This window comes from Arthrobacter sp. AOP29-A2-19 (assembly GCF_058138025.1).
The window spans coordinates 1,351,764-1,578,360 of record NZ_CM176894.1 but is presented as its reverse complement, the minus strand read 5'-3'; the positions used below and the strand labels follow the sequence as shown (position 1 = coordinate 1,578,360).

The 226,597-nt window shown below is 68.7% G+C and carries 213 protein-coding genes, 5 tRNA genes, 1 other RNA gene and 1 pseudogene (2 of these 220 only partly in view); 129 read left to right on the top strand and 91 right to left on the bottom strand.

Features of this window, described 5'->3' with window-relative positions:
- From AC3ZJJ_RS07280 to AC3ZJJ_RS07175, 22 genes are all read right to left on the bottom strand, one after another.
- Positions 1-550 carry the 5' portion of a phage minor head protein gene (locus AC3ZJJ_RS07280; protein WP_489894957.1) on the bottom strand. It extends 503 nt beyond the left edge of the window, so only the first 550 of its 1,053 coding nucleotides appear in the window; its start codon is at positions 548-550; the stop codon falls past the left edge of the window.
- A gap of 209 nt (positions 551-759) precedes the next feature.
- Positions 760-2,307 carry a hypothetical protein gene (locus AC3ZJJ_RS07275; protein ID WP_489894955.1) on the bottom strand — a complete coding sequence of 516 codons (1,548 nt, stop codon included), beginning with the start codon at positions 2,305-2,307 and terminating at the stop codon, positions 760-762.
- Positions 2,308-2,328: 21 nt separating this feature from the next.
- On the bottom strand, positions 2,329-3,867 hold the full coding sequence (gene terL, locus AC3ZJJ_RS07270) for a phage terminase large subunit (protein WP_489894953.1): 1,539 nt from the start codon (positions 3,865-3,867) through the stop codon (positions 2,329-2,331).
- Between the two features lie 20 nt (positions 3,868-3,887).
- Positions 3,888-4,988: a hypothetical protein gene (locus tag AC3ZJJ_RS07265; protein WP_489894951.1), complete on the bottom strand. Its 1,101-nt coding sequence runs from the start codon at positions 4,986-4,988 to the stop codon at positions 3,888-3,890.
- A 22-nt stretch (positions 4,989-5,010) separates the two neighbouring features.
- A complete protein-coding gene (locus AC3ZJJ_RS07260; protein ID WP_489895735.1) occupies positions 5,011-5,451 on the bottom strand; it encodes a DUF4365 domain-containing protein in 441 nt (146 codons plus the stop codon).
- 602 nt (positions 5,452-6,053) lie between these two features.
- Entirely contained in the window at positions 6,054-6,830 is a 777-nt protein-coding gene (locus AC3ZJJ_RS07255) for a hypothetical protein (protein ID WP_489894949.1), read from the bottom strand.
- 571 nt (positions 6,831-7,401) lie between these two features.
- The gene (locus tag AC3ZJJ_RS07250; protein WP_489894947.1) at positions 7,402-8,103 is read right to left on the bottom strand and encodes a hypothetical protein; all 702 of its coding nucleotides are present in this window, start codon (positions 8,101-8,103) and stop codon (positions 7,402-7,404) included.
- 5 nt (positions 8,104-8,108) lie between these two features.
- Positions 8,109-8,705: a hypothetical protein gene (locus AC3ZJJ_RS07245; protein ID WP_489894945.1), complete on the bottom strand. Its 597-nt coding sequence runs from the start codon at positions 8,703-8,705 to the stop codon at positions 8,109-8,111.
- Positions 8,706-8,719: 14 nt separating this feature from the next.
- Positions 8,720-9,448 (bottom strand): hypothetical protein, encoded by a 729-nt coding sequence (locus AC3ZJJ_RS07240; RefSeq protein WP_489894943.1) that lies wholly within the window; start codon positions 9,446-9,448, stop codon positions 8,720-8,722.
- Complete coding sequence (locus AC3ZJJ_RS07235) at positions 9,441-10,187, bottom strand: hypothetical protein (protein WP_489894941.1); 747 nt, start codon at positions 10,185-10,187, stop codon at positions 9,441-9,443. The genes AC3ZJJ_RS07240 and AC3ZJJ_RS07235 overlap by 8 nt, the downstream gene beginning before the upstream one ends.
- 522 nt (positions 10,188-10,709) lie before the next feature.
- Positions 10,710-12,008: a sensor domain-containing protein gene (locus AC3ZJJ_RS07230; RefSeq protein ID WP_489894939.1), complete on the bottom strand. Its 1,299-nt coding sequence runs from the start codon at positions 12,006-12,008 to the stop codon at positions 10,710-10,712.
- Between the two features lie 169 nt (positions 12,009-12,177).
- Positions 12,178-12,411, bottom strand: a complete 234-nt coding sequence (locus AC3ZJJ_RS07225) for a hypothetical protein (protein WP_489894937.1) — start codon at positions 12,409-12,411, stop codon at positions 12,178-12,180.
- Positions 12,408-12,575, bottom strand: a complete 168-nt coding sequence (locus AC3ZJJ_RS07220; protein ID WP_489894935.1) for a hypothetical protein — start codon at positions 12,573-12,575, stop codon at positions 12,408-12,410. Before AC3ZJJ_RS07220 ends, AC3ZJJ_RS07225 begins: the two co-directional genes overlap by 4 nt.
- Positions 12,576-12,637: 62 nt before the next feature.
- On the bottom strand, positions 12,638-12,925 hold the full coding sequence (locus AC3ZJJ_RS07215) for a hypothetical protein (RefSeq protein ID WP_489894933.1): 288 nt from the start codon (positions 12,923-12,925) through the stop codon (positions 12,638-12,640).
- Positions 12,915-13,358, bottom strand: coding sequence for a hypothetical protein (locus tag AC3ZJJ_RS07210; protein ID WP_489894931.1), 444 nt, complete (start codon positions 13,356-13,358; stop codon positions 12,915-12,917). Before AC3ZJJ_RS07210 ends, AC3ZJJ_RS07215 begins: the two co-directional genes overlap by 11 nt.
- Positions 13,355-13,708, bottom strand: a complete 354-nt coding sequence (locus AC3ZJJ_RS07205; RefSeq protein WP_489894929.1) for a hypothetical protein — start codon at positions 13,706-13,708, stop codon at positions 13,355-13,357. The genes AC3ZJJ_RS07210 and AC3ZJJ_RS07205 overlap by 4 nt, the downstream gene beginning before the upstream one ends.
- The gene (locus AC3ZJJ_RS07200; RefSeq protein WP_489895733.1) at positions 13,705-13,938 is read right to left on the bottom strand and encodes a 50S ribosomal protein L32; all 234 of its coding nucleotides are present in this window, start codon (positions 13,936-13,938) and stop codon (positions 13,705-13,707) included. The genes AC3ZJJ_RS07205 and AC3ZJJ_RS07200 overlap by 4 nt, the downstream gene beginning before the upstream one ends.
- A complete protein-coding gene (locus AC3ZJJ_RS07195; protein WP_489894927.1) occupies positions 13,863-14,558 on the bottom strand; it encodes a hypothetical protein in 696 nt (231 codons plus the stop codon). Before AC3ZJJ_RS07195 ends, AC3ZJJ_RS07200 begins: the two co-directional genes overlap by 76 nt.
- Positions 14,555-15,127 carry a hypothetical protein gene (locus AC3ZJJ_RS07190; RefSeq protein ID WP_489894925.1) on the bottom strand — a complete coding sequence of 191 codons (573 nt, stop codon included), beginning with the start codon at positions 15,125-15,127 and terminating at the stop codon, positions 14,555-14,557. The genes AC3ZJJ_RS07195 and AC3ZJJ_RS07190 overlap by 4 nt, the downstream gene beginning before the upstream one ends.
- On the bottom strand, positions 15,124-15,627 hold the full coding sequence (locus tag AC3ZJJ_RS07185; RefSeq protein WP_489894923.1) for a hypothetical protein: 504 nt from the start codon (positions 15,625-15,627) through the stop codon (positions 15,124-15,126). The genes AC3ZJJ_RS07190 and AC3ZJJ_RS07185 overlap by 4 nt, the downstream gene beginning before the upstream one ends.
- Positions 15,628-15,723: 96 nt before the next feature.
- On the bottom strand, positions 15,724-16,116 hold the full coding sequence (locus AC3ZJJ_RS07180) for a VRR-NUC domain-containing protein (protein WP_489894921.1): 393 nt from the start codon (positions 16,114-16,116) through the stop codon (positions 15,724-15,726).
- A gap of 631 nt (positions 16,117-16,747) precedes the next feature.
- Positions 16,748-17,314 (bottom strand): hypothetical protein, encoded by a 567-nt coding sequence (locus AC3ZJJ_RS07175; RefSeq protein WP_489894919.1) that lies wholly within the window; start codon positions 17,312-17,314, stop codon positions 16,748-16,750.
- Positions 17,315-17,565: 251 nt separating this feature from the next.
- Between AC3ZJJ_RS07175 and AC3ZJJ_RS07170 the strand changes: the two genes are divergently transcribed.
- Complete coding sequence (locus AC3ZJJ_RS07170) at positions 17,566-18,024, top strand: DUF4145 domain-containing protein (protein ID WP_489894917.1); 459 nt, start codon at positions 17,566-17,568, stop codon at positions 18,022-18,024.
- Between the two features lie 320 nt (positions 18,025-18,344).
- Here the strand turns inward: AC3ZJJ_RS07170 and AC3ZJJ_RS07165 are convergent, their stop codons facing one another.
- The 18 genes from AC3ZJJ_RS07165 to AC3ZJJ_RS07080 all read right to left on the bottom strand — a co-directional run bounded on the left by AC3ZJJ_RS07165 (position 18,345) and on the right by AC3ZJJ_RS07080 (position 30,538).
- Positions 18,345-20,870 (bottom strand): DNA methyltransferase, encoded by a 2,526-nt coding sequence (locus AC3ZJJ_RS07165; protein WP_489894915.1) that lies wholly within the window; start codon positions 20,868-20,870, stop codon positions 18,345-18,347.
- Positions 20,867-21,502, bottom strand: a complete 636-nt coding sequence (locus tag AC3ZJJ_RS07160; RefSeq protein WP_489894913.1) for a hypothetical protein — start codon at positions 21,500-21,502, stop codon at positions 20,867-20,869. The genes AC3ZJJ_RS07165 and AC3ZJJ_RS07160 overlap by 4 nt, the downstream gene beginning before the upstream one ends.
- Positions 21,499-23,046, bottom strand: a complete 1,548-nt coding sequence (locus AC3ZJJ_RS07155) for a DNA cytosine methyltransferase (protein WP_489894911.1) — start codon at positions 23,044-23,046, stop codon at positions 21,499-21,501. Before AC3ZJJ_RS07155 ends, AC3ZJJ_RS07160 begins: the two co-directional genes overlap by 4 nt.
- Complete coding sequence (locus AC3ZJJ_RS07150) at positions 23,043-23,468, bottom strand: hypothetical protein (RefSeq protein WP_489894909.1); 426 nt, start codon at positions 23,466-23,468, stop codon at positions 23,043-23,045. Before AC3ZJJ_RS07150 ends, AC3ZJJ_RS07155 begins: the two co-directional genes overlap by 4 nt.
- Entirely contained in the window at positions 23,465-24,028 is a 564-nt protein-coding gene (locus AC3ZJJ_RS07145) for a hypothetical protein (RefSeq protein WP_489895731.1), read from the bottom strand. The genes AC3ZJJ_RS07150 and AC3ZJJ_RS07145 overlap by 4 nt, the downstream gene beginning before the upstream one ends.
- 60 nt (positions 24,029-24,088) lie before the next feature.
- Positions 24,089-24,547, bottom strand: a complete 459-nt coding sequence (locus tag AC3ZJJ_RS07140; RefSeq protein WP_489894907.1) for a hypothetical protein — start codon at positions 24,545-24,547, stop codon at positions 24,089-24,091.
- Positions 24,548-24,892: 345 nt separating this feature from the next.
- The gene (locus AC3ZJJ_RS07135) at positions 24,893-25,201 is read right to left on the bottom strand and encodes a glutaredoxin family protein (protein ID WP_489894905.1); all 309 of its coding nucleotides are present in this window, start codon (positions 25,199-25,201) and stop codon (positions 24,893-24,895) included.
- Between the two features lie 72 nt (positions 25,202-25,273).
- Positions 25,274-25,792, bottom strand: coding sequence for a single-stranded DNA-binding protein (locus tag AC3ZJJ_RS07130; RefSeq protein ID WP_489894903.1), 519 nt, complete (start codon positions 25,790-25,792; stop codon positions 25,274-25,276).
- Positions 25,793-25,795: 3 nt separating this feature from the next.
- Positions 25,796-26,998 carry an AAA family ATPase gene (locus tag AC3ZJJ_RS07125; RefSeq protein WP_489894901.1) on the bottom strand — a complete coding sequence of 401 codons (1,203 nt, stop codon included), beginning with the start codon at positions 26,996-26,998 and terminating at the stop codon, positions 25,796-25,798.
- A gap of 18 nt (positions 26,999-27,016) precedes the next feature.
- Entirely contained in the window at positions 27,017-27,988 is a 972-nt protein-coding gene (locus AC3ZJJ_RS07120; protein ID WP_489894899.1) for a hypothetical protein, read from the bottom strand.
- Positions 27,989-27,990: 2 nt separating this feature from the next.
- Positions 27,991-28,845 carry a hypothetical protein gene (locus AC3ZJJ_RS07115; protein WP_489894897.1) on the bottom strand — a complete coding sequence of 285 codons (855 nt, stop codon included), beginning with the start codon at positions 28,843-28,845 and terminating at the stop codon, positions 27,991-27,993.
- Positions 28,846-28,847: 2 nt separating this feature from the next.
- Entirely contained in the window at positions 28,848-29,066 is a 219-nt protein-coding gene (locus AC3ZJJ_RS07110) for a hypothetical protein (protein WP_489894895.1), read from the bottom strand.
- Positions 29,053-29,175, bottom strand: coding sequence for a hypothetical protein (locus AC3ZJJ_RS07105; protein ID WP_489894893.1), 123 nt, complete (start codon positions 29,173-29,175; stop codon positions 29,053-29,055). Before AC3ZJJ_RS07105 ends, AC3ZJJ_RS07110 begins: the two co-directional genes overlap by 14 nt.
- A complete protein-coding gene (locus AC3ZJJ_RS07100) occupies positions 29,172-29,303 on the bottom strand; it encodes a hypothetical protein (RefSeq protein WP_489894891.1) in 132 nt (43 codons plus the stop codon). Before AC3ZJJ_RS07100 ends, AC3ZJJ_RS07105 begins: the two co-directional genes overlap by 4 nt.
- Entirely contained in the window at positions 29,300-29,665 is a 366-nt protein-coding gene (locus AC3ZJJ_RS07095; RefSeq protein ID WP_489894889.1) for a hypothetical protein, read from the bottom strand. Before AC3ZJJ_RS07095 ends, AC3ZJJ_RS07100 begins: the two co-directional genes overlap by 4 nt.
- Before the next feature lie 72 nt (positions 29,666-29,737).
- Positions 29,738-29,938 (bottom strand): helix-turn-helix domain-containing protein, encoded by a 201-nt coding sequence (locus tag AC3ZJJ_RS07090; protein WP_489894887.1) that lies wholly within the window; start codon positions 29,936-29,938, stop codon positions 29,738-29,740.
- Positions 29,935-30,210: a hypothetical protein gene (locus AC3ZJJ_RS07085; RefSeq protein ID WP_489894885.1), complete on the bottom strand. Its 276-nt coding sequence runs from the start codon at positions 30,208-30,210 to the stop codon at positions 29,935-29,937. Before AC3ZJJ_RS07085 ends, AC3ZJJ_RS07090 begins: the two co-directional genes overlap by 4 nt.
- Before the next feature lie 28 nt (positions 30,211-30,238).
- Positions 30,239-30,538, bottom strand: a complete 300-nt coding sequence (locus AC3ZJJ_RS07080) for a helix-turn-helix transcriptional regulator (RefSeq protein WP_489894883.1) — start codon at positions 30,536-30,538, stop codon at positions 30,239-30,241.
- Positions 30,539-30,820: 282 nt separating this feature from the next.
- Here AC3ZJJ_RS07080 and AC3ZJJ_RS07075 point away from each other — a divergent pair, with 282 nt between their 5' ends.
- The 6 genes from AC3ZJJ_RS07075 to AC3ZJJ_RS07050 all read left to right on the top strand — a co-directional run bounded on the left by AC3ZJJ_RS07075 (position 30,821) and on the right by AC3ZJJ_RS07050 (position 36,030).
- The gene (locus AC3ZJJ_RS07075; protein WP_489894881.1) at positions 30,821-31,318 is read left to right on the top strand and encodes a hypothetical protein; all 498 of its coding nucleotides are present in this window, start codon (positions 30,821-30,823) and stop codon (positions 31,316-31,318) included.
- Between the two features lie 55 nt (positions 31,319-31,373).
- Entirely contained in the window at positions 31,374-31,757 is a 384-nt protein-coding gene (locus tag AC3ZJJ_RS07070) for an ImmA/IrrE family metallo-endopeptidase (protein ID WP_489894879.1), read from the top strand.
- A 7-nt stretch (positions 31,758-31,764) separates the two neighbouring features.
- The gene (locus AC3ZJJ_RS07065; protein ID WP_489894877.1) at positions 31,765-31,989 is read left to right on the top strand and encodes a DUF3263 domain-containing protein; all 225 of its coding nucleotides are present in this window, start codon (positions 31,765-31,767) and stop codon (positions 31,987-31,989) included.
- Positions 31,976-33,205, top strand: a complete 1,230-nt coding sequence (locus AC3ZJJ_RS07060; protein ID WP_489894875.1) for a tyrosine-type recombinase/integrase — start codon at positions 31,976-31,978, stop codon at positions 33,203-33,205. Before AC3ZJJ_RS07065 ends, AC3ZJJ_RS07060 begins: the two co-directional genes overlap by 14 nt.
- 271 nt (positions 33,206-33,476) lie before the next feature.
- Complete coding sequence (gene gndA / locus AC3ZJJ_RS07055) at positions 33,477-34,913, top strand: NADP-dependent phosphogluconate dehydrogenase (RefSeq protein ID WP_489894873.1); 1,437 nt, start codon at positions 33,477-33,479, stop codon at positions 34,911-34,913.
- 112 nt (positions 34,914-35,025) lie between these two features.
- Positions 35,026-36,030: an aldo/keto reductase family protein gene (locus tag AC3ZJJ_RS07050; protein ID WP_489894870.1), complete on the top strand. Its 1,005-nt coding sequence runs from the start codon at positions 35,026-35,028 to the stop codon at positions 36,028-36,030.
- Between the two features lie 40 nt (positions 36,031-36,070).
- On the opposite strand, the gene epsC is transcribed toward AC3ZJJ_RS07050, so the two are convergent.
- The 3 genes from epsC to msrA all read right to left on the bottom strand — a co-directional run bounded on the left by epsC (position 36,071) and on the right by msrA (position 38,314).
- Entirely contained in the window at positions 36,071-36,655 is a 585-nt protein-coding gene (gene epsC, locus AC3ZJJ_RS07045; RefSeq protein WP_489894868.1) for a serine O-acetyltransferase EpsC, read from the bottom strand.
- Between the two features lie 52 nt (positions 36,656-36,707).
- On the bottom strand, positions 36,708-37,643 hold the full coding sequence (cysK, locus tag AC3ZJJ_RS07040) for a cysteine synthase A (RefSeq protein ID WP_489894866.1): 936 nt from the start codon (positions 37,641-37,643) through the stop codon (positions 36,708-36,710).
- Positions 37,644-37,732: 89 nt separating this feature from the next.
- The gene (gene msrA, locus AC3ZJJ_RS07035) at positions 37,733-38,314 is read right to left on the bottom strand and encodes a peptide-methionine (S)-S-oxide reductase MsrA (protein ID WP_489894864.1); all 582 of its coding nucleotides are present in this window, start codon (positions 38,312-38,314) and stop codon (positions 37,733-37,735) included.
- 100 nt (positions 38,315-38,414) lie between these two features.
- Between msrA and AC3ZJJ_RS07030 the strand changes: the two genes are divergently transcribed.
- The 3 genes from AC3ZJJ_RS07030 to AC3ZJJ_RS07020 all read left to right on the top strand — a co-directional run bounded on the left by AC3ZJJ_RS07030 (position 38,415) and on the right by AC3ZJJ_RS07020 (position 40,615).
- A complete protein-coding gene (locus tag AC3ZJJ_RS07030; RefSeq protein WP_489894862.1) occupies positions 38,415-39,326 on the top strand; it encodes a Nif3-like dinuclear metal center hexameric protein in 912 nt (303 codons plus the stop codon).
- Positions 39,327-39,458: 132 nt separating this feature from the next.
- Positions 39,459-40,205 carry a zinc ribbon domain-containing protein gene (locus tag AC3ZJJ_RS07025; protein WP_489894859.1) on the top strand — a complete coding sequence of 249 codons (747 nt, stop codon included), beginning with the start codon at positions 39,459-39,461 and terminating at the stop codon, positions 40,203-40,205.
- Entirely contained in the window at positions 40,187-40,615 is a 429-nt protein-coding gene (locus AC3ZJJ_RS07020; protein WP_489894857.1) for a VOC family protein, read from the top strand. Before AC3ZJJ_RS07025 ends, AC3ZJJ_RS07020 begins: the two co-directional genes overlap by 19 nt.
- A 31-nt stretch (positions 40,616-40,646) precedes the next feature.
- Here AC3ZJJ_RS07020 and AC3ZJJ_RS07015 read toward each other — a convergent pair whose 3' ends face one another.
- Positions 40,647-41,420, bottom strand: coding sequence for a YaaA family protein (locus tag AC3ZJJ_RS07015; protein WP_489894855.1), 774 nt, complete (start codon positions 41,418-41,420; stop codon positions 40,647-40,649).
- Positions 41,421-41,487: 67 nt separating this feature from the next.
- On the opposite strand from AC3ZJJ_RS07015, the gene rnpB reads away from it, so the two are divergent.
- From rnpB to AC3ZJJ_RS06990, 5 genes are all read left to right on the top strand, one after another.
- An RNA gene (gene rnpB / locus AC3ZJJ_RS07010) (RNase P RNA component class A) lies at positions 41,488-41,857 on the top strand.
- Between the two features lie 174 nt (positions 41,858-42,031).
- Positions 42,032-43,030 carry a dihydroxyacetone kinase subunit DhaK gene (dhaK, locus tag AC3ZJJ_RS07005; protein WP_489894853.1) on the top strand — a complete coding sequence of 333 codons (999 nt, stop codon included), beginning with the start codon at positions 42,032-42,034 and terminating at the stop codon, positions 43,028-43,030.
- Between the two features lie 32 nt (positions 43,031-43,062).
- Positions 43,063-43,710, top strand: a complete 648-nt coding sequence (gene dhaL / locus AC3ZJJ_RS07000) for a dihydroxyacetone kinase subunit DhaL (protein ID WP_489894851.1) — start codon at positions 43,063-43,065, stop codon at positions 43,708-43,710.
- Positions 43,707-44,402 carry a dihydroxyacetone kinase phosphoryl donor subunit DhaM gene (dhaM, locus tag AC3ZJJ_RS06995; RefSeq protein ID WP_489894849.1) on the top strand — a complete coding sequence of 232 codons (696 nt, stop codon included), beginning with the start codon at positions 43,707-43,709 and terminating at the stop codon, positions 44,400-44,402. Before dhaL ends, dhaM begins: the two co-directional genes overlap by 4 nt.
- Before the next feature lie 223 nt (positions 44,403-44,625).
- A complete protein-coding gene (locus tag AC3ZJJ_RS06990) occupies positions 44,626-46,095 on the top strand; it encodes a glyceraldehyde-3-phosphate dehydrogenase (protein WP_489894846.1) in 1,470 nt (489 codons plus the stop codon).
- Between the two features lie 80 nt (positions 46,096-46,175).
- Here the strand turns inward: AC3ZJJ_RS06990 and def are convergent, their stop codons facing one another.
- From def to orn, 3 genes are all read right to left on the bottom strand, one after another.
- Positions 46,176-46,748: a peptide deformylase gene (def, locus tag AC3ZJJ_RS06985; RefSeq protein WP_489894844.1), complete on the bottom strand. Its 573-nt coding sequence runs from the start codon at positions 46,746-46,748 to the stop codon at positions 46,176-46,178.
- Positions 46,749-46,802: 54 nt separating this feature from the next.
- A tRNA-His gene (locus AC3ZJJ_RS06980) sits at positions 46,803-46,878 on the bottom strand.
- Positions 46,879-47,018: 140 nt separating this feature from the next.
- Positions 47,019-47,633 (bottom strand): oligoribonuclease, encoded by a 615-nt coding sequence (gene orn, locus AC3ZJJ_RS06975; protein ID WP_489894842.1) that lies wholly within the window; start codon positions 47,631-47,633, stop codon positions 47,019-47,021.
- Between the two features lie 284 nt (positions 47,634-47,917).
- Between orn and mptB (AC3ZJJ_RS06970) the strand changes: the two genes are divergently transcribed.
- From mptB (AC3ZJJ_RS06970) to AC3ZJJ_RS06960, 3 genes are read left to right on the top strand one after another with little or no spacing between them, the layout of a single operon-like run.
- Positions 47,918-49,432, top strand: coding sequence for a polyprenol phosphomannose-dependent alpha 1,6 mannosyltransferase MptB (mptB, locus tag AC3ZJJ_RS06970; RefSeq protein WP_489894840.1), 1,515 nt, complete (start codon positions 47,918-47,920; stop codon positions 49,430-49,432).
- A complete protein-coding gene (gene mptB, locus AC3ZJJ_RS06965) occupies positions 49,433-51,103 on the top strand; it encodes a polyprenol phosphomannose-dependent alpha 1,6 mannosyltransferase MptB (protein WP_489894838.1) in 1,671 nt (556 codons plus the stop codon).
- Complete coding sequence (locus AC3ZJJ_RS06960; RefSeq protein WP_489894835.1) at positions 51,100-52,425, top strand: glycosyltransferase family 87 protein; 1,326 nt, start codon at positions 51,100-51,102, stop codon at positions 52,423-52,425. The genes mptB (AC3ZJJ_RS06965) and AC3ZJJ_RS06960 overlap by 4 nt, the downstream gene beginning before the upstream one ends.
- Here the strand turns inward: AC3ZJJ_RS06960 and AC3ZJJ_RS06955 are convergent.
- Positions 52,416-53,888, bottom strand: a complete 1,473-nt coding sequence (locus tag AC3ZJJ_RS06955; protein WP_489894833.1) for a DUF2079 domain-containing protein — start codon at positions 53,886-53,888, stop codon at positions 52,416-52,418. The two genes, AC3ZJJ_RS06960 and AC3ZJJ_RS06955, sit on opposite strands and share 10 nt — an antisense overlap.
- A 51-nt stretch (positions 53,889-53,939) precedes the next feature.
- Complete coding sequence (locus tag AC3ZJJ_RS06950; protein WP_489894831.1) at positions 53,940-54,572, bottom strand: uracil-DNA glycosylase; 633 nt, start codon at positions 54,570-54,572, stop codon at positions 53,940-53,942.
- Positions 54,573-54,858: 286 nt separating this feature from the next.
- Here AC3ZJJ_RS06950 and AC3ZJJ_RS06945 point away from each other — a divergent pair, with 286 nt between their 5' ends.
- A complete protein-coding gene (locus AC3ZJJ_RS06945) occupies positions 54,859-55,536 on the top strand; it encodes a phosphoribosyltransferase (protein WP_489894829.1) in 678 nt (225 codons plus the stop codon).
- A gap of 75 nt (positions 55,537-55,611) precedes the next feature.
- Positions 55,612-56,703 carry a GTP pyrophosphokinase gene (locus tag AC3ZJJ_RS06940; RefSeq protein ID WP_489894827.1) on the top strand — a complete coding sequence of 364 codons (1,092 nt, stop codon included), beginning with the start codon at positions 55,612-55,614 and terminating at the stop codon, positions 56,701-56,703.
- Here AC3ZJJ_RS06940 and AC3ZJJ_RS06935 read toward each other — a convergent pair.
- On the bottom strand, positions 56,700-57,422 hold the full coding sequence (locus AC3ZJJ_RS06935) for an HAD-IA family hydrolase (protein WP_489894824.1): 723 nt from the start codon (positions 57,420-57,422) through the stop codon (positions 56,700-56,702). The two genes, AC3ZJJ_RS06940 and AC3ZJJ_RS06935, sit on opposite strands and share 4 nt — an antisense overlap.
- A 78-nt stretch (positions 57,423-57,500) precedes the next feature.
- Here AC3ZJJ_RS06935 and AC3ZJJ_RS06930 point away from each other — a divergent pair, with 78 nt between their 5' ends.
- Positions 57,501-58,340 (top strand): aldo/keto reductase, encoded by an 840-nt coding sequence (locus AC3ZJJ_RS06930; protein ID WP_489894822.1) that lies wholly within the window; start codon positions 57,501-57,503, stop codon positions 58,338-58,340.
- Between the two features lie 113 nt (positions 58,341-58,453).
- On the opposite strand, the gene AC3ZJJ_RS06925 is transcribed toward AC3ZJJ_RS06930, so the two are convergent.
- Positions 58,454-59,029, bottom strand: coding sequence for an NADPH-dependent FMN reductase (locus AC3ZJJ_RS06925; RefSeq protein WP_489894820.1), 576 nt, complete (start codon positions 59,027-59,029; stop codon positions 58,454-58,456).
- Positions 59,030-59,170: 141 nt separating this feature from the next.
- Here AC3ZJJ_RS06925 and AC3ZJJ_RS06920 point away from each other — a divergent pair, with 141 nt between their 5' ends.
- Positions 59,171-59,827, top strand: coding sequence for an SDR family oxidoreductase (locus AC3ZJJ_RS06920; protein ID WP_489894818.1), 657 nt, complete (start codon positions 59,171-59,173; stop codon positions 59,825-59,827).
- Between the two features lie 41 nt (positions 59,828-59,868).
- Here AC3ZJJ_RS06920 and AC3ZJJ_RS06915 read toward each other — a convergent pair whose 3' ends face one another.
- The 4 genes from AC3ZJJ_RS06915 to AC3ZJJ_RS06900 all read right to left on the bottom strand — a co-directional run bounded on the left by AC3ZJJ_RS06915 (position 59,869) and on the right by AC3ZJJ_RS06900 (position 61,871).
- Positions 59,869-60,618 carry an MFS transporter gene (locus tag AC3ZJJ_RS06915; protein WP_489894816.1) on the bottom strand — a complete coding sequence of 250 codons (750 nt, stop codon included), beginning with the start codon at positions 60,616-60,618 and terminating at the stop codon, positions 59,869-59,871.
- Positions 60,582-61,094: a hypothetical protein gene (locus tag AC3ZJJ_RS06910; RefSeq protein ID WP_489894814.1), complete on the bottom strand. Its 513-nt coding sequence runs from the start codon at positions 61,092-61,094 to the stop codon at positions 60,582-60,584. The genes AC3ZJJ_RS06915 and AC3ZJJ_RS06910 overlap by 37 nt, the downstream gene beginning before the upstream one ends.
- A gap of 57 nt (positions 61,095-61,151) precedes the next feature.
- Positions 61,152-61,697 carry a hypothetical protein gene (locus AC3ZJJ_RS06905; protein ID WP_489894812.1) on the bottom strand — a complete coding sequence of 182 codons (546 nt, stop codon included), beginning with the start codon at positions 61,695-61,697 and terminating at the stop codon, positions 61,152-61,154.
- Between the two features lie 100 nt (positions 61,698-61,797).
- Positions 61,798-61,871, bottom strand: a tRNA-Arg gene (locus AC3ZJJ_RS06900).
- Positions 61,872-62,105: 234 nt separating this feature from the next.
- Between AC3ZJJ_RS06900 and AC3ZJJ_RS06895 the strand changes: the two genes are divergently transcribed.
- Together AC3ZJJ_RS06895 and ettA are read left to right on the top strand one after the other, a co-directional pair.
- On the top strand, positions 62,106-62,645 hold the full coding sequence (locus AC3ZJJ_RS06895) for a single-stranded DNA-binding protein (RefSeq protein ID WP_489894809.1): 540 nt from the start codon (positions 62,106-62,108) through the stop codon (positions 62,643-62,645).
- Positions 62,646-62,772: 127 nt separating this feature from the next.
- Complete coding sequence (ettA, locus tag AC3ZJJ_RS06890; RefSeq protein ID WP_489894807.1) at positions 62,773-64,455, top strand: energy-dependent translational throttle protein EttA; 1,683 nt, start codon at positions 62,773-62,775, stop codon at positions 64,453-64,455.
- A gap of 86 nt (positions 64,456-64,541) precedes the next feature.
- Here ettA and AC3ZJJ_RS06885 read toward each other — a convergent pair whose 3' ends face one another.
- The gene (locus AC3ZJJ_RS06885; RefSeq protein ID WP_489894805.1) at positions 64,542-65,486 is read right to left on the bottom strand and encodes an acyl-CoA thioesterase; all 945 of its coding nucleotides are present in this window, start codon (positions 65,484-65,486) and stop codon (positions 64,542-64,544) included.
- Between the two features lie 118 nt (positions 65,487-65,604).
- Between AC3ZJJ_RS06885 and AC3ZJJ_RS06880 the strand changes: the two genes are divergently transcribed.
- Complete coding sequence (locus AC3ZJJ_RS06880) at positions 65,605-66,264, top strand: DUF8185 domain-containing protein (protein WP_489894803.1); 660 nt, start codon at positions 65,605-65,607, stop codon at positions 66,262-66,264.
- On the opposite strand, the gene AC3ZJJ_RS06875 is transcribed toward AC3ZJJ_RS06880, so the two are convergent.
- The 3 genes from AC3ZJJ_RS06875 to pepN form a co-directional block, all read right to left on the bottom strand.
- Positions 66,261-66,587: a globin domain-containing protein gene (locus tag AC3ZJJ_RS06875; protein ID WP_489895729.1), complete on the bottom strand. Its 327-nt coding sequence runs from the start codon at positions 66,585-66,587 to the stop codon at positions 66,261-66,263. The two genes, AC3ZJJ_RS06880 and AC3ZJJ_RS06875, sit on opposite strands and share 4 nt — an antisense overlap.
- A 284-nt stretch (positions 66,588-66,871) precedes the next feature.
- Complete coding sequence (locus AC3ZJJ_RS06870; RefSeq protein WP_489894801.1) at positions 66,872-67,381, bottom strand: OsmC family protein; 510 nt, start codon at positions 67,379-67,381, stop codon at positions 66,872-66,874.
- A gap of 25 nt (positions 67,382-67,406) precedes the next feature.
- A complete protein-coding gene (gene pepN, locus AC3ZJJ_RS06865; RefSeq protein ID WP_489894799.1) occupies positions 67,407-69,953 on the bottom strand; it encodes an aminopeptidase N in 2,547 nt (848 codons plus the stop codon).
- A 182-nt stretch (positions 69,954-70,135) separates the two neighbouring features.
- Between pepN and AC3ZJJ_RS06860 the strand changes: the two genes are divergently transcribed.
- The 3 genes from AC3ZJJ_RS06860 to AC3ZJJ_RS06850 all read left to right on the top strand — a co-directional run bounded on the left by AC3ZJJ_RS06860 (position 70,136) and on the right by AC3ZJJ_RS06850 (position 73,437).
- Positions 70,136-71,971 (top strand): gamma-glutamyltransferase family protein, encoded by a 1,836-nt coding sequence (locus AC3ZJJ_RS06860; protein ID WP_489894796.1) that lies wholly within the window; start codon positions 70,136-70,138, stop codon positions 71,969-71,971.
- Between the two features lie 84 nt (positions 71,972-72,055).
- Entirely contained in the window at positions 72,056-72,529 is a 474-nt protein-coding gene (locus tag AC3ZJJ_RS06855; RefSeq protein WP_489894793.1) for a ribose-5-phosphate isomerase, read from the top strand.
- Positions 72,530-72,531: 2 nt separating this feature from the next.
- Positions 72,532-73,437, top strand: a complete 906-nt coding sequence (locus AC3ZJJ_RS06850) for an Fpg/Nei family DNA glycosylase (protein WP_489894791.1) — start codon at positions 72,532-72,534, stop codon at positions 73,435-73,437.
- A 68-nt stretch (positions 73,438-73,505) separates the two neighbouring features.
- Here AC3ZJJ_RS06850 and AC3ZJJ_RS06845 read toward each other — a convergent pair.
- Positions 73,506-73,576: transfer RNA gene (locus AC3ZJJ_RS06845), tRNA-Gly, on the bottom strand.
- A gap of 156 nt (positions 73,577-73,732) precedes the next feature.
- Here AC3ZJJ_RS06845 and AC3ZJJ_RS06840 point away from each other — a divergent pair.
- The 6 genes from AC3ZJJ_RS06840 to AC3ZJJ_RS06815 all read left to right on the top strand — a co-directional run bounded on the left by AC3ZJJ_RS06840 (position 73,733) and on the right by AC3ZJJ_RS06815 (position 79,000).
- Positions 73,733-73,807: transfer RNA gene (locus tag AC3ZJJ_RS06840), tRNA-Pro, on the top strand.
- An 84-nt stretch (positions 73,808-73,891) separates the two neighbouring features.
- Positions 73,892-75,265, top strand: a complete 1,374-nt coding sequence (gene tig / locus AC3ZJJ_RS06835) for a trigger factor (RefSeq protein WP_489894789.1) — start codon at positions 73,892-73,894, stop codon at positions 75,263-75,265.
- A 257-nt stretch (positions 75,266-75,522) separates the two neighbouring features.
- Positions 75,523-76,116 (top strand): ATP-dependent Clp protease proteolytic subunit, encoded by a 594-nt coding sequence (locus tag AC3ZJJ_RS06830; protein WP_489895727.1) that lies wholly within the window; start codon positions 75,523-75,525, stop codon positions 76,114-76,116.
- A 45-nt stretch (positions 76,117-76,161) separates the two neighbouring features.
- Complete coding sequence (locus AC3ZJJ_RS06825) at positions 76,162-76,821, top strand: ATP-dependent Clp protease proteolytic subunit (protein ID WP_489894787.1); 660 nt, start codon at positions 76,162-76,164, stop codon at positions 76,819-76,821.
- A 146-nt stretch (positions 76,822-76,967) separates the two neighbouring features.
- Positions 76,968-78,266, top strand: coding sequence for an ATP-dependent Clp protease ATP-binding subunit ClpX (gene clpX / locus AC3ZJJ_RS06820; protein ID WP_489894785.1), 1,299 nt, complete (start codon positions 76,968-76,970; stop codon positions 78,264-78,266).
- Between the two features lie 92 nt (positions 78,267-78,358).
- Positions 78,359-79,000, top strand: a complete 642-nt coding sequence (locus AC3ZJJ_RS06815) for a mycothiol-dependent nitroreductase Rv2466c family protein (protein ID WP_489894783.1) — start codon at positions 78,359-78,361, stop codon at positions 78,998-79,000.
- A gap of 338 nt (positions 79,001-79,338) precedes the next feature.
- On the opposite strand, the gene valS is transcribed toward AC3ZJJ_RS06815, so the two are convergent.
- Positions 79,339-81,966, bottom strand: a complete 2,628-nt coding sequence (gene valS / locus AC3ZJJ_RS06810; protein WP_489894781.1) for a valine--tRNA ligase — start codon at positions 81,964-81,966, stop codon at positions 79,339-79,341.
- Positions 81,967-82,060: 94 nt separating this feature from the next.
- Between valS and AC3ZJJ_RS06805 the strand changes: the two genes are divergently transcribed.
- Positions 82,061-82,417, top strand: coding sequence for a DUF488 domain-containing protein (locus tag AC3ZJJ_RS06805; RefSeq protein WP_489894779.1), 357 nt, complete (start codon positions 82,061-82,063; stop codon positions 82,415-82,417).
- A 9-nt stretch (positions 82,418-82,426) separates the two neighbouring features.
- Complete coding sequence (locus tag AC3ZJJ_RS06800) at positions 82,427-83,182, top strand: SDR family oxidoreductase (protein ID WP_489894777.1); 756 nt, start codon at positions 82,427-82,429, stop codon at positions 83,180-83,182.
- A 45-nt stretch (positions 83,183-83,227) separates the two neighbouring features.
- Here AC3ZJJ_RS06800 and AC3ZJJ_RS06795 read toward each other — a convergent pair whose 3' ends face one another.
- Positions 83,228-84,262 (bottom strand): class I SAM-dependent methyltransferase, encoded by a 1,035-nt coding sequence (locus tag AC3ZJJ_RS06795; RefSeq protein ID WP_489894775.1) that lies wholly within the window; start codon positions 84,260-84,262, stop codon positions 83,228-83,230.
- A 295-nt stretch (positions 84,263-84,557) separates the two neighbouring features.
- On the opposite strand from AC3ZJJ_RS06795, the gene ileS reads away from it, so the two are divergent.
- The 4 genes and pseudogenes from ileS (at position 84,558) to ndk (ending at position 90,232) form a co-directional block, all read left to right on the top strand.
- Positions 84,558-87,863, top strand: coding sequence for an isoleucine--tRNA ligase (gene ileS / locus AC3ZJJ_RS06790; RefSeq protein ID WP_489894773.1), 3,306 nt, complete (start codon positions 84,558-84,560; stop codon positions 87,861-87,863).
- A complete protein-coding gene (locus AC3ZJJ_RS06785; protein ID WP_489894771.1) occupies positions 87,860-89,218 on the top strand; it encodes a bifunctional folylpolyglutamate synthase/dihydrofolate synthase in 1,359 nt (452 codons plus the stop codon). Before ileS ends, AC3ZJJ_RS06785 begins: the two co-directional genes overlap by 4 nt.
- Positions 89,219-89,225: 7 nt before the next feature.
- Positions 89,226-89,651, top strand: a pseudogene (locus AC3ZJJ_RS06780) (DUF4233 domain-containing protein); the annotation flags it as partial.
- Positions 89,652-89,815: 164 nt separating this feature from the next.
- A complete protein-coding gene (gene ndk / locus AC3ZJJ_RS06775) occupies positions 89,816-90,232 on the top strand; it encodes a nucleoside-diphosphate kinase (RefSeq protein WP_489894769.1) in 417 nt (138 codons plus the stop codon).
- 84 nt (positions 90,233-90,316) lie between these two features.
- Here ndk and AC3ZJJ_RS06770 read toward each other — a convergent pair whose 3' ends face one another.
- On the bottom strand, positions 90,317-90,889 hold the full coding sequence (locus tag AC3ZJJ_RS06770; protein WP_489895725.1) for a vitamin K epoxide reductase family protein: 573 nt from the start codon (positions 90,887-90,889) through the stop codon (positions 90,317-90,319).
- Positions 90,890-91,401: 512 nt separating this feature from the next.
- Here AC3ZJJ_RS06770 and AC3ZJJ_RS06765 point away from each other — a divergent pair.
- From AC3ZJJ_RS06765 to AC3ZJJ_RS06685, 17 genes are all read left to right on the top strand, one after another.
- Entirely contained in the window at positions 91,402-94,812 is a 3,411-nt protein-coding gene (locus AC3ZJJ_RS06765) for an Rne/Rng family ribonuclease (protein WP_489894767.1), read from the top strand.
- Positions 94,813-95,013: 201 nt separating this feature from the next.
- On the top strand, positions 95,014-95,322 hold the full coding sequence (gene rplU / locus AC3ZJJ_RS06760; RefSeq protein WP_373970569.1) for a 50S ribosomal protein L21: 309 nt from the start codon (positions 95,014-95,016) through the stop codon (positions 95,320-95,322).
- Positions 95,323-95,368: 46 nt separating this feature from the next.
- Positions 95,369-95,623, top strand: coding sequence for a 50S ribosomal protein L27 (gene rpmA, locus AC3ZJJ_RS06755; RefSeq protein ID WP_435728682.1), 255 nt, complete (start codon positions 95,369-95,371; stop codon positions 95,621-95,623).
- A gap of 122 nt (positions 95,624-95,745) precedes the next feature.
- Positions 95,746-97,314 (top strand): GTPase ObgE, encoded by a 1,569-nt coding sequence (obgE, locus tag AC3ZJJ_RS06750; protein WP_489894764.1) that lies wholly within the window; start codon positions 95,746-95,748, stop codon positions 97,312-97,314.
- A gap of 2 nt (positions 97,315-97,316) precedes the next feature.
- A complete protein-coding gene (gene proB / locus AC3ZJJ_RS06745) occupies positions 97,317-98,456 on the top strand; it encodes a glutamate 5-kinase (RefSeq protein WP_489894762.1) in 1,140 nt (379 codons plus the stop codon).
- A 69-nt stretch (positions 98,457-98,525) separates the two neighbouring features.
- Positions 98,526-99,899 (top strand): glutamate-5-semialdehyde dehydrogenase, encoded by a 1,374-nt coding sequence (locus AC3ZJJ_RS06740; protein ID WP_489894760.1) that lies wholly within the window; start codon positions 98,526-98,528, stop codon positions 99,897-99,899.
- Between the two features lie 96 nt (positions 99,900-99,995).
- Positions 99,996-100,223 carry a hypothetical protein gene (locus AC3ZJJ_RS06735; RefSeq protein ID WP_489894758.1) on the top strand — a complete coding sequence of 76 codons (228 nt, stop codon included), beginning with the start codon at positions 99,996-99,998 and terminating at the stop codon, positions 100,221-100,223.
- Positions 100,216-100,848 carry a nicotinate-nucleotide adenylyltransferase gene (nadD, locus tag AC3ZJJ_RS06730; protein ID WP_489895723.1) on the top strand — a complete coding sequence of 211 codons (633 nt, stop codon included), beginning with the start codon at positions 100,216-100,218 and terminating at the stop codon, positions 100,846-100,848. The genes AC3ZJJ_RS06735 and nadD overlap by 8 nt, the downstream gene beginning before the upstream one ends.
- A gap of 15 nt (positions 100,849-100,863) precedes the next feature.
- Positions 100,864-101,988: a hypothetical protein gene (locus AC3ZJJ_RS06725; protein WP_489894756.1), complete on the top strand. Its 1,125-nt coding sequence runs from the start codon at positions 100,864-100,866 to the stop codon at positions 101,986-101,988.
- Positions 101,989-102,028: 40 nt separating this feature from the next.
- Positions 102,029-102,523, top strand: a complete 495-nt coding sequence (gene rsfS, locus AC3ZJJ_RS06720; protein WP_489894754.1) for a ribosome silencing factor — start codon at positions 102,029-102,031, stop codon at positions 102,521-102,523.
- Positions 102,524-102,613: 90 nt separating this feature from the next.
- Positions 102,614-102,686, top strand: a tRNA-Ala gene (locus AC3ZJJ_RS06715).
- 503 nt (positions 102,687-103,189) lie between these two features.
- On the top strand, positions 103,190-103,435 hold the full coding sequence (gene nrdH, locus AC3ZJJ_RS06710; protein WP_489894752.1) for a glutaredoxin-like protein NrdH: 246 nt from the start codon (positions 103,190-103,192) through the stop codon (positions 103,433-103,435).
- A gap of 36 nt (positions 103,436-103,471) precedes the next feature.
- Positions 103,472-103,966 carry a class Ib ribonucleoside-diphosphate reductase assembly flavoprotein NrdI gene (gene nrdI, locus AC3ZJJ_RS06705; protein ID WP_489894750.1) on the top strand — a complete coding sequence of 165 codons (495 nt, stop codon included), beginning with the start codon at positions 103,472-103,474 and terminating at the stop codon, positions 103,964-103,966.
- Positions 103,967-103,983: 17 nt separating this feature from the next.
- Positions 103,984-106,104 (top strand): class 1b ribonucleoside-diphosphate reductase subunit alpha, encoded by a 2,121-nt coding sequence (nrdE, locus tag AC3ZJJ_RS06700; RefSeq protein WP_489895721.1) that lies wholly within the window; start codon positions 103,984-103,986, stop codon positions 106,102-106,104.
- Positions 106,105-106,203: 99 nt separating this feature from the next.
- Positions 106,204-107,178: a class 1b ribonucleoside-diphosphate reductase subunit beta gene (gene nrdF / locus AC3ZJJ_RS06695; protein ID WP_489894748.1), complete on the top strand. Its 975-nt coding sequence runs from the start codon at positions 106,204-106,206 to the stop codon at positions 107,176-107,178.
- A 110-nt stretch (positions 107,179-107,288) separates the two neighbouring features.
- Positions 107,289-107,741 carry a hypothetical protein gene (locus AC3ZJJ_RS06690; protein WP_489894746.1) on the top strand — a complete coding sequence of 151 codons (453 nt, stop codon included), beginning with the start codon at positions 107,289-107,291 and terminating at the stop codon, positions 107,739-107,741.
- Between the two features lie 343 nt (positions 107,742-108,084).
- Positions 108,085-108,654: a DUF4192 family protein gene (locus AC3ZJJ_RS06685; RefSeq protein WP_489894744.1), complete on the top strand. Its 570-nt coding sequence runs from the start codon at positions 108,085-108,087 to the stop codon at positions 108,652-108,654.
- 150 nt (positions 108,655-108,804) lie between these two features.
- Here the strand turns inward: AC3ZJJ_RS06685 and AC3ZJJ_RS06680 are convergent, their stop codons facing one another.
- From AC3ZJJ_RS06680 to AC3ZJJ_RS06670, 3 genes are all read right to left on the bottom strand, one after another.
- The gene (locus AC3ZJJ_RS06680) at positions 108,805-109,656 is read right to left on the bottom strand and encodes an AfsR/SARP family transcriptional regulator (protein ID WP_489894742.1); all 852 of its coding nucleotides are present in this window, start codon (positions 109,654-109,656) and stop codon (positions 108,805-108,807) included.
- 189 nt (positions 109,657-109,845) lie between these two features.
- Positions 109,846-110,376 (bottom strand): hypothetical protein, encoded by a 531-nt coding sequence (locus tag AC3ZJJ_RS06675; RefSeq protein ID WP_489894740.1) that lies wholly within the window; start codon positions 110,374-110,376, stop codon positions 109,846-109,848.
- 163 nt (positions 110,377-110,539) lie between these two features.
- Entirely contained in the window at positions 110,540-113,848 is a 3,309-nt protein-coding gene (locus tag AC3ZJJ_RS06670; RefSeq protein ID WP_489894737.1) for an ATP-binding protein, read from the bottom strand.
- A gap of 238 nt (positions 113,849-114,086) precedes the next feature.
- Here AC3ZJJ_RS06670 and AC3ZJJ_RS06665 point away from each other — a divergent pair, with 238 nt between their 5' ends.
- The 8 genes from AC3ZJJ_RS06665 to AC3ZJJ_RS06630 all read left to right on the top strand — a co-directional run bounded on the left by AC3ZJJ_RS06665 (position 114,087) and on the right by AC3ZJJ_RS06630 (position 124,063).
- Complete coding sequence (locus AC3ZJJ_RS06665; protein ID WP_489894735.1) at positions 114,087-118,271, top strand: nSTAND1 domain-containing NTPase; 4,185 nt, start codon at positions 114,087-114,089, stop codon at positions 118,269-118,271.
- 182 nt (positions 118,272-118,453) lie between these two features.
- Positions 118,454-119,626 carry a patatin-like phospholipase family protein gene (locus AC3ZJJ_RS06660; RefSeq protein WP_489894733.1) on the top strand — a complete coding sequence of 391 codons (1,173 nt, stop codon included), beginning with the start codon at positions 118,454-118,456 and terminating at the stop codon, positions 119,624-119,626.
- A gap of 13 nt (positions 119,627-119,639) precedes the next feature.
- Complete coding sequence (locus tag AC3ZJJ_RS06655; RefSeq protein ID WP_489894731.1) at positions 119,640-120,029, top strand: hypothetical protein; 390 nt, start codon at positions 119,640-119,642, stop codon at positions 120,027-120,029.
- Between the two features lie 129 nt (positions 120,030-120,158).
- A complete protein-coding gene (locus AC3ZJJ_RS06650; protein ID WP_489894729.1) occupies positions 120,159-120,584 on the top strand; it encodes a hypothetical protein in 426 nt (141 codons plus the stop codon).
- A 58-nt stretch (positions 120,585-120,642) separates the two neighbouring features.
- Positions 120,643-121,032, top strand: coding sequence for an SHOCT domain-containing protein (locus AC3ZJJ_RS06645; RefSeq protein ID WP_489894727.1), 390 nt, complete (start codon positions 120,643-120,645; stop codon positions 121,030-121,032).
- A 91-nt stretch (positions 121,033-121,123) separates the two neighbouring features.
- Positions 121,124-121,741: a hypothetical protein gene (locus AC3ZJJ_RS06640; RefSeq protein ID WP_489894725.1), complete on the top strand. Its 618-nt coding sequence runs from the start codon at positions 121,124-121,126 to the stop codon at positions 121,739-121,741.
- Positions 121,734-122,942: a cation:proton antiporter gene (locus AC3ZJJ_RS06635; RefSeq protein ID WP_489894723.1), complete on the top strand. Its 1,209-nt coding sequence runs from the start codon at positions 121,734-121,736 to the stop codon at positions 122,940-122,942. The genes AC3ZJJ_RS06640 and AC3ZJJ_RS06635 overlap by 8 nt, the downstream gene beginning before the upstream one ends.
- 104 nt (positions 122,943-123,046) lie before the next feature.
- Positions 123,047-124,063: an AI-2E family transporter gene (locus tag AC3ZJJ_RS06630; protein ID WP_489894721.1), complete on the top strand. Its 1,017-nt coding sequence runs from the start codon at positions 123,047-123,049 to the stop codon at positions 124,061-124,063.
- A gap of 38 nt (positions 124,064-124,101) precedes the next feature.
- Here the strand turns inward: AC3ZJJ_RS06630 and AC3ZJJ_RS06625 are convergent, their stop codons facing one another.
- A complete protein-coding gene (locus AC3ZJJ_RS06625) occupies positions 124,102-125,379 on the bottom strand; it encodes an ion channel protein (protein ID WP_489894719.1) in 1,278 nt (425 codons plus the stop codon).
- A 191-nt stretch (positions 125,380-125,570) separates the two neighbouring features.
- On the opposite strand from AC3ZJJ_RS06625, the gene AC3ZJJ_RS06620 reads away from it, so the two are divergent.
- Both AC3ZJJ_RS06620 and AC3ZJJ_RS06615 read left to right on the top strand, forming a co-directional pair.
- A complete protein-coding gene (locus AC3ZJJ_RS06620; RefSeq protein WP_489894717.1) occupies positions 125,571-126,752 on the top strand; it encodes an AI-2E family transporter in 1,182 nt (393 codons plus the stop codon).
- The gene (locus AC3ZJJ_RS06615; RefSeq protein ID WP_489894715.1) at positions 126,749-129,451 is read left to right on the top strand and encodes a helix-turn-helix transcriptional regulator; all 2,703 of its coding nucleotides are present in this window, start codon (positions 126,749-126,751) and stop codon (positions 129,449-129,451) included. The genes AC3ZJJ_RS06620 and AC3ZJJ_RS06615 overlap by 4 nt, the downstream gene beginning before the upstream one ends.
- Positions 129,452-129,487: 36 nt before the next feature.
- On the opposite strand, the gene AC3ZJJ_RS06610 is transcribed toward AC3ZJJ_RS06615, so the two are convergent.
- The gene (locus AC3ZJJ_RS06610) at positions 129,488-130,285 is read right to left on the bottom strand and encodes a class II glutamine amidotransferase (RefSeq protein ID WP_489894713.1); all 798 of its coding nucleotides are present in this window, start codon (positions 130,283-130,285) and stop codon (positions 129,488-129,490) included.
- Between the two features lie 274 nt (positions 130,286-130,559).
- Here AC3ZJJ_RS06610 and AC3ZJJ_RS06605 point away from each other — a divergent pair, with 274 nt between their 5' ends.
- Both AC3ZJJ_RS06605 and AC3ZJJ_RS06600 read left to right on the top strand, forming a co-directional pair.
- Positions 130,560-130,949 carry an SHOCT domain-containing protein gene (locus tag AC3ZJJ_RS06605; protein WP_489894711.1) on the top strand — a complete coding sequence of 130 codons (390 nt, stop codon included), beginning with the start codon at positions 130,560-130,562 and terminating at the stop codon, positions 130,947-130,949.
- Positions 130,946-131,482 (top strand): potassium channel family protein, encoded by a 537-nt coding sequence (locus tag AC3ZJJ_RS06600; protein WP_489894709.1) that lies wholly within the window; start codon positions 130,946-130,948, stop codon positions 131,480-131,482. Before AC3ZJJ_RS06605 ends, AC3ZJJ_RS06600 begins: the two co-directional genes overlap by 4 nt.
- Position 131,483: 1 nt before the next feature.
- Here the strand turns inward: AC3ZJJ_RS06600 and AC3ZJJ_RS06595 are convergent, their stop codons facing one another.
- The 3 genes from AC3ZJJ_RS06595 to AC3ZJJ_RS06585 all read right to left on the bottom strand — a co-directional run bounded on the left by AC3ZJJ_RS06595 (position 131,484) and on the right by AC3ZJJ_RS06585 (position 135,086).
- Complete coding sequence (locus tag AC3ZJJ_RS06595; RefSeq protein WP_489894707.1) at positions 131,484-132,740, bottom strand: hypothetical protein; 1,257 nt, start codon at positions 132,738-132,740, stop codon at positions 131,484-131,486.
- A gap of 76 nt (positions 132,741-132,816) precedes the next feature.
- Complete coding sequence (gene cls, locus AC3ZJJ_RS06590; RefSeq protein ID WP_489894705.1) at positions 132,817-134,283, bottom strand: cardiolipin synthase; 1,467 nt, start codon at positions 134,281-134,283, stop codon at positions 132,817-132,819.
- Positions 134,284-134,417: 134 nt separating this feature from the next.
- A complete protein-coding gene (locus AC3ZJJ_RS06585; protein ID WP_489894703.1) occupies positions 134,418-135,086 on the bottom strand; it encodes a GOLPH3/VPS74 family protein in 669 nt (222 codons plus the stop codon).
- A 171-nt stretch (positions 135,087-135,257) separates the two neighbouring features.
- Between AC3ZJJ_RS06585 and AC3ZJJ_RS06580 the strand changes: the two genes are divergently transcribed.
- Complete coding sequence (locus AC3ZJJ_RS06580; protein WP_489894701.1) at positions 135,258-137,303, top strand: SpoIID/LytB domain-containing protein; 2,046 nt, start codon at positions 135,258-135,260, stop codon at positions 137,301-137,303.
- A 28-nt stretch (positions 137,304-137,331) separates the two neighbouring features.
- Here the strand turns inward: AC3ZJJ_RS06580 and AC3ZJJ_RS06575 are convergent, their stop codons facing one another.
- Positions 137,332-140,040 (bottom strand): PEP/pyruvate-binding domain-containing protein, encoded by a 2,709-nt coding sequence (locus AC3ZJJ_RS06575; RefSeq protein ID WP_489894699.1) that lies wholly within the window; start codon positions 140,038-140,040, stop codon positions 137,332-137,334.
- 212 nt (positions 140,041-140,252) lie between these two features.
- Between AC3ZJJ_RS06575 and AC3ZJJ_RS06570 the strand changes: the two genes are divergently transcribed.
- The 3 genes from AC3ZJJ_RS06570 (at position 140,253) to AC3ZJJ_RS06560 (ending at position 143,291) form a co-directional block, all read left to right on the top strand.
- Positions 140,253-140,720: an LpqB family beta-propeller domain-containing protein gene (locus AC3ZJJ_RS06570; protein ID WP_489894697.1), complete on the top strand. Its 468-nt coding sequence runs from the start codon at positions 140,253-140,255 to the stop codon at positions 140,718-140,720.
- Complete coding sequence (locus tag AC3ZJJ_RS06565; protein ID WP_489894695.1) at positions 140,717-142,363, top strand: DUF5671 domain-containing protein; 1,647 nt, start codon at positions 140,717-140,719, stop codon at positions 142,361-142,363. The genes AC3ZJJ_RS06570 and AC3ZJJ_RS06565 overlap by 4 nt, the downstream gene beginning before the upstream one ends.
- Before the next feature lie 91 nt (positions 142,364-142,454).
- Entirely contained in the window at positions 142,455-143,291 is an 837-nt protein-coding gene (locus AC3ZJJ_RS06560) for a thioesterase family protein (RefSeq protein WP_489894693.1), read from the top strand.
- Here AC3ZJJ_RS06560 and AC3ZJJ_RS06555 read toward each other — a convergent pair.
- The gene (locus AC3ZJJ_RS06555) at positions 143,277-143,891 is read right to left on the bottom strand and encodes a uridine kinase family protein (protein WP_489894691.1); all 615 of its coding nucleotides are present in this window, start codon (positions 143,889-143,891) and stop codon (positions 143,277-143,279) included. The genes AC3ZJJ_RS06560 and AC3ZJJ_RS06555 overlap by 15 nt on opposite strands.
- Positions 143,892-143,936: 45 nt before the next feature.
- Between AC3ZJJ_RS06555 and AC3ZJJ_RS06550 the strand changes: the two genes are divergently transcribed.
- Positions 143,937-144,677, top strand: a complete 741-nt coding sequence (locus AC3ZJJ_RS06550; RefSeq protein WP_489894689.1) for a lipoyl protein ligase domain-containing protein — start codon at positions 143,937-143,939, stop codon at positions 144,675-144,677.
- Between the two features lie 106 nt (positions 144,678-144,783).
- Here AC3ZJJ_RS06550 and AC3ZJJ_RS06545 read toward each other — a convergent pair whose 3' ends face one another.
- From AC3ZJJ_RS06545 to AC3ZJJ_RS06535, 3 genes are all read right to left on the bottom strand, one after another.
- The gene (locus AC3ZJJ_RS06545; RefSeq protein WP_489894687.1) at positions 144,784-145,413 is read right to left on the bottom strand and encodes an MBL fold metallo-hydrolase; all 630 of its coding nucleotides are present in this window, start codon (positions 145,411-145,413) and stop codon (positions 144,784-144,786) included.
- On the bottom strand, positions 145,414-146,499 hold the full coding sequence (locus tag AC3ZJJ_RS06540; protein ID WP_489894685.1) for an S-(hydroxymethyl)mycothiol dehydrogenase: 1,086 nt from the start codon (positions 146,497-146,499) through the stop codon (positions 145,414-145,416).
- A gap of 103 nt (positions 146,500-146,602) precedes the next feature.
- Positions 146,603-146,872 (bottom strand): glutaredoxin domain-containing protein, encoded by a 270-nt coding sequence (locus AC3ZJJ_RS06535; protein WP_489894683.1) that lies wholly within the window; start codon positions 146,870-146,872, stop codon positions 146,603-146,605.
- 35 nt (positions 146,873-146,907) lie between these two features.
- On the opposite strand from AC3ZJJ_RS06535, the gene AC3ZJJ_RS06530 reads away from it, so the two are divergent.
- Positions 146,908-147,684 carry an SOS response-associated peptidase gene (locus AC3ZJJ_RS06530; protein ID WP_489894681.1) on the top strand — a complete coding sequence of 259 codons (777 nt, stop codon included), beginning with the start codon at positions 146,908-146,910 and terminating at the stop codon, positions 147,682-147,684.
- A 15-nt stretch (positions 147,685-147,699) separates the two neighbouring features.
- On the opposite strand, the gene AC3ZJJ_RS06525 is transcribed toward AC3ZJJ_RS06530, so the two are convergent.
- Entirely contained in the window at positions 147,700-148,152 is a 453-nt protein-coding gene (locus AC3ZJJ_RS06525; protein WP_489894679.1) for a VOC family protein, read from the bottom strand.
- Between the two features lie 206 nt (positions 148,153-148,358).
- Here AC3ZJJ_RS06525 and AC3ZJJ_RS06520 point away from each other — a divergent pair, with 206 nt between their 5' ends.
- The 6 genes from AC3ZJJ_RS06520 (at position 148,359) to pdxS (ending at position 156,691) form a co-directional block, all read left to right on the top strand.
- Complete coding sequence (locus AC3ZJJ_RS06520; protein WP_489894677.1) at positions 148,359-148,670, top strand: DUF6504 family protein; 312 nt, start codon at positions 148,359-148,361, stop codon at positions 148,668-148,670.
- On the top strand, positions 148,667-152,188 hold the full coding sequence (locus tag AC3ZJJ_RS06515) for a DNA polymerase III subunit alpha (protein WP_489894675.1): 3,522 nt from the start codon (positions 148,667-148,669) through the stop codon (positions 152,186-152,188). Before AC3ZJJ_RS06520 ends, AC3ZJJ_RS06515 begins: the two co-directional genes overlap by 4 nt.
- A gap of 136 nt (positions 152,189-152,324) precedes the next feature.
- The gene (thrS, locus tag AC3ZJJ_RS06510) at positions 152,325-154,328 is read left to right on the top strand and encodes a threonine--tRNA ligase (protein WP_489894673.1); all 2,004 of its coding nucleotides are present in this window, start codon (positions 152,325-152,327) and stop codon (positions 154,326-154,328) included.
- Between the two features lie 124 nt (positions 154,329-154,452).
- Positions 154,453-154,959, top strand: coding sequence for an HIT family protein (locus AC3ZJJ_RS06505; protein ID WP_489895719.1), 507 nt, complete (start codon positions 154,453-154,455; stop codon positions 154,957-154,959).
- Between the two features lie 3 nt (positions 154,960-154,962).
- Positions 154,963-155,577, top strand: coding sequence for a phosphatidylinositol phosphate synthase (gene pgsA / locus AC3ZJJ_RS06500; RefSeq protein WP_489894671.1), 615 nt, complete (start codon positions 154,963-154,965; stop codon positions 155,575-155,577).
- 265 nt (positions 155,578-155,842) lie between these two features.
- Complete coding sequence (gene pdxS / locus AC3ZJJ_RS06495; RefSeq protein WP_489895717.1) at positions 155,843-156,691, top strand: pyridoxal 5'-phosphate synthase lyase subunit PdxS; 849 nt, start codon at positions 155,843-155,845, stop codon at positions 156,689-156,691.
- Positions 156,692-156,791: 100 nt separating this feature from the next.
- Here pdxS and AC3ZJJ_RS06490 read toward each other — a convergent pair whose 3' ends face one another.
- Positions 156,792-157,532: a GNAT family N-acetyltransferase gene (locus tag AC3ZJJ_RS06490; protein ID WP_489894669.1), complete on the bottom strand. Its 741-nt coding sequence runs from the start codon at positions 157,530-157,532 to the stop codon at positions 156,792-156,794.
- A 2-nt stretch (positions 157,533-157,534) separates the two neighbouring features.
- The gene (locus AC3ZJJ_RS06485) at positions 157,535-159,541 is read right to left on the bottom strand and encodes a M3 family metallopeptidase (protein WP_489894667.1); all 2,007 of its coding nucleotides are present in this window, start codon (positions 159,539-159,541) and stop codon (positions 157,535-157,537) included.
- Between the two features lie 128 nt (positions 159,542-159,669).
- Here AC3ZJJ_RS06485 and pdxT point away from each other — a divergent pair, with 128 nt between their 5' ends.
- The 9 genes from pdxT (at position 159,670) to AC3ZJJ_RS06440 (ending at position 169,483) form a co-directional block, all read left to right on the top strand.
- A complete protein-coding gene (pdxT, locus tag AC3ZJJ_RS06480; protein WP_489895715.1) occupies positions 159,670-160,371 on the top strand; it encodes a pyridoxal 5'-phosphate synthase glutaminase subunit PdxT in 702 nt (233 codons plus the stop codon).
- A 2-nt stretch (positions 160,372-160,373) separates the two neighbouring features.
- Positions 160,374-161,129 (top strand): YebC/PmpR family DNA-binding transcriptional regulator, encoded by a 756-nt coding sequence (locus AC3ZJJ_RS06475; RefSeq protein WP_489894665.1) that lies wholly within the window; start codon positions 160,374-160,376, stop codon positions 161,127-161,129.
- Between the two features lie 6 nt (positions 161,130-161,135).
- On the top strand, positions 161,136-161,732 hold the full coding sequence (gene ruvC / locus AC3ZJJ_RS06470; protein WP_489894663.1) for a crossover junction endodeoxyribonuclease RuvC: 597 nt from the start codon (positions 161,136-161,138) through the stop codon (positions 161,730-161,732).
- Between the two features lie 101 nt (positions 161,733-161,833).
- On the top strand, positions 161,834-162,460 hold the full coding sequence (gene ruvA / locus AC3ZJJ_RS06465) for a Holliday junction branch migration protein RuvA (protein WP_489894661.1): 627 nt from the start codon (positions 161,834-161,836) through the stop codon (positions 162,458-162,460).
- An 8-nt stretch (positions 162,461-162,468) separates the two neighbouring features.
- Positions 162,469-163,542 carry a Holliday junction branch migration DNA helicase RuvB gene (gene ruvB, locus AC3ZJJ_RS06460; protein ID WP_489894659.1) on the top strand — a complete coding sequence of 358 codons (1,074 nt, stop codon included), beginning with the start codon at positions 162,469-162,471 and terminating at the stop codon, positions 163,540-163,542.
- Between the two features lie 162 nt (positions 163,543-163,704).
- Positions 163,705-164,172 carry a preprotein translocase subunit YajC gene (gene yajC / locus AC3ZJJ_RS06455; RefSeq protein ID WP_489894657.1) on the top strand — a complete coding sequence of 156 codons (468 nt, stop codon included), beginning with the start codon at positions 163,705-163,707 and terminating at the stop codon, positions 164,170-164,172.
- 83 nt (positions 164,173-164,255) lie between these two features.
- Positions 164,256-165,989: a protein translocase subunit SecD gene (gene secD, locus AC3ZJJ_RS06450; protein ID WP_489894655.1), complete on the top strand. Its 1,734-nt coding sequence runs from the start codon at positions 164,256-164,258 to the stop codon at positions 165,987-165,989.
- Positions 165,982-166,971, top strand: coding sequence for a protein translocase subunit SecF (gene secF / locus AC3ZJJ_RS06445; protein WP_489894653.1), 990 nt, complete (start codon positions 165,982-165,984; stop codon positions 166,969-166,971). The genes secD and secF overlap by 8 nt, the downstream gene beginning before the upstream one ends.
- A 277-nt stretch (positions 166,972-167,248) precedes the next feature.
- Entirely contained in the window at positions 167,249-169,483 is a 2,235-nt protein-coding gene (locus AC3ZJJ_RS06440; protein ID WP_489895713.1) for a RelA/SpoT family protein, read from the top strand.
- 24 nt (positions 169,484-169,507) lie between these two features.
- On the opposite strand, the gene AC3ZJJ_RS06435 is transcribed toward AC3ZJJ_RS06440, so the two are convergent.
- Positions 169,508-170,098, bottom strand: coding sequence for a type IV toxin-antitoxin system AbiEi family antitoxin (locus AC3ZJJ_RS06435; protein WP_489894650.1), 591 nt, complete (start codon positions 170,096-170,098; stop codon positions 169,508-169,510).
- A 124-nt stretch (positions 170,099-170,222) separates the two neighbouring features.
- Positions 170,223-171,974 carry a DUF349 domain-containing protein gene (locus tag AC3ZJJ_RS06430; RefSeq protein ID WP_489894648.1) on the bottom strand — a complete coding sequence of 584 codons (1,752 nt, stop codon included), beginning with the start codon at positions 171,972-171,974 and terminating at the stop codon, positions 170,223-170,225.
- Between the two features lie 224 nt (positions 171,975-172,198).
- Between AC3ZJJ_RS06430 and hisS the strand changes: the two genes are divergently transcribed.
- Positions 172,199-173,545, top strand: coding sequence for a histidine--tRNA ligase (gene hisS, locus AC3ZJJ_RS06425; protein ID WP_489894646.1), 1,347 nt, complete (start codon positions 172,199-172,201; stop codon positions 173,543-173,545).
- 36 nt (positions 173,546-173,581) lie between these two features.
- On the opposite strand, the gene AC3ZJJ_RS06420 is transcribed toward hisS, so the two are convergent.
- The gene (locus tag AC3ZJJ_RS06420; RefSeq protein ID WP_489894644.1) at positions 173,582-174,826 is read right to left on the bottom strand and encodes an APC family permease; all 1,245 of its coding nucleotides are present in this window, start codon (positions 174,824-174,826) and stop codon (positions 173,582-173,584) included.
- A gap of 198 nt (positions 174,827-175,024) precedes the next feature.
- On the opposite strand from AC3ZJJ_RS06420, the gene aspS reads away from it, so the two are divergent.
- The gene (gene aspS, locus AC3ZJJ_RS06415) at positions 175,025-176,854 is read left to right on the top strand and encodes an aspartate--tRNA ligase (protein ID WP_489894642.1); all 1,830 of its coding nucleotides are present in this window, start codon (positions 175,025-175,027) and stop codon (positions 176,852-176,854) included.
- Positions 176,855-176,988: 134 nt separating this feature from the next.
- A complete protein-coding gene (locus tag AC3ZJJ_RS06410; RefSeq protein WP_489894640.1) occupies positions 176,989-177,342 on the top strand; it encodes a hypothetical protein in 354 nt (117 codons plus the stop codon).
- On the opposite strand, the gene dtd is transcribed toward AC3ZJJ_RS06410, so the two are convergent.
- Positions 177,314-177,751 (bottom strand): D-aminoacyl-tRNA deacylase, encoded by a 438-nt coding sequence (gene dtd, locus AC3ZJJ_RS06405; protein WP_489894638.1) that lies wholly within the window; start codon positions 177,749-177,751, stop codon positions 177,314-177,316. The two genes, AC3ZJJ_RS06410 and dtd, sit on opposite strands and share 29 nt — an antisense overlap.
- A 118-nt stretch (positions 177,752-177,869) precedes the next feature.
- Between dtd and AC3ZJJ_RS06400 the strand changes: the two genes are divergently transcribed.
- From AC3ZJJ_RS06400 to nusB, 14 genes are all read left to right on the top strand, one after another.
- Positions 177,870-179,264, top strand: coding sequence for a replication-associated recombination protein A (locus tag AC3ZJJ_RS06400; RefSeq protein ID WP_489894636.1), 1,395 nt, complete (start codon positions 177,870-177,872; stop codon positions 179,262-179,264).
- Between the two features lie 170 nt (positions 179,265-179,434).
- Positions 179,435-180,061: a 30S ribosomal protein S4 gene (rpsD, locus tag AC3ZJJ_RS06395; protein WP_489894634.1), complete on the top strand. Its 627-nt coding sequence runs from the start codon at positions 179,435-179,437 to the stop codon at positions 180,059-180,061.
- Between the two features lie 137 nt (positions 180,062-180,198).
- Positions 180,199-180,570, top strand: coding sequence for a DUF948 domain-containing protein (locus AC3ZJJ_RS06390; protein WP_489894632.1), 372 nt, complete (start codon positions 180,199-180,201; stop codon positions 180,568-180,570).
- 13 nt (positions 180,571-180,583) lie between these two features.
- The gene (locus AC3ZJJ_RS06385) at positions 180,584-180,841 is read left to right on the top strand and encodes a hypothetical protein (RefSeq protein ID WP_489894630.1); all 258 of its coding nucleotides are present in this window, start codon (positions 180,584-180,586) and stop codon (positions 180,839-180,841) included.
- A 59-nt stretch (positions 180,842-180,900) separates the two neighbouring features.
- Positions 180,901-183,582, top strand: a complete 2,682-nt coding sequence (gene alaS, locus AC3ZJJ_RS06380) for an alanine--tRNA ligase (RefSeq protein ID WP_489894628.1) — start codon at positions 180,901-180,903, stop codon at positions 183,580-183,582.
- Between the two features lie 56 nt (positions 183,583-183,638).
- On the top strand, positions 183,639-184,103 hold the full coding sequence (ruvX, locus tag AC3ZJJ_RS06375) for a Holliday junction resolvase RuvX (RefSeq protein ID WP_489894626.1): 465 nt from the start codon (positions 183,639-183,641) through the stop codon (positions 184,101-184,103).
- A gap of 22 nt (positions 184,104-184,125) precedes the next feature.
- Positions 184,126-185,463 (top strand): endolytic transglycosylase MltG, encoded by a 1,338-nt coding sequence (mltG, locus tag AC3ZJJ_RS06370; protein ID WP_489895711.1) that lies wholly within the window; start codon positions 184,126-184,128, stop codon positions 185,461-185,463.
- Positions 185,460-186,326 (top strand): shikimate dehydrogenase family protein, encoded by an 867-nt coding sequence (locus AC3ZJJ_RS06365; RefSeq protein ID WP_489894624.1) that lies wholly within the window; start codon positions 185,460-185,462, stop codon positions 186,324-186,326. The genes mltG and AC3ZJJ_RS06365 overlap by 4 nt, the downstream gene beginning before the upstream one ends.
- Before the next feature lie 26 nt (positions 186,327-186,352).
- Positions 186,353-187,552: a chorismate synthase gene (gene aroC, locus AC3ZJJ_RS06360; RefSeq protein WP_489894622.1), complete on the top strand. Its 1,200-nt coding sequence runs from the start codon at positions 186,353-186,355 to the stop codon at positions 187,550-187,552.
- Between the two features lie 29 nt (positions 187,553-187,581).
- On the top strand, positions 187,582-188,088 hold the full coding sequence (locus AC3ZJJ_RS06355) for a shikimate kinase (RefSeq protein ID WP_489894620.1): 507 nt from the start codon (positions 187,582-187,584) through the stop codon (positions 188,086-188,088).
- Entirely contained in the window at positions 188,088-189,179 is a 1,092-nt protein-coding gene (gene aroB / locus AC3ZJJ_RS06350; RefSeq protein ID WP_489894619.1) for a 3-dehydroquinate synthase, read from the top strand. Before AC3ZJJ_RS06355 ends, aroB begins: the two co-directional genes overlap by 1 nt.
- Positions 189,176-189,679 carry a tetratricopeptide repeat protein gene (locus AC3ZJJ_RS06345; protein ID WP_489894618.1) on the top strand — a complete coding sequence of 168 codons (504 nt, stop codon included), beginning with the start codon at positions 189,176-189,178 and terminating at the stop codon, positions 189,677-189,679. Before aroB ends, AC3ZJJ_RS06345 begins: the two co-directional genes overlap by 4 nt.
- Positions 189,680-189,777: 98 nt before the next feature.
- Positions 189,778-190,338 (top strand): elongation factor P, encoded by a 561-nt coding sequence (gene efp / locus AC3ZJJ_RS06340; protein ID WP_489894616.1) that lies wholly within the window; start codon positions 189,778-189,780, stop codon positions 190,336-190,338.
- Positions 190,338-190,748: a transcription antitermination factor NusB gene (nusB, locus tag AC3ZJJ_RS06335; RefSeq protein ID WP_489894614.1), complete on the top strand. Its 411-nt coding sequence runs from the start codon at positions 190,338-190,340 to the stop codon at positions 190,746-190,748. The genes efp and nusB overlap by 1 nt, the downstream gene beginning before the upstream one ends.
- 129 nt (positions 190,749-190,877) lie before the next feature.
- Here nusB and AC3ZJJ_RS06330 read toward each other — a convergent pair whose 3' ends face one another.
- Positions 190,878-192,089 carry a PrsW family intramembrane metalloprotease gene (locus AC3ZJJ_RS06330; RefSeq protein ID WP_489894612.1) on the bottom strand — a complete coding sequence of 404 codons (1,212 nt, stop codon included), beginning with the start codon at positions 192,087-192,089 and terminating at the stop codon, positions 190,878-190,880.
- Between the two features lie 95 nt (positions 192,090-192,184).
- Here AC3ZJJ_RS06330 and pyrR point away from each other — a divergent pair, with 95 nt between their 5' ends.
- The 13 genes from pyrR to AC3ZJJ_RS06265 all read left to right on the top strand — a co-directional run bounded on the left by pyrR (position 192,185) and on the right by AC3ZJJ_RS06265 (position 206,928).
- On the top strand, positions 192,185-192,790 hold the full coding sequence (pyrR, locus tag AC3ZJJ_RS06325) for a bifunctional pyr operon transcriptional regulator/uracil phosphoribosyltransferase PyrR (RefSeq protein ID WP_489894610.1): 606 nt from the start codon (positions 192,185-192,187) through the stop codon (positions 192,788-192,790).
- Positions 192,787-193,767 (top strand): aspartate carbamoyltransferase catalytic subunit, encoded by a 981-nt coding sequence (locus AC3ZJJ_RS06320; RefSeq protein WP_489894608.1) that lies wholly within the window; start codon positions 192,787-192,789, stop codon positions 193,765-193,767. The genes pyrR and AC3ZJJ_RS06320 overlap by 4 nt, the downstream gene beginning before the upstream one ends.
- 15 nt (positions 193,768-193,782) lie before the next feature.
- Positions 193,783-195,126: a dihydroorotase gene (locus AC3ZJJ_RS06315; protein ID WP_489894606.1), complete on the top strand. Its 1,344-nt coding sequence runs from the start codon at positions 193,783-193,785 to the stop codon at positions 195,124-195,126.
- Positions 195,126-195,674 (top strand): PH-like domain-containing protein, encoded by a 549-nt coding sequence (locus tag AC3ZJJ_RS06310; RefSeq protein WP_489894604.1) that lies wholly within the window; start codon positions 195,126-195,128, stop codon positions 195,672-195,674. The genes AC3ZJJ_RS06315 and AC3ZJJ_RS06310 overlap by 1 nt, the downstream gene beginning before the upstream one ends.
- Positions 195,671-196,861: a glutamine-hydrolyzing carbamoyl-phosphate synthase small subunit gene (gene carA / locus AC3ZJJ_RS06305; RefSeq protein ID WP_489894602.1), complete on the top strand. Its 1,191-nt coding sequence runs from the start codon at positions 195,671-195,673 to the stop codon at positions 196,859-196,861. Before AC3ZJJ_RS06310 ends, carA begins: the two co-directional genes overlap by 4 nt.
- Positions 196,861-200,157: a carbamoyl-phosphate synthase large subunit gene (gene carB / locus AC3ZJJ_RS06300; RefSeq protein WP_489894600.1), complete on the top strand. Its 3,297-nt coding sequence runs from the start codon at positions 196,861-196,863 to the stop codon at positions 200,155-200,157. The genes carA and carB overlap by 1 nt, the downstream gene beginning before the upstream one ends.
- Positions 200,150-201,013: an orotidine-5'-phosphate decarboxylase gene (pyrF, locus tag AC3ZJJ_RS06295; protein WP_489894598.1), complete on the top strand. Its 864-nt coding sequence runs from the start codon at positions 200,150-200,152 to the stop codon at positions 201,011-201,013. The genes carB and pyrF overlap by 8 nt, the downstream gene beginning before the upstream one ends.
- Positions 201,014-201,116: 103 nt before the next feature.
- Complete coding sequence (gene mihF / locus AC3ZJJ_RS06290; protein WP_489894596.1) at positions 201,117-201,455, top strand: integration host factor, actinobacterial type; 339 nt, start codon at positions 201,117-201,119, stop codon at positions 201,453-201,455.
- Positions 201,456-201,462: 7 nt separating this feature from the next.
- Positions 201,463-202,041 (top strand): guanylate kinase, encoded by a 579-nt coding sequence (gene gmk, locus AC3ZJJ_RS06285; RefSeq protein ID WP_489894594.1) that lies wholly within the window; start codon positions 201,463-201,465, stop codon positions 202,039-202,041.
- A gap of 45 nt (positions 202,042-202,086) precedes the next feature.
- Positions 202,087-202,353 (top strand): DNA-directed RNA polymerase subunit omega, encoded by a 267-nt coding sequence (gene rpoZ, locus AC3ZJJ_RS06280; RefSeq protein ID WP_489894592.1) that lies wholly within the window; start codon positions 202,087-202,089, stop codon positions 202,351-202,353.
- 12 nt (positions 202,354-202,365) lie between these two features.
- Positions 202,366-203,658 carry a bifunctional phosphopantothenoylcysteine decarboxylase/phosphopantothenate--cysteine ligase CoaBC gene (gene coaBC / locus AC3ZJJ_RS06275; protein WP_489894590.1) on the top strand — a complete coding sequence of 431 codons (1,293 nt, stop codon included), beginning with the start codon at positions 202,366-202,368 and terminating at the stop codon, positions 203,656-203,658.
- Positions 203,659-203,668: 10 nt separating this feature from the next.
- Positions 203,669-204,874, top strand: a complete 1,206-nt coding sequence (metK, locus tag AC3ZJJ_RS06270) for a methionine adenosyltransferase (RefSeq protein ID WP_489894588.1) — start codon at positions 203,669-203,671, stop codon at positions 204,872-204,874.
- A gap of 11 nt (positions 204,875-204,885) precedes the next feature.
- A complete protein-coding gene (locus tag AC3ZJJ_RS06265) occupies positions 204,886-206,928 on the top strand; it encodes a primosomal protein N' (RefSeq protein ID WP_489894586.1) in 2,043 nt (680 codons plus the stop codon).
- 64 nt (positions 206,929-206,992) lie between these two features.
- Here AC3ZJJ_RS06265 and AC3ZJJ_RS06260 read toward each other — a convergent pair whose 3' ends face one another.
- The 3 genes from AC3ZJJ_RS06260 to AC3ZJJ_RS06250 all read right to left on the bottom strand — a co-directional run bounded on the left by AC3ZJJ_RS06260 (position 206,993) and on the right by AC3ZJJ_RS06250 (position 210,687).
- Positions 206,993-208,522, bottom strand: coding sequence for an SLC13 family permease (locus tag AC3ZJJ_RS06260; RefSeq protein WP_489894584.1), 1,530 nt, complete (start codon positions 208,520-208,522; stop codon positions 206,993-206,995).
- Between the two features lie 195 nt (positions 208,523-208,717).
- Positions 208,718-209,569, bottom strand: coding sequence for an alpha/beta hydrolase (locus AC3ZJJ_RS06255; protein ID WP_489894582.1), 852 nt, complete (start codon positions 209,567-209,569; stop codon positions 208,718-208,720).
- Between the two features lie 251 nt (positions 209,570-209,820).
- Positions 209,821-210,687, bottom strand: coding sequence for an alpha/beta fold hydrolase (locus AC3ZJJ_RS06250; protein WP_489894580.1), 867 nt, complete (start codon positions 210,685-210,687; stop codon positions 209,821-209,823).
- A gap of 274 nt (positions 210,688-210,961) precedes the next feature.
- Here AC3ZJJ_RS06250 and leuS point away from each other — a divergent pair, with 274 nt between their 5' ends.
- From leuS to holA, 5 genes are all read left to right on the top strand, one after another.
- On the top strand, positions 210,962-213,460 hold the full coding sequence (gene leuS / locus AC3ZJJ_RS06245; protein WP_489894578.1) for a leucine--tRNA ligase: 2,499 nt from the start codon (positions 210,962-210,964) through the stop codon (positions 213,458-213,460).
- 50 nt (positions 213,461-213,510) lie between these two features.
- The gene (locus tag AC3ZJJ_RS06240) at positions 213,511-214,503 is read left to right on the top strand and encodes a DegV family protein (RefSeq protein WP_489894576.1); all 993 of its coding nucleotides are present in this window, start codon (positions 213,511-213,513) and stop codon (positions 214,501-214,503) included.
- A gap of 311 nt (positions 214,504-214,814) precedes the next feature.
- Positions 214,815-215,450: a ComEA family DNA-binding protein gene (locus AC3ZJJ_RS06235; protein WP_489894574.1), complete on the top strand. Its 636-nt coding sequence runs from the start codon at positions 214,815-214,817 to the stop codon at positions 215,448-215,450.
- On the top strand, positions 215,447-218,185 hold the full coding sequence (locus tag AC3ZJJ_RS06230; protein ID WP_489894572.1) for a ComEC/Rec2 family competence protein: 2,739 nt from the start codon (positions 215,447-215,449) through the stop codon (positions 218,183-218,185). Before AC3ZJJ_RS06235 ends, AC3ZJJ_RS06230 begins: the two co-directional genes overlap by 4 nt.
- Positions 218,186-218,232: 47 nt before the next feature.
- On the top strand, positions 218,233-219,252 hold the full coding sequence (gene holA / locus AC3ZJJ_RS06225; RefSeq protein ID WP_489894570.1) for a DNA polymerase III subunit delta: 1,020 nt from the start codon (positions 218,233-218,235) through the stop codon (positions 219,250-219,252).
- 142 nt (positions 219,253-219,394) lie between these two features.
- On the opposite strand, the gene rpsT is transcribed toward holA, so the two are convergent.
- Both rpsT and AC3ZJJ_RS06215 read right to left on the bottom strand, forming a co-directional pair.
- On the bottom strand, positions 219,395-219,655 hold the full coding sequence (gene rpsT / locus AC3ZJJ_RS06220; protein ID WP_489894568.1) for a 30S ribosomal protein S20: 261 nt from the start codon (positions 219,653-219,655) through the stop codon (positions 219,395-219,397).
- A gap of 254 nt (positions 219,656-219,909) precedes the next feature.
- The gene (locus tag AC3ZJJ_RS06215) at positions 219,910-220,503 is read right to left on the bottom strand and encodes a type II toxin-antitoxin system PemK/MazF family toxin (protein ID WP_489894566.1); all 594 of its coding nucleotides are present in this window, start codon (positions 220,501-220,503) and stop codon (positions 219,910-219,912) included.
- 134 nt (positions 220,504-220,637) lie between these two features.
- Here AC3ZJJ_RS06215 and lepA point away from each other — a divergent pair, with 134 nt between their 5' ends.
- Positions 220,638-222,491, top strand: a complete 1,854-nt coding sequence (lepA, locus tag AC3ZJJ_RS06210) for a translation elongation factor 4 (RefSeq protein ID WP_489894564.1) — start codon at positions 220,638-220,640, stop codon at positions 222,489-222,491.
- A gap of 4 nt (positions 222,492-222,495) precedes the next feature.
- Positions 222,496-223,725, top strand: a complete 1,230-nt coding sequence (hemW, locus tag AC3ZJJ_RS06205; RefSeq protein WP_489894562.1) for a radical SAM family heme chaperone HemW — start codon at positions 222,496-222,498, stop codon at positions 223,723-223,725.
- Positions 223,726-223,807: 82 nt separating this feature from the next.
- Here the strand turns inward: hemW and AC3ZJJ_RS06200 are convergent, their stop codons facing one another.
- Complete coding sequence (locus tag AC3ZJJ_RS06200) at positions 223,808-224,242, bottom strand: DUF4870 domain-containing protein (protein WP_489895709.1); 435 nt, start codon at positions 224,240-224,242, stop codon at positions 223,808-223,810.
- A gap of 105 nt (positions 224,243-224,347) precedes the next feature.
- Complete coding sequence (locus AC3ZJJ_RS06195; RefSeq protein ID WP_489894560.1) at positions 224,348-225,199, bottom strand: DUF3097 domain-containing protein; 852 nt, start codon at positions 225,197-225,199, stop codon at positions 224,348-224,350.
- 178 nt (positions 225,200-225,377) lie between these two features.
- On the opposite strand from AC3ZJJ_RS06195, the gene hrcA reads away from it, so the two are divergent.
- Together hrcA and dnaJ are read left to right on the top strand one after the other, a co-directional pair.
- On the top strand, positions 225,378-226,391 hold the full coding sequence (hrcA, locus tag AC3ZJJ_RS06190; RefSeq protein WP_489894558.1) for a heat-inducible transcriptional repressor HrcA: 1,014 nt from the start codon (positions 225,378-225,380) through the stop codon (positions 226,389-226,391).
- A gap of 56 nt (positions 226,392-226,447) precedes the next feature.
- A protein-coding gene (gene dnaJ, locus AC3ZJJ_RS06185; protein ID WP_489894556.1) for a molecular chaperone DnaJ crosses the window boundary here: on the top strand, positions 226,448-226,597 show its start. The gene runs 972 nt beyond the window's last position; 150 of the gene's 1,122 nt are visible here — the first part of the coding sequence; it begins with the start codon at positions 226,448-226,450; the stop codon falls past the right edge of the window.

The following is a 226,597-nucleotide window of genomic DNA, read 5'->3' as shown; positions in this document are numbered from 1 at the left end:
TGATGATGCGCCGGGCCGTTTCTCTGGGGTTCGCCCCCACGCTGATGCCGCGGATGAGTTCGCGCTTCATGACCCGCTCCACGTCCTCCGGAATGGGGAGGGTGGCTGAGTGGATGCGCTGCGTGGTGCGGTCGACCATGGCGGCGATTGCTTCGGGGGATACCGTGTCCCACCCGACGACGATGGCGGCACCGGTTGGCGGAACTTGGGTGCCGATGACTGCGGCGGCCCCGTTCCCGCCGACGTTGATGGCTTCAGGGATGCTGGCGGTGATGGTCAGGTTTGTGGCGTCCGCGAGCCCGTCCAGATTCGCCCGTGTGACCTGCAGAGCCTGCCGAAGACGCTTGTTGGCGCGCACCTTGGCCGCGGACACCCTGCCCTCCTTGGCATCGGCGAGCAGGTCGGCGATGGACGCCTCATACTCGGGCAGGAGCTCATCCCACGCCTGCACCCACTGAGCCACGATGGCCCGAGTTTGCTCGTCGGTGACCGTGGTCAGTGCCCGGCGGCTGTCTGCGATACGTCGGAGCGTTTCATCCGTGACAGCCACGCGTTACCTCCTCGATGAGCTCCCGGGGTTCTTTGGCGGCGGGCTGGATGGCCCATGCCCGCCGTTCGGCGCCGAGTACCCGCCACCGCGGGGTGCGAGCCACGCCGCGGTCCGCGGTGCCAGCGGGGACAGTTCTACCTGGCACCGCCGGCAACGCCACGTGCGGGACCATTCCCAGTACCGCGGGATGTGCCCCAGCCATCGGCAGATCATCGGAGCGTCTCGGCGGGGTCTTTGCCTTGCCGGTACGCGTCCGCTGCGGCCTGACCTGCCGTCGCGTCCGGGTCAAGGAACTCTCCGTCGGGCCCGGTGATGGTCTTCAGGATCTCGTCCACGTCCCGGACGCCGAGCGCACGGAGCGTGAGCCGAGCGATGATCAGCGGTGGGATCGTGCCGGTCCCGTTCGCTGTCTCGATGGCCTCCATGACCGTCGCCACGGGAAGGTCGTCAAGGTCTGGCCAGACGATGTCCAACGTGCGGTCGTCGTCGCCGCGCAGCGTGACAGTCAGGGTGTCGCCGCGCCGTGCGGTGGTCCCCTTCAGCGGCCCGCGGGGCGCGATGACAGCTTGGTCGATGACGTAGCCGAGAACGGCCCGGTACATCTCGGTCCAGAGCTCCTGCCGGCCCTGCATGCGCAGCTTCGTGGGGAAGTCCAGGGTCTCCGCGGTCGCCCGCGCACCGGTCTGCCCCGGGTCCCCAGAAAGGATGGTGACCGGGATGCCGAGCGCGGCGGCGATCATGGAGAGGACCGGGCGGCCGGACTCGGCGTCGATGGTCGCCCCAGTCTTCGGAACAGCCTCAAGCGTCTGGCCCTCGGACATAGCCACGGTGGAGCCGGCCGGCGCGTTGGCCATCCCGGCGAGACCGGCACGGGCCTGCTGTGAGGCGGCACCCTTCTTCGGGACCGCCTTGTACGCGATCTTCGAAAGGGCTTTGACGAGTAGCGTCCAGTCCTCCAGGAACTCCTTGTAGGCTCGCGCCCACGGCAGAGCCGCATAGGCGTCACCAATCCCGAAGGCCCAGCCGTCCAACCCGTTGTCGTGCAGGTGGTAGACGGGGGCGTCCCAGTTGATCTTGATGTTGTCGTCGCTCGTCGTCGCCCGGTACGTTTTGGACCGGATCTGGGGCCGGTACCGGATGTCCGGGTACAGCTCCTTGTGTTGGGTTGTCCCTTCGGTCCACTCGCGCACGTAATAGTGTGTCGTGGCCCTGTCACCGGGGGCGGTGATCTTCTCGGTGATCTCCTCGAACGGCAGGGTCCGTGCCTCCACGGCCCCGTCGAGCGGATCCGTGAAGAGAGCGATGATGACGTTCCCGTCAGTGCCCAGGGCCTTCTCCAGCCGAAGCTTCGCCTGGTGCCCGGTCAGGGTGGCACGGTTGCTGTCGTCGTCCAAGAACCTCTGCACGACGGCGTTGACGTCCTGCGTGCCCTCCTGGCCGTTGGACCGGGCGGTCACTCCGACGCCCTGCCCGTGAACGTAGGCGGCGCGGATCTCCAACCCGTTCTTGACGAGCGGGTTGCCCAACGCCATGAGGCGGCACAACTGCGCGGCCTTCTTCAGGCCTTGGCGGGAGAACTCGCCGGACATGCTGTCCGCAAGCCGTTCCCAGCCCTGATCCTCCATGGCCAGCTCGAGCGAGCCGAGTGCCTCTTGCAGCTTCTCGACCTGGTGCTCGGCGGTGGCGAGGGCGCCCGGGTCCGACTCGACTGCTTGGGCCGAGGGCGGGAGCCACAGCGCGACATTTGGTTCGCTCATCCGGGCACCGCCTTCCATGGGTTAGACCGGGCTGATAGACCAGCCTCGGTCGTCGTAGTCGTCGTACACATCGGGTTGCGTGTACTGATCGTCCTGCGCCAGAAGCGGCATGAGGAGGATGCGGTTGATGCCCTGCGACATGGCGTCGACGGTGTCGTCGTGCGCGCCGTTCGGGAACGATTTGGCTTCTTCGACCAGCTCTTCGACGTTGGGCAGCAGTTCCGGCGTGGGCAGGATGATGTTGCGCGAGTGGGCCAGCGGAGAAATGGCCGAGGCACGGGCGTACTTGCTGCCCTCGGGCTCGATCGGGATCAGACCGAAGAGCCGCTTCTGCAGCGAGTTGATCACCGCGGGCCCGTTGGCCTTGTCCTCAATGAACTTCGTGACCGCTTGCGGCCACTTCGCGGACAACGCCACGACGGCCGCCTCGGAGGCGTTGAAGTTCATCCGCGCCCGCACCATGTCCAGCAGGTACGCGTCCACGCCGACCCTGAGCCAGACCTGCCCGACAACAAAGTCCGACGTGGGCTTGTCCTTGAACGTGAAGTCCCACGTCTGCACGAGCTCGTGGTCGTCGCGGCCGATGCCGGGGACGTGCATGACGCCGTTGCCCTGGTCAATCCACATGGGTTCGCTGTAGCGCGCCCATTCCTTGGGGAACACGTTGCCCGTTTCAGGGTTCGGTGAGCCTTGGTAGAGGGCGGAGAAGTCACGGGGCCCGGCTTGTATCCGGATCTGCTCCCACTCTTCGTCGGTGCGCCCAATGTGCCCGGTGAGCTCGTTCTTTCGTGCGGACTTCATCCACTCCCCGGGCTGGCGGCCGAGCGGGTCGGTTTCGCCTTCGTCGGGGTTGTGGTTCGCCTGTGCGGGGATGTTGATGACCCGCCAGCGGTCCTTGTCGGGCTGGGATAGCAAGTAGCCGGCGAGGTCGTCCACGTGCCAGCGGGTGAGAATGAGAATGACGGGCGCACCGGGGGCGAGGCGGGTGGAACCGACGGAGCGCCAGAAGTTCTTGGCTTGCTCACGGAAGGTGGGGGACTCGGCCTGGTCACGGTTGGACACTGGGTCGTCAATGAAGAGGATGTCGGCCGGCTTGCCGGTGAGGCCGCCGCGGAGGCCGACGGCCTTGACCCCGCCCTTGTGTCCGTCGAGACGCCACCCGGATACCGCGCCGTTGTCCGCAGCGATGCGGAGACCAAGGTCGAGGGTGCCGTCCTGCCCGGAGTTGTCGGTGATGAACTTGCGGATGTCCCGGCCGAACTCTTGGGCGAGCGAAGCCGCGTAGGACACGACGGCGATGCGGCGCTCAGGGTTCCGGGTGAGGAACCACAGCGGCCCGACCTTCGTGACCCGCGTTGACTTGCCCTCCTGGGGCGGCATGCTGATGATGAGCCGGTTGATGCGGCCCGCTTCGACATCCACGAGCGCCTGGTCGATCAGGTCGAGAGCGGGAGTTTGGACCGTGGAGGGGTCTATCGCCCGGGCGAGTGCGCCGGGCGTCGAATAGGTGGCCGCCGGTTCGAAGAGTCGGGCCGCGTGCTCAGCCCAGCTGATAGTCACTGGGCATCCCATCCTTCCCGCTATGAAAACAGCAGGGTTTCCCCCATCGGTCGTACGTGCTCGGGAGCTTCGACGACGAGGCCCTTATTTCCTGGGTTGCTTACTACCCCCTCGACCACCAGCACCTCATGGTCGCTGAACCAATCGTGCGCTGCGTCGAGTTGCGGGCGAGTCATCGTTACACGGACCTCGGAGTGCCTGCCATTGCGCATAGTTTGAATGGTTGCGTGGCCGAAGCTGAACTCTTTTTCGTCGCGCAGTTCGACAATCGGGCCGGTCAAAGTTTCAATGCGTGGCTTCTTTTCCTGCCTGTAGAGTCCCGCAGACTCCTTGAGGAGAGAGGCCGCATCGGCTGGAACCGAGATCCGCTGCGGCAGAGACTTAGCTGGGCTAGTTGGAGACCATTCAAAGTTCGCCTCGAAGGTCGATACCGCAGGCTCGGAAACCAGACTTTGAAGAGCATTGATGAGTTCGCGGCTGACTCCGGCAGCCACAGTCATGGCGAGTGTGTCCCCGGTCGGAATCTTGCCCGGCTCAACGATGCCGTGCTGAATTGCACTGAGCGCCTGCGCCAGCGTTCTACTCACCCGGCGCTCTTCGGGTTCGAAGTACTTTTCTTCGTACCGAAGAATTCCTTCTGCTTCAGGAACGACAGGCCGACTCAGCGGAATGAGCATTGGAAGAATGTACGAACCGTGTTTGGTGTGGCCCAGACGCGTGGACTCGAATATCTTCTCGCCAGCCTTTGAGTAATTGCCCCGAATATGTGCCTTGGCTCCTCGCGCCGTCGTTGCGCTAGCTCGCATCATGGTCCGAGCGGAGGCGAAGAGAGCGTGCCCGGCCTCTACTGGGATCGAGTCGCGTATATAGACGTCGTCGGCCGCCCGGAAGTTAGCGATGTCATATCGAATGAGGGCAATTCGCTGGGTCACAGCATCAACCGGGGTAGCCAGATTTTCTGCAAGTCTGTGCGCGGCCGCACTGAGTTGGTAACTACCGGCAGGCGCCACGAAAGGAACTCCCAAGCGCAGGCCATTCGGGTCGCTCCACGTATGTCCACCCGTACCGGTCCCGGCAACGCTCCATCCAGAAACCTCAAGATAGGTCGTCAGGTCGTCCAAGGTGAAATCTGTTCCTACGTGCTTAGACGTCACCGAAGAACTCCTTAACGTCATTGTGCCAAGTCGCCAATGTGGCGGCCGTGAAGCGGTTCGCCTCTGGTACGTCTATATGGCTGTAGCCTCCACCCGTGGGTATACGAGCCCAAAAGGCCGCCGTCTTGTGCACAGTCCTCGAAGATTTCGAGTGGTCGATCCAGGCATCCGGTTTGGGGTCCACTTGGACAATCAAAAAGTACTGCGGACCTTGAAGGTATGCCGCCCACTTTTCTACCATCCCCGGCTCTACATACCACCGCATATATCGGCCCGACGCGTGGAATGCTTTGGTAGTGCACTTCACCTGGACCTCTGCGGCGCCACTCGCGAACCGGACGGAAGCATCGATAGCGTTGACATCTTCGTCTGACGGGGTTTCTGCGACCCCGACTCCATAGTGCGCACATATGGCTGATAAATATGACACGCCATACCGGCCCTTACTACGGTTCAGTTCAAAACCGCCGGGTCGTCTAACAGCCGCCTGTGTCACTTGCGATTCCCCCTGATGCCCGACTTGGACCTCAATCTAGCATCAACTACATAGACGGCAGGCTCGGCCCACTAGTCCTCGTGGTTACTGGCTGGGGGCCTGCCGTCTCGTGGACTGCCCAGGAATCGAACCCGAGTGGTTGTGGTGATTGCTATACACCAGTCAGTCCTGCCCGCTTCGGGCGGTTGCCCGACCACCGCATGGGTGGTCGGCGCTATTCAGTTATGCCCGGCAGGCGTGCTGCCGGGACGTGAATCCCCTACCGACCATGTACGCCAGTAGATGGAAGGGGGTAGGGAAACATTGAGTGGGGGCGGGCCCGATCCGGGTCATGGCGTCGTGCCGTCGTAACGGTTCGCTCGCCGGAGGAGTCTGTGCAGCAGACACCCGCCCCCACGTGTGGGGAAAGTCAACCCGACTTGGGGGAACGGACTGACTTCTCTCGACCGGCACGTGTCCGATCTTGATTTCATCTTAGGGACAAAAGTCGCTTTTGCCAACTGTTGTGCGGCGTGTTACCCACGATGAGTGGGTAGTCAGCCCATGGCGTTGAGTACTGCTGCGGCGGACACTCCCTCCTGGCGGGTGGCGATGTCGCAAATGGGCGCGATTTTGCCGCGTGTGACCCACTTTTTGGCGGTGTCGTATTTGAGTTTGTGGCCGGCCGCGTTGAGTGCTTTGACGATCTGGGGGAGCGGAGCCAACACGTGCCAGGCTTCGGCGAGGATCCCGGCGCGGCGCTCTGCTGCGGAGGTGACTTCTTGGCAGCTGTCGCAGACGGCCCGGTCGTATCCTTCGTGGGCTTTGACGGTGCCGGGGCAGCGGACGATGGTGGCTTCTTCGAGCCATAGCCGCCCGCAGGCGCCGAGGGTGACTTTGGGGGTGACCCGGTCGGCGGCCTGCACGATGTCGCGTTCGGCGTCGAGGAGCTCGTCCAGCAAGTCTCCCGCCCAGTCCTCCAGTCGGATGGACGGTAGCCGCCGGGTGAGGGTGCGGGCGTTACCTGCCGGGGTGTCCGGCTGCTCGCGGGGCCCGTACTGGTCGCCGGTCAGGGTGCGTGTCCAACCGCCGAGCACGGCGGCGTACGTGTCGAGGTTGTCCATCATGCCCAGGTGGATCGGTGCCGCGGATCCTGCCGACGCTCCACCCCCACCGACGGACGCGTTGCCCACGGACATGTTGGTGAGCGTGTCCCGTGCCGTGTGGAGGACATCGGAGACGCGGCCGAGAGCCTTGGTCAGGGCGCGGGCGTCGTCATGGCAGAGATAGACGCCGTCAGGAGTCTCAGCCTCGCAATAGGCGCAGGTGCTCAAGACATTTCCTCCTGTCGGGCTTTTAGCTCTTGGACAACAGCGAGTGTTTCGCAGACGATCTTCCCAGTATTGGTGACGTATTCGTGCGCGTGCCCGCGTGCATACTGGCGCAAAGGTTCATCGAACTGGCGCCACTCCCTTAGTCGGAGGACGTCGGCGTGAAGAAGGCGCCCGTACAGGTAGATTTCCGCGAGTTCTAGTGCCGTCCCACCCCAGACTAGATTTGCGTCTGCATCCGTGATCCACCGTGTTTGTTCTCGAAGGTCGCTGGTGATGCTGGCGAGATCTGCGCGAAGGGCGCGGGTTCGAGGAGCCAAGGATCGATCGATACTGCTGATTGATGTCGTGACTCGATCTAGATGGACAGGCTCTGACTTGAGAAGTCCCAACGGTCGTACGTAAACAAGATGCTGCGTAAGGTCGGCGTCGCTTAGCCCCGCTGCGATTTTTTGACGATCTTCGAAACTCGACTCGTCGCAGCGGTGTATGAACCTGTGCAGGGGCAAGCTCACGAGGTCAATGGCCAGCTCAGCGAAAGCATCTAGTCGTTCCCAATCGTTAAGATGTTTCGTCATGCTGGTGTCCCTTCGATGGCGCGGAGTTCGGTGGGTACAACGACTTGGGCGGTCTCCCATTGCTGGGGTGTGAGGTTGAGTCCGTTGAGGATGCGGCGGAGGACGGTGGCCACTAGTTCGCCTTGGGATTCGGCGAGGCGGACACGGCGTTCCTCGATGCCGGCCTTGAGTGCGGCGGCTGAGACTTTGACCAGGTGGTCGCGTTCCCGCACGTACAGCTCGTACCAGATGGATGGGGTGGACTTGAAGGTCTCCTTGTCGATGGGGCCTTCCGGGCCCGCCCCGAACTCGTGCTGGGTGCGCCCCCACGACAGTTCGTCGCTGTCGAGTTCGGCGACCTTACTGCGAAGCCACTGCACGTGCGCGTGCGTTATGCGGATCTCTTCGAGCAGCGCAGCGCCAGGATCGACGTCAGGGTACTTCTCTCGGATGCCAAGGGTGGTCACAGTGTTCTCGAGCTCCTGCTCTGCGTTTCGGGCGTCGGCGGCGCGTTTGGCTTGGGGGCTGGCCCCACCATGCTTGCCGCACCGGGTCGCGCCTTTCGGTGGTGCCCCGCCGCACGGGTCGTCGTTCCTCTTCCGGGCGCCGCAGATCAGCCGGCCCGCCGCGTTCACCTGGCCGGGCATATACATCGGGTCGCCCTTCCACTTCTGCACGGCCGACGCGATGTGGCCGTCCAGGTCAGTTATTCGGGGCATGATTCCTAACTCAGTTCGCTGGGGTCTGCGGCGGGGGCTGGAGGTTCAATGTTGAACGCAGTGAAGACGAGTCTGAACCAGTTGGCGGCGGCGTCCGTTGTTGCGGCCACGGAACGGTTGGCTACGTGCAAGTCGTAGGACTCTTGCAGCGTCCTGCCTGGGGCATCCTTGGCCCTCGGGTCAACCGCATGGATTCCTTCACTCGGCTTCCAGCGGAGACTGCGCGTGATGTAGACGATGCCGCCCGGTGGGGGGTCGAGGAAGTTCCGGGCGGGCGGTCCGGACATCGTCACAACCACTTCATGAGCATGCCTGTTGCGCAGCCATCTCAGCCCGTCCACGACTTGGCCGTACCGATCAGCGTTGCGCGATGCTCGGTACGGGTTCTTTCCAATTGCGCGTTCCAGAGACTCGTCGATAGTCAGTGCCCACCAAACTGATTCGACGGCGGCCGCCCATGCGCCGGCGGCGTCCTTCCGTGAACTCTCGTGGCGACGGAATGCGGCAAACATGTTGTTGTAGGACCAGTGGATGCCACGCAGGACTTCCGCGGGAATGGGCGGGATGGGGTCGCCCGTCCATTTGGCAGTGGCGGCGGTCATTGGGTCGCGGACTATCATGCGTCCTGCCCCCGGTCACTCTGGGTCGGGCCGCCGCCTCCAGCGGTGCCCTCCCGTGCAGGACTGGCACCAAAGAAGACCTCTTCATCGATGCCTGGAATCACGCTAAGTCTCTCCCTTAGCTGTTCGAGTTGGACCTTCCCTTCCTTGGCCTCGGCCGGCGTGCCATTGGCGACTCTGAATTTTTCCCTTTCGGCGACCATGCGCAGGCCAGTCTTGGCACGGTCATCGGGACTGTTTTCCCACTCCTCCAGCAGGTCCATGTGGAGATCTATGGCCTTCGCCAGTCGGCGAATCCTGTCATCGTCCTTCTGCCCCGGGACTCCATTCTGGTGGAGTGCCGCGTTCAAGATGCCGAGATGCCACAAAGTGACGGGCTTGAGCTCGTTTCGGTGCTCCCAGTTGAGCATCCGCCAGATGCGTCCCGTCGCGTTGGTCTTCTGCAAGAGCTCACTCAAGTCGTTCCGCCGCTGAAGTATTGCGACTTGCGACTCATACCAAGTCGCCAGATGCGTCACCAGTGCTTCGCGACTTGCTGCAGCCGCTCGCTCCTCTCTCTCCTCCTGCGCAAGCCTCAAGGCAAGCTCGAGTTCGTTATTCATGGCTGCCAGCGTGGCGACAGAGTTCCGCCAGGCGAACGTGGCCAAGAGGGCGAGGCCCATAGTTGCCACGGCAGTGAGTGCAGTCCCCAGCATCGTGAGGAAGACGATTGTGTGTTCAGACATCCTGGTCTACTTCCACTGATGCCGAAGCGCGGACGCCGTCTAGTTGGTCAAGTTCGGTGAGCACATCCCGAAAATTCTCTTCGATCTCCTGCCTATGTTGCGGAGAGACCTGCCACTTCTGCATGTTGCCGATGTATGAGCCGATCATCTGCTGAAATGTTGCCCTGTCGCTTTCATGCTTGGCAGCAGCCAACGCCGGATTATCGTCGGCCAGGTTAGGGGAATGGATGGCGTCAACCCGCTGTCTCAGCAAGGTATTCCACGCCCCAGAGACCCGCCTGAACTCAGGGTTGTCCTTCCACAATTGCATGCTCCACCCCAGCCAAGCCCGAGTTGCAGCTTCCTTGTGGTCGGTCAACGCCTCCGCACTGATTTGGCGAGTTTTGTCCAGTACGGCATTGGCCATGTCCAAGACAGCGGTCAAGTATGTTGCCATGAGGTCGATCTGACGGCTTTGGACTGCGAGCGATTCATCAAACTCTGTCTGGTCCTTGGCGAGCCTGCCAGCAAGCTCCGCGTTAGCCATGGCTAGCTTGTTCTCGTGACTCTTTGTGCCACGTAGCACGAGATACGCGGCTGCAGCCGCAACGATGCCGCCGAGGATAGAACCGAGGGTTCCGCTAAGCAGCACTTCGGCCCATCCATTGTCACGGATGCGCTCAACGATAGCGGCTATAACCTGATCGGCCACGTGCCGGCTTGCTCGTTCGATGAGCTGTTCTTGAATGTCTGGGTTCACTGGCAAATCCTAGGCGCGTAGTCGTGCAGGTATGGCGGCACCGCGACGGTGCCGGCGAATGATCGGGTGTTGCGTGCCCGGCGATCACGGGCGGCGACGCATGGCGGGTCTGTGCTGTCTGGGTAGCATTCGCTCATGCTGCCAAATCCTCCAGTGCTGCCCGGTAGGTGCCAGGGTTCCAGATGGGGGGTGATGGGAGGCGATACGGGGGACTGGACGTCTACTACGCGGCCTGTCCAGTAGCCGACCTGCACGCACTGGATGACCTTGTCCTGTTTGCAAACATCCGGGACGCCCGACCATTCGGTGTGACGCCGCAGGCGCCCGGGGCCAGGATCAACTTCGGGGTACTTCTCACGGACGCCAAGTGTGGTCTCGGTGTTCTCGAGGACCCGAGCTGCCAGCCGCTGTTCGACGGTGTGCCTAGTTTGAAAGCTACCTCCGCCATGCCTTCCGCAGCGATTGCCGCCCTTGATTGGCGCTGCCTTGCACGGGCTGCCCTCGCGGCTACTGGCGCCGCAGTCAGTTCGCATTGGCTTCCTTGCCGCTGCGCGAAGTCTTGCCTTTAGGAAAGAACCACGACGACGTATCAAGCAACGCATAGGGATCGTCCGCAGGAAAGTCGGACATTGCGTCCTTGAAAGTGTTCCCCTCGTTCAATTCGATCGCGACGTTAGGACTCCGAGTCCTGTTTACTGCCGCGAAGGGGTTATCAGTGAATGTGCATTTTGTGAAGACGAACCTGTAGGCCGAACTGCTCCTCGGGACCTTGATGGCGCGCCCGTTAAATGTGCAGCGCTCGAACACAATCGTCCGCGGAAAGCACGGGCTGTTCGCTTCTTCGAATCGAAGTCGCGACCCCTTGAATGAAGAATCCCTGAAGACGACTCGCGATGGTTCCTCTTCCGCTGGTAGGAAAGGAAAGTCCACGAATAGGTCAGCATGAATGAGCGTCAGCATCGGAAAAAGCAGATAATCCTGTTCCGGACTATTCATGGAGACTTTTAGTAGTCCGCGCTTCACTGTCGTTTTCTGGATCACAGCGGTCGACTTTGTCAGTGACAGTTGAGCGGACTGTATCTTTACCGCCCCGCTGATATTCCATCCCACAATTTTGCCGAAGGGAGCACGGGTCGTACCGAAGTCGATGTCAGCGGAGGTCCATCCAGCACGGTCACCGTTCGTCCCGACCATGCGCTCCTGAAAAATCGCCCCGATCGTTGCTCGGCGCAGATGATTACCGCTGTCGTCCCAGCTGCCTTCGGGTAGGGCGGCAACCAACATCCTTATGCAATCGTCGCGGTCTGCGAATCGTTTGAGACGATCCCATTCATCGGCGATCGTAGCCATTGAGATGCAACCGGCAATTGCCAAGCTGGCGTTAGAGTCACCTATTTGCTGCGCGGCTGCGGAGTATCGAGTCCTCAACTGATTCTCGTACTCTGCAGCGTGCTGTTGCCTGGTCAGTTCGTATGTCCGTGACGACAGATCCAACGTTTTGGAGGCCTGAGTTTGGGCCTCTGCCGAAAGCTCTAGCGCCCTTTCGGCCACATGTTGCCTGCGATAGGACAAGAACAGAGTGACGCCGACTCCGAGCGCTGCAACGGCCGTGATCCCGTTGCGCACGACTTCGAACATTTCCTGTTGGTCCAATGGTGGAATCCACTGCCAGGCATCACTTGTCACGGTGGCTTGGGCCGCGAAGTACCAAATGGCGAGGAATAGGGCAGCGCATGAGGTAACAAAGCCCCACAGAACAACCCAGCCAAGGCCCATCACCGTTGCCTGTTTCGGGGCTTCTTTTGTGTCAGTTTCACTCATACGCCAATCCTAGGTGCGGGATCCAGAAGGTATGGGAGGGCCACGACGGCGCCGACTAGGCGCTTAGCAGCTTGCCGGCGCAGTTCGACGCATGGCGGGTGTGGGCAGCCTGGGTAGCATTCGGAAGCCTGCCGTGGCTTGGGTGGCTGGTAGGGCACGTCGTAGTAGGTCACAGCGCGCCTACCATCCCCTCGATTTCTACATGGTCGAGTGCGTTGACGGAGCCGTGGTCGGCCCCGAGCTCGTCAATGACGACGAGTAGGACGGTGCCGTCGGCGAGGTGGTTGACTTCGAGCAGTTGCCCTTTGATGGTGCGGGTGTCGGAGTGCCGGCCGCCGGGGATAGTCGCACGGAGCCGACGGCCACGGTCGAGACCGGACAAGGTTTGGGCTGGACGGGTCACGGTGCCGGCAGACTGGTCACGGGGACGAGGTGGGAGTGCGCGATATCGAAGTCCGCCGTCGCCCCTTTCGCTTCGAGGCCAATCGTGGTCACGCCGTTGGCGTGGTGGCACACGGCGATGAGTGTCCCGCCGAAGTGGACGGCCGCCCCAAGGTCCTTAGGCATCACACCTTCGACAGTTTCGCCGATGTGATACCCGGACAGCCTTCGCGCTTCCATGCTGATGCTCATGCCTTGCCCCTGAGTTTGGTGCCGTCGCCGCTGATGGGGGTGGCCCAGCCACGGTGATGGTAGTCGGACACAACTTCGCGGACGTTGTCGAACTCCTGTGCGGCGTACTCGTACTGCTCCCTCTGCTCGGGGTGATTGTTCGGTCCGCACCAGCAGTCGCCGTATTCTTCGTGGCTCATCGTCTGCACGACGTACTTGGACAGGTCGACGGCGGCGTTGAGGTCGGCCAGGGTCGGCGCGGTGTGCGGGTGGTAGGCGGCGGCAGCCTTCTCGTTAGCGCCCATCAGTGGCCTCCAGTGCCTTGATGGTCGGACAGGGCCAGTTGACGTCGCTGTAGCTGGGGTCGTACTCGCAGTCTTCGATGTCACTAATGACCGAGCTATCCGTGCAGGTGCGGCAGAGGGTTGCCATTTCGATCTGCTCGCCGTCGGCGTCGGTCTTGAATACCCCGTTCATGACGTCGAATTCGTAGACGGTCACGGGAGGGTGCAGCGCCTTCACGGCGTCGAGCTGTGCAGCCTGCGCGTCGATGTGGGCCAGTAGCTCCGCGATGACCTTGTGTCCGGCGAGGTGTTCGGCGACGGTCTCCACACCGGTGCCGCGCCGAATGACCGTGGTCACTTCGTCGGACAGGTCGGCCACGTTGTACGCGAAGTCCGCTTCACCCAGCGCGTCGGCCAGGTCCTCGAAAAGCTGATCCCGGGATATGTCGCTCATTCGCCGGCCCCGTAGTGCAGGACGGTCGCGGGGAGTGCGATGGCACGGAAGCGGCCTTGCGGGCCGACCTGGTCGTAGACACGGTGGAACCCGGACTCGTCGTGGGTTTCGCTGATGCGGTACACGTCGCCGTGCTCGCGGTAGGAATCCAGCACGACTGAATCCAGGGGCAGCGCTTCGAGTTCTTCAACGGTGGTCACGGTGCGTGCCTCGTGGGCGGCGATGAGGATGACGCGCACCTCGGCGGAGAGTTCTTCGACGGCGTCGGGCTGGTAGCGGCCGCCCATGCTCTTGTCCCATGCGAGGGCTGCGGCTTCGACTTCGGCTTCAGTGGGCTGGTAGTCGCTCATGCGCGGGCCTCCGTGTCTTTCGGTGCAGCGTGGGCTTTCACCCAATCTTTGAGGCAGGCAGCTCCGCAGATGTCGCCTTTCGTGCCGTCCCGCTCCGTGACGGTGATGGGGGTGGGCTTCTGGGTGCCGCACTGGTCGCAGACGGTAACGGTGCTCATTTCCCTGCCTCCAGGGTGCTGGCGGCGTTGGCGGCGTCGGCGACCCGTTGTGCGTCCTGCCGGGAGGTGAATCCGTAGTCCCGCGGGGCGGCCATGAGCGTGTCCAGGTTGACCCCGTTGGGGGATTTGAGGACGGCGGCTGTGGTGAAGTAGTCGTTATCGTCCGCAAAGCGGCGGGCGACCGGCTCGTACCAGACCACGATCTCCCGGTTGCGCCGGGTGACCTCCTGCACGAACGTCTCCTGCGGCTCAAGGTAGGAGGTCGTTGTGGCGCACTCGCACCGCTCGGCGCTTTCCCGACCGCGGGGGGTGGTGTAGTGGAGGTTGCGGTCCTCGTCGCACTTCTCGCACTTGGGTCCCTGCTGGTGAGCTATGCCCAGGCGATAGCGAGGTTCAGCGAGGGTGGCCAGCAGGGTGCGCAGGCCCTCCTTCTGGACCTCGGCCTTGGCCTCCCGGGAGGCGCGCTCCATCTTCCGCTCGTACTCGGCCCGGGCGTTCCGGGCGTCCCGCTCCAGCTGGTCCAGGTGGGTGATCTTGTCGGCCAGTTCCCGGTTCTTGGTGCGCAGGGTCTCCAGTTCGTCCAGGACTTCGCGCTTGACGGCGGCGCGCAGCGTGTCCTTGAAACCGTCGATCGCTTCGTCGAACTCGCCGGGTTCGGGGTAGAACTCCTCGTAGTAGGGGGTAGCGCTCATTTGCCTAGCTCCAGTTCGATGAGGCGGTCGATGGCGGCACGCATCCCGATGCCGAGGTCTGCGTAGCCGAACGCGTTGGTGTACTCGTTGGCTAGTTCGTTGCGGCGGCGGGCCAAGTCTTCGTCGTTTGGCCAGATGACCGCATCCGCGAAGTCGTCGTGGAGTTCGCGTGCGGCCTTGGCGATCTTGATCCAGCGGTTCTTGTTGGCGGCGGGCGGCCAACCGTTCTTCGGTGGCAGGCCGGCGACCGCGAGGCAAAGCCGGAGTGCTTCGGCTTCGAGGGCCGCCTTGTCAGCGTTCGCTTGGGCGATTGCTTTGACGTTGCCGATGTGCTCACGCAGGGACAGCACGGCATCCTCTAGGGCGGTCGGACCCTCGGCGGGATTGGGGCAACCAGAGTTGCCTGCGGCTTCGAGTACGGCCAGGGCGAGGGCAGGGGCATCGCCTCGGCTGAGGGCACGGCCCGTAGCCGGGGCGCCGGCCGAGTCTTGGAACTCGATGACAACGAGGTTGCCGCCGATGGACCCGATTTGGACCTTGTCGCCATTGTCTGCGGTGAACGTGCTCACTTGCCGGCCTCCAGTGCTGCGATCGCGTAGGCGAGGGTCTGCGAGTCGAGGCCCTCGGTGCCGTCGAAGGGCCCGGACAGTTTGGTGATTGCGGCGTCGATCCGATCCTCGGTGGCGATGATGCGGTCGATGAGGTTCTGCGTGTAGTGCAGCTGCCTACCGTAGGAATTGACGGCGGTGAACTCGTCCGCGAGTTTGTCGCGGCGCCCGGCCAATTTGGCTTCCCGCTCCTTGGCTTCGGCTTTGGCGCGCTGAATTCCGATGTGCTCGCGGAGGTGTGCAAGTGCCAACTGGTCGGACTCGGCGTGATCGAAAGGCGCCTCCTGCACTCCCGCGGCTTCGAGGAACGCGAGCGCGATGGTCGGCGCGTCTGCTGCGGGGAAGACGGCGCAAATGGAGTGCCGGCCGTCCTGGAGGTCGATGTAGACGTCCGGTGATGCAATGCGGGTCTCGACGGTCAGCGCGATGCTGTTGTCGAAGTCGGTCTTGAAAGTACTCATTGGGTGTCCTTCGGGTGGGGCGATTGTTGCCGTTGTCTGCTGCTGGTCACCACTCTATCGCCTACCAGTAGGTATGTCACCCACGACTGGTGGGTATCACTGGCGCAACTCCGCCACGATCGAACCGTCAACCAACCCCGCCGGCCGCCACACCCCAGCATCCTGGCCCGCCGCCGCCAGAGCTTCCACCCACGCCTTCTGCTCCGGCGACACCCGACCCGCCGCCGTCTTCAACTCCCGGAACAACACCCGGCCCCGCCGCGTGCTCACCAACACCAGGTCAGGGAACCCCGGCGCACTCCGGCGGCTGTCATGCGTGTGATACCGAAGCTCATACCCGTGGAACGCCGCCAACTTCAACACCGCCGACTGGAAGTTCCGCTCCGACATCGGCGGCAACACCCGGGCCGGGACCGCAGCGCCCCGGGTGCTGGGCTGGCTTCTCCCGGTCGAACGGGTGGCGGCTGGGGGATTGCGTGTCGTGGTCATTTCTGGGGCCTCCTGTGGGTCACTGGCGGTTGGGGTCGGCATGGTTTGGGTGGGGCTCACCTACGGTGGGGTCTGCGTTCCAGCGTTTGCCGATGTGGGTTGGGGGGCGATCTCCGACTTTGACGTCTGCGAGGCATGAGCGGCAGTTGTGAGCGGGTTCGGTGTCGTGGTCTTGGCAGGGGGCGGGTGGCGGGAGGTGGGCTTTGGCGGTTTCGGGCCAGTGGTCGCCGGGGTGGAAGATCGGGGCGGGGGTTTTGCAGGTGGGGTCGAGGGCTTTGGTGGTGGCGGCGAGGATGAGTGCGCCGAAGCTGGGGACGTTGCGGTTGTTGCCGAGGATTGTCATGAGCGATTGGATGCCCCATTCGGGCCTGATCTGGTGGAGCGTGTGTGCGACGAGGCTGGCTTGCTGGTGTGTGAGGTCTGGCATTGGGGGTCCGTTCGTTGCGTGTGGTGCTGGTGGGGCAGGGTGTCGTGCGTCACTTAACACCATTTGCTGGGAGGTCGCTAACCGCGGGTTTGGGGCTTGGTCGCTTCGGTGCTGGTCAGCTCGGTGTGGCGTGCATTCCAGTGTGGCGGCGCTTGACGGACATCACATCTGCGGAGCGCCAACCAGGTGTCGCGTGCCTTCGCGTCACTTAGGTGACGATTGGTTGGAAACTCTTTCTCGGTCTTTGAACTGATCAACAGCGATTCTTGGATGGGGCTGGGAGGTGAGTAGAAGTACTTGGTCTTGGTCTTGGTCTTGGGCATTGTTCCGAGTGCGTTCCGTACTGCGTTCGGAACGGTGGCGGGAACGCGTTCGGAACGCGTTCGGAACGCGTTCGGTGGTTGGTTTAGAACGGGGGGAGGCTGGTTTCTTTGTGCGTTCCTCCGCCTCTTTTTTGAGCCGGTGGCGTTCCTTGCGTTCGGCGGCGTCCGCCTTGTCTTGCAGGACCTTCACCCTCGTCCGCTGGTATTCGGCCCAGGACAGGAACATGTACCCGTCGTCTGTTTCCTCCCACAGGCGGGCCTTCACAAGCTTCCCGGCCAGAGACTTCCCGCGGGGCCACGAGTCCACAAACCATGTGGGGACGTTCCCGTCGGTCAGGTAGTCCGTGCAGTACGTCCCCGCGACCGTCCAGAGCCCTATGGCTTCGAGGCCGGCACCCCTGACTTTGGGGTGCGAGTGCATCTTGTCGTCGGCGTTGAACCAGGCCATGTTCAGCCCCTTTCCGGGATAATCTGAGGGCAACTTCTATCGGATTGAGGGCAGAAATGTCGCATTGGGATAACCGGAAATGTGGCTGGTGCGGGACCATCGCGCATATGAGTCCGGCGGGCCAGGTAGTCATTCACCACGACATTCACGCCGGGCAGAAGGTCGCGTGCGGCCCGTTCAAGTGCGCTAAGTGTGGACGTATGTCCATAGGAGTCCACCTGTCTCCGGGCAGGAATGTGGGCACTTACGGTATGGACACGTGGCACTACGATCCTCCGCATATTTGGTCTCCGACGTACGTCGAAGGGCAGGACTTCGAGGATGTGCCCGAACACATCGCGGTGGCTGCTGGCGAGGCGTATAAGTCGTCCAGCATTGGCAACGACATGTCCGCCATCCTCATGGCGCGAACGGTGATTGAAGCGACCGCTAAGGACCGAGGCATCACGTCGGGGAGCCTCGCTGCAAAAATTGATGCCATGGAGGCCGCGGGGCTCATTCGCGCACACGTCAGGGAATCCGCGCACGAAGTCCGGCACTTTGGCAACGACATGGCTCACGGAGACATCACCGTTCAAGTGGAAGTCGAGGATGTGGCTGAGGTGCTGGCTCTTATGAACGAGATCTTGAACGAGGTCTACCAAGGGCCCGCGAGGCTCGAAAAGGTGCGTGCACGGCGTCTGGCTAGGAATGGCGCCTCCGGGGTGTGAGTTCATCGGGATTCCTTCCTGTTGATGATGCTGGTCCAGTGCCAGGATCCGCGGTCGCACACGTAGTAGCGGACCCTGTTCGATCGGCCTTTGACTTGCGCGATTGCCTTGTGGAGGCGCCGGGATTCTTGCTTGGTGGGGGCGTACACCTTCCCGCATACGCAGTAGGCGAGGTGGAGTTGTCGGGGCGGATGGTGTTTCACTCGGTGCGCTCGGGGAAGTGTCGAGTGGCGACGTGCTGGGGCGACATTGTGAGACTTTCTGGTGCATGTGCCGCCAGTGGGCAATCTACCCACTGGCGGCGGTTCAGTTGGGCATGACTATGCTGCGGGTCGTGTTGCGGTGTCCTCCAGGTCGAAAAGGGTTGGCATGTCCTGTTTCCGTTCCTCGGCTTCGAGGTATTTCACGGAGTCGGCCCAGTATCCGGGGTTGAGTTCGGATGCCCGGCCGCGGCGGCCTTGCTTGATGGCCATGAGCGGGACGGATCCGAGACCGCCGAAGGGGTCGTACACGAGGTCGCCGGGGTTGGAGTAGCGGGCGATCAAACGCTCCGGGATGTCGAGGGGGAACGGGCACACGTGCATCTGGACGTTGCGGCGTTTCTGCTCCCCGTTGAGGGTGTGCATGCGGGTCACGTCGTGCCACACGTCGGGGGTCCAGGATCCGGGCGCGAGGGACATGAACGTGGCCGGCAGTGCGCCCTTCCCTTCGAGCGATTCGCCGATCTTCACATGGGATTCGTAGTCGTACACCTCCCGCAGTGTCTGGTCGGTGAACAGCCTCGAGCGCTGCTCCACGGGCAGTGCGGCGAGCTCGTCCGGGGTGAGCGGCCGGTCGCCGGAAGACCGCCAGAACGCGTGCGCGTCGACCTGCCAGCGGGCGAGGGAGTAGTCGGCTTTCTCCTTGGCCACCCGCTCGTCTGCGTAGCCTTTGGACCGGTCGGTTTGGGGCTTGTGGAACAGCAGGATGTATTCGGGGGAGCCGACACCCATCTTGGTTCCGTCCTTACGCATCTCCGTGTAGCCGAGCCGGTACGTCTGGTTGTTCTCCCGGACGACGTCGGTGACGACGGTGATCATGCCCATGAAGTCGAAGTTGTGCTTGAGGCCGTGCATGAGCGCTTCCGCGTGGAATGGGGAGACGGTGGGGACGCCGGCGCCGGTGACGTTGCCGAAGTTGATGCGGTCCTTCACGTGGCAGGCGTAGATCCTGCCCGGGGCGAGCATGCGGTGCAGCTGCGGGGTGAGGTAATCCATCTGGGCCCAGAAGTGGTCGTTGTCGTCGGTGTGCCCGAAGTCGTTGTAGCTGGGCGTGTACTCGTAGTGGTTGGAGAACGGGATCGACGTGACGATCAGGTCCACCGAGTCGGTGGCCATGTTGCGGGTTTCGTCCACGCAGTCGTTGTTCGCGAGGAGCCACCCTTCCCCGGACGCTTCGAGCCGTTCCACGCCCATGGAGCGGGTGAGTGCTTCCGTGATGCTGTTCCGGGAGAGCCCGTATTGCTTGATGATGTCGGTCATGGTGTTGGTCAGCTCCTTGTGTGCGGTCCATTTGGTTTTGAGGGCGGCAACGACTTCGCCCTCGGATTCGGCGTGGATCATGTGGATGGTCACCGGGCGCTGCTGTCCGAACCGTTGGATGCGGTGCCAGGCTTGGAAGGTGTCGTTGAACTTGTAGGTGACGCCGGCGAAGATGGCGGAGTTGCACTGCTGGAAGTTCAGGCCCTGGCCCAGCTGCACGGGCTTCCCGATGAGCGCGTAGGTTTCCCGGTCCCGCCACTGGTCGATGCGGCGTTCCGCCTCGTCGGTGTCGAGTGAGCCGTGCACGGACGAGTGGGTGAGCCCTTCGGCCTTGAATGCCTTCTCGATCGCGGCCTGCTCATCGTTGAGGTCGCACCAGAGGATGATCTGCCCGTCGTCCTTCGCATGGTGTTCGCGGACCATGGCCATCATCAGGCTGATGCGGGATTCGAGGCTGTCCCGCTTCTCCCGGGCCGTGCCCTTCAGGTCTTTCGTGCCGCCGCGGAAGAGCCGGGCTTGGCCGTCCCGTTCGACCTCCGCGGTGGTGTGGTCCACGGGCACTTCATGCCATTCCACGGTCATGGCCGGCAGGTCGTACCCCTCATCGGAGTAGCCGAGGTCGGAGGGCCGTTGGAGGAAGATCGACCACGAGTTCAGCCACATGAAGAACTCGTCCCGCTTGTGCGGGTACAGGGTCAGGTTGTTCGCCTTGGTGGAGTCGCGTTGGAACCACCTGGTGAGGGCGCCGCCGGTGTCCATGATGCCCAGGAACCCGGCGTAGTGGATGAGCTCCTTGTACCGGTTGGGGGAGGGGGTGGCCGTGGCGACGAACCGGTAGGGGACGGTCTCGAACATGGTCAGGAACGTCTGGTACGTCTTGGACCCGAACGACCGGAGCACGCCCGCCTCGTCCAGGGACACGGCCGTGAACTGGTTGACGTCGAGCTTCCCGTCACGGACGGTCTCGTAGTTGGTGACGTAGATGCCGGGCCCGTCGATGTCCTCGGCGCGCCGGATGAACTTGATGTCCACGCCGCAGTGCTGCCGTCCGTCGCGGATGAACTCGCCGCGGACGCCGAGCGGGGCGATGATCAGCGCGGATCCGCCAGCGTGGGCGAGCGTGAGACGCAGCGTCTCGATCTGCATCACGCTCTTCCCGAGACCGAACGCCGCGAAGATCGCCCGCCGTCCACCCTCCACCGCCCATGCGACGACGGCTTTCTGGTGGTCCTTCAACACCGGGCTGACGTCGGCCAGCTCGATCGGCTGCCCATAGTTCTTCTCGAACGCAACCTTCGCCTTCAGGAAGTCTGTGTAGTCGCTCATGCCGCGTGCCCCTTCTCGGTGATGGCCTTCATCGCCCGGTACTCGTTCAGCCCGCCGACGATCGCGTGCAGGCACCAGAGAAACTGTGCCGAGTAGGTCTTGAAGTCGTGCTCCCAGGCGTCCATGTAGCGCCAGCCGCCGGCGTTGAACTCGTCCAGCGCGTGGAACGCTTCGGAGGAGTCGCATGGCAGGTTGTACAGCAGCTCGGACCGGATCGACCGCCACACAGACGCCGCGAAATACGGTTCCTCCTGCTCGCGGCGCTGCCAGAAGTTCTCCAGCACGAACCGCTTGAACTCGACCTCGCTGTACTCCTCCCGGGGGCTGTGCTTGTCCTCGGCCTCCACTTTCTGCGCCCAGTAGCCGGCGTTCACGTGCCCGCGGAAGAAGTCGGCCATGTCCGTAATGCGCGAGAACACATAGGTCCCCATGTCGCCGCGGATCGTCAGCTGGCCCGGCGTCGTGACGATCTCGAACCAGTACATGCTGGTCCCCGGCTTCTTGAACAGCAGGTGCCGGTAGAGGCCCTGATCCAGCCGCACGGTCATTTCATGCTCGGCCGTGTCGCGGTTGTAGCGGGCCAGCATTTCCGGGTGGTAGCGGTCCTGGGGGTGTACTTCGAGCGGCTTCACGCTGCCACCCCCAGGGAGTCAGCGCCGATGCTGATGAGGTCGCGGGCGGCAGGCGGAGTGACGGCGTTGCCTGCCTGCTTGACCTGCTCGCGCTTGTTTCCGGTCATGATGTACTCCTTCGGGAAGGCCATGCCCGCAGTGATTTCGTGCGGTTCGAGCATGCGGAACGTGCAGTCTTCAACGCGTGGCGGGGTCGTGGACATGAGCCCGTGGTGCTGCCCGTTGGCGGCGAACGTGTCCATGACGTCGTGCGGCGACTTGGGTGCGTTCTGGCCACGGAGCGTGATCATCGCGTACCGGTCGACGGTGGTGAGAGTGCCGATCGGTTCGGTGACCCGCTGCGGCTTCGAGGATCCGTAGTAGGGCATCAGCAGGGCGGTCTCGTTGCGGGTCGTCTGCGTGCGCATCGCATCGTAGGCCGACGCGGCTTCCTTCCCCTCACGGCCTTCCACCGGGATCATGAGCGGCGGCACGGCAAGGCCACGCGTGTAGCTCGTGGTCTGCGTCGCGAACGGCTCCCCGGTCCGGCTGATGATGTTCGACCCGCGGACCGAGTCGATGACCAGCCCATGCTCGAGGCTGCCCGTCTGCGTGCGCAGGGCCTCGTGCGTCGGCCAGATGCGGTAGTAGTTTCCACCCTTGCCTGATGCCGAATCGTACGTGTTCCCCTGGGCGTGGACCTGCAGCGGCCCGTGCCCGAACTTGTCCAGTCCCGCCTTGATCCTGGCCATGGTCTTTGGCGCCAGCGGACGGGTGCGGTCGCCGATGCGCTGCGCGGGCAGCGACCAGTCGATGGCGGAAGCCGCGGGGAGCCAGCCGGGCTCGATGATCGCATTCCGGCAGGACACGTTGGGGCATCGGTAGACGTACTGGGCCCGGTAGCGGCCCCACCGGTCAGCCTTCTTGAACACCTGCATGGCCCGGACGGTGTCGTCGCACGTCGGGCAGTACGCCATCGGGCGGAGCCGGTCGAAGTCGGGCTTGGCGTTGCCCTTCTTCCAGAACATCACGTACATCCGGTCCCGGGACTGCGGCGCCGGCAATCCCGCGAGCTGGGCGTGCATGCTGTTCATGTAGACGATGTGGTGCTCGTACCCGAGCGACTTCATGGCCATCAGCCAGGCGTCGAACATGATCCAGCGGGCAGCGTCAACGACGTTCTCAGTGATGATCAGCTTGTAGTTGTGGTGTTCCGCGAACCGGGGGACGTCCCACATGGTGGCGCGGGACCGGTCTGCTGCCTCGTCGGCGAGGTGGTCGCCGAACAGATCCGGCTGGTTGGTGATGCGCTTCCGGCCCTTGGCCACCGAATGGTTGGTGCACTCCGGGGAGGCCCACAGGATGTCGGAGTGCGCGACGTAGCGCGGGTCGGTCTGCGAAATGTCTGCCTGGACGTGTGCCGCGTCCGGGTGGTTTGCGTTGTGGGTTTCGATGGCGCGGTCCCAGTGGTTCATCGCGGTGCGGACCTCGATGCCCGGGACGCTAATCGCCCCGGTGGAGGATCCGCCGGCGCCGCAAAACATGTCGGTCAGGGTGAGGCTCATTTGTTCTCTCGATTCAAGAATTCTTTGCGGGCATCGTCGTGGATTTCGTCCGGGGATAGGCCGTGCTCAGTGGCCCATTCCCAGATGAGCTCGTGCCAGTCGCCCATCTCGCCTCGAAGGTTCCAGTCATGCGCGACCCGGTCTGCGTCCCGCGGGGCGTGCTTCTGGATCTGCATGAGGAGGTCGACGGCGCCGGCGGAGGCGAGGAACGCCTGCAGGTGCACCCGATACTTCAGCTTGGCGATGATGGCAGCGTCCGACTTGTCTTCAGCCGCGAACCCGAAGGCTTCATCGACAAGGATTTCCATCGATGCCGAGATCTTCAGCGCAGAATCGAGTTCGCTCTTGATCAGGAGCTCGGCTGTGACGATTGGATCCGGCCAAGCAATGTCCGGCAGGACCGGCTGGACGACGGCGCTCATGGGAGCCTCACCGGCATGACCAGCTTTTTGGTGCCCTCGTCGTCGGAGGGGGTGAACAGCGCCGGCTTCGGCGCCTCGGTGAACCCGATGCGCAGCTGCTCGCCCGGGGTGACGGACACGGCCCACATCAGGTACGCAGGGTTGTATGCGACGGTGATCGGGTCGCCGTCCAACTCGCAGTCGATGGTCTCCTGAGCCTGCGCGTCCTCGCCCGTGCCGGCGTCCACCGTCACGGTCTCGGCGCTGAAGACCAGGCGTACGGGTGTGTTCCGCTCGGCCACGAGCGACACCCGATCCAGCACGTCCGCGAGCTCCTGGCGGTCCAAGAGCGCGACCGTAGGCGTGTGGTTCGGGAACAGGGAAGCGATTTTCGGGAAGTCCCCGTCAACGACCGTGGTCGTGGACGCCCGCTGTCCGGACCGGATGCCGAAGAGGTTGCCGTCGTGCAGCAGGCTCGTCGCGCCGGCGGTTTGCTTTGACATGTCCGCCAACCACTTGCCCTTCACGTTCACCATGAAGTCATCGCCGGCCGGAGTCCACGGGATAACCGCCTCCGCCAGCCGGTACCGGTCGGTGGCCCGGAAGGTCAGCTTGTCGCCGGTGGCCGAGATATTGACGGCTCACAAGAACTGCAGGGCCAAGTCGCTGGCCACCGCACCGGTCACCTGCTCCACGGCGTACGCCAGCGCGGCGCCGTCCACCGTCCCGGCGACGTCGCTCACGTCGTGGATCGTCGGGTAATCGGCCAGGTCCATGGCCGCGAGGCTGAACACGGCCGTGCCCGCCGTGATCGTGGCCTTCGACCCATCCACGGTCAGCTTCATTGTGCGCTTGCCCAGCTTCCGCACAATGTTCGTGAACATGCCCGCGTGCAACAGAACGTTCCCCGCGGTGGCCACCTCGGCCTGCACGGTCGTGCGGGACGATTCCGTGTAGTCGGAACCCGACAGCAGGATCTGGTCGGTGGCGGCTTCGATGAGGATGCCGCCCAAGACGGGCTTCACCGGTCGCTGGCTGATCGTCTTCGACGCGTAGGTTGCCGCTTCTGCGAAGACGGCTGAGTTCAGGCTCAATTCCATGTGCTTCTACTTCTCCTTGGTGAGTACTTCAGTCGCTCTGGCGACGACGTGGTGTTGAAAGGCTGGGCCGCTGGCCATGTGGTCCAAGGCCAAGCGGAGGTACTTCTCGAGTTCTTGAATGCGGGCCTGTGCGGCATCAAGTTCAGCGGCCAACGACAGGCCGGGTTCCCCGTCCCACCGGTACTGTGTCTCGGCTCGGGTTGGGGAGTGCCCTGAGACTGTTCGCACGGTTCACCTCCCTTTGCTCCGCGTTCTCCCGCCAGTGGCAGCCGCAGGTGCGATTTCGGGCGCAGACACCGTCGAATGGGACCCGGCAGCAGGCTTGCTGGCATCCGTCACGCTTGCTCATGCGGCCGCGTCGCGGTGGGTGATGTGCTTCGCGATCTTGACCGGCTGGAGTCCGGACCAGACGATGTAGCCCGATTCGGTGGATGCGACGATGACGGGCATTTGCCGGTAGCCGAGGACTTCGGTGACGTACTTGAATGCCGTCTTATCCTTTTCGACGTCCACCTCCGTGTAGAGGATGTGGTGTTCGTCGAGCTTTTCTTTGGTCTTGCGGCAGCCGAAGCATTCCCCCTTGGAGTAGAGGACGACGGCGACGCCGTCGCGCTCCTGGATGCGTTCGGTCAGGTCAGTGATGTCGGAGGTCATGATGGTTCTTTCTGGGGAGGGTGGCGCGCACCCTCGTCTGGGGTGGGGGTGCGCGCCGGGGCGGGGGAGTGGTTAGAACGGGGGTTCAGCGGCCGAGGAGCTCGAGGAGTTGCCGCCCCATCCGCCACCGCCGCTGGTGTTGCCCCAGCCGCCGCCCGTTCCGGCGCCGTCGGGTGTCCACGAGCCGTCCGTAGCGCCGCGGTTTGCGGTACCTTCGCCGGAGCCGCGGGCGGACCGGGTGACCTTCGCGGATGCGTACTTGAGCGAGGGCCCGATTTCGTGGACCTCGAGTTCGGTGACGGTTCGCTTCTCGCCTTCCTTCGTCTCGTAGCTGCGCGACTTCAGCTGGCCCTGGGCGATGATGCGCATTCCCTTGGTCAGCGTTTCGGAGACGTTCTCGGCGGCTTCCTTCCAGACGGATGCGCGGAGGAAGAGGGTTTCCCCGTCCTTCCACTCATTTGTCTGGCGGTCGAAGGTCCGGGGCGTGCTCGCGATCGTGAAGTTCGCGACGGCCGCACCGGCCGGGGTGAAGCGCAGCTCCGGGTCACCGGTCAGGTTCCCGATGACGGTGATGATCGTTTCGCCGACCATGGCCTAGGCCACCTGTCCGTCTTCGATGACAATCCCGCGTTCGCCGGAGTCGTCCACCATCTCGATCCAGACTTGGAAGTCGTGCTCCTTGGCCATGGCCTCGATGAGTTTGAGGTTGTCGGCGTCGAGCAATGACCCGTCTGCGATGCGGATGACCCGGAGTGCCGGGTTGAGCGCGATGGCCATGGCGAGCGAGACGCGCAATTGTTCGGCGCTGGACGCCTGCTTGAATGGGACGCCCTGATAGGTGACGCCGCTGTCGTCGAAGCCGAGTGCAGGGACGGGGAACTTCGCAGCGGCGAGACCGTCGGCTTTGCGCTGGTCGATGGCGGCGAGCTGCTCGGTGAGCTTGCCGGCCTTGGCGACGGCCGCCGCATGCTGGTCTTTCGCCCACTGGTAGTCGGCGTACTCGCGGGCCCGGGCGTTGGTCTGCTCGGCGCCGTCGATCTGCTGCTGAATCGCGGCGTGGTCGACCGGCGCCGTGTGGGCCTCGAAAGCGGCAGCCGCGCTGGCCGCCTCGCTTTCGGCCTCCGCGAGCTCCTGGCGCAGCTTCTCCACGGTCAGGGCCGTGCTCTCGGCGCGCATGTGGGCACGGCCGTAGCTCTCGTTGTTGGTGACCGCATCGCGATATTGGTCGAGGAGCCCGGAGACGCTGACCTCTTCTACGGGCTCGGTCGCGCTGTAGCCGGCGGCCTGCGCCGCCAACTCCTTGACCTTCCGATTCACGTCGGACCGCTGGTCGAACACCGTCTTGCGCTCGGCATCGAGGCTTGCCGGATCGAACGGCAGGTCCACGAGGTCGAGGAGAGTCGCTAGCTGGTCGCGGTCGGACAGCTGCGTGAACGCGAGCGGGTCCAAGGAGAGCTTCCCCAGCAGGTCGTCCAGTCGGGTCTGCCCCTTCGGGAACGCGGCGCCCTCAGGAGACGTCACCTTCAGCGTGGAGCCGGAGGCGGTGAACTTGCGGGTCACGATGAGGTCTTCGGTTTCGAGGACGATCTCGGCGCGTTCCTCCCCGTCCCGGATCGGCTTCGGTGTGGTCTTCGCGTTGATGCCGCCGAGCGCCGCGGTGATGGAATCGAGGACCGACGACTTCCCCTGCCCGTTCTTCCCTGCGACGATGACCAGGTTGCCGTTCTGGTCGGGTCGGATTTCGACCGCTTTCAGGCGCTTGTAATTGGTGGATTTCAGGCTAATAATCTTTGACATGTTCAGGCTCTCTCCCGGTTAGTTCTTCGCTGCGGTGGATGCGGATGCGATGGCATTGAGGACGTCGTCGTCTTGCCCGTCCGCTTGTGCCTGGCGCCACAGCGCACGGAGGGCAACGACGTCGCCCGCCTTCGCCTGGATCTCTTCGAAGTAGTCGACTTCGAGAGCGGCCGGGCGGCCCTCATCGGCGAGTTCACCGGTCTCGGCGTCAACCCCAGCGGCTTCTTCCGGATCCGCTTCCGGCTCGGCCTCTTTGGGTGCGTCCTTGACGGCCGCCGGCAATGCCGGAGCGGGCGCCTGGGCCCGAGTGCGGGTGATGGTCCGCTTGGCTGCGGCAGGTTCAGCCGGGGCCGCCGCTTCGGCCGTTCGGGCGGGCGGCTCTTCGCCCAAGTCCTCCAGTTCGGCTTCTTCCACGGAGTAAGGGGAGATGCCGGACAAGACTTCGGGGAACATGACGCGGCAAGCTTCCGTGGCCGCCTTGGCGTAGAGCATCTCGATGGGGTTCGTCTTGTACTTCGGGTTGGACGTGTAGCCGGCGGTCTGCGCACGCTCGAAGGTCCACGTGAACTCGTGCCATTCGGCGGACTCCTTGTGCCGGGCCTTGACCGTGACGGACTTCGGGTCGGCGTGCGTGCGGTCCAGCTTGTGGCCGTGGGACTTCACCAGCGCCACCATCGACCGTGCGTACATGGCGGGGGAGCCGTGGACGATGAACATCTGCTGGACAGCCTGGAAGGGGTCGTAGCCAATGGATGCGCCAGCGAGGATGATCGCAGTGACATCCATCCTGAGTTCGTCGGTCGTCTTGTAGCTGTCCTTGCCTTTCTTGCGCAGCGGCATGGGGACAAAGTTGGAGTGCGCCATGAATCCGGCGATCTCATTGGCGTGCCCGAGTGCGGTCACCCAGCTCTCGAGGCCGGCGACTCCGGCGACGGAGGGGAGGGCGGGCGCGGCGATGGCGCCCGCAATCGGTACGGCGAGTTCGGTCATGATCAGGCTGCTTTCGTTGCGGTGTGGGTAGTGGGAAGTGCGAGGGGTGTGCGGCCGAGGGCTTCGCGGATCTTCGTCGTCTTCGCGGTGTAGGCGGCGGCGAGGAACATGTTGAAGTGCTGGTCGATTTCCTTCGGGCTGTCGGCCATTTGGTAGAGGCTGGTGCCGAGGGGCTTGCCGTCGTAGCGGGCGTGTTCGCCTTCCCGGTCCATCGGTGTCACGTGGGCGACGTAGGTCGCGTGCACTTCTGGCATGGGCCGCTCGTTGCCGTCGGCGTCCACGTAGAATTCGGCGCGTGCGTATGCCGCGGTCTGCAAGGCGGTTTCCCCGTAGACGCCCTTGGATGTCTTGAGGTCGACCTGGACGAGCTTGCCGCCGGCCAACAGTGGGGAGGTGGCGAACATGTCGAATGTTCCGCCGTAGTGGTGCTCGCGGTTGCCGCAGGGGCGTTCCGTCAGGACTGGCGTGATCTGCCAGTCATCAAGGAACTGGGCGAACCCGACGATGTAGCCGTGCAGTTCTTCGGGTGCGCTCACTTCACCGGTGTTGGACAGCTGCTCTGCAAGGTGGTGCACCGCGGTGCCGGTGACCCCGGCGGAGTCGCGGATGGCCCGCCATGCCATGCGCATGGTCTGGATGGCGGTGTCGCGGTCCATGACCGGCAGTTCGGCGAGGTGGTCCATGGCCCACGTCCCGGCAACCTCGGCGGCCCACGGGATGAGGTTGTCCTTCGGGACGCCGGCCCCGATGAGGCCGGTGACGCCGCGGACGGGAAGCCCGTCGAGGCGGTAGGTGTGGTTGCCCGGGTTGAACCGGAGCCCCTTCGCGGGGGCCTTGGGCTTCGCGGTGGTGGCCATTGTCAGAGTCCTTCGGGGTTGTGCTGGGTGCGGGTCTCGGTGTGCTCCGGCGCCCAGCCTTCGGTGACTTCCCACTGGTGCATCGGGGACGGGTCGTAGTCGGGGTGGTGCCGGTCGTACTGCGTCCAGTCCTGGTCGCATTCCGGGCAGATGAGGTCGCCTCCGGCGTCGCGCTCCGGCGTGAGCTGCTCGAGGTAGTAGGCGGCGTCAGTCGTTGGCATAGCGGGACCTCTCTCGGTCTTCGATGATTTGGAATGCGCGGCCCAAGGTCAGCGCGAGGGCGATGGATGCGGCCGGCCAGACGGTGAGGACCAGCAGCGCGGCGGTCACGGGATCAATCCGACGAGCAGGGAGGCGACGCCGGGGATGCCGACGAACAGCGTGACGGCGAGTAGCCAAACGCGGGCGAACCCGATGGTCTGTCGGCCGCTGCGATGCGGCGCCGTGTGCGCGCTCATGCGGCCATCTCCCGGGCGACGTACTCGGCGAGGACGCGGCCGGTAAGCAGTTCGCGGATCTTCGCGTCCTGCTGATCGGCGCAATTGTCCTTAGCTTCCTGCTGCTTCTCCGCGTAGTCCTCGTCGCGGTGGTTGCGGCCGATGATGTCCGCGTCGCCCTCGCTCGCCTGGCGGAGGTCGTCGGCGGCCGCGATGATCTCTTCGAGGACCGCAAGGCTCACGTCAGCGCAGAAGTACGCCTGGAGGGCGAGGTGGAGGACATTGACGCGATCCTCGTTGTACGCGCCATGGAACTTGATGAGGTTGTCGACACGCTCCCGAACGATGTTCCGGGCCTGCACGAATGCTGGTGAGTCGTTCACGGTAGAATCTCCTTGAATCGTTTTCGGTTCGGGTCGGCGTTGTCCTTGGTCGGGGGCGCCGGCCCTTTTTTGTCAGCGGGGGATGTAGCCCTGGGGCTGGGCGGCCCGGAAGTGGTCCAAGGCCTTCGGCGGGATCCTCCACGGCGAGGTCTTACCTCCCATGCCCGTCTTGTATGCGCCGCGCAGCTTGCCGCGGCCCGCGAGCTTCCTGACTGTTTTGGCGTCCACCTGCAATTGCTCTGCAGCGTCGTGGACGGACAGGTCGTGGCTCATGCGGCCACCGTCAGTTCAGTGGGCGCGGCTTCCCAGACGGTGACCTTGCGGCCGTGCGACTGCCTGGCGCGTGCCCGGGAAGCGATGACGGGCGCTTCGACAATCACTTGGCGGTCCTTCGCCATCCGGAATGCGCGGCCCCACATGTTGGGGTGCGGTGGCTCCCGCAGGGTCCCGCGCAGGTCGTTCACATCGAATCGGCGTCCGGACTTCGCGAGCGCGAGAATCGTCGTCTGCGCGTCTTCTTTCCACCAGATGTCTTCCAGTGCCATTGGCTGGTTCATTTCGGCGTGTCCCTTTCTAGGCCGGCCGCTTCAACTGACGGTGGGCATATTGCCCCTTGTTGGTGGGTTCCGTGGGTATGAAAAGGAGCTTCATGGGCACCCCGAGTACCTCGCAGATGCGCTCGGCGGTCTCCGGCTCGCAAACCTTGCGGCGACCACTGGTGAGGTGGTTGATGAAGCTAGGGTGGACGCCTATGCGATCCGCGAGCCCTCGCTGGGTCATCTTCATTTCGACTGGCTTACCGGCCCTGTGGGCCTGCATGTCGTCATGGGTGATAACGAAAGCTTTCAGGTCGTCTGGGGACTTGAGTCGCATGTACGTTCCTTTCGCCCATTTGGGCTTTGTGCGCCAGGGGGACATTTGAGCTCCTTCTCTTCGGTAGGCACCTTGCCTGTTTCTGCTGCCCTCTCAGTATGCCTACCGGTAGGCATCATGTCAACCACGAGTGGTGGGTAGAACTGCTGTCAACACAGGCAAAGTGCCAATGGACCAAAGAATCTAGTAGGCAGGTGGACTAAAATCAGGTCATGCCTACCGGTAGGCATGCCGTCCACCGACACGGTTGCCAGCCGGCCCCTACACGCGGAAGCTCAAGCCATGAACTCGAATGAAACCGGGCCGACACTCCAGCAGCTCATCCTCGACACCAAGAGCGAGCTCGACCGGTCCTACGCCAACATCGCCAACGCGTCCCACGGGGTCCTCACCGCCAACGGACTGCAGAAGCTTGCCACCTCAAAGTTCAGCGCGTTCCCCGCACCGGAAACCCTCCAAGGAATAGCGGACGCACTCGGACTTTCCATCAACGAGGTTGTCCTCGCCGCCGCCCGCTCGCTCAACATCAACGTCCGCGACAGCTACCAAGATGACCTGATCCTCTTCGGCGCCAAGACACTCCCCAGGGAGTCACAAGAACTGCTGAAGTCCATGGCCCGCGAGATGCTCGCCTGGCAGCAAGGAAAGTACGAGAAGGCCACGCGGGCCAACAATGGTGAGGTCGTCCAGTTGCACCCGGACTACAGCGAGCATGGAGAGCGTCTCGTCGCGGACACCGGTGAGAACGATATCGACCACGACCAGTTGCCCCACGACTGACCATCAGCCTCACCTGTAAGGCAAACCGACAGAGGTGCCCGCTACGTTGGTCCGAGTGTTCGAGAAATTGATTCGCGACAGGCAGATCGCCGTCGTAGAGGGGAAGCTCCCCGCCGGATGGTGGGGAGCCTACGACGCATCGAAGAACACGATCATCCTCCGTACAGGACTGGCACCGCTGCAGCGCCGTTCCACTCTCGCCCACGAGACTGCCCACGCCGTGCTGGGGCACCACCGCAACCCCAGTACGTTGGCATACCTCGCCCGGATGGAGCGCGACGCCGAAGACCTCGCCGCGTCCTGGCTGATCAGGCACCGTGACTTCACGTGCGCGACCGGCGTCCACGAAACCGTGCAAGCCGTCGCCCACGAACTCCACGTCCTCCCGCGAGACGTGCGCGCCTACGTCCGCGCACTCGAACGCACCACCCTGCGCTAGGAGCACCATGACACCCGAACTCATCGAGGCGACCCTCGCCACCGAACGCCTCACGTTCAAGCACACCGGCGCCAAAGAACGGCACATCCAAGACGCCCACGGCGTCACGGCGACCGCCTACTACCAGCAGCTGCGACATGTTGTCCTGCTCGAGTCGGCCTACGCGGCCGACCCGATGCTCGTCGGTCGGATCCGTGACCGGATGAGGACGGTACGCCGTGCCAGTGTCTAGGGTCGAGGATCGCTGGTATAAGTACGAGAAGAAGGACGACAAGAGCAAGGTCCGGGTCAAATCCGCCGAGTACGGGCGTGGTCTGCGGTGGCGTGCACGCTGGGATGAACCGGACGGTTCGCCCCGGAAACTCAGCTTCCGCACCAAGGACGAGGCGCAGGCGCACCTCGAATCCGTTAGCCACGAGAAGCGCACCGGCGCGTACGTCGCCGGGAACGCGGGCCAAGTGTTCGTCGCCGACCTCTTGGACGACTGGCAAAAAACGCAGATGCAGTGGAAAGCGTCCACGAGGGCAGCCGCGGCGTCGGACGTGCGCGCCCACCTGCGCCCGTACTGGGGCGACTGGGTTGTCGGGGCCATTCGGAAACGCGACGTCCAGGCGTGGGTGGCCGGCATGGGCCAGGCTCCCCGAACGGTGCAGACGATCCACGGGCGGATGCTCGCGTTCCTCGAATGGTGCGTAGAAGAGCAGCGGATCGCGAAAAACCCGGCCGCGAAGGTGAACCTGCCGAAGGGCCGGAAACGGGAGCACTACTTCCTGACCGTCCCGCAGGTGTCCGCACTGGCCGAGAAGATCGGGCCCCGGTACGGCGACCTGGTGTGGTTGCTGGCGACGTGCGGGCTGCGTATCGGGGAGGCCGCGGAGCTGCGCGTCCGCGACTTGCATCTGGACCGGGGGAGAATCCGCGTGGAACGGGCAGTCGTGTTCGTCCGCGGCGCCGGGCCCGTCGTCGGTCCACCCAAGAGCGGCAAGGCGCGCACAGTCCCTGTCACCCAGGCGGTGGCGGGCCTGTTGGCCGAACGCGTCAAGGGGCTTGGCCGGGACGAGCTCGTATTCACCACAGCCCGTGGCCAGCAGGTCCGGGCGAACAACTTCAAGCGGCGCGACTTCGACAATGCCGTAGCCGCCGTGAACGTGGCTGCCGACGAGGCGAAGAAGAACTCCGGACAGGATGGCGTGCGCCTGCCCACGGGACTCTGGGTGCACGACCTGCGGCACACCGCGGCGTCCTGGGCCGTTCGGTCCGGAGGCTCGGTCAAGAGCGTGCAGCGTATGCTCGGGCATGCCACTGCAGCGATCACCTTGGACGTCTACGCGGGGCTCTTCGACCAGGACCTGGACGACCTCGTAATCAGGCTGGACGGCATGCTTGGAGGGGCAGTTCGGCGGCCAGAGTTCCCCCAAAGTTCCCCGAGTATCGAACCGGCCGCGTAAACACAGGGAGAAGCGCCACGTTTACACCGTGGATGTCATCGGTTCGATCCCGGTAGGACCCACAACGGAACAGAATCCCCGCATCCAGGCCCGCCGGCCATGGACGCGGGGATTTTTCGTTGTGCCCGCTCCCCGGGCCTCGTTTCCCGGCGCAAGTGGCGGGCATTTGTTGCGCGGATCTTTCGGCGTCGCGGCGCACCCGGTACTAGGCTGGATGGCGAACCGCGCCCGCTTCGGGCGAACATCCCCGCTACCTGGAGGAACTCCCAGCATGCCTGCACAGATTGGCGTCACCGGCCTGGCCGTCATGGGCGCGAACCTCGCCCGCAACTTCGCCCGCAACGGCTACACCGTGGCCCTGCACAACCGTTCGGTCGAGAAGACCGACGCGCTGCTGGCGGCGCACGGCGGCGACGGGGAGTTCGTCCGCACGGAGACCCTGGCGGAGCTCGTGGAGTCGCTGGAGACCCCGCGCCGCGTCCTGATCATGGTCAAGGCCGGCAAGCCGGTGGACTCGGTCATCGACCAGCTGGTGCCGCTCCTGGACGAGGGCGACATCGTCATCGACGCCGGGAACTCGCACTACGAAGACACGCGCCGCCGAGAGGCGTCCCTGGCCGACAAGGGCCTGCACTTCGTCGGCGTCGGCGTGTCGGGCGGCGAGGAGGGGGCGCTGCTGGGCCCCTCGATCATGCCGGGCGGCTCCAGGGAGTCCTACGACGCCCTCGGCCCGATGCTGGAGAAGATCTCGGCCAAGTACGACGGCGAGCCGTGCTGCCGCTGGATCGGCACCGACGGCGCCGGACACTTCGTCAAGATGGTCCACAACGGCATCGAGTACGCCGACATGCAGGTCATCGGCGAGGCATACGACCTCCTGCGCTCCGCCGCCGGCATCGAGCCCGCGGAACAGGCCGGCATCTTCCGCGAGTGGAACAAGGGCCCCCTGTCCTCGTTCCTGATCGAAATCACGGCGGAGGTCCTCGGACACGTCGACGCGAGGACAGGCCGCCCGCTGGTCGACGTCGTCGTTGATTCCGCCGGTCAGAAGGGGACGGGGCGCTGGACCGTGGTGTCGGCGCTCGAGCTTGGCTCGCCCGTCTCCGGCATCGCCGAGTCCGTCTTCGCGCGCGGCCTGTCCTCGCAGCGGGGCCAGCGCGCCATCGCCCAGCAGGTCCTTGCCGGGCACGAGACCCGCGTGGAGGTGGGCGAGGGGTTCGTCGAGGACGTTCGGCAGGCGCTTTTCGCGTCCAAGCTGGTCAGCTACGCGCAGGGAATCGACATGCTCGGCTCCGCCGCCGCCGAGTACGGCTGGGAACTGAACCTCAAGGAAATCGCGTCTCTGTGGCGGGCCGGATGCATCATCCGCGCCGAGGTGCTCGACGACATCATGAAGGCCTACGCCGGGGACTCCGCCCCGCAGAACCTGCTGTTCGCCCCGGCCTTCGCCGAGGCCATCGCCGAGGCGCTTCCGGCCTGGCGGCGCGTTGTGGCCACGGCGGTGCAGCTCGGCGTCCCGGTGCCCGTGTTCTCCGCCTCGCTCGCGTACTACGACGGCCTGCGCCGCGAGCGCCTGCCCGCGGCCCTCACCCAGGGGCTGCGCGACCTGTTCGGCGCCCACACGTATCAGCGGATCGACGCAGAGGGCACCTTCCACACCCAGTGGAGCGGCGACAGGTCCGAGGTGTCGGCGGTCGACACCCACTAGCGACCGCCCGGCCCACGGCCGGAACGACGCCGGAACCACCGTTCCGGCGTCGTCCGTCGTTAAGGGGACCGGGTCGGCGACGCCGGGAACACCGTGGCCCTAGGCTGGGGTCATGGACTACCGATACCTCGGGGCCTCCGGGCTCAAGATCAGCGAAATCACCTACGGCAACTGGCTGACCCACGGCTCGCAGGTGGAGAACGACGTCGCCGCGCAGTGCGTGGCCGCCGCCCTGGACGCGGGCATCACCACCTTCGACACGGCGGACGCCTATGCGAACGGCGCCGCCGAGGAGGTTCTGGGCCGCGCCCTGTCGTCCCGGAGGCGCGAGTCGCTCGAGATCTTCACCAAGGTCTATTGGCCGGTCGGTCCCAAGGGACCCAACGACACCGGGCTGTCCAGGAAGCACATCATGGAGGGCATCAACGGGTCCCTTCGCCGGCTGGGCATGGACTACGTGGACCTCTACCAGGCGCACCGGTACGACCACGAGACTCCCCTTGAGGAGACCATCCAGGCGTTCGCCGACGTCGTGCGCTCCGGCAAGGCGCTTTACATCGGCGTCTCCGAGTGGAGCGCCGAGCAACTGCGGGCGGGACAGTCGCTGGCGAAGGAGGCCGGATTCCCGCTCGTGTCCAACCAGCCGCAGTACTCGGCCCTGTGGCGCGTCATCGAGTCGGAGGTGATCCCGGCCTCCGAGGAGTTGGGCATTTCGCAGGTGGTCTGGTCCCCGATGGCGCAGGGCGTGCTGTCCGGCAAATACCTCCCCGGGCAGCCGGCGCCGGCGGGGAGCCGCGCAACGGACGAAAAGGGCGGGCAGCGGACGATCTCGCGCTTTATGGACGACGAGGTGCTGGCCCGCGTGCAGAAGTTGCGGCCCGTCGCCGACGAACTGGGGTTGAAAATGTCGCAGCTTGCGATCGCCTGGGTACTTCAGAACCCGAACGTCGCGACCGCGCTCGTCGGCGCGTCCCGGCCGGAGCAGGTGGCCGAGAACGTGGCGGCCGCCGGCGTCCGCATCCCCGCCGAGTTGATGGCCGCCGTCGACGCGGCGCTCGGCGACTCGATCGAGCGGGACCCGGCCAAGACCGTCAGCCCGGAACAGCGCCCAGCGTAGGCGGCCGAACGCGCCCCGCGGCGCGGACGAGGAGCCGAGGCTAGATCCACATCGCGGGATCGATGTACTCCGCCGGGTCCACCGCGGGCTTGTGCTCTTCCGGGCGTCGCGGCCGGTTGGTGGCCGGGATGCCGGTGATGATCGAATCCGGCGGCGCGTCCTTCACCACCACGGCGTTGGCGCCGATGGCCGAGTCCGCGCCGATGACGATGGGTCCCAGGACCTTCGCGCCCGCCCCGATGACCACGCGGTCGCCGATCGTCGGGTGGCGCTTGACCTTCGCGAGGGACCTTCCGCCGAGGGTGACGCCGTGGTAGATCATCACGTCGTCCCCGATTTCGGCGGTCTCGCCGATCACCACGCCCATGCCGTGGTCGATGAAGAAGCGCCGGCCGATTGTGGCGCCGGGGTGGATTTCGATTCCGGTGACGAAGCGGCCCAACTGCGCGATGAGGCGCGCCGGCAGACGGAGGGACGGATTCTGCCACAGCCGGTGTGTCAGCCGGTGCACCCAGATGGCGTGCAGGCCCGAATAGGCCAGGGCGTTCTCCGCGTCACCCCGCGCCGCGGGATCGTGGGCGCGGGCGCCCTCCAGGTCTTCCTTCAGTCGGGAAAAAAAGCTCACACCGTGCCTTCGTTGGTTTGTCGCTGGTCCGCGCATTGATCCTGCGAGACGACTAGCCGCGAATGTCGTCGTACAGGAGGGTCGAGATGTACCGCTCGCCGAAGTCGCAGACGATCGCGACGATCAGCTTACCCGCGTTCTCGGGGCGCTTCGCCAGTTCGAGGGCGGCCCAGATAATGGCTCCGGAGCTGATGCCTCCCAGGATTCCCTCCTGCGTGCCCAGTGCGCGCGCCGTGGCCACGGAGTCCTCGATGCTCGCGTCGAACACTTCGTCGTAGACGCTCGTGTCCAGGATCTCGGGGACGAAGTTGGCGCCGAGGCCCTGGATTTTGTGAGGACCCGGGTTGCCGCCGCTGAGGATGGGGGAGTCCTTGGGCTCGACGGCGACGATCTGCACCGACGGCTTAAGCTCCTTGAGCAGGTTGCCGGCGCCCGTGATGGTGCCGCCGGTCCCGACGCCGGAGACGAAGATGTCCACCTTGCCGTCGGTGTCGTCCCAGATCTCCTGGCCGGTGGTGGCGCGGTGGATCTGCGGGTTGGCCTCGTTGGCGAACTGCTGGGCCCAGATGGAGTTGTCCGTGTTGGCCACGATCTCCTTGGCCTTCTCCACGGCGCCGCGCATGCCCTCGGAGCCGGGGGTCAGGACGATCTCGGCGCCGTAGGCGCGCAGCATGACCCGGCGCTCGGTGGACATGGTCTCCGGCATGGTCAGGATGACCTTGTAGCCGCGCGCCGCGCCGACCATCGCCAGGGCGATCCCGGTGTTGCCGGACGTGCCCTCGACGATCGTGCCGCCGGGCTTCAGCGCTCCGGCGCGCTCCGCGGCGTCGACGATGGCCACGCCGATACGGTCCTTCACGCTGTTCGCCGGGTTGTAGAACTCCAGCTTGGCGACGACCGTTGCGGGCAGTCCCTCGGAGAGGCGGTTGAGGCGCACCAGCGGGGTGCGGCCGACCAACTCGGTCACGTCGTTGTGGATCTTGCCCATGGATATCTCCCTGTTCTCGTCAACGTTGTTCAGGCACTACTGCACCAAAGCCTAGTCACTCCGGGGTCGGCGGGGTTCCCCGCCAGGGCTTAGATGTCGGCGGAAGACATGTCCAGCCACTGCGCGTACAGCTTGCGGGCCTTGGCCAGCTTGGGATTGATGATGACCTGGCAGTAGCCCTCCCACGGGTTCTTCGCGTAGAAGTCCTGGTGGACGTCCTCCGCCTCGTGGAAGCGCGACGCGCGGGTGACCTCGGTGACGATCGGGTTGGACCAGTTGTCCTGGTTCCTTTCGATGGCCTCGCTGAAGAGGTCCTGCTGCTCGCCGTCCAGATAGAACATCGCCGAACGGTACTGCGTCCCGACGTCGTATCCCTGGCGGTTCAGCGTCGTGGGATCGTGCGTGGCGAAAAAGATGTCCAGGACGACGTCGGCGGGAACGGTGTCGGGGTCGAAGGTGACCGCGACCGCCTCGGCGTGGCCGCTCGTTCCGCTGCACACCTCGCGATAGGCGGGGTCTGGCGTATGGCCACCGATGTATCCGGACACCACGTCGGTGACGCCCCGGATCTTCCGGTAGACGGCATCGAGGCACCAGAAGCATCCTCCCGCGAGGATGAAGGTCTGGGGCGCGGGGCTCGTGGACGGTTGTGTCTCAAAGGAATTGGTCACGGTTTGTTCAATGCTTTTTGGCCCCAGAAGATTCCCGGGCGGCCCAAACCCTGCGGGTTGTGGGGCGTGCCACGAGCGTGGGCGCGGCTACGGTAGAGGCATGCGCAACGATGAAGCGGGACGGCCGTCGGGAGGCAACCCGGCGACGAATGATGCCGCGGCGGTCCACCAAAACCACCCGAAGCTCGGCGATGTCCTGCTCGCCATCGAAGAACTCTGGCCGGAGTCTCTCGCCGAGGGATGGGATGCCGTCGGCCTCGTTGCCGGGCGGCCGGAGAGGCCGGTGCGCAAAATCGTCTTCGCCGTCGACCCAACACTCGAGGTGGTGCGCGACGCGGTCTCGCGCGGAGCGGACCTGCTCATCACGCACCACCCCCTGCTGCTCAAGCCGGTTAATGGCGTCGGCGCCGTCTCGGCTAAGGGGCAGGCGATCCACCACCTGATAGAGGGCGCCTGCGCGCTGGTCACGGTGCACACCAACGGTGACGCCGCCGTCGGCGGGGTCTCGGACGTGCTGGCGGACATCGTGGGGCTCACGGACGTCGAGCCATTGGCGCCGTCCACGGGCGGCCTGCCGGAGGAGGGGATCGGTCGAGTGGGCTACCTCGAGAAGCCGCTGAGCCTCGGGGACTTCGCGTCACGCGTGTTCGGGGCGCTGCCCGCCGTGGCCGGCGGCGTCAGGGTCGCCGGCGACCGGACGGGGCTGGTACGCAAGGTTGCCGTCTGTGGGGGAGCAGGGGACAGCCTGTTCGACCAGGTCAGGGCCTCCGGCGCCGACGTTTACGTGACGGCCGACCTGCGGCACCATCCGGCGTCCGAGGCCCGCGAGTCCGCGACGGATGGACGGCCGTATCTCATCGACGTCTCCCACTTCGCCAGCGAATGGCTGTGGCTCCCCGCGGCCGCGGAGGCGCTCCGCAACGCCTTGGGCGACCACGACTTCGCCGTGGACCTGGCGGTGAGCGGCATCAACACCGACCCGTGGGACTTTATCCTCACCCCCGGGACGTAGCAGGGCCGGGGCGACGGCACCCAACTCCCGGCGCCGCCGCCGTCGACCACCGCGGTGGGGCGGCACTAGGCTGGGATTCCAGCGCACCACGCCGCCCGGCCAGCGGGCGGCGCAAGAAATTCGGAGGCACACATGGCCAAGGCCCCGCAGGAAGAGCAGCACAAGCTGCTTGAACTCCAGTCGCTTGATTCGAAGCTGACCAAGCTCAAGCGGCGCGCAGCCGAGCTGGCCAGCGACCCCGCCGTCTCGGCCGCCCTGGCCGGGCGGAACGAGGCGGACGCGGTCCGGGACGGCATCGCCGCGGAGCTGAAGGAGGCCGAGCGCGCGCTGGCCGCCTCGGAGCACGAGGTCGAACGGGTCCAGACAAAGATGGAAAAGGACCAGCTACGGATCGACCTGGGCAAGGGGACCGCGCGGGACATGATGGCCCTGCAGCACGAGATCGATTCGCTGACACCCCGCAAGGCCGAGCTGGAGGACGCGGAGCTCGAGCTGATGGAGGCGCTCGAGGCCGTGGCCGAGCGTCATGCAGGGGCCACCAAGGCGGCAGGGGAGGCCGCGGCCGCACTCGCCGACGCCGAGGGCGCCCGCGACGCGGAACTGGACGCCTTGGCGCGCGAACGGGAGGCCGTTATGGCCCAGAGGTCGGGGCTCGCCGGGTCGATCGATCCCGCACTGGTCGCGATCTACGAGAAGCGCCTGGCGCAGCACGGGGTCGGCGCGGCCAGGCTCTTCCACGGGAAATCTGAGGGCTCCGGCATGCAACTGGCTCCCGGGGACCTGGCCGAAATCAAGGCCGCCGCCGAGGACGACGTGGTTTTCTGCCCGGACTCGGGATGCATCCTGGTCCGCTCGTTCGAGTGGAACGCGGCGGCCTGAGCGCCATGGCACCCACGGGAACCGGCAGGCTGCACCACGTTGAGCTGTGGGTCCAGGACCTCGAGGCCTCCACAGTCACCTTGGGTTGGATGTTCGAACAGCTCGGCTACACGCCGGCGGACGCCTGGCCCACGGGCCGAAGCTGGCACGGCGCGGGCGAGTACCTGGTCCTCGAGGCCGGCCCCGACGTCGAGCCCGGTACCCATCGCCGGAAACGCCCGGGACTCAACCACCTGGCGTTCCGCGCGGGGGACCGGGAGGAAGTCGAACGGCTGGCACTGTTGGCCCAGACCCACGGCTGGTTGCTGATGTTCGCCGACGAGCACCCGTTCGCCGGGGGACCGGAGCATTACGCGGCCTACCTGGAGGACGCCGCGGGCTTCGAAGTGGAACTGGTGGCCGAGGACTGAGACCGGCGCCCTAACACCGCGGAATCGCCGGTTAGGCGTGGTCCTCGGGCAGCACGATGTTGAGCTGGTGCGCCTTGCGCGCGGTCCCCGGCAGCAGTTCCGCCTCCCACTTCTCGCGGGCCGCCTTGAGGAGCGCGGCGGGGGAGGCCGGCGGGTTCCCCCGGCGGGTGAGCAGGTGGCGGGCCAACTCGCCCCGGGTGTGCTTCGCGAAGTGGGACACGACCTTGAGCTTGCCGTTTCGCCGCTGGAAGACATTGACCGAGACGGCATTGGCCGGATCCGGGTGCCACGCCGCGGCGTAGGTGCTGGAACGGCAGTCGACCACCAGGTGCCCCTCGGCCCGCGCGCCGAGATGGGCGTCCAGGCGGGGGCGCCACCAGGCGGCGAGCCGGCCCGTTTCCGGGAGCGCCACGGACATGGACAGCCGGTAGGCGGGGATGCGGTCCGCGAAGCCCACGGCTCCCCACAGGGCGGACACCACCACAACGGCGTCGTCGGCCTTGCGGCGCTGGGCGGGGGTCATGCGGGAGTATCCGAGCGCCTCGAACAGTACCCCCGTGTAAACGCCGTGTGCGGCAACGGCCGGCTGGAGGCGCAGGCGGCGGTTCCGGGCGACGTCTTCAGCCAGCGATTCGCCCACCCCGAGCACGGCATGCGCGTCCGGGCGGGCCGAGGCCTCCGCGAGCGCGTCCAACACCTGCCCGCGGTCGCTCGCGAGTTCCGGGAAGCTGAGTTCCTCAAGGACAAACGGCTCTCCGGACTCGGCCGCGTGTTTGCCTTCGGAGGGGGGGAGGAGAATAAGCACGCCCAGTAGCCTATCCGCCGCGGAGTGGAACGGCGGCCGCGCGGCTGGCCGGTAGACTGTTCGCGGATGGGTCGGCTGGACGGTCGCGTGCCGCTTCGGCGGCCCGAGGAACGTCCGGGCTCCACAGAACAGGGTGGTGGGTAACGCCCACTCGGGGTAACCCGCAGGCCAGTGCCACAGAGAATAGACCGCCCGCTTCGGTGGGTAAGGGTGAAACGGTGGTGTAAGAGACCACCAGCGGCCCAGGCGACTGGGCCGGCTAGGTAAACCCCACCCGGAGCAAGGTCAGACAGGTTGCGCCACGAGGGCTGTTCGCCCCAGTAACCGGGTAGGCCGCTCGAGGCCAGCGGCAACGCTGGCCCTAGATGGATGACCGTCACCGATTCCCGGGCAACCGGGTTCCGGAACAAAACCCGGCGTACAGGCCGGCCCGTCCACACACCCCCTCCCATCGGCTGCCGCGGCGCCGACTTGTGGCTCCACGCCGCGGCGCCACGCGGCCCTGCGTTCGGCTCGTGAACTCTTCCCCGCGCGGGTCCGCGGCGGCTAGGTTGAGTGCAGGCTGCCCCAGCCGGCCCCGATCCCGGGCACGCGCACAAGAGGAGAGTTCAATGAAGAAGCTCATCAACGACCCCAAAAACGTGGTCAACGAGGCGGTCGAGGGATTCGCGGCCGCGCACGCCGAAATCGTGCGTGCCTCCACCGATCCGATCTATCTCGTCAGGGCGGACGCGCCCTCGGACAAGGTCGGGATCGTCTCCGGCGGCGGAAGCGGCCACGAGCCCATGCATGGCGGTTTCGTCGGCTACGGGATGCTCGACGCGGCCGTCCCCGGCGCCGTCTTCACGTCGCCGACCCCGGATCCCATCGTCGCCGCCACGGCGGCCGTCAACGGTGGCCGCGGGGTGCTGCACATCGTCAAGAACTACACCGGCGACGTGCTCAATTTCGAGACCGCGGCCGACCTTGCCGGCGCGGACGGCATCGAGGTGCGCAGTGTGATCGTCAACGACGACGTCGCGGTCCAGGACTCGCTGTACACCGCCGGCCGGCGCGGCGTGGCGGGCACGGTGCTCGTCGAGAAGATCGCCGGGGCGGCGGCCCAGCGCGGGGACTCGCTCGACGAGGTCGCCGCCGTCGCCGAGAAGGTCGTCGGCCAGGTACGTTCGATGGGCGTGGCGCTGACCCCCTGCGTTGTGCCGCACGCGGGGGAGCCGAGCTTCACCCTGGAGGACGACGAGATCGAGATCGGGATCGGCATCCACGGCGAGCCGGGGCGGGAGAAGGTCAAGCTGCAGCCCGCCGACGCCATCGTCGACCGCCTGCTCGGGCCGATCCTCGACGACCTTCCCTTCGCTTCCGGCGACAAGGTGCTCCTCCTGGTCAACGGCATGGGCGGGACGCCGCAGGTCGAGCTGTATATCGTCTACCGCCACGCGGCGAAGGTTTTGGCCGAACGCGGGATCGAGGTCGCCCGTTCGCTCGTGGGCAACTTCACGACGTCGCTCGAAATGCAGGGGATGTCCATCTCGGTGCTCAGGCTCGACGACGCCCTCACCGAGCTGTGGGACGCGCCCGTCCAGACCGCCGCGCTGCGCTGGGGCCGCTGAAACGTGGTCAGGACCCGAGGAAAGGAAGCCCGATGAGCCTGGGTGCCGACTGGACAATCGACTGGGTGAGGACGAGCGCCGCCGTCGTCGCCGAAAACCGCGTGGAGCTGATCACCCTGGACCGGGCCATCGGCGACGGAGACCACGGCGAGAACATGGACCGCGGCTTCGCGGCCGTCCTGGCCAAGCTCGACGACCTTCCGGCGGACGCCATCCCCGCCGACGTGCTCAAGCTTGTGGCGACCACGCTCATCTCCACGGTCGGCGGGGCGGCCGGACCGCTCTACGGAACCGCGTACCTCAAGGCGGCCGGCGCCGTGGCCGGCCTGGAGGAGCTCGACGGCGGCGCCCTCGCCGCGCTGCTCCGGGCGGCGCGTGACGGAATCGTCCTCCGCGGCAAGGCGGAGAGCGGGGACAAGACCATGGTGGACGCGTGGACCCCCGCGGTCGAGGCCGCCGACGCCGCCGTCGGTCGGGACGCCGCCGCCGCCGCCGTCCTCGCGGCCGCCGCCGACGCCGCCGAACAGGGTGCGATGGCGACCGAGCCGCTGGTCGCCCGCAAGGGGCGCGCCAGTTACCTCGGCGAGCGCGCGATCGGGCACCGCGACCCCGGCGCCCAGTCCACCGCGCTGCTGCTCAGGGCCGCGGCCGACGTCGCCGGCCGCGTGGCGGCGCCATGACCGTCGGACTGGTTTTTGTCTCCCACAGTCCCAAGATCGCCGAGGGCCTGATGGACCTCGCCCGCCAAATGGCACCGGACGTGCGCCTAGTGGCAGCGGGCGGGATGGACGACGGCGGCATCGGCACGAGTTTCGGCCTTGTGACCGACGCCATCGCGCGGGCCGATTCCGGCGAGGGGGTCATCATCCTCTGCGACCTCGGCTCCGCCATCCTCACCGCCGACACCGCGCTTGAATTCCTCGACGACGACGCGCGCTCCCGTGCGAGCGTCGTCGACGCCCCGCTCGTCGAGGGCGGGATCGCCGCGGCCGTTGCTGCGCAGACGGGCGAGGACCGGGACGGAGTCGCGGCGGCCGCCAGGACCGCCGTCCCTACCGAGGCCACGCCGTCGTCGACCGGCGCTCCTTCGCCGCCCGGCGGGGCCGCAGGAGGCTCCGGGTACGCTCGCGTGGTGAAGATCGTCAACCTCGCCGGCCTCCATGCGCGTCCGGCCGCCGAGTTCGTGAAGCTCGCCGGAACCTTCCCGTCGCCCGTCACGGTGAACGGCAAGGACGCGAAGAGCCTGCTCGAGATCATGACCCTCGGGCTCGTCCGCGGCCGCGACGCGGAGATCGCCACCTCGGACCCCGACGGCAGGGACGCCGTGGACGCCCTCGCCGATCTCGTGGCGTCCGGCTTCGGGGAAGAGTGAACGGACCGGCGCGCGGCGCGGGACGGCGGCGCCGAAGATGACCCGTCTGTGACGGAGTTCACCCAAGCGGACGCGGGCGGCACCGCTCCACCGCCTAGAATGGACACAAGGGCATTGCCCCAGGGGAAAGATCCTGTCACCCCGCCAAACCGTATCTGCAATGGTGCTTTCGCGGTGCCAACCGGCCAGTGGATCCCGGCCGGCTGAATTGGAAGGACAACAAGTGACCCAGCAGTCTGTCGCCGCCCTGAACGAATGGAGCGGACGCGAAGAACTCGCCGAGGCCATGATTCCGCTCATCGGGCGTCTGTACCGCAAGAACAACGTGGTGACCTCGATCTACGGACGAAAGCTCATCAACAAGTCCGCCATCGACATCCTGAAGGCCCACCGCGTGGCGCGCCACATCGACGGCGCCGAACTGCCCCTCGAGGACACGTTCCCGCTCCTGGCGGCCCTGGACACGCTCGACCTCGGCGCCGTGTCCGTGGACTTGGCGCGCCTGACGCGCAAGTTCAAGAACGAGGCGAACGGCGCCACGCTCAAGGACTTCCTGCTCGCCGAATTCGGCGACAAGGTCGGCGCCGCGGGAGCTACCGACGCCGAGCCGGTCGACGTCGTCCTCTACGGTTTTGGCCGGATCGGCCGCCTGCTGGCCCGCATCCTGATCGAACGCGGCGGCTACGGCCTGCGCCTGCGCGCCGTTGTGGTGCGCAACGGCGGGGCCAACGACCTCGTCAAGCGCGCCTCGCTGCTGCGCCGCGACTCCGTGCACGGTCCGTTCGAGGGCTCCATCACGGTGGACCACGAGAACAACACCATCCTGGCCAACGGCACGCTGATCCAGGTCATCTACTCCAACGACCCGTCGACGGTGGACTACACGGAGTTCGGCATCAACAACGCCATCGTTGTGGACAACACCGGCCGCTGGCGCGACCGCGAGGGGCTGTCCCAGCACCTCAAGGCCAAGGGCGTGTCCCGCGTGCTGCTCACCGCCCCGGGCAAGGGCGACGTAAAGAACATCGTGCACGGGATCAACCACAAGGACATCACCCCGGCGGACACGATCGTCTCCGCCGCGTCCTGCACCACCAACGCCATCACGCCCGTGCTCAAGGCGCTGAACGACGAGTACGGCGTGGCCCACGGGCACGTCGAGACGGTCCACTCGTTCACGAACGACCAGAACCTGATCGACAACTTCCACAAGGGCGACCGCCGCGGCCGCTCCGCCGCCCTGAACATGGTCATCACGGAGACGGGCGCCGCAAAGGCCGTCTCCAAGGCGCTTCCCGAGTTCGAGGGCAAGCTCACCGGCAACGCCATCCGCGTCCCCACCCCGGACGTGTCCATGGCGATCCTGAACCTGAACCTGGAGAAGGAGACCACCAAGGAGGAGCTCAACGCCTACCTCCGCCAGACGTCGCTGACGTCCGAGCTGCACAAGCAGATCGACTACATCGATTCGCCCGAGGTCGTGTCCACCGACTTCATCGGCTCGCGCCGCGCCGGCATCGTCGACGGCCTCGCGACCATCGCGACGGGCAAGAACGCCGTCGTCTACGTCTGGTACGACAACGAGTTCGGGTACTCCTGCCAGGTCGTCCGCGTGATCGAGGAACTCGCCGGGACGCACCCGCTGGCCGTGCCCGCCGTGGCCGCCACCGAGCCGGAGGCCGTCAAGGCCTAGCAGGTCTCAGACGGACGGGCGGGCCCGCGGCGGGGAGTGGTTCCCCGCGGCGGGCCCGCCCTCCGTGGTTTTGCCGGCCGCTAGTGGCCGAACGGGTCCGGGTCCACGCCGGGCATCCAGCTGTTGCCGGGCACGCCCCACTCCAGCTGCTTCTTGGCCTTCTTCCAGCGCTTGGCCCACTTGTCGTTGAGGCGGTCCACGTAGAGGTAGCCGTCCAGGTGGTCGTACTCGTGCTGAACGACCCTGGCGAACCAGTCGGTCGCCTCGAAGTCGACCGGGGCGCCCTCGGCGTCGAAGCCCTGCACCCGCGCGTACTGGGCGCGCTTGAGGGGGAAGGAGAGCCCGGGGGCCGAGAGGCAGCCCTCCGCCTCGTCGTCCGGATCCGGCTGCGCGCCGGACACCTTGGAGAGCGTCAAACGAGGATTGACAACGACGCCGCGGGGAGGCACGCCGTCGTCGTTCACGAATTCGTAGGTGAAGACGCGCAGGCCCACGCCGATCTGCGGCGCCGCGAGACCCACTCCGTTGGCCGCGTCCATGGTCTCGTACATGTCCCCGACCAGTTCGCGGAGCGCCCCGTCGAACGCCGTGACTTCCGCCGCGCGGCGGTGGAGCGCATCCTCGCCGTAGACAACGATGGGACGGACGGTCATGGGGCCTCCTTGTGACATGGAAAAGCCGCCCCGGACGGATCCGGGGCGGCTTGTTGGGGTGAGTAACGGGGCTTGAACCCGCGACCTTCTGGACCACAACCAGACGCTCTGCCAACTGAGCTATACCCACCATTGCGCCTCGCGACGCCGTGCCTTCGTGCCGGTTCCAGGAACCTGCCGTGCGGGCAACGGATACTAGTTTACACACTTTCCGCGGCGCTCGCGCCATCCCGCGCGGGGTGTGGCGGAGAACACGCGGAGGCGGCCAAACTAGCTGTTGCGGGCCCCCGAGATGCGGCGGGAAATCTCCTGGGCGGTCTTGCTGTCCGGCCCCGGCGCGGGCACCATGACCGCCTCGCGGTAGTAGCGCAGCTCCTCGATGGAGTCGCGGATGTCGCCCAGCGCGCGGTGGCCGCCGGTCTTGGCCGGCGCCTGGAAGTAGGCGCGGGCATACCAGCGCCGGGCCAGCTCCTTGATCGTGGACACGTCGATGACCCGGTAGTGCAGGTGGTCGATGACGCCGGGCATGTCGCGGACCAGGAAGTTGCGGTCCGTTCCCACCGAGTTCCCCGCGAGCGGGGCCTTCCCGGGCTCGGGCACCCAGGCGCGAATGTATTCGAGGACCTGCTCCGTTGCGGTGTCCAGGTCCACGCCGCGGTCCAGCACCTCCAGCAGCCCGCTGTCGGTGTGCATGCGGCGCACGAAGTCGTTCATCTGCTCGAGGGCACCGGCCTCCGGCTTGATGACGATGTCGACCCCGTCGCCCAGGATGTTCAGTTCGGGGTCCGTCACGAGCACGGCAACCTCGATCAGGGCGTCGGCCTGCAGGCTCAGCCCCGTCATCTCGCAGTCGATCCAGACAATGTTTTCAGCGGAAATAGGCACTGGCCCAATCTACCGGAAACCCTGCGGGGCATCCCTCATGCGCCGGAGGCGGCCGTCTGGGCGGCCCCGGGGCCTGCGGGGGCTTCCACCGGGCGACGCCGGGTCCGGCCGCGGACCACACCGGCGCGGTCCCCGCGTCCACCGCCGATTCGGTGGACCCCGGTGCTAACATCGGGAAAGGTTTTTGACGGGTCCCCATGTCCCGCGCACCCGCGCCGTCTCAGCGGCGGCGGAAGGCGCCGACGTTCGGTGGGCAAACAATCAAGGGAAAAGGGCCGTCGCGAATGAAGGTCGCCGAGACCGGCACGGGGGCCGGGCGCACATCCAGCACCGATTTCCGGATACTGGTCCACGGACTGGCCGGGTCGCTGCTGGTGCTGCTGGGCTCCTACGGCGTCGGCTGGCTGGCCGCGGTCTCTCCGCTCAACCGCAATTCACTCCTGATCGCCGTGCGCACGGAGCAGTGGGGCGTCATCGCCTCGACCGTTGTGCTCACGGTCGGCTGCTGGATCATGTTCCGCGCCTGGCTCCGCCTGGGGCAGGTCCTGGGCGGCTGGCCAGAGGGCTCCCTGGCCACCGTGCGGAAGGCGTGCCTGCTGTGGGGGGCGCCGCTGCTGCTGTGCCTTCCCATCTTCAGCCGGGACGTCTTCGCGTACATAGGGCAGGGGCGGCTGGTCGCCGCCGGCCAGGACCCCTACCAGGACGGCATCTCCGCGCTGTCCAACTGGTTCCAGCTGGGTGCCGACGTGACGTGGGCCGAGTCCGAGACGCCGTACGGGCCGCTGTTCCTGAGCATCGAGCACCTCGTCAACCAGTTGGTCGGGACGTCGCCGGACCTCTCAGTGCTGCTCTTCCGGCTGGTGGCCTTCGCCGGCGTCGTGGTGTGCGTCGCCTACATTCCCAAGCTCGCGGCACTCCACGGCGTGTCCGGCGCCAAGGCCCTGTGGATCACCGTGCCCAACCCGCTGTTCCTGATCTCCTTCGTGGCCAGCGCCCACAACGACGGCCTGATGATCGGCCTCGCCGTGGCGGGAACCTACTATGCCGCAACGGGGCGCGGGATCCTGGCCGTTGTGCTGGTCACCGCGTCGATCGGCATCAAGCCCATCACCCTGGTCCTCCTGCCGTTCATCGGCCTGCTGTGGGCGGGCCCGGGCGCCAGCTGGGCCCGCCGCATCCTCTACTGGGCGTACACCGCCGGGCTCTGCCTGGGGATCATGGCGCTGATCGGATGGATGAACGGCTACGGCTTCGGTTGGCTCGCCGTGATGCTCGCGACCGGCTCCGGCAGCGTGTTCTTCGCGCCGCTGGGCATCCTGTCCAGCTTCTTCCAAGGGGCGTTCGGGGCGCTCGGGATGGACACGGGCTGGGTCCTTCCCGTGCTGAAGCTCATCGGCCGGCTCGCGTCCGTGGCGGTCGCGCTGGTCCTGATCTTCAAGGGAACCCACAGCCACCTGGTCCAGCGGCTCGCCCTGGCCTTCTCCGCCATCGTTGTCCTCTCGCCCATCATCCAGCCCTGGTACGTCCTGTGGCTCCTGCCCTTCTTCGCCGCCACGGGCATCCGCGACGACTGGCAGATCGTGTGGGTGTACTTCACGGTGGCGTTCTTCGTCGCGTTCGGCGCCGCGGACCAGATCTTCATTTGGCAGTTCCTCGGCGGACTGGATCCGTGGGTCAAGCACCTGTCCACCGCCATCTCGTGGCTGGCCATGGCCTACCTAGCGTTCCTTGACCCACACACAAAGCACCTTTTCCGCGGCTTCTGGCGTTCCATCCGCGCACCCAAGGCAGCCGCCTAGATGGCTGCCTCACCCGCGTCCGGCCAGGGAAGCGCGCTGCCGGACCCGTCGCAGCCGCTCCCGCCCCCGCCCGGCCCAGGGCAGCCCCCGTCGGCGGGCGGCCCGCGGGAGCGGGTCACCGCCTCCGTGCAGGGCCTACGGCAGCGGATGGGCCGGCTTCCGGTGGTCCGCCGGCTGGCCGGGGGAGACGAGCTCGACACCGGCGTCGCGCTGGCTCAGGGGTTCGTGGCGTCGCTGATGATCCTCGTCGGCTCGTGGGGCGTGGGATGGCTCGCCACGACCCAGCAGTCGATCTTCGCGCGCACCACGTTCCTTAACCCGCTGCGCGTCGAGTCCGCGGGAGTCATCACTTGCACGGTCCTCCTGGCCTTGGGCTCCATGGTCCTGTGCAGGGCCTGGCTGCGGCTGGGACAGCGCGGAGGCCCGCACGGCAGCGCCTCGCTGCTGGCCGTCCGAAACGCGGTGCTGCTCTGGTCGGCCCCGCTGATGCTCACCTTCCCGATCTTCAGCCGCGACGTCTATTCGTACCTGGGCCAGGGCCGCCTGATGCACTCGGGGTTGAGCCCCTACGAAAACTGGATCTCGCAACTGCCTGGCTGGTTCGCCCAGGGCTCCGACAGCCTGTGGGCAGAGTCCGCGTCGCCCTACGGTCCGCTGTTCCTGATGGCCGCGCGGGGGGTCTACTTCGTGACGGGAGGCGTTCCCGAGGCGGGCGTCGCGATCTTCCGCGTCTTCGCCGCCGCCGGCGTGCTCCTGTGCCTCTACGCGCTCCCCAGGCTGGCGCGCCGCTTGGGCTCGGACGAGACGTGGGCGGTCTGGATCTGCCTCGCCAACCCGCTGTTCCTGCTCAACATGCTCGCCGGGGTCCACAACGACGCGATCATGGTCGGCGGACTGCTCTACGGTTTCCTGCTGGTGTACCGGGGGCACCGTCTTGGCGGGGTCCTGTCCGTCGGCGTCGCCATCAGCATCAAGCCCATCGTGGTGCTGGCCCTGCCGTTCCTGGGGCTTGCCATGCTGGCGCGCGACGCGTCGCTGAGGGCAAAGATCGGCGCATGGTTCTACACCGCCGTCGTCGCCGGGGCCGCCACGGCGTTCTTCGGGTGGGCCTCCGGCCTGTGGTTCGGGTGGATCAAGGCGATGGCCACCGCCGGTTCAGCGGCCTTCCCCTACGCGCCGGTCGGGCTGCTGGGGCTCGGTGTCGGTTGGCTGTCCACGCTGGTGGGGGGAGACCTGGACGACACCGCCGACGTCGTCTACGCCGCCTTCAAGGTGCTGATGATCGCCATCACCGCCTGGCTGGCCCTGCGCCGCTCCGCCGGGCCCCCCGTGCTGCACTGCGCCTACGCTCTGAGCGCCGCCGTGGTGCTGGCGCCCATCATCCAGCCCTGGTACCTGCTCTGGCTGGTGCCGCTCTTCGCGGCAAGCCGCGTGTACGACGGCGGCTGGGCGAGGCTCTGGTACCTGCTCTCCATGGTCCTGGTCCTGGTGGGCGTCGTCGACCAGGTCAGCGTCGCCCAGTGGATCAACCTCACCCTGGTGCGGCTCCTGGCCGCCGCCGTGGGGCTTTGCTACCTCGCCTACATTGTTTTTATCGATCCCAAGACCGCGTCGCTCTTCGCGGGCGCCCGCACCAAAACCCAGAACAGAGACGGAGCCACCTCGTCGTGACCGGACCGCTGAACACGCTCCTGCAAGCCAAGCGGGCAAACCGCACCGTGGTGGTGCTGCTCCTCGTCGCGACGGCCGTCGGCGCCGCCGTCGCGCTCCTGACCAAGCAGTGGTGCCGCGCCAACGGCTGGAACGGCGCCGACCAGCACATCCACATGTGCTACTCCGACTTCGCGCAGCTCTTCGGAACGCGGGGGCTGGCCGACAAGCTTTTCCCGTTCTACACCGGGCTCCCAGTGGAGCAGGCCATGGAGTATCCGGCGCTGTTGGCGGTCATCGCCGGCGTGACGGCCATGATGGTCCCGGGCATCGGTTTCAGCGCGGAGAGGCAACTGGCCTACTTCGACCTGAACTCGTTGGCCTCGTTCCTCTGCTGGGCGGTGATCGTGGTCGCCGTGGCCTACGCGGCCCGCAACCGCAGCCGCGACGCCCTGATGGTGGCGCTGGCGCCGGGCATCATCCTCACCAGCACCCTGAATTGGGACCTGTGGGCCGTGATGTTCGCGACGCTGGCGCTGCTCGCCTTCTCGCGGAACAAGATAGTGCTGGCCGGAGTGCTCCTTGGCCTGGGAACGGCCGCGAAGCTGTACCCGCTCTTCCTCTTCGGCGCCATCCTAGTGCTGTGTTGGCGGACGGGGAGAATGGCCCAGTTCTGGAAGGCGCTGGCCGCGGCCGTTCTCGCCTGGCTCGCCGTGAACGTGCCGTTTATGCTGACCGCGTTCGACGAGTGGTCCCGCTTCTACACGTTCTCCTCGGAACGGGAGATCAGCTTCTCCTCGGTATGGCTGGCCTTCACCTGGACGGGCCTCGACGGGGAGGGCTTCTCGCTGGTGTCGAACGGCCTCTTCGCCCTGTCGTGCCTCGGGATCGCGTATCTGGGGCTGAGCGCGGAGCGCCGGCCGCGCATGGCCCAGCTGGCCTTCCTGATCGTCGCCGCGTTCCTCCTGCTCAACAAGGTCTACTCGCCGCAGTTCGTGATGTGGCTGATCCCTTTGTACGTGCTGGCGCGTCCGCGGTGGCGGGAATTCCTCGTGTGGCAGGCTATTGAGGCCTTTCACTGGGCCGCGGTCTGGCTGATGAGCGCGAAGATCGTCGCCGGCGGAGAGTTCGGGGCGGAGGGGCCGCTGATCGAGATCCTCTACGGCGTGGGCATCGCCGCGCACATGGCCATGGTGGTGTACATCGGTGTCAAGATCATCGGAGACATCCGGCGACCCGCAGGGGACGTGGTCCGCGCTGATGGGGACGACGATCCGCTCGCCGGCCCGCTGGAGGGCCTGCCGGACCGTTTTGTGTTGGGGTCCCGCGCCCGTCAGTCGTAGGGCAGGTAGCCGGCGCACACCGGGTCGACCGGGATGTCGCGGGTAAGCACCCACATGCCGTGGTCGTCTTCGGTCACCACGCGGAAGCCGAGTCGTTCGGCGCGTTCGAGCGCCTGCGCCGGCGTCAGGGGCTCCCAGCCGCCGAGCTCGGCGGCATTGAAGTCGATGATCATCCACGTGGACAGGTCGTCCCCGATGTCCCCGTGCAGGCCCACGTACGTGCGGTCCACCAAGTGGGGGACCGCCGTGTCGGCCGCCTCGACGCAGACGCCGTTCGGAACCATGTCCACCGCGCGCTGCTGGGCCTGGGCCGCCTCGGGCATGGCCCAGTTTTGGCCGGTGAGTGTGCGCCCGAACGGAAAGACGGCGTGGATGAAGAGCGTGCACACGATCGCGAATCCCAACAGGAACGCGGGTCCCCGGACGCGCAGGGAGGTCCATCCCTTGCGGCGGATGATCTTCGCGAGCACGTGGACGGACGCCATCAGGAAGATCGGCGCCAGGATGGCGTCGTACTGGTACACCGGGGCCCACGTGTTCAGCCTGTCGTTGAAGAGCCGGCTCAGGAGGATTGGAGCGCCCAGGATGACGTAGGGGGAGAAGAAGGGAAGCAGCGCGAGGGGCACAAAGCTCATCAGCCAGAGCAGAATCTTCAACTCGTGGTCGAATAGCAGAGCCACCGTCTTGATCGGATGGCTGAGGATAAAGAGGATCGCCGCGCCCGCCGTTGGTCCCAGCGCCGTGTACTGCCAGTAGGACATGGCGTCGGCCGGGGCGAACAGGGGAACAAGCACGGAGGTCACCACGACGTAGCCGGCGAGTCCGGCGACGGCGAGCAGCGCGGCCTTGGCCCACTGCCGGTGGAAGGCGAGGACGATGGCCACGGCGACCAGGGTGATGCCCATGTCCTCGCGGATCAGGAGCATGGGGACGGAGAGTCCGACGACGAGCCAGTACCTCCGACGGTCGAAGGCCCAGATGACCCATGCCATCAGTGGCACGCCGAACGCGACCTCGTGGAAGTCCCAGTTGACCATGGCCTGGAACGGCCACCAGAGCAGCAGTGCGCACGCGGTCAGCAGGCCGCCCGCATGCCCCAGGTGGCGGCGCGCGAAAAGGTACACCGGGATGGCCGTGGAGACCAGGAGAAGGATCATGGCCACGTTGAGCATCCGCGGATCCGGCCAGATCCAGTACAGCGGAGCCAGGACGGCGAGCACCGGATGGAAATGGTCGCCGAGCAGGTTGAAGTCCACACCCTTGATGGGCACGATCGGCGCACGGAACAGGGCGTACTGGCGGACGGCCTGGTCGAAGATGCCCAGATCGTAGCCCTTGGCCTCGAAGTTCCGGAACCTCAGCAGGGAGTGCGCCAGATAGAGCAGGGCCGCCACAAGCATTGCGGCGCCGAGCTGGACTCTGTGGGCGCGCTCGACTGGCTCTTCGGGGGTGTCCACTGGCATGGATTCGAGTCTAGCCGCGGTGCGGCGCTGGCCTGGCAGCACCCGGTTCGGCTAGCGCGTGGGTGCGATGCCGGTGCGCGCCATGGCGTCTGCGTAGGCCGCCTGCATCTGGTCCAGGTGGGCCTGCTGGCGTTCGGCCGAGCCGGCGAAGGCACGCCCGTCGAGCGACTTGACCTTGTAGGTCTTGAAGCCGCGGCGCCACAGCAGAGGGTTCTGGGTCTTCAGGAGCTGGTCGGCAAGCCGGTGGGCCTCGGTGCCGTGGGCCACCAGGGCGGACGCGCGCGGAGCCAGCTTAAGCAGGCGCAGCAGCGGCTTGAGCCCGGACGTGATCTGGCTCGGCTCGAACTTGCCGTTGGGCTCGTCGCCCACGTACCAGGGCGAGACGTTCCACGGCATGAGGTACTGCGGGCGCAGGCCAAGCTGCCACTGCAGGCCCAGCATGCGGGTGCTGGCGTCCTCGTCCCCGGGCGTGATGAACCCGGAGGAATCCGCGGATCCGGTGTTGGAGAAGAGGGAGATGATCTTGGCCTGGTCGACATCGTGCACCGGATCGACGTAGCAGACGGACGATGCCGGCCGCAATGCGGCGGTCTCGTCAAGCAGACGGTTGACGGGAGCGATCTGCTCCTCGTAACGGCGGTTCCACAGGTGGTCGTGCGACGTTTCCGGGGCAAGGGCTGTCATGAAGGCGAGGATCTCCTGGTTTCAACTGCGGTATCCGCGGACGTCGATTCCGCTGATGGATGGGCGACCGATCATGACGGCCACACCGCGGAGACGCCGAGCAGGCGAACCCGGTCCGGAACCACTGCCTGATCGATCCCCCTAAGCTTACCAACCCTTCGTAACCTTCGGTTCAGATTGGGTTTACCAAACCGCGGTGATACTTCCCACGTCGCCCGGTGCCGCGTGACGGAACGCCGCGCAGTCTGGCCTCGACAGGGGCGAGTGGCAGCGGGAAAGTTGGTGCATGCGGAGATTCAGGGACCGGGCAGACGCGGGGCGGAAGCTGGCGGCCGAACTGCAGCGGCTGGGATTCCTCGCGACCGACGGCCGCGAGGCGGCCGGCGCCGGCCGTCCGGGCCCCACCGTTGTGTTGGGCTTGGCCCGCGGTGGCGTGGTGGTGGCCGGCGAGGTGGCGAGACTGGGCGGGGTGCCGCTGGAGGCGGTGGTTGTCCGCAAGGTATCGGCCCGGGGGTACGAGGAGTATGCGCTGGGCGCCCTGGCGACCTTCGGAGGCTCCACCGCGGTCTACCGGAATCCGCGGCAAGCCGACGACGAGCAGTTTCAATCCGCCGTCGCGGCGCAGCTGCCGGAGTTGCGCCGCCGGGAAGGGCTCTTCCGCGCCGGCCGCCTGGCAGCGGACGTCGCAGGCAAGACCGCCATACTGGTCGACGACGGCCTCGCCACCGGATCCACGATGATGGCGGCCGTCCAGGCGGTGCGTTCCGGACGCCCGGCGTCCGTCGTCGCGGCCGTTCCCGTCGCGCTCGGCCCGACGCGCCGCCACCTGGAGCCCGTGGTCGACGCGGCGGTGGTGCTCTACGAGCCGCCGGGCATGACGGCGGTGGGGGCCGCCTTCGACGACTTCGCTCAGACTTCCGAGGAAGAAGTGCTCCGGCTGCTGGCGTCGGCGGGGCGGGCGTAGCTCCGCCCCGGAGCGTAGTTGCTAGTGTTGCCGGAGAGAATCCGGCGATACACCACGCGAGGGGATGTCTGGACTTTGGGCACATTATGGGAGCGCTTGGACGATCGGCTGCGCGCCGGCGTCGAGGAGAGCGCCGCTGAATACACTAGGGTGCGCCCGCTGCTGACGCAGGTCACCGAGGACGTGCGCGACCGAATCCAGGAGATCTTCGCCGACTCGGAGGTCCAGCCGCTGTTCATCGCTGCCCGGACCAAGAGCGTCGCCTCGTTCCGCGACAAGGCATCCAGGATGCTCGAACCGTCCGAACCGGGCGGGTTGCCCCTGCTCGAGTTCCCCAACCCTTTGCGGGATCTGCACGACCTGGTGGGCGTGCGCGTGATCGTGAGCCTGCCCCACGAGGTCCGGGAGGCCGCGAACCTCATCAAGCGCCGGCGCAACGAATTCGACTGCCGCGCGGACCGCGAGAAGGACATCGGCTCCGTCGAGTCGGGGACCTACGGGTACTCGAGCCGCCACCTGATCCTGCGCACGCGCCAGAACGACGTCGTCAAGAAGTACCAGGGGTCCCTGGGCGAAAACGTGCGCACCACGGGCAACTTCGTCTTTGAGGTCCAGATCCGCACGATTCTTGCGCACGCGTGGAGCGAGATCGAGCACGACATACGCTTCAAGAATGTCGACCAACGGGCCTGGAGCCCGTACCTGGACCGCCAGTTCACCGCCACCGCGGCGATGCTCGAGGCGGTCGAATCCACCTTCTCCGAGCTTTACGAGCGCTACCGGGCGGTCACGGCCTATTGGAACGAGGAGGGCGGCGGCGCCGTGCCGCTGGAACCGGAGAGGATCCGCGAAGTCTGGCAGACCCTGCTCCCGCACGTGGACCGCAAGACGGACGACGACTGGGGCTGGGCCGCCGAACTGCTCGCGGCCCACGGGCTGACCACAACAACCCAGCTCGCCGGACTGCTGGATGCCGAGGCCATCACCAAGGTCCGACAGGCGCTGGACCATCGGTACTCGCCGGGACCGGACCGCTTGCTGGACGACGTGCTCCTGTGGCGATTCGGGCAGAGGCACATCGAGCTGACCGCCGGGGGAGACCGCCAGCGCAAGGACAGCCTCGAGCGCAGGCTCCGGCAGATGCAGGCATTCCGGGGCGACGCCTAGGCGCCGGATTCTCCGGCCGCCGGCTCGGACCGGCTCCGGACGGACAGCGTCCCGTCTGGGCGTTGCTCCACGGCAACCGTTCCCAGGGAGCCCACGACGGCCCCGGCCGCCAAGTCGCCCCGCGGGTACGTGCCCTCGACGGCAAGCGACCATGCCCCGGAGGCGTTTCCGGCGGTGACGCCCGCGGGCGCGTCTTCCACCACGAGGCATCGGCTCGGCTCCACGCCGAGGCGGCGGGCGGCGGCGACATAGCCCTCGGGGTCCGGCTTTCCGTCCTCGACGTCGTCGGCCGTGACCATGACCGTGGGCGGGACGATCCCTACCGCGTGCATGCGCGTGGCGGCGAGGGCCGCGGTGCAGGATGTGACGATCGCCCACCGCTCGGCGGGCAGGCCGTCCAGGAGTTCGCGGACGCCGTCCTTGATGTGGATGCCGTCGGTCTCCGCCACCTCGAGTTCGACGATCAGCCTGAGCGCCTCCTCGCGGCGGGCCGGCTCCACGTGCTGGGCGACCACGTCGCGGGCCGGGACGCCGTGCGGGTGTTCCCCGTACTCGCCGAGTTCCAAACGGCGCGCCCATTCGCGCCAGCACTTCTCGGTGGCTTCGGTGGAATCGATCAGCGTCCCGTCCAGGTCGAACAGGATCGCGTCAACGACGACCGTCTCGCCGTCGGGCCAGGGGCGCGGGCCGAGTGCGGCGGCGGCATTGTTGTGGGTCATCCCTCCAGCCTATCGCCGGCGGACGAATAGGCGGGGTGGCCGGGTTGCCGGGACCGGGCGGGCGCGTAGCATGTTCCCATGTCAGCGAACCCAGCATCCGTGCCCCTGTTGCAGCTCACCAATGGCGCCGCCATGCCAGCGATCGGTCTCGGCACCCACCCGATGGACGACGCCGAGGCCGGCGCAGCAGTCGTGCACGCGGTCGAGGCCGGGTATCGGCTCATCGACACCGCCGAGAACTACCACAACGAGGAGGGCGTGGGTCAGGGGCTGGCGCGCTGCGGGGCTCCGCGCGCGGAGCTTTTCGTCACCACCAAGTTCAACAGCGAGTGGCACTCGGTGGACGGCGTCCGGACCACCTGGGACCACAGTGCCACGCGGCTGGGCCTGGACTACATCGACCTCCTGCTGATCCACTGGCCCAATCCGCGGGAGGGCCGCTACGTGGAGGCGTGGCGCGGTCTCGTGAAGCTCTTGGAGGCGGGCAAGGTCCGCGCCATCGGCACGTCGAACTTCACGCCCCCGCAGCTCGGCGAATTGATCGAGGCGACCGGGGTGGTGCCGGACGTAAACCAGATCCAGCTCAGCCCGTGGTGGGTCCGCGATGCGGAGCGTGCCTTCCACGCCGAACACGGCATCGTCACCGAGGCGTGGAGCCCGCTGGGCAAGGGAGGGGCGCTGCGGGCCGAGCCCGTCCTGGCCGCGGCCCGGGCCCACTCCGTCACGCCGGCACAGGCGGTCCTGCGGTGGCATGTCCAGCACGGGGTCGTGCCGATCCCCAAGACGACCGATCCGGTCCGCATGGCCGAGAACATCGACGTGTTTGGATTCGAGCTGAGCGCCGCGGAGATGGAGTCCATCGACGCGCTCGACGGCACCGGCTCGCCGGCCGTGGATCCGATGGCGTTCGGGCACTAGCAAGGGCCCCCGGGCCCCGGGACATGCGCGGGGCCGGCGCGCGGAGTCCCGCGGGACGTTCCGCGCGCCGGCCCCATGGGGGTGCCCGCCGGCCGGCGGGCACCCGGGTTCTCCTAGGCCGACACCGACGCGGCTGCGCGCACGTCCTCGAGTGCCTTCGTCCAGGGCACCAGCTGGTCGAGCACGGGGGGCAGCGTGGCGGCCGAAAGCTCCGTCGGCTTGAACACCGAGAAGTTCTCGAAGTCGGTGAACAGGCTGAACATGCCCGTCTTCTGCACGTGGGCGATCTGGAGCTCGGACAGGATGCCGCGAAGGTGCTCGGCGGCGCGCACGCCCATGGCGGAGCCATAGGACACGATGCCGGCCGCCTTGTTCGCGAACTCGGCGTTCAGGTAGGACAGTGCGTTGGCGAGCGCCGGGGCGACGCTGTGGTTGTACTCGGGGGTGATGAAGACGTAGCCATCGAACTCCGCGATCTTGGCGGACCATGCCACCGTGTGGGCGTTCTGGTAGTTCTGGTAAGCGGCCGGGTAGGCCTCGTCGAGCAGCGGCAGGGAGAAGTCGGCGATGTCGACGAGTTCGAACTCCGCGTCACTGCGCAGCTGCGCCTGGGCCAGGACCCACTCGGCAACTCCGCTGTTGTTGCGTCCCGGACGGGTGCTGCCGGTGATGATGGCGATCTTCGTCATGTGCGTCTCCTTGGATCTGCGGTGGTGCGGAAAGGATCCGCAATAAGTTGATGTTTCAAGTTTAGGTGAACGGGGGTCCCGCGTCAAATCCGCCGGGCATAGAGTGGACTGGAAATCGACCCGACCACAACGGAGGACCCCATGAACGTCATCGTCATCGGCGCGCACGGAAAAATTGCCCTGCTGCTTGCGCGCGAGCTTGCCAACCGCGGGGACACCGTGACAGGCGTCGTCCGGAATCCGGACCACGTGGCCGACGTGGAGGCGTCGGGCGCCCGTGCGCTGGTGCTGGACATCGAGCACGCCTCCACCGAGGAGATCGCCGAGGCGCTTTCTGGGCACGACGCCGTGGTCTGGTCCGCCGGTGCCGGTGGCGGTGATCCGGAACGGACCTATGCCGTGGATCGCGACGCGGCCATCCGCACGGCGAACGCGGCCCAGTCGACCGGGGTCCGGCGCTTCATTATGGTCTCCTTTGCCCAAGCGGACGTCAGCCAACTCGTGCCCCTGGACGATCCGTTCTACCCCTACCAGGCCTCGAAGATCGCCGCCGACGAGCACCTCCGTGCCTCCAGCCTTGACTGGACCATTCTGGGGCCCGGGCGGCTCACCGCGCAGCCGGCCACCGGGCACGTCACCGATGCCGACACGGAGCGGGGCGCGCCGTCGGACACCTCGCGGGCCAACGTTGCACTGGTTGTCGCGGAGGCCCTGGCGGATCCCGCCACCGCCGGACGCACGCTGAACTTCAGGGACGGCGACGTCCCGATCCGGGAGTGGATTGCCCGGAACGTGTAGCGGGAAGGGCCCCGCCGTCGGCGCGGGGCCCCGCCGCCCGCCTAGCGCGGTCGGGTCGCCGGGCGGTTCACCAGCAGCGAGATGGCCAGCATGGCGGCCACGAAGTAGAACGCGTTGAGGATGCCCCACTCCTCGCCGAGCAGACCGAGCACGGGCGGCCCCACGAGGAAAGCCGTGTAGCCGAAGATCGAGACCATGCTGACGCGCCTGGCGGCGTTCGTTGGGTGGTCGGCCGCCGCGGAGATCCCCACGGGGAACCCCAGGGAGCCGCCGACGCCCCAGAGCGCCGCCGCGACGAAGGCGACCCACGGGGTGTCCGTGACAATGAACAGGATGATGCCGACGATGCCGACCGACGCCATTCCGGCCAGGACCACGGTGCGGCCAAGGCGGTCGATCAGCGGCCCTCCGGTCGCCCGGCCGAGTGTCATGGCGGCCACGAAGGTGCCGTAGACCAGTGCCCCCGTCGCGTTGTCGAAGCCGTGGCCGTCCACCGCTGCGAGCGGCAGCCAGTCGTTGGCGGCGCCCTCCGCGAAGGCCATGCCGATGACAAGCAAACCCAGGAGCAGCAACTGCGGGTCGCGGGCCAGGACGCCGGCATCGGACAGGCGCGCGGCCAGCCGCGCGCCGATTGGGCCCGTGTGGCCGCGCTGCGGTGCGCGGGCGGCGGGGGTGCCCGTGGGGAGTGGTATCGAGCGCACGGTGACGGCAGCGACGGCGGCCATCACTAGCCCGAGAGCGGCGAAATGCGCCGCTACGGGAATGGACCAGCCGGCGGCGATGGACCCCACCAGGGCTCCCGCGATGGTTCCGAGGCTGAAAAGGCGTGCATCATCGGCAGCACGGTTCTCCCGAGCGCCTTTTCGACGTCGGAGCCCTCCACGTTCATCAGAACGTCGTTCACGCTGAAGGCGAATCCGAAGACCACCAGGACCGCTGCCGTCAGGGCGGGCGACGCGAGGACTCCCGCGGCGAGCCCCAAGGCGACCGTCGACGCCGCCATGGCCAGCATGGCGTAAAGCAGCGCCCTTCTACTCCCCAACCGCGCCAGCGCGGCGGGGGCCAAGGCGAGCCCGAAGATCGATCCGGCGGCCAGCCCGAAGAGCAGGAGACCGATCGTCGAGGTGGACAGGGACATGCCGTCGCGGACCGCCGGGATCCGGGAAACCCAGGTGGCAAACCCCAGGCCCGAAAGGGCGAACACCGAAAAGACTGCGTTGCGCCACGCCGTCGTCCCGACGGTGCGTGCACGGGTGGTTGCGGGCACCGGTTGCCTCCTGGGGCTGGCTGCGTCGTGCGGGATCTGGGGGGGGGGGGGGGCGTGCTACAGGCGGGCGAAGATTTCTTTCCAGGCGGAACGCCAGTGCTCTGCCGCCGCGGGCGAATCAAGCTTCGTGTGGTTGATTCCCATGCGGGACTTGCCCGGCGCGGAGTCGCAGATGTCCAGGCTGACCCTGCTGCCGTCGGCGAGGGGGACGCGCCAGTAGCGCCACTTCTCCGTCGCGCTGGTGGTGGGTTCCTTGTCCACGGGGACGCCGCCGAACTCCTCCAGACCCCCCACGAGGTCCGACCAGGCCGCGAGCGCGTCGTCCATGGTCCCGCGGTAGGTCTTGGAGACTCCCACCTGAAAGGCGCCGTCGCAGCTTTGCCCCGGTTCGCGGCGGCCGATTTCCTGCTCGTACGCGACCGCCACCCCCTGTGCCCACCAGCCCATGTTGCCCTCGAGGTCCGCGAGCCGCGTGTAGGCGTGCTTGGCGAGGTCCCGGTGCGGCAAGGTCCGTCCTCCGAGCTCGTCCAGGTGTTCCATCCAGTCGCTCCAGGCGATCCCGGTGGCGCGCTCGATGGCGGCTGTGTTGGAGGACTTCGTCATAACGCCATCCTATGTATGCGCCCGATCCGGACGGGCGCCAGGCTATGTTGTGTGGGCGTGGCGCCAAGTGTACCGACCACGGAGGTTCGGTCCGCGCGAGTGCCCCCGGCGCGATTCGAACGCGCGACCGGCAGATTAGAAGGCTGCTGCTCTATCCAACTGAGCTACGGAGGCGTGCGCCGGTGTGGCGCTCGTCCATTCTATGCATGCTTCGAACGCACGTGCCCGCGGGCCCGGCCGAAGGCGTCGGGAGTGGCCGCTCACTCCTGCTCCACAGGCCGCCCGGACCCTGACGGCGCCCGATGTTGTCCACAGTTGCCGCCGGTTCCCCGCGGAGCATGGAGGCCCCGGCCGAGACTGGGGCCAAGGCAACAACGCCTTGGACACACGGCCAGCATGGAGGACAGCATGAAGGAACGCATCACGGTGAGTGGATTCGTCGCCACGCAACCCGAACAGACCATCGCAAACGATGCGCTGGTGATATCCAGCTTCCGGATCGGGACCACCGAGCGGGTCCGGGACCGCGAGACGGGCGAATGGCGGGACGGCCACACCAACTGGTTCACCGTCAAGGCCTTCCGGGAGCTCGCCCGCAACGTCCTTGCCTGCGTCCACCAGGGTGAGCCAGTGGTCGTCACGGGCCACCTGAAGGTGAAGAAGTGGAGGCGCGAGGACGGAACGAACACCACCTTCGTGGAGCTGGAGGCCGACTCCATCGGCCACGACCTCGCGTGGGGGAGCACCAAGTTCGCTCGGACCAGATTTGCGCGTCAGGCGCGCGCGGACGGGCAGGACGCGGCCGAGGACACGGCGGAAGAGGTCCTGGACACGGAGACCGGCGAGCTGACATCGGGGGATACCCGGGCCGGGTCCGGGCACGACGTGCCGTGGGCGGAGGAGGGTGATCTGGATCCCGCCGACGCGGTGGACCAGGAGGCGGCCTGACGTCGGGCGGGCACGGTGGGACGCGGTGCGCGCTCCCACCGTGCGCCGTCGGTCCCGTCCGCACCCGCCAACGGACGGGCCACGCGTGAATGTGGGGTTTGGCCCGGCAACGACTAGCCTTGGACGCATGGCGGAATTCATTTACACCATGACCAAGGCCCGCAAGGCCGTAGGCGACAAGGTCATACTCGACGACGTAAGCATGTCCTTCTATCCCGGCGCGAAGATCGGTGTTGTCGGACCGAACGGCGCGGGAAAGTCGACGATCCTCAAGATCATGGCGGGGCTCGACACCCCCTCGAATGGCGAGGCTCGCCTGAGCCCGGGCTATTCGGTGGGCATCCTGCTCCAGGAGCCACCCCTCAACGAGGAGAAGACGGTCCTCGGCAACGTGCAGGAGGGCGTGGGGGAGATCTACGAGAAGATCACCCGGTACAACCAGATCTCCGAGGAGATGTCCAGCCCCGACGCCGACTTCGACGCGTTGCTCGAGGAAATGGGCAAGCTGCAGGAAGCCATCGACGCCGCCGACGCGTGGGACATCGACTCCCAGCTCGAGCAGGCGATGGATGCCCTGCGCTGCCCTCCGGGCGATTCCGACGTGACGGTGCTCTCCGGTGGCGAGCGCCGGCGCGTCGCGCTGTGCAAGCTCCTGCTGCAGAAGCCGGACCTCCTGCTGCTGGACGAACCGACCAACCACCTCGACGCAGAATCCGTGCTCTGGCTCGAGCAGCACCTGACCGCCTACCCCGGCGCCGTGCTGGCCGTGACCCACGACCGGTACTTCCTTGACCACGTGGCCCAGTGGATCGCCGAGGTTGACCGCGGCAAGCTCCACCCGTACGAGGGAAACTACTCGACCTACCTGGAGAAGAAGCGCGCGCGCCTCGAAATCCAGGGCAAGAAGGACCAGAAGCTGGCCAAGCGCCTCTCCGAGGAACTGGACTGGGTCCGTTCCAACGCCAAGGGCCGCCAGGTCAAGTCCAAGGCGCGCCTGGCGCGTTACGAGGAGATGGCCGCGGAGGCGGAGAGCACCCGCAAACTCGACTTCGAAGAGATCCAGATCCCGCCGGGCCCGCGTCTCGGCAGCGTGGTGATCGAGGCCAAGGACCTGAAGAAGGGCTTCGGGGACCGCGTGCTCATCGAGGATCTGTCCTTCACGTTGCCCCGCAACGGCATCGTCGGGGTCATCGGTCCGAACGGCGTCGGCAAGTCGACCCTGTTCAAGACCATCGTGGGCATGGAGACACTGGACGACGGCGAACTGAAGATCGGCGAAACCGTCAAGATCTCCTACGTCGACCAAAACCGCGGTGGCATCGATCCGGAGAAGGGTCTGTGGGAGGTTGTCTCTGACGGCCTCGACTACATCCAGGTCGGCAACGTCGAGATGCCGTCGCGCGCCTACATTTCGGCCTTCGGCTTCAAGGGGCCCGACCAGCAGAAGAAGGCAGGCGTCCTCTCCGGCGGCGAGCGCAACCGGCTAAACTTGGCGCTGACGCTCAAGCAGGGCGGCAACCTGCTGCTCCTCGACGAGCCCACCAACGACCTTGACGTCGAGACGCTGTCCAGCCTGGAGAACGCGCTGCTCGAGTTCCCAGGCTGCGCCGTTGTGGTCTCGCACGACCGGTGGTTCCTGGACCGGGTGGCAACGCACATCCTGTCCTACGAGGGCACCGAGGAGGAGCCCGCCAGCTGGTACTGGTACGAAGGCAACTTCGAGGCCTACGAGCAGAACAAGATCGAGCGTCTCGGCCCGGAGGCCGCGAAGCCGCACCGCGTGACCCACAGGCGCCTGACCCGCGACTAGCACGCGCCCGGCCCTTCGGGTCGCCAAAACATAGAGCCGGTGGTCGGTCCCGCGGGACCGGCCACCGGCTCTTTGCGCGTCGTGCCCTATGTCCGGTCGGCCGAGCCGTCGGCGGGCCGCGACGCGACGGCGGCGAGGGCCTGGGCATCGGCCGGGACGCGCACCATGCCCTCCTGCGCGACGGTCGCCACCAGGCGCCCGGAGCCGTCGTAGAACCGCCCCTCGCAGAGGCCGCGGGCGCCCGAGGCGCTCGGGCTCTCCTGAACGTACAGCAGCCACTCGTCGACGCGAACCGGCCGGTGCCACCACATCGCGTGGTCCAGGCTGGCAACGCTCATGCCCGGCGTGATCCATGGCAGCCCATGCCGGCGAAGGACCGACTCCAGCAGCGTGTAGTCGCTGCCGTACGCGAGCGCCGCGCGGTGCAGCGCCTGGTCGTCCGGCATGGGGCCGAAGGTCTTCATCCAGACGGCGTTGGTCGGCGTGCGGTCCGCGTCGCCCCGGGGCGCGTCCATGTACAGCGGCGCGTCGACGTAGCGGATGTCGAAGGGGCGGTTGTAGGCCCACTCCCGCGCCACGGGATGGTCGAACGTCCCCAGCAGGTCGGCCGTGGTCGGCAGGCTTTCGGGGTCCGGCATCCCCTCCGGCATGGAGGACTGGTGCTCCAGGCCCAGTGCGGGCTCCTGGAACGAGGCAATCATGGACAGGATGGGCTCGCCGTCCTGGTAGGCGTGAACGCGGCGGGCGGAAAAGGAGCGTCCGTCCCGCAGGCGCTGCACCCCGAAGGTGATCGGCTTGCGGGCGTCGCCGGGCCGCAGGAAGTACCCGTGCATCGAATGGACGGGCCGCTCGCCCCCGACCGTGCGGCTCGCCGCCACAACCGATTGCCCGAGTACTTGTCCGCCAAAAACCCTCTGGCGGGGCTGGTCAGGGGAGCGGCCGATGAAGATGTCCTCGTCCGTGCGCGCCTCGGGGTCGCCGTCCAGATCCAACAGGTCGGTCAGGATGGCGGTGGTGTCGCGATCTTGCACGGCATACTCCTCGGTAGTAAAGCTGGTCGATCGACAGTATCCGTGCGGTGCCCCGCGCATCAAGCCGGGCGCGGGCCCCATTGTGGCGGCGGAGTGCCGCTAATGAAAGCATGGGGGTATGCAGCCCGAATCGCTTGTCCTGGCGGACCACGAGTCCGTGTCCGATCTACACACCTACCTGGCCCGTGCCCGGACGCTCGGGGAGGCGGAGGCCAGGCTGCAGGCCGCGGGCGACGCGCTGGCCGTGTACGTGCCCGTGCTGCATCCCGACACTCTGGGCAGCGACGTCCCCACCATCCTCGGCCTACGGATTGCCAAGCTGGAGGGCCACCAGGCGGACGGTGTCGACGCCGTGTACCCGCTTGGGGCCCTGACGGACCGGCTGGCGCGCATGGGAGGGGACTCCGTGGAGCTGCGGCTTCCGCCGGCAGAGGCCGCGGCGTCGTGGGCCGGCGTGGCCCCGCCGCGGCAGGGCTGGTCGCGGCTGGGCGAGTACGACGACGACGCGCTGCGCGCCGTTGCGGACGAGGGGATGCGTGCGGTGGCCGCCGCGGTCCCGGACCATTCCGGGAAGCCGGTGGTCGCGACGGTTCGCGGCCGCATCTGGTCAAGTCCCTCGGGGCATGCCGACCTGCCGGCCGGGGCGGCCTTCGCCGCGGAACTGCTGGGCTTCCTGCGGCCCGGTGGAACGAGCGTCCTGTTCGAGAACGGACGGTGGAGGCGTCTCAGCTCCGCCGGAGGGCACGTCCTGGTCCGGCTGGCGGCCCGGCTGGGCTAGTCCGCCGCGTTCTGCAGCGAGTGGGCGGCACGGTCGAAGTAGTCCCAGAGGGTTGCCTCCTGCAACGGAGGCAGCTCCAGGGAGTCCACTGCGGCGCGCATGTGCCGGAGCCACGTGTCCCTGGCCTTGGAATCCACCGTGAACGGCATGTGCCGCATCCGCAGCCGGGGATGCCCGCGACGTTCGCTGTAGGTCGTCGGACCGCCCCAGTACTGCTCCAGGAAAAGTTGCAGGCGCATCGCCGCCGGGCGCAGGTCCTCCTCCGGGTAAATGGCCCGAAAGTCCGGATCGGCTGCTACGCCGGCATAGAAGCGCTCGGTCAGCTTGCGGAACGTTTCGGAGCCTCCGACCTGCGCGTAGAACGAACCCGCGTAGTCCTCGGCCCCGCCGGCCCGCGGCTCGGCCGCGGGAACGCCACCGACCGAGCGGGGGACAAGCCGGGCCTGCCCGATCGGCTGTCCGAGGTTGGACGGGGCCGGCAGGAGCCCGTCCTGCGGAGATGGGGCACCATTCTGAGCTGGATTGTTCAAGGCTTCCTTCCGTCGGTGGCGGCAGTCCGGCCACGCTTAAAGCGTACCTGCCGCCCTCCGGGACGTCGCCCGGGAACCTACGGCGGCGGCGGCGCGTCCGTCGCGATGCGGGGGACGGGCGCGTGAGGCTCGTGGAGCACGGGGAAGTTCACGCTGCGCGCGATGAAGCAGACGCCGTTGGCCTCGCCGTGCAGCGAATCGGCGAGGCCGCGCTGGGATTCGTCGGCCAACTCCACCCGCGGGTGGAGCACTGCCTCGACAAACTGCCCGCTACCGTCGCGGTTGAGCCGCATCGTTCCCGCGGCGGCATCGCCGTAGCCCGTCACCACAAGGCCGTGCTTCACCGCGATGTGCAGGTAGGACAGCATGTGGCACTGGGCCAACGCGGCCAGCAGCAGCTGCTCCGGATTCCAGCGGTCGCGATCCCCGTGGAACGTGGGATCCGCCGTACCGGGCAGGTCGGGCAAGCCGCGCGCCGACACCACGTGGTCGCGACCGTAGTCGCGGTACCCAGTGGTGCCGGCACCGCGGGCGCCGGTCCAGACAAGGTCTACGGAATAGCTGTGCAGGTCCAGGTTGGGGCTCATGGCGCCATCCTAGACCGGCCGCGCGCTAGACGTCGGCGGCCTGGGCCGCGAGGGCCCGGACCACAGCGTCCTGGCTTTCCATGACCAGTCTGCGCAGCGCCGGGCTGTCGTCGCCAAGGTCGGTCAGGAAGGCGTTGGTCAGCGCGAGCGTCTCCTCGGAGGTCTGGGCCAGCGGGAACAGCCCCACGACGATCTGCTGCGCGATCTCGTAGCTCTTGGTGTCCCACACGTCGCGCACCACGGAGAAATACTCCGGCGCGAACGGCGCCAGCAGGGTGGGGTTGTGCACGCGTAGGAACCCGGTGATGGCGCTGCGTTGCTGCGTGTTGGACAACTGACCGCCCGCGACGACGGCCTCCCACGCGGCGCGCTTGCCCTCCGGTGTCGGCAGCGCGGCCCGCGCAAGCTCGGCGGCGAGTTGTCCGTTCGCCGTGTGGTCGCGCTCGAGCTCCGCATCGATTTCGGCGTGCCCGGCGCTGCCGCCGGCGACCAGCGCGGTCAGCAGCTCCCAGCGCAGGTCGTGGTCCACTTCGAGGCCCTCCAAGGGGCGCGTCCCGTCGAAGAGGCCCCGGACGATCTCGAGCTGGGCCGCCGAGCGCGAACGCAGGGCGAACGCCTTGGCGAACTGCAGCTGGCTGTCCGAGCCGGCAGGGGCCTCCTCGGCCAGCGACCACAGTGAGTCCGCGGCGGCCTCGGCGATCGCGGAGCGGTCGGACTGCGAAACGTAGTAGTCCAGCACCGTGCTGAGCTGGCGCAGCAACACGAGCACCACGGAGGAGTCCGATTCCGCGCCGATGTTGCGCAGCACCAGTTCCACATAGTCCCTGGCCGCCGTCTCGCCGTCGCGGGCCGCGTCCCACGCGGCCCCCCAGACAAGGGTGCGGGGAAGCGAGTGGGCGAAATCCTTCAGGTGGCGCTTCGCCGACCTGAGGGAAACCGGATCCAAACGGATCTTGGCATAGGCGAGATCGTCGTCGTTGACCAGCACCAGCTCGGGGCGGCGGAGGCCCACCAGCGACACGACGTCCGTGCGTTCGCCCGCCACGTCGAGCTCCTCGCGGTGCGTGCGCACCAGCTTCCCGGAGTCGTCGAGATCATAGAAGCCGACGGCGAGGCGGTGGGGGCGGATCGTCGGATAGTCGGAGGGCGCGGACTGTTCGATCGAGAATTCGGTGATGATTCCGGCGTCGTCCGCCTCGATGTGTGGAACCAGCTTGTTCACGCCGGCCGTTTCCAGCCACAGCCGGCTCCATTCGGAGAGGTCGCGTCCGCTGGCGGACTCCAGTTCCACCATCAGGTCCGCCAACTCGGTGTTCGCCCAGGCGTGCTTCCTAAAGTACGCGCGCACGCCGGCCATGAACTCCTCCTGCCCGACCCACGCGACGAGCTGGCGAAGCACGGAGGCACCCTTGGCGTAGGTGATGCCGTCGAAGTTCACCTGCACGTCCTCAAGGTCGCGGATCTCCGCCACGATGGGGTGCGTGGATGGGAGCTGGTCCTGGCGGTAGGCCCACGACTTCTCCATCGACGAGAAGGTCGTCCACGCCTGCGTGAACTCCGTGTTCTCGGCTGCCGCCAGGGTGGACATGAACTCGGCGAAGGACTCGTTGAGCCAGAGGTCGTTCCACCACCGCATGGTCACCAGGTCGCCGAACCACATGTGGGCCAGTTCGTGCAGCACGGTGATGGCCCTGCGCTCCACCATGGCCTCGGTGACCTTGGAGCGGAACACGTAGGTCTCCAGGAAAGTGACCGCCCCCGCGTTCTCCATGGCGCCCGCGTTGAACTCGGGCACAAACAGCTGGTCGTACTTCGGGAACGGGTACGGGGTGCCGAACTGCTTCTCGAAAAACTCGAAGCCCTGCCTCGTGAGGCGGAAGATGTTCTCGGCGTCGAGGTGCTCCATGATCGATTTCCGGGCGAACACGCCGAGCGGGATGGTCCGCCCGTCCGAGCTCGTCAGTTCGTCGCGTACACACTCGTAGGGCCCGGCGATCAGAGCGGTGACGTAGGAGGACATGGGCAGCGTGGGCTCGAACGCCCACACGGCGACGCCTTCGCCGGCCGCGGACGGCGCCGGCGTGGGGGAATTGGACACCAGGTCCCAGTGGCTCGGCGCGGTGACGGTGAACCTGAATGGCGCCTTGAGGTCGGGCTGCTCGAAGACGGCGAACATGCGGCGCGCGTCCGGCACCTCGAACTGCGTGTAGAGGTAGACCTCGCCGTCCACTGGATCCACAAACCGGTGGAGTCCCTCGCCGGTGTTCATGTAGAGGGCGTCCGCCACGATGCGGACCTCGTTGGCCTCGGACAGGTCGTTGAGGCTGATGCGCAGGCCGTCCGAGACGTCCTGGGGATCGAGGTCGCGTCCGTTCAGCGTGACCGAATGGACGGCGTCGGTCACCGCGTCGATGAAGGTCGAGGCGCCCGCGGCCGCGGTGAAGCGCACCGTTGTCGTCGAGCCGAACGTGCGCTCGCCCTTCGTGAGGTCGAGTTCGACGTCGTATCCCTCGACGTGCAGCAACGCCGCGCGCTCGCTGGCCTCTTCGCGGGTGAGATTCAGTCCTGGCAAGGCGTTGCCTCCGTGTGTCGTGTCCGTGGACGTTCGTGCAGGGCACTCCTTGTGAAAGGGTCCCTGAACATTAGGCACATTCTCTCACCCGGCTCCGCGACACGCGCGGCTACGACGCGCCGGGCCGCGGTTCGGAGCGGTCCGCGCCCAGACCCGGCCGCGGCCCTGAGTAGGCTCTGCCCATGAGCGCATTCACTCCGCCGCCCGTATTCACCACGCGCCCCACCCTCAGGGGCTCCTTCGGCATGGTGTCCTCGACACACTGGATCGCCAGCGCGTGCGCCCAGTCCGTGCTCGAGCGTGGGGGGAACGCCTTCGACGCGGCGGTGGCGGGAGGATTCGTCCTACACATCGTCGAGCCCCACCTGAACGGCCCGGGCGGGGACATGACCGCCATTGTCGGCGCGAAGGGCGGCGGCGCCCAGGTCCTGATGGGCCAGGGACCGGCCCCCACCCGCGCCACAATCGACCACTTCGTGGGTGAAGGCCTGGGCATGGTGCCGGGATCCGGAGGGCTGGCGGCCGCCGTGCCGGGGGCCGTGGACGCCTGGCTGCTGCTCCTGCGGGAACGAGGCACGTGGGAGCTCGCCGACGTGCTGGCCTACGCCATCCACTACGCCCGCCACGGGCACCAGATCTCCGGGCGGGCGGCCTCGACGATCGCGGCGGTCTCCGGACTCTTCCGGGACCACTGGACCAGTTCGGCCGAACTGTGGATGCCCGGCGGAGCGCCACCGCGGGAGAACCAGATGGTCCGCAATACCGCGTATGCGCAGGCCTTGGAGCGGCTGGTGGCGTCCGGAGACGCGCCCGGTGTCGCCACCGGCACGGGCCGCCGCGACCGCATCGAAGCCGCCCGCCGGGAGTGGCGCTCCGGCTTCGTTGCGCGTGCCGCGTCGGAGTTCATCGCGAAGCCCCACCGGCACTCCACCGGCGGCGACCACGCCGGGGTTGTCGGCGCCGAAGATTTTGCGGATTTCAGCGCCACCTTCGAGGCTCCCACCACCCTGACCTTTCGCGGCGTGACGCTGGCGAAGACCGGCGCGTGGGGGCAGGGGCCCATGCTCTTGCAGGCCCTGTCGATTCTCGCCGGTTTCGACGACGACCGCCTGGACCCATCCACCGAGATCGGTGCGCACACGATCCTGGAGGCCCTCAAGCTGGCCTTGGCCGACCGGGACGCCTACTACGGGGACCCCGCGGCTCCGAACTCGGTGCCCCTGGAGGCCCTGCTGTCGGAGGAATACGCGGCCCAGCGGCGCAGCTTGATCGGGCCGGGGGCCTCCCACGCCTTCCGCCCAGGAAGCCTGCCCGGCCACAGGGCCTATGTCCCGCCGCTGACGACGGAGGCGGAGTATTTCGATGCGTTGGGGACGGCGGCGCACGAGCGGGGGACCGTAGGCGAACCGACGGTTGCCCGCTCCGGGGAGACCCGCGGCGACACCTGCCACCTCGACGTCGTGGACCGCTGGGGCAACATGGTCGCGGCCACGCCGTCCGGAGGTTGGCTGCAGTCCTCGCCGACCGTCCCCGGGCTCGGATTCTGTCTGGGCACCCGCCTGCAGATGGCGTGGCTCGACCCGGAGTCCCCCTCCGCGCTCCGCCCCGGAGCCAGGCCCCGGACCACGCTCACTCCGACGATGATCCTCCGCGGTGACTTGCCGGTCGCCGCGCTGGGTTCGCCCGGGGGAGACCAGCAGGACCAGTGGCAGCTCCTCTACCTGCTGCGGACGATCGTCGGCGGCTACACGCCGCAGGAGGCCGTCGACGCGCCGATGTTCCACACGACCTCGGCCGCCGGTTCGTTTTGGCCGCGCACGTGGGAGCCGGGCGGCGCGGTGGTCGAGGACCGCCTCGGGAACGCCGTCGTGTCCGGCCTCGAACGCCGGGGACACCGGGTCACCCGCGCGGGGGACTGGTCGCTGGGTCGGATGTGCGCCGTGGGCGTCGACGGGGACGGTTCCCTCTACGCGGCGGCCAACCCGCGGGGGATGCAGGGCTACGCCGCAGGACGCTAGGGTCGGCGACGTGGCCCGGCGGCGGCCGGTCGCGGAGTAGGCTGGTGGCCGGAATCCCGCTCCCCAGAACGCCTAGGACCCCATATGCGCATCCACATTGCCACCGACCACGCCGGACTCGAGCTCAGCGCCCACCTCGTTGCCCATCTGTCGCTTGCGGGCCACGACGTCGTGGACCACGGGCCCAGCGCCTACGACCCGCAGGACGACTACCCGGCCTTCTGCATCAACGCCGCCGCCGCCGTCATCGCGGACCAGGCGGGCGGGATCGACGCCCTGGGCATCGTCCTCGGGGGTTCCGGCAACGGCGAGCAGATCGCGGCGAACAAGGTCACCGGCGTCCGCGCGGCGTTGGCGTGGAGCCTCGACACCGCCCGGCTCGCCAGGCAACACAACGACGCCAACGTTGTGGCCGTGGGCGGACGCCAGCACTCGCTGGAGGACGCCACCGCCATCGTCGACGCGTTCCTCGCCGAGCCGTTCAGCAACGACGAGCGCCACGTGCGCAGGATCGGGAAGATCACCACGTACGAAACGACCGGGCGGATCGTCGACTAGCCATGCCCGAGGGACATTCCGTCCACCGCTTGGCCCGGCAGTTCAACGACGTGTTCGCCGGTAGCCGGCTGTCCGTGTCCAGTCCGCAGGGACGCTTCGCGCAGGGCGCGGGACGCGTGGACGGCGCAGTGCTCGCCGGCGCCGGGGCGCACGGCAAGCAGCTTTTCCTGCGGTTCGACAACGACCTGTTGCTGCGGGTCCACCTCGGCCTCTATGGGGCATGGGAGTTCGGCGGCGACGTCTCGTTCCGCGGCGCGTCGAGCATCGGAGCGCCGCGCCGCGTGGGCGAACGCGAAACCTACGGAGAGGACGACGGCGGCGGGGCGGGCTACGCCGGGCCGCCCCCACCCGTCGGGCAGGTCCGTGCGCGGCTGGTCGCCCCGCACGGCTGGGCGGACCTGCGCGGACCGTCCGCGTGCGAGGTCCTCACCGCGGACGAGGCCGCGGCAGTCCGGTCGCGGCTCGGGCCCGACCCCCTGGCGCCCGGGGCGCCGGACGCCGGGCGCGCCGAGTTCGTCCGCCGCGTGGGCCGGACGTCGACCGTCGTGGCCACCCTGTTGATGGACCAGGGCGTTTTGGCCGGAGTGGGCAACATCTACCGCGCCGAGTGCCTGTTCCGCTGTGGCCTGCATCCGCTGACGCCCGGCTCCAGCCTCGGCCGCGGCCGGGCGGAGGCGCTCTGGGACGACATTGCGGCGGCCATGGCGGATGGCGTGCGGGAGGGGCGGATCGTGACCACGAACGCCCCGGACCGCGCGTCCCCTGCGGCGCCGGACACGGTCGATGCGCACTACGTCTACCGCCGCCAGGGCCTCCCGTGCCGCCGCTGCGGCACGCCGGTTTCCCTGGCCGATCTTGGAGGCCGCAAGCTCTACTGGTGCCCTGCCTGCCAGGCGCCGGACGCCTGAGCGCTCAACACGAGGGCCGAGGCACAAAGAAGGGCCGCGATCCGGTGGATCGCGGCCCTGCTTGGCGGAGGGGATGACGGGAATCGAACCCGCGTAATCAGTTTGGAAGACTGAGGCTTTACCATTAAGCTACATCCCCGCAACGGTCGCCATGCCGGGAACGGGTTCCCGACGTCGGCGGCGCAGGAACAACAGTAGCACCAGCCCGGCCGCGGCACGAATCGGGCGGCGGCGCACGCGCGGCGGTGATTAGTCGTTGGGGTTTTTATCTGCGTAAACTGGCATCTGCACTTATCGGGGTGTAGCTCAGCTTGGCTAGAGCGCGCGCTTTGGGAGCGTGAGGTCGCAGGTTCAAATCCTGTCACCCCGACTCAGTACTTGATCCCTCCTGGTGGTCCATCGCGAGGGAGAACATCCCAGCCAGTCCACGATCAGACAACAGGAGAACTACGCTGTGAAGAGCGCCGTCGAAAACATCACCCCGACCCGGGTCAAGCTCAACGTCGAGGTTCCCCTCGAGGAACTCCAGCCGAGCATCGACGAGGCCTACAAGAGCATCGCCCAGCAGATCCAGGTGCCCGGCTTCCGCAAGGGCAAGGTTCCGAACCGTCTGATCGACCAGCGCGTCGGCCGCGGCTACGTGCTTGAGACCGCCGTCAACGACGGCCTCAACGGCTTCTACCAGCAGGCCATCACCGAGTCCGAGCTTGTGCCGCTCTCCCGCCCCGAGGTCGAGATCACCGAGGTCCCGCAGCCGGACAAGGCCGAGGGACAGCTTGTCTTCCAGGTCGAGGTGGACGTTCGCCCGACCATCGAACTTCCCGACTACGCCGGCCTCGAGGTTCAGGTCGACGCCGTTTCGGCCTCCGACGACGATGTCCAGACCGCCCTCGACGAGCTGCGCGGCCGCTTCGGCACCCTGAAGGTCGTCGAGCGCCCCGTCGCCGACAACGACTTCATCACCCTGGACCTGACCGCGGCCGTGGGCGACGAGGAGGTCGACTCCGCCACCGGGCTGTCCTACCAGGTCGGCTCCGGCACCATGCTTGAGGGCATGGACGAGGCCGTCGTCGGCCTGTCGGCCGACGAGGACGCCGTCTTCGAGACCAAGCTGGCCGGCGGCGAGCACGCCGGCGAAACTGCGCAGGTCAAGGTTGTCGTAAAGGCCGTCAAGGAGCGCGAGCTTCCCGAGGCCAACGACGACTTCGCCCAGCTCGCCTCCGAATTCGACACCATTGCCGAGCTGAAGGAAGACCTCGCGAAGCAGGCCTCCGAGGGCAAGCTCGTCGAGCAGGGCGTCCAGGCGCGCGATCTGGTCATGGACAAGCTGGTCGAGCTCGTCGAGGTACCGGTTCCGGAGTCCGTCGTCGCCGAGCAGGTCGAGCAGCACTTCCAGCAGGGTGGCCACACCGAGGGCGAGGACCACGACACCGAGGAGCACCGCGCGGAGGTCCGCACCAACACGGAGCGCGCCTTCCAGAACGAGGTCATCCTCGACAAGATTGCCGAAAAGGAAGAGATCGGCGTTGCGCAGTCGGAGCTCATCGACTACATCGTGCAGTCGGCCAGCCAGTACGGCATGGACCCGAACCAGTTCGCGCAGATGCTCGACGGCGCCGGCCAGGTCCCGATGATGGTCGGCGAGGTCCGCCGCCGCAAGGCGCTCGCCAAGGTCCTGGAGCTGGCCAAGGTCACCGACAGCGACGGCAAGGAGGTCGACCTGACCGACTTCGTGCGTCCCGCCGGAGAGGCCGGCACCGCCGGTTCCGTTTCCTCCGCCTCCTCGGCGTCGTCCGCCTCCTCGGCCTCGGCCGCTTCGGCCGAGTAGTCGCCGCGCGGCCCGAGGGCCAATGTCTGTGGGGCCGTCCGAAAGGACGGCCCCACGGGTTTTTAAGCCCGTGGCGATGCCGGTGCTGGGGGGTATGCGCCGTCAGCGAACAGCCCCGCATCCTAAGGCTCGGCGTCCAAAACAGGCAGTAGTCTCAAGGAAAGTAAGCGAGCCCGATGACCGTGGCCGAACGGCCCCGTCGCATTGGCACCATGGAGAGGTATTCGAGAATGTCCAAGGAATCCCGCACCCCCACGATGGCGTCCGTAGATCCGGCCAGCCGCGAGGACTACATCTACAACCGACTCCTCAAGGAGCGGATCATCTGGCTGGGAACCGAGGTGGCCGACGAGAACGCAAACGCCATCTGCTCGCAGCTGCTCCTGCTCTCCGCCGAGGACCCGGAGAAGGACATCTACCTGTACATCAACTCGCCCGGTGGTTCCATCACGGCGGGCATGGCGATCTACGACACGATGAACTACATCCCCAACGACGTCGTGACGGTGGCCACCGGGCTTGCCGCGTCCATGGGCCAGTTCCTCCTGTCCTCCGGCACCAAGGGCAAGCGCTACGCCACGCCGAACGCCCGCATCCTGATGCACCAGCCCTCCGGCGGTATCGGCGGCACGGCCTCCGACATCCGCATCCAGGCCGAGTTGATCCTTCACATGAAGAAGGTCATGTCCGACCTCACGGCGGAGCAGACCGGGCAGTCGCTCGAGAGGATCCTGGTCGACAACGACCGCGACAAGTGGTTCACCGCCCCCGAGGGACTCGCCTACGGCTTCTTCGACCACATCGCCGAGAGCTCCGTCAGCGTCTCCGGCGGCGGCGGAGTCCAGCAGTAGCCCGACAGGCGCCGAGCAACCATCCAAGACTCCCAGGAGAGAACAATGAACTTCAACGGCTACGGCACCGCCGGACAGCTTCCTTCCGCCCGCTACATCCTGCCCCAGTTCGAGGAGCGCACGCCGTACGGCTTCAAGCGCCAGGACCCCTACGCGAAGCTCTTCGAGGACCGCATCGTGTTCCTCGGGGCGCAGGTGGACGACGCGTCCGCCGACGACGTCATGGCCCAGCTGCTGGTCCTCGAGTCCATGGATCCGGAGCGGGACATCACGCTCTACATTAATTCCCCCGGCGGCTCGTTCACCGCGATGACGGCAATCTACGACACGATGCTGTTTATCCGCCCCGAAGTCCAGACCGTGTGCCTCGGGCAGGCCGCCAGCGCCGCGGCCGTGCTGTTGGCCGCCGGCGCCCCCGGCAAGCGACTCGCGTTGCCCAACGCCCGTGTGCTGATCCACCAGCCCGCGATGGGCGGCGGCGAGCGCGGGACCGCGACCGACCTGCAGATCCAGGCGGAAGAGGTCATGCGCATGCGTTCCTGGCTCGAGTCCGCGCTCTCGACGCACAGCAACAAGAGCGCCGAGCAAGTGGGCATCGACATCGAGCGTGACCTCTATATGACGGCCCAGGGCGCAAAGGACTACGGTCTCATCGACGAGGTCCTCACCCCGCGAAAGATCAAGCCACAGCCGGTAACCACGTAGCGGTTCCGGTGGGGGACGGGCCGGCCATTCCGGCACCACGGTCCGTCCCTCACCCAAACTGTCGGTGTCCTGACCTACAGTTGAAGGTGTTGACTTCCGCGCCCGAACCGGGCGGCGGACCGGTATCAAGTTAGGGGTCGAGCGAGATGGCACGAATGGGTGAGAGCTCCGATCTGGTCAAGTGTTCCTTCTGCGGCAAGAGCCAGAAGCAGGTACGGAAACTCATCGCCGGCCCCGGCGTCTACATCTGCACCGAGTGCATCGAACTCTGCAACGAAATCGTTGAGGAGGAGTTGGCCGAGATCGAAGAGGGCGTCGACTTCGAGTTGCCCCGGCCGCGGGAGATCTTCGACTCGCTCCAGGAGTACGTCATCGGCCAAGAGGGCGCCAAACGCTCCCTCGCCGTCGCGGTGTACAACCACTACAAGCGCATCCAGGCGGGGAACGCCCCCAAGGCGGCCACCAGCCTGGGGGACCCTTCCGCGAACATGCTCGACGACGTCGAGGTGGCGAAGTCCAACATCCTCCTGATCGGCCCGACCGGCTGCGGCAAGACGTATTTGGCGCAGACGCTCGCGCGGCGGCTGAACGTCCCCTTCGCGGTCGCGGACGCCACCGCGCTGACCGAGGCCGGCTACGTGGGCGAGGACGTCGAGAACATCCTCCTCAAGCTCATCCAGGCGGCCGACTACGACGTCAAGAAGGCCGAACAGGGCATCATCTACATCGACGAGATCGACAAGATCTCGCGCAAGAGCGAGAACCCGTCGATCACCCGGGACGTCTCCGGGGAGGGCGTGCAGCAGGCCCTCCTGAAGATCCTGGAGGGCACGGTCGCCTCCGTGCCGCCGCAGGGCGGGCGCAAGCATCCCCACCAGGAATTCATTCAGATCGACACCACCAACGTGCTGTTCATCGTCGCGGGCGCCTTCGCCGGCCTTGAGGACATCATCGGGTCCCGCGCCGGGCGGAAGGGCATTGGTTTCGGCGCGCCCCTCACGGCGCTCAAGAGCGAGGCGGCCTCCTACTCCGACGTGCGGCCGGAGGACCTGCTCAAGTTCGGCCTCATCCCCGAGTTCATCGGACGCCTGCCCGTCATCACCACGGTGGAGAAGCTCGACAAGGACGCCCTGATCCAGATCCTGACCGAGCCGAAGAACGCCCTGGTCAAGCAGTACCAGAAGATGTTCAAGATCGACGGCGTGGAATTGACGTTCGATCCGGCGGCGCTGGATGCGATCGCCGACATGGCCCTCGAACGCGGAACGGGCGCACGCGGCCTGCGGGCCATCCTCGAGGAGACGCTCGGAGCCGTGATGTTCGATCTGCCCGGGCGCGACGACGTGGCCGAGGTCGTCATCACCGCCGACGTTGTCATCCACGGCGCGGAGGCCACCCTGATCTCCACCGAAGTGGCCACCAAGCGCAGGAACAAATCCGCCTAGCCGGCGCGTTCCATCCACGCACGGTCTATCCGTCCGTGCGAGTACAGCGTGGCGAGCATGCCGCCGTCCACGCGCAAAGCCCAGGAGGCACTGTGTCAGACAGCACCCGCGTCGATTTCTGGTTCGATCCCATCTGCCCGTTCGCCTGGGCGACCTCCCGCTGGATCCTTGAGGTGGAAAAGGTCAGGCCAATCGAGGTTTCCTGGAACGTCATGAGCCTTGCCGTCCTGAACGAGGGGCGCGACCTGCCCGAGAACTACCGCAAGTCCATGGACAATGCCTGGGGACCGGTTCGGGTTATCATCGCCGCCGCGGCCGCGCACGGCGAGGACGTGATCGGCAGTCTCTACACGGAGATGGGGAAGCTCATCCACCACGAGCGCGTGGAGGACCGCTCCGAGGTCGTCCTGCGGGCGCTCGAGGCAGTCGGGTTGCCCTCGGACCTGGCCGCGGCCGCCGATTCCGCGGACCACGACGACGCCCTGCGCCGCAGCCACCAGGCGGGGATCTCGCAGGTCGGGGAGGACGTCGGCACCCCCGTGCTGTCCCTGAACGGGACCGCGTTCTTCGGGCCCGTCATCACGCGCGTGCCCAGCGGCGAGGAGGCCGGCAACCTGTTCGACGCCGCCGTGGCTCTCGCCGCCTACCCGCACTTCTTCGAGCTGAAGCGGACGCGGACCGAGAGCCCCGAGTTTGATCTCGCGGCCCTGGATGCGGCCGCCGCCGCCGGATAACGCGTCAAGTGCGCGCGGCCACAAGATTTCCGTGGCCGCGCGGTCGCGTCCCACGAAACTCTCCGCCTACCCTTGCGCGGCCCGCGCCGCAGGCGTAAAACTATTCCTACGCATCCCCACAAGATGCGTGAACGATCACCAAATCCGCAGTGACGGAACGGGGACATCCTCCCCCAACCGACCACCAGTAACGGGGTGGCAAGACCCGCAGGATACGGAGATCGTCCGGTTCGACAATCGTTACAAGAGAACCAGATGAGTCGAAGCCCCTCCGACGCGGAAACGCCGAAGGGGCTTCCCCTCGTTAAGGCGGGTTGCCCCGCCCCGCGGACTTGCCCCTAGGCCTGCACCTGCTCGTCGGCGGGCGCCAACTCCACGCCGGACACCGTCAGGTCGCCGTCGCCGGCCACCAGGGTCAGGTCGCGGGCGTTTCCGGCGGCCAACAGGTCTCCCAGCCCGGCCCGCACCTGCTCGAGTTGCGCGGCGGGTGCCGTCACGATGCCCGCCAGCACCTCGGTGCGCTGCTTGACCTTCGCCTCCGACTTCGCCTTGCGGATGCCTCCCAGCGCAGTGCCGACCGTGGGCAGCACGCCGGCGTCGGCGCCCCGCACGGCCTCCGAGAGGTGGTCCGTCCCGGGCCATTCCGCGCGGTGGACGGAACCGGCACGCCACCAGCCCCAGACCTCCTCCGTCGCGAACGGCAGGAAGGGCGCGAACAGCCGCAACACCGCATCGAGCGTGGTGGCCAGCGCCGCCAGAACCGACGCCTGCTCGGCCTCGCCCCGGGCCCCGTAGGCGCGGTCCTTGATGAGTTCGACGTAGTCGTCCGTGAAGGACCAAAAGAAGGACTCGGAGATGTCCAGGGCGCGGGCGTAGTCGTAGGCCTCGAAGGCCCGCGTGGACTGCTCGACCACCTCCGACAGACGGGCCAGGAGGGACTTGTCCAACCCGTTGGTCAGGACGCCCGCATCCCCGGTGAGCACGTTGGCCTCGGTTGCGCCCAGGTTGAGGACGAACTTGGACGCGTTGAGGATCTTGATGGCCAGTCGGCGGCCGATCTTCATCTGCGCGATCTCGTACGCGGTATCCGCGCCGAGCTTGGCGGAGGCGGCCCAGTAGCGCACGGCGTCCGAGCCAAACTCGTTCAGCACGTCCGTCGGCACCACCACGTTGCCCTTGGACTTGGACATCTTCTTTCGGTCCGGGTCGAGGATCCAGCCGGAGATCGCGGCGTGCTTCCACGGGGCCCCGCCGTGCAGGGCGTCCGCCCGGACGGCGCTCGAGAAGAGCCAGGTCCTGATGATGTCGTGGCCCTGCGGCCGGAGGTCGAACGGGAAGACCTTCGCGTAGAAGTCCTCGTCGCGGCTCCACCGTCCCACGATCTGCGGCGTGAGCGATGACGTCGCCCAGGTGTCCAGCACGTCGGCGTCGCCGATGAAGCCCAGCGGCTGGTCGCGCTGCTCCTCGGTGTAGCCGGCGGGCGCGTCGGCGGCGGGATCCACCGGCAGCTGGTCATCCGTTGGAAGGATGGGCTTTTCGTAGTCCGGCTCGCCGGCGGCATTGAGCGGGTACCAGACCGGGATGGGGACGCCGAAGAACCGCTGGCGCGACACGAGCCAGTCGCCGTTCAGGCCGTTGACCCAGTTCGTGTAGCGGGACCGCATGAACTCGGGGTGGAACTCGATCTCGGCGCCGCGGCCGATGAGGCGCTCGCGGCGTTCGGCGTCGCGTCCGCCGTTGCGGATGTACCACTGGCGGGACGTGACGACCTCGAGCGGCTTGTCGCCCTTCTCGAAGAAGTTGACCGGGTGCATGATCTTCTTCGGCTCGCCGTCCAACAGTCCGGCATCGGCCAAGAGTTTGACCACGGCCTCCTTGGCTGAGAACACGGTCTTTCCCGCGATGTGGGCGAACGCCTCGCGTCCGGCCTCGCTGGTGATCCACTCCGGGACGTCGGCGGCAACACGTCCGTCGCGTCCGATGATGGCGCGCGTGGGTAGCTGCAGCTCGCGCCACCAGGTCACGTCCGTCAGGTCGCCGAAGGTGCACACCATGGCGATGCCGGATCCCTTGTCGGCCTTTGCGAGCTCGTGGGCCCGAACCTCCACCTCGACGCCGAACACCGGCGACGTGACCTTCTTGCCGAACAGCGGCTTGTAGCGCTCGTCGTCGGGATTGGCGACGAGGGCGGCGCAGGCGGCCAAGAGCTCGGGCCGCGTGGTTTCGATGTATATCTTGGTGCCGTCTTCGGCGAAGAACGGGTACCGGTAGTACGCGCCGGCGACCTCGCGGTCCTCCAGCTCGGCCTGCGCGACCGCCGTGCGGAACGTAACGTCCCACAACGTCGGCGCCTCGGCCATGTACGCGTCGCCGGCGGTGAGGTTGCGCAGGAACGCGCGCTGGGACACGGCGCGGGACGTGTCGTCGATGGTCCGGTAGGTCAGGTCCCAGTCGACCGAGAGGCCCAGGGTGCTGAAGAGGTGCTCGAAGACCTTCTCGTCCTCGACGGCAAGCTCCTCGCACAGCTCGATGAAGTTGCGGCGGGAAACCGCGTCCCAGTCGCGCTGGTTCTTGGCCGGCTGTGCCGGGGCACGGTAGTCGGCGTCGTAGGCGATCTTGGGATCGCAGCGCACTCCGTAGTAGTTCTGGACGCGGCGTTCCGTCGGCAGGCCGTTGTCGTCCCAGCCCATCGGGTAGAAGACGTTCATGCCGCGCATGCGCTGGTACCGGGCCAGCACGTCCGTCTGCGTGTAGGAGAACATGTGTCCCACATGAAGCGATCCCGACGCGGTCGGCGGGGGAGTGTCGATCGAATAGACCGCCTCCCGCGTGGTGTCCGGGTTGAACTTGTAGGTTCCCTGCTCCCGCCAGCGGCGACCGAGGCTCTCCTCGAGCCCCTCCAATGCCGGCTTGTTGGGAACGGAAACGGTCGCGGGCGTGTCTGTGCCCAAGGTGTCTTCAGCCATGGGCACCATTCTTTCACGCCGGGCGGCGTTCGCTGTCCGGACCTCGGCGCCGGCGGCACTGCCGCTGTGCCGGACGCCGGGCTACCATCCGGACATGGGTACCTTCCGATTGATGCGCGCCTACGACCCGCCGGACGGCGGCTACAGGATCCTCGTGGACCGGCTGTGGCCGCGGGGGCTCGCGCGGGACCGGGCGCGGTTGGACGACTGGGCCAAGGACGCGGCACCGTCCACGGAGTTGCGGACCGAGTTCGGACACCGTCCCGAGCGTTTCGCCGAGTTCCGGGAACACTACCTGCGGGAGTTGGACGATGGCCCCGCGTCGGCGGGCGCGGAACGGCTGCGCTCCATCGGCGCGCGGGAGGCGGACGTGGTGCTGGTCTACGCGGCCCGCGACACCGAGCGTAACCACGCTCGCGTGCTCAAGGAGTATCTGGAACTCCGACGCTAGGCTGGCTGCATGACTGAGAACACCCATGCAGCAGTAGTCACAGGCGCCTCCACCGGAATCGGGCAGGCCACGGTCCGACAACTCACGGCGCGTGGTTGGAAGGTGTTTGCGGTGGCCCGGAGGGCCGAACGCCTGGAAGCCCTGGCGGCCGAGACCGGTGCCGTCGCCGTCCCCACCGACATCACGGTCGACGCCGACGTCTCCGCGCTGCTGCGCGCGGTGGAGGAGGGTGGCGGGATCGACACCCTCATCAACGTCTCCGGCGGTGCCCGCGGCGTGGACTATCTTGCCGAAGCCAAGACCGAAGACTGGGAATGGATGTACGAGGTGAACGTCGTCGGAACGATGAAGATCACGCGTGCCTTCCTCCCCATGCTGCGCTCGAACGGCGCGGGAACGGTGCTGAACCTGACGAGCACCGCCGCGCTCGTCAGCTATGAGGGCGGCGCCGGCTACAACGCAGCGAAGGCGGCCCAACGGGCCATCACCCAGGCGCTGCGGCTGGAGGAGGTGGGGAACAACCTCCGCGTGATCGAGGTCCTCCCGGGCATGGTGCAGACCGAAGAGTTCTCCCTGCACCGCCTGGGAGACGCCGGGAAGGCGGACCAGGTCTACGCGGGGGTGGAAAAGCCCCTGACGGCGGAGGACATCGCGGACATCGTCGCCTACGCGGTGACCGCCCCGCACCACGTCAACCTCGACGAGATCGTCGTTCGCCCGGTGGCCCAGGCCGCGGCCCACAAGCTGGTCCGCGGCGGGGCGTAGAGGAAGCGGCGCCAACCGAGACCACGGGGTCCTGCGCTACCCGCCTCACCCTTCGATCCGCCGGCCCGACCCCTCGGGGACGGCGGCGACCACAAAGCCGGCCGGTGCCGCCCGCCCGGCGGATTCGCGGCCGAACGTCCGGTGCTCCCGCAGCACCAGTCCGCGTGCCTCGAGGAACCGGGAGACGGCCTCCCGGGACGGCGGCGCGGTCTCGAGACCGTAGGTCAGGGGCTCACCCGCACAGCGGGCGGCCGCACGTGCGTAGGCCATCAACGGGTCCCGCGAGCCGAACGTCGCCGCGGAGAAGTAGTCGAACGCGAGCACGCTGCCGGGCGCCGCAGCAGCGACGCGTTCAAGGGTGGCCTCAACCGTCCTGGGGTCCAGGTACATCGTGACGGCCTCCCAGAGATAGAACGTCGGCAGCGCGGGATCGAAGCCGGCGCGGGTCAACCGTTCGAACCAGTCGTCGGTCCGGAAGTCCACCGAAACCCTGATCGTCCGGTTCGGGTCGAGCCCCACCCTCCGCATCAGGTCGAACTTGAGCGCCTGCGTGGGCGCCCGGTCCACCTCGAAGCATCGCAGGCGTCCCCCGCGGGGGAGGAGGTCGGCACGCGTGTCCAGGCCGGCCCCCAGGACGACGAGCTGACGGACCCCGCCCATCTCGCGCGCCAGCGCGGCGTCGTAGAAGGTTGTGCGCGCCGCCGGCTGGTGTGCCAGCGGCGGCGGCCCGGTGTAGGGATACCGGTAGAGGCGCGGCACGTGCCCGGTGATGCGGTGCGCCAGAAGGGTCGGGGCCGTGACCATCGCCAATGCGGTGCGTGGGACGCCGGGGAGTGCCGCGAGGAGTCTGGCCGCGGGGTCGTCGGACCGCGTTCCGAGACGGTGTTGCATGTAGCGGGTGTAGAGCGACGCGGCCACGGTGGCCGACACCCCCGCGACGCGGCTGCGCCGAAGCAATCGCCAGACGAACGCGGGATAGGCAACGATGGCCACGGGTGCCATGGCGGCCTGGGCGACGCGGAACAGCATCCCACGGCACGCCCGCTCCATCGTCGCGACCCTCTCCGTCGGCATCCGCATGCGGCAACCATAGTGCGGCGGCGCATCGGCTAGAATGGTTGGCATCAGCTTTGACCCGGCCATCACCGGCGAGCTTCCGGAAGAACAGGCGGAACGGCCAAGTGCCGTGCGGTCCCAGTAGAACCGGACGGGTATGCCCGTCACAGCAGTCAACAAGCGGCCGCGCACCGGGTCTCCCGGGACGCGAGCAAGCGGGGTGGTACCGCGCGAACCGGCGACCGACAGCCGGGACACGTCCCCGCATCGAGTACACGCAGCGTCCCCAGGACGCCGACCGATGCCAGGACTGCCGCCGATGACCACGTACCCCAAGGCTTCCACCGATCCGCAGGCCGGCACGCCCGCCTCCCCCCGCTTCCCCGAGATCGAGGAACGGGTCCTGGAGTACTGGGCCGCCGACTCCACCTTCCAGGCCTCCATCGACCAGCGCGAGGCCGGCGACAACGAGTTCGTCTTCTACGATGGGCCGCCCTTCGCCAATGGCCTTCCCCACTACGGCCACCTGCTCACCGGCTACGTGAAGGACCTGGTGGCCCGCTACCAGACCCAGCGCGGGCACAGGGTGGAGCGTCGCTTCGGCTGGGACACCCACGGTCTGCCGGCCGAACTCGAGGCCATGAAGCAGCTCGGGATGACGGACAAGCAGCAGATCGAGTCCATGGGCATCGACAAGTTCAACGACGCCTGCCGGTCCTCCGTCATGAAGTACGCCGACGAGTGGCAGGAGTACGTCACGCGCCAGGCACGGTGGGTCGACTTCGAGAACGACTACAAGACCCTCAACGTCGAGTACATGGAATCGGTCATCTGGGCCTTCAAGGAACTGCACACCAAGGGTTTGACCTACCAGGGCTTCCGCGTCCTTCCGTATTGCTGGAAGGACGAGACCCCGCTGTCCAACCACGAGCTGCGCATGGACGACGACGTCTACAAGAACCGCCAGGACCAGACGGTGACCGTCACGTTCCCCTTGCTCGCGGGGGAGTCGGCGGCCTCCCGCGACCTGGCAGGCGTGCTGGCGCTGGCCTGGACCACAACGCCGTGGACCCTCCCCACGAACGCCGCCCTCGCGGTCGGCCCGGACGTGGAGTACGCCGTGCTCCCGGCGGGACCCGACGGTGTCAAGGCGGCGGATACGGCGCTCGACGCCGGCGCGCGCTTCCTGCTGGCCAGGGACCTGGTCGGCAACTACGCCAAGGACCTCGGCTACGCCGACGCGGAAGCCGCCGCGGCCGCCGTCGTGGCGACCTACGGCGGATCGGACTTGACCGGGATCGCCTACGAGCCGCTGTGGGACACGTTCGCCGACACGGAAAAGTACGGGACGCAGAACGCGTGGCGGATCCTCGAGGCCGACTACGTCACCACCACCGACGGCACCGGCATCGTCCACCAGGCCCCCGCCTACGGCGAGGACGACCAGGCCGTCTGCGAGGCAAACGGCATCCCCGTGGTGCTCTCCGTCGACGAGGGCGCGCGCTTCCTGCCGATGTTCGCCGGCGGCCCCCTGGACGCGATTGTCGGTGTCCAGGTCTTCGACGCCAACAAGGCGATCACCAACGTGCTGCGCGCCGAGGGGCGCCTGGTGCGCCTCGCCAGCTACGAGCACAGCTACCCGCACTGCTGGCGCTGCCGCAACCCGCTCATCTACCGCGCCGTCTCCTCCTGGTACGTGCAGGTGACCGCAATCAAGGACCGAATGGTCGAGCTGAACCAGGGCATCAACTGGATCCCCGGCAACGTCAAGGACGGCCAGTTCGGCAAGTGGCTGGCCAACGCCCGCGACTGGTCCATCAGCCGCAACCGCTACTGGGGCTCACCGATCCCGGTCTGGGAGTCGGACAATCCCGAGTACCCCCGCCGCGATGTCTACGGTTCGCTGGAAGAGATCAGGGAGGCTTTCGGTCGCCTCCCGCTCAACGACGCCGGGGAGGTGGACCTGCACCGCCCGTTCATCGACGACCTGGTGCGTCCGAACCCGGACGATCCAACCGGCAAGTCCATGATGCGCCGCGTCGAGGACGTCCTGGACGTCTGGTTCGACTCGGGTTCGATGCCCTACGCGCAGGTCCACTACCCCATGGAGAACAAGGACTGGTTCGATTCGCACAACCCGGCGGACTTCATCGTCGAGTACATCGGGCAGACCCGCGGCTGGTTCTACACCATGCACGTCCTCTCCACCGCGCTCTTCGACCGCCCCGCCTTCACCAACGTCATCAGCCACGGGATCGTGCTGGGCTCCGACGGGCAGAAGATGTCCAAGTCGTTGCGCAACTATCCGGACGTCAACGAGGTCCTGGACCGAGACGGCTCCGACGCCATGCGCTGGTTCCTGATGGCGTCGCCGATCCTGCGCGGCGGCAACCTCGTGGTCACGGAGCAGGGCATCCGCGAGGGAGTGCGCCAGGTGCTGCTGCCCATGTGGAACGTCTGGCACTTCTTCAGCCTGTACACGAACGCCGCAGCCAACGGCGCCGGCTACGAGGCCAGCCCCCGGCACGATTCCAGCGACCCGCTGGACCGCTACATGCTCGCCGCCACCGGCGACCTGGTCCGCGAGGCCACCGAGGCGCTCGACGGCTACGACATCTCCGAGGCGTGCGAGGCTGTGCGGCGCTACATGGACACGTTGACCAACTGGTACGTCCGGCGATCCCGCCAGCGGTTCTTCGAGGAGGACACGCAGGCCTTCGACGTCCTGTACACCTGCTTGGAGACCCTGTGCCGGGTGGCGGCGCCGCTGCTGCCGCTGGCCACCGAGGAAATCTGGAGGGGTCTCACGGGCGGGCGGTCTGTCCACCTTGCGGACTGGCCGGATGCGGCGGTCTTCCCGCGCAACGCCGATCTGGTCGAGCGCATGGAACTGACCCGCCGGGTCTGCTCCGTGGGATCCTCCCTGCGCAAGGCGGCAAACCTGCGCGTTCGCCTGCCGCTCGGCGGCATGACCGTGGTCGCGGAGGGCGCCGCCTCGTTGGAAGGAACCTTCGGCTCGATCATCGCGGACGAACTGAACCTGCGTTCGGTGTCCTTCCTGGACGCCGGACAGGCGGACGCCGGGGCGTTCGGGATCAGCCAGAAGCTGGTCGTGAACGCCCGGGCCGCGGGTCCCCGCCTCGGCAAGGGAGTCCAACAGGCCATCAAGGGGGCCAAGTCGGGCGACTGGAGCGTGGACGGCGACGGCGCGGTGGTCTCCGGGGGACTGGCCCTCGAACCACACGAGTACAACCTGGAAACGGTGGTGGAGCAGCCCGCGGACGGTTCGTCCATCGCGGCGGCCGTCCTGCCGGGCGGCGGCTTCGTGGTCCTGGATACGCAGGTCACGCCGGAGCTGGCGGCGGAGGGCCTCGCCCGCGACATGGTGCGGAGCGTCCAGCAGGCACGTAAGGACGCCGACCTCGCGGTCAGCGACAGGATCCGCACGGTGATCCACGCCGACGCCGAAACGGTGGCCGCGTTGCACGCGAACGCCGCACTGCTCAAGGCGGAGACACTGACGGTGGGACTGGTCCTGGAGGAAACCTCGGGTCCGGTCCGCGTGGAAGTGGAAACAGTGGCGGCCGCCGAGGCCGCACTCAACGGATGGGGTGTCAAGAAATGAGCGGTTTCGACGAGTTCTCGGTGGAGAGCGTCTACGCGGAATTGCTGGGCCGGGCGCCGGAGAACAAGATGGAGCCCCGCATGGAGCCCATGTTCCGCGCCATGGAGATCCTCGGGGAGCCCAACAAGGCGTACCCGATCATCCACGTGACCGGCACCAACGGCAAGACGTCCACTGCGCGCATCATCGAGTCGCTCCTGCAGGCCTATGGGCTGCGCACCGGGCGGTACACCAGCCCGCACCTTTCCAAGGTCACCGAGCGCATCAGCATCGACGGGGAGCCGGTGCCCGACGAGACCTTCGTCCGCATTTGGGACGAGATCCGGCCGTACCTGGAGATCGTCGACGCCGAGCTGGAGGCCCGCGGAGAGAACCGCCTGACGTACTTCGAAGCCGTGACCGTCCTGGCGTTCGCCGTGTTCGCCGACGCCCCGGTGGACGTGGCCGTCATCGAGGTGGGCCTGGGCGGCATCACCGACGCGACGAACGTCGGCGACGGCCAGGTCGCCGTCGTCACGCCGATCTCGCTGGACCACACCGAGCTGCTGGGCGACACGGTCGCGGACATCGCCGCGGAAAAATCCGGCATCGTCAAGGCCGGCGGATTCCTTGTGAGTGCGGCGCAGCCGCCCGAGGCGGCGCAGGTGCTCCTGGACGCGTCCCGGCAGAAGGATGTCCCGTTCCGGTTCGAGGGCGTCGAGTTCGGGGTCGAGGAGCGCACCCTGGCCGTCGGCGGCCAACTGCTGACCATTCGGGGGCTGGCGGAGCGCTATACGGATCTCCAGCTCCCACTGCACGGCGCCCACCAGGCGCAAAACGCCGCGGTTGGCGTTGCGGCGGTGGAGGCTTTCCTCGGCGGTGGAGAGAAGCCCCTGGAGATCGATTTGGTCCGCGAGGGCTTCGCCAAGGCCACGTCGCCGGGACGGCTGGAGGTCGTCAGGACCGCCCCCACGGCGATCGTCGACGCGGGGCACAACCCCGAGGGCCTGCGCGCCAGCGCGGAAGCCATCAAGGAGTCCTTCGGCTTCAGCAAGCTGGTGCTCGTCGTCGGAATCCTGGGCGAGAAGGACGCCCCGGCCATGCTCGCGGAACTGCGCGCCCAGTACGGCGACCTGGTGGAGGACATCTGCCTGACCCAGTCCACCTCTCCGCGGGCGATTCCGGCCGGCGAGCTCGGAGAAATGGCCCTCGAGGCCGGGTTCCCGGAGGCCGACCTGTACGTCACCGAACGGCTCGACGACGCCCTGGAGTGGGCAGTCGGGCGGGCCGAGGCCACCGAGGACTTCGGTGGAGGAATCCTGGTCACCGGCTCCATCACGGTGGTGGCCGAGGCCCGTACCCTGTTGGGGAGGTAACGGCACCATGGCACGAATGACCAAGGCACAACGGGAATGGCGGCCCGGCCAGAAAAAGAAGCGCCGCTCCGTCCGCGTGATGTTCGCGTCCACGGTGCTTACGCTGGAGGCCTTCGTCGCGCTGTTCGCGACGCTGGGCGTGTTCGGCCTCTACCGGGACCGGATCGCCCCCGCCCTGACGCTTACGGTGGGGATCGCCCTCGCGGTCGTCTGCGTCCTGGCCTGCGCCCTGCTGCGCCGTCCGCTCGGCTATTGGATCGGGTGGGCCATCCAGCTGATCCTTATTCTTGCCGGCTTCATCGAACCGCTGATGTTCGTCGTGGGAATCCTCTTCGCGGCAACCTGGTGGTATGCCGTGACCAAGGGGCGGTCCATGGACCTGGAGAACGCCCGGCGGGACCGCGAACAGGAGCTCTGGGAGGCGGAGAACCCCGGCGAGCCGGCAGCCGACGCGTCGGGTGGCGCGCGGACCAAGGGCCGGCCGGGCGCGGCGGGGCCGGACGGCGCCGCCGGCCCGCCAGCGGGCGGCGCCCCGCCCGCGCACTAGACTGGCTTCGGCACACCTTCCCAACCACACACCATCGAAGGAGCACCGCCTTGTCCACTGAACGGACCCTGGTTCTCATCAAGCCGGACGGCGTCAAGCGCCAACTCACCGGCACCATCCTCGCCCGCATCGAAGCCAAGGGCTACGCGCTCGTGGAGCTGAAGCAGGTTGCGGCGACCCGCGCGCTGCTCGAAGCCCACTACGAGGAGCACGTCGGCAAGCCGTTCTACGAGCCGCTGGTGGAGTTTATGCTCTCCGGCCCGGTTGTGGCTGCCGTCTTCGAGGGCGACCGCGCCATCGAGGGTTTCCGGTCCCTGGCCGGGACGACCGATCCGACCACGGCCGCACCGGGAACCATCCGTGGCGACCTCGGCCGCGACTGGGGCCTGAAGGTGCAGCAGAACCTGGTGCACGGTTCGGACTCCACCGAGTCGGCCGCGCGGGAAATCGGGATCTGGTTCGCCTAGGCGGGCCCGGACCAAAAAAGGGAACGACGCCGGTGCGAGTACCGGCGTCGTTCCCTTTTTCGTGGGCGACTGGAGCGTGCCGGGCTATCCGAGGAAAGCGTTCATAAAGCGGAAGAAGATCGAGGCGGCGCACAGCACGATCAGGAGGACCACGACAACCCATGGCCACTCCGCCGCGGCGCGCCGCAGGGCCGGCCCGGCCGGGATGACGCCCCTCAGGATGTTCCTGGCCGTCGTATAGACGAACAACGGGACGACCATGGCCCAGACCACCATGCAGTAGATGCAGAGCACGTTGATTTCGTAGAGTGCCTGCGACCAGAGCCAGACCACAAAGACCAGCGCCAGGGTGATCCCGGTCTGGAACCCCACCCACCACCACGTCGCAAAGCGCGCGCCGGCCAGCATGCCCATGCCGGTCGTCACCACCACGGCGAAACCCACGATTCCGATGAGCGGGTTGGGGAAGCCGAACAGGGCGGCTTGCCACGACTCCATCACCCGGCCGCACGACACCCAGGGATTGATGTCGCAACTGGTGATGTAGCCGGGGTCCCTGTACAGCTCCAGGCGCTCCAGCACCAGGACGGCGGAGGCAAGCCAGCTCACCGCGCCCGTGAGGACCAGAAACAGTCCGAAGACGCGGTCACGCTCCATCGCGGGCGCCGCGTCCGCGCGCGCCCCCACATTCGGGGCGGGCGCGGATGCCCCGGTCGTTGGCAACTGGTCGTGCGGCACTCGATCTCCTCGGGACGGGTTGGGACGGGACGGGCTGGGGTGCGATGTGGGCCGGGGATCGGCCCTCCACGATTCTAGGGCGCTTCCGCCGCGCACTTCCCCCGGTGTGAGACAATCAAAGCGGTCGGTCGAGGATCCACAGTCCCCGTCCGGCCCAGCGACAGGCTTCCAGGCCCGCGGGCGATGGATCATTTCACGGCGTTGGTAAACGGCGCCGCTTGAAGACCGCCGACGGTTGCCGCAACGTAAAGCGGCATGCCGGGAAAAGCGCCGCTGGTCCACCGGGACGTCCGCACCCCTCAACGATGGTGCACCTCGGCGGATAGCACACTGACTTCCGGGGACCGGATGACCGCCAGGTCGCGGTTCCCGAACTGAGCACCCGGCGGGCCCTGCTGTGGAGGAACTCCCGGGTAGGAGTATGGCCATCCATGGAAACGACTAACGAAGAACTGAACGAAACGACGGAGAACACCGTCGCCGAGCCGGCACCGAAGAAGCGCGCACCGCGCAAGCGGGCCGCAGCGAAGCCCATCGAGAGCGAAGCCGCCGAGACCGGTGCCGCCCCAGTGGACGGCACCGCAACGGCGACGGAGGACGCGGCCGTCGCCGCCGCACCGGCGAAGCGCGCGACACGCCGCCGCGCGGCGCCCAAAAAGACCGCGGACGACGCGGCAACGGTTGTGGAACCCGCAGTCGCCGAGCCGGAAGCTCCGTCCGCGGAGGCGCCGGCCGACGCAACGGAGACGCAGCCCGCTCCCGAGGCCGCGGCCAAACCGGTGCGCCGCCGCGCGAGCCGCGCCAAGAAGGTCGAGGCTCCGGCGGAGGAGGCCGTGGAGGCCACCACCGCCGGGTTGGCGCCCGTGGACGCGTCGCCCGCGGACGCCGAAACGCAGGCCGACGGCGGAACGCAGGCCGACGGCGTCGCGCAGCCCGCCGAGGGCTCGGACGCGCCCGCGGCGCCGGCCAAGGCAACCAGGACGCGGAAGGCCCCGGCCCGCCGCTCCAAGAGGACCACGGAAGACGAAGCCCCGGCGGAGACGGCCATCGCGCAGTCCTCCGTCCCGGACGCCGCCGCGCCCGTTACCCCTGAGGAAGAGTCCGCGGCCGCGCAGTCGCCCGCTGCCGAGCCCGCCGCCTCCGCCGCCGATCCGTTCGCGGTCCCCGAGTCGCCCGTCTCGCTCCTCTTCCACGCGCCGGACCTGACCGCCGTGGTTGCCCCCGTCCGGCCCAAGGCCGCGGAAGCCTCCGACGCGGAGGACGAGTCCGAGGAGGAGTCCGAGGGTCGTGCCCGCGGGCGCCGCAGCCGCCGGGGCCGTGGCCGTTCGCGCGAGGAGACCGCCGAAGCGACGGCGGCTCCCGAGGCAAACGAAGCAGAGGGCAGCGGCCCCGAGGGCGACGGCGTGGTTTCCCGTCGGCGTCGCCGCCGGCGGCGCGGGGACGCCGACCTCGAATTGACCGGTGGTCAGGACGACGATCCGCCAAACACGGTGACCCGCGTCCGCGGCCCGCGTCCGGCCACCGCCGAGCCGGCCCCGTCCAACAAGGTGACCAGCGTCAAGGGATCCACGCGGCTGGAGGCCAAGCGCCAGCGCCGCCGCGAGTCCCGCGAGACAGGCCGCCGACGGCACGTCATCACCGAGGCCGAGTTCCTTGCGCGCCGCGAATCCGTCGACCGGCAGATGATTGTCCGGCAGCGTGAGGACCGCATCCAGATCGGTGTCCTGGAGGACGGGATCCTCGCCGAGCATTTTGTGTCCAAGACGCAGCAGGACTCGCTGATCGGCAATGTCTACGTCGGCAAGGTCCAGAACGTGCTCCCGTCGATGGAGGCCGCCTTCGTGGACATCGGCCGGGGCCGCAACGCCGTGCTCTACGCCGGCGAGGTCAATTGGGACGTCGCCGGCCTGGACGGACAGCCGCGCCGCATCGAGCACGCCCTCAAGTCCGGCGATTCGGTCCTGGTGCAGGTGACCAAGGACCCGGTGGGACACAAGGGCGCCCGACTGACAAGCCAGATCTCGCTGCCGGGCCGCTACCTGGTCTACGTGCCCGGAGGGTCCATGACGGGCATCTCCCGCAAGCTGCCCGACGTAGAGCGCAACCGCCTGAAGAAGATCCTGAAGGACCACCTTCCGGAGAACGCCGGCGTGATCGTCCGCACCGCGGCCGAGGGCGCCAGCGAGCAGGAACTGATGAACGACATCAACCGGCTCCGGGCCCAGTGGGAGTCCATCGAGGCGAAGTCGACGTCGACCAAGACCGCGCCGCCGGAGCTCCTCTACGGCGAGCCGGACCTGACCATCAAGGTTGTCCGCGACGTCTTCAACGAGGACTTCTCCAAGCTCATAGTCTCCGGCGAGGAAGCCTGGGACACCATCGAGGCGTACGTGACCTATGTGGCCCCGGACCTGCTTTCGCGCCTTGAGCAGTGGACCTCCGACGACGACATCTTCGCGGCCAACCGCCTGGACGAGCAGATCCACAAGGCGCTCGAGCGGAAGGTCTTCCTTCCCTCCGGCGGTTCGCTGGTCATCGACCGGACCGAGGCCATGACCGTGGTGGACGTCAACACCGGCAAGTTCACCGGCAGCGGCGGCAACCTCGAGGAGACCGTCACCAAGAACAACCTCGAGGCGGCCGAGGAGATCGTCCGGCAGCTGCGGCTGCGGGACATCGGCGGCATCATCGTGATCGATTTCATCGACATGGTCCTGGAGGCCAACCGGGACCTCGTCCTGCGCCGCCTGGTCGAGTGCCTCGGCCGCGACCGCACCAAGCACCAGGTGGCAGAGGTGACGTCCCTCGGGCTCGTCCAGATGACGCGCAAGCGCATGGGCACGGGCCTGCTCGAGGTCTTCAGCGAGAATTGCGAGGCCTGCAACGGCCGCGGCGTCGTGACCCACGAGGAGCCGGTCGAGCACCGCAGGTCGTTCCCGTCCCAGGCCGAGGCGACCTCCGGACCACGCGCCGATCGCGCGCCGCGGCAGGAACGCCGCCGCCGTCGCGGTTCGGACAAGGACGAGGCCGTGGCGGAGGCCCCGCAGCATGCTGCGCCGGCCGCCCAGGAAGACCCCGAGCGCGAGGCGAAGGCAACGGCGGCGCGCGCAGCGTTCGCGTCCATCGCCGCGGCGGCTCTTGCCGCGCACGAGCACGACGCCCACCCCGAGGCCGCCGCGGTGTCCGCGGAGGCCCCGGCGGACCCGGTGCCGGGGGAGGCCCCGGAGTCGGAGTCGGAGCGGGAGAGCGATCAGGTGCTGCGCATCGCCGGTGAGGAAGTCCGACTGCCGCGCTCGCGCCGCAGGCGCCGGGCCTCGTCGCCCGCCCAGGCACCGTCGCTGACGTTGGAATCACTTTCCGCCGCCTTCGGCGCGCCCGCCGAGGCGCCGGCCGCGCCAGAGCAGCACTCCCCGGTGCAGCGGGAGGCGCGCGCCGCCGAAGGCCGCGGCGGTTCGCGGCGCGGCGGCCGGAACGAGCCGCAGCATCCCACGTCCGAAGCCCCGGCGACGGTCTCGGGGGAGGCCCGCCAGGCTCCGCGCCGCGAGGACGCCACAACCGTGGCCGACTCCGGCGCGGGACCGGTCCGCCCGGAAATCGCTCCTGCGGCCCCGCAGGCGCCGCAGGAGCGACCCCGCCGTGTCCGGCGCAACCGCTCCGCGAGCAGCGCGCAGGGATCGGGAGACACCCCGATCGAGAGCTCCTCGGACGGATCGCGGAGCCCCGCCGCGGCCGGCACGTCCCACGTGGCGAAGCTGGAGACAGCCGCCAAGGCGTCCCCGGCGACCGGCGCGGGATCGGAACCCATGGTTCTTGGAGTCGGCGTCCCCGCCTCCGAGCTTTAGGTCAGAGGCCCTTGACGACTCGCCGGGGCAGCGTGTATTTGCCCCGGCGGGCCGAACTAGCGTAATCTTGATCTTCGGTGCGAACGCCAGCTAATCGGAATTTCCGCTCGGCGTGACAGCACGGCGCAAACCCGGAGCTTTCTGTTTTGGGTGCCTTATGCGCAGTTAGAGTAATAAACGTCGAGAGAAGTGAGTACCAAAGTGGTGTACGCGATTGTCCGCGCTGGCGGCCGCCAGGAAAAAGTCTCTGTTGGAGACTTCGTAACCCTTGACCGCGTCCCCGTGGCAGCTGGCGGCACCATTGAGCTCCCAGCCCTGCTTCTGGTCGATGGCGACAAGGTGACGTCCGCAGCCAATGAATTGGCCAAGGTTACGGTGACCGCCGAGGTTCTTGAGAACCTCCGTGGCCCGAAGATTGTCATCCAGAAGTTCAAGAACAAGACCGGCTACAAGAAGCGCCAGGGATTCCGTTCCGCGCTGACGAAGGTCAAGGTCACCTCCATCGCCTAAGGCGCCGGAGACCAGTTTCCCCCCGATTTGAAGGTAGGCACATTCAATGGCACATAAGAAGGGCGCGAGTTCCACTCGCAACGGCCGCGACTCCAACGCTCAGTACCTGGGCGTGAAGCGCTTCGGCGGGCAGGTGGTTTCCGCTGGCGAGATCATCGTTCGCCAGCGCGGCACCCACTTCCACCCGGGAGCCAACGTTGGCCGCGGAGGCGACGACACCCTGTTCGCCCTCGCCGCCGGCGCCGTCGAGTTCGGTACTCGCCGTGGCCGCCGCGTTGTGAACATCGTGGCCGCCGACTAGTTAGTACGGCGAAACCAAGTTTTACTAGACTGGAGGGTGGGCCGTTCGGCCCGCCCTCCAGTCGTATTTCAGCATCACCGTGCCGCCACCCTGGTGGCACACCCTATTGAGGAGTCCCGGCAGTGGCAGCGTTTATAGACCGCGTGGTCCTTCACGTATCCGGTGGAACCGGAGGCCACGGCTGTGTCTCCATCAAGCGTGAGAAGTTCAAGCCGCTGGGAGGCCCCGATGGCGGCGCCGGCGGCAACGGCGGGGACGTCATTCTGCGTGTGGACCAGCAGACAACCACGCTTCTGGACTACCACCACGCCCCGCACCGCCACGCCAGCAACGGTGAAGGCGGCAAGGGAGACATGCGTCCGGGCCGCCACGGCGAGACGCTCATCCTCCCGGTCCCCGAGGGCACGGTCGTCAAGAGCCCCGACGGCACCATCCTCGCGGACCTCGTTGGCGAGGGCAGCGAGTTCGTCGCCGCCTCCGGCGGCTTGGGCGGGCTCGGCAACGCCGCCCTGTCCTCGCAGAAGCGCAAGGCTCCCGGCTTCGCGCTCCTGGGGATCGCAGGCACGGGGCGGGACATCGTCCTCGAGCTCAAGACGGTCGCGGACATCGCCCTGGTGGGCTATCCGTCCGCCGGCAAGTCCAGCCTGATCGCGGCGATCTCGGCCGCGCGCCCGAAGATCGCCGACTACCCCTTCACCACGCTTGTGCCCAACCTTGGCGTGGTCCAGGCCGGCGACGTCCGCTTCACGGTCGCCGACGTCCCCGGACTCATCCCCGGCGCGAGCGAGGGACGGGGCCTCGGCCACGAGTTCCTTCGGCACGTCGAGCGCTGCGCGGCGCTCGTGCACGTGTTGGACTGCGGCACGCTCGAATCGGACCGCGATCCCATCTCCGACCTGGACACCATCCAGGCCGAGCTCGACGCTTACGAGGTCGACTCCAGCTTCGCCGGCGCCGACGGCCAGATCGTTCCGCTGAACGAACGCCCCCGCCTGGTCGCCCTCAACAAGGTGGACATGCCGGACGGCGACGAGATGGCACGATTCGTGCGCCCGGAACTCGAAAAGCGCGGCTACCGCGTCTTCGAGGTCTCCGCGCTGAGCCGCACGGGCCTGCGCGAGCTGACGTTCGCGATGGCCGGCCTGGTCGAGGAGGCGCGCGCGCTCATCGAGGCCGCCCCGCCGATCGCGCCGGTGCAGGTCGTCCGTCCGCGCGCCGTCAACTCCAAGGGCTTCGACATCCGCCGCGAGGAGCGCAACCTCGAACCGCTCTTCCGCGTCCTCGGCGAGAAGCCGATCCGCTGGGTCAAGCAGACCGACTTCACCAACGACGAGGCCGTCGGCTACCTGGCGGACCGGCTCGCCAAGCTGGGTGTCGAGGACAAGCTGTTCCGCATGGGCGCCAAGCCCGGCGACGCCGTGGTCATCGGCGACGACTACGACGGCGTCGTCTTCGACTGGGAGCCCACCATGGCGGCCGGCGCGGAACTGCTCGGCTCGCGGCGCGGCCACGACGTGCGCCTCGAAGAGCTCAACCGTCCGACGCGCGAACAGAAGCGCCAAGACCACCAGGACCGCAAGGACCGCCGTGAGGCGGCGCGCCAAGAGCTTGAGGCTGAACGCAAGGCAGGCATCTGGACGGAGTCCGTCAACCACAAGCACCAGCAGCGTCCGTCGGCAGACGGCGAGTAGCCATGCGGGAGAACCGGAAACCGTCGGCGGTCACGGAGCCGGCGGACCTGGCCCGCGCGCGCCGGGTGGTGGTGAAGGTGGGCTCCTCCTCGCTGACAACCATCGGGGGCGGCATCTCCGAGGGGGCCCTGGCCTCGCTTGTGGATCGGCTGGCCGCGGTCCGCAACGCCGGCACCGAACTCATCCTGGTCTCCTCCGGAGCCATCGCCGCAGGGCTGGCGCCGTTGGGGCTGGCGCGCCGGCCACGCGATCTGGCCACCCAGCAGGCTGCCGCCAGCGTGGGACAGGGCCTGCTGATGGCGCGCTATACGCAGGCGTTCGGCGCCCACGGCGTCAACGTAAGCCAGGTTCTGCTCACCGCCGACGACCTGATCCGCAGGCAGCAGTACGCGAACGCCTTCCGCGCCCTCAGCCGCCTGCTCACCCTCGGCGTCGTTCCCGTCGTGAATGAGAACGACACCGTGGCCACGCACGAGATCCGCTTCGGGGACAACGACCGCCTCGCCGCGCTGGTGGCCCACTTGGTGAAGGCCGACGCCCTGGTCCTCCTCTCCGACGTCGACGCGCTCTACGACGGGCCGCCCACCGCGGGCGCCACCAGGATCCCCCGGGTTGACTCGGCGGAAGACCTCGACGGAGTGCTGATCGGGAACGCCGGCAAGGCCGGGGTAGGAACCGGGGGCATGGCCACCAAGGTCGAGGCCGCCACGATGGCCGCCGAATCGGGCATTCCCGCGTTGGTCACCTCCACCGACAACGCCGCCCGGGCCCTGGCGGGCGAAGACGTCGGCACCTGGTTCTCCTCCAGGGGAAACCGCCGCCCCGCCCGCCTCCTGTGGCTGGCCCACCTGGCGAGCACCCGCGGCCGCCTGGTCCTCGACGACGGGGCCGTCGCGGCGGTCTCGTCCGGCGTGAGGTCCCTGCTGCCCGCCGGCATCACGGCTGTGGACGGTGACTTCGAAGCCGGGGATCCCGTGGAGATCGCGGACAACGCCGGCCGCGTTGTGGCCCGGGGTCTGGTCAACTACTCGTCCCAGGAGCTTCCGGAAATGCTGGGGCGCAGCACGCGCGAGCTAGCCCGCAACCTCGGGCCGCACTACGAGCGCGAGGTCGTCCACATCGACGACCTGGTCGTGGTCTAGGGGCGGTACCGCCGTCGATTGGCGTCGCAACATGCCGGCCCCGGCGCGGCGCGGGACTAAACTGGCGACATGACCCAGGATGTCCACCACGCCGCAAAATCCCCGCTCGCCGACGAACAATCCGCCGCCGCGCCCACCCCTCCGGTCTCGGAGAGCGGAGCGGTCCCGGGGGCGTCGAGCGGATCCGCCGAGGCCGCACAGGCAGTGGACGCCATGGCGGACCGTGCCCGCGCGGCGTCGCGACACCTGGCGCGCGCCAACCGCGACTGGAAGGACCGCGGCCTCGCGTCCATCGGCCGGGCGCTGGACACCCAGCGACGCGCCGTGCTCAAGGCCAACCGCCGGGACGTGGACCGCGAACGCGCGGCCGGCACGTCGGAGGCCTTGCTGGACCGGCTCCGCCTCGACGACGCGCGTATCGACGGGCTCATCTTGGCGCTTCAGGAGTTGGCGTCGCTGCCGGACCCCGTGGGTGGCGTGCTGCGGGGCCAGACACTTCCCAACGGCCTGCGCATGCGGCAGGTGCGCGTCCCCATGGGTGTGGTCGGCGCCATCTACGAGGCCCGGCCGAACGTCACGGTCGACATCGCGGGGCTCGCGCTCAAGAGCGGCAACGCCGTGATGCTGCGCGGTGGATCGGCCGCCGCCGAGACCAACCGCGCGTTGCTGCACCTGATCCGCGACGCCCTGCGCGACGCCGGCCTGCCCGCGGACGCCGTGCAGAGCGTCGACGAGTACGGCCGTGACGGCGCGAACGCACTGATGGGCGCCCGGGGCAAGGTCGACGTGCTGATTCCCCGCGGAGGGCGCTCCCTGATCCAGTCGGTCGTGCAGAACGCCAAGGTTCCCGTCATCGAGACGGGGGAGGGCAACGTCCACATCTTCCTGGACGAGTCCGCGGACGTCCGGGCCGCCGTAGACATCCTGCTCAACGCCAAGACGCAGCGCCCGTCGGTCTGCAACACGGTCGAGACGCTCCTGATCCACCCGGCATCTTCCGCGGCGCCCACCGTCCTGGCGGCACTGTCCGCCGCGGGCGTCCGGCTCCACGCGGACCCCCGCGCGGCAGTGCTTGCCGGGGACACCCCCACCGTCCCCGCGACCGAGGACGACTGGGGGACCGAGTACATGAACCTGGACCTTGCCGTGGCCGTCGTCGATTCCCTCGACGACGCGTTGGAGCACATCCGGCGCTGGTCCACCGGCCACACCGAAGCCATCCTCACCAACAGCCTCGCCAACGCCGAGCGGTTCATCGCGGAGGTCGACTCCGCGGCGGTGATCGTCAACGCGTCCACCCGCTTCACGGACGGGGGACAGCTGGGCCTGGGGGCGGAGGTGGGCATCTCGACGCAAAAGATGCACGCGCGCGGTCCCATGGGGCTGCGCGAGCTCACCACCACCAAGTGGATCGTCCAAGGCGACGGCCACGTCCGTTCGTAGAGGCTTGGCTGAATAGGTACGATAGAGGCCAAGCAGCTACAACTTCCGTGCGCCGGTTCCACCCGGGCCGTGCGGATGAACCAATCTAGGAGAAACATGCTCACTCAGCAGTTCGCAACCGTGCTGGCCACCGCCGTGGAGGCCGAAGCGGAGTCCGCAACCGGAGCCGCACTGTTGGTCGGCGGGAGCATCATGGCACTGTTCCTCCTGCTGCTCCTGGTGACCGTTTCCTTCTCGAACGTGGGCCGCCGCCACGAGGCGCACGCCGAGATCCCCGACGCGCACCGCCAGCACGCCAACAAGCACGGCGTCGAACATCACTAGCAGGGCGGCGGCGGAGGGGTCCTCAAGGCCGCTCCGCCTCGGTGTTATGGGCGGAACCTTCGATCCCATCCACCACGGCCACTTGGTGGCGGCCAGCGAGGTTGCCGCCGAGTTCGGCTTGGACGAGGTTGTGTTCGTTCCCACGGGCAGGCCCTGGCAGAAGTCGGATCGAGACGTCACCGATTCCGAGCACCGCTACCTGATGACCGTGGTCGCCACGGCGTCGAACCCCAGGTTCACGGTCAGCCGGGTGGACATCGACCGCCCGGGACAGACCTACACCATCGATACCCTCCGCGACCTGCGCCGGCTCCGCCCGGACGCCGAACTGTTCTTTATCACGGGGGCGGACGCGATGGCACAGATCCTCTCCTGGAAGGACATCGACGAGCTGTGGAGCCTGGCGCACTTCGTCGGCGTCACGCGGCCCGGGCACGAACTGCCGGACCTGGGACGGCAAGACGTCAGCCTGCTGGAGGTTCCCGCCATGGCGATCTCCTCCACGGCCTGCAGGCACAGGGTCAAGGTCCACAAGCCGGTCTGGTACCTGGTGCCGGACGGGGTGGTCCAGTACATCGCCAAGTACGAGTTGTATAGTGACGACGGCGGCGCCGACAGCGCCTAGCCGGGAATGGACAGCATGAGCGACGACCAAGGGTCCGCGGTAAGCCGTCGGTCCCTGCGCGAGCAGCGGAGGGCCGGGGAGACGGCCCGAACCTCGGTGCGCGCCGACGCCGGGCCCGGCCCGTCGTCTCCGTCGACGAGTCCGTCCACAACTCGGGACCGTTCGCCGGAAAGCGGGGGAGACGCGTCCTCCGGCGCCGGGCAGTCCATCCGCTCCCGCCGCGCGGCGGACGCTCCGCTCGACGCGCTCCCCGGCTCCACCGAACGCACCTCGCTGGAGCGCGCCAGGGACCGCGAGGCGCTCCGCGCGCAGCGCCGGGCGGTGGCAGGGCTGGAGCCCAGTACGGGGGCAGGGGAGGACCCCGCCCCGCTCACGCGCCGACAGCTTCGCCTGCAGGCGTCGGGCGCGGCCGAGGCCGCCGCGAGTCGGCTTCCCGCGGTGTCCACCACTTCTTCCGGCGCGGATCGGGGCCCGGCGCAACGCGGCGGGGACAGACCGGTCGGGCATGCGACAACGGAGAGCGAAATGAGCGTCGAGGCGGCGCTGGCCGCCAGACGACGGCAGTCCGCCGCCGACACGGACGGAGTCGACGCGCACGGTGCCGTCGGCACCGACGAGACAGGACTGCTGGACCTGGAGCGGCTCGCTGCGCAGCGAGAGCATGCCGTGCGCGCGGCCGTCATCGGCCAACGCGTCGCCGAGCGTAGAAGGTTGGAGCAGTCCAACGCGGACGGGATCCAGCGCGTGGGATCGGACCCCTTCACGGGGGCCATGAAACAACTCCGGGATCCGCAGGCGGAGAAGGACCTGGCCAACACCGGGATCAGGGGCCCGCAGACCAGTGGGTTCAGGCTGGAACTGGCGCCCGGGACCGGAGCGCCATCGGAGACCGCTCCACGGGCTTCCTCCCCGGGGCCCCGGGAGCCCCCGCCCGCGGCGGCCGGCCGTGCCGACACGCCGCTTCCGGCGGCCGGAGCCACACCACTGAGGGCCGACAAGGCGCAGGGACTGGATCCACTCGACTACTTGACCGCCGGCGTGCGGCGGGCCAACCGGCTCGCGCTCGTCGTCCTTGGATCGCTGGTCCTCGGGGGCGCCGCCCTCGTGACCGGATTGATCTTGATCGTCAACTCACGCTAGGCGTCAATTGCCGCCAGCGACACCAACCACAAGGAGCACAGTGACCGCTACAGATCACTCCCTCGAAGTCATCCGCACCGCAGCGCTCGCCGCCGCGGACAAACTCGCCGAAAACCTCGTGGCGCTCGACGTCAGCGAACGCCTGGGGATCACCGACGCCTTCCTGATCGCCTCCGCGTCCAGCGAGCGCCAGGTCAACGCCATTGTCGACGGGATCGAGCACGCGCTCGGCGAGTCGATGGACCTCCGCCCCGTGCGCCGCGAGGGCCGGGGCGAGGGCCGCTGGGTGCTCCTCGACTACCTCGACGTCGTCATCCACGTCCAGCACGACGAGGACCGGGTCTTCTACGCCCTGGACCGACTGTGGAGCGACTGCCCGCTGATCGAGCTGCCCACCACGGGCGAGGCCGGCAAGTCCGCGGCCCAGCCGGACGGCGCCGCGCCCTCACTCGACGGCGCTTCCGCCAACGGGGCGGACCAGGAGGACGTCGACGGCGCCCCCGAGTCGAGCCCGGGCGGCACCGCCCACAGCTAGACCCGCGCCGCTGATTTGCGCGGCGTATTTGTGGTGCCCTATGATGGATGAGTTGTCCACCGGATTGATCCGGACGGACGGCCTCCGTTCGGGGGTATGGCGCAGTTGGTAGCGCGTCTGCATGGCATGCAGAAGGTCAGGGGTTCGAATCCCCTTACCTCCACCGAACAAGTGCCCCAGGGCACGGCACCCCGGTCTTATGACCGGGGTGCTTTTTGTTGTCATGGGCCCGGCCGTCGGGCGAGGCGAGGCCCCCGACTCCGTCGCGGCCGCGGGGGCGCGTTTGCGCCGCCGCGGCGACACCTCTCGGGCCCCTCACGCGACACGCCGAGCCGCGGGCGACACGCTGGTTCCCCGAGCTGTGCACGACCACTCCACAGCCTGTGGACGACGACGGCAAAAGGGCGGATTCCCGCGGGAAAAATGTCCGCCTTTCTCCACACGGGCTGTGGACTACCGGGTCCACGAATGACATACTTGTAATACATCATCTAGGGGTCAACGCGCCCGGCTTGCACAACATGTAGTATTGAAATCGCTGGAGCGGCCTAAGGGGTCGGCACGGGAAACAACCCGAAACCGCCCCTTTCCGACCGTCGTCGAGAACGCCGGAGGACCGGGCCGGCAGCACATATATCAGACTTTCCGCACGAGGGGATCACGGCCATGACCGTCACGGTTTACACGAAGCCAGCATGCGTCCAATGCAACGCAACCTACCGCGCACTGGACAAGAAGGGCATTGCCTACCAGAGCGTGGACATCTCGCAGGATCCGGAGGCGCTGGAGCGCGTCCGGGCGCTCGGGTACATGCAGGCCCCGGTCGTCATCACCGAGGCAGACCACTGGTCCGGTTTCCGCCCGGACAAGATCAACGAGCTGGCGCTGGCCGCGGCGTCCGCCGTCGCCTAGGCGACAAACACCCACCACGTCGACAAGGCGGTTCCGATGCCACTAGCCGCAACGGTGGCCCCCGGCCGGCCCCCGCGAGGGCGGGGCGAAGAGGCGGCCGGGCCGACCACCACGGACACGGCGCTGGTCCACTTCTCCTCGATCTCCGGGTACACGCAGCGGTTCGTCGAGAAGCTGGGCATCGAGTCCGCGCGGATCCCGCTGTACGCGAGCGAGCCGGAACTCGTGGCAACCCGCCCCTACGTCCTGGTCCTCCCCACCTACGGTGGGGAGGAGGGGCGCCACTCGATTCCCCCGCAGGTCATGCGGTTTCTGAACAATCCGCGGAACAGGAGCCTGCTCCGCGGCGTGATCGGCGCCGGAAACACCAACTTCGGAACGGCCTACTGCCTGGCGGCACGAAAGATCTCCGCCAAGTGCGACGTTCCGCTCCTCTACAGATTTGAACTCATGGGCACGCCTGAAGACGTGGACCTCGTACGCCAAGGATTGGAACAGTTTTGGACACAACAGTCGCAGAGTCGGCCGTGACCACGGACGGCAAGGAAATGCCCGCCTCATTCGAGGGGCTTGGCTACCACGAGCTCAACGCAATGCTGAACCTCTACGGCCAGGACGGCCGCATCCAGTTCAGCGCCGACCGCGCCGCGGCGCGCCAGTACTTCCTGCAGCACGTCAACAACAACACCGTGTTCTTCCACGATCTCGACGAGAAGCTCGAGTACCTCCTCAAGCACGACTACTACGAGCGCGAGACGCTGGACCAGTACACGATGAACTTCGTGCGCGACCTTTTCTCCCGTGCGTACAAGAAGAAGTTCCGCTTCGAGACGTTCCTCGGCGCCTTCAAGTTCTACACGTCGTACACGCTCAAGACGTTCGACGGAAAGCGCTACCTCGAGCGCTACGAGGACCGTGTGTGCATGGTCGCCCTGCACCTGGCACGCGGCGACGAAGAGCTCGCCACACAGCTTGTCGACGAGATCATCGACGGCCGGTTCCAGCCGGCCACCCCGACATTCCTCAACGCCGGCAAGAAGCAGCGCGGCGAGCTTGTCTCCTGCTTCCTCCTGCGCATCGAGGACAACATGGAGTCGATCGCCCGCGGCATCAACTCCTCGCTGCAGCTCTCCAAGCGCGGCGGCGGCGTGGCCCTGTCGCTGACGAACATCCGCGAGTACGGCGCGCCGATCAAGCAGATCGAGAACCAGTCCTCCGGCGTGATCCCCGTGATGAAGCTCCTCGAGGACAGCTTCTCCTACGCCAACCAGCTCGGCGCCCGCCAGGGTGCCGGCGCGGTGTACCTCCACGCGCACCACCCGGACATCTACCGGTTCCTGGACACCAAGCGCGAGAACGCCGACGAGAAGATCCGCATCAAGACGCTGTCCCTCGGCGTCGTGATCCCGGACATCACGTTCGAGCTCGCCAAGAAGAACGAGGACATGTACCTGTTCTCCCCGTACGACGTGCAGCGCGTCTACGGTGTCCCCTTCTCCGACATCTCCGTCACGGAAAAGTACTACGAGATGGTCGACGACGCGCGGATCAAGAAGACGAAGATCAGCGCCCGCGAGTTCTTCCAGACCCTGGCCGAGATCCAGTTCGAGTCCGGCTACCCGTACCTGATGTTCGAAGACACGGTGAACCGCGCCAACCCGATCAAGGGCAAGATCACCATGAGCAACCTCTGCTCTGAGATCCTGCAGGTGTCCTCGCCGTCCGTGTACGGGGACGACCTGGGCTACGAGGTCGTCGGCAAGGACATTTCCTGCAACCTCGGTTCGATGAACATCGCCAAGACCATGGACTCTCCGGACCTCGGCGCCTCGGTCGAGACGGCCATCCGCGCGCTGAGCGCGGTCTCGGACATGTCCTACATCGGCTCGGTGCCGTCGATCGCCGAGGGCAACCTGCAGTCGCACGCCATCGGCCTCGGCCAGATGAACCTGCACGGCTACCTGGCGCGCGAGCGGGTCCACTACGGCTCCGAGGAGGGGTTGGACTTCACCAACATCTACTTCTACACGGTGCTGTTCCACGCCCTGCGCTCGTCCAACCGCCTCTCCATGGAGAAGGGCGAGACCTTCGGCGGCTTCGCCGAGTCGAAGTACGCCTCCGGCGAGTTCTTCGACAAGTACACGGACCAGGAGTGGACCCCTCAGACCGAGCGCGTCCGCGAGCTCTTCGACGGGATCCACATCCCCACCGAGCAGGACTGGTTGGAGCTGAAGGCCTCCGTCATGGAGCACGGCATCTACAACCAGAACCTGCAGGCGGTCCCGCCGACCGGATCGATCTCCTACATCAACAACTCGACCTCGTCGATCCACCCGGTGGCGTCGAAGATCGAGATCCGCAAGGAGGGCAAGATCGGGCGCGTCTACTACCCGGCGCCCTACCTGGACAACGACAACCTGGAGTACTACGCGGACGCGTACGAGATCGGCTACGAGAAGATCATCGACACGTACGCCGTCGCCACGCAGCACGTGGACCAGGGCCTGTCGCTGACGCTGTTCTTCAAGGACACGGCCACCACGCGCGACATCAACAAGGCGCAGATCTACGCATGGCGCAAGGGCATCAAGACGCTCTACTACATCCGTCTCCGCCAGCTCGCACTGGAGGGCACCGAGGTCGAGGGCTGCGTCTCCTGCATGCTGTAGTCGCCGCCGGCGCAACGTACGACGGCGGGTGCCCACCCGCCGTCGTACGCGTAAAATCGAACCACCCTTCGCAATGCTCAAGGAAAGTCAGGGGATGACATGACCGAGAAGGTCAAGCTGCTCAGCCACGTCGAAGCGATCAACTGGAACCGCATCCAGGACGAGAAGGACGTCGAGGTGTGGAACCGGCTCGTCAACAACTTCTGGCTGCCCGAAAAGGTGCCGCTGTCCAACGACGTCCAGTCCTGGGGAACGCTGACCGAGGCCGAGAAGCTGCTCACCATGCGCGTCTTCACGGGCCTCACGCTTCTGGACACGCTCCAGGGCACCGTCGGCGCCGTGTCGCTGATCCCGGACGCGATCACCCCGCACGAGGAGGCCGTCTACACGAACATCGCGTTTATGGAGTCCGTGCACGCCAAGAGCTACTCCTCGATCTTCTCCACGCTCGCCTCCACGAAGGAGATCGACGACGCGTTCCGTTGGTCCACGGAGAACGAGAACCTGCAGAAGAAGGCGCGCATCGTCGAGGGCTACTACCACGGCGACGATCCGCTGAAGAAGAAGATCGCCTCCACGCTGCTGGAGTCGTTCCTCTTCTACTCGGGGTTCTACCTGCCGATGTACTGGTCCTCGCGGGCCAAGCTCACCAACACGGCCGACCTCATCCGCCTGATCATCCGCGACGAGGCCGTCCACGGGTACTACATCGGCTACAAGTTCCAGAAGGGCATCGAGTCCCTGAGCGAGGAGCGCAAGCAGGAGCTGAAGGACTACACGTTCGAGCTGCTGTTCGAGCTCTACGAGAACGAGGTCCAGTACACGCACGACCTGTACGACGGCGTGGGCCTGAGCGAGGACGTCAAGAAGTTCCTGCACTACAACGCCAACAAGGCCCTGATGAACTTGGGCTACGAGGCGATGTTCCCGTCCTCCGTCACGGACGTGAACCCGGCGATCCTCTCGGCGCTGAGCCCGAACGCCGACGAGAACCACGACTTCTTCTCCGGGTCGGGATCGTCCTACGTCATCGGCAAGGCCGTGAACACCGAGGACGAGGACTGGGCCTTCTAGGCGGTAGATGCTGGTGCGGTTGATAGGGTCTCTGGCTCCAAGTAATTGGAGCCAGAGACCTCTTTGATTGTTGGGGGAGGCGGCGCCCCTTGGCGCCTCTTGAAGTCGCGGTGACCGATGAGCTCGCAGGTGCGCGCGGTGGTGTGCCGGTCGCCCCACAGGTACGTGAGCTTGGCCGCGAGGCGTTCAGCCCGGCGGTGGGGCGCGCAGCAACCGGAACCCGCGCGACCGCCGCGGTGACCGACATCGAGCGGCTCGACCAAGACTACGAGGAATACACGGTCGAGCTTGACGGCGACCGAAGGCTCCTGATGTACGGGTGGACCGTGCCCGATGCGGACGTCGGCGGTGACACCGAACTGGCCTTGGACGCCGGCGATCCGGACACGGTCCACATCGCGAGCCCGGGGAACTGGGATCCGGACTGGAGGCACGATCTCTTGATCCTGCTGTTCTTCCCCGGGCTCGCCCTGACGGGAACCGGTTGGGTTGCCGTCAAACTCATCCCAAGGGACGTGCAGTGGCTCGGCAGGGTCGGCCGGATGGCCGCGGCCCGCCCGTGAACGAAGCTCCGGGCCGCGGCGTCGATCCTTCGAGTCAGCTTCAAGCGCCCGTCAAGAGCAGGGGCGCTGAATGGGAGTGCGGCATTCAGGAACTAAGGCCGTGAATCCGGAGCACCGGCAGGAAAGGACGCTCCGCACCAGCCCCACTTCGCTCCCAAAGGAACCTTCGGTGTTTCAGACCATGTCAGCCCGCGGCGACTACGCTCCCGCACAGAGGCTTCCCCCCACCGGCGCAGCCTGGGGGATCGCCGCGCAGGACACCCCCGCGTCGCCCGTTCTTCCCACCCGTCCCTCTGCGGGGCCGGAGCACCACACCCGGCCCGTGCATACGGAGGAACCGGCAATGGAGAGGGTCGCCCCGGCCCAGCCCGCCGACGGCCCACCGACCGCCGACGGCAACCAGGCCGAGGCGATTGCGGGGTACACCCGGTACGCGACCCTGCTGGACGCGGCCGAGGCGGAAACGCGGGCCATGGCGCGCGCCAGGCTGGCCCGACTCGTGGACGACTACCGCTCGACCGGCACCGTCGGCTCCGACAACGCCGCGTGGCTGGCCGGAACGTTGGCGCAACCCGGGTTCCGCGACATGCTTGCCGCGTCGCTGTCCACCAGCGACGACGCCGACAATTCATTGGGCGATGCGCTACAGGGCAACATGGCCCCGGAGAGCTGGGACTACCTGCGCACAGCAGCAGACGCGCTCGTCGCCGCCTTGGGACACATTCCCGCCCCGTACCGTGCCGAGGTCCTGACCGTCGTCGGCTGGACTCGCTGGCTGGACGGCAAGTCCGCGGACGCCGACCGGTTCTGCGAGCTGGCGCGGCAAGCCGCCCCCGGTCGCACGCCGGGCGGACGAATGTGGCTCCTGCTGAACCGGCGCCAGCTGCCGGCGTCGGCTCGGCAACTGCACTAGGCGACACACGCCGTACAGCCAGCCAGGGTGCCACGCGTGGCACCTCGGCTGGCTTTTTTGTGGCTTCGGCCGAGGGGGCGACACGCGTCGCCCCCGGCTAGCCTTTTGGTACCTCCAGCCGGGGGCGGAGCCGGGCGCCACGCCCGGCCGTCAGCGCCGTGCCGCTGCCGGGGCGCTCGCCGTCCCGAGTCGGGCGGGGCGTTCCGTTGCGACGTGGACCCGATCCGGCCGGCGCCCGGCAGCGGATGCCACCAGCGCGGAAAGTCGCGGAGAGGGACCGACGCCGAACTCGCTGCGCATGCGCATGGAGAAGTTTTCATGCAACTGGATGACGCGGACGCGGTTGCCACGGGCCAGGTGGGACTTGAGCAGAAGTTCCATGGCGCTTTCCCGCCACGGGTCGACGTCCACGGCACACTGCGCGGCATCGATGGCAAGCGTCGTCTCACCGGCTTCGAGGAACTCTCCGGCGAGGCTTTCCAGCGCACTCAGCCGCAGGTGAAGCCAGTAGTCCTGTTCGCTCAGCACCCAATCCTCGTACCATCCGGGAAGCAGCGCCGCCTCGCGCAGCACCCCGAGCAACTCCAGTCCGCGCTGGACCCGGCGCCCCGGCGTGGCCATGGCCACGTGCTTGCGGATCTCTTCGACATCGATCACGACGCCGTCCGCGAGCGCCACCATCCGTCCGTCGTCCTCGAGGAGGCCGGGCGCCTGGCGCTTGATGGTCCACAGGGTTTCCCGCAGGCTGCCCGACGCGAGCGCCTCTTCGCTCTCCGGCCACAGGATGCCAGCCAGCACGGCCCGGGGCCGGCCGCCCTGCAGTGCCAGCAGGGAGATCAGGCGCTGCTGCCGCAACGTGACTCTTACCGCTCCATCCGGCCCGCTCAGGCGCCATGCTCCGACCAACTGGAGCTTCCACACATGCCGTCCGGGCGAGGCGGCCGCCGCGGCGGGGTCGGGGGAGGGGATTGGAGTGCGTGGTGCCAACTGTTGGGTCGACATGGTTGGTTCCTTCGGGTGAGGGGGGTGGGTCGGTGTGTACTCCAAGGGGGCGCCCGCCCCCATGAGTCCGGTTTGACGACGACTTGCAGCGCGCCGCCGGCCCAACCAAAGGGTCATGGTTGAGCCGGGTCGGCATGCCGGGGCGTTCACGGCATGCCGACCCGGTGGTAGCACGCGGCGGGCGGTGCGTCAGTGGTGGATCGGCGTGTAGTGGCTGCTGTCCCATCCGCTCCAGTGGGTCCAGCCATCGTGGTGCCATTCCTGGTACTTCACCTTGTGGAAGACTTCCTCCCACTCGTCCTCGTAGGGGGTCTCCTCAAGGACCTTGTAGCTGTGCAGGGTGACCCACTTGTCGTGCTTGACGTAGACCTTGTGCCAACTGGAGTGACCGAGGTAGTCGTGGCCGTCGTCGTGCCTTTCGTGTTCGTCGTCGTATTCCCAGCGCTGCTGCTTGATGTTCAGGTACCTGTTTTCGTCGCAGTAGATGCTGATCGGGTAGTCCACCACCTTCTTGCCCCACTTGTGGTGCCCCGTGTAGTAGGGCTTCTTCGCCTTGACGGTGCACGAGTAGTCGTCGTCCGACGACGACGCCGGTGCGGGCGCCGCCTGGGAGGGCGTGGCGAGGACAAGGGGGAGGGCCGCGGCCAGGGCGGCGCCCGCAGCAAGGAGGCTCCTCGCGCGGGAACGGGTGGTGGTGCGTGACGGCTGGCGGATGGGCATAACTGGTTCCTTACGGATCGGCGCTGATTGGTTCGTTCGGAGTCCGCCTCCCCGGTGTCCCGGTGAACGGCGTCTCTCCGTGAATCAATAAGACGCCCGGCCACTTGAGGGCCGCTTGACGCGAACTTGAAGCGCGACTTGAGCCTCCGTGGCCCCGGCCCGACTATGCGCCGGTGCCGGCCAACGCCGCGCGCGCGGCGGCCGTCCAGTGGGTGGATTCCGCACGCTCGGCCACGGCGAGCGCCTGCCGGTAGTGGCCCTCGGCGTCGCCGCGCCGCCCCAACCACAGTGCGAGATCGCCGGCGATCTGCGCCACCGGACCGTGCGCCACGACCGCGGTGTCCGCACCCGCCACCTCGTCCAGATAGGGTTCCAGGGCCTTGTACGCCCATTCGATCCTGGGCCGGTCGTCGAGTCGGAGGCCCGTGATGGCACGCCACACGCTGGTGAGCAGGAACGACGCCTCCCGCGGCACCGGCGGAAGCTCCGCGGCGATCCTCCGCGCGTCGTCCCCGCGGCCCGCGGCCATCAGCGCCTGGGCGTAGACCTCGCGTCCCATCACCGGCCACTTGGCGAAGGCCCCCTCGACCAGTTCCAAGATGTCGGCCATGCGGTCACGCTGCATGGCCAGGCTGATGGTGGTTCCGAGCACCCAGGCCTGGTCCACCTCCCAGAGGCGTGCGCGGGCGCTGAGTTCGGCGGCGACGCGGTACGCCTCCTCCGCCTCCGCGAAGCGCCCGTGAACGAGGTGGCGCAGCCCGACGTACCAGCTGGAGACGGCCAGCGGCGACGGCAATTGATACTTCTCCGCGAGGCGCCGCGTATCCGCGTGGTGCGCGTCGGCGACCCGGAACGACCCCCGCGCGCAGGCGCATTCGGTCATCATGAGATGTGCCACCACCTCGGCGCTGAGGTCGTCGTTCCGGATGGACAACCCCAGCAGCTCCTCGGCGAGCGCGAGGCGGAAACCCAGTTGGCCCGGCAGGTAGGACTGGCGGAAAAGGGACTCGATGGCCTTGCAGAGGAGCCCTGGTTGACCCAGGTCCCTGGCCATGGCGACCGCCTGGGCCGCCGCTTCCCGCCCCCGATCGAGTCCGGACCATTCCAGCTCCAGGGCCAGACAGGTCAACAACTGGCAGCGCAGCGGCGACGCCCCGCCGGGGATCTTCCCGAGCGTGCCCTCGATGACCTCGACCATCGGATCGTCCACCGTTCCGTACTCCTGGTTGACCCACAGGCTCGGAACGTCGTAGGAGACGACGAGGCGGGCCGTCAGCTCGACGTCCCCCAGCCCGGCCGCGTCGCGGAGCGCCCGTTCGCGCAGTTCCCTCGCCGCGGCCGCCTCCCCGCCCAGCGCCGTCGAGCGCACGAGCCGAATGGCGAGCTCCGCCCGCTCGCGGGGGTCGCCACTCCCGGCCGCGTCCAGACAATCCACTGCCTGCCGCCAGAGGGTGGCCGCGTCGCGGAACGCGAACCTCGACTCGGTCTGCTCCGCCGCCGTGCGCGAGTAGCCGATCGCCCGACGCGCCAGGGACGCATTGCCGGAGCGGGCGTAGTGGTGGGCGATGGCGGAGTGGTCCTCGGGATGCACGCCTTCGATCGCCCGCCCGATGCGGGCGTGGAGGTGGCAGCGCCTCATGTGCGAAAGGTCGGCGCTGATCGCCTCCCGGACGATGCCGTGGGCGAACGCGAGTCGCCCGGGCCGGGGCTCGATCAGCAGGCCCGCAAGCAACGCCTGCTCGACGGCCTCGAACTGCGACGCCTCCGGGGCGTCGGCGAGGGCCAGCAGGACGTCGACGTCGGTCTCCATCCCGACGACGGCGAGCGTGGCCAGCAGCGATCGGGCAGCGGCGGGAAGCCGCGCGAGGCGGTGCCTGACCACGTCGCGGACGCCCACCGGAACGCTGGCCAGACTCGTCCCCTCGTCCAGGGTCTCGAGGAGGCTCCCAATCTGGCGCACGAAGAACGCGTTGCCGCCGGTCCACCGGTTGATGGCATCGACCTCTCGGTCCGTGACCGGGCGCGACGTCGTTGTGCGCAGCAGCGCGGCGACTTCGTCGGCCGGAAGGCCGCCGAGCTCCAGCCGGGTCTTGAGCACGGGAAGCAGCCTGCGGACAATGTGCGGGGCTCCGGCGCTTGTCTCCCCGGAATGCTGGATGCAGACGAAGAGGATCGGGTCTTGGGACAGGTCGAGCACCACGCGGTCCAAGATGGCGAGGGTTTCGCTGTCGGCCCTGTGGATGTCGTCCAGCACGACGAGGACCGGGCCGGAGGCCGCCACGTCGTGCAGGAACTCGCCGATCCTCCGGTGCCGGCGGAAGCGCTCGAGGATCGGGTCGGCCCCGTGCCCTGGATCCCGCGGCTCGGCCGCGAAGATCGATTCCAGCGGCTGGTCGAATTCGTCCGGGTGAAGGTGATGGAGTTCGTCGACGATCGCCGCCCAGGGAAGTCCCGCCGGGGCGCCTTCCTCGGCGTCGCATCGTCCCACCGCCACGAACCAACCGCCCGCCCGCAGACGCTTGGACAGTTCCGCAACGAGGCGTGTTTTGCCCGTGCCGGTATGTCCCTCCACAAGCGCCACGTGGGCGGAGTTCTGGTGCGCCGCGCCGGCGGCGGCCATCAGCCGGTCCAGTTCGGCGGTCCTTCCCAAGAACGGATCCGCGCTGGGGGCGGCGGCCGCCTTCGGCGCGGGAGCCGGGGGATCGGACCGCGGGGACGACGACAGCGTATAGGCGTCCTCCCAGAGCGCGGCGGATTGCGCCAGGACGTCGGCCTCGAGCCGTCGGAGGCCAGGACCGGGTTCGACGCCGAGCTCCTCGGAGAGGATACGCCGCGCCCGGCGGACAGCGGCCAGCGCATCGCCCTGCCGGCCGCCCCGGTAGAGGGCCAGGACAAGCAGCTGCCAGACGCTCTCGCGCAGGGGCGCCCGGTCGAGCACAAGTTCCAGGTTCGTCAGCGACTCGGGGATTTGTCCGAGCGCGAGCGAGGCGGCGGCGAGCCTCTCACGCGCTGCGCACCACAGTTCGTCCAGGCGGGAGATCTCCGCGGCCGCCCACGGCTCGCCGGCGAAGTCGGCGTAGGCGGGACCGCGCCACAGCGACAAGGCGTCGATCAGCGAACGCCGCACCTGTTCGTCCGTCAGGCGCCTGGGATCCGCGTCCAGGAAAGCCTGTTCGAACTGCCAGGCGTCGACCTGGTCCCGGTGCAGACTCAGCCGATACCCCGGCGGAACGGTGAGCAGAACGGTGGCCGGCCCGCGGGCCGGCCTGACCGGTTCGAGCACGCGCCGCAGCCGTGAGACGTAGGTCTGCAGGGACAGCAGTGCCCGGGCCGGCGGTTCATCGCCCCACAGGTCGTCCACCAGTCGATCCGCCGAAACCGTCTGTCCCCGGGCCACGAGCAGGCGGGCCAGAACCGCGCGTTGGCGCCAGCCGCCGAGGGCCACAGCCTCATGTCCATCGTGCGCTCCCACTGGCCCAAGTACTCCCAGCGTCACCATGTCGACCACAATAGGCCCCGGTCGCGCATAAGCCATCCCCTAGCCGAGCGCTGCAATCCTTGCCGCGTCGCGCCTGTGGGAGGAGCATTGACGGCATGGACGGGGGTTCGGGCCGCGGCCGGTGGGGGCCGCCGCTTCGTCGTGGATGCCGCCACGGGATGGCGGCGGATTCCGCCCGCTCGGCGACCCGCGCGTTCTCGGGAGCGGACCCGTGTCCCGCATCTTCCTGAGCCACTCGAGCCGGAACTCCGCCGAGGCGATTGCGCTGAAGCGCTGGCTCGTGCAGCGGGAGCCGGGCCTGGCCAAGGAGATCTTCCTCGATCTCGATCGCGACACCGGGATCGCCCCCGGCGAGCGGTGGAAGCGTGCGCTACGCCAGGCCAACGAGCGGTGCGAGGCGGTCATCTGCCTGCTGTCCACCCATTGGGAGAGCTCGAGCGAGTGCCTGGCCGAATACCGGACTGCGGAGAACCTCGGCAAGCTGATCCTGTGCGCCCGGCTCGAGCCGCTGAGGAAGGAGGGGATCACGGGGGAATGGCAACGATGCGACCTGTTCGGCGACGGTCCCACGACGACGGTTCCCGCCGGGGAGGAGGGCCCTCCGGTCGTCTTCCTGACCGACGGGCTCCGGCGGCTGCACCGGGGATTGCTGCGGGCGGGCATCGGCGCGGACAAGTTCGCGTGGCCTCCGCCGGACGATCCGGAGCGGTCGCCCTATCGGGGGTGGGAACCGCTGGAGGAGGAAGACGCGGCAGTCTTCTTTGGACGTGACGCGCAAATGGTGCGCGGCTTGGACGCTTTGCGGGGCATGCGGGCATCGGCCGTGGAATCGCTCTTCGTGATCCTGGGCCCGTCCGGCGCCGGCAAGTCCTCGTTCCTGCGGGCGGGCCTCCTGCCGCGCCTGCGGAGGGACGACAGGCACTTCCTGGTGTCGAGGATCGTGCGCCCGGGACGCGACGTGTTGACCGGCGAGCTCGGGCTCGCCCGCGCCGTCCACGACCTGCGGGACGAACTGGGGCTGGACTACCCTGCCCTCGGCGAGATCAAGGACGCCTGCCTGCGCGCGGACGCGGACCTCCTGGCACACTGGTTGGCCGAAGCGCGGCGGACCGCCACGGCGCGCCTCCTCGACGAGGCGGAAGATCTTCCGTTGCCCACGGTGGTGCTTCCGCTGGACCAGGCGGAGGAGCTTTTCGGTGCCGACGCCGGGCCGCAGGCGCCGCGCTTCCTGGAGCTGCTCGCCCACCTGCTCGGCCAAGCGGACGGGTCCGCGCCCGGGATGATCGCGGCATGCACGATCCGCACGGACTTCTACGGCTCGCTGCAGTCGGCCCCCCAACTGGCGCGCCTGAAGAGCAAGGTCTTCGACGAGCTCCGGCCCATGCCGCCGGCCAACTTCAAGGAAGTCATCCAGGGTCCCGCGGCGCGGGCGAGCGCGGCCGGACGCCCCTTGACGATCCGGGCGGACCTGGTGGAGCGGCTCCTGCGGGACAGTGCGCATGGCGCGGACAGTCTGCCGCTGCTCTCGCTGAGCCTCGCCCTGTTGTATGAGGACTACGGCGACACGGGCGAGCTCACGCTGGCGGAGTACGAGTCGATGGGCGGCATGGACCGCGTTGTCCAGACCCAGATCGACTCTGTCCTGGCCAGGGACCCGGCGCTGCGGCAGTCCCAGCTGGACCGCCTGCGCGCGGCGTTCATTCCGTGGCTGGCAACGATCAACGCGGACAACGACCAGCCCATGCGCCGCGTCGCCCGGTTGTCGGACCTGCCCGCGGCGGCACACATGGAAATCGACGCCCTAGTGGCCAAACGGCTGTTGGTGCAGGACGAGCGCGACGGCGAAGTCCTCGTCGAGGTCGCCTTGGAAAGCCTTCTTCGCCAGTGGGGGGACCTGGCCGGTTGGCTCGCCGCAGAGCGGGAAGACCTTAAAGAGGCCGACAACCTGGAGCGGGCGGCGGACGCCTGGGTGCGCAACGACCGCAACTCCGCCTGGCTCTTGGAGGGCCAACGCCTCGGCAGTGCCGAGCGGCTGGCGTCGAAGCAGGGATTTCGGGACCGGCTGTCCCGCACCGTGGAATTCCTCTCCGCGTCCCGGGCCCGGGAAAACAAGCGCATCGCGGACGAACGAACGCGCCGCGACGCGGAACTCGCCGCGGCACGGGAGAAGCAGCAGGTGGCCGAAGACCACGCGGCCGCGCTGCGCCGGCGCTCCCACGTGCTCAGGGCCGTCCTGGCCGCGACGGTCGTCATCGCCCTCGCGGCCATCTTCGGCTTCGTTCAGGCCTCCCGGGCCCAGCGCCTGGCCGACGACCGGGCCCGCGTGGCAACGGCCTTGCAGCTTGCCGCCGAGGGCCAGGCAATGCTTGCGGGTGCCAGGCCGGGCGGTGAGCTGCTGGGCATGCAGCAGATGCTGGTGGGCCAGGCCGTCAAGCGCACCCCGCAGGGCGATCGGGCCATCGCCAGCGCGGTCGTGACGCAGCGCGACGTTCACAAGATGATCGAGGTTGGCTCGCCCGTGCGGAGCGTGGTGTTCAACCCGGACGGAAGGCTCGCCGCCGCGGGCGACGCGGGCGGCCTGGTGTGGCTATGGGACTCCGAGACCGGCCAGCCGGTCGGGCCCCCGCTGTCCGGGCACGGCGATGCCGTGAACTCGGTGGCCTTCAGTCCCGACGGGCGGCGGATTGCGACCGCCAGCGACGACGGCACGGTGCGGCTCTGGGACGCCCGCACCGGGCAACCGGCGGGCGAGGCGCTGACCGGACACGACGGAGCGGTGAACTCGGTGGCGTTCGCCCCGGACGGTCGCCGCATCGCCTCGGCAGGCGACGACCAAACCATCCGGCTGTGGGAGACGGGCACCGGGCGGCCGGCGGCCGGGCCGCTCACCGGGCACCGGGGCGCGGTGAACGCCGTCGCGCTGAGCCCGGGGGGCCGACTGATCGCCTCCGGCGGCGAGGACGGGACGGTGCGGTTGTGGGACGCCACCACCGGACGACCCGTCGCTCCGCCGATGGGCGGCCACGACGGAGAAGTGAACGCGGTCGCCTTCAACCCCGGCGGTCGGCTGGTCGCCTCCGCCGGCGACGACCGCACCGTGCGCCTGTGGGACGCGGACACGGCCCGCTCCGCGGGGGAACCGCTGACGGCGCACAAGAACTGGGTCCTGGATGTCGCCTTCAGCCCCGACGGACGCCGGCTAGTCTCCAGCAGCGCGGACTACACATTGGTCATCTGGGACACGCTGGCGCGACGGCCCATCGGAGAGCCGCTGACGGGGCACGGACAGGAAGTGTTCAGCGGGGCCTTCAGCCCGGACGGCCGGCGCATCGCCTCAGGCATGGGTGACGGCACGGTACGGCTGTGGGACGCGGAGGCCGCCGTGCCCATCGAACACGGGGCGTGGGTCTTCAGCGTCGCCACCGGCGGCTCCGGCTGGCTCATCGCCTCCGGCGGCGGCAACGGGACCGTGCGCCTGTGGGATGCCGATACCGGCGAGGCCGTGGGCGGGCCGCTGGAAGGGCGCAACGGCGGGGCGAACTCGGTGGCGTTCGCCCCGGACGGCCGACTGCTGGCCTCCGCCGGCGGGGACGGCACCGTCCGGTTGTGGGATCCCGGAACCCGCCGCCCCGTCGGCGAACCGATAGTGGGGCACGAGGGGCCGGTGAACTCGGTGGCGTTCGCCCCGGACGGCCGACTGCTGGCCTCCGCCGGCGGGGACGGCACCGTCCGGTTGTGGGATCCCGGAACCCGCCGCCCCGTCGGCGAACCGATAGTGGGGCACGAGGGGCCGGTGAACTCGGTGGCGTTCGCCCCGGACGGCCGACTGCTGGCCTCCGCCGGCGGGGACGGCACCGTCCGGTTGTGGGATCCCGGCACCCGCCGCCCCGTCGGCGAACCCCTGACGGGGCACAACGGGCCGGTGAACTCCGTGGCGTTCGCCCCCGACGGCCGGACCATCGCTTCCGGCGGGGCGGACAAGACGGTGCGGCTGTGGTCCGCGGAGACACGTCGGCAACTGGGTGACCCGCTGTCCGGGCACGAGGCGGCCGTCAACTCGGTGGCGTTCGGGCCGGACGGCCAGCGGGTCGCCTCCGGTGGAGACGACCGGACGGTGCGGATGTGGGGCACGGGCGACGGCACGGCCATCGGCGATCCGCTGGTCGGGCACTGGGACGTGGTGAACGGCGTCGCGTTCACCGCGGACAGCCTCCGAATCGTCTCCGGCAGCCGGGACGGCGGCGTCCGCACCTGGCCCGCGCCCTTGGACTGGGCCGAGGCCCTGTGCGCCAAGCTCAGCCGCAATCCCAGCCATGAACAGTGGCGGGCATGGGTTCCGCGGGACCTCGAGTACACCGCCGTCTGTCCGGATCTGCCCGTGCCGCCTGCCGGGTAATCGCCGGGCCGCGATATTGACGGCGGGCCCGGCGGACGGGAACATATGAGAAACCACGGGGCTGCCCCGGTGACGAGCCCGGTGCACCCGGCGCGACGCCGTTCCGACCGCGCCGGCAACCAGCCAATTTCGCGTTCGTGGCCCGGGACCGCGACGTCCGTGCGGGATGGGAAGTGCGAGGGATGGCATTCCAGGAACTCACCCGCGACGACCACTTCCGCAACGACGGCCGCCCGAAACGCATCCTAGCCCTCGATGGCGGGGGCCTGCGCGGAATCCTGAGCCTAGGGATCCTCGAGAGGATCGAGGGACTGCTCCGGCAGCGGCATGGCGGAAGCACGGACTTCCGCCTGTGCCACTACTTCGACTTGATGGCCGGGACGTCCACCGGCGCCATCATCGCGGCCGCGCTGGCGCAGGGCTGGAGCGTCGCCGAACTGCGCGACAAGTACTTGGGCCTGGGGCAACGCGTGTTCAGCAGGAGCCTCTTCCGGCAGGGTCTCCTGCGGGCCAAATACGACCAGCGGGGCCTGAACGCGGAGCTGAGGGAGGTCTTCGGGGCGGACACGACACTGGGCAGCCCCCGCCTGCTGACGGGTCTGCTGGTGGTCACCAAACGCCTGGACACCGGTAGCGTGTGGCCGTTGGGGAACAACCCCCGCGGCAAGTACTTTGCCGCGGATCCCCAGGGAGGCGGCCCCAATGGCGACTACCCGCTGTGGGAGGTGGTGCGCGCCTCGACGGCGGCGCCGTCCTACTTCGAGCCCGAGGCCATCACCATCGCGGGTGCCGCCGGGCGGCGGCCCGTGGTGGGCAACTTCGTCGACGGGGGAGTCAGCCCGTTCAACGACCCGTCCTTCTTGGCCTTTATGTACTGCACGCTGGAGGGGTACAGGGTCGGCTGGCCCACCGGGAGCGACAGGCTGCTGCTGGTGTCGATCGGCACCGGACGGGGCGATCCGGCGGTCAAGAGGTCGAACATCGCGGTCAGCCATGCGGTGCGGGCGCTGGCGTCCCTGCTGCAGGACTGCGCCGCGCAGCAGCGGGCCATCCTGCAATGGATGTCCGAGAGTCCGACGGCGGCCACCATCGACCGGGAACTCGGCGACCTGCGCGGCGACCACGTGCCTGGCGGACCGCTGCTGACCTACCTGCGTTACGACGCCGACCTGCGTCGGGAGAGCGTCCTCGCCCTGGACGAGTCCTTGGCCGACGCCGACGGGATCGAATCCCTGAGCAGGATGGACGCCCCCGAGAACATGTTGTTGCTGCACCGCCTGGGGATGCTGGTCGGCGAGCGCGACGTGGATCCCCGACACTTCAGACCGGTGTTCGACCGGCAGCCCGCCTCCTGATCGGATGGGGACCATGCCCGAGCGCAAGCGCTACCGCCCACGGCCGGACCGGTGCGTCGTCGCCGTGCCGCTGCGGTTGGATACCCCTGGGTTCAGTTACCGCAAGTGGGGTGCCGAGCAGCACTGCAAGGCCGGCGACTGGCTGGTGGACGACGACGGCGACATCCACACCGTCGATTCCGGCGTCTTCGCGGCCACCTACCGCAAGGTTCGCCAGGGCCTGTACTCGAAGGCCACACCTGTGTGGGCCTACGCCGCGCGCGAGCCGGGCAGCATCGCGACCAAGGAGGGCCGCACCCACTACGGCAGGGGCGAATACGTGGTCTCCAACAACGAGGACGGCACGGATGCCTACGCCGTGGGCGCGGCCAAGTTCGAGGCCTCCTACGAACCGGACGAGTGACCGGCCCTTGACGGTGAAGATCATCCCGTCCGGGTGACGCGGCGGCGAACCCGATGGCCGGACACTGCTGGGGTACAAGCAACCGGGGCCGCTCGAGGTGCCCGGTTGGCGGTCCAATGAAGGAGTCCCATGCGTCGCACACACCAAACTTCCGTGGGCACCGCGGCCGTCGCCCTGGCGGTGGCCGCACTGGCCCTGAACGCCTGCAGCCCGCCGAGCCCGCAAGAGAACGTCTCGCAGGCCTGCGCGGCGGCCGAGTCGCTCGCCGCCTCGGTGGAGCAGTTCCGCTCCACGCTGTCGGCCGACGCCACGATCGAGCAGGTCCGCTCGGCGCGGGACGACGTGGTCGCCTCCTACGACGCCCTGGTTGCGGAGGCCCAGGACGTCGCCCAAGACCGAAAGGACGAACTCGAGACGAACGTCGAGGAGTTCCAGTCCGCCGTCGACGACGTGCCCGACGACACCAAGCTGCCGGATGCCGTCGAGTCGCTGCGCAACGAGTCGGCCGACGTCGGAACGGCCCTGGACGGCCTCGAGGCCGAACTTCAGTGCTGAACGCCTCCGCGACGGCGCGCCCCGGGATCGGGGCGCGCCGCCCAAGGGAAGGAAAACAATGCAAATCTGGACCAGCATTTGGGACTTCTTCTGGTTCCTCATCTGGATGTACGCCTTCATCGCCTTCCTGACGCTGCTCTTCTCGGTGGTCGCGGACCTGTTCCGGGACCGCGCGCTGAGTGGTTGGTTCAAGGCGATCTGGCTCATCTTCCTGGTGTTCGTCCCGTTCATTTCCGTCCTCGTGTACCTCATAGCGAGGGGGGACGGCATGGCCGCCCGCGGGCAGAGGCTGGCCAGCGAACGCCAGGACGCGCAGGCCGCGTACATCCGCTCGCTCTCGGGGACCAGCCTCAGCGACGAGATCGCCAAGGCGCGCGCCCTGCTCGACGCCGGGACCATCAGCGCGGAGGAGTACGCGCTCATCAAGGAGCGGGCACTCGCCGCATAGCGGTACCCGGCGGAGGTCCCTCCTATCCGGGCGCGGTGTGGCGCGGGCGGAAACTTCCGAGCTCGGCTAGCTGGGGAAGGGGTGCTATGGCATGTCTCCGCGCGAGCAGGAACGAACGGGGGTGGGGCCGCCCCGCGCGCAGGGAGTCGTGGCGGTGGGCATGTGCGTGGCCATATGGTGGCCCTCTTTCACCCTGGGGGCCTGGGGCAGGCTGTTCTTTGAGCAGATCCTGACCGTGTGGGCCGCCGCGACGGCGGCGTTGCTCGTCGTCGTGTTCCGCCGCGACGGCGGGCGGCGCCGCATGCGCGAGGGCGCGGCGCTGCTCCTGCCCACCCTGTGGCTGGTTCTGGCCATCGCCGGTGAGGACGACGGAGGCCCACTCGACGTGCTCACCGACGTGCTGGGGAGTGCCGTCGCCGTGCTGGGGATACCGGCCACCATGTGGGTTCTCGCCCGCATCGTGTGGCCCGAGCTGGGCGCGGACCTCACACTCGGACGACGCGCACTGGTGGTCGCCGCCGTGCTTTTCATCGCCGTCGCCGCCTACGCGCTCGGAGTGAACCACGGGTCGTTCCTGACCTGCGAGGACTTCACCGTCAGCGGCAATTCGGAGCCCGATGGCTGCACACCGGAGCCCGGCGGCCAACCGGCGGGTTACCTGCATTCCCCGACCCTCCCCAATCCAGACTCGCGAGGACACCATGGTTGAGGACCTCGGTTCACTCGTCGTGATCAGTGCGGTCGCGGTCGCCGCGCCGGTTATGGCGCGCGTGACCGGACGAGTCGCACCAATCCCCATTGTCGTCTTCGAAATCCTCCTCGGGATCGCCGTGGGCCCCAGCCTGCTGGGATGGGCGACCCCGGGCGAGCACATCGAACTGCTGTCGGAGTTCGGCCTGGCGATGCTCTTCTTCATGGCCGGCAGCGAGATCGACTTCGCGCTGATCAGGGGACGCCCGCTGCGGCGGGCGAGCATCGGATGGGTCGGCTCGCTCGTCCTGGGCGTGGGCTTGGGGTTGCTCCTGTTTCCACCCGTGGAAACGGGAATCATCGTCGGTATCGCCCTCACAACGACGGCGTTGGGAACGATCATGCCGGTGCTTCGCGATGCCGGACTGCTCTCGCGCGACTTCGGCACATCGGCAATCGCGGTGGGCGCCGCCGGGGAATTCGGGCCGCTCCTGGCGATCTCGCTGTTCCTCAGCTCGCGGCGGCCGGCGGAGGCGCTCGTTGTTGTCGTCGTCTTCACCGGGATCATCGTGGCGGCGATCGTCTTGGCCGGTCGCCGACGCCACGAAGCCCTGCACGGGCTGGTCACGGCCACGCTGCACACGAGCGGTCAGTTCGCGGTCAGGATCGCCCTGCTGGTCATCATCGCGCTCGTCGCCTTGAGCATTGTGATGGGGCTGGACATGCTGCTCGGCGCCTTCGCCGCCGGCGTGCTGGCCCGCGTGGTGCTTCGCGGGGCGAGCGACGCGGACCGCCACCTCGTCGAATCCAAGCTCGAAGCCCTGGCCTTCGGCTTCCTGGTGCCCATTTTCTTCGTCACCACCGGCGTCACCTTCGACGTCGCGGCCTTGGCGAGTTCGGCGTCGACGCTGCTCCTGGTGCCGGTCTTCGCCGCCGCGCTGCTGATGGTGCGCGGGGTGCCCGGTTCGTTCGCAGCCCCGCCCGGGGCCTCGGCCCGGGTGCGCCTGTCACTTGGACTCTTCGGCGCCACGGCGCTGGCCCTCATCGTCGCCGTCACTGACATCGGCGTCGCGGAAGGTGCCCTCGGCCATGCGACGGCGTCGGCGCTCGTCGGGGCCGGCATGCTGTCGTGCCTCGTCTTCCCCCTGGTCGGGCTCAGCCTTTTGACACGCGGCCTACCGCGGGACGGTCCGTCCGTCGGCGCCGTCGAGGGCGACTGAAGCCCGCAGTGGCCGGGCCCATCCAACGGCTTGGCCGTCCGCCTTTCGCGCCAAAAGGCGGGGGGCGGGCGGAAAGAACGGGGGATTCCCGTTCTCCCTTCAGGGTGGGCTTCGCCGAGGCGCTGGGCGCCATCGTGGCCATCGGGTTGGCTCTGGCATTGGCGGCGTTGTCCGACGTCGTCTTCGACGTCGTCGCCGCGTTGTTCATCGCCCTGTGGCTCGATCCCGTGGTCAGGCGGCTGGCGCGGACGGGCCTCTCGAGGGCGCGGGCCACCCTCGTCGTCACCATGTGTTTCGCCATCATCGCCGGGACGCTGTTCGTCTTCTTCGTGCCCTTCGCGCTGCGGCAGGCCGCGGCCCTGGTGCGCGCCTTGCCCGGCAGCCTCACCGAGCTGTCCAACGAGCCCTGGGTACGCAGCGTGGACGCGGCAACCGGCGGCGGCGCCGACGCCGCGCTTGGTTGGATCGGCGAGCAAGTGGCCCAGCCGTCGTTTTGGGCACACGCGGCGGGGGGAGCGCTGGCGCTGGGACGCGGCGCGCTCGATGTTGTGGCCTCGGCGTGGCTGATCACCGCCCTTACACTCTGTTTCCTGCTTTCACTCAAGGTGATAAAGCGCGGCTTCTATTCCACGGTCGGCGCCTCGAAGCGGCGCACGGCGATCTACCTGACCGAGCGGATCACGGGCTCCATCGGCCGCTACCTGGGCGGGATGGTTGTGCTGGCCGTCTGCAACGCGGTGTTCAGCCTGATACTGCTCACGGCGACCCGCGTCCCCCACGCCGGGGCCATCGCCTTGGCCAGGTTGTTCATCACGATGATTCCCTTGATCGGCACAGCCATCACCACGTGCTTCATGACGCTGTTCGCCTTCCTGAGCTCGCCGGCCGCCGGATGGATCGTACTGATGGCGATGCTGGTGTACATGCAGAACGAGGCCCACGTGCTGGCGCCGAAGGTATTCGGCAAGGCACTCCGGCTGCCGGGCGCGATAGTCCTGGTGTCCGCGACCGCCGGCGGCGCGCTCCTGGGTGTTGCCGGGGCACTGGCCGCAATTCCCGTGGCCGCCGCCTTGGCCCTGGTGCCCCGTTATGTGGTGGTGCCGCGGAGAAACGCCCAATGACGGCCCCGGTCCGCCGCCGTCGGGGGAATCGGGGCTCCCTAGACGGTGGCACCCGGAATCCGGGCAGCGTCCGGCGCGTAGACCATCATTTTCGGGGCGCGTGCCACCAGCACCCAGACCGGAAGCACCACCAGGCAAAGCACTTGCACAAGTGTGATGTCGCCGACCACTATGACGGCAATGAAGAGTGCGATCCAGCCGTCGCGGCACTCCGCGAGCACGGAGCCGAGGGTCCCGCACGCAATGGCCAGGCCGAGCGGAACACCGGGAGCGACCCCTGCGGCCAACAGGCCGACGGCGACCCCGATGAACACCGCCGGGAAGATCCTGCCGCCGCGGAAGCCGGCGGTTGCCGCCACGAGCAGGGCCGCGAGCTTGACGACGACGATGAACAGCAGTTGCGCCGGCGTGTATTCCTCCGCCCGCCGGACGAGTTCCACCATTTGCTCCCCGCCCTTGAAGAGCGTGAGGGGGCCGCCGAGCGCCCCGAGGAGTCCCAGGGCCATGCCCCCGATGGTGGTGTAGACCAACGGACTCTTGAGTCGCCGGAAAAGCCTGTGCATCGGCCGGAACACCAGCCCCCCGGCCAGTATGACCAGGGCGGCGGCGCAAGCGACGACGACGCCGACGACCAGGTGGGACGGCTGCGGCGCCCCCAGCGGGGGAATCCCCGTGGTCCCGAACTGGGGGCCGTCGAGCAGCCGCATGGTGAGGGAACCGGAGGCCGCGGCCAGGAGGGGCAGGAAGAGCCGGTCCCACAGGGCGCCGCCGGTCTTGGCGGCGGCGACGACGCCCGTGAAGACAAGCGCCGCGGCAATGGGGGTGCCGAACAACGCCCCGATGGTTCCGGCCGCGGCCGTCATCACCACGAGTTCCACTCCGACGTTGGGCCAGAACCCGGCGACAAGGGCGACGAGCAGGGCCGTGTTGATCGCGATGATCGGCGACTCGGGGCCGAGGCTGACACCACCGGCGAGCACGAGCACTGTCACAAGCACGAGCCCGGGCACAGCGGCGAGTGCCAGTGGAGGTGCGACCAGCTCGACGGTCGCGGAATCGCGCCCCCCATGGCCCGGGACGTAGGTGAGAACGAGTCCGACGGCCAGACCGACCACGCTCAGGACGCCGAAGATCCACCAGCCCGAATCCGGCGACACACCCGATGCGCCCGGCAGGTCCACCCACAGCCAGTGCCCAAGGAGGTGGGCCGCCTCGTCAACCAGGTACAGGCCGAGGGCAGAGACGACTCCCACGACGATCGCCGGCAGCGACAATTCGAGCAGCGTCCGGATCGATGGTTCCCCTTGTCCGCCCACAACTGCCATTCTCCTCGGCGGGCCGGATCCCAAATCACCCTTCACGGGTGATCCGGTCGGGGTAAGGGGCGGGGGACAGTGGGCAGAGGATGCAGCCCCAGACACTGGAAGCGCCGCGGCCGTGGCGAGCCAGGCAGATTCCCGTTCGAGAGCGGCCAGGCGTCCCGATGGCGGAGACGGATCGAGTCAGCATGAGTGAGGACAGCGGCAAGAGCCTCGACGGGTCCGCCGCGGGTTTTCTGGTCAGCGATGGTCCCGTTGCGCCCCCGGCGCCCGTGCGGGTCGCCGAACACCCCGAGGCGCCGCGGACCTCCGTGCACGCACGTCCGTCCGGCAGCGTCCGTTCGCCGTTCTCCACGGGTTTCACGGTGACCATGGGCTCTCTTCTGGCCTTGGGATTGGCCCTGTCGCTGGCGGTGATGTCCGGCGTCGTTTTCGACGTCTGCGCAGCGATGTTCATCGCGCTGTCGTTGAACCCCCTCGTCAACCTGCTGGTGCGCGGCGGCCTGTCCAGAGGGAGGGCGATTTTCGTCGTAGCCGTGGGGTTCGGCCTGCTCGCCGGGATGGTGCTGCTGCTGGTGCTGCCTCCAGTGCTTGCCCAGGCCGTGGAGTTCGCGCGCATGTTGCCCGGCAGCCTGTCCAGGCTGGCCGACCATCCGTCCGTGCAGGGTGTCAACGCGGCGACGAACGGCGGGGCGGACGCGGTCATCGTGTGGCTCGGCAGCCTCGTTGGCCAACCGTCGTTCTGGGGATCGGTTGCGGGCGGGGCGCTGGCCCTGGGTGGGGGACTCGCCGGGTGGGTGTCATCAGGGTTCTTCACGGCGGTGCTCACCCTGTATTTCCTCGCCTCCCTGAAGAGCATCAAGAGGGGCTTCTACTCCCTGGTCAGCGCCTCGAAGCGCCGCACGACCATCTACCTCACGGAAAAAATCACAGACTCCATCGGGCGCTACCTCGGCGGAATGGTGGTGCTGTCCGCGATCAACGCGGGCTTCAGCCTTGTCCTCCTGACGCTCACCCGCGTCCCCTTTGCCGGGATGATCTCCTTCGCCGCGTTCTTCATCACGTTGATACCGCTCATCGGCACGGTCGTCACAACAATCCTGATGACCCTCCTCGCCCTGCTGAGCTCGCCCACGGCCGCCCTGATCGTGCTGTTGGCGATGCTGGTGTACATGCAGGTCGAGGCCTACGTCTTTACGCCGAAGGCCATGGGGAAGGCCCTGCACATCCCGGGTGCCACGGTGTTGATCTCGGCGACGGCCGGGGCGGTGCTCATGGGATTTGCCGGGGCACTAATCGCCAACCCGGTGGCGGCAGCGTTGACCCTCATCGTCAGACACGTCGTGGTTCCACGGCGCAACGCCCAATGACCGGCTCCGGGCGCCGGGACCCGAACCCGGTGGCGGCGCACAACCCGGGTCCCGTGGCGGCGGGGCTGGGCGAAGCGCCGTCCTTCGCGGCGCCGACCGCGCCGCATGTGAAGATCCGCGCCCCCGAGGGCCAATTCGGGACTTTGCGACGCCGCCGGCTGGAAGAGGCCGTAGCCTTCGCCGACGGTTCCCACCGGACGACCGTGGTCTCCGCACCCGCCGGCTACGGCAAGACGACGCTCCTCGGCGACTGGTCGCGCGGCAGCGACGTGGCCTGCGCATGGCTGACCTTGGACCCGTCCGACTCCGACCCCGGCAACCTGTACCGCTGGATCGTCGCGTCTTTGCAGACGACGGCGGCGAACCTCCCCGGACCCGCCCGCGGCGCGCTGATGGGGCTCGACCCCCGCCAGGGGGACGATCCGCCGGAGGCCTACCGCCGCGTCGCACGGGCCCTCGAGTCGCTGTCCGAACCCATGGCCCTGGTCATCGACGACGTGCACCTGGGCGGATCCGACCTGGACGGTGGACTTCTGGGGACACTCGTCGCTTCAGGGCCCGCCCGGTTGCACTTGGTCCTAGCTTCGCGTGGCGACCCCGCGCTGTCCCTCGCCGCCCATCGAATCCACGGAACCGTCACGGACATTCGGGCCGACGCCCTCGGCTTCACGCGTGAGGAAACGTGCGACCTGATGTCGATGCACGGATTCGACGGTGAGGCGGAAGGCGCGGGGCTGTGGGGTGCGACGGCGGGCTGGCCCGTGGCAATCACGGAGGGCCTGGTTCTCCGGGGGGACGGGTCCGCCCCCGCAGACGCGTTTTCGCCCGAGCCGCGCCGGGCATTCCTCGAATACGTCGCCGAGGAGGTGCTGGCGCGCTGTCCCGATTCGATCGCTGACTTCGTCCTGAGGGCGACCACGAGGGACACCGTTGGCCGCCAGTTGGCCATCGCGCTGCAGGGGGACGCGGAGGGTTCGATGCTCCTCGAACACTGCCTTCGCCATGGCTTCTTTCTGCAAGAGGAACGTGTCGACCACGCGGAGGCCACGTATCGCTGGCAGCCGCTCTTCGCCACGGCCTGCCGCGCCATCGTTTCCCAGCGTGACCCGCTGTTCGGGGAGGAACTCCATCGCAGGGCGGCGCGCCACTATCGGGACGTGGACGTGCGCACCTGCGTGGCCGAGGCCCTGCTGGGCCGGGAACCCAAAACGGCGGTGAGGTCGATCGGGGAACACTGGCTCGAGATGGTCTTTTCGGGTGCGACGGAGCAACTGGAGGAGCTCTGCGTCGGCCTGCCGTTCCCGTGGAGCGAGGACCCGGAAATCCTGCAGGTCCGGTCGGCCTGCCGTGCCCTCGCGGGGGACCAGGCAATGGCCGACGCGCTGGGGCGACGCGCGTCGGCGGCCATGGGTGGGCTTGGCGCGGCGCGGCACCGCCGCCTCGAGGTCAACCACGACCTTTTCGAGCTCTTTGTGCTTGGCGGCGTTGATCCCGCCGCGGCCTCCCGTGCGGGAATGCAGCTGGTCGACCGGGCCACGGAACACCCCACCGCCACGCTGGCGAGCGGGCTCTTTCTTTTGGGCCGCGCCGAGTCGCGGTCCGCGCGTCCCGGAAGAGACTCGGCCGACCTGCTGCAGGCGGCGACGGCGGCGGGCAGGGCCAACGGCCTGATCACGGTCGAGGTTTGCGCGGCCGCGGAGCTCGCCTTGGCATACTCGCTCAATGGTGACTTCGCGGCGGCCGAGGAACAAGGCACAGTGGCACTCGACCAGGCGCGGGCAGTTTCCTGGCCCTGCCGCGAACGTATCGCCCCGGTATGGGTGGCACGCGGCATGGCGGGCTACTGGCAGGACGATCTGGGACGCGCCGACCTCGAACTCGCCGAGGTCATGGATCTCGGGAGCGACCCTTTCCCGGCGGACTCGCTACCCATGGTCTACAGGGTCCTTGTGGACTGCGCGTCGGGAGATCCTGCCCGGATCGCGGCGTCGGCCCTGGCGCTGGAGGCGTTTGACAGGCAAGGGTCCCACGATGCGGCGTGGCCGGCCTTGGGGGCCGTCGCCGCCGCAAAGCTGCGCGAGGCGGTGGGCGATATCGCGGGGGCCGCGGTCATTGTCCGTCCACTCGCCAAGGGAGGCGTCTCCCCGCTGACAGATGCGCTGGTGGCCGAACTGCTACGGAAGGCGGGGGAGCCCGAGAAGGCGCTGGTGTGCGCGGAAGCACTCGCAGGGCAGCAGAACGCACCATACATAGAAGCCAGCGGGGCGCTGACAGAGGCGCTCATCGCCCACTCGGCCGGGGATCCGGCCGCTGCCCACGAGCGGCTCGAGTACGCGGTCCAACGCGCCGAGCCCGAATCCATTCTGCGCCCGTTCGTCGAGCGCAGGAGCGACCTGCTTCAACTTCTGGTCCAGCACGCGGCCTGGGGCACGGCCCACGACGCCTTCGTTGCTTCGACCTTGGCGCAGCATCCGCCGGAGCACGTGCAACGCCGGCAACACATCTCCTGGACGCTTTCCGAGCGGGAGCGGGAGATCCTCTCCTACATGCGGTCCATGTTGACCGCCGCGGAGATCGCCGACACGCTTTTCATCTCCGTCAACACCCTGAAGACCCACCAGCGGTCCATCTACCGCAAGCTCGGCGTGACCAGCCGACGTTCGGCGGTACGGATCGCCGCCGCACGCGGACTCATCTGACGTCAACGTACTTGTCCGACTCCGGCGTGGAGCCGGCTATCCCTCGGAAGGGGAGAACGGCGCGACGTCGGCCTCGGCCCCGCGCACGGTCAGGCAGGAGGCTTCCGGAACCTCCTGCCAGGCTCCCTCGAGGTCGCCCAGCGGTTCGGAGACCACCAGGCGGGCGTCGTCGGAGAGGCCCTTGAGCAGCTCGTTGGTTGGATGAAGGGCGCGGAGCGCCGAAATGTCGGTGCTCCGGAACAGCGAGCGCGACTGCCCCTCGCTGGAGTAGCGGAACGCCCACGTCGTTTCACCATCCGTCGTCGCCACCGTCATCTGCATGGGATGCTCGACGCCGTGCTTCCGGCCGGTGTCCTCGATCAGGCGGACGGCACGGGCGACCGCCCCGGGAGGATCCTTTTCGAGGCCGAACGTCAGCGCCAGGTAGAAGAACAGCTCCGAATCGGTGGACCCCTCGATCCGCGGGAACAGCGGGGGATCGACGGCAAGCGTCAGGTCGCGCTTGATCCTGGAGAAGTCCCGGATCAGCCCGTTGTGCATCCACAACCACCGGTCGTGCCGGAAGGGGTGGCAATTGGTCTGCTGAACCGCCGTTCCCGTGGATGCGCGGATATGCGCAAACACGCGGCCGGACCAGGCCAGCGCCGAGAGCTCGCGCAGGTTCCTGTCGTTCCAGGCGGGATCCGTGCTGTGGAACAGCCCGGGACGGCGGAGCGTCGAGTACCAGCCAATCCCGAACCCGTCACCGTTCATGGTCTCGGCGCCCAGTTTCGAATCCTTGCTCTGCATCACGAGGGAGCGCTCAGGTTTGTAGAGCAGGTCCTCCAAGTTCACGGGCGAACCGGAGTAGGCGAGCCAGCGGCACATAAGTCGTCCTTTCCGATCCCATCGCACCACGGCGGCAAGGCCCAAGGATCACCCTTCAGGGATGAACCGCGAATTCGCTGTACCCCGGCCGTTGCCCGCCGCGAACGGTGGCACCCCCGTGCCGGACCCGGGGGCGGGGCCGAATCTCATCTCCGGCGGGTGAAGCCGCCGCGCCTTGCCCGTCCGATACTTCAAGCACCAAGCGCCACTCATCCATGGGGCGCCGGCTTGAGGAGTGGGAATGAACTTCTGGACGAACTTCTGGGACTTCTTTTGGTTCCTTTTCTGGTGCTATGCACTGATCGCTTTCTTGATCGCGCTGTTCTCGATCATCACCGATCTGTTCAGGGACAAGGCCCTCAACGGGTGGATCAAGGCCATTTGGATCGCCTGCCTGGTCTTCCTCCCCGTCATCTCCGTCATCGTGTATCTCATCGTGCGGGGAACCGGCATGGCGGCGCGAAATCAGCGGGAGGCGGGACTGCGCCACGACGCCCAGGCCTCATACATTCGGTCCGTCGCCGGCACCAGCCTGAGCGACGAGATCGCCAAGGCCCGCAAGTTGCTCGATGCCGGGACCATCACTCCGGATGAATACGAGGTCATCAAGGAGCGTGCGTTGACGGGATGACGGACTTCCTGCAACTGGGCCGGCCCGGTCGGCGTCGGGCCGCGGTCGTCGCCGTTGCGAGGGCGATCGCGGTCATCGCCGTTTTCCTCCTCGGCTACTTCACCTTGCCGGTCGATGGCTTCAACGCCGACAACCCGACCGCCGCGTGGATCAGGCTGGTCGTTGTGGCCTTGGCGTTCCTGGTGGTGCTCGGGGTGCAGGTTCGCATCGTGGTCCGTGCGCGTGCCCCCCAGATCCGCGCGGCCGAGGCCGTGGTCGAGTGCGTCGTGGCGTTCCACTGCCTCTTCGCCTTGCTGTACCTGTCGATGTCCACCACCGATGTCGCCGCCTTCAGCGAGCCGCTGGACAGGGTCGATGCCCTGTATTTCACGGCCAGCAGCTTCGCGACGGTTGGTTTCGGCGACATCGCGCCGTCGACGCGGCTCTCGCGTGCGGTAGTGACGATCCAGATGCTCGCGGGGCTTGGCATCCTGATGATGATCGCCAAGGTGACCTTCTACGCCGCAAAGCAGGGCCTGCGGAGGAGGCGCTGAACTACGGCGTGCCCACCGCGGCGGCGCGGCACAGGAGGAGGAGCGCGGCGAGCGCCGCGGCGGCCAGTCCCACGGTCCAGAGGACCGCGGCGAGTGTGGGATCCGGCCAGAACACCAGGATCAGCAGGCCCACGCCAACGATGCACGCCGCCAGCGCCGGCCGGTTCCTCGCGATGGCGTGGCGCCACGGGCGCAGGGTCCCTTCCCGCGAGCGGCCGGCGAGCCGCGCAGCGAGTCGCGATATGCGCCGCGGCGCGCGATCGGTACTTCCGGGCCGTCCGCGCAGCCAGGCCACCAGCGCAATCAGCAGGCCCACCACAAACACCGCGCGGACTTTCGCTGGCAGGGGCCCCGCGACCGCGTCGATGAGCACCTCCGCGGCCGCTGGCGAGATTGTTTCCGGCGGGACCGCGCCGAGGTACAGGCGTCGTCCCACGGACAATGCGACGGAGAGCAGAGTCATGGCCACGGCCAAGGCCATCCCGATCGCGGCGGTGGCACGGAGCCTTGCCCCACCGGGAGCGGCGGCAAGGGCCACGGCATAGCAGGCCGCCGCCAACCAGGCCACCAACGGATAGGACCGGTCCAAACCGTCCAGGGCCCGGCCGAGCCGCGCCAACTCCGGCGATTCGAACAGCGTGATCGTGACGTCGACGTCCGGGATCCGACTCGCGATCTCCGCCCCGTCGCCAGCGAGCGCGTCCTTGACCCTGCCGGTGATCGCGCGCGCCGACAAGGTGACCGTGCCCTGCTCGTCCATGCTCAGGACGCCGCCGGTCCCACCCCGGACGAGGCTGAGCAGGCGTTCGTGCGCGGCGCGGTTCGCGCGGATCCACAAGTCGTTGAACTGGGGCGACGCCACAACGCGGGACACCGCGGAGCGCGTCATCGATCTGGTCCGCTCGGCGATGACCGGCGCCAGCCCCGTGATCGCCGGCGCCGCGCGCGGAGTGTTCCTGGTCAGCTCGCCCAGCGCGTCGCGGGCGATCCGCTCCACGTCGACGGTGGCCAAAATTTGGTCGGTGATTTGGTCGATGACTTCCGTTTGGACCACCGGGTCCGTGGCCAAAGGTTCGACCGTGGCCACGTAGCGGTCGGTATCGAGCAGGAGCGAGTGCGCGTGCTGCGCGGGGACGGAGACGGACGAGAGGGCGGCGCCGAGCACCACCAGGACCAGGGACGCCGTCCACCGGAGGATACCCGCGACCTCCCGGCGTTTCCGGGCTTCCGCTCCGGTGGATGTGCCGTTGCTGCCCATCGTTCCCGCCCTTCTTGAGAGTCGTCCGGATGCCGGAACCTTGGCGGCGCCGATGCGTCGCCGGCCCAAGCGGCGCCTATTGCAACGAGGAGGTCAAACGTGCGAGGTTGTCGAACGCCTTCTGCCGCGCGGGGCGCCGCATCCAGTCCTTCAGATTCAGTTCGCGACTATGGGCGCGGTACCCGTCCTCGATGCTCCGCATGGCGGCAGCGAGGTCGCGTCCGTGGGCGAGCACGGACACCTCCATGTTGAGCGTGAACGAGCGCAGGTCCATGTTGCTGGATCCGATGACAACCACGTCGTCGTCAATGGTGAAGTGTTTCGCGTGGAGAACTTTGGGCGCGCGGTACAGGTAGACGCGGACCCCGGCCCGCAGGAGCGCCTCGTAGTAGGAGCGCTGCGCGTGGTAGACCAAGGGCTGGTCCCCGACCTCCGAGACGAAGAGCTCGACGTCGAGCCCCCGGGAGGCGGCGGTGATGATTGCCAGCAGGATGGATTCGTCCGGGACGAAGTACGGGCTGGTGATGCTGACGCGGCTCTCGGCCTTGTGGATCAGGGTCGTGTAGAGCTTGAGGTTGTTGTCGTTGTCGAAACTCGGACCACTGGGGAGGACCTGGGCGTCGACCAGTCCCACGACCGAGGGGAGGACGACGGGCGACGTGTCGAGCGGCAGCATGGCGTCGGTCTCGCTGTACCAGTCGGCCACGAACACCGCGTCGAGTTCGCGGACCACGGGGCCCTCGAGGCGAATCATCAGCTCGTGCCACGTGAGCCCCCTGCGGAGGTTGCCGGGCTTGTTGTAGGACGTGTCAATCAGGTTCTGGGAGCCGGTGAATGCCACGCGGCCATCGACGACAACGATTTTGCGGTGGTTGCGCATGTCGGGGCGTTGCCACTGGCCCTTGAGCGGCCGCAGCGGGAGCATGGCATGCCAGTCGGCGCCCATCCTCCGAAAGGCATTCCGCGTATCGGCGCGATGGGAATCCAGCAGCCCCGCCAGATGGTCCGAAAGGACCCTCACGGCAACGCCGCGCCCGATCGCCCTCTCGAGGGCATCGAAGAACGGCCTCGTCGCCGGGTCCAGCACCAGGATGTAGAACTCGACGTGCACGTATGTGGTTGCGCCGTCGATTTCGGAGATCATGCGATCGAACGTGCCGTCGTAGTCCTCCAGCAACTCCGCCCGGTTTCCGCCGACCATGGGCAGCGCCCCCAGGTTGCGGTTCAGTTCCACCGCGGACGGCAGCCAAGGGGGCCAGGCCGCCCGGTGGCCCACCTGGGAAAGGCCCTCGGTCCTGCCCAGCACTTCCGCGTCCACTAGCCGCTGCTTCTCCCGGCGCGCCTTGGGGAGCTTCCCGATGCCCACCAGGAGAAACGCGAGAACGCCGAGGAAGGGGATAAAGACTATGGCCATGACCCACGCGATGGCGGCGGAGGGACGCCGGTTCGCCGACACGAAGACGGCCGCCACGAGCGCCAACGCCGCATGGCCGATGAAAAGGAGCAGCGCGATGAGGTCCGCGTTGCGCAGGATTTCTCGCATGGCCTGTACCTGGGCTTCCGTGCAGGGAGCGGCGCGACGTCCAACGATGGAGGCGACGCCGCCGTCGTTCCAGACTCCGCCGGGATGCCCCCGCCCGCATCACCCGCCGTGGGCGAGACGCGGTCCGGCGGGTGTCAGGTTCGCGCCTCCTCCTCGGCGAACGCGATCGCCCCGAGCTCGGCGGCGACGGCGTGGGCCGGCCACTGGTGCCGGGCGACCTCGTTGAGCCTCGCGGGATCCGGCGGCTTGCCGACGACCCGGTGCAGGAGTCCGCCGACGTCCAGGAGGGCGATCAGGGCCTCCGTGCGCGGATCGTCCACGCCTCCCGCCAGCGTCTTCTCGATGCGTCCCTGCAGAGCCGCATCGTAGCCGTGGTCCTTCCGCGGGTAGCGCGTGACCGGGATGATGCCCAGGGCCCGCGCGGCGGTGTGGTCGACGATTCCCTTCTCAACCAACCGCTCGCAGATCCGCCGCAGCTCCCTGCCGCTCTCCAGCTGCGACACCCAGTGGTGCGCGGTGTGCGGACGCGACTTGTCCCGGATCAGCTCCAGCTCGTGTTCGTACTCCGTTTCGGGGACGCGGCCCGTCGCAGTGACGTTCATGCCGCGCAGATCGATGGCTTTCAGCACGGCCAGCTCGGCCAGCTTGGCGCCGGCAACGCCGACCTTCAGCACGGACCGGGAGAGTTGCCTACGGCCGTCGACCTCCCGAAGCGCCAGCAGCAGGAACTCCTCCGGCAGCGTGAGGCGGCTGCCGTCGCCGGACTGCGCTTCGGCCGGTTCGGCCGCTTGACCGGAATTCATAGCCACATGATCGCCCGGGTGCGGCGGGGAAACAACACCTGGCGCCGTGGGGCCGTCCGGCGGAGCGGCCGCGGCGTGTCGCGCTGCGCCGCGGCAGAACTGTACCCACATGACCCATTTACCTCTATAGTTCGTTTTAGCAACACTCATCACTTGCTTCACGGGGGAATCATGAACAACAGCGTCGATCTGCCGCGCCATGTCCGCTTCACATCGCGTGCCCGCCACATGACGGTGGTGACCCTGACCGCGCTGGCACTGGCCGCCGGAACGGCCACGCCGGCCGCGGCCGCCCCCGTCGCCACCGCGCCGAGCGTCGCCCCCGCGATACCCGCGGCGACAACGAAGACGACCGTCACGTACACGACGACCGCCAACCTGAACCTGAGGTCCGGCGCATCAACGAAGCACCGCTCCGTGGCGGTCCTCAAAAAGGGAACAAAGCTGGCCTTGCGCGCCACGAAGGGCACGTGGCACAAGGTCACCGCCAACGGGCGCACGGGATGGGTCGCGAAGACCTACGTGAAGAAGACCACCACGAAGACGGTTTCCGCGCCGCCCGTCACGAGCGCGACCACCGCGAAGAACGTCAAGTACACAACGACCACCGCTCTGCTGCTGCGCAAAAGCGCACCCTCCGGCTCCGTCGTCGTCACGATGAAGAAGGGCTCGGTCGTGACGACCACGGGCGCGGCGCGCAAGGTCTCCGGCAAGACCTGGTATCAGGTGAGGTTCGGCACGCGGACGGGCTGGGCCTCCAGCGCCTACCTCAAGAAGGTGGCGGCCTCCCCGTCGACCCCTCCGGTGACCAGCGGTGCCCCCGGCAAGTTCACGACGACGGCCAACGTCAACCTGCGCGCGTCCGCCCCGTCCGGGAAGGTCCTGGCCCTGGTGGCCAAGGGAACCGGCGTGTCGGCCACCGGAAAGACCACCAAGATCGGATCGACCACGTGGCGCCAGATCAAGGCCGGCGCCACCACCGGATGGGCATCCGGCGCCTACCTCGGCGCCTACGTCGCACCGCCGGCCACCAGCGTTCCGTCGCCGACGGATCCTCCCGCCGCCGTCCCCGCCAGCTTCACCATCGCCGGCGCCGGCTGGGGCCACGGAGTGGGCATGAGCCAGTACGGCGCGCAGGGCATGGCCAAGTCCGGGTTGGGCGCGCCGGCCATCCTGGCCCACTACTACGCCCCGGCGCGGACGGCCACCACGGCGAACCACGCGTCCAGCGAGATCAAGGTCCAGCTCCTGGCCGCGGCCACCAGCACGATCACCCCCGCCGGCGGGCGGCTCCGGATCCTGGACGGGGCGAAGGTCCTGGCGACCACGTCCGCGCCCGTGTCGCTCAAGGTGTCCAACGGCAAGGTCGTCGCCACCATCGGATCGACGTCGTACACCGCAGGGGGCCCGCTCGGCGTGCAGTGGGAGGGCACCCGCTACTGGTCCGGCGCCGCGACGACCGTGTCCGTTCCGAAGGCCTCCGGGGGGACCTCCCTGGGAACGTACCGCCACGGGAAGATCAACGTGTCCGTCCTGGGCGGCCGGCTCAACCTGGTCAACCAGGTCCGGATGAACGACGAATACCTTTACGGCCTCGCCGAGATGCCCTCCTCCTGGGAGCCGGCCGCCCTTCAGGCGCAGGCCATCGCAGGGCGGACGTACGCGATGCGCAACATGAACTCCCTCAAGGCCGCCTGCGAGTGCAACGTCTACGACGAGGTCGCCTCGCAGAAGTTCACCGGCTGGTCGAAGGAGAACGAGGGCGGCGGCACCAGCGGCGCCAAGTGGAAGGCCGCGGTCAACGCCACGCAGGTCAAGTCCTCGGGCGTACCGGTCTCCGCCACCGTGGTGCAGTACAACGGCGTGCTGATCGACGCCGTCTACTTCTCCTCCTCGGGCGGCAAGACGCGGACGGCACAGTCGGTGTGGGGGACCAACCACGACTACCTGCAGTCCCGCGCGGACCCCTACTCCGTTTCGGCGGCCTCCGGAAACCCGTACCGGGCGTGGGCCTACAAGGCGACGCAGGCGAAAGTCGCGGCGGCCTTCGCGGTCAAGGACGTTGTGTCCGTCTCCGTCACCAAGAACAACGACCTCACGATCTCCTCGGCCACGGCGACCACCGCCACGGGGCAGAAGACGACCATCACCGGTGCCAGGTTCCGGGCCGCCCTCCCCACCTTGTCCGCCTGGGTGGGCTCGGTCACCGCCGGCTAGGCCGCCGGCAGCACGGATTCGAGACCGCCTATCCTGCCTCGTCGGTCGCCTCGGATACGGTGCCCGCGGCGCCGTCGACCGTGACGACCTGTCCGGTGCGCAGGCGTGTGGTTGCGTCCGGAACACCCACGACGGCCGGGATGCCGTATTCGCGGGCGACCACCGCGCCGTGCGAAATGACGCCCCCCATCTCCATGACCACCGCACCCGCGGTCATAAAGAGCGGTGTCCAGCCGGGATCGGTGGAGGGGGCCACCAGGATTTCCCCGGGTTCGATCCTGGCCCCGATGGGATCGCGGACCACGCGGACCCTCCCCGTCGCGGTGCCCGCCGAGGCGGGCGTGCCGAGCAGCCCTCGTTCCGGCGTTCCGCGCCCCGCGGCCGCGCGCCGGGCCAGGTGCGCCGCCTCGACGTCCGTGCCGTCGGACAACAGCAGCCGGGGGATGTGGCGACGATGCAGCTCCGACTCGTAGAGCCGGCGCCGTGCACCCACCAGCCCGGTCAGGTCGGCGCCGCGCAGACCGACGGCCAGCTCGTCGGGCCTGAGGAAAAAGACGTCGTCGTCCTCGCCGATCGCCCCGCTGCCGACCAGATCGGCGCCGACGAGAAGGAGTTGGCGGTGGATCCGTCCCAGGATTCGGACCACGTGGAACTTCGGGAGTTCCCGGAGCCCGGCCAGCTGGCGCACGCGGCGCAGGCTCAGCGCCACGAGCCGCCCGCGTAGCGGGCCGCGGGCCGCGGCCGCCGCCACGAGCTCGCGTATCTTTTCCTCGGCCCTGTCCGCGGCGCGTTGGAAAAGCACGTCCGGCGCCTGCCGAGGATCAGCGAGGGCCAGATAGTTGGAGACCATGCCGAGGAGGTGTTCGGGGCGTTCCGCCCAGCGGGGCATGCCGACGTCGATCTCGGCGACGGCGCGGTGGCCGTAGCGGTGCAGGAAGTCCCGCAGTCCGGACTGCGCGCGGGCGGGGAGCTGTCCTGCGGCGAGGAGCTCCGCCAACGCTGCGGGCGAGTTCCCGGCAAAGATCCGGTGTGCCGACGGGTCTTTGCCGATGTCCGCGGCGAGGCGCCACAGCTCCAGATCCATCTCGGTGGTGACGTTGTGCGGCAGGCCGCGCAGCACGGCCTCGAGCTCCCTCGGCGGCGCTATCCCGCGCAGGAGCCGCCGCGCGACGGCGAGCATGATGTATCCCACCGCCGGCGCGGGCAACGTGGCCTGGATCAGCGGTTCGAACTTGAAGTCGAATTCCCTCTCCAGCGCCGCCAGGCGCGCACGAGCGCCATGGTTGCCGGGAATGCCGTTGCCCTCGGCGGCGCGCCGGCCGTAGGCGTCGGCCCGCCGGAGGGCCGCTTCCGGCCACACGAGCGCCTGGACCATGGCGGGCAGCGAGCGGAGCATCGGGGTGCCCGTGGTCTCCGCTCCGTCGTCCCGGCGCGTGCGCCTGCCCTCCCCGCGGGTGCGGTTGTGCGCCCGCTCGAAGCGCGGCGTCCGCCAGCGCCGACGGACGGCGAAGCGCGGGTCGCGCAGCAGCTCCGGGAGCAGTTCGGCGGAACGGCCGTCGGCGAGCGGCAGAATCCGCAGGGACATCGCGCGCCCCAGCCGTGTGCCGAGCATCGGCGTGATGTCGACGTACATCCGGAGGCCCGGATTCGCGAACCGCCACGGTCCGCGGCTGCGCATCCGGCCCAACAAGGCCAGGCCCATGGGGGTCAGCGGCCTCGTCAGTCCCTGCAGCAGGGTCGCGCAGAGGTACACGCGCTCCGTCTCCGGGAGGGACGGCGCGTCCGGCGCGTCGTCATCCTCCGGAAGCGGGTAGAGCGTGGTGATGGGCCTGGACTGCGTGACCCAAAGGCGCCTGGAGACGTCGATGACCCACTCGATGTCCTGGGGCGCACCCATCAGGAGCTGGGCGTTGTGCCCCAGCGCGGCAAGGTCCCGGATCCTCTGCTTGGTCAGGAGCGACCGCGGCGACGGGTCGACCCCGGCGGGCGGGGTCCGCGAGGGTTCGTCGACAACGTCGCCGGAGACGGTGTCCACCACGATGTGGTGGGGGTTCAGTGCGCCGGAAACCACGGCCTGCCCGGGGCCCGCGGCCGCGTCGATGACGGTCTGCGTCCGCGTTCCGCTGACTGGATTGGCGGTGAACATCACGCCGGCCACCTCGGAGTCGACGAAGACCTGGACCACGACGGCCATGGACGCGCCGCGGTTGCCGACCCTGTTGGCCGAGCGGTAGGCCACCGCGCGATCGTTCCAAAGCGAGAGCCAGCAGTCGTGCACGGCCCCGACGACGGCGTCGGCACCCCTGATCCCCATAAACGAGTCCTGCTGGCCCGCGAAGCTGGCGAAGGGCAGGTCCTCCGCCGTTGCCGAGGAGCGGACCGCCACGGATTCCCCGGGCGCCATTTCGGCGTAGGCCGCCCGGACCGCCGCGTCGACCTCCTGAGGCACGGACGCGGAGGCCACGATCGCGCGCGCCTGCCGCGCCAGTTCTTCGCGCTCGGGCGTGGCGCCGGTCGGCAGGTCGTCCAGTTGCCCGGCCACGGAGTCCAGCGATGGCGGCACAGCCATGCGGTAGGCGTCCGCCGTGAGGCAGAAGCCCTTCGGCACCGGGAGGCCCGCCCCGGCCAGCCTCACCAGGTTCATTGCCTTGCCGCCGAGGTTGGACAAGGGCTCGCGCGTCGCCGCGTCAAGGGGAACCACGAGCGGGCCGCCCGCCCGCGGGCCTCCCGGCGTCACGACGCACCCCTGGGGTCTCCGCGGAACAGCCTCGCGAAGTGGTCCATGGTGCCTCCTTGGCGGAAATGCCGGCCGTGGCCATCACGCTAGGCTCGCCCGGGCTCCCCGGGCAATGCTTGTTGGCCACGGGCGGGCTCCGTGCGGCAAGGAGGCGTGTTGGCAGCGGCGTGAACACACTAGTCGGGGGACACCTTGTGGGACATACTGTGGCCATGAAGGAAGGTCGCAGAGGGCCGGACCGCACGCTCCTGGTGATCGTCGGAGCCGTCGCCGTCCTGGTGGTCGTGGCGCTCGCCGTCGTGTTTTCCCGTGGCGGGCCAGAACTGCTGGACGAGCGGACGCCGCAGGGAGTGGTGCAGCGCTACGCGGCCGCGGCGATCGACGGCGACGAGGCGGCCGCCTCCGCCTACCTGACGGACCGCGCGAGGGAGAACTGCCAAGGCTTCGAGAGCCTCGCGGCCTCCAGCACGCGGGTCACCCTCGTGTCCACCACCGAGCGCCCGGAGTCCGCGGACGTGGTGGTCGCCATCGTGGTCTCGCAGGGCGGGGGCAGTCCCTTCGGGGCGTCCGAGTACGAGACCGAGGGGGCCTTCGACCTGGTCAAGTCGGGCGGCAAGTGGTTCATTGACTCGGTCCCCTGGGAACTGATGGCCTGCGGCGGCAAGGGGGCGGCCAGGTGACGACCGACCGCTTGAACGCGACCGCCGGCACCGCCGGGACGGCCCAGTCCACCGTGCGGCGGCTGGTGGTGTTCGTCCTGCTCTATGTGCTGGTGTCCATCGCGGCCACCGGCCTCAGCGGGCTGCTGGCGCGCCTCTTGGGGGAGGGCGCGGAGTTCGCCGGGACGGACGTCACGGGCATGGCCATGGCCCTGGCCTTCGCCCTCGTCGGCGGGCCGCTGGCAGCGGCGCTGTGGTGGGCCGTCTGGAGACGCGCCGACGCGCCCGCCGAGCGTTCCTCCCTGGCCTGGGGGGTCTACGTCGCCGCGATGTACGTGGTGGCGCTCATCGTGTCGGCGAGCTCCCTGCTGGGGCTCGGCGCCCTGCTGGTGACCGGCGAGGCCTTCGGCTGGCAGTCTGGCCTCTCGACGGCGCTGGTGTGGGCGGGCGTTTGGCTGTGGCACTCGTGGATGTCGCGGCATCCACACAAGGGGCCCGCAAGGCTGTCGAGCGTTCCGGGAGTCGTCGGCGCCGTCTTCGGCCTGATTCTCGGCGTGGCCAACACGGTCGGGGCCCTCTCCCGCCTCTTCGAAGCGGCGGTCCGCGCGGCCGGCGACGCGACGGCCGTCGGCGACCCGTGGTGGAGGTTCGCCGCCGGTTCCCTCGTCTGGGCGCTGGGCGGAGCCGCAATCTGGTGGTGGCACTGGTACCGCCAGCGCGTCCGCCACCTCTCCGGCGGCCTGGCGGACGTGGCCCTGGTGGTCACCGGCGTCCTCGGGGCCGCAGCCCTTGCGCTCGGCGGCATCGGCACGGTCCTCTACGTGCTTCTCCGCCTGGCCTTCGACAGGTCCGACCCCATCCTGCAGTTGCTGGGGCCGCTGCCGCCCGGGCTGGCGTCCGCCGCCGTCGGGCTCGCGGTCTGGGCCTACCACCGCCCCGTGGCCGACCGGCGCGGCGAAACGGTCCGGCGGGCCGGCGGGCTGGTCGTCGCGGGCGTGGCTCTCGTGGGGGCGGCGTCCGGGATCGGTGTGATCGTGAACTCCGTCCTGGCGATGGCTGCCTCGCCGCTCGCCGGGGACGACACCCGCGCACTCCTGCTGGGAGGGATCAGCGCGCTCGTGGTGGGTGCGCCGGTCTGGTGGCTGGTCTGGCGGCCCGCGGCCGCGGCCGAACCGTCGGGCCGCCGCGTGTACCTGGTGGTGGTGTTCGGCGCCAGTGCCGTCGTCGCGCTGGTCACGCTGCTGGTGATCGGCTACCGGCTCTTCGAGTTCCTGCTGGACGACGTCACCGGATCGGGACTGGTCGAGCGCGTGAGGGCACCGTTCGGCCTTCTTGTCGCCACGGGGCTGGCCGCCGCCTACCACTTCTCCGTCTGGAGGCGCGACCGTTCGGCGCTCGCCGTCACCGCGGCCGGGCGCCCCCGCACGATCGAACACGTGGTGCTGGTGGCCCCCGGCGGCTCGGTGGCCGGGCTGGAGTCCGCCATCGGCGACGCCACGGGGGCGCGCGTCACCGTGTGGGAGCGGGCCAGCAGCGCCGGTCCCGGGCCGGATCCTGCGGCGCTCCTGCGGTCGTTGGAGGGGGTCTCCGGCCGGAGCGTCCTGTTGGTCACCGACTCCTCGGGGCGGATCGAGGTCATTCCGCTCGCCTTCGACGTCCCCTAGGCTCCCGGCCCCCGCGTTTCCGCCCCGTCCAACGGCGGAATAGGCTGGCGTGAGGAGTCGGCCACCGCGGCCGCGCGAAAGGACCGCCACCATGGCGCACGCCCCCGGCACCGGGCAGGAGACGGAACTGGCCGTCGGTGACTTCTTCTACGAGAGCCTCGGAGGCGGGCGCTACCGTTCCACCGTCCACGCCCAGGGCGCCTGGAACGCCCACGAGCAGCACATGGCTCCGGCCACCGGCATCATCGCGCACGAGCTGGAGGCCTTCCGGCCCAGGGAGGACCTGCGCATGGCGCGGATCAGCCTGGACATCCTCGGCATCATCCACGGTGGCGAATTCGAGGTGACCACCCGCATGGTGCGCCCCGGGCGGACCATAGAACTCGTCGAGGCCGAGATGATCTGTGCCGGGCGGACCGCCGTCATCGCGCGGGCGTGGCGGCTCAAGACCCAGGACTCCACCAGCGTGGCGGCCCTCGAGGACCATCCGGTGTCGCATCCGGAGGAGCTGCCGCCGTGGGACGGCATGGCGCCTTGGCCCGGCGGCTACATCGCCCAGCTCGACTTCCGGGTCGAGCCCGGCCACCGCCCCGGGCGCGGCGTGGTGTGGCTGCGCACTCCGCACAGCATGGTCGGGGGAATCCGGACGCCGGACCTCGTGCGGCTGGTCGGCCTGGTCGACACCGCAAACGGCGTGGCGCCCCGTGTCGAGCCCGGCCCCGCCTCGTGGATGTTTCCCAACGTGGACCTGCAGATCCACATGCACCGCCGGCCCGTGGGGGAATGGCTGGGATTGCAGGCCCAGCAGACCTACGGCAGCGACGGAATCGGGCTCACGTCCGCCGTCCTGCACGACGTCGCCGGACCCTTTGGGCGCAGCGAACAGATCCTGACCGTGCGGCCGATGCCGGGGTCAGTGCGCCCCTAGCGGCGAGGCGGAGGAGAGGATGCGCCTGACACGGCGCTTGGAGACCGGCCGGAATCCGGCCGCCACGTAGCGGCGGCGTATGGCTCGGTCCGCGCGGAACAGCGCCCATCCCCGCTTCAGGAGGAAGGGAATCGGCTTGCGGCGCTCGCGCACGTCGCGCACGAATCGCCGCACCGCCGTCGTCGTCGGATGGACGTCGATGTAGAGCGCGTCCACGGCGACGCCCCTGGCGCGCAGCGGATCGGCGACCTCGTCCACGAAGACGCCCTCGGCGACCACCGGGCCGTCCTCCAGCGCCACGTCCCGGTACCCCGCGTAGCTGGACGTGGCGATCGAATAATTCGGGACCTGAGCCCTGCCGGCCTCGAGCAGCAGCATCAGCGCGTCCACGGCGGCGTCGCGGTTCCAAGTGCCGGGATGGTCCCAGTCCACTTCGCCGTAGGGCGTCACGGGAAGGGGCGAGGCGGGCACGTGTTCGGAGAGTTGCCGGTAGAAGTTGTCCAGTTCCACGTGCGGGCGGCCGTAGCGCGCGGCGAGGTAGGACTTTCCGGCGCCGGAGGCGCCGCCGAGCAGCAGGACGGGGGTGAGGGGATGGGGCACGGCACCATTATTCCCCGGCGTCCGTTCACACCTAGAATCGTTCCCATGAGCGAGTGGAGCCCCGGGGCCGCCAACATGCCCCTGACGCTGCTGAGCGCGGGGGCCACCGGGGATCCCGAGGCGGATCTGCTCGCGGGAATCGAGCTCCTTCACGAGGTCCGGTCCGGGGCCAGGCCGGCGACACTTCGCATCTACCGACCGGACCCGACGCTCGCCTTCGGTCAGCGCGACGTCCGCCTGCCTGGCTTCACGGAGGCCGTGGCGGCCGCGGCCGCGGCGGGGTTCGCGCCGGTCGTCCGGAAGGCCGGGGGGCGGGCCGCCGCCTACCATCGGGGCACGCTCATCGTGGACCACATCGAGCCCGCCGCGGAGGCCATGGTGGGCCACCAACACAGGTTCAAGGCCTTGGGAGGGCTGTACGCTCGGGCGCTGCGCACGCTCGGGGTCGACGCCGGCGTCGGCGAGCTTCCCGGCGAGTACTGTCCCGGCGAATACAGCGTCCACGGGCGGCCGGGCGCGGGCTCGACGGCGGCGTCGCCGGTCAAGCTGGTCGGCACCGCCCAGCGGGTGGTCTCGGGGGCCTGGTTGTTCGCCTCGGTCTTTGTGGTGGAGGACTCCGCCCCGCTTCGCGCGGTGCTTTCCGACGTCTACGGCGCCATGGGGCTGCCGCTGGATCCGGCGACGGCGGGTTCCGTCGAGGATCTGGTCCCCGGCGCCACCGTGGCGGACGTGGAGGCCGCGCTGCTCGACGCCTACGCGACGGCTGTGGGCGTCTCCGGCCGCTGAGCGGCCGGCCCGCCTAGCATGCCCGGCGCCAGCGCCGCGCGACGGCCAGTCCCGGGGGCGCCGGCGCCCCCGGAGGGCCGCCGGCGCCGCGGTTCCGGTCGCATGGTCAGTGCCCCCGGGCGATCCACTCGTCCAGGTGCGGGGCCTCGTCGGCGATCCTCGTAGCATCGCCGTGTCCGGTGTTCACGACCGTCCCGCCCGGCAACACGAGCAGCCGGTCGCGGATGGACCCGATGATCGTCGGGAAGTCGCTGTAGGACCGGCCCGTGGCCCCCGGCCCCCCGTTGAACAGGGTGTCGCCGCTGAACAGCACGCCCAGGTCCGGCGCGTGGAAACACGTGGACCCGGGTGAATGGCCGGGCGTGTGCAGCGCGGTCAGGGTGGTCCCGGCCACCTCGAACGCGTCGCCGTCGGCGATGGACGCGTCCGGGCGCGTGCCCGGGAAGACGTCCTCCCACAGCATCTGGTCCTCGGCGTTCATCGCGACGGGCGCCCCGACCAGTCCGGCGAAGTCGCGCGCGTGGCGGATGTGGTCGTCGTGGCCGTGGGTCAGCAGGACCGCCTTGACCGAGCGCCCGCCGACCGCCTCCGCGATGGCGGCAGGGTCGTGGGCGGGATCGATGACGAACACCTCGGAGTCGTCTCCGACGATCCAGACGTTGTTGTCGACGTCCCAGGTCCCGCCGTCGAGCGAGAACGTCCCGGACGTCACGAGGTGCTCGATCCGCGCGCCCATCTAGAGCTCCACCACGGAGCGCAGGACGGTGCCGGCGTGCATCTTGTCGAAGGCTTCCTCGATCTGGTCCAGGCCGATGCGCTCGCTGACGAAGGCGTCGAGGTCCAGGCGGCCGAGCTTGTACTGCTCCACCAGCATGGGGAAGTCCCGCGACGGGAGGCAGTCGCCGTACCAGGAGGACTTCAGGGAGCCGCCGCGCCCGAACACGTCGAGGAGGGGGAGTTCGAGCGTCATCTCGGGCGTGGGGACGCCAACGAGCACCACGCGGCCTGCGAGGTCGCGGGCGTAGAAGGCCTGCTTGTACGTCTCGGGCCGGCCGACGGCCTCGATGACGACGTCGGCGCCGAAGCCGCCGGTCAGCGCCTGGATCGCGGCGACGGGATCCTCGTCGCGGGAGTTGACGCCATGGGTTGCGCCGAGGCTCTTGGCCAGCTCGATCTTGGCCGGGTCGATGTCCACCGCGATGATCGTGGTTGCGCCGGCGAGCCGTGCCCCAGCGATGGCAGCGATGCCGACCCCGCCGCAGCCGATCACGGCCACGGACTCGCCGCGCTTGACCTCGCCGGTGTTGATGGCGGCGCCGATGCCGGCCATCACGCCGCAACCCAGGAGCCCGACGGCGGCGGGATCGACGTCGTCGTCGACCTTGGTGCACTGGCCGGCCGCGACGAGCGTCTTCTCGGCGAAGGCCCCGATGCCCAGGGCGGGGGAGAGCTCGGTGCCGTCCTCGAGGGTCATCTTCTGGGTGGCGTTGTGGGTGTTGAAGCAGTACTGGGGCTGGCCCTTGGCGCAGGCCCGGCACTCGCCGCAGACGGCCCGCCAGTTCAGGATGACGCGGTCGCCCACCGCGACCTCCGTGACGTCGGGGCCCACCTGGCTGACGACGCCGGTGGCCTCGTGGCCCAGCAGGTACGGGAAGTCGTTGCCGATGCCGCCCAGCTTGTAGTGGAGATCGGTGTGGCAGACCCCGCACGTGAGGATGTCGACCACGGCCTCCCCCGGGCCGGCGTCCGGAACGATGATTGTCTCGATGACGACGGGCGCGTCCTTGGCCTTGACGACGACGGCCTTGACCTTCTGTGGCATGGGGGTCCATCCTCTCGGCCGCGTGCGGCGGCCAACGGGTTGCGATACGTGGGCGGCGCCGGCACCCGGGGGTGCCGACGCCATTTATCCAATCACACGACCGCTAGAGCCGTTCGCGCACCTGCTCAATGCGCGGGTTCGTGACGGCCGAACCATCCGGGAAGACCAGCGTCGGCACGGTCTGGTTGCCCCCGTTGAAGGACTCGACGATTTCGGCCGTGCCGGGCACGTCCTCGATGTTGACCTCGCGGTAGGCGATGCCGTCCGCGTCCATGGCCCGCTTGAGGTTGCGGCAGTAGCCGCACCACGACGTGGTGAACATGGTGACGGTTCCGTCGGCGGGCACGTATTCCTGAAGATTCGCAGCAGTCATGTCCGCGTCAACGATGCCTGTGAGAGTCTTATTCCATGTGCGGACGATACGTGATGGCGCGGGCCGTCGGGGATCTGGTGGCGGAGCTCGAGGCGGAGGCCGACGAGGCCATGGAGCTGCGGCAGTCCTGGAACGTCGCCCCGACGTCGGACGTGCCGATCGTCCTGGAGCGCCTCATCGACGGCAGGCGCGTGCGCCAGCTGCACGTCGCCAAGTGGGGCCTGGTCCCCGCATGGGCGAAGGATCCATCGGTGGGGGTGCGGTCCTTCAATGCCCGCAGCGAGACCGTTGTGGAGAAGCCGTCGTTCCGCAAGGCGGTGCACGCTCGGCGCTGCGCGGTTCCCGCCGAGGGGTATTACGAGTGGCGCAAGACCGGCGAGGGCAAGTCGCTGGCCAAACAGCCGTACCTGGTCCGTCCCGCGGACGGTTCGCTCATCCTGTTCGCCGGCGTCTACGAGTGGTGGAAGGACCCGTCCAAGGAGGACGGGTCCCCGGGCCAGTGGCTGCTCTCGACGTCGATCCTCACCGCCCCGTCCCCGGAGCCGGGATCGGGGAACCCGGCGCTTGAGGAACTCGCGAGCCTGCACGACCGGCTCCCCATGCCGTTGGACCGCGACGCCCTCTCCGACTGGCTCGATCCCCGGGACACGGACGCCGCGTCCCTGGTGGCGTGGGCCCGCGACGGTGCGTACCGCGTGGCCTCGAAGTGGGAGTTGCGCGCGGTGGATCCGGCGGTGGGCAATGTCCGCAACGACCACCCCGACCTCATGGAGCCCGCGGCTCCCGCGGAGCCGGTGGCCGGGCTGTTCTGATGCGGCCGCCGGCCCTCAGCCCAGTTGGATGCGGCCGTGGGCGTCCATCCCGAAGGCGGGGTTGTGGACGAAGTCCCAGCGGAACCCGTCCGGGTCGGCGACACAGGCGCTGGTGCCGCCCCAGTCGCGCGTCTCGGGTGCGTTGACACCCGTGGCCCCGGCGGCCAACGCATGCCGGTAAAGATCGTGGACCCCCTGCGCGCTGGAAGTGTTGTGGCCTAGGGAGACGGGCGGGGCCTGGGGGCCGAAGCCGACGTCGCCGTACTCGCCTGGCATGCTCGCCACGTTCCAGAGCGCCAGCATCAGACCGTGGCCGGCCTGGACGAAGGCGATCTCCCCGGGCAGGTGCTGGAGCAGGCGGAAGCCGAGCCCGCCGACGTAGAAGTCGCGCGATGCCTCGACGTCGCGCACACCGAGGGTGACCGCGGAGATGTTCGGGACGGCCGTTGTGGCGGGGGTTGGTTCCATGCGGCAAGCCTAGGCGGCCCGGCACCGCTCCAACAGGGTGGCGCAAAGTGTCGGTGCCCGCGCATAGCCTCGTCTTGATTCGAACACATCTTCGAATACAATGGAGTTGCCGCCCCACCGCTTCCCAGGGGCGTTGGCTTCCCGTTCCCATTGGTGCTTCCGGGGTTCTTCTCACGCTCCCGGCGCACGGAAATGGAGGTTGCCCAATGGGCCTGTTCACACAGTCCGTGGAGGTCGAATGCACGCCCGCCGGCCTGCCGCTGCGCATGCGCTGGCAGGGACGCGAATACCGGGTCGCCGCGCAACCGGTTCGCTGGTTCGAGCGCCGCAAGTGGTGGTCCGAGGAGGTCCGTGCGGAGCGCGGACGCGGCCCCGGGCTGGTCGACCACGAGATCTGGAGGCTCCAGGTCCGCCAGGCGGGCCTCGGGCCGCTCCGGACGTTCGAGGTTTCACGCCAGGTGGAGACCGGCCGGTGGCGGCTGATCCGCATCCACGACGCATTGAAAGAGAGCGCGTGAGCTTCACCCATCTCAACGTCTCCACCGCCTACAGCGCCCACTACGGGGTGTCGTGGCCGGAGGAACTCGCGCGCCGGGCGGCAGCGGACGGCGCCGACGCGTTGGCCTGCACCGACCGGGACGGCCTCTACGGGACGGTGAAGCACCTCAAGGCCTGCCGGGAAAACGGGCTGGATCCGATTGTCGGGGTCAGCCTCGCCGTGCTCGAAGCCGACCCGGCGGGCTCGCCGTCCCGGAGGCCGCTGCCTCCCCGCGTTGCGGGCCGCGTGATCGTGCTGGCGCGCGGCAAGTGCTCCGGAGCGGGATACACCGCGCTGTGCCGCCTGGTCTCCGCCGCCCACGAGGGAACCGGCGCCAACGGCAAAAAGCCCGTGGGGGTCACCCGGGCCGAACTGGCGCGCCATGCCGCGGGCCCGGGCGGAGAGCCCGTCCTGATGGTGCTCGCCGGCCCCCAGTCCGACGTCGGCGAGGCGGCGCTGCGTCGCGACTACGGGCTTGCACGGAGCCTGCTGGGGAGGTGGCGCGAATCCCTGCCGGACGGCGCCCTGGCGGTGGAGGCCGTCACGCACCTCAGCGCGCCGGGGGAGAGGCTGAGCACGGCGCACGCCGTGCGCATGCTCAGGGCGGCCCGCGACTGCGGCGTCCGGGCGGTCCTGAGCAACGCGGTGCGCTACTCGGACCCGGACGGCGCCGCCACGGCCGACGTGCTGGACTCTGCGCGCGCCCTCAGTTCGCTGGACACGCTGAAGGACCTCCAGCCCAACGGGCAGGGATGGCTGAGGGGGGCAGCCGCCATGAAGGAGCTGGCCCGGGAGATCGCGGTCGAGTCCGGCGACGGCGCGGCGGCCGCCGCCCGTCTGCTCGGGGACACCGAGTCCGTGGCCGACTGGTGCCGGCTGGATCCCGTGTCGGACGCGGGCTGGGGAATACCGGTGGTCCCGGAGGCGACGGTGATCGGAATCTCCGGGGACCCGCGCAACGAGTTGGCGGAACGCTGCGGTGCGGGAGCGAACCGCCTGTTCGCCCGGGGCCTCGATGCCCCGGGGGTGCGCGGGCGCCTCGAGCATGAGCTGGACACCATCTCGCGCCTGGGATTCTCCTCCTACTTCCTCACTGTCGCCGAGGTGTCCAGGATGATCACCGACATGGGGGTCAGGGCCGCCGCCCGCGGCTCGGGCGCCTCGAGCCTGGTGAACTACCTGCTCGGCGTCAGCCATGTGAACCCGCTTGCCCACGACCTGCTGTTCGAGCGGTTCCTGTCGATGGACCGGTCGACGCTGCCGGACATCGACATCGACGTCGAAAGCGCGGAACGCCACCGCGTCTACAGGAGCATCTTCAAGCGCTTCGGCTCCGAGCGCGTCACCCTGATGAGCATGCAGAACGGATACCGGGCCCGCGGGGCCGTCCGCGACGCCGGCCTGGCCCTGGGCTTCGAGGGCGGGGAGATCGATGCCATCGCCAAGCAGCTGTGGCGCTTCTCGGCCAGAAACTTCCGCGAGGCGCTCGAGGAGAAGCCGGAACTGCGCCAGTTCGCCGACCGCGTCGGGGCCGAGCGCCAGCTGGACCTGCTCGTGGACCTGACGGAACGCCTGGACCGGCTGCCTCGGCACATTTCCATGCACCCGTGCGGGGTCATCCTCGGCGACGTGTCGCTTCTGGACCGCACCCCGGTCCAGCCCAGCGGCCTCGGCCTGCCCATGAGCCAGTTCGACAAGCACGACATGGACCCCATGGGCATGCTCAAGCTGGACGTGCTGGGCGTGAGGATGCAAAGCGCCATGTCGTTCGCGCTGCGCGAGGTGGTGAGGATCCATGGGAGCGGGCAGGCCGTTGCCGAGGCAGGCAGCCATCCGTTGCGGGAGGACGGCTCGCTCCCTGGGTTCCTGGACGAAGCCGGCCGGATCGATCTGGAGCGCGTCCCCCTGGACGACGAACCCACGTTCGAACTGATCCGCAGCACCCACACGCTGGGCTGCTTCCAGATCGAGTCCCCGGGCCAGCGCGAGCTCATCGGCAAGCTCGCGCCCAGGGAGTTCAACGACCTGATCATCGACATCTCTCTGTTCCGTCCCGGACCCATGAAGTCGAACATGATCAAGCCCTACCTGGAGAACCGCCACGGCTTCGCCCCGGAGATCTACCCGCATCCGGACCTGAAGCCCGCGCTCGCCGAAACGCACGGCGTCACCGTCTTCCACGAACAGGTGCTGCGAACCTTCCACGTGATGACCGACTGCGGGCTGGCGATGGCGGACGTCTTCCGGCGCCTCCTCGGCAACCCGGACCAGGAGCCGGTGGTGGAAAGGTTCTTCCGCAGGCATTCGATGGAACGGGGCTATTCCCTCCAGGTGGTGGACGAGGTGTGGGAGACGCTGAAGGCCTTCGGAAGCTTCGGCTTCTGCAAGGCGCACGGCGCGGCATTCGCCGTGCCCACCTACCAGTCGGCGTGGCTTAAGGCACACCACCCCGAGGCGTTCCTCGCCGGGCTGTGGGAGCACGATCCGGGCATGTACCCCAAGCGCCTGCTCGTTGCAGAGGCACGGAGGATGGGCATTCCCATCCTCCCGCTGGACATCAACCGCAGCGGCTCGGAGTACAGGGTGGAACCGGTCCACGGGGAGGGCGGGACCCGGCTGGGAATCAGGCTCAGCCTGGCCGGGATCTACGGCATGTCGGCCACCGAGGTCTCCCGGGTGGTTGCCGGGCAGCCCTATGGTTCCCTGGCCGACGTGCGCGACAGATCGGGGCTGACCCGCGCATCGTTGACCCGTGTGGCCGCCCTCGGCGCTTTCGACCACTTCCAGAAGGTGGCGGGCCGCGGCAATCGGGCGGATCTGCTGCGCCATCTGGGGTCCCAGCCGGCACACAAGGTTCCGAGGAGGTACCGGCCGCTGCCCGGGCAACGTCCGCTGCCCATCGCCGACCTCGAGTTTGGGGCGCTGCGTGCGCTGGAGCCGGCCCCCACGCTCGAGGAAACGGTCCGCACCGAACTGGACCTTATGGCGGTGGATGTCAGCGGCCACCTGATGGACTCCCACGCGCATCTGCTCCAGAAGCACGGGGTCACCGCGTCCAAGGACCTGCTGGGATTGCGCAACGGCACCGAGGTAATGGTCGCGGGTGTGCGGGTTGCCACCCAGACGCCTCCCATGCGCAGCGGACGCAGGGTGGTGTTCATCTCCCTCGACGACGGAACGGGGTGCGTGGACTGCACCTTCTTCCACGAGGCCCAACAGAACTCCGGTCCGCTGCTGTTCTCGACCCGCCTGATGCTGGTCCACGGAATCACCCGGCGGACCGGCCCCCGGGGAATCAGCCTGCAGGCCCTCGAGGCCTGGGACCTGTCCGACGCCCAGTCGCTTCCCGCGCCGGAACATCTGCGCAACCCCGGGCGTGCGACGGGCAAGCGCTCGCCGGATGCCGGGCCGTCGCTGGAGAAGCCGGGCCGTGGAACCTTCGCCCAACAGGTGGAGGCGGAGGGGCTGGACAACCGCGGGGCCCTGCGTGCCGTGTGACGGCGCGACGTGTGCCCGGACGCCCCGCGCGGCGATTGGTTGGGGGCGAGCCCATGCCGTTAAGCTGGTCGATGGCTGGCTGTGGTCACCGTATGCCACAAGTCATGAAGCCCCACAACGAAATGAGGAGACCGAAGTGTCTGAGCAGATCACCCTAAACGTCGACGGCGAACAACGTGAGGTGACTGCCGGGACAACCGGCGCCGAGCTCTACTTTGACAACCGCGAGATCGTCGTGATGCACGTCGACGGGGTCCTCCGCGACCTGGACCGCCCGCTGGAGGCCGGCACATCTGTCGAGGGCGTCGCCATCGGGTCGCCCGCCGGCCTCGAGGTGCTGCGCCACTCCACGGCACACGTGATGGCCCAGGCCGTCCAGCAGCTGCGCCCGGACGCGAAGCTCGGCATCGGCCCCTACATCACCGACGGCTTCTACTTCGATTTCGACGTCGCGGAGCCGTTCACGCCCGAGGACCTCAAGACCCTTGAGAAGATGATGCTCAAGATCGTCAACCAGAACCAGAAGTTCGCCCGCCGCGTGGTGACCGAGGACGAGGCCCGCGCCGCCATGGCCGACGAGCCGTACAAGCTGGAGCTGCTCGGCAAGACGAACGAGGCCGAGTCCGCCGGCGAGGGAGTCAGCGTCGAGGTCGGCGCCGGCGAGATCACGATCTACGACAACGTGGACCGCAAGACCGGCGAGGCCGTGTGGTGCGACCTCTGCCGCGGGCCCCACCTGCCCAACACCAAGCTCATCTCCAACGCGTTCGCGCTGACCCGCTCGGCAGCCGCCTACTGGCTTGGCAGCGAGAAGAACAAGCAACTGCAGCGCATCTACGGCACCGCCTGGCCCACCAAGGACGAACTCAAGGCCTACCAGGAGCGCATCGCCGAGGCGGAGCGCCGCGACCACCGCAAACTCGGCTCCGAGCTGGACCTGTTCTCCTTTCCCGACGAGCTGGGATCCGGGCTGCCCGTCTTCCACCCCAGGGGCGGAATCATCCGCAAGGCCATGGAGGACTACTCCCGCCAGCGGCACACTGAGGCCGGCTACGAGTTCGTGTACACGCCGCACATCACCAAGGGCCACCTGTACGAGGTCTCGGGCCACCTGGACTGGTACCGCGACGGCATGTTCCCCCCGATGCACATCGACGCGGAGCTGAACGAGGACGGGACGGTCCGCAAGCCGGGCCAGGACTACTACCTCAAGCCGATGAACTGCCCCATGCACAACCTGATCTTCCGCTCGCGCGGAAGGTCCTACCGCGAACTGCCGCTGCGCCTGTTCGAGTTCGGCTCCGTCTACCGCTACGAGAAGTCCGGCGTTGTGCACGGACTGACCCGCGTCCGCGGCATGACGCAGGACGACGCCCACATCTACTGCACGCGCGAGCAGATGAAGGACGAGCTCACCAAGACGCTCAACTTCGTGCTCGGGCTACTCAAGGACTACGGGCTGGACGATTTCTACCTCGAGCTCTCCACCAAGGACCCGGAGAAGTCCGTGGGTTCGGACGAGGTCTGGGAGGAGGCCACCCAGACCTTGGCCGAGGTGGCCGAGGCCTCCGGCCTCGAGCTGGTCCCCGATCCGGGCGGGGCGGCCTTCTACGGCCCGAAGATCTCCGTCCAGGCCCGCGATGCGATCGGCCGAACCTGGCAGATGTCCACCATCCAGCTGGACTTCAACCTCCCCGAGCGCTTCGAGCTGGAATTTCAGGCGGCGGACGGCACACGCCAGCGGCCCGTGATGATCCACCGCGCGCTCTTCGGTTCCATCGAGCGGTTTATGGGTGTGCTGACCGAACACTACGCGGGCGCGTTCCCCGCGTGGCTGGCTCCGGTCCAGGTGGTGGCGGTCCCGGTCGCCGAGGCGTTCAACGACTACCTCTTCGACGTGGTCGACAAGCTGAAGGCCCAGGGTATCCGCGCCGAGGTGGACATCACCTCGGACAGGTTCCCGAAGAAGATCCGCAACGCGTCCAAGGAGAAGGTTCCGTTCGTGCTGATCGCTGGCGGCGAGGACGCGGAGGCCGGCGCGGTGTCCTTCCGCTACCGCGACGGCACGCAGGACAACGGGATCCCGGTCGACGACGCGATCGAACGGATCGTCGCCGCCGTTCGCAACAGGGACGCCTAGCGTGGCCCCGGGGCAGGGCGCCGGCGCGCCGCACAACGGCCGCGAGACGGAGTACGACGCAGGTCCGGTCCCGCCGTCGTACCCGGACGACGCCGGCGCGACCGACGATTTCGGACTCGCGGGCGTGCCCGATTCCTTCGAGCGCCTGTGGACGCCCTACCGGATGGCCTACATCAAGGCCGGCCAGGGCCAGGTCACGGGGGAGGACGACTGCCCCTTCTGCCGCGGACCGCAGCGAAGCGACGAGGAATCGCTGATCGTCCACCGCGGCGAGACGGCCTTCGTGGTGCTGAACCTGTTTCCTTACAACTCGGGCCACCTGCTGGTGTGCCCCTACCGCCACGTCGCCGACTACACGGACATCACCGCCCAGGAGACGGCCGAGATCTCCGCATTGACCCAGGACGCCATGAGGGTGCTGCGGAGCGTGGCCAACCCCACGGGCTTCAACCTCGGAATGAACCAGGGCGTCTCCGGCGGCGCCGGGATCGCGGCGCACCTCCACCAGCACATCGTGCCCAGGTGGAGCGGGGACGGAAACTTCTTCCCGATCATCGCCCGCACCAAGGCCATCCCCGCGACGCTCGGCGAAGTTCGCCGGGACTTGGCCGCGGCCTGGGCGGACCGCTGACCCATGCTGAACCGCTACGCGCGCGGGTTCTTCACCCGCCTGTTCACCCCCTTGGCGCGCTGGCTGGTGCGCCTCGGCGTGTCGCCGGACGCCGTCACCGTGGTGGGCACGTTGGGTGCCGTGGCCGGTGCGCTGGTCCTGTACCCGCTGGGCCAACTGTTCTGGGGCACCCTCTTCATCACGGCGTTCATCTTCTCCGACGTCGTGGACGGCATCATGGCCAGGCTTCCGGAGTTCACGGGCCGGGGCGACGGGCGCTGGGGCAGCTTCCTGGACTCCACCCTGGACCGGATCGCCGACGGCGCCGTCTTCGCGGGCATCATGGTCTGGTTCTTCACGGGAGGTGAGAACGACGCCGTAGGCGTGGCCGCCGCGCTCTGCCTGCTGACCGGAAGCCTGGTCTCATACGCCAGGGCCAAGGCCGAGTCGCTGGGCTTCGACGCAAACGTCGGCTTCGCCGAGCGCGCCGAGCGCCTGGTGCTTGCCCTGACGTTCACGGGACTCACCGGCCTGGGGCTGAACGAGTGGGTGCTGTTCTCCGTTCTGTCGCTGCTGGCAGGGGCCAGCGTGGTCACCGTCGTCCAGCGTGTTCTTCGCGTGCGCGGGCAATCGCACTAAGGGTCGCCGGCACACCCGGGCCTCGCCACGGCACTCCCGGGCCGTGTCTCGCCGGAGGCCGGACACGGCGACACGATGTCCCGAGGCAACAAACCGGCCCGTTCCGCGCGCCGTGTAACCCGGCGCCTCGGCGGAAGTGATACGCGGCACCGTGGATTAGGATGGAATGTACCCTCTCCCACCATTGAAAGGACTCTTTGTGTCCAGCAATGAAAGCACCCCGGCGCAGCCTTCCGTCACGGGTAGCTCCCGTGTGAAGCGCGGCATGGCCGAGATGCTCAAGGGCGGCGTCATCATGGACGTCGTCACCGCCGAACAGGCCCGGATCGCGGAAGACTCCGGCGCCGTCGCCGTGATGGCTCTCGAGCGCGTCCCGGCAGACATCCGCGCCCAGGGTGGCGTCTCCCGCATGTCCGATCCGGACATGATCGATTCCATCATCGCGGCCGTCTCCATCCCCGTGATGGCCAAGGCGCGCATCGGCCACTTCGTCGAGGCGCGCGTGCTGCAGTCCCTCGGCGTCGACTACATCGACGAGTCCGAGGTGCTCACGCCCGCCGACTACACGAACCACATCGACAAGTGGGAGTTCAAGGTTCCGTTCGTCTGCGGCGCCACGAACCTGGGCGAGGCGCTGCGGCGCATCAACGAGGGCGCGGCGATGATCCGCTCCAAGGGAGAGGCCGGCACGGGCGACGTCTCCAACGCGACCACCCACATGCGCCAGATCCGCGCCGAAGTCAAGCGCCTCTCATCCCTGCCGCACGACGAGCTCTACGTCGCCGCCAAGGAACTCCAGGCTCCGTACGAGCTGGTCAAGGAGGTGGCGGAGACCGGCAAGCTCCCCGTCGTCCTCTTCACCGCGGGCGGCATCGCGACGCCTTCCGACGCGGCCATGATGATGCAGCTCGGCGCGGACGGCGTGTTCGTCGGCTCCGGCATCTTCAAGTCCGGCAACCCGGCCCAGCGCGCCGCGGCCATCGTGAAGGCCACCACCTTCCACGATGACCCGGACACCATCGCGCAGGTGTCCCGCGGCCTCGGCGAGGCCATGGTCGGCATCAACGTCGAGGAGCTCCCGGAGCCGCACCGGCTCTCCGAGCGCGGCTGGTAGCAGCCGCCAGCAGAACGCGGGGGACCGCCCCGGTGCCGGCAACGGCGTCGGGGCGGTCCCCCTTCGCGTCGTTGAGCGGAGGCCTCGGGCGGGGCCCGAGTCAGCGACCCGGGGCAGTGGGGCCGCGCAGCAGCAGGTGGCGCCCGCGCCCGATCAGCTGCAACCCGCACGCCGTGAGGAACGCGGCGCCACCCGGCGGGGCGCCCGCCACCACGTCCGGCGAAAACTCGTCGGCCAACACGGTCGCGATGGCACGGCCGGCGCCCTGGCGGCGGCTGGACGCCGCGACCGCAAGCCCGTGCAGGGCCGTCTCCCCGCTCTCCGTCTCCTGCGCGAAACCCCGCCCCACGAGCCGCCCGTCCTGACCGCGGGCGGCGGCGTGCTCAACCCGGCGCCGACCGGGCGCGTCCGGGTTGCCGCGCCCGCCACCGCGCCACGCAACGGCGACACGCAATTCCGCGGCATCGGCTCCCCGGGCCTCGGGGACGTCCGCCTCCAGGCGCACCTGTCCGGCGAACGGCGTCCCAACATTGTCGAGTCGCCCGGCATGCCAGAGCACGGGCGACGCGTCGCTGAAGCCGAAGGCGCCCAGCGCCGAGCCGTCGGCGCCGGCATTCAGCCACACGGAGACCTCACGCGCCCCCAGGCGCGTGCCCTCGGCGAGGCCGGGCCGCAGGCCGGCGGGATCGGGAGCGTGCGGGAAGAGCAGCATCAACCGGCCGCGCGCCGGGTGCCACACCCACGTGCAGCCGTGCGTGGTGAACACCTTTCCGCCGGTCGCCCCGGCAACGGCCTGCTGCCATGCCGCGAACGCGGACTGCGCCCCGGCGATGGTGGCCACGCTCAGCCGTCCAGGCCGCGGCGCGCCAACAGTGGCCCGACGTCGGCGTCGCGGCCGCGAAAGCCGCGGAACGATTCCAGCGGGTCGCGCGTATTGCCGCGCGCCAGGAGTTCGCGGCGGAAGGTGTCTCCGTTGGCGCGGGTCAGGCCGCCGTTCTCCCGGAACCACTCGACCGTGTCCGCGTCCAGGACCTCGCTCCAGATGTAGGAGTAGTAGCCAGCCGCGTAGCCGCCGTCGAAGATGTGCTTGAAGTAGCCGGTGCGGTAGCGCGGAGGAACCAGATCGGGGTCGAATCCCGCGCCGCGCAGCGCTCTCTCCTCAAACGCCAGGGGATCGGCGACCCGTTCGCCGGGCGACAGCGAGTGCCACGCCAGGTCCAGGACGGCGGCCGCCAGATACTCCGTGGTGGCGAAGCCCTGGCCCCACAGGCTTGCGGCCTCCAGCCGGTCCAGGGTTCCACCGGGCAGCGGCTCGGCGGTGTCCACGTGGAGAGCGTAGCCGTTCACGATCTCCGGCCAGAGCGCCCACATCTCGTTGACCTGGGACGGGTACTCGACGAAGTCCCGCGGGACGGCGGTGCCGGCAAGCGAGGGGTAGCGGGCCGCGGAGAAAAGCCCGTGCAGCGCGTGCCCGAACTCGTGGAAGAGCGTGCGGACCTGGTCCAGACTGAGCAGCGCCGGCTGGCCCGCGGGGGGCTTGGGGATGTTGAGATTGTTGGTGACCACCGGCTTCTCGCCAAATAGCCGCGCGCCCACGCGCATCGAGTTCATCCAGGCGCCGCCGGACTTCGTGGGGCGCGCGTAGTAGTCGCCGAGGAAGAGGCCCAAGGCCGAACCATCCGCATCGGACACCTCCCACACCCGAACGTCCGGGTGGTACGCGGCGAGGTCGTCCCGTTCAGCGAAGCTGATGCCGTACAGCTCGGTGGCCGCGCGGAACACGCCGTCAACGACGCGCCCCAGCTCGAACCAAGGCTTGAGCGCCGCGGCGTCGACCGAGTACACCTCCCGGCTGACGCGGGCGGAGTAGTACGCCCAGTCCCAGGGACGGACGGGGCCGCCCGCCTCCGCGGCGAGCACGGCCGCCTCCTTGTCCGCATTGGCCGTGGCGGCCGCCACCAGGGCGGCCAGGCGCTCACGGACCGCGTCCAGGGAGGGCGCCGTCTGGGCGGCGACGGAGAGCTCGGCGTGGTTGGCGTAGCCGAGCAGCCCGGCTCGGTCGGCGCGCAGTGCGGCGGCCTCGGCGGCGAGGTCCAGGGTCCGGTTCGGTCCTTGGATTCCCCGGCCCAGCGAAGCCTCGAAGACGCGCCGTCGGCTTGACTCCAGGCGCAGCGCCTCGAGGACCGGCTGGGCGCTGGGGAGCTGGGGCTTCAGGAGGTAGCCGGCGTTGTGTCCGGCGTCCAGGGCCGCCGCGGCCGCCGCGGCCAGCGCGTCCTCGCCCAGCCCGTCGAGCTCCTCCGCCGACCCGAAGTGCACGGCCGCCTCGTTCATTCCCGCCAGCAGCCGCCTCGAGTACGCCGTCCCGAGCTCGGAGAGCCGCGCGTTGATCCGGCGCAGGCGCTCCTTGTCCGCCTCGCCCAGGCCGGCACCGGCCTGCCGGAAGACGCGCAGCGTTTCCGACGCCAGCCTCGCGTCCTCGCCGTCGAGGCCGGAGACGTCTACGGACGCAAGCCGGGCGTACAGCGCGGAGTCGAGGTGGACGGCGTCGTGGTGCGCGGACAGCACCTCCTCGATCCGTGCGTGGGCGTCGAGGATATCCGGCGTGCCGTGCGCCGCCTTGACGTTCCCGAAGGCCTGTTCCGCGCGCCTCAGCAGCTGTCCGCTCTGTTCCAGCGCCAGGAACGTGTTCTGGAACGACGCCGGCGCGGTGTCGGCGGAGATGTCCGCCAGCTCCGCGAGCTGGGCGGCGGCACCCAGCTCCACCGCCTCCACATAGTGGTCGGGCACCAGCGCCCCGTAGTCGGGCATCTCGTAGGGCAGACGGCTGGCGGACAAGAGGGGATTCGTCATGCGTTTACCTTGTCACAGGCGGGCCCGCCCGGGCAGGATCACGCGCGGCGGCGCGGAAATCGCGGGAACGGATTCCGTAGGTTTAGTCTGGAGGGTCCCCACTACGAGTTCCGCGCATCCGCGGCACACTGCCCGGCGCCGCCGGGGGAAAGCGACGTCGAGTGCCCAAGATTGGAGTCCTGGCCCTCCAGGGAGACTTCCGCGAACACGTGGCCGCGCTGGCGGCCGGAGGCGCCTCCGCGGTGCCCGTCAGGCGGCCGGAGGAGTTGGAGGGGCTCGCCGGGCTGGTCCTGCCCGGCGGGGAGTCCACGGCCATCGACAAGCTCGCCCGGGCGTTCGGAGTCGCCGAGCCGCTGAAGCGCAAGATCGCCGAAGGGCTGCCCGTGTACGGTTCGTGCGCCGGCATGATCCTTCTGGCGAACGAACTGGCCGATCCGGCCACCGACCGCGACGGCAACCCGCAGCAGACCTTCGGCGGGATCGACATGGTGGTGCGGCGCAACGCGTTCGGCCGCCAGGTCGACTCGTTCGAGACGGACCTTGACTTCGCCGAGCTGGACCGGCTCCCGGGGGTGCCGTCCGGGGAATCGGCGGACCCGGTCCACGCCGTCTTCATCCGCGCGCCGTGGGTCGAACGCGTCGGTCCGGACGTCGAGGTCCTGGCCTCCGTCAACGTTCCGCCGGGCCACGGGGCGCCGTCGACCGACGGGGTCGCTAGAATTGTCGCAGTTCGTTCGGGGATGCTGCTGGCCACCTCCTTCCATCCGGAAGTGACGGGGGAGCGCCGCATCCACAAACTATTCATCCAGATGATCAGGGGAGAAGCGTAAGCATGTCGGGCCACTCCAAATGGGCAACCACCAAACACAAGAAGGCCGTCATCGACGGCCGGCGCGCCAAGGCGTTCGCCAAGCTGATCAAGAACATCGAGGTGGCGGCCCGCGCCGGCGGCGCCGACATGTCCGGCAACCCGGCGCTTGAGGTCGCGGTCGCGAAGGCCAAGAAGACGTCCGTGCCCAACGACAACATCGACCGCGCCGTCAAGCGCGGCGCGGGCCTGACCGGCGAGTCGATCGACTACCAGGAGATCATCTACGAGGCGCGGGGGCCGCAGGGTTCCGCGCTCCTCATCGAGTGCCTCACCGACAACAAGAACCGGGCGGCCTCCGAAGTGCGCGTGGCCGTCACCCGCAACGGAGGCACGATCGCGGACCCCGGCTCCGTCAGCTACCTCTTCGCACGCAAGGGCGTCGTCGGCCTCCCCAAGAAGGAGCTGACCGAGGACGACGTGCTGATGGCCGTGCTGGACGCCGGCGCCGAAGAGGTCAAGGAGTCGGGCGAGTCCTTCGAGGTCCACGTCGAACCGCACGACCTCCGCGCCGTCGTCTCCGCGCTGGACGAGGCCGGCATCGAGTACGAATCGGACGAGGTCGAGTTCGTTCCCTCTATGCAGGTTGAGCTGGACGCCGACGCCGCGCGCAAGTTCCTGAGGCTCGCCGAGGCGCTCGAGGAGCTGGACGACGTCCAGAACGTGTACTCGAACGCCGACATCGGCCCCGAGGTCATGGCCGAGCTCGAGGACGACTAGGCCGTCGTGGCGCTCCGCGTCGTCGGCGTCGATCCCGGACTCACCCGCTGCGGCCTGGCCGTGGTGGACATCGAACCGAACCGGCGCGCCACGCTGGTGGACGTGACGGTGGTCGGCACATCGCCGGAGAGCCACCTCGACATGCGGCTACTGGCCATCGCGGAGGCCATCGACGACTGGCTGGACCGGTTCAAGCCGGACGTTATGGCCGTCGAGCGGGTCTTCAGCCAGCTCAACGTCAGCAGCGTGATGGGAACGGCCCAGGCCTCCGGCATCGTCATCGTCTCCGCGGCGCGCCGGGGCATTCCCGTGGCGATGCACACGCCGACCGAGGTCAAGGCGGCCGTGACCGGAAGCGGCCAGGCGGACAAGGCCGCCGTTGGCAAGATGGTGGCGAAGATCCTGCGCCTGGACGCGCCGCCGAGGCCCGCGGACGCGGCCGACGCCGCCGCGCTGGCCATCACCCACGGGTGGCGCGGGGCGGCCCCGGGAATGCAGGCCTCGCACTCGGTCGCCGGGGGCTCCAGCGGCCTGACGCCGGCACAGCGCGCCTGGGCCGCCGCGGAGGCGAATTCCCGCCGCGGCTCCGGCCCGCGTCGCTAGGCCGAAACCGCGCCCCGCCCGGGTAGTCTGTTCGTAGATATGTTCGGATACGCCAGTCGGCGCGCTCCGGACGCCGTACGACGCCGGAGGTTGGCAAGAGCATGATCAGTTCCCTGAGCGGCGTGGTCCGCCACGTTGGACCCAACAGCGCCGTCGTCGAGGTCTCCGGCTTCGGGATGCTGGTCCAGGCCACACCGCAGACGCTCTCGACGCTGCACATCGGCCGCGACGCCGTGGTCCACACGTCCATGGTGGTGCGCGAGGAGTCGATGACGCTGTTCGGCTTCGCCGACGCGGGCGAGCGGGAGGTCTTCGAGACACTCCTTTCCGTCGCCGGCATCGGCCCCCGCTTGGCCTTGGCCATCCTGGCCGTCCACAGCCCCGAGGACGTCCGGGTCGCCGCGTCGTCCGGGGACGCCAAGGCGTTCACCCGCGTTCCGGGCGTGGGCCCCAAGGGTGCCCAGCGGATCGTGCTCGAGCTCGCCGGAAAGCTCGTCCCGACGGGGGAGGCGGGGGGCCAGGCGGCCCCCGCGTCCTCCGGGCCCGCCTGGAAGGGGCAGGTCCTTGAGGCGCTCACCGGCCTGGGTTGGTCGGAGAAGGACGCCGTGAAGGCGGTCGACGCCTCCGCCGAGGCCATGCCGGACGTTGTCGCCGGCGGCAACGTGGGCGACATCCTGCGCGCCGTGCTGCGGGACCTGGGCCGCGGCGCGGCGCGGACCGGAAGGTAGGAGCCCGCATGGCCGAGAACGCACCGCTGACGGCGGCGGGCAGCGAGCCGGAGGAGCGCGCCATCGAGGCGGCGCTGCGCCCCAAGAACCTGCACGACTTCGTGGGCCAGCACCGCGTCCGCAAACAGCTCTCGCTTGTGCTGGAGGCCGCGCGCATCCGTGAACGGACGGCGGACCACGTCCTGCTGTCCGGGCCCCCCGGACTGGGCAAGACCACGCTGGCCATGATCATTGCCGCGGAGATGAACGCCCCGCTGCGGATCAGTTCGGGCCCCGCGATCCAGCACGCCGGCGACCTGGCCGCCATCCTCTCCTCGCTGACGGAGGGCGAGGTGCTGTTCCTCGACGAGATCCACCGCATGAGCCGGCCCGCCGAGGAGATGCTCTACATGGCCATGGAGGACTTCCGCGTGGACATCGTGGTCGGCAAGGGCGCGGGCGCCACGGCCATCCCGCTGGAGCTCCCGCCCTTCACGCTGGTGGGCGCGACGACCCGCGCCGGCCTGCTCCCGGGACCGCTGCGGGACCGGTTCGGCTTCACGGGACACCTGGAGTTCTACTCCACCGAGGAGCTCGAGCTGGTACTGCGCCGCTCCGCCATGCTGATGGACCTGCGCGTGAACTCGGCTGCCTTCTCGGAGATCGCCTCCCGGTCGCGCGGGACGCCACGCATCTCCAACCGCCTCCTGCGCCGAGTCCGCGACTGGGCGCTGGTCCACTCGATCGAGCACATCGACGCGCGGGCGGCCTCGGCGGCGCTGGACATGTACGAGGTGGACGAGCGGGGGCTGGACCGCCTGGACCGCTCGGTGTTGCATGCGCTGTGCACAAAGTTCGGCGGCGGCCCGGTCGGCCTGTCCACGCTGGCCATCGCCGTCGGCGAGGAGACGGAGACCGTGGAGACGGTGGCCGAGCCGTACCTGGTGCGGGAGGGACTGCTGGGCCGGACGCCGCGCGGACGCATCGCGATGCCCGCGGCGTGGGAGCACCTCGGCCTGGCGATGCCGCCGGACGCCTTTCTGGCGGGGCAGCCGACGGTGGTGTTCGGCGACGCGGTCGGCCCCGGCGGCACGGACTCCTGACCGGCCGTCCCGCGCCCGCCGCAGTGGATGGCACCGCGGACGGCCGTTGCGGCGGTCACAAAAGGTTCAGGATGCGGCTATACAATGGGGTCTTGCCCCCAGGCGACGCGCTCCATGCGCCGGTTGCCCACATCCAGCGAGAACAGAAACAGGTAGCCACTTTTGACCACCACGGTACTGGCCCAAAGCACGCAACCCGCCGCCTCGGGTTTTGACCCGATGACGCTGATCCTCCTGGCGGCGTTCGCGTTCCTCATCTTCATGATGTTCCGCGGCCGCAAGAAGGCCAAGAAGCAGCAGGAGGAGCTGCAGTCCGGCCTCCAGCCGGGAGCCGAGGTCATGACCCAGTTCGGCCTCTACGGAACCGTCGTGTCCATCGACACCGACGAGAACAAGATCGTCCTGGAGATTTCCCCGGGCAACACCGCCACCGTCCACTCGCAGGCCGTCGCGCGTGTTGTTCCCCTGGCCGGGGCCCCGGTGGACGAGGCTCCCGCCGCCGATCCGGCGCCCGTCGTCGACGCGGCACCGCAGGCGGACTCCACGAGCGCCGCGCCGAACGCGTTGCACGAAGAGACGCCCGAAGAGACCCTGCGCCGCCTCGACGGGGACGCCAAGAACAAGGAATAGCCGGCCCGGCGCCCGCCGCCACGCGGCGGGCGCGGTCGTGCCCTGCGATGCCCCGACGGGTGTCTTGAGAAGAAAGTCCCGCGATGTCATCAAATGGCCCAATCAGGCACGCCCGCCGCGCCCTGCTGTGGCTCGGAGCGCTCCTGGTTGTCTGCAGCGCAGTCCTCGTCACCGGGGTCGCCACCGGCAACTCCACGTTCTCACCCAAGCTCGCGCTCGACCTGGAGGGCGGCACCCAGATGATCCTGGCGCCCAAGGTCCAGGGCGGCGCGGCGGCCACGCAGGACCAGTTGGACCAGGCGGTGGAGATCATCCGCCAGCGCGTCGACGGTTCCGGCGTGTCCGAGGCCGAGATCACCACCCAGTCCGGACGCAACGTGGTGGTGTCCATGCCGGGCACCCCGGACGCGAAGACGCGGGAACTGATCCAGGCCTCCGCAAACATGGAGTTCCGCCCGGTCATCGTCGCCGGGCCCTTCGCCGCGACCCCCGAGGCCGACCGCACGCCGAAGGCCGACCTGCCGAAGCCGACCGCCGAGCCGGAGAACGCCTCGGACACGAATTGGATCGACGCCAAGCTGATGCAGCAGTTCGAGGCGTACGACTGCGCGACCGAACTCGCCGACCGCTCGGAGACCACCAGCGACCCCGAAAAGCCTATGATCGCGTGTGATCCCGGCACGGGTTCCAAGTACATCCTCGGCCCGGTCGAAATCCCCGGCACGGACATCGCCGACGCGGGCTTCGGCATGCAGCGCGGGCAGCAGGGCTTCACCACCGGACAGTGGGAGGTCACCCTCGAATTCAACGCCGAGGGCGCCGCGAAGTTCAGCGAGGTCACGCAGCGCATCGTCGGAATGTCGGGCGCTCAGAACCAGTTCGCCATCGTCCTTGACGGCATCATCGTCTCGGCGCCGACGACGAACAACGTCATCGCGGATGGCAAGGCGTCCATTACCGGATCCTTCACGGAGGAGTCGTCCCAGGCCCTCGCCGAGCAGCTCAAGTACGGCGCGCTGCCCATCAGCTTCGAAATCCAAAGCGAGCAGCAGATCTCGGCGACGCTGGGTTCCGAACAGCTCAAGATGGGCCTCATCGCCGGCCTGATCGGGCTGGGCCTCGTCGCCATCTACTCCTTCTTCCAGTACCGCCTCCTTGGCCTGGTCACGATGGCGTCCCTTGTGGTCGCCGGCATCCTGACGTACCTCGCGATCGTGCTGCTGGGTTGGGCGCAGAACTACCGCCTCTCGCTTGCGGGCATCGCCGGCATCATCGTGGCGATCGGCCTCACCGCCGACTCGTTCATCGTCTACTTCGAGCGCATCCGCGACGAGCTCCGCGACGGCCGCTCCCTGCCCTCCGCGGTGGAGACCGGCTGGAAGCGCGCCAAGCGGACCGTCGTCGCCTCCAAGGCCGTCAACCTGCTGGCCGCCGTCGTCCTCTACGTCGTCGCCGTGGGCAACGTCCGCGGGTTCGCGTTCACCCTCGGCCTGACCGCCATTGCCGACCTCATCGTGGTGTTCCTGTTCACCCACCCCGTCCTGCAGTACCTCTCGCGAACCAAGTTCTTCGGCGAGGGGCACCGGCTGTCCGGCCTCGACCCGTCCCTGCTCGGTGTGGAGCCGCTCTACAAGGGCGCGGGACAGGTCAGGCGCTTCAACACGGAGGCCGCCGCGGGCCGCCCGAAGCGCAACGCGTCATCCGCCCAGGAGGCCGCGCGGCGCCAGACGATCGCCGAGCGCCGCAAGGCGTCGCAGGGCGCTTCAGCAACACCCTCCTCGACGAACGAACCGATGAAGGAATCCGACAATGCCTAATCTCGCCACATGGGGCAACGAGCTCTACACCGGCAAGCGCTCCTACCCCTTCGTCGGGTTGCGCCGCATCTGGTTCGCCATCGCCGCCGCTCTTGTCCTCCTGTCGGTCGTCGTCCCGCTGGTCAAGGGCGGCTTCAACCTCGGCATCGAATTCAGCGGCGGCTCCGAGTTCACGGTCTCCCAGGTCGCCAACACCGAGGTCTCCGTCGGAGAGGAGGCCGTGCTGGCCGTGGTCCCCGACCACGAGCCGCGCGTCACCAACATCGCCGCGAACACCATGCGCGTCCAGACGGACCAGCTCGGCGGCGACCAGACGCTGGAGGTCGCGGAATCCCTGGCCAGCGCCTACGGCGTCACGAAGGACCAGGTCACCTCGACCTTCGTCGGCCCCTCCTGGGGCCAGGACGTGTCGAAGCAGGCGCTGCTCGGCCTGATCGTCTTTGTGGTGCTGGTGGCGCTGCTGATGGCGTTCTACTTCCGCACCTGGAAGATGTCGCTCGCCGCGATCATCGGCCTCTTCACCGTGGTCGTGGTCACCGCGGGCATCTACGCGTTGTCCGACTTCGAGGTCACTCCCTCGGCCATTATCGGGTTCCTGACCATCCTCAGCTACTCGCTCTACGACACCGTGGTGGTCTTCGACAAGATCCGCGAGAACACCGCCAACCTCTTCGACCAGCACAAGCGCACGTTCGCGGAGCTGGTGAACCTCGCCATCAACCAGACGCTCGTCCGGTCCATCAACACGTCCGTCGTGGCGGTCCTGCCGGTGGGATCCATCCTCTTCATCGGCGCCTTCCTCCTCGGCGCAGGCACCCTGCGCGACCTCGCGCTGGCCCTGTTCGTCGGCATCATCGTGGGAACGCTGTGCACGATCTTCGTGCAAGCCCCCCTCTACGTGGTGCTGCGGGCGCGCGAGCCCGAGGTCCAGCGCCACAACAAGCGCGTCCTCGAGCGCCGCGAGGCGGCCGTCGCCGTCTAGCGCGTGCGCTGGTGGAGGGGATCGGGGCGCCGCCCCGGTCCCCTTTTGCTCTGTCCGGGCACCCTGAACACACGCGGTGCCCGCTTGCTATAACCTTGGTTTACCGTAGTTCCACAGCCGGTTCCCGCGGACGCGAGCCCACCGTGCACGCGCCCGGAAAGCGGCCGGGGCACGGCCGCAACCGAGAGGAGCCGCCTTGGCTGAGCAGCCCATCAATGCCGCTCCCGGGTCCCCCGTGCCGTCCGACAGGCTGGCTCCGGGTCGCCGCGAGCGGGCCATGTCGCGCCTGGCGCGCCTCGCCGGGCGGAACACCTCCGGCCAGCCGCCAATCCTCGAGCCGCTGCTGCGCACCGTGCGCGCCAACAGCCCACGCGAGGCCCTGGACCTGATCACGCGCGCCTACGCGGTTGCCGAACGCTGCCACGAGGGGCAGAAGCGCAAGAGCGGGGACCCCTACATCACGCACCCCGTCGCCGTCGCGACGATCCTCGCGGAGATGGGCATGACCGGGACCACCCTGGCCGCGGCACTGCTCCACGACACCGTCGAGGACACGGACTACTCGCTGGAACAGCTCCGGCGCGACTTCGGCGACGAAGTGGCCATGCTGGTCGACGGGGTGACCAAGCTGGACAAGGTCCAGTTCGGCGAGGCCGCGCAGGCCGAGACCGTGCGCAAGATGGTTGTCGCCATGGCCAAGGACATCCGCGTCCTGCTGATCAAGCTCGCGGACCGGCTGCACAATGCCCGGACGTGGCGCTACGTCTCGCCGGAGTCCAGCGCCAAGAAGGCCCGGGAGACGCTGGAGATCTTCGCGCCGCTGGCCCACCGGCTGGGCATGAACACCATCAAGTGGGAGCTGGAGGACCTGTCCTTCGCGGCGCTGCACCCCAAGGTCTACGAAGAGATCGTGCGCATGGTGGGGGACCGCACGCCGGAGCGCGAAAAGTACCTGGCCACGGTCAGGGCCCAGATCGGCGAGGACCTGCACGGGGCCAAGATCCGGTCGACCATCACCGGCCGACCCAAGCACTACTACTCGATCTACCAAAAGATGATCGTCCGCGGCAAGGAGTTCGACGACATCCACGACCTGATGGGCGTGCGCGTCCTGGTCGACAGCGTCCGCGACTGTTACGCCACACTCGGGGCGCTGCACGCCCGGTGGAACCCCCTTCCCGGGCGGTTCAAGGACTACATCGCGATGCCGAAGTTCAACATGTACCAGTCGCTGCACACCACGGTCATCGGCCCGGGCGGGAAGCCCGTGGAGATCCAGATCCGAACCCACGACATGCACCGCCGAGCCGAGTACGGCGTGGCCGCCCACTGGAAGTACAAGAATCCCGGGGCCAAGACCGAGGGTGACGGGCCCGAGGGCTCGGACATGGGCTGGCTGCGCAGCCTCTTGGACTGGCAGCAGGAGACGCGCGATCCCGGCGAGTTCCTCGACTCGCTGCGATTCGAGATCAACGCCGCCGAGGTGTTCGTCTTCACGCCCAAGGGCGAGGTCATGGCCCTGCCGGCGGGGTCGACCCCCGTGGACTTCGCCTACGCGGTCCACACGGAAGTGGGGCACCGAACCATCGGCGCGCGCGTCAACGGCAAGCTGGTGCCGCTGAACAGCGAACTGCACCACGGCGACTGGGTGGAGATCTTCACCTCCAAGGCGGAGGGTGCCGGGCCGAGCCAGGACTGGCAGGGCTTTGTGAAGAGCCCGCGGGCGCGCAACAAGATCCGCCAGTGGTTCACCAAGGAGCGCCGCGAAGAGGCGATCGACAAGGGCAAGGACCTGCTGACCAAGGCCCTGCGCAAGAACAACCTCCCGCTGCAAAAGCTCATGACGCACGACACGCTGACCGCGGTCGCGCACGAGCTCCGCCACCAGGACATCACGGCCCTCTACGCGGCCGTCGGCGACGGGCACACCTCGGCGCAGAACGTCATCGAACACCTGACGGCCATGGTCGGGCCCGCGCAGGCCGACGAGGTGGACTTCGACGAGACGCCGCTGGTGTCCCACTCGCACCGTCAGAAGTCCTCCGACTCGGGAGTCATCGTGCGGGGCGCGGGGGAGGTCCTCGCCAAGCTGGCACGGTGTTGCACCCCGGTCCCGCCGGACAAGATCCAGGGCTTCGTCACGCGCGGGTCCGGCGTCTCCGTTCACCGCGCGGACTGTGCCAACCTGGCGGCGCTGATGGACCAGCGCGAGCGGCTGGTGGACGTGGAATGGGCGCCCACCAAGTCCAGCGTGTTCCTCGTGGAGATCCAGGTGGAGGCACTGGACCGGAAGTCCCTACTCTCCGACGTGACCCGGGTGCTGTCCGAGAACCACGTGAACATCCTCGCGGCCAGCGTGAACACCACGCGAAACCGCGTCGCGTTCTCCCGCTTCTCCTTCGAGATGGGCGATCCCAAGTACCTGCACCACGTGCTCAACGCGGTGCGCCGCATCGACGGCGTCTACGACGTCTACCGGACGACGTCGAACAACGGCGCGCGCCGCACCTAGCCGCACCCGGCGAAGCCCGGCCGTTCAGACGGCCACGGTGGTCAGCAGGCCGCGGACCAGGCGTTCGGCCCGCAGCTTGCCGGGCTTCCGTGCCGTCTCCTCCACGAGGCGCAGCAGATGGCCGCGCGGACAGCCCAGCCCCGGGGCGTTGACCAGCCGGGTCAGCGCCGGGACGGCCCGGTCCTCCGGGCTGTGAAACGCCACGTCCAGGGCCGTTCGGGCCGGCGTGGTGACCGCGACTCCGCCAATCGAGCGGACTTCCCCGGGCAGCAGGCGGGATTCGCTGACGCACACGCGCAGCGGGTCCCGCGCCATGGCGGAACGGTGGAAGCGCGGGACCAGGACCTCCAGTTCGCCGGGCACCGGCGCGCATCCGTACACCCAGGCGGCCGTCAGGCGTCCCACGGCGCCCCCGCGCAACCGTTGGCCCGCCAGCGCCGCGGCCGCCGCCGCCCGCAGCGTGGGTGAGTCGGCGTGCCGGGCCGGGACGTAGGCTCCGGGCAAGACGCGGCGCAGCACGCCGTCGAGCTCCATGGCGCGGAGCTCCGCCGGCGAGTGCGGGCCGCCCCCCACCAATATGCGGGGCCCGTCGCCGCCGAAAAGATTTTCGTCCATGGGGCAACCCTGCCCGACGGGGCGGGAACGGCACAGGGGGCGGACCCCGATTGTGGATATCGGGATCCGCCCCCTGGCGGTCGGTACTGCGGTGGCGCCCCGTTCGGCCGCGGGGCGCGGGACGCTACTGGAAGTCCTGCGCCGACTTGCGCAGGGTTTCCAGCCAGGCGCGCCGGGCCTCGAGCGCCTCCTCCGCCTCGCGGATCTTGCGCTCGTTGCCCTTGGCGCGGGCCTTCTCCAGGTCCTCCTCGAGCGCTCCAATGGTGTCCTCGAGCTGCGTCAGCATGCTGTTGGTGCGGGCCTTCGTTTCGGGGTTGGAGCGCTGCCACTGCTCGTCCTCGGCAGCGCGCACCGCATCCTCCACTTGGCGGAGCCCGCCGTCCATGCGCTGCATGGCCGAACGCGGCACCTTGCCGGCGGCGTCCCAGCGGTCGCGGATGGAGTCAAGCGCCTTCTTGGCCGCCGCGAGGTCCTTGATCGGCAACAGCGCCTTGGCCTCGGCCAGGATCTGCTCCTTGACGGCGAGGTTGCCCTCGAACTCCTCGTCGATCGCCTGGTTTGCGGACTGGCGAGCGTTGAAGAACACGTCCTGCGCCGCGCGGAAGCGTGCCCAGAGAGCGTCGTCGTCCTTGCGGGACGCGCGCTTGGAGGCCTTCCACTCGTCCATCAGGTGCCGGTACTCGGCCGCGGTGGCTCCCCAGTCGGTGGACGTCGCGAGCGCCTCCGCCCGGGCGATGAGTGCCTCCTTGGCCGCCTTGGCCTCCGAGTTCTCCGCGTCCAGCTGGGAGAAGAATGCCCGGCGGTGACGGTCGAACGTGGTCCGGGCACCCCGGAACCGCTTCCAGAGGGTGTCCTCGGTGGACCGACCCAGCCGGGAGCCGCTCTTCTGCGCGGCCTTCCACAGCTCGAACAGCTCGTTCATGCGGTTGCTGCCCTGCTTCCACTGCACGGTCGCCGGATCCCGCCCGGCGAGCTCCTCGGCCTCGGCAACAATGGCCTCGCGCGCCGCCAGCTCCTCGGCGCGGTGCGCCTCCTGGGCCTTCCGCTCCACCTTGTGGAGTTCGGCGACTTCCTCGCGGACGACGGCGATGCGCGCCTCGAGCGCCTCGAGGTCGCCGACCATCTTCCGTTCCGCCACGGACTCGGCGAGGTGGTCCAGCGTCTTGGACATGTCCGTCGTCGGCGCCTTGGCGGCGACGCGCTGCTCCAGCAGGAGCAGCTGGCTGACGACGTCGTCGTGCTTGCGCACGAAGTAGGCAAGCGCCTCCTCGTGCGTGGCGTCCGGGTACTGGCCGACCGCGTGCTCCTCGCCACCGATGATCACGAACACGTGCCCGTCCTCTGCGACGCGGGCGAACTTGGCGGCTTCCTCCAGGGGAGTGCTGAAGGACGGCGGGACCGGAACCACGGGCGCCGCGGTCTTCGGCGGGCGCGGACCGGGCGCGGCGGCCTTGGGAGCCGGGACCCCGGCCGCCGGCTTGGGCACGGTCGACGGCTTCGGCGTCGGGGTGGGAGCGGTCGTGGCGGCCGCTGGCGCGGCCGGCGCTTCCTGCGCTGCTGTGGCATCCGCCGAGTCCGTGGCGGTGTTCGATTCCGCGGCGTCGACGGAAGGCTCCGTGGCGTCCGGCGAGGCGGCCTCCGGAGTCGCCTGTGCGCCAACGGCCTCGGCGGCCGGCTCCACGGCCGGCGCCTGCCCATCCGCGTCTGCCGCGGAAACAGCTTCGGCGGATCCCTGGCCCCCGACCTCCGGGCTCCCGCTTTCCGCGTCGTCGCGGGGCGGCTGCGCGGGGGTCGCCTGCCCGCCTTCCGCCGAAACCTGCGCTTCGGCGTCGGTGGCGGGCGTGTTGTGGTCGTCGGATTGCTGACTGGTGGTCACCGCTGGAACTCTTTCACTCGGATCCGTCCTGGAATGCCTCCAAGACTCGTGTTCTCCCGTCACTTTACCGAGTCCCCCCGTCCACAGGTAGTTCACGACCCGGCCGGTCGCGGCCGCGACCGGCGTCCACCTAGAATGGGGCAGTCGCCGCGGCGCCGCCGCCGGAGGGCGCGGTGGCCGCGAAGCGCGGCCCCCAGCCGCAGATCTAAGGAGTTTTCGACCCCATGGCACGCAAGGCCTCCCTGTCAGGTTTCCCCGAATGGCTTCCCAACGAGCGACTCGTGGAACTACACATACTGGACAGCCTGCGGCGGACCTTCGAGTTGCACGGATTCGGCAACATCGAGACCCGCGCCGTCGAGACGGTCGGCCAACTCCTGCGCAAGGGCGAGATCGACAAGGAGGTCTACGGCCTCTCCCGCCTGCAGGGCGACGACACGGAGGCCGCCAAGACCGATCCGAGCGCCCTCGCGCTGCACTTCGACCTGACGGTTCCCTTCGCCCGCTACGTGGTGGAGAACGCGGGGCACCTCGCCTTCCCCTTCCGGCGCTACCAGATCCAGAAGGTCTGGCGCGGCGAGCGCCCGCAGGACGGGCGCTACCGGGAGTTCACCCAGGCGGACATCGACGTCGTCGGCGACGGCACACTGCCGTTCCGCTACGACGTCGAACTGGCCCTGGTGATCGCCGAAGCCCTGTCCGCCCTCCCCATCGGCGATTTCCGGCTCCGCGTGAACAACCGCAAGCTCGCCGAGGGCTTCTACCGCGGGCTGGGGCTGGAGGACACGGCCGGCGTCCTGCGCAGCATCGACAAGCTCGAGAAGATCGGGCCGGAGAAGGTTGCCGCCCTGCTGCGGGAGGAAGTCGGCGCCACCGCCGACCAGGCCGCCTCCGCGCTGGCCCTGGCCGACATCCGCACGGAGGACACATCCTTCGTGGAGCGGGTCCGCGCGCTGGGCGTGCGGGACGAACTGCTGGACCAGGGGCTGGACGAGCTGTCGCAGGTGATCGAGGCCGCGGTCGCGCGCGCCCCGGGACGCGTGGTCGCCGACCTCAGCATCGCCCGTGGCCTGGACTACTACACGGGCACGGTCTACGAGACGGTCCTCGTGGGCCACGAACACCTGGGTTCGATCTGTTCGGGCGGACGCTACGAGTCGCTGGCAACCAAGGGGAACAAGACGTTCCCGGGCGTGGGCCTCTCGATCGGCGTCAGCCGCCTGGTCTCCCGGCTGCTGGCCGACGGAAGCGCGGTCGCATCGCGGGACGTGCCGACCGCGGTCCTGGTGGCCCTTGCCCACGACGACTCGTGGTCCGCCGCCCAGGATGTGGCAGCCTCACTCCGTTCCCGCGGGATCAACGTCGAGGTCGCCGCGAAGGCGGACAAGTTCGGCAAGCAGATCAAGTACGCGGACCGCCGCGGCATCCCCTTCGTTTGGTTCACCGCCGAGGACGGCACACACGAGGTCAAGGACATCCGCAGCGGCGAGCAGGTCGCCGCGGACCCCGCTGCCTGGGCGCCCCCCGCCGCGGACCTGGTGCCCCGGATTGGGGCCCCGACCGCCGTCTAGGACGTCGGCGCGCGTCCGGCGCGCGTCCGGCCCCGCTCAGGACCGGGCGCGCCGCCGCGGCACCAAGGCCAGCGCGCGGCCCGCGCATCCCACGGCAAAGACCCCCGCCATGGCGGCGATGCTGGCCCACGGGAGCGTGAACGCCAGCAGCAGGCACGCCGCCAGGCCGGCGGCGTTCAGCCAGCGGGGCGAGTACCACGGGCGTTCCCTCAGCGTCCAGGCGGAGGCGTTGGCGACGGCGTAGTAAGCGAGCACCCCGAAGCTGGAGAACCCGATGATGGTGGTCACGTTGGTGGTCACCAACAGAAGCACCACCACCACCGCCGCACAGATTTCGGCGACCCAGGGAACCGCGTGCCGGGAACCCACGCGGGATAGCGCGGCCGGGAGATCGCCCTCGCGTGCCATCGCCAGCGCCGTCCGGGAGATCCCCGCCACGAGCGCGAGCAGCGCACCGAGCGACGCCAGTGCCGCTCCCGCGGCGGCAATCCAGGCCGGAGCGCCGAGGAGCACGACGGCGTCGCGCACCGGAGTCGTTGTGGCGGCCAGCCCCTCCACGCCGAGGAGCCTCACGAGACCGGCGGCCAACGCCGCGTACACCAGCAGCGTCGCGCCGAGGGCGCCCGCGACGGCGAGCGGGATGGTGCGTTGCGGATCCCTCACCTCCTCGCCGAGCGTTGCGATCCGTGCGTAGCCGGCGAAGGCGAAGAACAGCAGCCCGGCGGCCTGGGGGACCGCCCACGCGTCGGCCGGGACAGCGGGCGACGCGGCACCGGCTTCGGGACCGGCGAGGGCGCCGGCGGCCACAAAGACCAGCACGCCGAGCACGGGTGCCAGCAACAGCCGGGCCGCCCCCGCGGTGCGGCTGATTCCGCGGAGGTTGACGGCCGTCACCGCGGCCACCGCCCCGATCGCCAAGGGGACCGCGTGGGAGGGCGCGGTGTAGAGGCCAAACGTGTAGGCCATCGCGGCGCAGGACGCTGTTTTTCCGGTCACAAAACCCCAACCGGCCAGGAAGCCACGCCACGGCCCCAGCTGGCGGCGGCCGTACAGGTAGGCCCCGCCACTGGCGGGATGGACGGCGGCCAACGCCGCGACGGCCAACGCGTTCGCCGCGGCGACGGCGGCGGCGACGAGCAGCGCCGCCCACAGCAGCGAACCGGCGCGGGCGGCCGCGGGGGAGAGGACAACAAAGACGCCGGCACCCACCATGGAGGCAACGCCCAAGGTGGTCGCGTCGAACAGGCCCAGCGATCGTTGGAGCGGTGTGCGGGCAGACATGGTTTGTGGCCTCCGGGTACTCGTCGTGGCGGCCGTGGGATGCGGCGCGGCGGCGCGAGGGCCCCTCGAGGGAAAGGTGCCTGATTCCGGCGGCACTCGGCCGACCGGTAAACTCGTTCGAGATTGATCTAACCACACCGCCACGCACCACGGCCCACGCGCCGGATGCTGACGCAACCCCCTTCCGAAAGGACCGCAGTGCTGCGCACTCACGACCTGGGTACCCTCAGGGCCGAGCACATTGGACAAACCGTTACCCTGGCAGGCTGGGTTGCCCGCCGCCGAGACCACGGAGGGGTCGCGTTCATCGACCTGCGCGACGCGTCCGGCGTGTCCCAGATCGTGGTGCGCGACGAGGCCGACTTCCACCACCTGCGCAACGAATTCGTTCTCCAGGTCAGCGGCACCGTCGAGCGCCGTCCGGAGGGCAACGAGAACCCCGCGCTCACCACCGGCGAGGTCGAGGTCATCGCGGAGACCGTCACGGTGCTGAACACGGCGGCCCCCCTCCCGTTCCAGGTGGACGAGCACGTCGAGGTCGGCGAGGAGGCGCGCCTGCGCCACCGCTACCTGGACCTGCGCCGCCCCACCCCGAACGCGAACATCCGCCTGCGGTCGGAGGCCAACCGCGTTGCCCGCGAGCTGCTTCACGGCGAGGGCTTCGTGGAGATCGAGACCCCGACCCTGACGCGCTCGACGCCGGAGGGCGCCCGCGACTTCCTGGTGCCCGCCCGCCTCTCCCCGGGCGCCTGGTACGCGCTCCCGCAGTCGCCGCAGCTGTTCAAGCAGCTGTTGCAGGTCGGCGGGTTCGAGAAGTACTACCAGATCGCGCGCTGCTACCGCGACGAGGACTTCCGCGCCGACCGGCAGCCGGAGTTCACGCAGCTGGACATCGAGGCCTCCTTCGTGGAGCAGGACGACGTGATCGCCCTCGGCGAGAACATCGTCAAGGCCCTGTGGAAGCTGATCGACGTGGAGATCCCGACGCCGATCCAGCGCATCACCTACCGCGACGCAATGGCCCGCTACGGATCCGACAAGCCGGACCTCCGCTTCGGCCTGGAGCTGACCGAACTCACCGATTTCTTCAAGGACACCACTTTCCGCGTGTTCCAGTCGCCGTACGTCGGCGCCGTCGTGATGCCCGGCGGCGCCTCCCAGCCCCGCCGCACGCTCGACGCCTGGCAGGAGTTCGCCAAGCAGCGCGGCGCCAAGGGCCTGGCCTACGTGCTGATCCAGGAGGACGGCTTGCTGACCGGACCGGTCGCCAAGAACCTCTCCGACGCCGAGCGGGAGAACCTCGCCGCCGCCGTTGGCGCCAACCCCGGCGACTGCATCTTCTTCGCCGCCGGTGCGCGCAACGAGTCCCGCGCCATCCTCGGCGCCGTCCGCGTCGAGATCGGCCACCGGACCGGCCTCGTCAAGGACGGCGATTGGGCCTTCGTGTGGGTCGTGGACGCGCCGCTGTTCGAGGCCGCCTCGGACGCCGTCGCATCCGGCGACGTGGCGGTGGGCTCCGGCCAATGGACTGCGGTGCACCACGCGTTCACGTCCCCGAAGCCTGAGTTCATGGACACGTTCGACACGGACCCGGAGAACGCCCTGGCCTACGCCTACGACATCGTCTGCAACGGCAACGAGATCGGCGGCGGGTCCATCCGTATCCACCAGGCGGACATCCAGGAGCGGGTGTTCCGGATGATGGGCATCGACGAGCAGTCCGCGCAGGAGAAGTTCGGCTTTCTCCTCGAGGGCTTCAAGTACGGGGCGCCGCCGCACGGCGGAATCGCGTTCGGCTGGGACCGGGTGGTGCAGCTGATGACCGGTTCGGACTCGATCCGCGACGTGATCGCGTTCCCGAAGACCGGTGGCGGATTCGATCCGCTGACGGCCGCCCCGGCGCCGATCACGCCGCAGCAGCGCAAGGAGGCCGGCGTCGACGCCAAGCCCGAGCCCAAGAGGGACGGCTCCAAGGCCGACGACGCGCAGCCCGAGAAGGCCGAGGGCGAGGTCGCGGCGGCCAAGTAGCCGCGCGTTGGCGGGCCACGGCCCGCCAATGGGGCACGACGTCGGGGCGCGCGCCATCGGGCGCGCGCCCCGATGCGTTTCCGTCGGGAGCCGGTTTGCCGTCCCGGACACGTGCAGGGCCGCAGAACGGCGGCATGGACGACCGCACCTCGCCCGCGGCGGCCGCCGCCGGCTACCACCTTCACCACCGACTGTCCTCGTCCCGTGAGCGGGAAGACCGCGTGGCGGCCGACGAGTGGTTCTGGTCGTGGGACCGTGTTTGGGACGTCGTCCACTACGAGGCCGACCTCCGCGCGGTCATGGAACTCCTGGACGCGCTCGTCCACGAGTCCGACCAACCCCGGTACCTAGACTCCGTGGGCGCCGGGCCTATCGAGGACCTGCTGAACCAGCGCCCCGACGAAGGCCAAGCGTCGCCGGGGCACGCCGCGGAGCCGCATCCGCGGACGCCGAGGCCACCTAGGGCAGGTCGGCCGTGTCCACAATGAGCGTGAACGGGCCGCTGTTGACCAGCGACACCTCCATCATTTCGCCAAAGGCGCCGGTCTCCACGCGGGCGCCGAGCGCCCGGAGGCATCCGACGAATTCCTCGTAGAGGGGCTCGGACTGCTCCCGGCCCGCGGCCGCGGTCCACGATGGCCGCCGCCCCTTGCGCACCTCCCCGTACAGCGTGAACTGCGAGACGACCAGCAGCGGGGCGCCGGCCGCGTGGCACGACTGTTCGTCCTCCAGCATCCGCAGGTGCCAGACCTTTTCCGCCAGTTTCGCCGCCTCGCCCGGTCCGTCGCCTCGGCTGACGCCGAGCAGGACCAGCAGGCCGGGTTCGTCGATCCGCCCCACGGTGCCGCCGCCGACGCTGACCGCCGCGCTCGACACCCGCTGCAATACCGCCTTCACGGACCCGACCTCGCTTTCCGCCGCCCCGACTATCGGGGGGACCGCTCGATTTTATGCGATGTCCGGCTCCCCGCCGGCGAAGGCGCGTTGCGCCCCGGCGGGCGGTAGGTTGGAGAGCGTGAGTGATCTGTTCAGCATGGACGACGGCGACGACGAGGAGCAGCCCGACGACGGCACGAACGGCGCGGGGGACGGCAGGCGGCCCCGTGCACCGTTGGCTGTCCGCATGCGCCCGAGGACCCTCGACGAGATCGTGGGTCAGGCCCACCTGCTCAAGCCCGGATCGCCGCTTCACCAGCTCGCCGGTGCGGCCACTACCGGTCCCGCGGGCCTCTCGAGCCTCATCCTTTGGGGACCACCGGGCACGGGAAAGACCACGCTTGCGCACGTCATCGCCCGCGGACCGGGCCGGAAGTTCGTGGAATTGTCCGCCATCACGGCCGGCGTGAAGGACGTGCGCAGGGTCATGGACCAGGCGCTGGCGGACCGCGATCTCCGCGGCACCACCACCGTCCTGTTCCTCGACGAGATCCACCGGTTCAACAAGGCACAGCAGGACGCGCTGCTGCCCGGCGTGGAAAACCGCTGGGTGGTCCTGGTCGCGGCGACGACCGAGAACCCGTCGTTCTCCGTCGTCGCGCCCCTGCTTTCCAGATCGCTGCTGCTGACCCTGAAACCGCTGGAGGAGGGGGACATCCGGGCCCTTGTGCTCCGCGCCGCGGAGGACGAGCGCGGGCTGGCCGGAACAGTGCGGCTTGACGACGAGGCGCTGGACCACCTCGTCAAGCTCTCCGGCGGCGACGCCCGCCGTTCGCTGACGGCGCTGGAGGCCGCCGCGGGGGTCGCGTGGGGAGAGGCCGCGGGCGCCGAGGGAACCATCGCCGTCACCGCCGCCCACGCCGAACGCGCCATGGACGCCGCCGTCCAGCGCTACGACCGCGCCGGAGACCAGCACTACGACGTCGTCAGCGCGTTCATCAAGTCCATCAGGGGCTCCGACGTCGACGCGGCGCTGCATTACCTTGCCAAGATGCTGGAGGCGGGGGAGGACCCCAGGTTCATAGCCCGCCGCCTGATGATCAGCGCCTCGGAAGACATTGGCATGGCGGATCCCACGGCCCTGCAGACCGCCGTGGCGGCCGCCCAGGCCGTTCAGCTCATCGGAATGCCCGAGGGGCGGATCATCCTGGGGCACGCGGTGGTGCACCTCGCCACCGCCCCGAAGTCCAACGCCGCCTACAACGGGATCAATGCGGCGGTGGCGGACGTCCGCGCCGGACGCGGCCACGGCATCCCCGCGCACCTTCGCGACGCGCACTATCCGGGCGCCGGGCAGCTGGGACACGGCAAGGGCTACGTCTATTCGCACGACGAGCCGCACGGCATCGCCCGGCAGCAGTACGTTCCGGACGACCTGGTGGGCCGCGACTACTACACGCCGACCGCGAACGGCGCCGAGCGCGCCATCGGCGAGCGTCTCGAGAGGATCCGGCGGATCGTCCGCGGCAAGTAGCCGATGGTAGGATGGATCCTTGGCTGGCAAGCCGTCCCCCTTCGGTGCCCTCGGGCGCAGCGCTTCGGCGTGTGGGGTTCGCGCTGTAGAACACAGGGAAGCGGCTTCCCGTCACTCTCCATCATGGAGGCCAGACTCAACAAAGCCGCCGACAGAGAAGAAGGACACCAGTGGCTAACAACACCCGTGCCCGCCGCAAGGTCCGCATTTCGCGTGCCCTCGGCATCGCCTTGACCCCCAAGGCAGAGAAGTACATGGAGCGTCGCCCGTATGGCCCCGGCCAGCACGGACGCGCCCGCAAGAAGCAGGACAGCGACTACGCGGTGCGTCTGCGCGAAAAGCAGCGCCTGCGCGCCCAGTACGGCATCCGCGAGGCACAGATGGCCCGTGCCTTCGAGGAAGCCAAGCGCACCGCCGGCCTGACCGGTGAGAACCTGGTCGAGCTGCTGGAAATGCGCCTGGACGCCCTGGTGCTGCGTGCCGGCTTCGCCCGCACGATCGCCCAGGCCCGCCAGCTTGTTGTCCACCGCCACATTGTGGTCGATGGCCAGCGCGTTGACCGCCCGTCGTTCCGCGTGTCCGAGGGTCAGTTGATCGCCGTGCACGAGCGTTCCGAGACCATGGTGCCTTTCCAGGTTGCCGCGGCCGGTGCCCACCGCGATGTTCTCCCCGCCGTCCCGGGCTACCTGGACGTTTCGCTGGAGAAGCTCCAGGCCCGCCTCGTGCGCCGCCCGAAGCGCTCCGAGGTCCCCGTGACCTGCGAAGAGAACCTCGTCGTCGAGTACTACGCACGCTAGTCCCGGGTTCACCGGGTCGGCCGTGCGCCGATCGCAACCACAGAGCCCGCGGCCTTCCGGCCGCGGGCTCTGTGGTTGCCGTCCGGTTTGGGTAGTGTTGGAAACCGTTGTTAGCACCGAACCGAGGAGCACTTGATATGACCGGGTCCGACATCGCCGGCCTCATCGCCGCAGGAGTCTTTGCCGTGCTGGTCGCCCTCCTGGCGATTCCCGTCTGGAAGCTGGGCAAGGTCTTCGACGAGCTGCGCCATGCGGTCCGCGAGATCTCCGAGGGCACCAGCCCCCTCCTTGAGGAAGTCACCACGACCGTCTCCACCACGAACCAGCAGCTCCGCAAGGTCGACGGCATCACGACCAACGTTTCGGACGCCTCCGCGAACATCACCGCGCTGTCGTCCCTGGTCGCATCCACGCTGGGATCGCCGCTCATCAAGGTGGCCGCCTTCAGCCATGGTGTGCGCGCCGCACTGTCCGCCACAACCGACGGCAAGGGCCGCCGCAGCCGCTAGAAAGGCGACGTACATGATCAAGAAGATCTTCTGGGTCGGCATCGGGATCGGCATCGGCGTTTTGGCCGTGGGCAAGGTCAACGAGGTGCGGAACGCCGCCAGCAAGGACGGCCTGAACCGCGCCGTCGGTCGCCTCGCGGACTCGCTCGGCGCCACAGCGGACGCGTTCCGCAGCGGGATGGCGGGCCGCGAAGCCGAGTTGCGCTCCGCGCTGGGCCTGGACGTCGACGTGCCCGCCGCCCCGGCGCCAACCCCGCTCCGCCGCCACTAGCGCCCGCCACGCAGGGCAACCAACACCACCACACAGTTCCTCGAAGGGATCAACGACACATGAAATCGCAGGACATCGCCCGCCGGTGGGTGGACTTCTTCGTCGCCAAGGGCCACACCGCCGTGCCCAGCGCCTCGCTGATTTCCAGCGACCCGTCGCTGCTTTTCACCGTCGCCGGCATGGTCCCGTTCATCCCGTACCTCACGGCGCGCGAGGTGCCGCCGTTCGACCGCGCCACGAGCATCCAGAAATGCATCCGCACCGGGGACATCGACGAGGTCGGCAAGACCGTCCGTCACGGCACGTTTTTCCAGATGGCCGGCAACTTCTCCTTCGGCGACTATTTCAAGGACGATGCCATCGGCTTCGCCTGGGAACTGCTGACCACACCGGTCGAGGAGGGCGGCTTCGGCCTGCCCGCCGACCGACTCTGGGTCACCGTCTACCACGAGGACGACGAGGCGCTGGCGATCTGGCGCGGCAAGATCGGCGTCCCCGCGGACCGAATCCAGAAGATGGGCAAGGCGGACAACTACTGGTCCACGGGACAGCCCGGCCCGGCGGGCCCGTGCTCCGAGATCTTCTACGACCGCGGCCCCGAATACGGTATCGAGGGCGGCCCCGAGGCGGACGACACCCGCTACATCGAGATCTGGAACCTCGTTTTTATGCAGTACCAGCGCGGCGCCGGCACCGGCAAGGACGATTTCGAGATCCTCGGCGAACTCCCGAAAAAGAACATCGACACCGGACTGGGCCTCGAGCGGCTGGCCATGATCCTGCAGGGCGTCGAGAACATGTACGAGACGGACCAGGTCCGCCCCGTCCTGGACAAGGCGGCCGAGCTGGCCGGCCGGGAGTACACCTCCACTGAGGACCCGGCCGACCCGCACCACACCGACGACGTCCGCCTGCGGGTCGTCGCGGACCACATCCGCTCGTCCCTGATGCTGATCTCCGACGGCGTGACCCCGTCGAACGAGGGCCGCGGCTACGTCCTGCGCCGCCTGATCCGCCGCGCCGTGCGGGCCATGCGCCTGCTCGGCGTGGACACCGCGGTGCTGCCCGATCTCCTCCCCGTCTCGCGCGACGCCATGAAGGGCGTCTACCCGGAGGTCGAAACCGACTTCGGTCGGATCTCGCGCATCGCCTACGCGGAAGAGAAGGCGTTCCTGCGCACCATCGCGAGCGGAACTGCCCGGCTGGAGGACGCCGTGGCGGCGTCCAAGGCCGCCGGCGGCGCATTGTCCGGCGAGGACGCCTTCACGCTCCACGACACGTTCGGCTTCCCGATCGACCTCACGCTTGAGATCGCGGGCGAGGCCGGGCTCGAGGTCGACGAGTCGCGCTTCCGCGCCCTGATGCTCGAACAGCGCGAGCGCGCCCAGAAGGATTCCCGTCAGAAGAAGGCCGGCCACGCCGACCTGACGGTCTTCAGCCAGCTCAACGCCGACGGCGGGACCGTCTTCACCGGCTACAGCGAGCTGACCACCGAATCCAGCGTGCGCGGGATCGTGCGGGCCGGCGAGCTGGTCCCCTTCGCGGCCCAGGGCGAAGAGGTCGAGCTGGTCCTCGCCGAGACGCCGTTCTATGCGGAGGCCGGTGGACAGGCCGCCGACGTCGGTCTGATCACCGGCGACGGCTTTGTCCTCGAGGTGCTGGATGTGCAGTCGCCGATCAAGGGCCTGAGCGTCCACCGCGCGGTTGTCCGCGAGGGCGAGCTGCCCTCTGACGCGCGCGTTCTCGCGGAGGTCGACCGCCAGCGCCGCCACGCGGGAGAGCAGGCGCACTCCGGCACCCACATCGTGCATGCGGCCCTCCACCAGATCCTGGGCCCGGAGGCCCTCCAGAGCGGCTCGTTCAACAAGGCCGGGTACCTGCGATTCGACTTCTCGTGGGGCGAGGGCATTAGTGCAGCCGCCCGCAGCGAGATCGAGGAGGTCTCCAACCTGGCGATCCGCAACAACCACGGAGTGCTCACGCGCACCATGCCGCTGGACGAGGCCAAGTCCCTCGGCGCCATGAGCCTGTTCGGCGAGAAGTACGGCCGCGAGGTCCGGGTCGTCGAGATCGACGGCGCGTGGTCGCGCGAGCTCTGCGGCGGCACCCACGTGGACAGCACGGCCCAGATCGGGACGCTGACCCTCTTGGGCGAGCAGTCCGTCGGCTCGGGCAACCGCCGTGTCGAGGCCTTGGTCGGAATGGAGGCGTTCCGCCACGGCGCGGCCGAGCGCGCCCTCGTGTCCGAGCTTTCGGAAATGTTCCGCGTGCCGTCCAACCAGCTCTCCGAGCGCATCCAGTCCACGGTCGCCAAATTGCGCTCCGCGGAGAAGGAACTCGAAAGGCTTCGCAAAGAGCAGCTGGCCGCCCAGGCGGGCAACCTGCTGTCCAATGCCACTGACGTCGCCGGCGTTCGGGTCCTGGCGCACGACGCCGGTGACGTGGGCTCCGCCGACGACCTCCGCTCCCTGGCGTTGGACTTGCGGGGCCGACTCGGCTCCGAGGCAGCCGCGGTCGCCATCGCGGGCGTCTCCAATGCGCGACCGCTGATCCTCGTGGCCACCAACGAGGCGGCCCGGACCGCGGGAGTGAAGGCCGGTGCGCTGGTGCGCACCGCCGCCGGTATCCTCGGGGGAGGCGGCGGCGGCAAGGACGACGTCGCGCAGGGCGGCGGGCAGGACGCCACGAAGATCGCCGACGCCCTCTCCGCCGTCGTCCGGCAGATCGCGGAGCGATCCTGAGCACCCCGGCCACCGGCGGTTTCCGGCGCGGCGTCCGCCTGGGCGTCGACGTCGGGATGGCGAGGGTCGGGGTCGCCGTCTGCGATCCCGACGGCCTGCTGGCGACGCCCCTCCGGACGCTCAAGCGTGACGCCAAAAAAGGCTCGGACCTTCGCGTCCTGGCCGAACTCGTCGCCGAACGCTCGGTGGTGGAGGTCTTCGTTGGGCTGCCGCAGTCGCTCTCGGGCGGTGAAACCCAGTCAACACACATGGCGCGGGAGTATGCTCGTGAGCTACTTATCCGCATGCGCGCAGCGGGTTCGGAGGCAGGCGTTCGCCTCGTCGACGAGCGCCTGACCACCGTATCCGCGCACCGCTCGCTCCGTGAGGCGGGCCTCGACGGACGCAAACATCGACAAGTTGTTGACCAAGTCGCCGCAGCGGATATTCTGCAACATGCGCTAAACATGCAAAAATCACTACAGCGGGACGTGGGGGTCGCCGTTGAGATCGACGCAAGTCCGGTGACGGACGACAACTGAAGGACGGCTGCCGGTGAACGACATGCATCCCGAGTACCCCGACCGGACCCCGCGGTCGGTGGAGGATTCCTCCGCCGAACCCGCGGGTCCGGCACAGGGGCCTCCGTTCCGGCGCCTGCGCTCCGGACGCCGTCGGGGAGAGTCGACGGCTCCACTGGACGCGTCGCAGCCGGACGGTGACGAGGCGCACGAAGACACGTTCACGGACTCGCATGGCACGTCCGAGGACCAGCACCACGACGGTCCCCTCAACGACGGGTTCCTGCCGACCGGCGGTGCGCCGACGTCCATCAGGAAACGCCGCCGGAGGCGCCGCAACATCGTGATGCTCGTGGTCATCGGCGTGTTCGCCGTGCTCGTGACCGCCATGGTGCTGTTCCTTCAGAGCCTGCTCGGGCCGGGGGAGCCTGACGACTACGCAGGCCCCGGCGAGGGCGAGGTCAGCTTCACGGTGCAGCAGGGCTGGGGGCCGATCCAAATCGGCCGGGAGCTCCAAGCCCAGGGGATCGTATCCAGCCAGCAGCGGTTCCTCGAGGCCATCCAGGAAGTGGACTCCGAGGACAAGGAGATCCACGCCGGGGAGTATGTGCTCAAGTACCGCATGCCGGCGCTCGACGCCGCCACGGCCATGATCGGCACCGGCGGGGAGAAGGTGTACTACGTCGCGATCAAGCAGAACGTCCGCACCGACGCCGTGTTCGAGGAGATCAACAAGGCCACTGGCATCCCGATCGACGAACTCGAGGAACTCAATGCCCAGCCGGAGAAGTTCGGCCTGAAGGACCCGGTCAGCACGCTCGAGGGCTTCCTCCACCCGGGCGAGTACCGCTTCCCCCTCGAGACCGACGCCGAGGGCGTCCTCCAGCTTATGGTGGACGCAACGCTCAAGGAGCTGACCAGCCAGGGCGTCACCGACCCCAAGGAGCAGTACCGGGTGCTGAAGATCGCCAGCATCCTGCAGGCGGAGGCGCGCCCGGACGACTACAGGATTGTCGCCGGGGCGCTGGAGAACCGCCTCGCGCCGGACAACAGGGAGACCGACGGCCTGCTTCAGGTCGACTCCGCCGTCATCTACGGCCTGGGACGCTACTCCCTGCAGTTCACGCCCACCGAGAAGGCGGACGCCAAAAACAAGTACAACACCTACGTCCACCCCGGCCTGCCCCCTACCCCGATCGGCTCCCCGGCGAATTCCGCCATCGAGGCGACGATCGACCCGGACGACAACAACTTCTACTACTGGGTGACGGTCGACACGACCACCGGCGAGACGAAGTTCGCGGAAACGTACTCGGAGCACCTGGTGAACCAGGAGGAGTTCCGCCAGTGGTGCTCGGCCAACCCCGACATCTGCAAGTGAGCCCAACCGGCCGCGCCGCCGTCTTCGGGAAGCCCATCGGGCACTCTCGGTCGCCGGCGCTCCACAACGCCGCGTACTCGGCGCTCGGCCTCGACATCTCCTACGGTGCCGTCGAGGGCGGCGCGGAGGACGCCGCCTCGCTGGCGGCGATGCTGCGGTCGGAACCCGGCTGGCTGGGGGCCTCCGTCACCATGCCGCTGAAGCATGCGCTCGTGCCGTTGATGGACTCGGTGTCCGAGCGGGTTTCCCGGCTCGGCACCCTCAACACGATCGTGGTCCGCAGCGGGCCGGGCGGCGTCGCGCTGCACGGCGACAACACCGACGTCGACGGGATCGTGCTCGCGCTGGCCGGGCTCGGGCTGGAATCGGCCGGACGAATGGCCATCCTCGGAGCGGGCGGCACGGCGACGGCCGCCACGGAGGCGGCGCGCCTCCTGGGGGCCCGCGCCCTCGACTTCGTGGTCCGCTCCGGGCCGCGCGCGGCCGACTGCCTCGCGCTGGCGGAACGATCCGGCATGGCCGCCGTAGCCATCGACGCGGCGACAGCGGGCTCCCGCATGGGGGAGTACGACGCGGTCGTCTCCACGCTGCCCGCCCACGCCGCCGACGGGCTCCTGGCCGACCTGAGGATCCACACGCTGCGCCCGGGGACGGCCCTGCTGGACGTCGTCTACAACCCCTGGCCCACCGCGCTGGCCACGGCGTGGTCCGGCGCCGGCGGAGTGGCGGCGGGCGGTCTGACGATGCTGGTCCACCAGGCCGTACAGCAGGTCAGGCTCTTCACGGGCGGCACGGACGCCCAGCGCGAGCAAGTCACAAACGTGATGTGTGACGCAGTGGGCGTCTCCCGCCCCGTCCACTAGGGCGCCGTCGTGGCAGTATGGAGGGCATGTTGCGTTGGTTGACGGCGGGCGAATCCCATGGGCCCGCTCTGGTTGGAATTCTTGAGGGTCTGCCCGCGGGCGTACCCGTTACCACCGACGGAGTCGGCGACGCGCTCGCCCGGCGCCGCCTCGGCTACGGCCGCGGCGCCCGGATGAAGTTCGAGCGCGACCAGGTCACGTTCGTCGGCGGCGTCCGGCACGGGCTCACCCAGGGTGGCCCCGTGGCGGTCGAGGTCGCAAACACGGAGTGGCCCAAGTGGGAACAGGTCATGGCCGCGGATCCAGTGGCTCCGGAACTGCTGGAGGACTTGGCGCGGAACGCCCCGCTCACCCGCCCGCGCCCGGGCCACGCCGACTTCACGGGCATGCAGAAGTACGGGTTCGACGACGCCCGTCCCGTCCTCGAGCGGGCCAGCGCCCGCGAGACCGCCGCACGGGTCGCCCTCGGCACGATCGCCGCGTCGTTCCTCGAGTCCCTCGACATCCGCCTCGTCAGCCACACCGTTTCCGTGGGGACGGTCGCCGTGCCCGAGGGCTCGGCGCTCCCGGCCCCGTCCGACGTCGTGGCGCTGGACAACGATCCCCTGCGCTGCTTCGACCGCGACACGTCGAACGCGATGGTCAGCGAGGTCGACTCCGCGCACAAGGAGGGCGAGACGCTGGGCGGCGTCGTCGAGGTTCTTGCCTACAATCTTCCGCCGGGCCTCGGGTCCTATGTCCACTGGGACCGTCGGCTCGACGCGCGCCTCGCGGCCGCACTGATGGGCATCCAGGCCATCAAGGGAGTCGAGGTCGGTGACGGCTTCCTCACGGCAGCGCGCCGCGGTTCCGCGGCCCACGACGAGATCGTCCGAGCCGGCGACGGCGTCATCGAGCGCGCCACCAACCGGGCCGGCGGCATCGAGGGCGGCATGAGCATCGGCCAGGTCCTGCGCGTCCGTGCCGCGATGAAGCCCATCGCCACCGTCCCCCGCGCCCTGCGCACCATCGACGTGGCCAGCGGCGAGGACGCCAAGGCGCACCACCAGCGATCCGACGTGTGCGCGGTCCCCGCCGCCGGCGTGGTGGCCGAGGCCATGGTGGCCCTCGTGCTGGCGCAGGCCGTGCTGGAAAAGTTCGGCGGCGACTCCGTGGCCGAGACCCGCCGCAACATGGCAGGCTACCTGGCGGCCATCCCCGAGTCATTGGGGACGGTCCGACCGTAATGCGCCGTGGGATCTTCCTGGTCGGCCCCATGGCGACCGGAAAAACCGCCGTGGCCCGCGAGCTCTCGAAGAAGCTCGGCCTGCGGTTCATCGACACCGACGCCGAGGTCGAGGCCCACCACGGACCGATCCCCGGCATCTTCGCCCACGGCGGCGAGGCCGCGTTCCGCGCCGCCGAGACGGAGGCTCTGCGGAGCGCCGCCGAGGCCGCGGACGCCGACGGCGCAGTGATCGCGACCGGCGGCGGAGCCGTGTTGGCGGAAGCGAACCGGAACCTCCTGGCCCAGCGTTTCACCGTGTACCTGGAGACCGACCTCGCCACGGTCGGCCCGCGCATCCGGCACTCCGGCGCGCGACCCCTGCTGGCCGGGGACCCCCTGGCCCGCTGGGCGGAGATCTTCCAGGCCCGGGAACCCTACTACCGGGAGTGCGCGCAGCTGACGGTCGACGCCCGTTCCGGCACACCGGCGCAACTCGCCACAACCATCGGCGACGCCTACCGGCGTCGTACCGCACAGCACGGAGGCAAGCACTGATGAACAACACCGCGACAACCATCGCCGTCACGGGCACAACGCCGGCGGCGAACTACGACGTGGTCATCGGCAATGGCCTGCTGGGCCGGCTTCCGGACATCCTCGGCGAACGTGTGCGCAAGGTGCTGGTCATCCACCCGCGCGCCCTGCGCGCCACCGGAGACACGGTCAAGGAGGAACTGGACTCCGCAGGGTTCCAGGCCCTGACCGCCGAAATCCCGGACGCGGAAGAGGGCAAGCACATCCAGGTGGCGTCGTTCTGCTGGCAGGTGCTTGGCCAGAACGACTTCACGCGCTCCGACGCGATCGTCGCCGTGGGCGGGGGAGCGGTGACCGACCTCGCCGGATTCGTCGCGGCCACGTGGCTCCGCGGAGTCAAGGTGGTCCACATCCCCACCAGCCTGCTCGGCATGGTGGATGCCGCGGTCGGCGGAAAAACCGGCATCAACACGGCGGAGGGCAAGAACCTCGTGGGAGCCTTCCACCCTCCCGCCGCCGTCCTGGCGGACCTCGACGCGCTGGGGACCCTGCCCAAGAACGAGTTGGTGACCGGGCTGGCCGAGGCCGTCAAGTGCGGGTTCATCGCCGATCCCGCGATCCTGGACATCATCGAGGCCGACCCGGCCGCGGCGTCGGCGGCGGGAAGCGCCGCCCTGCGCGAGATCATCGAGCGTTCCGTGCGCGTCAAGGCGGAGGTCGTTTCCGAGGACCTCAAGGAAACCGGCCGCCGCGAGTTCCTGAACTACGGCCACACGCTCGGCCACTCGATCGAGCTGGCCGAGCGGTACTCGATGAGGCACGGCGCCGCCGTGTCCATCGGGCTGGTTTTCGCCGCAGAGCTCGCCCGCTCGGTCGGCCGGATCCCCGACGACCTCGCGGACCGGCACAAGACGGTCCTGCAGTCGCTCGGCCTGCCCGTCTCCTACCGCCGCGACCGTTGGGCCGCCCTCCTGGACGGAATGCGACGCGACAAGAAGTCCCGCGGCGACCTGCTGCGCTTCGTGGTCCTGGACGGTCTGGGCAAGCCCGGAATGCTGGAGGTCCCCGACACGTCCCTGCTGTTCGCCGCGTACCAGGAGATCGCGGAATGAGCGAAAACCGGGAGTGGATCGAAACCGGGATGCCGGGCATCAAGCGCGATCCCGAGACGCTCCTGCCCGTCGTCGTTGACGAGCAACTCGCGGACGGCCTCCTGGCGGCCGACGACGCCTGCGACAAGGTGGTGGTGCTGATCGCCCGCGGCGAACACCACGCCGCCGCGGAGCTCGTGACCGAGACCCGCCTCACCGACCCGCAGAACATGCGGATGCGCATGCTCGACGCGGACGTGATCCGCGCCTCGGGCGATACCGAGCGCGCCATCAGGCGGCTGCGCAACCTGCTCGAGGAGTTCGAGGGCAGCGGCCACGAGGCCATGCTCAACCAGTACCTGGGGATCCTGCAGTACAACGCGGGCGATCCGCGGGCCGCGGCCCAGCGCTTCCGCTCGGCGCTGGCGCTCCACACCGAAGCCGGGGCGCTGCCGCGCCGCATCGAGCTGGCCCGCCGGTCCCTCCAAGCGGCCGAGGAGCGCGCCGCCTCGGTGCGGTAGACTTGTAGATGGTTTTTTGACAATCTTGCCCTCCGCCCCCGTGGCGAGGCCGGACGCCCCCGCGGCGACGGGTCCGGGCGACAACAGAGAGAGTTCTCGTGGCAACAACTAACGACATCAAGAACGGCACGGTCCTCAAGCTGGAGGGCCAGCTCTGGAACATCGTCGAGTTCCAGCACGTGAAGCCCGGCAAGGGCGGCGCCTTCGTCCGCACCAAAATGCGCAACGTGCGCTCCGGCAAGCTCGTCGACAAGACCTTCAACGCCGGCCTCAAGATCGAGACCGCCACGGTCGATCGCGGCGACTACCAGTACCTGTACCAGGACGGCGCCGACTACGTCTTTATGGACACCTCGGACTTCGACCAGGTGACCGTGCCGGGCGAGATCGTCGGCGATGCGGCGAACTTCATGCTGGAAAGCATGACCGTGACCATCGCCATGCACGAAGGATCCGCGCTGTACGTCGAGCTCCCGGCATCCGTCGTCCTCGAAATCACCTACACCGAGCCGGGCCTGCAGGGCGACCGCTCCTCCGCCGGAACCAAGCCGGCCACCGTCGAGACCGGCTACGAGATCCAGGTCCCGCTCTTCGTCGAGCAGAACACCAAGGTCAAGGTGGACACCCGTACGGGCGACTACCTCGGTCGAGTCAACTAGTGAGCGCACGGACCAAGGCCCGTCGCCGGGCTCTGGACATCCTCTTCGAGGCCGAGCAGCGGGACGTGTCCCCGCTGGAGGCGCTGCGCTTCCGCCGCGAGGCGACCGACATCACGGTGAACGAATACACCGTCACCCTCATCGAGGGCGTGATGTCCCAAATCGACCGGATCGACGAGATCCTGGGCACCTATGCCAAGGGGTGGACGTTGGACCGGATGCCCGCCGTGGACCGGACCGTGCTGCGCATCGGCGCCTGGGAACTCCTCTTCAACGACGACGTGCCGGACGGCGTCGCCGTTTCCGAGGCCGTGGGCCTGGCGAAGGTCCTGTCGACCGACGAGTCGCCGGAGTTCATCAACGGCCTGCTGGGCCGGCTGCAGCAGCTCAAGCCGACACTGCTGGCCTAACCGCCACTCGGTACAACGCGATTGGCGGGACCGGACCCACGGGGCCCGGTCCCGCCTTTTCTTTGAGGTGTCCCGCCCTTTTTTGGCAGGTTCTGCGCGGGACGTGGCCCTTGCGCGCCGATGCGGGGCCTACCGCGGCGCCCCGACCTGGGCCAGCAGCTGCTGGCGTTGGCGCAGGGCGCGGTCCAGCAACCGACGCTCCTCGTCGTGCGCCCCGTCCGCACCGTGCCCGCGGACGATCCTGTGTCGCGTCGCGGCCAAACGAACTGCGGTGCCCGTGAAGTCCCTCATCAGGCCCCCGGCACCGTACCCCCGCGCCCAGGCGGCTGCCGCCCGCCGGCCCGCGGCGGTGGAGAGCATGGCGACCTCGCGCTCGGTGAACCAGCCGGCGGCCCGGTAGTCACCGAGCCGGCGCTCGGTGAGCTTCCTTTCCGCCCTACGCAGCAGCCAGACGGCCACAACGGCGCAAACGAACAGCGGGACCTGGAGCGCAAAATAGAACGTCCAGAAGTCCTGGAAGAACAGGGCCAGCCCGCCGTTCCAGAGGAAGTGGCCGGCAATGGCCGGCGCCAGCCCCATCACGAAGTAGGGCGGCCAAGCCCCACGGACCCCCCGCGACGCGGCCAGGCCCAGCGCGAAGCCCGTCCACGCGGTGAAAAGCACGTGGGCGAAGGGCGAAAACAAACCGCGCATCACAAACAACTGGGCCACGGCGTCGCCGCCCTCCGCATACGCGCTGGAGAAGTAGAGGATGTTTTCGGTGAACGCGAACCCGGCGCCGACGGCGCCGCCATAGACGATCCCGTCCACCGGCCCGTCGAAGTGGGACCGCCGCACCAGGAAGATCAGCAGGACTCCGAGGCCCTTGGCCAGTTCCTCCACCACCGGCGCCTGGACCACCGCCCCGAAGACGCCCGGCTCGGCGATGTCGGCCGCGGCGATGATGGGCTCGAACACGTATTGCCCCACCACAAGCGTGCCCGCAACGGACACACCGGCGCCCCAGACCACCGCCAACAGCACGGCGCTCTTCGGCTCGGGATCCCAGCGGTCCACCCACCACAGGCCGGCGAGGCAGATGCCCAGGGGGACCAGGGCCAGCAGGCCGAGCAGGAGAATCGTCTCGCGTCCATAGAGGCCGCCGAGGAAGTTGCCGACGTAAAGGAGCGCCGCCACGCACAAGACAAAGGCCCCGGCGGCTCGGGTGTCCGCCCAACGCACGAGCCTGCCCGTGGCCGGTCCGACCGCCTGCGCCGGCCTGGCCTCCGGCCAGCGGGGCGGGGCTCCGGCCGCGTCGGCCGGGGGAGTGCCGGCGGGATCGCCGTGTGAGGAAAGGCTCATGGCCTCCAGCTTAGGTCGATCGGGCCCTGTGGTAATTTTGATGAGGCAGTCACCCTTTAAATGCCGTCCTGTGAGGCGGGGAAGGAGGCGGCATCTTGGACACTGAGGGCGCAACACCACGGCCCGGCGTCAACGAGCCGAAGAACGCGCGGACCGTTTTGTCCGCAGGCGACATCGAGCGCGTCCTCACGCGCATCGCCCATGAAATCATCGAGGCCAACAAGGGCACCAGCGACCTGGTTCTCCTGGGCATCCCGCGGCGGGGCTATCCGTTGGCGCAGCGGCTGGCCCGCAGGATCGCGGAGGCCGAGGGCGACATCGATCCCGAGGCGATCGTCGGCCAACTCGACGTCACCATGTACCGCGACGACCTGCGGCACGGAACCTCCCGCACGCCGTCGCCCACCCGCCTTCCGGCCGGCGGCATCGACGGCAAGGTCGTGGTCGTGGTCGACGACGTTCTCTACTCCGGTCGCACCGTGCGCGCGGCGTTGGACGCCTTGGCGGACATCGGACGGCCCCGCATCGTGCGTCTGGCGGTCCTCGTCGACCGCGGGCACCGCGAGCTGCCCATCCGGGCGGACCACGTCGGCAAGAACCTGCCCACGGCGACCAGCGAGAAGGTGCGCGTCCGGCTCGGGGAGACGGACACCTCCAACGGGTCCCCGCTCAACGAAGTCGTGATCGAGGGGACGGCATGAGGCACCTGCTCTCCACCCAGGACCTGGGCCGCGGGGACGCCATCCGCATCCTGGACATCGCCGAGGAGATGGCCGCGGTCGGCACCCGGGAGATCAAGAAGCTGCCGGCGCTGCGCGGCCGCACCGTGGTCAACCTCTTCTTCGAGGACTCGACCCGGACGCGCATCTCCTTCGAGGCCGCCGCCAAGCGCCTCTCGGCGGACGTCATCAACTTCGCGGCCAAGGGATCCTCGGTCTCCAAGGGCGAATCGCTCAAGGACACGGCACAAACCCTCGAGGCCATCGGCGCCGACGCGGTCGTCATCCGCCACTGGGCCTCGGGGGCACCGGCCCGGCTCGCCGCCACCGACTGGATCTCCTCCGCCGTGATCAACGCGGGGGACGGAACCCACGAGCACCCCACCCAGGCCCTCCTGGACGCCTTCACGCTCCGCAGGCACTGGTCGCGCGTGCGCGGCGAAAACTCGCTGGGCGGCGACCTGTCCGGCATGCGGATCGTCATCGTCGGCGACATCCTTCACTCCCGCGTGGCCCGTTCCAACCTGTGGCTGCTGCGCACGCTGGGCGCGGAAGTCACCCTCGTGGCACCACCCACACTCCTGCCCGTCGGGGCGCATTCCTGGCCGTGCACCATCAGCTACAACCTCGACGAGGCGCTGGCCCAGGGTCCGGACGCCGTGATGATGCTCCGGGTTCAAGGGGAGCGGATGAACGCCTCGTTCTTCCCCAGCACCCGCGAATATTCCCGGCGTTGGGGCCTGGACGACACCCGGCTGGCCGCCCTAGACGAGCGTGGATTCGCGGACACCGTCATCATGCATCCGGGTCCGATGAACCGCGGCCTGGAGATCTCGTCCGGCGCCGCCGACTCGATCCGCTCGACCGTGCTGGACCAGGTCAGCAACGGCGTGTCCGTGCGCATGGCCGTGCTGTACCTCCTGCTGTCCGGCGACAACCACCGCGGACCCGCGAACTAGAACCCGGAGATAGACATGACACCCAACACCACACCCGGCGACTTCCTGATCCGCGGCGCCTCCATCCTCGGCCTGGCCCCGGCCGACCTGCTGCTCAGCGGCGGGAGCATCGCCGCGGTCGGAGACGCCGCCGCCGCCGATCCCCGCGCGGCGGCCGCCACAACCATCGAGGCCGCGGGCCTCGTCGCGCTTCCCGGCATGGTCGACCTGCACACGCACCTGCGGGAACCGGGCCGCGAGGACGCCGAAACCGTCGAGACCGGAACCCGCGCGGCGGCCCTCGGCGGCTTCACTGCCGTGCACGCCATGGCGAACTCCAACCCCGTGGCGGACACCGCCGGCGTCGTCGAGCAGGTGTGGAGCCTCGGCCGCCGCAGCGGCTGGGTCGACGTCCGCCCGGTCGGAGCCGTGACCGTTGGGCTTGCCGGGGAGCGGCTCTCCGAGCTCGGCGCCATGGCGGACTCCCGGGCGCGCGTCCGGGTGTTCTCCGACGACGGCATGTGTGTCCACGACCCCGTGCTGATGCGCCGGGCGCTCGAATACGTGAAGGCGTTCGACGGCGTGATCGCCCAGCACGCCCAGGAGCCGCGCCTCACGGAGGGCGCCCAGATGAACGAGGGCGAGGTCTCCGCGGTCCTCGGGATGACGGGGTGGCCGGCCGTCGCCGAGGAGGCCATCATCGCCCGCGACGTCCTTTTGGCCGAGCACGTCGGGTCCCGCTTGCACGTGTGCCACGTGTCGACCGCCGGCAGCGTCGACATCATCCGCTGGGCCAAGGCCCGCGGCATCCGCGTCACCGCGGAGGTCACCCCCCACCACCTGCTTCTCACGGAGGAGCTGGTCCGCAGCTACGATCCCGTCTACAAGGTCAATCCGCCGCTGCGGCGCGAGGCCGACGTCGTCGCGCTGCGCGAGGCACTGGCGGACGGCACCATCGACGTCGTCGGCACGGACCACGCACCGCACCCGAGCGAGGCCAAGGAGTGCGAGTGGGCGCAGGCCGCCATGGGCATGACGGGGCTCGAGACCGCGCTCTCCGTGGTCCAGCACGCGATGATCGAGACCGGCATGATCACTTGGGCCGACTTCGCCCGCATCACGTCCAGCGAGCCGGCGAGAATTGGCTTGGTCGAGGACCAGGGCCGCCCCCTGGAGGCCGGCGAACCCGCCAATCTGGTCCTCGTGGACCCGGCCGCCCGCTGGACGGTAGACCCGGGTGCCATGGCCACCATGGGCCGCAACTCGCCCTTCGCCGGACTCGAGCTGCCCGGCTCGGTCGTCGCGACGTTCTTCCACGGGTACCCCACCGTCCTGGACGGCGAGCTCAACTCGCCGCGTCCCACGGAAGGCGCGTACTGATGGGCCAATATTTTCCCGCAGTGCTGGTGACTCTGGCCGTTTGCGTCGTTTTGATCCTCCTGATCGGGATCGGATGGCGCAACCGCGTCGGGCGCCAGGCGGGCGTCGCCGCCCCGGCGACGCCACCAGAGAACCTCGGCGAGCCCGCGGTCTCCGCCGAGGGGCAGTACGTCAGCACGACGACGGCGGGCGACTGGCTCGACCGGATCGCCGTGCACTCGCTCGGTCTCAAGTCCAACGCCGTGCTGGAGGTCCACGCAGACGGCGTGCGGTTCGTCCGGTCCGGCGCCCCGGACTTCTACATCCCGGGCACCGACCTGACCGGCACCCGCCGCGAATCCGGGATGGCGGGCAAGTTCGTCGAGAAGGACGGACTCCTGGTCCTGTCATGGCGGCTCGGGGACCGAGAGGTCGACACGGGCTTCCGTCCCCGCCGGGCGGCGGAGATGCGCGCTCTGGAGACCGCCGTCGCCTCCCTGGCCGTTCCCGTTCGCGGCCAACACACCACCCCCTCGCAGAACCCCGCAGAAGAGAAGGACACCAAGTGAGTGCACAGACCACCACCGAGCCCGCAGTCCTGGTGCTCGAGGACGGCCGCGTCTTCCGCGGCACCGGCTACGGCGCCGTCGGAACCGCCCTCGGCGAGGCGGTGTTCTCCACCGGAATGACCGGCTACCAGGAAACGATCACGGATCCCTCCTACGCCCGCCAGCTCGTGGTGCAGACCGCCCCGCACATCGGCAACACCGGAGTCAACGCGGACGATGCCGAGTCGCGGCGCATCTGGGTCGCCGGCTACATCGTCCGCGACGCCGCGCGGCGTCCGTCCAACTGGCGTTCGGAGCGCTCGCTCGACGACGAGCTGGTGGACCAGGGCGTTGTCGGCATCCAGGGCGTGGACACCCGCGCCGTCACCCGGCACCTGCGCGAACGTGGTGCCATGAAGGCCGGCGTCTTCTCCGGAGTCGCCGCCCGTAGGCCCGAGGCGGAGCTGTTGTCCGAGGTCCGGGCCCAGGCCGAGATGAAGGGCGCCCGGCTGGCCGAGGAGGTCAGCGTCGACGCCGCCTACACCGTGGAGCCCTCCGACCGCGGCTGGAGCGGCGAGCCGCTCTTCACGCTGGCGGCGCTGGACCTGGGCATCAAGTCCATGACCCCGCACCGCTTCGCCGAGCGCGGGGTGCGCGTTCACGTGCTGCCCGCGACCGCCACCATCGAGGACGTCCTTGCCGTGGCGCCCGACGGCGTCTTTATGTCCAACGGACCGGGCGACCCCGCCACGGCCGACACCCAGGTGGACCTGCTGCGCGACGTCCTGGACCGCGGGGTGCCGTTCTTCGGCATCTGCTTCGGTAACCAGATCCTGGGCCGCGCGCTTGGCTTCGGCACCTACAAGCTCCCCTACGGGCACCGAGGCATCAACCAGCCCGTGATGGACCGGACCACGGGCAAGGTGGAGATCACCAGCCAGAACCACGGATTCGCCGTCGACGCCCCGCGCGAGGGCGCCGCCACCGCGCCCGAGGCACGCTTCGGGCGCGTAGAGGTCAGCCACATCAGCCTCAACGACGACGTCGTCGAGGGCCTGCGCTGCCTGGACATCCCGGCGTTCTCCGTCCAGTACCACCCGGAGGCCGCCGCGGGTCCGCACGACTCCGCGTACCTCTTTGACCGCTTTATCGACGTGATGGCCCAGGCCAAGAACAACGCCGCGTCCGACTCCAAGGAAGAGAAGTAATGCCCAAGCGCGAAGACCTCAAGTCAGTCCTGGTCATCGGATCGGGCCCGATCGTCATCGGCCAGGCCGCCGAGTTCGACTACTCCGGCACGCAGGCACTGCGCGTGCTCAAGGAGGAGGGCCTGCGGGTCATCCTCGTGAACTCCAACCCGGCCACCATCATGACCGACCCCGAGTTCGCCGACGCCACCTACGTCGAGCCGATCACCCCCGAGGTCGTCGAAATGATCATCGCCAAGGAGCGCCCCGACGCGGTCCTGCCGACCCTGGGCGGGCAGACCGCCCTGAACACGGCGATCGCCCTGGACAAGAATGGCGTGCTGGCCAAGTACAACGTGGAGCTGATCGGCGCGAACATCGAGGCGATCGAGCTGGGCGAGGACCGCGAGAAGTTCAAGGGCGTCGTCGAGCGCTGCGGCGCCGAGAGCGCCAAGTCGGTCATCGTCCACACGATGGACGAGGCGTTCGCCGCCGTCGAGCAGCTGAACTACCCCGTGGTGGTGCGCCCCTCCTTCACCATGGGCGGCTTGGGCTCGGGCATGGCGTACGACGCCGAGGACCTGCGCCGCATCGCCGGCGCCGGGCTGCAGTACTCGCCGACCACCGAGGTGCTCCTGGAGGAGTCGATCCTCGGCTGGAAGGAGTACGAGCTGGAGATGATGCGCGACAAGAACGACAACGTCGTGGTCGTCTGCTCCATCGAGAACTTCGACCCGGTGGGCGTCCACACCGGCGACTCCATCACCGTGGCCCCGGCGATGACGCTGACCGACCGCGAATACCAGAAGCTGCGCGACATCTCCATCGCCGTGATCCGCGAGGTCGGCGTCGACACCGGCGGCTGCAACATCCAGTTCGCGATCGAGCCGACCACCGGCCGCGTTGTTGTCATCGAGATGAACCCGCGCGTCTCGCGCTCGTCCGCGCTGGCCTCCAAGGCGACCGGTTTCGCGATCGCCAAGATCGCCACGAAGCTGTCCCTCGGCTACACGCTCGACGAGATCCCGAACGACATCACCAAGAAGACCCCGGCGTCGTTCGAACCGACCCTGGACTACGTCGTGGTGAAGGTGCCGCGGTTCGCGTTCGAGAAGTTCCCCGCGGCGGACAAGACGCTGACCACCACCATGAAGTCCGTCGGCGAGGCCATGGCCATCGGCCGCAATTTCACCGAGGCGCTCCAGAAGGCCCTGCGCTCCCTGGAGCAGAAGGGCTCGGAGCTCTCCTTCGACGTTCCGGGCACGGAAGAGATCGCAGAGATGCTGGCCGCGTCGCGCAAGGGCAGCACAGAGCGCCTGTACCGCGTCCAGCGGGCCCTGCTCGGCGGCGCGTCCATCGAGGACGTCCACGAGGCCACCGCGATCGACCCGTGGTACCTGGACCAGTTGGCCCTCATCAACGAGACCGCCGCCGCGATCCGCTCGGCGGGCTCCCTGAACGCGGACATCCTCCGCCTCGCCAAGCGCCACGGCTTCTCCGACGCGCAGATCGGCGCCTTGACCAACACGCCGGAGCCCGTGGTCCGCGGCGTGCGCCACGCCCTCGGTGTGCGGCCCGTCTTCAAGACCGTGGACACGTGCGCCGCCGAGTTCGAGGCGTACACGCCGTACCACTACTCCTCCTACGACGAGGAGACGGAGGTCGGCGCGCACGAGAAGCCGTCCATCATCATCCTCGGGTCCGGCCCAAACCGGATCGGGCAGGGCATCGAGTTCGACTACTCCTGCGTCCACGCCACCATGGCGCTGCGTGACGCGGGTTACGAGACCGTGATGGTCAACTGCAACCCGGAGACCGTGTCCACCGACTACGACATCTCCACCCGCCTCTACTTCGAGCCGCTCACGCTCGAGGACGTGTTGGAAGTCATCCACGCGGAGCAGGAGACCGGCGGCGTGCTGGGCGTCTTCGTGCAGCTGGGCGGGCAGACCCCGCTGAAGCTGGCGCAGGACCTGGCCGACGCCGGCGTCCCCATCCTTGGCACTTCGCCGGAGGCCATCGAGCTCGCCGAGCACCGCGGCGCGTTCCAGCGCGTCCTGGACAACGGCGGGCTCACGGCCCCGAAGAACGGCACCGCGGTCTCCTTCGACGACGCCAAGCGCGTGGCCGACGAGATCGGCTACCCCGTGCTGGTCCGCCCGTCTTACGTCCTCGGCGGGCGCGGCATGGAGATCGTCTACGACGAGCCCAACCTCCTGCGCTACATCACCAACGCCACCGAAATCACCCCGGACCACCCGGTGCTGGTGGACCGCTTCCTCGAGGACGCCATCGAGATCGACGTCGACGCGCTCTTCGACGGAACCGACCTCTACGTCGGCGGCATCATGGAACACATCGAGGAGGCGGGCATCCACTCGGGCGACTCCGCCTGCGTGCTGCCGCCCATCACCCTCGGCACGGACGTGTGCAACCGTGTGGTCGAGGCGACCCGCGCGATCGCAGAGGGCGTTGGAGTGCGCGGACTGATCAACATCCAGTTCGCGCTGGCCTCGGACATCCTCTACGTCATCGAGGCCAATCCCCGGGCCTCCCGCACGGTTCCCTTCACCTCGAAGGCCACCGGCGTGCAGCTGGCGAAGGCCGCCGCGCTCATCGGCACGGGAGTCTCCATCGCGGAGCTGCGCGGCGTGCACGGGTTGCTGCCGGAATCCGGCGACGGTTCGTCCCTCCCGGCGCAGGCCCCGTTCTCGGTCAAGGAGGCGGTGCTGCCGTTCGCGCGCTTCCGCACCCCCGAGGGGCGCGTCGTCGACTCCCTGCTCGGCCCGGAGATGCGCTCCACCGGCGAGGTCATGGGCATCGACAAGTACTTCGACACGGCGTTCGCCAAGTCCCAGGCCGCGGCCAACAACCCGCTGCCGACGTCCGGCAAGGTGTTCGTGTCCGTCGCCAACCGGGACAAGCGCTCCATCATCATCCCGGTCAAGCACCTGGCGGACCTCGGTTTCGAGATCGTCTCCACGGGCGGCACCGCGGAGGTCCTCCGCCGCAACGGCATCTCCGCCACGGTGGTCCGCAAGGTCCGCGAGGGCAGCGCCGAGGGGGAGGACAACATCGTCGACCTCATCACCGACGGCAAGATCGACATGATTCTGAACACGCCCTCCGGTGGCGACGCCCGCGGTGACGGCTACGAGATCCGCGCGGCGGCGACCTCCGTTGGCACGCCGGTGATTACCACGGTGGCCGAGTTCGGGGCGGCGATCCAGGCCATCACGGCAATGCGTTCGTTCGACTGGACCGTCACGTCGCTGCAGGAGCACGCCGCCAACCTGAAGGCCGCCGTCAATGCCTAGCGCGGACGAAGCCGGCCACGCCCCGGCCGGCCGCGCACCGTTCGGGGCGCGGCTGGCGGCGGCCATGTCCCAGCACGGCGCGCTGTGCGTCGGCATCGACCCGCACGCACAGCTGCTCGCCGCGTGGGGACTCGCGGACGACGCGGAGGGACTGCGGGCGTTTTCGCTGGCGGTCGTTGAAACGCTCGCCGGGCACGTAGCCGCGGTCAAGCCGCAGGTCGCGCTCTACGAGCGGCACGGTTCGCGCGGCCTGGCGGTACTCGAGGAGACGCTGGCGGCCTGCGCCGACCTGGGCCTCCTGAGCATCGCGGATGCCAAGCGCGGAGACATCGGCTCCACCATGGCCGCCTACGCGGAGGCGTGGCTGGCCGACGGCTCGCCGCTGGCGGCGGACGCGGTGACGCTGAGCCCATACCTGGGCTTCGGGTCCCTGCGTCCCGCGCTTGACTTGGCGTCTGCCACGGGGAGGGGGGTGTTCGTGCTGGGCCTGACCTCCAATCCGGAGGGCGCGTCGGTGCAGCACGTGGGCGGAGCCGACTCGGTGGCCCGCCGGATCGTCGAGGCCACCCGCGCCGAGAACGCCGGGGCCGCGCCGTTCGGTTCCACGGGGCTCGTGGTCGGCGCCACCGTCGGGGACGCGCTGCGCCGGCTGGGCATCGACCTGGCTGCCTCCCACGCCCCGGTGCTCGCGCCGGGACTGGGCGCCCAGGGGGCCACGCCCGCGGATCTTCGGCGAGCCTTCGAGGGTTGCTGGCCGCAAATCCTGGCCACCAGCAGCCGCGACGTGCTGCGTTCCGGACCGGATCGGGGCGTGCTGTTGGACACCGCGCTCCGCATTCGCGACGACCTTCTTTAGACCCTGTGCCCGCCCGCCATTGATTGTGGTGCTAGGGTTCGCTAGGTTCGGTTCAAGCGAAGCCGAATCGCGGTGAATTCCTAGTCAACCGGGGGTGCACGCTATGGTACTCAAGTCATTGTCGGACGAGGACCGCGCCAAGGCGCGGGCCAAGGCCCTGACGTCCCGTACCCGGCGCGCCGAGGTGAAGGAAGCCTTCGGGAAGGGCCGGTTGGACATCAACGAGATCCTGGATCTCGTCGCGGAGGACGAGGCAGTTGGACGCCTGCGCGTAGTCGACCTGCTCGAATCCGTGCCCGGCGTCGGCGAGATCAGGGCGGCCGCCCTGATGGAGCGGATTGGAATTTCCCCGAACCGCAGACTGCGGGGACTGGGACGAAAACAACGGGCGGCGCTCGTCGGACACTTCACCGAATCGCCGCCCGCAGCAAAATCGAACTAAGGACACCATGCCGGCGAAGAGCCACTCACACGTCACCGTACTCGCGGGCCCCACGGCCGTCGGCAAGGGGACGGTGTCCACCTACATCAGGGACAACTACCCGGAGGTCTGGCTCTCCGTCTCGGCCACCACGCGCGCGCCGCGCCCGGGCGAGACTGACGGCGTCCACTACTTCTTCGTGCAGCCCGACGAATTCGACGCGTTCATCGAGAACGGCGACATGCTCGAGTGGGCCGTGGTCCACGGACACAACCGCTACGGCACCATCCGTTCCAAGGTCCAGGAGGCGGTCGACGCCGGACGGCACGTCCTACTCGAGATCGATCTGCAGGGCGCGCGCCAGGTACGCGAGAGCCTGCCGGAGGCGAAATTCGTCTTCCTGGCGCCTCCGTCGTGGGACGAATTGGTCCGCCGGCTGATCGGCCGGGGAACCGAAACCGAGGCGGAACAACAGCGGCGGCTGGATACCGCTAAACTGGAACTTGCTGCCGAAGCGGAATTCGACGTCACCATCGTGAACGCCGACGTCCGGCGGGCGGCCGACGAGCTGGTTTCCCAGATGGGCCTGGCGCCGCACAAGCGGTAGCCACGGACCGGCACCGACGAACAACTCACAGAATTTGGAGGCTTCGTGTCCACGAACCTTGAAGGCATCATCAATCCGCCGATCGACGAATTGCTGACGACCACCGATTCCAAGTACGCGCTGGTTATCAACTCCGCCAAGCGCGCACGCCAGATCAACGCCTACTACTCGCAGCTCCACGAGGGCCTGTTCGAGTACGTTGGACCGCTGGTGGACACCAAGCTCAACGAAAAGCCGCTGTCGATCGCGCTGCGCGAGATCAACGAGGGCATGCTCGCGGTCACCCCGATCGCGGCCGAGCCCACCGAGTAGCACCACTCCTCGATGGCAACCCAGCAGCGCATCGTCCTTGGTGTGGGCGGCGGCATCGCCGCCTACAAAGTGGCGTCGCTGCTTCGGTTGTTTAAGGAGGCGGGCCACATCGTGGATGTGGTTCCCACGCGCTCCGCTTTGGAGTTCGTCGGCAAGGCCACCTGGGAGGCCCTCTCCGGGCGGCCGGTGACCGCGGAGGTCTTCGACGCCGTGGACACCGTCAACCACGTCCGCCTCGGCCAGGAGGCCGACCTGGTGCTGGTGGCGCCGGCCACGGCCGACCTGCTGGCCCGGGCCGCCGCCGGCCTGGCCAACGACCTGCTCACCAACACCCTGCTCGCCGCGCGCTGTCCGGTGGCCTTCGCCCCGGCCATGCACACGGAGATGTGGGAGCACCCGGCGACGCAGGCGAACGTCGAAACCCTCCGCGCGCGCGGCGCGCTGGTCATCGACCCGGCCGTCGGCAGGCTGACCGGCAAGGACTCCGGCCCCGGCAGGCTGCCCGAGCCCCAGGAACTCTACGACGCGGTGCTCCCGCTGCTCTCCGGGGCACGCGCTGCCGCCGGGCCCCAGGCATCCGCGCACTCCACGGCCGTGAAGCCTTCCGGCGCGCCCGGACCGCTGTCCGGCCGCATCGTCGTGGTCACCGCCGGCGGGACCCGCGAGCCGCTGGATCCGGTCCGGTTCCTAGGGAACCGTTCGTCGGGAAAGCAGGGCATCGCCGTGGCGCGCGCCGCCCTCGCGGCCGGCGCCAAGGTCCGGTTCGTCGCGGCGCACATGGACCATCCGGCGCCCGACGGCGTCGAGCTGGCACACGCTTCGACCGCGCTCGAGCTCCGCTCCGCGGTCAACGCCGCGTCCGAGGGCGCCGACGTCCTGGTGATGGCGGCCGCCGTCGCGGACTTCAGGCCGTCGTCGTACAACGGCTCCAAGATCAAGAAGCGGGACGACGGCGGCGCGCCAACCGTCGAACTGGTGCGCAACCCGGACATCCTCGCCGAGATCGTCCGCCGCCGGCAGGACGAGGGAGACCGCTCGCGCTTGCCCCGCATGGTCGTCGGCTTCGCCGCGGAGACGGGCGACGCGGAGGGCACCGTCCTGGAGCACGGCCGGTCCAAGCTTGCCCGGAAGGGCTGCGAACTTCTGGTGGTCAACGAGGTGGGCGAGGACCTCGTCTTCGGCGCCGACCACAACTCAGTCACGGTGCTGGCCGCGGACGGCAGCCGCCCGCGGCGGTTCGAGGGCCCGAAGGACCGTGTCGCGGTGGGAATCGTGGGCGTCATTTCGGACCTGCTGAACCGGTAGAGTGGGGCGGGTGACTCGAGACAATTCCGCCCTGCGCCTGTTCAGCTCCGAATCGGTCACAGAGGGCCATCCCGACAAGATTTGCGACCAGATCAGCGACGCAATCCTGGACGCCATGCTCACCCAGGACCCCGACTCGCGCGTCGCCGTCGAGACGCTGACCACCACCGGGCTTGTCCACGTGGCGGGCGAGGTCACGACCGACGGCTACGTGGAAATCCCGCAGCTGGTGCGGCAGACGCTGTTGGACATCGGCTACGACTCCTCCGGAAACGGATTCGACGGCGCACGGTGCGGCGTCTCCGTTTCCATCGGTCAGCAGTCGCAGGAGATCGCCGACGGCGTGTTCAATTCGCTGGAGGCCCGCGAGGGCATACAAGAAGATCCGCGCGACCTCCAGGGCGCGGGCGACCAGGGCATCATGTTCGGCTTCGCCTCGGACGAGACCGCCGTGCTGATGCCCACCCCGATCTTCCTGGCGCACCGCCTGTCCGAACGCCTCACGGAGGTCCGCAAGACCGGCCTGCAGTCGCTGCTGCGGCCGGACGGCAAGACCCAGGTGACCATCGGCTACGACGGCGACAAGCCGGTCTCCGTCGAGACGGTCGTCGTCTCCTCTCAGCACGCCACGGAGCTGCTCCTCCCACAGTTGCAGGAGGACCTGATGGAACTCGTCGTCAAGCCCGTGCTGGCCGGCACCGAGCTGGACACCAGCGAAACCCGCATCATCCTCAACCCGTCCGGCCCCTTCATCATCGGCGGTCCCGTGGGGGATGCCGGCCTGACCGGGCGAAAGATCATCGTCGACACCTACGGCGGATTCGCCCGCCACGGCGGCGGGGCCTTCAGCGGCAAGGACCCGTCGAAGGTGGACCGCTCGGCCGCGTACGCCATGCGGTGGATCGCGAAGAACGTCGTCGCGGCCGGGCTGGCCCGCCGCGTGGAGATCCAGATCGCGTACGCCATCGGCGTCGCGCGCCCGGTGGGGCTGTACGTGGAGACCTTCGGCACGGAGACCGTGGACCCGCTGCGCATCGGCGACGCCATCCACGAGGTCTTCGACCTGCGCCCGCTGGGCATCATCGAGGATCTGGACCTGAAGCGCCCCATCTACCAGCGAACGGCCGCGCACGGGCACTTCGGGCGCGAAGAGCCGGACTTCACCTGGGAGCGCACCGACCGCGCGGACGCCCTGCGCAGCTACTTCAACGCCTGAGCCGCCCGTCCGTGGAGGCACGCCAGCCCTCCCTGCTGCAGGGGTTCGACGTCGGCAAGCCGCTGCCGGGAACCCCCGAGGCCGCCACCGTCCTGCCGATTGCGCGCGTGCTCCTGGAGACGCAGGTCCCGCATCTGGACCGTTTCTACGACTACCTGGTGCCCGCGTCCATGTCCGGCGACGCCCGCGCCGGCGTCCGCGTCCGGGCGCGTTTCGGCGGGCAGGACCTTCCCGGGTTCATCGTCGAGCGGCGCGCGGAGGCGGAACCGGGGGTTCGGCTCCAGCCGCTCGGCAAGGTGGTCTCCCCGGAGGTGGTCCTCTCGCCGGAGATCCTGAAGCTGTGCGGGGCCGTGGCCGCGCGCTACGCGGGCACCGTGTCCGACGTGGTTCGCAGCGCCGTACCGCCGCGCATGGCCAGGGTTGAGCAGGAGCCCCGCCGGTCGGCCGGCGGAGACGACGCGCACGGCGCCGGGGACGCCCCGGACTCGGCGGCCGACACGCCGGCCGACCCGGGTTCCTTCACGGCCTACGACGGCGGGGCGGACTTTATCGGGTCCCTTGCCGCGGGCGGTTCCCCGCGCGCCGTCCTCAGCGCGATGCCGAACCAGCCCGGCGGCTGGCCCGCCCTGCTCGCCACCGCGGTCGCCGCGTGCGTGCGCTCCGGGCGTGGCGCCGTCGTCGTGGTTCCCGACGCCCGCGACCTGAACCGGCTCGCCGACGCGCTGGACGCCGCCCTGGGCGGCGGGGCTTTCGCCCGGCTGTCCGCGGACGACGGCGCGACGCCGCGCTACCGCAGCTTCCTAAGTGTCAGCCGGGGCGACGTCGCCGTCGCCGCCGGAACCCGCTCCGCCGCGTTCGCCCCGGTGTCCAACCCGGGCCTGCTGGTCCTGTGGGAGGACCACGACTCGAGCCATGCCGAGCCGCGGGCGCCCTACCACCACGCCCGGGACACGCTCCTGCTGCGCGCCGAGCAGGAGGGATGCGCGCTGCTGGTCGCCGGGCACGGCCGCAGCGCCGAGGCCCAACGCCTGGTGCTGACCGGCTGGGCCTCCGAGCTGACAGCCCCGCGGACCGCCCTGCGCGCCGCGGCGCCCCGCGTGGTCGCCTCCTCCGACTCCCACCAGACCGAGCGGGACCCTCTTCTGCACGCCGCGCGTCTGCCCCACATCGCCTGGAAAACGGCCTCGGACGCACTGGCGAACGGGCCGGTTCTGGTGCAGGTCGCCCGCACCGGTTTTGTTCCGGCGCTGCGCTGCGAGCGGTGCCGCGAGAGTGCCCACTGCGCCGCCTGCGCGGGACCGTTGGGATTCCGCGACGCGCACTCCGTCCCGTCCTGCCGCTGGTGCGGGGCGCAGGCCCCCGCCTGGGTGTGCCCAGAATGCTCCGGGACGCGCCTGCGCGCCAGCACCATCGGCGCGGACCGCACTGCGGAGGAGCTGGGACGCGCCTTCCCGCAGTCGCCGGTCATCGGCGCCACCGGCGCCAAACCCCGCGAGCGCATCGGGTCGTCGCCGGCGGTGGTTGTGGCCACGCCGGGCGCCGAACCGGTCGCCGAGGGAGGGTATGCCGCAGTGTTGCTTCTCGACGGGGACCGCATGCTGGCGCGCGACGGCTTGCGGACGGGGGAGGACGTGCTCCACCGCTGGCTGTCCGCCGCTGCCCTCGCCCGCCCGGCGTCCCGCGGCGGGATCGTGGTCGTGGCGGCCGGTGCCTCCGATCCGCTGCGCGCGTTGGTGCGTTGGGATCCTGCCGCCTTCGCCGAGCGGGAGCTTTCCCAGCGACGCGAGCTGGGCCTGCCGCCTGCCGTGCGCACCGCCGTCGTGTCCGGTCCGGCGACCGCCGCGGACCGCTTCGTCGGGGGCCTGGAGCTGCCGCCGACGGTGCGTCTGACCGGACCGGTGATCGAGGACGAGGGCGAACACCGGTGGCTCGCGTTCTATCCCTACGCGGACGGTGCGGCCGTGGCGGCGGAGTTGCGCCGGCGCAAGGCGGTCGCCTCGGCGCAGCGCGATCCCGTGGTCAACGTCCGGGTGGATCCCGAGGGCCTGCTCTAGCGGGACGCGCGCCGGCGGCGCCTTTCCGGGCGCCGCCGTCCGTCGTATCCGCGACCTCGTCCGGCTAGAGTCCGACCCCGAAGACCAGAGGCACCAGGGTGGTGAGCACCACGGGGATCGTGACGATGCTGATGATGTTGAGCCACAGGCCCCCACGCATCATGTTCTTCATGGACACGTCGCCAACCGCGAACGCCACGGCGTTCGAGGGGGTGCCGACGGGCAGCATGTAGGAACCGGAGACGGCGAGCGTGACGGCGATGCCCATCACCAGCGGGTCGATCCCAAGCCCCACGCCAACCGCGGTCATGATGGGTAGGAAGGCGGCCGCCGTCGCCGTGTTGCTCGTGAGTTCGGTGAGCGCGACCAGCAAGATGATGGCGATGACCATCAGGACGATCGTCGGGACGCCGGCGAGGCCGCCGACGCTGTTGCCGATCCACTCGCTGAGGCCCGTGGACGTGAACTGCTCGGAGAGGGACAACCCGCCGCCGAAGAGGATTAGCAGCCCCCACGGAATCTCCTTGGTCGCGGACCACTCGAGGAGGGGAGCGCCCGCCTTCTTGTCGGCGGGGATGATGAACACCAGCAGCGCGGCCAGCATGGCGATGGACGTGTCGTTGAAGTTGGCCAGGACCGGGAGGGTGGAGGCGACCGCGGGGATCTCGGCGATGAACGGCAGGAAGATCCAGCAGAACGCGGCACCGAAGAACACCGCGATGACGCGCTTCTCCTGGGTGGTCAGGGAGCCGAGCCTGTCCAGTTCCCCGCGCATGATCTCGCGGCCACCGGGGATCTCGTCGACCTCGGACCTGAAGACCCACTTGGTCAGCACAACCCAGCTCATCGCCAGCATAAACGCCGAGAACGGCACACCGACCAGCATCCACTGCCCAAAACCGATGTGGACGTCGTAGTTGTCGCCGAGGTAGGCCTTCATCAGCGCCATCGGGGGCTGGCCGATCAGCGTGGCCATCGATCCGATGGTGACCGAGTACGCGATCCCCAGCAGCATCGAAGCGGCCAGTTTCGGCGTGACCTTGGAGTTCTCCAGCGAGTTGATGAGGGCCAGGATGGCGCCGCCGATGGGCACCATGATCACGGCGGTGGCCGTGTTGCTGACCCACATCGTGATGAAGGCGCTGGCCAGCATCAGGCCGAAGACGATCTGGCTTGGCTTGGTGCCCACGGCGAGGATGATGAGGAGGGCGACCCGGCGGTGGAGGTTCCAGCGCTGGGTGGCCAGTCCCAGAACGATTCCGCCGAGCACCAGATAGATGACGGAGTTGGCGTAGGGAGCGGCCGCCTCGCCGATGTCCGCGATTCCGGTGATGGGGAAGAGGATGAGGGGAAGCAGGGAGGTGACCTCGATCGGGACCGCCTCCGTCATCCACCAAAATGCCATGACGACGCCGATTCCCACCACGCCGCGGCCCTCGATCGAGAGCGAGTCCGGGAAGAAGAGGAATGCGGCGACGCCCAGCAGGAGTCCGGTGGCCACGAAGGACCACCGGATCCGGGTGGTTTGTGGCGCTTTGCCCGCGCCGGAGGGCGCGGGCAAAGACGTCTCGACGGCACTGTCGATGGCGGCCATTGATACTCCTTGGTGTCGGCTGCGGCCGGGCGGTTCCCTAGGGACGCCGAGGGCCGGCAGTTGCGTGGGGGCGCGGCCATCGTGGATGGCCCGCCGCTCGGAGGCAACGGTATGTGAGCCGCATCTCCCAAGGGAAATACCTATTTGGTGGGTATTGGGACTCCTGGCGTCTCAATGGCGCAGGCGGCGTGAACGCTAACCCCGGGCGTCGTGCCGACGGAAGAATCCCAGGCTCGTCTCCGCGACCTCCCGCCAACCGTGGTCGAGGATCAGCGAGTGGCCACGCCCCTTCATTTCGGTGATCTCCGTCGGGCCCGCGTTTTTCCGCTGCCGCTTGTAGGAGGCGTTCGAAATCGCCCACGGGACGGTATTGTCCTTTTCGCCCGCGACGATCAATAGCGGGCCGCGCGACGGATTCCGCGTGTCCGCCTTGGCGCCCGTGCGGGGGTTCAGGTTCGCCGTCGCCGCCTCGAAGAGCGGGATGCCGGACGTCGCGACGTGGAAGGTGTCGTAGAGGCGGCGGGCTTCCTCGGGAGGAAGTTGGCTGGTCCAGCCGTAGTTGAACTGTTCAAAGGTCAGGGCAACGGCGCGCTTCCTGTTTCGAGGGTTGCCGAGGACCGGAAAGGCGGATCTCAGCGCGGAACGCGGAAGTGGCAGGACGCCGCGGAATGGCGCGGGAACGATCGCGACCGTCGCCGCGGCTACGCCGGTGCCCGCGATCTTTTGGGCTATGAGTCCGCCAAAGGAGTGCCCGACGACGAGTGGCTTTTTCTTGAGTCGGCTGATGGCCGCCAGGTACCGGTCGGTGACCTGCTGCACCGTCTTGCGGGCGAAGACCTCCGGGTTCCGCCTGGCCTCCTCGACGGTGGCGGGGTCGTCCGGCCAGCCGGGTGCCAGCGTGGCGTATCCGTGGTGCTCGAAAAACTCGCGCCAGGGGTCCCAACTGCTGGCCAACAGCCAGAGGCCGTGGACGAACACCACGGGTTGGTTGGTGGAGCAGTTGGCAAGATCGATTTCCGCGAGTTCGCGTGTGGACAGGTCGGCCATGAGGAAAGTCCGTTCTCGATTGGCGCAGGTCGCGCCCGTCCGTCGAGGGTGCCGTGGGGCTCAGGCACGGTTGCGGGGCTGCCTTCCGCGCATACGGCCGCCGCGTGGGGGCGCGCCGAGCACAGCAGCCACTATCCCCGACGTGCTCCCGATGGGCAACGGTTGGCTGCCCCGGGATGCTCAGCGCCGGTCCGGGCGCCGCGTCCCGACCCGGATCCGCTGTGCCGTCAGCGGGCCCGGACGCTGTGCCGTCAGCGGGCCAGGAAGCGTCGGATGTGTCCCGCGGCCGCGGCGGGCCGCTCGTAGTGGATCAGATGGCCGACGTCGTCGATGACGCGCAGTTCGGCGGAGCGGAACTCGGCGGCGAGCGCCTCCTGCCCCGCCACTGAACCCAGCTCGTCCAGCGCCCCGGCGACCAGGAGGGTGGGCGCCGAAATCGCGGGCGCCGCCTGCAGGACAGTGCCGCTGATGGAGGACTGGAAGGACTCGCGTAACGTGTCCCTCCCGTTGAACCGGCTGAAATAGCTCCGGTGCTGCTCCTTCACGTAGGCCCGCACGGCGGAGTCCCCGGACTTCGTCATGGCCAGGCTCATCACGTCGGAGATCAGGCGCCAGCGCAGCAGCGGTTCCCCCACGCGCGCGGGCAGGACCGAGCCCACCAAGTAGAAGGCGCCCGCGGCCCGCGACATCAGGGCGTTCGAACCCTCCAGGGCCGGCTCGCAAATCGGGTTGATGAGCACAAGGCGACCGAACTCCTGCGGATGCGCCGCCAGACGGTACGCGGCCACGATGGTCCCGAACGAGTGCCCGAGCAGGATGGTCTCCGGACCCAGATCCAGTTGGGCGGCGAGTTCGCCGACCACCCGGGCATAGCCGGCCGCGTCGTGGGGGACTCCCCGCATCGGCGTCGAGTCCCCGAACCCCGGCAGGTCGGGAACGACGACGGTGTACTCCGCGAGTTCGTCGACGACGAGTTGCAGGCCGTGGTGGTCCCCGCGGAAGCCGTGGACCGCGAGGATGGTTCCGGCGCTGTGGCCGGCGGAGGGGTAGGTCCAGCAGCGCACGTCCGACCCGAGTATTTGGTGTGTGCTGACCAGGGAGTGGCGGGTGGCGGGCATGGTTCCAGCCTACCGGCGCGGCGGACGTGCGCGGCCCGGCATCGGGTGGGGCGTGCCCACGTGCGCCGCACCGGGACCGCCCCGGCCGGACGGACGCCGTCGTGCGGTAAAATGGGCCAATGGTCAAGGAACTGTCGCTAATCTAGCCGCGGGGAGTCTCTCCGCGGCCGCCCCTTCGATGCAAGGGGCTTTTGTGTGTTCGGGGTCCAATCGGGTCCGGCGCCAATCCCACGACCATCATTTCTGCTGAACCAACAAGAAGGCGAATCTAAACGTGAGCACGCAGCACAGCGAAACCGAGGCCACCGGGTCGAGCTACCGATTCCAGGACCTGGAGTCGAAGTGGGCCCCGGTGTGGGACGAGCTTGGCGTGTTCACCCCCAAGGACGACGGTTCGGCCGAGCGCCGATACGTGCTGGACATGTTCCCCTACCCGTCCGGCGATTTGCACATGGGGCACGCGGAGGCCTTCGCCATGGGCGACGTCGTCGCGCGGTACTGGCGGCAGCTTGGATACGACGTGATGCACCCGATCGGATGGGACTCGTTCGGCCTGCCCGCCGAGAACGCCGCGATCAAGCGCAATGCGCACCCCAGCGAGTGGACCTACGCGAACATCGAGACGCAGGCCGCGTCGTTCAAGCGCTACGCGATCAGCGCCGACTGGTCCAGGCGCCTCCACACCTCCGACGCCGAGTACTACCGGTGGACCCAGTGGCTGTTCGTCAGGTTCTACGAGAAGGGCCTGGCCTACCGCAAGGACCACCCGGTGAACTGGTGCCCCAAGGACCAGACGGTTTTGGCCAACGAGCAGGTCGTCAACGGCGCCTGCGAACGTTGCGGCACGCCGGTGACGAAGAAGTCGCTGAACCAGTGGTACTTCAAGATCACCGACTACGCGGACCGGCTGCTCGACGACATGGAGCAGCTGAAGGGCCACTGGCCCGAACGCGTCCTGGCCATGCAGCGGAACTGGATCGGCCGCTCCGAGGGGGCCCACGTCGACTTCGTGATCGAGGCCGCCGGCGGCAGGGCCGAGGCCAAGACCACCGTCTTCACCACCCGCCCGGACACCCTGCACGGTGCCACCTTCTTCGTCGTCGCGGCCGACGCGGAGCTGGCCGGCGAGCTCGTCACGGACGAGCACCGGGCGGCCTTGAAGGCCTACCAGGAGCAGGTCAAGGCGTTGAGCGAGATCGAGCGCCAGTCCACCGAGCGCGAGAAGACGGGCGTGTTCACCGGGCGCTACGCCGTCAACCCGCTCAACGGAGAGAAGCTGCCGGTCTGGGCCGCCGACTATGTCCTGGCCGACTACGGCACGGGCGCCATCATGGCCGTCCCGGCCCACGACCAGCGGGACCTGGACTTCGCCAAGGCGTTCGGCCTGCCCGTGCGCGCGGTCCTGGACACGGGCGAGGACGACCCGGCCGTCACCGGCAACGCGACCACCGGCGAGGGCACCCTGATGAACTCGGGCGAGCTCGACGGACTGAGCAAGGCAGACGGCATCGCCCGCGCCATCGAGATTGTCGAGGCGGCCGGCACCGGCGAGCACACCGTGAACTTCCGCCTGCGCGACTGGCTGCTCAGCCGCCAGCGCTTCTGGGGCACCCCGATCCCAATCATCCACTGCGCCGATTGCGGCGAGGTCCCGGTTCCGGACGACCAGCTTCCCGTCCGCCTGCCGGACAACCTGCGCGGAGAGCAGCTGTCCCCGAAGGGCACCTCCCCGTTGGCCTCCGCCGAGGAATGGGTCAACGTCGACTGCCCCACATGCGGGGGAGCCGCCAAGCGGGACACAGACACGATGGACACGTTCGTGGACTCGTCCTGGTACTTCATGCGCTTTGTGTCCCCCCACTACACGGAGGGGCCGTTCGATCCGGAGGCCATCCGCAACTGGATGCCGGTCGGCCAATACGTGGGGGGCGTCGAGCACGCCATCCTGCACCTCCTCTACTCGCGGTTCTTCACCAAGGTCGTGCACGACCTGGGACTCATCGACGCCGACGAGCCGTTCAGCGCCCTCCTCAACCAGGGCCAGGTGCTCAACGGCGGCAAGGCCATGTCCAAATCGCTGGGCAACGGCGTGGACTTGGGCGAGCAGCTCGACAAGTTCGGCGTGGACGCGGTCCGGCTCACCATGATCTTCGCGTCGCCTCCCGAGGACGACGTCGACTGGGCCGACGTCTCGCCGTCGGGCTCCGCGAAGTTCTTGGCCCGCGCCTGGCGGCTGGCCGGCGACGTCGCCAGCGGACCGGGTGTGGATCCAGCCGCGGGTGACAAGGCCCTGCGCGGCGCCACGCACCGAACGGTCGCCGACGCGCGCGAACTCCTCGACGCCGGCAAGTTCAACGTCGTCGTCGCCAAGACCATGGAGCTGGTCAACGCCACCCGTAAGGCCATCGACGCGGGGGCGGGGGCCGCGGACCCCGCCGTGCGCGAGGCCGCGGAGGCGGTGGCCGTGATCCTGAGCCTCTTCGCGCCATACACGGCCGAGGACATGTGGGCGCAGCTCGGACACCAGCCCTCCGTCGCCAATGCCGGCTGGCCCGTCGTGGACGAGTCGCTGCTGGTGCAGGACACCGTGACCGCCGTCGTTCAGGTCCAGGGCAAGGTCCGCGACCGGCTCGAGGTCCCCGCGGACATCACCGAGGAGGCGCTCCGCGAATTGGCCCTGGCCTCCGACGCCGTGAAGCGCGTGCTTGACGGCCGCGGCCTGCGCACGGTGATCGTGCGCGCGCCGAAGCTCGTTAACATCGTTCCCGCGTAGCCTCGACACTGGCCCGCGCTGCGGGCCGAACGACAGGACGGATCCGAAAGATGGAGCAGAGCGAGGCCGGCGCTCAGCCGGGGAGGCCCGATCGGCAACCCGGCTGGCTGGAGCGACTCCGCGCCCGCGGGCGCGAGGCCGGATCCGGAGGCACCGCCAGGGCGCCGGGACCACGTGTCGCCGTCGTGACGGACTCGGCGGCGGCCGTCCCAGCGACGTGGGCCGCCGGTCACTCCCAGGTGCTGACCGTGGTGTCCATGCCTGTGATGATCGACGGCCAGATGTACACCGAAGGAACCGACGACGTCGAAACCGAGCTGGCCCTGGCCCTGGCGATGGGCAAGGCCGTCCGGACCTCGCGCCCCGCGCCCGGCCAGTTCCTCCGGACCTACCGTTCCCTGGCGGACGACGGATTCGACCACGTCGTCTCAGTCCACCTGTCCTCGAAGCTGTCGGGTACCGTCGAGGCCGCGCGGTGGGCCGCGGGGGAGAGCCCCGTGCCCGTGACCGTCGTGGATTCGGCCACCGTCGGGCTCGCTTTGGGCTTCGCCGTGATGGACGCGGCGCGGGCCGCCGCGGCGGGTGCCGACGCACCCACGGTCGCCGCCATCGCCGAACTCGCGCGGGAGAACTCGATCGGCTTCGCCGTCCCCAGCCTGGACCAGTTGCGCAGGGGCGGCCGCATCGGCGCCGCCGCGAGCGTGCTGGGCACGCTTCTCTCCGTCAAGCCGCTCCTCGGCGTCGCCGACGGCCAGATTGTGGTCAAGGAGAAGGTCAGGACCCTTCCCCGGGCGCTGGTGCGGCTGGTCGCGCTCGCGCGCGAGCAGGCCGGCGAACTCCCGGGAGGCGCCCGGCTCGCCGTCCACTATTTCGGCGACGACGAGCAGGCCATGGAACTCGCCAACGAACTCGCCGGCTCTTCCGCCGAGCCCGTCCTTTGCCAGCCCCTGCCCGCCGTGCTCGCCGCGCACACCGGGGCCGGCGTGCTCGCCGTCGTTGTGGCGGCCGGTCCCGCGGCCGAGGGTCCGGCGCCCGCCGCATAGCCGGAAGCGGGCGCGGAGGCCGCGCGGCGCGCCCGCACGCGCGAGCCCGTCATGCCCTCCACATCCGGGGATCCGGGCGGCGTTTCCACAGCGCCGACACCGTGCGACGGCCGGCACAACCGGGACCATAGCGTGGGGGCATGGTCCGTCACCGGTGGGAGCTTCGCGGCGACACGGCGGGTCCGGTTGTCCCGGCCCGTCGCCTTCGACTGCGCGTCGGCCGCGGCGCGACCCTTTGCCTGCTCCTCGGCGCCCTGGCCTGGATCTGCGTTAGCCTGCTCTTCCACCCGGCTAGTGGTGCGGGTCAGCCGTTGGGAGAGGTCGAGCTGGTTCCCAGCGCCGCAACGGAAACGGCCGGACGGCCGGGAACGGCCGTAGAAGAGGGCACGGCCGGCAACGCGCAGCCGTTGGAGGGGGCCCCAGGCAGCGACGTGGCGGGCGGCGCCCAGGATCCCGCGGGCGACACCGCGCCCGGCGCCGCCGCCGAGGTGGTGGTGCATGTCGCGGGCGCCGTCAAGAAGCCCGGCGTGTACACGTTCCCCGCCGGCACCCGCGCCAACACGGCCGTCCGAAAGGCCGGCGGGCTGACGCACCGCGCCGACCAGTCCGCCATCAACCTGGCGTCGCCCCTTATCGACGGCCAACAGCTGTTGATCCCGTCGCGGGGACCCCGCCCACCGGTGGGTAGCGCGGAGCCACCTGCCGGCGGAGCGGGTCTGCAGAGCGGCAGCGGCCCGGGGGCCGGCGCGGCGGGGCCGGTGAATGTGAACACGGCATCCGCCGCAGAACTCGAGGAACTCCCCGGAGTCGGCCCGGCGATGTCCGCCAAGATCATCGACTTCCGGGAGCGCAACGGACCCATCTCATCGCTGGCCGAACTGGATGCGGTGCCCGGCGTCGGGCCGGCGATGATGGCAAGGCTCGACGGACTCGTGGGGTTCGGGTGACACGGCCATCCGCCGCGCGCCGAGAAAGCCATCCACCGGAGACGGCGGAGGGCGCGGGCCGGAGGCGTCCGGCACGGGCGCTGGCGAGCTGCGCGGCCTTCGCACGGGACCGCTGGCTGGCGCCGGCCGATTCCGCCGGGTCCGAAGGCCAGCGGCCGCCCGCCCTCGATGCCCGGGCACTGTGGTGGGCCGGGGGCGCGTGGGCCGGAGCGTGGGTCTTGGTCCGCCATGGCCTGCCGACGGCGGTGTTCGTCGCGTGCGCGGGGAGCGCGGTGCTCGTCGCGCTCCTGTGGGTTCTCCTGCGCGACAAGGGACTCGTCGCGTGGGGCCGCCACCTGTGGACGCCCTTGGCCCTGTTCCTCGCCGGGACAACCCTGGCCGCGGCGTCCGTCGCGGGGCATGGCCTGGCGTCCGCCGATCCCACGCTGGCGGCCCACCTCGCCGGGGGCGACACGATCCGTTTCAGCGCCCGGCTGCTGGAGGATCCCAGGGAAGTCGAGTCGCCGTCGCGCTTTTCTTCGGAGAACCGTGGGGGCGAGCCGGCCCGTTCCGAACCGGGCGACACGTCCTCCAGTAGGGGAGTCCCCATGGGAGCGCCCACCGACGCGACTGGCGGCGACCGGAAGCTTGCGGCGCCGCACGCATCGCTGATGGCGGCGGCGCGTCTGGAGAGGTACGCCGCCGCGGGCCATTGGCGGTCGGCCTCGGCGGAGGTGGTCCTGGTGCTGTCGGGTGCCCACACGGCCGGCGCGCAGCCTGTCCGTGGCAATCTGGTGGAGGGTCTGGGGCGCGCCTCCGCCGCGCCGGCCGAGGATCGCGGGGCGCTGTGGATCCGTTCGACCTCGACCGCCCGGGTCGTCGAGGAACCGGCGGCCAGCGACCCGGCCCGCTCGCTCCGAGCCCGGTTCTTGGACATCGCGGCCGTCTTGCCCGCTGACGGTCCCGCCCTGCTGCCCGGGATGGTGATGGGCGACCGCAGCGGCCAGGAGGATGATCTCTCCGACGCCATGAAGTCATCGGGTCTGGTACATCTCACCGCCGTCAGCGGCGCGAACTGCGCGATGATCCTCGGGGCGGTCCTGTGGTTGGCCCGCGCAACCGGGCTGGGCCGCGGCGTTGCCTTTCTGGCGTCCATGGTCTGCCTCGTGGGGTTCGTGGTGCTGGTCCGCCCCGAACCTAGCGTTGTGCGCGCCGCGGTCATGGGGGCGGTGGCGGCCGCTGCCGTCTACGCGGGGAGGGGCCGGCAGGCCTTCGCCGCCCTGTGCGCGTGCGTGGTGGCGTTGCTCGTGTGGAACCCCTGGTACGCCGGGGAACCGGCGTTCCAATTGTCGGTCCTGGCCACCGCCGGGATCGTTGTCCTGGGGCGCCCGCTGGCGCTTGTCCTGCGGCGCGCCATGCCCGGCTGGCTGGCCGACGGCACGTCAGTGTGCGTTTCGGCCCAAGTCTTTTGCATGCCGGTACTTGTCGGCCTGAGCGCGGATCTGCCGGTGTACTCGGTGGCGGCCAACATCTTGGTGGCCCCGCTCGTGCCGGTCGTGACCGTGGTCGGAACGTGCGGCCTGCTGCTGTCGGCGCTGCCGACGCCCCTCGTGCTGCCATTCGTCTGGGGCTCCGGCCTCCCGGCCGCACTGGTTGGAACCATTGGGCGGAACGTTGCCGCCCTCCCCGGCGCCACTGTCCCTTGGCCCGAGGGGGGAGCGGGGCAGGCCGCGGCCGCCCTTCTGGCCGCGCTGGCGGTTGTCTCCTCGTGGCTGGCGACCGCCGGCCGCCGCGCCGTGCGCGGACCGGACGACGGAGCCGCCGCGGCGGCTGCCCCGGAACGCGCCGGATTGCCGCACCCGCACGCGCGCACCGGTGCGGCCGCGACCGGGACCGTGGCATTGGCCCTGCTGGCTGGCATCACCGTACCGGCCACGGCTCTCGACCCCACGGGGCCGGGGCCGTGGGACGTGGCGCTGTGCGACGTGGGCCAAGGCGATGCCCTGGCCCTACGGACCGGGGACCGCAGCGCGGTCGTCGTCGACACGGGGCCCGATCCCGCCGCCGTCGACGACTGCCTCAAGGGGCTGGGCATCGACGCCGTGGATGCGCTCTTCGTGACCCACCTCCACGCCGACCACGACGGGGGCGTCGCCGGCGTCTTCAACGGCCGACGCGTCGACCGGACATACTTCTCCAGCGCCGACCCGGCCGAAAGCCCACCCGGCGTGCCGCCAACGCACAGGGTGCTGCGGGCACACGCCGGAAATTCGGGCCGTGAGGGGCCCGTGGACTGGGTCGTGATCTCTCCCGGGCCCGGCGAGGCGTCGCCGAGCGAGAACGACGCGTCCCTCGTCGTCCTCTTCACCCTTGCGGAGCACCCGGCCGCCACGGGTGCCCGGCGGCAGCGCCCCACGCTCTTGGCCACCGGCGACATCGAGACCGAGGCCATGCGCCAGGTACTGGGGGAGCATCCGGAATTGCGGGCGGACGTGCTCAAGGTCAGCCACCACGGCGCCAGGAACGGCGGAACGGACGTGGTCGAACAGGTCGGGGCGAAGATCGCACTGATCAGCGTTGGCGCGGACAACAGCTACGGCCACCCGGCGCCCGAGACCCTCGCTGCGCTGGAAGGGGCCGGGATGGCGACGTTCCGAACGGACCTCTCCGGAACCCTCCTGCTTCGCTTCACCGACCGTGGCACCGCCGAGGTCGTGGGAACGGCGATCGGCGGGAGCCGGAGCGGGTTTCCCTAGAGGAGATAGGATTCAGGGGCACACTCGCGGCGGAAGGCGGACTCGGAATGGCTGCAGGCAAGTCGGCGCCCGGCAGGGGCACGGCCAAGGCGGGACCGGGCGACGCCTGGCGAACCGTCGAACCCGCGCCGCTGGTCCTGCTCCTTGGGCCGGAGGCCTACGTCGCCGGACGAGCCTTCGAGCGCATCAGGACCCTGGTCCGCGAACGCGCGGGCGGAGCCGAGACCACCGAGTTCGACGCGGTCGCCTACCAGCGCGGCGAGTTGCTGATGGCCGCCAGCCCCTCTCTGTTCGGTGAGGCGAAAGTCATCGAGGTCCGTTCGCTGGCCACCATGAACGAAGATTTCCTGGAGGATGCCCTCGCCTACTGTGCCTCCCCGGCGTCCGACGTGGTGGTGGCCATGCACCACTCCGGCGGCAACCGCGGCAAAAAACTACTCGATGCCCTCCGGTCCGCCGGCGCGGTCGTTGTCGATTGCCAGCCCCTGAAGAAGGACGCCGAGAAGCTGGATTTCGTGGCCCAGGAGTTCCGCCAGGCCAAGCGCCGCATTCAGCCCGACGCGGCCCGAGCGCTCGTCGCCGCCGTCGGGTCCGACCTCGCGGAGCTTGCCGCCGCGTGCACCCAACTGGTGCAGGACACCCAGGGCGACGTTGGCAAGGAAACGGTTGACAGCTACTTCGGCGGCCGTGTGGAGGCCACAGGGTTCAAGGTCGCCGATGCCGCCCTCACCGGACGGGGGGCCGTCGCCTTGAGCACGCTGCGGCACGCCCTGGCCACGGGGACCGACCCCGTGCCGATCGTCGCCGCCTTGGCCATGAAGCTGCGGCAGGTCGCCAAGGTCGCGGGCCAACGAAAGTCGTCCGGGCAGTTGGCGAAAGAACTGGGCATGGCCCCTTGGCAGGTCCAACAGGCTCAGGAACAGGCGCAGTACTGGACCCCCGACGAACTGGTCAAGTGCCTGCGCCTTGTCGCGGAGGCCGACGCACAGGTCAAGGGCGCGTCGAGGGACCCCGAGTACGCGGTCGAGCGCGCCGTGACGGGAATCGCCTTGGCCGCACGCCGCTGATCCCGCCCGCCGGGAACCGGCGCCGGCCGCAGCGCATCGCGGGCGCCGGCATCGGGGCCACGCTTCGCGCAAGCCTTGACCGCACAAAAAAGGATGGCCGCCCCGGAATCCGGGGCGGCCATCTTGCGCTAAAGCGTCCTGCCTAGAGGGCAGAAACCTTCTTCGAGATCGCGGACTTGCGGTTAGCGGCGTTGTTCTTGTGAACGACACCCTTGCTGACGGCCTTGTCCAGCTTGCGGCTGGCGGTGGCCAGCGCGGTGCCGGCGGCATCCTTGTCGGCGGCGGCCACGGCCACGTTGACGGAGCGGATGGCCGTCTTCAGCTCGGACTTGATGGCCGCATTACGCAGGCGCGCCTTCTCGTTGGTGAGGATGCGCTTCTTCTGGGACTTGATATTTGCCACTGGATAAACTCTCTTGCTTTTCGCGGATGGGTCAGTGAGGGTTCACTCCAGAGCCATCGACTGAGCGGCGTGGGGATACCTATGGCGACTCGGGAGAAGTGCCCGTCGACCTGCGCGGACACACAGCAGTCAATGTTAGCAGGAATGCCCCGGCCCCGCGATTCCGGGGTTCCCCGGCGCGTCGCCCCGCGCGGACGGACACCCTTGGCGCCGCCCGAAGAGGGGCTGGCCCCCACCGTGGTCCGCCCTACGCCCTACGCCCGCCTGCCCGCGAGCCGGCGGGCGACGGCGTCGAACCTGGTCCTGTCGAGCACGGCGCCCTCGCGCCGGATGCCGCGTGGATCGAGCCGAACCACCCGGTCCAGTTTCACTTCGCTCGGGCGGCCCTGCGAGTCCCATGCTCCTGTGCCCACATCCACGTAGTCCGCGTTGGCGTCGCTGGCATTGTTGCGGTCCTTCGACGTGAGCATCAGGCCCAGGAGGTATCCGGAGTCGCGCCCCACCAGCAGGACCGGGCGGTCCTTGCCCCGCGTGTGGTCCTCCTCGTAGGGCACCCACGCCCAGACGACCTCTCCCGGATCGGGTTCGCCGTCCGGCCGGGGGCTATAGGCGGGACGCAGCGCCCCGGCGAAGTCGCCCGGATAGCCGCCGGCCTCCCAGCCCGGTCCGGTGTTCGCGGACGCGGACCCCGGTCGCCCACCGTTGCCGGCACGCGCACGGCCGGAGGCCCGCGGCCGGGGACGGCCGGCCGGGGGAGCGCCCGCGCGGCCCGCGGAGGAACCCGCGGAGCGAATCAGGCGCAGCGCCGACCCGATGAGTTTTGCGACCGTCTGTCCATTGAGCTGCATGGCCACACGGTACCAGCCGTCTCCGCGCCCGCGGCGGCGGGGGAGCGGGCGCCCGTCGAAGCATGGGAGAATGGGTTTTTGCGGTGCTTCCGCGCCCAGTTCATTTGCCTTCCGTACAGAGCGAGGTCACCCACGTGTCTCCCATGGCCCGCACCGCACCGGTGCCCGCCGCCACCGATCCGGCGATCATCAGGAACTTCTGCATCATCGCCCACATCGACCATGGCAAGTCCACCCTGGCCGACCGGATGCTGCAGTCCACCGGAGTGGTACAGCAGCGGGACATGAAGGCCCAGTACCTGGACCGGATGGACATCGAGCGCGAGCGCGGCATCACCATTAAGAGCCAGGCCGTGCGCATGCCGTGGGAAGTGAACGGCACCGCCTACGCCCTCAACATGATCGACACGCCGGGCCACGTGGACTTCACCTACGAGGTCTCCCGGTCCCTCGCCGCCTGCGAAGGCGCAGTCCTGCTGGTGGACGCGGCGCAGGGCATCGAGGCGCAGACGCTCGCCAACCTGTACCTGGCGATGGAGAACAACCTCGCCATCATCCCGGTGCTCAACAAGATAGACCTTCCGGCGGCGCAGCCGGAGAAATACGCCGCCGAGCTGGCCAACCTCATCGGCGGCGATCCGGACGACGTGCTTCGGGTGTCCGGCAAGACCGGCGCGGGCGTCGAAGTGCTTCTGGACAAGATCGTGCGCGATCTGCCCGCCCCCGTGGGCGATCCCAACGCGCCGGCGCGGGCCATGATCTTCGATTCCGTCTACGACACCTACCGCGGAGTCGTCACCTACGTTCGGGTGGTCGACGGGCACCTGAGCCCCCGTGAGCGCATCCAGATGATGTCCACCCGCGCGAGCCACGAACTGCTCGAGATCGGTGTGAGTTCCCCCGAGCCCACCCCGAGCCCGGGCCTGGGCGTGGGCGAGGTGGGCTACCTCATCACGGGCGTGAAGGACGTGCGCCTGTCCAAGGTCGGCGACACCGTTACGAACCTCGCCAAGCCGGCCGCCACGTCGCTGGGCGGCTACGAGGACCCCAAGCCCATGGTGTTCTCCGGCCTCTACCCGATCGACGGCTCCGACTACCCGATCCTGCGCGACGCGCTGGACAAGCTGCAATTGAACGACGCCGCATTGACGTACGTGCCGGAAACCTCCGTTGCGCTGGGCTTCGGCTTCCGCGTCGGCTTCCTCGGCCTGCTGCACCTCGAGATCGTGCGCGAGCGTCTGGAGCGCGAGTTCAACCTGGACCTCATCTCCACCGCGCCCAACGTGGTCTACGAGGTCATGACCGACGACAGGAACATGGTCACGGTCACGAACCCCAGCGAGTTCCCCACGGGCAAGATCCTCGAGGTCCACGAGCCCATGGTCGCGGCGACCATCCTGGCGCCCAACGAGTTCGTCGGCGCCATCATGGAGCTGTGCCAGTCGCGGCGCGGCCAGATGCGCGGGATGGACTACCTCTCGGAGGAGCGCGTTGAACTGCGCTACTGGCTGCCCCTCGCCGAGATCGTTTTCGACTTCTTCGACATCCTCAAGTCCAAGACCCGCGGCTATGCGTCGCTGGACTGGAAGGCGGACGGCGAACAGGTCGCCGACCTGGTCAAGGTCGACATCCTGCTTCAGGGCGAACAGGTCGACGCCTTCAGCGCGATCACGCACAAGGATAAGGCCTACTCCTACGGCACGATGATGACGTCGAAGCTGCGCGAGCTCATTCCGCGGCAGCAGTTCGAGGTCCCGATCCAGGCGGCCATCGGCTCGCGCATCATCGCCCGCGAGAGCATCCGCGCGATCCGCAAGGACGTGCTCGCAAAGTGCTACGGCGGGGACATCTCCCGCAAGCGCAAGCTTCTGGAAAAGCAGAAGGAAGGCAAGAAGCGGATGAAGATGGTCGGCCGCGTCGAGGTGCCGCAAGAGGCGTTCATCGCCGCGCTGTCCTCCGACGACTCCAAGGACAAGGGCAAGAAGTAGCCCCATGCCCTCAGCCTTGCCGCTGGGCGATCCGGCCCCGGCCGATGGCCTGCTTCCGAGCTCCACCCGCGAAGGCGCGGGGACCCGCCCCTTCTGCGTGTATGTCCACATTCCGTTCTGCGCCGTGCGGTGCGGGTACTGCGACTTCAACACGTACACGGCGCACGAACTGGGGTCCGGCGCCACGCAGGACACCTACGCCCAGGCCGTCGCCGCCGAGCTCGAGTTCGGGGCGGGCGTCATCGAGTCCTCCGGTCTACCGCCGCGGCCGGTCGAGACCGTCTTCTTCGGCGGAGGCACGCCGACGCTCCTACCGGCCGAGGACCTCGCTTCGGTCCTGCGGCGCATCGACGACCTGTGGGGGCTCGCGCCGGGCGCCGAGGTCACCACGGAAGCCAATCCGGACTCGGTGACGCCCGAGTCACTCCGCGTGCTGGCGGCGGCGGGCTTCACGCGCGTCTCGTTCGGCATGCAGTCGGCGGTGCCGCACGTCCTGAAGACGCTGGACCGGACGCACCGCCCCGAGCGCGTGGGCCTCGCCGTCCAGTGGGCCCGCGAGGCCGGACTGGCGGTCAGCGTGGACCTGATCTACGGAACCCCCGGCGAAAGCCTGGAGGACTGGCGGACCAGCCTGGAAACGGCGCTGTCCTACGCGCCGGACCACATTTCGGCCTACGCGCTGATCATCGAGGACGGCACACGCCTGGCCGCACAGATCCGGCGCGGCGGAGTGCCCAACATCGACGACGACGACCACGCCGACAAGTACTTGCTGGCGGACTCGATGCTGTCGGCCGCGGGGTTCGAATGGTACGAGGTCAGCAACTGGAGCCGCTCGGGCGCCACGCGTTGCCGGCACAACATCGCGTACTGGACCGGCGCGGACTGGTGGGGCGCCGGGCCCGGCGCGCATTCGCACGTGGGCGGCCTGCGCTGGTGGAACGTCAAGCACCCGTCCGCGTACCAGCAGCGAATCGACGCGGGGGTCTCCCCGGCGGCGGGGAGGGAGACGCCGGACGACGAAGCACGGTACCTCGAGCGCGCGATGCTCCTGACGCGGATCTCCGACGGCATGCCCATTGCCCTGTTGCGGCCCGAGGGGCGCTCCGCCGTCGCCGGCCTGATCGCCGACGGACTGGTAGATGGCGCGGCCGCGCTGCACGGAACCATTGTGCCCACGCTCAACGGACGGCTCCTGGCGGACGCGATCGTGCGGCGGCTGCTGGACTTCTGATCCGGGCGCGGCCCGAGGGTCACGGACACGCGGCGCCGATCGGCACCGCGGCGAAACCCGGGGTCGGTGTGGGGCCCGCCGCCTAGTGGAGCAAGCGCAGGTTGAGCGGGTACCGGTAGGGCCGGCCGCGATTGACCTCGATGCCGGCGACGACGCCGCTGACCGTCAGGTAGACCCAGATGGCGACCGCGACGACGGCGAAGAAGCCGCCCACCACGGGAATCAGGGTCAGGATGTTGGCCAACATCGCCAACACGGTCAGTGGCGCGGTGAAGTTCAGCGCCTCTTTGGACTCCTGCGCGGTGAACGGACCGCGACCCCGGTAGACGAAGTAGATCACCGCGGACGGCACGAAGCCCAGGATCGCTCCGAAGTGGGCGATCGTTGCCCATTGCCGGTCCTCTGAGGGACTCAGCGGCAGCGGAGCGGGGGAGGAGGCCTCGTAGTGCCTCTGGTCCCCGGAACCGTTCCGTGCCTTTTCGTCGAACCCGTGGGTCACGCCCGCGTCTCCATTCATGGATGCCAATTGCCGTCAGTTTATCCGAGAAGCACGCCGGCGGCGCACGCGGCCCGCGCATCCGCCCCCGATCTTCCGGGGGCACCGGAGTGCGGCGGCCGCGACCTACCCGCCGTCGGCCGTCAGGAAGTCGATGACCTCCTCGACGCGGCCCAACAGGCTCGGCTCCAAGTCGGCGTAGCTCGAGACGCTGCCCAGCAGCCGCTTCCACCCGAGCGCGACGTCTGCCGGCGTCGAGTGGGGCCATCCGAGCCCACGAAGGATGCCCGTTTTCCAGTCTGTGCCGCGCGGGACGACGGGCCAGGCCCGGATGCCCAGCACGGACGGCCGGATGGCCTGCCATACGTCCACATAGGGGTGCCCGACGACGAGGACGTTGCCGCGCGCGCCGGGCACGGCCATGGCCTCCGCGGCGATCTTCGCCTCCTTGCTCCCGGGGACCAGGTGGTCCACCAGGATGCCCAGACGGCGGCCCGGCCCGGGGCGGAAATCGCGGACGAAGGACGCGAGGTCGTCGACGCCGTGGAGCGGCTCCACCACCACGCCCTCGACCCGAAGGTCGTGGCCCCAGACCTTCTCGACGAGCTCGGCGTCGTGTTTGCCCTCCACCCATATGCGGCTGGCACGCGCGGTACGCGCCTTGAGGTTGTCCACGCGCACCGAGCCAGAGGCCGTTCGGACCGGGCCGGCGGGAGCCATGCCGGACACGGGTTCGACGAGTTCGATCGGTTCGCCCTCCAGCAGGAACCCGAAGCCGGTGCGGAAGGACTTCGTCTTGCCGCGCCGGTCCTCCAGGACCACAATGCGCATTCCGCCGGCCTTCTCCACGCGCACGACCTCGCCGACCCACTCGGATTGGACGTCCTCAAGCAAGAGGCCCAGCGCCGCGGGGACCTTCCGAAGTTCGCGGCGGCGCGGCGCGGAGATCTCCTGCGCGCCCCATTCGTAGTTGTTCACGGAACCAGACAGCCTTTCGTCGTGCGCCCCCTCGGGCGACGGTGCGCTCCGGCCACCCGGCGCGCAGCCACCATGCTAACAACGGTGAAAGGTATTAGACTTAGCACTTGAACACGTCGAGTGCTAAGCACCGGCGTCTTCCGACATTTTGCAGCGAGACGAAGATTGGAGGGACGGGATGTCCGAACCGCGACGCCTCGAGGTCCTCCGGGCCATCGTCGAAGACTATGTGCATTCCCGCGAGCCGGTGGGATCGAAGGCCCTCGTGGAGCGCCACCACCTGGGCGTCTCGGCGGCAACCATCCGGAACGACATGGCCGCGCTGGAGGACGAGGGCCTCATCGCGGCCCCCCACACGTCGTCGGGCCGCATCCCCACGGAACAGGGCTACCGCCGCTTCGTGGACCGCATCGAGGACGTGCGCCCACTTTCGCCCGCCGAGCGGCGCGCCATCCAGTCGCTCATCGACGGAGCGGACGACGTCGACGACGTGCTCGAGCGGACGGTCAGGCTCCTGGCCCAGCTGACCCACCAGGTCGCGGTCATCCAGGTGCCCCAGTACAGCGACGCGGCGGTGCGCCACATCGAACTGGTGGGTCTGGGCTCCGGGCAGGTGCTGACCGTCCTCATCAGCACGTCGGGCAAGGTGGAACAGCGGGTGGTCCTCACGCCGCCGGAGACCTCGGACGACGACCTGCACACCCTGAAGGCTGCCTTTATGGGCGCGGCCGCCGCGGGCAAGCTGGCCGAGCTTGCGGCCCTTGCGGCGACCGCCGTGGACACCGTTCCCGCCCGCCTTCGGATTGCCGCGCGCATCATCGCCGGCGCCCTCGGGACCCTGGGCGACAACAGCGTGGTCGACCGGATCGTGATGGCCGGAACCGCCAACCTCGCCCGCTCCACGGGGGACTTCCCGTTGACCATCACGCCGGTCCTCGAGGCGCTGGAGGAACAGGTGGTGCTCCTGCGGCTGTTCTCGGAGATGGAGATGGACGCCCGCGGCATCGCGGTGCGCATCGGCAGCGAGAACGCGTACGGTGGACTGGTCGAAACCTCGGTGGTCGCCACGGGCTACGGACCGGGCCAATCGGCCAAAATAGGCATCCTCGGCCCGACCCGCATGGACTACCCCAGCAGCATGGCCGCCGTGCGCGCGGTCGCCCGCTATCTTTCCCGGATCTTGGCCGGCTGACGCCTGCCTCCCGGTACACCAAGCATCGAAACGCAGGAAAGGACACAGCGAACACTGTGAGCAACCACTACGACGTGCTCGGCGTCGCGCAGGACGCGACCACCGAGGAGATCAAAAAGGCGTACCGCAAACTGGCGCGCAAGCTGCACCCGGACGTCAATGCGGCGGAGGGCGCCGCCGACGAGTTCAAGCTCGTCACCCGCGCC

Bases quoted from the DNA above. Each gene is read 5' to 3' on its own strand.
- AC3ZJJ_RS07275 (WP_489894955.1), bottom strand. From the start codon at position 2,307: ATGAGCGAACCAAATGTCGCGCTGTGGCTCCCGCCCTCGGCCCAAGCA.
- AC3ZJJ_RS07250 (WP_489894947.1), bottom strand. From the start codon at position 8,103: ATGCCCCGAATAACTGACCTGGACGGCCACATCGCGTCGGCCGTGCAG.
- AC3ZJJ_RS07245 (WP_489894945.1), bottom strand. From the start codon at position 8,705: ATGACCGCCGCCACTGCCAAATGGACGGGCGACCCCATCCCGCCCATT.
- AC3ZJJ_RS07240 (WP_489894943.1), bottom strand. From the start codon at position 9,448: ATGTCTGAACACACAATCGTCTTCCTCACGATGCTGGGGACTGCACTC.
- AC3ZJJ_RS07230 (WP_489894939.1), bottom strand. From the start codon at position 12,008: ATGAGTGAAACTGACACAAAAGAAGCCCCGAAACAGGCAACGGTGATG.
- AC3ZJJ_RS07220 (WP_489894935.1), bottom strand. From the start codon at position 12,575: ATGCCTAAGGACCTTGGGGCGGCCGTCCACTTCGGCGGGACACTCATC.
- AC3ZJJ_RS07215 (WP_489894933.1), bottom strand. From the start codon at position 12,925: ATGGGCGCTAACGAGAAGGCTGCCGCCGCCTACCACCCGCACACCGCG.
- AC3ZJJ_RS07210 (WP_489894931.1), bottom strand. From the start codon at position 13,358: ATGAGCGACATATCCCGGGATCAGCTTTTCGAGGACCTGGCCGACGCG.
- AC3ZJJ_RS07205 (WP_489894929.1), bottom strand. From the start codon at position 13,708: ATGAGCGACTACCAGCCCACTGAAGCCGAAGTCGAAGCCGCAGCCCTC.
- AC3ZJJ_RS07195 (WP_489894927.1), bottom strand. From the start codon at position 14,558: ATGAGCGCTACCCCCTACTACGAGGAGTTCTACCCCGAACCCGGCGAG.
- AC3ZJJ_RS07185 (WP_489894923.1), bottom strand. From the start codon at position 15,627: ATGAGTACTTTCAAGACCGACTTCGACAACAGCATCGCGCTGACCGTC.
- AC3ZJJ_RS07180 (WP_489894921.1), bottom strand. From the start codon at position 16,116: ATGACCACGACACGCAATCCCCCAGCCGCCACCCGTTCGACCGGGAGA.
- AC3ZJJ_RS07175 (WP_489894919.1), bottom strand. From the start codon at position 17,314: ATGGCCTGGTTCAACGCCGACGACAAGATGCACTCGCACCCCAAAGTC.
- AC3ZJJ_RS07170 (WP_489894917.1), top strand. From the start codon at position 17,566: ATGGACACGTGGCACTACGATCCTCCGCATATTTGGTCTCCGACGTAC.
- AC3ZJJ_RS07165 (WP_489894915.1), bottom strand. From the start codon at position 20,870: ATGAGCGACTACACAGACTTCCTGAAGGCGAAGGTTGCGTTCGAGAAG.
- AC3ZJJ_RS07155 (WP_489894911.1), bottom strand. From the start codon at position 23,046: ATGAGCCTCACCCTGACCGACATGTTTTGCGGCGCCGGCGGATCCTCC.
- AC3ZJJ_RS07150 (WP_489894909.1), bottom strand. From the start codon at position 23,468: ATGAGCGCCGTCGTCCAGCCGGTCCTGCCGGACATTGCTTGGCCGGAT.
- AC3ZJJ_RS07140 (WP_489894907.1), bottom strand. From the start codon at position 24,547: ATGGAATTGAGCCTGAACTCAGCCGTCTTCGCAGAAGCGGCAACCTAC.
- AC3ZJJ_RS07135 (WP_489894905.1), bottom strand. From the start codon at position 25,201: ATGACCTCCGACATCACTGACCTGACCGAACGCATCCAGGAGCGCGAC.
- AC3ZJJ_RS07130 (WP_489894903.1), bottom strand. From the start codon at position 25,792: ATGGTCGGCGAAACGATCATCACCGTCATCGGGAACCTGACCGGTGAC.
- AC3ZJJ_RS07125 (WP_489894901.1), bottom strand. From the start codon at position 26,998: ATGTCAAAGATTATTAGCCTGAAATCCACCAATTACAAGCGCCTGAAA.
- AC3ZJJ_RS07120 (WP_489894899.1), bottom strand. From the start codon at position 27,988: ATGACCGAACTCGCCGTACCGATTGCGGGCGCCATCGCCGCGCCCGCC.
- AC3ZJJ_RS07115 (WP_489894897.1), bottom strand. From the start codon at position 28,845: ATGGCCACCACCGCGAAGCCCAAGGCCCCCGCGAAGGGGCTCCGGTTC.
- AC3ZJJ_RS07110 (WP_489894895.1), bottom strand. From the start codon at position 29,066: ATGCCAACGACTGACGCCGCCTACTACCTCGAGCAGCTCACGCCGGAG.
- AC3ZJJ_RS07100 (WP_489894891.1), bottom strand. From the start codon at position 29,303: ATGAGCGCGCACACGGCGCCGCATCGCAGCGGCCGACAGACCATCGGG.
- AC3ZJJ_RS07090 (WP_489894887.1), bottom strand. From the start codon at position 29,938: ATGAGCCACGACCTGTCCGTCCACGACGCTGCAGAGCAATTGCAGGTG.
- AC3ZJJ_RS07085 (WP_489894885.1), bottom strand. From the start codon at position 30,210: ATGGCACTGGAAGACATCTGGTGGAAAGAAGACGCGCAGACGACGATT.
- AC3ZJJ_RS07080 (WP_489894883.1), bottom strand. From the start codon at position 30,538: ATGCGACTCAAGTCCCCAGACGACCTGAAAGCTTTCGTTATCACCCAT.
- AC3ZJJ_RS07075 (WP_489894881.1), top strand. From the start codon at position 30,821: ATGAACTCGAATGAAACCGGGCCGACACTCCAGCAGCTCATCCTCGAC.
- AC3ZJJ_RS07065 (WP_489894877.1), top strand. From the start codon at position 31,765: ATGACACCCGAACTCATCGAGGCGACCCTCGCCACCGAACGCCTCACG.
- gndA (WP_489894873.1), top strand. From the start codon at position 33,477: ATGCCTGCACAGATTGGCGTCACCGGCCTGGCCGTCATGGGCGCGAAC.
- AC3ZJJ_RS07050 (WP_489894870.1), top strand. From the start codon at position 35,026: ATGGACTACCGATACCTCGGGGCCTCCGGGCTCAAGATCAGCGAAATC.
- cysK (WP_489894866.1), bottom strand. From the start codon at position 37,643: ATGGGCAAGATCCACAACGACGTGACCGAGTTGGTCGGCCGCACCCCG.
- AC3ZJJ_RS07030 (WP_489894862.1), top strand. From the start codon at position 38,415: ATGCGCAACGATGAAGCGGGACGGCCGTCGGGAGGCAACCCGGCGACG.
- AC3ZJJ_RS07025 (WP_489894859.1), top strand. From the start codon at position 39,459: ATGGCCAAGGCCCCGCAGGAAGAGCAGCACAAGCTGCTTGAACTCCAG.
- dhaK (WP_489894853.1), top strand. From the start codon at position 42,032: ATGAAGAAGCTCATCAACGACCCCAAAAACGTGGTCAACGAGGCGGTC.
- dhaL (WP_489894851.1), top strand. From the start codon at position 43,063: ATGAGCCTGGGTGCCGACTGGACAATCGACTGGGTGAGGACGAGCGCC.
- dhaM (WP_489894849.1), top strand. From the start codon at position 43,707: ATGACCGTCGGACTGGTTTTTGTCTCCCACAGTCCCAAGATCGCCGAG.
- def (WP_489894844.1), bottom strand. From the start codon at position 46,748: ATGACCGTCCGTCCCATCGTTGTCTACGGCGAGGATGCGCTCCACCGC.
- mptB (WP_489894840.1), top strand. From the start codon at position 47,918: ATGAAGGTCGCCGAGACCGGCACGGGGGCCGGGCGCACATCCAGCACC.
- mptB (WP_489894838.1), top strand. From the start codon at position 49,433: ATGGCTGCCTCACCCGCGTCCGGCCAGGGAAGCGCGCTGCCGGACCCG.
- AC3ZJJ_RS06955 (WP_489894833.1), bottom strand. From the start codon at position 53,888: ATGCCAGTGGACACCCCCGAAGAGCCAGTCGAGCGCGCCCACAGAGTC.
- AC3ZJJ_RS06950 (WP_489894831.1), bottom strand. From the start codon at position 54,572: ATGACAGCCCTTGCCCCGGAAACGTCGCACGACCACCTGTGGAACCGC.
- AC3ZJJ_RS06945 (WP_489894829.1), top strand. From the start codon at position 54,859: ATGCGGAGATTCAGGGACCGGGCAGACGCGGGGCGGAAGCTGGCGGCC.
- AC3ZJJ_RS06935 (WP_489894824.1), bottom strand. From the start codon at position 57,422: ATGACCCACAACAATGCCGCCGCCGCACTCGGCCCGCGCCCCTGGCCC.
- AC3ZJJ_RS06930 (WP_489894822.1), top strand. From the start codon at position 57,501: ATGTCAGCGAACCCAGCATCCGTGCCCCTGTTGCAGCTCACCAATGGC.
- AC3ZJJ_RS06925 (WP_489894820.1), bottom strand. From the start codon at position 59,029: ATGACGAAGATCGCCATCATCACCGGCAGCACCCGTCCGGGACGCAAC.
- AC3ZJJ_RS06920 (WP_489894818.1), top strand. From the start codon at position 59,171: ATGAACGTCATCGTCATCGGCGCGCACGGAAAAATTGCCCTGCTGCTT.
- AC3ZJJ_RS06905 (WP_489894812.1), bottom strand. From the start codon at position 61,697: ATGACGAAGTCCTCCAACACAGCCGCCATCGAGCGCGCCACCGGGATC.
- AC3ZJJ_RS06895 (WP_489894809.1), top strand. From the start codon at position 62,106: ATGAAGGAACGCATCACGGTGAGTGGATTCGTCGCCACGCAACCCGAA.
- ettA (WP_489894807.1), top strand. From the start codon at position 62,773: ATGGCGGAATTCATTTACACCATGACCAAGGCCCGCAAGGCCGTAGGC.
- AC3ZJJ_RS06880 (WP_489894803.1), top strand. From the start codon at position 65,605: ATGCAGCCCGAATCGCTTGTCCTGGCGGACCACGAGTCCGTGTCCGAT.
- AC3ZJJ_RS06870 (WP_489894801.1), bottom strand. From the start codon at position 67,381: ATGAGCCCCAACCTGGACCTGCACAGCTATTCCGTAGACCTTGTCTGG.
- AC3ZJJ_RS06860 (WP_489894796.1), top strand. From the start codon at position 70,136: ATGAGCGCATTCACTCCGCCGCCCGTATTCACCACGCGCCCCACCCTC.
- AC3ZJJ_RS06855 (WP_489894793.1), top strand. From the start codon at position 72,056: ATGCGCATCCACATTGCCACCGACCACGCCGGACTCGAGCTCAGCGCC.
- AC3ZJJ_RS06850 (WP_489894791.1), top strand. From the start codon at position 72,532: ATGCCCGAGGGACATTCCGTCCACCGCTTGGCCCGGCAGTTCAACGAC.
- AC3ZJJ_RS06830 (WP_489895727.1), top strand. From the start codon at position 75,523: ATGGCGTCCGTAGATCCGGCCAGCCGCGAGGACTACATCTACAACCGA.
- AC3ZJJ_RS06825 (WP_489894787.1), top strand. From the start codon at position 76,162: ATGAACTTCAACGGCTACGGCACCGCCGGACAGCTTCCTTCCGCCCGC.
- clpX (WP_489894785.1), top strand. From the start codon at position 76,968: ATGGCACGAATGGGTGAGAGCTCCGATCTGGTCAAGTGTTCCTTCTGC.
- valS (WP_489894781.1), bottom strand. From the start codon at position 81,966: ATGGCTGAAGACACCTTGGGCACAGACACGCCCGCGACCGTTTCCGTT.
- AC3ZJJ_RS06805 (WP_489894779.1), top strand. From the start codon at position 82,061: ATGGGTACCTTCCGATTGATGCGCGCCTACGACCCGCCGGACGGCGGC.
- AC3ZJJ_RS06800 (WP_489894777.1), top strand. From the start codon at position 82,427: ATGACTGAGAACACCCATGCAGCAGTAGTCACAGGCGCCTCCACCGGA.
- AC3ZJJ_RS06795 (WP_489894775.1), bottom strand. From the start codon at position 84,262: ATGCGGATGCCGACGGAGAGGGTCGCGACGATGGAGCGGGCGTGCCGT.
- ileS (WP_489894773.1), top strand. From the start codon at position 84,558: ATGACCACGTACCCCAAGGCTTCCACCGATCCGCAGGCCGGCACGCCC.
- AC3ZJJ_RS06785 (WP_489894771.1), top strand. From the start codon at position 87,860: ATGAGCGGTTTCGACGAGTTCTCGGTGGAGAGCGTCTACGCGGAATTG.
- AC3ZJJ_RS06770 (WP_489895725.1), bottom strand. From the start codon at position 90,889: ATGGAGCGTGACCGCGTCTTCGGACTGTTTCTGGTCCTCACGGGCGCG.
- AC3ZJJ_RS06765 (WP_489894767.1), top strand. From the start codon at position 91,402: ATGGAAACGACTAACGAAGAACTGAACGAAACGACGGAGAACACCGTC.
- rpmA (WP_435728682.1), top strand. From the start codon at position 95,369: ATGGCACATAAGAAGGGCGCGAGTTCCACTCGCAACGGCCGCGACTCC.
- proB (WP_489894762.1), top strand. From the start codon at position 97,317: ATGCGGGAGAACCGGAAACCGTCGGCGGTCACGGAGCCGGCGGACCTG.
- AC3ZJJ_RS06740 (WP_489894760.1), top strand. From the start codon at position 98,526: ATGACCCAGGATGTCCACCACGCCGCAAAATCCCCGCTCGCCGACGAA.
- AC3ZJJ_RS06735 (WP_489894758.1), top strand. From the start codon at position 99,996: ATGCTCACTCAGCAGTTCGCAACCGTGCTGGCCACCGCCGTGGAGGCC.
- AC3ZJJ_RS06725 (WP_489894756.1), top strand. From the start codon at position 100,864: ATGAGCGACGACCAAGGGTCCGCGGTAAGCCGTCGGTCCCTGCGCGAG.
- nrdH (WP_489894752.1), top strand. From the start codon at position 103,190: ATGACCGTCACGGTTTACACGAAGCCAGCATGCGTCCAATGCAACGCA.
- nrdI (WP_489894750.1), top strand. From the start codon at position 103,472: ATGCCACTAGCCGCAACGGTGGCCCCCGGCCGGCCCCCGCGAGGGCGG.
- nrdE (WP_489895721.1), top strand. From the start codon at position 103,984: ATGCCCGCCTCATTCGAGGGGCTTGGCTACCACGAGCTCAACGCAATG.
- nrdF (WP_489894748.1), top strand. From the start codon at position 106,204: ATGACCGAGAAGGTCAAGCTGCTCAGCCACGTCGAAGCGATCAACTGG.
- AC3ZJJ_RS06685 (WP_489894744.1), top strand. From the start codon at position 108,085: ATGGAGAGGGTCGCCCCGGCCCAGCCCGCCGACGGCCCACCGACCGCC.
- AC3ZJJ_RS06680 (WP_489894742.1), bottom strand. From the start codon at position 109,656: ATGTCGACCCAACAGTTGGCACCACGCACTCCAATCCCCTCCCCCGAC.
- AC3ZJJ_RS06675 (WP_489894740.1), bottom strand. From the start codon at position 110,376: ATGCCCATCCGCCAGCCGTCACGCACCACCACCCGTTCCCGCGCGAGG.
- AC3ZJJ_RS06660 (WP_489894733.1), top strand. From the start codon at position 118,454: ATGGCATTCCAGGAACTCACCCGCGACGACCACTTCCGCAACGACGGC.
- AC3ZJJ_RS06655 (WP_489894731.1), top strand. From the start codon at position 119,640: ATGCCCGAGCGCAAGCGCTACCGCCCACGGCCGGACCGGTGCGTCGTC.
- AC3ZJJ_RS06650 (WP_489894729.1), top strand. From the start codon at position 120,159: ATGCGTCGCACACACCAAACTTCCGTGGGCACCGCGGCCGTCGCCCTG.
- AC3ZJJ_RS06645 (WP_489894727.1), top strand. From the start codon at position 120,643: ATGCAAATCTGGACCAGCATTTGGGACTTCTTCTGGTTCCTCATCTGG.
- AC3ZJJ_RS06640 (WP_489894725.1), top strand. From the start codon at position 121,124: ATGTCTCCGCGCGAGCAGGAACGAACGGGGGTGGGGCCGCCCCGCGCG.
- AC3ZJJ_RS06635 (WP_489894723.1), top strand. From the start codon at position 121,734: ATGGTTGAGGACCTCGGTTCACTCGTCGTGATCAGTGCGGTCGCGGTC.
- AC3ZJJ_RS06620 (WP_489894717.1), top strand. From the start codon at position 125,571: ATGAGTGAGGACAGCGGCAAGAGCCTCGACGGGTCCGCCGCGGGTTTT.
- AC3ZJJ_RS06615 (WP_489894715.1), top strand. From the start codon at position 126,749: ATGACCGGCTCCGGGCGCCGGGACCCGAACCCGGTGGCGGCGCACAAC.
- AC3ZJJ_RS06605 (WP_489894711.1), top strand. From the start codon at position 130,560: ATGAACTTCTGGACGAACTTCTGGGACTTCTTTTGGTTCCTTTTCTGG.
- AC3ZJJ_RS06600 (WP_489894709.1), top strand. From the start codon at position 130,946: ATGACGGACTTCCTGCAACTGGGCCGGCCCGGTCGGCGTCGGGCCGCG.
- AC3ZJJ_RS06595 (WP_489894707.1), bottom strand. From the start codon at position 132,740: ATGGGCAGCAACGGCACATCCACCGGAGCGGAAGCCCGGAAACGCCGG.
- cls (WP_489894705.1), bottom strand. From the start codon at position 134,283: ATGCGAGAAATCCTGCGCAACGCGGACCTCATCGCGCTGCTCCTTTTC.
- AC3ZJJ_RS06585 (WP_489894703.1), bottom strand. From the start codon at position 135,086: ATGAATTCCGGTCAAGCGGCCGAACCGGCCGAAGCGCAGTCCGGCGAC.
- AC3ZJJ_RS06580 (WP_489894701.1), top strand. From the start codon at position 135,258: ATGAACAACAGCGTCGATCTGCCGCGCCATGTCCGCTTCACATCGCGT.
- AC3ZJJ_RS06570 (WP_489894697.1), top strand. From the start codon at position 140,253: ATGAAGGAAGGTCGCAGAGGGCCGGACCGCACGCTCCTGGTGATCGTC.
- AC3ZJJ_RS06560 (WP_489894693.1), top strand. From the start codon at position 142,455: ATGGCGCACGCCCCCGGCACCGGGCAGGAGACGGAACTGGCCGTCGGT.
- AC3ZJJ_RS06550 (WP_489894689.1), top strand. From the start codon at position 143,937: ATGAGCGAGTGGAGCCCCGGGGCCGCCAACATGCCCCTGACGCTGCTG.
- AC3ZJJ_RS06545 (WP_489894687.1), bottom strand. From the start codon at position 145,413: ATGGGCGCGCGGATCGAGCACCTCGTGACGTCCGGGACGTTCTCGCTC.
- AC3ZJJ_RS06540 (WP_489894685.1), bottom strand. From the start codon at position 146,499: ATGCCACAGAAGGTCAAGGCCGTCGTCGTCAAGGCCAAGGACGCGCCC.
- AC3ZJJ_RS06535 (WP_489894683.1), bottom strand. From the start codon at position 146,872: ATGACTGCTGCGAATCTTCAGGAATACGTGCCCGCCGACGGAACCGTC.
- AC3ZJJ_RS06530 (WP_489894681.1), top strand. From the start codon at position 146,908: ATGTGCGGACGATACGTGATGGCGCGGGCCGTCGGGGATCTGGTGGCG.
- AC3ZJJ_RS06525 (WP_489894679.1), bottom strand. From the start codon at position 148,152: ATGGAACCAACCCCCGCCACAACGGCCGTCCCGAACATCTCCGCGGTC.
- AC3ZJJ_RS06520 (WP_489894677.1), top strand. From the start codon at position 148,359: ATGGGCCTGTTCACACAGTCCGTGGAGGTCGAATGCACGCCCGCCGGC.
- pgsA (WP_489894671.1), top strand. From the start codon at position 154,963: ATGCTGAACCGCTACGCGCGCGGGTTCTTCACCCGCCTGTTCACCCCC.
- pdxS (WP_489895717.1), top strand. From the start codon at position 155,843: ATGGCCGAGATGCTCAAGGGCGGCGTCATCATGGACGTCGTCACCGCC.
- AC3ZJJ_RS06485 (WP_489894667.1), bottom strand. From the start codon at position 159,541: ATGACGAATCCCCTCTTGTCCGCCAGCCGTCTGCCCTACGAGATGCCC.
- AC3ZJJ_RS06475 (WP_489894665.1), top strand. From the start codon at position 160,374: ATGTCGGGCCACTCCAAATGGGCAACCACCAAACACAAGAAGGCCGTC.
- ruvA (WP_489894661.1), top strand. From the start codon at position 161,834: ATGATCAGTTCCCTGAGCGGCGTGGTCCGCCACGTTGGACCCAACAGC.
- ruvB (WP_489894659.1), top strand. From the start codon at position 162,469: ATGGCCGAGAACGCACCGCTGACGGCGGCGGGCAGCGAGCCGGAGGAG.
- secD (WP_489894655.1), top strand. From the start codon at position 164,256: ATGTCATCAAATGGCCCAATCAGGCACGCCCGCCGCGCCCTGCTGTGG.
- secF (WP_489894653.1), top strand. From the start codon at position 165,982: ATGCCTAATCTCGCCACATGGGGCAACGAGCTCTACACCGGCAAGCGC.
- AC3ZJJ_RS06440 (WP_489895713.1), top strand. From the start codon at position 167,249: ATGTCGCGCCTGGCGCGCCTCGCCGGGCGGAACACCTCCGGCCAGCCG.
- AC3ZJJ_RS06435 (WP_489894650.1), bottom strand. From the start codon at position 170,098: ATGGACGAAAATCTTTTCGGCGGCGACGGGCCCCGCATATTGGTGGGG.
- hisS (WP_489894646.1), top strand. From the start codon at position 172,199: ATGGCACGCAAGGCCTCCCTGTCAGGTTTCCCCGAATGGCTTCCCAAC.
- AC3ZJJ_RS06420 (WP_489894644.1), bottom strand. From the start codon at position 174,826: ATGTCTGCCCGCACACCGCTCCAACGATCGCTGGGCCTGTTCGACGCG.
- AC3ZJJ_RS06410 (WP_489894640.1), top strand. From the start codon at position 176,989: ATGGACGACCGCACCTCGCCCGCGGCGGCCGCCGCCGGCTACCACCTT.
- AC3ZJJ_RS06390 (WP_489894632.1), top strand. From the start codon at position 180,199: ATGACCGGGTCCGACATCGCCGGCCTCATCGCCGCAGGAGTCTTTGCC.
- AC3ZJJ_RS06385 (WP_489894630.1), top strand. From the start codon at position 180,584: ATGATCAAGAAGATCTTCTGGGTCGGCATCGGGATCGGCATCGGCGTT.
- alaS (WP_489894628.1), top strand. From the start codon at position 180,901: ATGAAATCGCAGGACATCGCCCGCCGGTGGGTGGACTTCTTCGTCGCC.
- ruvX (WP_489894626.1), top strand. From the start codon at position 183,639: ATGGCGAGGGTCGGGGTCGCCGTCTGCGATCCCGACGGCCTGCTGGCG.
- mltG (WP_489895711.1), top strand. From the start codon at position 184,126: ATGCATCCCGAGTACCCCGACCGGACCCCGCGGTCGGTGGAGGATTCC.
- aroC (WP_489894622.1), top strand. From the start codon at position 186,353: ATGTTGCGTTGGTTGACGGCGGGCGAATCCCATGGGCCCGCTCTGGTT.
- AC3ZJJ_RS06355 (WP_489894620.1), top strand. From the start codon at position 187,582: ATGGCGACCGGAAAAACCGCCGTGGCCCGCGAGCTCTCGAAGAAGCTC.
- aroB (WP_489894619.1), top strand. From the start codon at position 188,088: ATGAACAACACCGCGACAACCATCGCCGTCACGGGCACAACGCCGGCG.
- AC3ZJJ_RS06345 (WP_489894618.1), top strand. From the start codon at position 189,176: ATGAGCGAAAACCGGGAGTGGATCGAAACCGGGATGCCGGGCATCAAG.
- AC3ZJJ_RS06330 (WP_489894612.1), bottom strand. From the start codon at position 192,089: ATGAGCCTTTCCTCACACGGCGATCCCGCCGGCACTCCCCCGGCCGAC.
- AC3ZJJ_RS06320 (WP_489894608.1), top strand. From the start codon at position 192,787: ATGAGGCACCTGCTCTCCACCCAGGACCTGGGCCGCGGGGACGCCATC.
- AC3ZJJ_RS06315 (WP_489894606.1), top strand. From the start codon at position 193,783: ATGACACCCAACACCACACCCGGCGACTTCCTGATCCGCGGCGCCTCC.
- AC3ZJJ_RS06310 (WP_489894604.1), top strand. From the start codon at position 195,126: ATGGGCCAATATTTTCCCGCAGTGCTGGTGACTCTGGCCGTTTGCGTC.
- carB (WP_489894600.1), top strand. From the start codon at position 196,861: ATGCCCAAGCGCGAAGACCTCAAGTCAGTCCTGGTCATCGGATCGGGC.
- pyrF (WP_489894598.1), top strand. From the start codon at position 200,150: ATGCCTAGCGCGGACGAAGCCGGCCACGCCCCGGCCGGCCGCGCACCG.
- mihF (WP_489894596.1), top strand. From the start codon at position 201,117: ATGGTACTCAAGTCATTGTCGGACGAGGACCGCGCCAAGGCGCGGGCC.
- gmk (WP_489894594.1), top strand. From the start codon at position 201,463: ATGCCGGCGAAGAGCCACTCACACGTCACCGTACTCGCGGGCCCCACG.
- coaBC (WP_489894590.1), top strand. From the start codon at position 202,366: ATGGCAACCCAGCAGCGCATCGTCCTTGGTGTGGGCGGCGGCATCGCC.
- AC3ZJJ_RS06260 (WP_489894584.1), bottom strand. From the start codon at position 208,522: ATGGCCGCCATCGACAGTGCCGTCGAGACGTCTTTGCCCGCGCCCTCC.
- AC3ZJJ_RS06255 (WP_489894582.1), bottom strand. From the start codon at position 209,569: ATGGCCGACCTGTCCACACGCGAACTCGCGGAAATCGATCTTGCCAAC.
- AC3ZJJ_RS06250 (WP_489894580.1), bottom strand. From the start codon at position 210,687: ATGCCCGCCACCCGCCACTCCCTGGTCAGCACACACCAAATACTCGGG.
- AC3ZJJ_RS06240 (WP_489894576.1), top strand. From the start codon at position 213,511: ATGGAGCAGAGCGAGGCCGGCGCTCAGCCGGGGAGGCCCGATCGGCAA.
- holA (WP_489894570.1), top strand. From the start codon at position 218,233: ATGGCTGCAGGCAAGTCGGCGCCCGGCAGGGGCACGGCCAAGGCGGGA.
- AC3ZJJ_RS06215 (WP_489894566.1), bottom strand. From the start codon at position 220,503: ATGCAGCTCAATGGACAGACGGTCGCAAAACTCATCGGGTCGGCGCTG.
- hemW (WP_489894562.1), top strand. From the start codon at position 222,496: ATGCCCTCAGCCTTGCCGCTGGGCGATCCGGCCCCGGCCGATGGCCTG.
- AC3ZJJ_RS06200 (WP_489895709.1), bottom strand. From the start codon at position 224,242: ATGAATGGAGACGCGGGCGTGACCCACGGGTTCGACGAAAAGGCACGG.
- hrcA (WP_489894558.1), top strand. From the start codon at position 225,378: ATGTCCGAACCGCGACGCCTCGAGGTCCTCCGGGCCATCGTCGAAGAC.